The sequence below is a fragment of the Bradyrhizobium sp. HKCCYLRH1034 genome, assembly GCF_051168375.1.
Classification (GTDB): domain Bacteria; phylum Pseudomonadota; class Alphaproteobacteria; order Rhizobiales; family Xanthobacteraceae; genus Bradyrhizobium.
In genome coordinates this window covers 340,634-571,319 of the sequence record NZ_JBNPUW010000001.1, presented here as the reverse complement: position 1 = coordinate 571,319, position 230,686 = coordinate 340,634, and the positions used below count along the sequence as shown (strand labels likewise).

The 230,686-nt window shown below is 65.7% G+C and carries 189 protein-coding genes and 1 pseudogene (2 of these 190 cut by a window edge); 105 read left to right on the top strand and 85 right to left on the bottom strand.

The genetic code is table 11. The features are described 5' to 3' along the window. Window positions 1-79 carry the 3' end of a peroxiredoxin-like family protein gene (locus ACQR0W_RS02540; protein WP_315715712.1) on the top strand. It extends 641 nt beyond the left edge of the window, so 79 of the gene's 720 nt are visible here — the last part of the coding sequence; the start codon falls outside the window, past its left edge; it ends in the stop codon at window positions 77-79. Here the strand turns inward: ACQR0W_RS02540 and ACQR0W_RS02535 are convergent. Continuing rightward, on the bottom strand, window positions 67-963 hold the full coding sequence (locus ACQR0W_RS02535; RefSeq protein WP_315715713.1) for a LysR family transcriptional regulator: 897 nt from the start codon (window positions 961-963) through the stop codon (window positions 67-69). The two genes, ACQR0W_RS02540 and ACQR0W_RS02535, sit on opposite strands and share 13 nt — an antisense overlap. Window positions 964-1,147: 184 nt before the next feature. On the opposite strand from ACQR0W_RS02535, the gene ACQR0W_RS02530 reads away from it, so the two are divergent. The 3 genes from ACQR0W_RS02530 (at window position 1,148) to ACQR0W_RS02520 (ending at window position 5,563) form a co-directional block, all read left to right on the top strand. Then, on the top strand, window positions 1,148-1,969 hold the full coding sequence (locus ACQR0W_RS02530) for a 3-hydroxybutyrate dehydrogenase (RefSeq protein ID WP_316170617.1): 822 nt from the start codon (window positions 1,148-1,150) through the stop codon (window positions 1,967-1,969). 76 nt (window positions 1,970-2,045) lie between these two features. After that, the gene (locus ACQR0W_RS02525) at window positions 2,046-3,200 is read left to right on the top strand and encodes a patatin-like phospholipase family protein (protein WP_315826419.1); all 1,155 of its coding nucleotides are present in this window, start codon (window positions 2,046-2,048) and stop codon (window positions 3,198-3,200) included. Window positions 3,201-3,439: 239 nt separating this feature from the next. Next, a complete protein-coding gene (locus ACQR0W_RS02520) occupies window positions 3,440-5,563 on the top strand; it encodes a methyl-accepting chemotaxis protein (RefSeq protein WP_315754189.1) in 2,124 nt (707 codons plus the stop codon). A gap of 157 nt (window positions 5,564-5,720) precedes the next feature. Here ACQR0W_RS02520 and glgA read toward each other — a convergent pair whose 3' ends face one another. Continuing rightward, window positions 5,721-7,136, bottom strand: coding sequence for a glycogen synthase GlgA (gene glgA, locus ACQR0W_RS02515; RefSeq protein ID WP_316170616.1), 1,416 nt, complete (start codon window positions 7,134-7,136; stop codon window positions 5,721-5,723). Window positions 7,137-7,474: 338 nt separating this feature from the next. On the opposite strand from glgA, the gene ACQR0W_RS02510 reads away from it, so the two are divergent. The 3 genes from ACQR0W_RS02510 to ACQR0W_RS02500 all read left to right on the top strand — a co-directional run bounded on the left by ACQR0W_RS02510 (window position 7,475) and on the right by ACQR0W_RS02500 (window position 11,085). Then, window positions 7,475-8,542: a CaiB/BaiF CoA transferase family protein gene (locus ACQR0W_RS02510; RefSeq protein ID WP_410051214.1), complete on the top strand. Its 1,068-nt coding sequence runs from the start codon at window positions 7,475-7,477 to the stop codon at window positions 8,540-8,542. Between the two features lie 231 nt (window positions 8,543-8,773). Further along, window positions 8,774-9,841, top strand: coding sequence for an alcohol dehydrogenase (locus tag ACQR0W_RS02505; protein WP_315715718.1), 1,068 nt, complete (start codon window positions 8,774-8,776; stop codon window positions 9,839-9,841). A 164-nt stretch (window positions 9,842-10,005) separates the two neighbouring features. Beyond that, complete coding sequence (locus ACQR0W_RS02500) at window positions 10,006-11,085, top strand: isocitrate/isopropylmalate dehydrogenase family protein (protein WP_434840555.1); 1,080 nt, start codon at window positions 10,006-10,008, stop codon at window positions 11,083-11,085. Here ACQR0W_RS02500 and ACQR0W_RS02495 read toward each other — a convergent pair. The 3 genes from ACQR0W_RS02495 to ACQR0W_RS02485 all read right to left on the bottom strand — a co-directional run bounded on the left by ACQR0W_RS02495 (window position 11,082) and on the right by ACQR0W_RS02485 (window position 13,967). Next, the gene (locus tag ACQR0W_RS02495; protein WP_315754187.1) at window positions 11,082-11,903 is read right to left on the bottom strand and encodes an enoyl-CoA hydratase; all 822 of its coding nucleotides are present in this window, start codon (window positions 11,901-11,903) and stop codon (window positions 11,082-11,084) included. The two genes, ACQR0W_RS02500 and ACQR0W_RS02495, sit on opposite strands and share 4 nt — an antisense overlap. A gap of 440 nt (window positions 11,904-12,343) precedes the next feature. Further along, window positions 12,344-12,739 (bottom strand): helix-turn-helix domain-containing protein, encoded by a 396-nt coding sequence (locus ACQR0W_RS02490; RefSeq protein ID WP_015668220.1) that lies wholly within the window; start codon window positions 12,737-12,739, stop codon window positions 12,344-12,346. Between the two features lie 7 nt (window positions 12,740-12,746). After that, window positions 12,747-13,967, bottom strand: a complete 1,221-nt coding sequence (locus tag ACQR0W_RS02485) for a LysR family transcriptional regulator (protein WP_315754185.1) — start codon at window positions 13,965-13,967, stop codon at window positions 12,747-12,749. A 515-nt stretch (window positions 13,968-14,482) separates the two neighbouring features. On the opposite strand from ACQR0W_RS02485, the gene ACQR0W_RS02480 reads away from it, so the two are divergent. Then, entirely contained in the window at window positions 14,483-14,728 is a 246-nt protein-coding gene (locus ACQR0W_RS02480) for a hypothetical protein (protein WP_315737708.1), read from the top strand. Window positions 14,729-15,032: 304 nt separating this feature from the next. Next, on the top strand, window positions 15,033-15,767 hold the full coding sequence (locus tag ACQR0W_RS02475; RefSeq protein WP_316170614.1) for a cytochrome c biogenesis CcdA family protein: 735 nt from the start codon (window positions 15,033-15,035) through the stop codon (window positions 15,765-15,767). 6 nt (window positions 15,768-15,773) lie between these two features. On the opposite strand, the gene ACQR0W_RS02470 is transcribed toward ACQR0W_RS02475, so the two are convergent. Together ACQR0W_RS02470 and ACQR0W_RS02465 are read right to left on the bottom strand one after the other, a co-directional pair. Next, a complete protein-coding gene (locus ACQR0W_RS02470; protein WP_434840556.1) occupies window positions 15,774-17,291 on the bottom strand; it encodes a sensor histidine kinase in 1,518 nt (505 codons plus the stop codon). Between the two features lie 242 nt (window positions 17,292-17,533). Then, window positions 17,534-18,808: a serine hydrolase domain-containing protein gene (locus tag ACQR0W_RS02465; protein ID WP_315826414.1), complete on the bottom strand. Its 1,275-nt coding sequence runs from the start codon at window positions 18,806-18,808 to the stop codon at window positions 17,534-17,536. 149 nt (window positions 18,809-18,957) lie between these two features. Here ACQR0W_RS02465 and ACQR0W_RS02460 point away from each other — a divergent pair, with 149 nt between their 5' ends. Next, complete coding sequence (locus tag ACQR0W_RS02460; RefSeq protein ID WP_315715726.1) at window positions 18,958-19,872, top strand: dioxygenase; 915 nt, start codon at window positions 18,958-18,960, stop codon at window positions 19,870-19,872. A gap of 20 nt (window positions 19,873-19,892) precedes the next feature. Here ACQR0W_RS02460 and ACQR0W_RS02455 read toward each other — a convergent pair whose 3' ends face one another. Next, window positions 19,893-21,623, bottom strand: a complete 1,731-nt coding sequence (locus ACQR0W_RS02455) for a bifunctional protein-serine/threonine kinase/phosphatase (protein ID WP_316170612.1) — start codon at window positions 21,621-21,623, stop codon at window positions 19,893-19,895. Window positions 21,624-21,692: 69 nt separating this feature from the next. After that, window positions 21,693-22,526, bottom strand: coding sequence for a formate/nitrite transporter family protein (locus ACQR0W_RS02450; protein WP_316170611.1), 834 nt, complete (start codon window positions 22,524-22,526; stop codon window positions 21,693-21,695). A gap of 677 nt (window positions 22,527-23,203) precedes the next feature. Here ACQR0W_RS02450 and ACQR0W_RS02445 point away from each other — a divergent pair. The 7 genes from ACQR0W_RS02445 (at window position 23,204) to ACQR0W_RS02415 (ending at window position 31,785) form a co-directional block, all read left to right on the top strand. Then, window positions 23,204-24,520, top strand: coding sequence for a CmpA/NrtA family ABC transporter substrate-binding protein (locus ACQR0W_RS02445; RefSeq protein ID WP_315754174.1), 1,317 nt, complete (start codon window positions 23,204-23,206; stop codon window positions 24,518-24,520). 64 nt (window positions 24,521-24,584) lie between these two features. Beyond that, the gene (gene ntrB / locus ACQR0W_RS02440; protein WP_434840557.1) at window positions 24,585-25,493 is read left to right on the top strand and encodes a nitrate ABC transporter permease; all 909 of its coding nucleotides are present in this window, start codon (window positions 24,585-24,587) and stop codon (window positions 25,491-25,493) included. A 9-nt stretch (window positions 25,494-25,502) separates the two neighbouring features. Further along, a complete protein-coding gene (locus ACQR0W_RS02435; protein ID WP_315715819.1) occupies window positions 25,503-26,297 on the top strand; it encodes an ABC transporter ATP-binding protein in 795 nt (264 codons plus the stop codon). Window positions 26,298-26,379: 82 nt separating this feature from the next. Further along, window positions 26,380-26,805, top strand: a complete 426-nt coding sequence (locus tag ACQR0W_RS02430) for a globin family protein (RefSeq protein ID WP_316191787.1) — start codon at window positions 26,380-26,382, stop codon at window positions 26,803-26,805. 5 nt (window positions 26,806-26,810) lie between these two features. Beyond that, window positions 26,811-28,025 (top strand): NAD(P)/FAD-dependent oxidoreductase, encoded by a 1,215-nt coding sequence (locus ACQR0W_RS02425; RefSeq protein ID WP_434840558.1) that lies wholly within the window; start codon window positions 26,811-26,813, stop codon window positions 28,023-28,025. Between the two features lie 19 nt (window positions 28,026-28,044). Next, a complete protein-coding gene (locus ACQR0W_RS02420; RefSeq protein ID WP_434840559.1) occupies window positions 28,045-30,735 on the top strand; it encodes a nitrate reductase in 2,691 nt (896 codons plus the stop codon). Window positions 30,736-30,945: 210 nt separating this feature from the next. After that, on the top strand, window positions 30,946-31,785 hold the full coding sequence (locus ACQR0W_RS02415) for an aldo/keto reductase (protein WP_316191785.1): 840 nt from the start codon (window positions 30,946-30,948) through the stop codon (window positions 31,783-31,785). A 7-nt stretch (window positions 31,786-31,792) separates the two neighbouring features. On the opposite strand, the gene ACQR0W_RS02410 is transcribed toward ACQR0W_RS02415, so the two are convergent. Then, window positions 31,793-31,981, bottom strand: a complete 189-nt coding sequence (locus ACQR0W_RS02410; RefSeq protein ID WP_316191784.1) for a hypothetical protein — start codon at window positions 31,979-31,981, stop codon at window positions 31,793-31,795. Between ACQR0W_RS02410 and ACQR0W_RS02405 the strand changes: the two genes are divergently transcribed. From ACQR0W_RS02405 to ACQR0W_RS02395, 3 genes are all read left to right on the top strand, one after another. Then, a complete protein-coding gene (locus ACQR0W_RS02405; protein WP_434840560.1) occupies window positions 31,980-32,933 on the top strand; it encodes a DMT family transporter in 954 nt (317 codons plus the stop codon). The genes ACQR0W_RS02410 and ACQR0W_RS02405 overlap by 2 nt on opposite strands. Before the next feature lie 267 nt (window positions 32,934-33,200). Then, window positions 33,201-36,182 carry an autotransporter outer membrane beta-barrel domain-containing protein gene (locus tag ACQR0W_RS02400; RefSeq protein ID WP_434840561.1) on the top strand — a complete coding sequence of 994 codons (2,982 nt, stop codon included), beginning with the start codon at window positions 33,201-33,203 and terminating at the stop codon, window positions 36,180-36,182. An 85-nt stretch (window positions 36,183-36,267) separates the two neighbouring features. Continuing rightward, window positions 36,268-37,440 carry a fumarylacetoacetate hydrolase family protein gene (locus ACQR0W_RS02395; protein ID WP_315715735.1) on the top strand — a complete coding sequence of 391 codons (1,173 nt, stop codon included), beginning with the start codon at window positions 36,268-36,270 and terminating at the stop codon, window positions 37,438-37,440. 203 nt (window positions 37,441-37,643) lie between these two features. Here ACQR0W_RS02395 and ACQR0W_RS02390 read toward each other — a convergent pair whose 3' ends face one another. The 4 genes from ACQR0W_RS02390 to ACQR0W_RS02375 all read right to left on the bottom strand — a co-directional run bounded on the left by ACQR0W_RS02390 (window position 37,644) and on the right by ACQR0W_RS02375 (window position 41,878). After that, entirely contained in the window at window positions 37,644-38,903 is a 1,260-nt protein-coding gene (locus tag ACQR0W_RS02390; RefSeq protein ID WP_315826404.1) for a 2Fe-2S iron-sulfur cluster-binding protein, read from the bottom strand. 55 nt (window positions 38,904-38,958) lie between these two features. After that, complete coding sequence (locus ACQR0W_RS02385) at window positions 38,959-40,062, bottom strand: ferredoxin (protein WP_316186862.1); 1,104 nt, start codon at window positions 40,060-40,062, stop codon at window positions 38,959-38,961. Between the two features lie 453 nt (window positions 40,063-40,515). Continuing rightward, window positions 40,516-40,890, bottom strand: a complete 375-nt coding sequence (locus tag ACQR0W_RS02380; protein WP_316170605.1) for a hypothetical protein — start codon at window positions 40,888-40,890, stop codon at window positions 40,516-40,518. Window positions 40,891-41,416: 526 nt separating this feature from the next. Further along, a complete protein-coding gene (locus ACQR0W_RS02375) occupies window positions 41,417-41,878 on the bottom strand; it encodes an Lrp/AsnC family transcriptional regulator (protein ID WP_006613390.1) in 462 nt (153 codons plus the stop codon). A 141-nt stretch (window positions 41,879-42,019) separates the two neighbouring features. Here ACQR0W_RS02375 and ACQR0W_RS02370 point away from each other — a divergent pair, with 141 nt between their 5' ends. Both ACQR0W_RS02370 and ACQR0W_RS02365 read left to right on the top strand, forming a co-directional pair. Next, window positions 42,020-44,389, top strand: coding sequence for a transketolase (locus ACQR0W_RS02370; protein WP_316170604.1), 2,370 nt, complete (start codon window positions 42,020-42,022; stop codon window positions 44,387-44,389). Between the two features lie 490 nt (window positions 44,390-44,879). After that, complete coding sequence (locus tag ACQR0W_RS02365) at window positions 44,880-46,310, top strand: aldehyde dehydrogenase family protein (protein WP_315754729.1); 1,431 nt, start codon at window positions 44,880-44,882, stop codon at window positions 46,308-46,310. Window positions 46,311-46,405: 95 nt separating this feature from the next. On the opposite strand, the gene ACQR0W_RS02360 is transcribed toward ACQR0W_RS02365, so the two are convergent. After that, entirely contained in the window at window positions 46,406-47,374 is a 969-nt protein-coding gene (locus ACQR0W_RS02360; RefSeq protein WP_316186861.1) for an SMP-30/gluconolactonase/LRE family protein, read from the bottom strand. Between the two features lie 89 nt (window positions 47,375-47,463). On the opposite strand from ACQR0W_RS02360, the gene ACQR0W_RS02355 reads away from it, so the two are divergent. After that, window positions 47,464-48,282, top strand: coding sequence for an NAD-dependent epimerase/dehydratase family protein (locus ACQR0W_RS02355; RefSeq protein WP_315826402.1), 819 nt, complete (start codon window positions 47,464-47,466; stop codon window positions 48,280-48,282). Window positions 48,283-48,420: 138 nt separating this feature from the next. Continuing rightward, entirely contained in the window at window positions 48,421-50,127 is a 1,707-nt protein-coding gene (locus ACQR0W_RS02350; protein WP_315826401.1) for an IlvD/Edd family dehydratase, read from the top strand. 8 nt (window positions 50,128-50,135) lie between these two features. On the opposite strand, the gene ACQR0W_RS02345 is transcribed toward ACQR0W_RS02350, so the two are convergent. Next, window positions 50,136-50,921: an enoyl-CoA hydratase/isomerase family protein gene (locus ACQR0W_RS02345; RefSeq protein WP_434840562.1), complete on the bottom strand. Its 786-nt coding sequence runs from the start codon at window positions 50,919-50,921 to the stop codon at window positions 50,136-50,138. 113 nt (window positions 50,922-51,034) lie between these two features. On the opposite strand from ACQR0W_RS02345, the gene ACQR0W_RS02340 reads away from it, so the two are divergent. Next, window positions 51,035-52,270, top strand: coding sequence for an NAD(P)/FAD-dependent oxidoreductase (locus ACQR0W_RS02340; RefSeq protein WP_316186859.1), 1,236 nt, complete (start codon window positions 51,035-51,037; stop codon window positions 52,268-52,270). Here the strand turns inward: ACQR0W_RS02340 and rbsK are convergent. Further along, window positions 52,267-53,175: a ribokinase gene (rbsK, locus tag ACQR0W_RS02335; RefSeq protein ID WP_316170600.1), complete on the bottom strand. Its 909-nt coding sequence runs from the start codon at window positions 53,173-53,175 to the stop codon at window positions 52,267-52,269. The two genes, ACQR0W_RS02340 and rbsK, sit on opposite strands and share 4 nt — an antisense overlap. 20 nt (window positions 53,176-53,195) lie before the next feature. Beyond that, on the bottom strand, window positions 53,196-54,089 hold the full coding sequence (locus ACQR0W_RS02330; RefSeq protein WP_315715822.1) for a sugar kinase: 894 nt from the start codon (window positions 54,087-54,089) through the stop codon (window positions 53,196-53,198). 205 nt (window positions 54,090-54,294) lie between these two features. Between ACQR0W_RS02330 and ACQR0W_RS02325 the strand changes: the two genes are divergently transcribed. From ACQR0W_RS02325 to ACQR0W_RS02315, 3 genes are all read left to right on the top strand, one after another. Next, window positions 54,295-55,554: a Glu/Leu/Phe/Val family dehydrogenase gene (locus ACQR0W_RS02325; RefSeq protein ID WP_315754716.1), complete on the top strand. Its 1,260-nt coding sequence runs from the start codon at window positions 54,295-54,297 to the stop codon at window positions 55,552-55,554. Then, entirely contained in the window at window positions 55,551-56,399 is an 849-nt protein-coding gene (locus ACQR0W_RS02320; protein ID WP_434840563.1) for a VOC family protein, read from the top strand. Before ACQR0W_RS02325 ends, ACQR0W_RS02320 begins: the two co-directional genes overlap by 4 nt. A gap of 138 nt (window positions 56,400-56,537) precedes the next feature. Then, complete coding sequence (locus ACQR0W_RS02315) at window positions 56,538-57,479, top strand: NAD(P)H-binding protein (protein WP_316170689.1); 942 nt, start codon at window positions 56,538-56,540, stop codon at window positions 57,477-57,479. Window positions 57,480-58,225: 746 nt separating this feature from the next. Here ACQR0W_RS02315 and ACQR0W_RS02310 read toward each other — a convergent pair. Then, entirely contained in the window at window positions 58,226-59,443 is a 1,218-nt protein-coding gene (locus tag ACQR0W_RS02310; protein ID WP_316170597.1) for a cytochrome P450, read from the bottom strand. 280 nt (window positions 59,444-59,723) lie between these two features. On the opposite strand from ACQR0W_RS02310, the gene ACQR0W_RS02305 reads away from it, so the two are divergent. The 3 genes from ACQR0W_RS02305 to ACQR0W_RS02295 all read left to right on the top strand — a co-directional run bounded on the left by ACQR0W_RS02305 (window position 59,724) and on the right by ACQR0W_RS02295 (window position 64,781). Then, entirely contained in the window at window positions 59,724-60,410 is a 687-nt protein-coding gene (locus ACQR0W_RS02305) for a TetR/AcrR family transcriptional regulator (RefSeq protein WP_315715751.1), read from the top strand. Between the two features lies 1 nt (window position 60,411). After that, complete coding sequence (locus ACQR0W_RS02300; protein ID WP_316170596.1) at window positions 60,412-61,602, top strand: efflux RND transporter periplasmic adaptor subunit; 1,191 nt, start codon at window positions 60,412-60,414, stop codon at window positions 61,600-61,602. An 80-nt stretch (window positions 61,603-61,682) separates the two neighbouring features. Continuing rightward, entirely contained in the window at window positions 61,683-64,781 is a 3,099-nt protein-coding gene (locus tag ACQR0W_RS02295) for a MexW/MexI family multidrug efflux RND transporter permease subunit (RefSeq protein ID WP_316186857.1), read from the top strand. A 121-nt stretch (window positions 64,782-64,902) separates the two neighbouring features. On the opposite strand, the gene ACQR0W_RS02290 is transcribed toward ACQR0W_RS02295, so the two are convergent. The 11 genes from ACQR0W_RS02290 to ACQR0W_RS02240 all read right to left on the bottom strand — a co-directional run bounded on the left by ACQR0W_RS02290 (window position 64,903) and on the right by ACQR0W_RS02240 (window position 77,027). Next, window positions 64,903-65,184 carry a hypothetical protein gene (locus tag ACQR0W_RS02290; protein ID WP_315776418.1) on the bottom strand — a complete coding sequence of 94 codons (282 nt, stop codon included), beginning with the start codon at window positions 65,182-65,184 and terminating at the stop codon, window positions 64,903-64,905. Between the two features lie 25 nt (window positions 65,185-65,209). Further along, window positions 65,210-66,040: an ABC transporter permease gene (locus ACQR0W_RS02285; protein ID WP_316186884.1), complete on the bottom strand. Its 831-nt coding sequence runs from the start codon at window positions 66,038-66,040 to the stop codon at window positions 65,210-65,212. A gap of 64 nt (window positions 66,041-66,104) precedes the next feature. Then, window positions 66,105-67,046 carry an ABC transporter permease gene (locus tag ACQR0W_RS02280; RefSeq protein ID WP_315715755.1) on the bottom strand — a complete coding sequence of 314 codons (942 nt, stop codon included), beginning with the start codon at window positions 67,044-67,046 and terminating at the stop codon, window positions 66,105-66,107. 145 nt (window positions 67,047-67,191) lie between these two features. Then, window positions 67,192-68,703, bottom strand: a complete 1,512-nt coding sequence (locus ACQR0W_RS02275) for an ABC transporter substrate-binding protein (RefSeq protein WP_316186856.1) — start codon at window positions 68,701-68,703, stop codon at window positions 67,192-67,194. Window positions 68,704-68,787: 84 nt separating this feature from the next. Next, window positions 68,788-69,498: a DUF1028 domain-containing protein gene (locus tag ACQR0W_RS02270; RefSeq protein WP_316186855.1), complete on the bottom strand. Its 711-nt coding sequence runs from the start codon at window positions 69,496-69,498 to the stop codon at window positions 68,788-68,790. 15 nt (window positions 69,499-69,513) lie between these two features. Continuing rightward, window positions 69,514-71,316 carry a gamma-glutamyltransferase family protein gene (locus ACQR0W_RS02265; protein WP_434840564.1) on the bottom strand — a complete coding sequence of 601 codons (1,803 nt, stop codon included), beginning with the start codon at window positions 71,314-71,316 and terminating at the stop codon, window positions 69,514-69,516. Window positions 71,317-71,364: 48 nt separating this feature from the next. Beyond that, window positions 71,365-72,360 carry an ABC transporter ATP-binding protein gene (locus ACQR0W_RS02260; protein WP_316186853.1) on the bottom strand — a complete coding sequence of 332 codons (996 nt, stop codon included), beginning with the start codon at window positions 72,358-72,360 and terminating at the stop codon, window positions 71,365-71,367. Further along, a complete protein-coding gene (locus ACQR0W_RS02255) occupies window positions 72,357-73,340 on the bottom strand; it encodes an ABC transporter ATP-binding protein (RefSeq protein ID WP_315826390.1) in 984 nt (327 codons plus the stop codon). The genes ACQR0W_RS02260 and ACQR0W_RS02255 overlap by 4 nt, the downstream gene beginning before the upstream one ends. Window positions 73,341-73,374: 34 nt before the next feature. Further along, on the bottom strand, window positions 73,375-74,340 hold the full coding sequence (locus tag ACQR0W_RS02250) for an ABC transporter permease (protein WP_315715760.1): 966 nt from the start codon (window positions 74,338-74,340) through the stop codon (window positions 73,375-73,377). A gap of 2 nt (window positions 74,341-74,342) precedes the next feature. Beyond that, window positions 74,343-75,323, bottom strand: a complete 981-nt coding sequence (locus ACQR0W_RS02245; RefSeq protein ID WP_315715761.1) for an ABC transporter permease — start codon at window positions 75,321-75,323, stop codon at window positions 74,343-74,345. Window positions 75,324-75,431: 108 nt separating this feature from the next. Beyond that, entirely contained in the window at window positions 75,432-77,027 is a 1,596-nt protein-coding gene (locus tag ACQR0W_RS02240; protein WP_316186852.1) for an ABC transporter substrate-binding protein, read from the bottom strand. Between the two features lie 525 nt (window positions 77,028-77,552). Here ACQR0W_RS02240 and ACQR0W_RS02235 point away from each other — a divergent pair. Continuing rightward, a complete protein-coding gene (locus ACQR0W_RS02235) occupies window positions 77,553-77,813 on the top strand; it encodes a DUF6489 family protein (RefSeq protein ID WP_315715763.1) in 261 nt (86 codons plus the stop codon). A gap of 138 nt (window positions 77,814-77,951) precedes the next feature. Next, window positions 77,952-78,956, top strand: a complete 1,005-nt coding sequence (locus ACQR0W_RS02230; protein WP_315715764.1) for an alpha/beta fold hydrolase — start codon at window positions 77,952-77,954, stop codon at window positions 78,954-78,956. A gap of 99 nt (window positions 78,957-79,055) precedes the next feature. Here the strand turns inward: ACQR0W_RS02230 and ACQR0W_RS02225 are convergent, their stop codons facing one another. Continuing rightward, on the bottom strand, window positions 79,056-79,976 hold the full coding sequence (locus ACQR0W_RS02225; protein WP_315826389.1) for an alpha/beta fold hydrolase: 921 nt from the start codon (window positions 79,974-79,976) through the stop codon (window positions 79,056-79,058). A gap of 146 nt (window positions 79,977-80,122) precedes the next feature. Here ACQR0W_RS02225 and ACQR0W_RS02220 point away from each other — a divergent pair, with 146 nt between their 5' ends. From ACQR0W_RS02220 to paaE, 8 genes are all read left to right on the top strand, one after another. Then, window positions 80,123-80,896 (top strand): hypothetical protein, encoded by a 774-nt coding sequence (locus tag ACQR0W_RS02220; RefSeq protein ID WP_315826485.1) that lies wholly within the window; start codon window positions 80,123-80,125, stop codon window positions 80,894-80,896. Window positions 80,897-81,083: 187 nt separating this feature from the next. Then, window positions 81,084-81,560, top strand: a complete 477-nt coding sequence (locus ACQR0W_RS02215; protein ID WP_315715766.1) for a phasin — start codon at window positions 81,084-81,086, stop codon at window positions 81,558-81,560. 90 nt (window positions 81,561-81,650) lie between these two features. Continuing rightward, window positions 81,651-82,532, top strand: coding sequence for a phenylacetic acid degradation operon negative regulatory protein PaaX (gene paaX / locus ACQR0W_RS02210; RefSeq protein WP_315826388.1), 882 nt, complete (start codon window positions 81,651-81,653; stop codon window positions 82,530-82,532). A gap of 78 nt (window positions 82,533-82,610) precedes the next feature. Further along, on the top strand, window positions 82,611-83,600 hold the full coding sequence (gene paaA / locus ACQR0W_RS02205; RefSeq protein ID WP_315715768.1) for a 1,2-phenylacetyl-CoA epoxidase subunit PaaA: 990 nt from the start codon (window positions 82,611-82,613) through the stop codon (window positions 83,598-83,600). 15 nt (window positions 83,601-83,615) lie between these two features. Beyond that, the gene (gene paaB / locus ACQR0W_RS02200; RefSeq protein WP_009025702.1) at window positions 83,616-83,903 is read left to right on the top strand and encodes a 1,2-phenylacetyl-CoA epoxidase subunit PaaB; all 288 of its coding nucleotides are present in this window, start codon (window positions 83,616-83,618) and stop codon (window positions 83,901-83,903) included. A 129-nt stretch (window positions 83,904-84,032) separates the two neighbouring features. Continuing rightward, window positions 84,033-84,809 (top strand): 1,2-phenylacetyl-CoA epoxidase subunit PaaC, encoded by a 777-nt coding sequence (paaC, locus tag ACQR0W_RS02195; protein WP_316170593.1) that lies wholly within the window; start codon window positions 84,033-84,035, stop codon window positions 84,807-84,809. Further along, window positions 84,803-85,306: a 1,2-phenylacetyl-CoA epoxidase subunit PaaD gene (gene paaD, locus ACQR0W_RS02190; RefSeq protein WP_316170592.1), complete on the top strand. Its 504-nt coding sequence runs from the start codon at window positions 84,803-84,805 to the stop codon at window positions 85,304-85,306. The genes paaC and paaD overlap by 7 nt, the downstream gene beginning before the upstream one ends. Window positions 85,307-85,444: 138 nt before the next feature. Next, complete coding sequence (gene paaE / locus ACQR0W_RS02185) at window positions 85,445-86,524, top strand: 1,2-phenylacetyl-CoA epoxidase subunit PaaE (RefSeq protein ID WP_316170591.1); 1,080 nt, start codon at window positions 85,445-85,447, stop codon at window positions 86,522-86,524. A 138-nt stretch (window positions 86,525-86,662) separates the two neighbouring features. Here paaE and paaK read toward each other — a convergent pair whose 3' ends face one another. Both paaK and paaI read right to left on the bottom strand, forming a co-directional pair. Beyond that, entirely contained in the window at window positions 86,663-87,991 is a 1,329-nt protein-coding gene (gene paaK / locus ACQR0W_RS02180) for a phenylacetate--CoA ligase PaaK (protein WP_315757796.1), read from the bottom strand. A gap of 43 nt (window positions 87,992-88,034) precedes the next feature. Further along, window positions 88,035-88,502 carry a hydroxyphenylacetyl-CoA thioesterase PaaI gene (gene paaI, locus ACQR0W_RS02175; RefSeq protein WP_409999232.1) on the bottom strand — a complete coding sequence of 156 codons (468 nt, stop codon included), beginning with the start codon at window positions 88,500-88,502 and terminating at the stop codon, window positions 88,035-88,037. 214 nt (window positions 88,503-88,716) lie between these two features. On the opposite strand from paaI, the gene ACQR0W_RS02170 reads away from it, so the two are divergent. Continuing rightward, window positions 88,717-89,763, top strand: a complete 1,047-nt coding sequence (locus ACQR0W_RS02170) for a YeeE/YedE family protein (protein ID WP_315715828.1) — start codon at window positions 88,717-88,719, stop codon at window positions 89,761-89,763. 191 nt (window positions 89,764-89,954) lie between these two features. Here ACQR0W_RS02170 and ACQR0W_RS02165 read toward each other — a convergent pair whose 3' ends face one another. The 6 genes from ACQR0W_RS02165 to ACQR0W_RS02140 all read right to left on the bottom strand — a co-directional run bounded on the left by ACQR0W_RS02165 (window position 89,955) and on the right by ACQR0W_RS02140 (window position 97,119). Further along, window positions 89,955-91,172, bottom strand: a complete 1,218-nt coding sequence (locus ACQR0W_RS02165) for a bifunctional alpha/beta hydrolase/OsmC family protein (RefSeq protein ID WP_316164352.1) — start codon at window positions 91,170-91,172, stop codon at window positions 89,955-89,957. Between the two features lie 855 nt (window positions 91,173-92,027). After that, on the bottom strand, window positions 92,028-92,393 hold the full coding sequence (locus tag ACQR0W_RS02160; protein ID WP_315754677.1) for a hypothetical protein: 366 nt from the start codon (window positions 92,391-92,393) through the stop codon (window positions 92,028-92,030). 193 nt (window positions 92,394-92,586) lie between these two features. After that, entirely contained in the window at window positions 92,587-93,249 is a 663-nt protein-coding gene (locus ACQR0W_RS02155; RefSeq protein WP_315715778.1) for a sulfite oxidase-like oxidoreductase, read from the bottom strand. A gap of 41 nt (window positions 93,250-93,290) precedes the next feature. Beyond that, window positions 93,291-94,613: an MFS transporter gene (locus ACQR0W_RS02150; protein WP_315826380.1), complete on the bottom strand. Its 1,323-nt coding sequence runs from the start codon at window positions 94,611-94,613 to the stop codon at window positions 93,291-93,293. A 225-nt stretch (window positions 94,614-94,838) separates the two neighbouring features. Continuing rightward, complete coding sequence (locus ACQR0W_RS02145; protein ID WP_434840565.1) at window positions 94,839-96,263, bottom strand: amidase; 1,425 nt, start codon at window positions 96,261-96,263, stop codon at window positions 94,839-94,841. A 79-nt stretch (window positions 96,264-96,342) separates the two neighbouring features. Then, window positions 96,343-97,119 (bottom strand): SDR family oxidoreductase, encoded by a 777-nt coding sequence (locus ACQR0W_RS02140; RefSeq protein ID WP_316164354.1) that lies wholly within the window; start codon window positions 97,117-97,119, stop codon window positions 96,343-96,345. A 158-nt stretch (window positions 97,120-97,277) separates the two neighbouring features. Here ACQR0W_RS02140 and ACQR0W_RS02135 point away from each other — a divergent pair, with 158 nt between their 5' ends. Beyond that, window positions 97,278-98,351, top strand: coding sequence for a tartrate dehydrogenase (locus tag ACQR0W_RS02135; protein ID WP_316164355.1), 1,074 nt, complete (start codon window positions 97,278-97,280; stop codon window positions 98,349-98,351). Window positions 98,352-98,674: 323 nt separating this feature from the next. Here ACQR0W_RS02135 and ACQR0W_RS02130 read toward each other — a convergent pair whose 3' ends face one another. From ACQR0W_RS02130 to ACQR0W_RS02120, 3 genes are all read right to left on the bottom strand, one after another. Further along, window positions 98,675-99,586 (bottom strand): NAD(P)-dependent oxidoreductase, encoded by a 912-nt coding sequence (locus tag ACQR0W_RS02130; protein WP_316186851.1) that lies wholly within the window; start codon window positions 99,584-99,586, stop codon window positions 98,675-98,677. A gap of 218 nt (window positions 99,587-99,804) precedes the next feature. Beyond that, complete coding sequence (locus ACQR0W_RS02125; RefSeq protein WP_316186850.1) at window positions 99,805-101,055, bottom strand: Zn-dependent hydrolase; 1,251 nt, start codon at window positions 101,053-101,055, stop codon at window positions 99,805-99,807. Continuing rightward, on the bottom strand, window positions 101,052-102,014 hold the full coding sequence (locus ACQR0W_RS02120; protein WP_315715785.1) for a LysR family transcriptional regulator: 963 nt from the start codon (window positions 102,012-102,014) through the stop codon (window positions 101,052-101,054). The genes ACQR0W_RS02125 and ACQR0W_RS02120 overlap by 4 nt, the downstream gene beginning before the upstream one ends. 113 nt (window positions 102,015-102,127) lie before the next feature. On the opposite strand from ACQR0W_RS02120, the gene ACQR0W_RS02115 reads away from it, so the two are divergent. The 6 genes from ACQR0W_RS02115 to ACQR0W_RS02090 all read left to right on the top strand — a co-directional run bounded on the left by ACQR0W_RS02115 (window position 102,128) and on the right by ACQR0W_RS02090 (window position 107,718). Continuing rightward, a complete protein-coding gene (locus tag ACQR0W_RS02115) occupies window positions 102,128-102,946 on the top strand; it encodes a putative hydro-lyase (protein ID WP_315826375.1) in 819 nt (272 codons plus the stop codon). A gap of 81 nt (window positions 102,947-103,027) precedes the next feature. Further along, window positions 103,028-104,272, top strand: coding sequence for an ABC transporter substrate-binding protein (locus tag ACQR0W_RS02110; RefSeq protein ID WP_315715787.1), 1,245 nt, complete (start codon window positions 103,028-103,030; stop codon window positions 104,270-104,272). A gap of 147 nt (window positions 104,273-104,419) precedes the next feature. Further along, window positions 104,420-105,298, top strand: a complete 879-nt coding sequence (locus ACQR0W_RS02105; RefSeq protein ID WP_315715789.1) for a branched-chain amino acid ABC transporter permease — start codon at window positions 104,420-104,422, stop codon at window positions 105,296-105,298. Then, window positions 105,298-106,302: a branched-chain amino acid ABC transporter permease gene (locus ACQR0W_RS02100; protein ID WP_315715790.1), complete on the top strand. Its 1,005-nt coding sequence runs from the start codon at window positions 105,298-105,300 to the stop codon at window positions 106,300-106,302. The genes ACQR0W_RS02105 and ACQR0W_RS02100 overlap by 1 nt, the downstream gene beginning before the upstream one ends. Continuing rightward, window positions 106,299-107,030, top strand: coding sequence for an ABC transporter ATP-binding protein (locus ACQR0W_RS02095; protein ID WP_316164358.1), 732 nt, complete (start codon window positions 106,299-106,301; stop codon window positions 107,028-107,030). Before ACQR0W_RS02100 ends, ACQR0W_RS02095 begins: the two co-directional genes overlap by 4 nt. Next, window positions 107,014-107,718: an ABC transporter ATP-binding protein gene (locus ACQR0W_RS02090; protein ID WP_316164359.1), complete on the top strand. Its 705-nt coding sequence runs from the start codon at window positions 107,014-107,016 to the stop codon at window positions 107,716-107,718. Before ACQR0W_RS02095 ends, ACQR0W_RS02090 begins: the two co-directional genes overlap by 17 nt. Window positions 107,719-107,960: 242 nt before the next feature. On the opposite strand, the gene ACQR0W_RS02085 is transcribed toward ACQR0W_RS02090, so the two are convergent. From ACQR0W_RS02085 to otnC, 6 genes are all read right to left on the bottom strand, one after another. After that, window positions 107,961-108,863 (bottom strand): ABC transporter permease, encoded by a 903-nt coding sequence (locus tag ACQR0W_RS02085; RefSeq protein WP_315749155.1) that lies wholly within the window; start codon window positions 108,861-108,863, stop codon window positions 107,961-107,963. 1 nt (window position 108,864) lies between these two features. After that, window positions 108,865-109,800: an ABC transporter permease gene (locus tag ACQR0W_RS02080; RefSeq protein WP_316186849.1), complete on the bottom strand. Its 936-nt coding sequence runs from the start codon at window positions 109,798-109,800 to the stop codon at window positions 108,865-108,867. 95 nt (window positions 109,801-109,895) lie between these two features. Next, a complete protein-coding gene (locus ACQR0W_RS02075) occupies window positions 109,896-111,185 on the bottom strand; it encodes an ABC transporter substrate-binding protein (protein ID WP_315714958.1) in 1,290 nt (429 codons plus the stop codon). A 35-nt stretch (window positions 111,186-111,220) separates the two neighbouring features. Next, a complete protein-coding gene (locus ACQR0W_RS02070; RefSeq protein ID WP_315826484.1) occupies window positions 111,221-112,255 on the bottom strand; it encodes an ABC transporter ATP-binding protein in 1,035 nt (344 codons plus the stop codon). A 508-nt stretch (window positions 112,256-112,763) separates the two neighbouring features. Beyond that, a complete protein-coding gene (locus tag ACQR0W_RS02065) occupies window positions 112,764-112,976 on the bottom strand; it encodes a hypothetical protein (RefSeq protein ID WP_315749157.1) in 213 nt (70 codons plus the stop codon). A 22-nt stretch (window positions 112,977-112,998) separates the two neighbouring features. Continuing rightward, window positions 112,999-113,661 carry a 3-oxo-tetronate 4-phosphate decarboxylase gene (otnC, locus tag ACQR0W_RS02060; protein ID WP_315826373.1) on the bottom strand — a complete coding sequence of 221 codons (663 nt, stop codon included), beginning with the start codon at window positions 113,659-113,661 and terminating at the stop codon, window positions 112,999-113,001. 120 nt (window positions 113,662-113,781) lie between these two features. Between otnC and ltnD the strand changes: the two genes are divergently transcribed. From ltnD to ACQR0W_RS02005, 11 genes are all read left to right on the top strand, one after another. Further along, the gene (gene ltnD / locus ACQR0W_RS02055; protein WP_409998617.1) at window positions 113,782-114,705 is read left to right on the top strand and encodes an L-threonate dehydrogenase; all 924 of its coding nucleotides are present in this window, start codon (window positions 113,782-113,784) and stop codon (window positions 114,703-114,705) included. Window positions 114,706-114,727: 22 nt separating this feature from the next. Continuing rightward, window positions 114,728-115,510 carry a 2-oxo-tetronate isomerase gene (gene otnI / locus ACQR0W_RS02050; RefSeq protein ID WP_315826372.1) on the top strand — a complete coding sequence of 261 codons (783 nt, stop codon included), beginning with the start codon at window positions 114,728-114,730 and terminating at the stop codon, window positions 115,508-115,510. Beyond that, on the top strand, window positions 115,507-116,784 hold the full coding sequence (gene otnK / locus ACQR0W_RS02045; RefSeq protein ID WP_316186848.1) for a 3-oxo-tetronate kinase: 1,278 nt from the start codon (window positions 115,507-115,509) through the stop codon (window positions 116,782-116,784). Before otnI ends, otnK begins: the two co-directional genes overlap by 4 nt. Before the next feature lie 278 nt (window positions 116,785-117,062). Beyond that, window positions 117,063-119,090 carry a methyl-accepting chemotaxis protein gene (locus tag ACQR0W_RS02040; RefSeq protein ID WP_315749165.1) on the top strand — a complete coding sequence of 676 codons (2,028 nt, stop codon included), beginning with the start codon at window positions 117,063-117,065 and terminating at the stop codon, window positions 119,088-119,090. 478 nt (window positions 119,091-119,568) lie between these two features. Then, entirely contained in the window at window positions 119,569-121,272 is a 1,704-nt protein-coding gene (locus tag ACQR0W_RS02035; protein WP_315714951.1) for a methyl-accepting chemotaxis protein, read from the top strand. Window positions 121,273-121,432: 160 nt separating this feature from the next. Continuing rightward, entirely contained in the window at window positions 121,433-122,947 is a 1,515-nt protein-coding gene (locus ACQR0W_RS02030; protein WP_316186883.1) for an ABC transporter substrate-binding protein, read from the top strand. A gap of 225 nt (window positions 122,948-123,172) precedes the next feature. Then, window positions 123,173-123,340: a hypothetical protein gene (locus ACQR0W_RS02025; protein WP_409999222.1), complete on the top strand. Its 168-nt coding sequence runs from the start codon at window positions 123,173-123,175 to the stop codon at window positions 123,338-123,340. A gap of 256 nt (window positions 123,341-123,596) precedes the next feature. After that, window positions 123,597-125,288, top strand: coding sequence for a methyl-accepting chemotaxis protein (locus tag ACQR0W_RS02020; protein WP_316174667.1), 1,692 nt, complete (start codon window positions 123,597-123,599; stop codon window positions 125,286-125,288). A gap of 344 nt (window positions 125,289-125,632) precedes the next feature. Beyond that, entirely contained in the window at window positions 125,633-126,598 is a 966-nt protein-coding gene (locus ACQR0W_RS02015; RefSeq protein ID WP_316170582.1) for an MBL fold metallo-hydrolase, read from the top strand. Window positions 126,599-126,637: 39 nt separating this feature from the next. Then, window positions 126,638-127,744, top strand: coding sequence for a tetratricopeptide repeat protein (locus ACQR0W_RS02010; protein WP_316186846.1), 1,107 nt, complete (start codon window positions 126,638-126,640; stop codon window positions 127,742-127,744). A gap of 112 nt (window positions 127,745-127,856) precedes the next feature. Further along, window positions 127,857-128,195 (top strand): hypothetical protein, encoded by a 339-nt coding sequence (locus ACQR0W_RS02005; RefSeq protein ID WP_316186845.1) that lies wholly within the window; start codon window positions 127,857-127,859, stop codon window positions 128,193-128,195. A 15-nt stretch (window positions 128,196-128,210) separates the two neighbouring features. Here ACQR0W_RS02005 and ACQR0W_RS02000 read toward each other — a convergent pair whose 3' ends face one another. Further along, window positions 128,211-129,722 (bottom strand): acetyl-CoA acetyltransferase, encoded by a 1,512-nt coding sequence (locus tag ACQR0W_RS02000; RefSeq protein WP_316186844.1) that lies wholly within the window; start codon window positions 129,720-129,722, stop codon window positions 128,211-128,213. A gap of 179 nt (window positions 129,723-129,901) precedes the next feature. Here ACQR0W_RS02000 and yghU point away from each other — a divergent pair, with 179 nt between their 5' ends. The 3 genes from yghU (at window position 129,902) to ACQR0W_RS01985 (ending at window position 132,660) form a co-directional block, all read left to right on the top strand. Further along, window positions 129,902-130,777 carry a glutathione-dependent disulfide-bond oxidoreductase gene (yghU, locus tag ACQR0W_RS01995; RefSeq protein WP_316170579.1) on the top strand — a complete coding sequence of 292 codons (876 nt, stop codon included), beginning with the start codon at window positions 129,902-129,904 and terminating at the stop codon, window positions 130,775-130,777. A 347-nt stretch (window positions 130,778-131,124) separates the two neighbouring features. Further along, window positions 131,125-132,324, top strand: coding sequence for a molybdopterin-dependent oxidoreductase (locus tag ACQR0W_RS01990; protein ID WP_316170578.1), 1,200 nt, complete (start codon window positions 131,125-131,127; stop codon window positions 132,322-132,324). Between the two features lie 12 nt (window positions 132,325-132,336). Continuing rightward, complete coding sequence (locus tag ACQR0W_RS01985; protein WP_316170577.1) at window positions 132,337-132,660, top strand: cytochrome c; 324 nt, start codon at window positions 132,337-132,339, stop codon at window positions 132,658-132,660. 25 nt (window positions 132,661-132,685) lie between these two features. Here ACQR0W_RS01985 and ACQR0W_RS01980 read toward each other — a convergent pair whose 3' ends face one another. Next, a complete protein-coding gene (locus ACQR0W_RS01980; protein ID WP_316170576.1) occupies window positions 132,686-133,297 on the bottom strand; it encodes a flavin reductase family protein in 612 nt (203 codons plus the stop codon). Between the two features lie 178 nt (window positions 133,298-133,475). Here ACQR0W_RS01980 and ACQR0W_RS01975 point away from each other — a divergent pair, with 178 nt between their 5' ends. Then, window positions 133,476-133,766, top strand: coding sequence for a hypothetical protein (locus ACQR0W_RS01975; protein WP_316170575.1), 291 nt, complete (start codon window positions 133,476-133,478; stop codon window positions 133,764-133,766). 66 nt (window positions 133,767-133,832) lie between these two features. Here the strand turns inward: ACQR0W_RS01975 and ACQR0W_RS01970 are convergent, their stop codons facing one another. Together ACQR0W_RS01970 and ACQR0W_RS01965 are read right to left on the bottom strand one after the other, a co-directional pair. Next, on the bottom strand, window positions 133,833-134,666 hold the full coding sequence (locus tag ACQR0W_RS01970; protein WP_315714939.1) for an alpha/beta hydrolase: 834 nt from the start codon (window positions 134,664-134,666) through the stop codon (window positions 133,833-133,835). 166 nt (window positions 134,667-134,832) lie between these two features. Next, window positions 134,833-135,612 carry an SDR family NAD(P)-dependent oxidoreductase gene (locus ACQR0W_RS01965; protein WP_315714938.1) on the bottom strand — a complete coding sequence of 260 codons (780 nt, stop codon included), beginning with the start codon at window positions 135,610-135,612 and terminating at the stop codon, window positions 134,833-134,835. Window positions 135,613-135,790: 178 nt separating this feature from the next. Between ACQR0W_RS01965 and ACQR0W_RS01960 the strand changes: the two genes are divergently transcribed. The 3 genes from ACQR0W_RS01960 to ACQR0W_RS01950 are packed head-to-tail and all read left to right on the top strand — an operon-like array spanning window position 135,791 to window position 137,957. After that, complete coding sequence (locus ACQR0W_RS01960; protein ID WP_315749186.1) at window positions 135,791-136,585, top strand: enoyl-CoA hydratase/isomerase; 795 nt, start codon at window positions 135,791-135,793, stop codon at window positions 136,583-136,585. Next, a complete protein-coding gene (locus ACQR0W_RS01955; protein WP_316170574.1) occupies window positions 136,582-137,571 on the top strand; it encodes a phosphotransferase family protein in 990 nt (329 codons plus the stop codon). The genes ACQR0W_RS01960 and ACQR0W_RS01955 overlap by 4 nt, the downstream gene beginning before the upstream one ends. Continuing rightward, window positions 137,571-137,957: a DUF6285 domain-containing protein gene (locus ACQR0W_RS01950; protein WP_316170573.1), complete on the top strand. Its 387-nt coding sequence runs from the start codon at window positions 137,571-137,573 to the stop codon at window positions 137,955-137,957. The genes ACQR0W_RS01955 and ACQR0W_RS01950 overlap by 1 nt, the downstream gene beginning before the upstream one ends. A 238-nt stretch (window positions 137,958-138,195) precedes the next feature. On the opposite strand, the gene ACQR0W_RS01945 is transcribed toward ACQR0W_RS01950, so the two are convergent. Next, window positions 138,196-138,975, bottom strand: a complete 780-nt coding sequence (locus ACQR0W_RS01945) for an enoyl-CoA hydratase-related protein (RefSeq protein WP_316170572.1) — start codon at window positions 138,973-138,975, stop codon at window positions 138,196-138,198. Between the two features lie 166 nt (window positions 138,976-139,141). Between ACQR0W_RS01945 and ACQR0W_RS01940 the strand changes: the two genes are divergently transcribed. Then, window positions 139,142-140,416 (top strand): acyl-CoA dehydrogenase family protein, encoded by a 1,275-nt coding sequence (locus ACQR0W_RS01940; protein ID WP_316170571.1) that lies wholly within the window; start codon window positions 139,142-139,144, stop codon window positions 140,414-140,416. 189 nt (window positions 140,417-140,605) lie between these two features. Here ACQR0W_RS01940 and ACQR0W_RS01935 read toward each other — a convergent pair. Beyond that, window positions 140,606-142,185, bottom strand: a pseudogene (locus ACQR0W_RS01935) (fatty acid--CoA ligase). A 131-nt stretch (window positions 142,186-142,316) separates the two neighbouring features. Then, window positions 142,317-143,192, bottom strand: coding sequence for an SDR family oxidoreductase (locus ACQR0W_RS01930; protein ID WP_315749193.1), 876 nt, complete (start codon window positions 143,190-143,192; stop codon window positions 142,317-142,319). Between the two features lie 102 nt (window positions 143,193-143,294). Here ACQR0W_RS01930 and ACQR0W_RS01925 point away from each other — a divergent pair, with 102 nt between their 5' ends. The 3 genes from ACQR0W_RS01925 to ppc all read left to right on the top strand — a co-directional run bounded on the left by ACQR0W_RS01925 (window position 143,295) and on the right by ppc (window position 148,748). Further along, window positions 143,295-144,104 (top strand): crotonase/enoyl-CoA hydratase family protein, encoded by an 810-nt coding sequence (locus ACQR0W_RS01925; protein WP_315749194.1) that lies wholly within the window; start codon window positions 143,295-143,297, stop codon window positions 144,102-144,104. A gap of 177 nt (window positions 144,105-144,281) precedes the next feature. Further along, window positions 144,282-145,826 carry an acyl-CoA synthetase gene (locus tag ACQR0W_RS01920; RefSeq protein WP_316170569.1) on the top strand — a complete coding sequence of 515 codons (1,545 nt, stop codon included), beginning with the start codon at window positions 144,282-144,284 and terminating at the stop codon, window positions 145,824-145,826. A gap of 138 nt (window positions 145,827-145,964) precedes the next feature. Continuing rightward, window positions 145,965-148,748 carry a phosphoenolpyruvate carboxylase gene (ppc, locus tag ACQR0W_RS01915; protein ID WP_315714928.1) on the top strand — a complete coding sequence of 928 codons (2,784 nt, stop codon included), beginning with the start codon at window positions 145,965-145,967 and terminating at the stop codon, window positions 148,746-148,748. 63 nt (window positions 148,749-148,811) lie between these two features. Here ppc and ACQR0W_RS01910 read toward each other — a convergent pair whose 3' ends face one another. From ACQR0W_RS01910 to ACQR0W_RS01895, 4 genes are all read right to left on the bottom strand, one after another. Beyond that, window positions 148,812-149,690 (bottom strand): SMP-30/gluconolactonase/LRE family protein, encoded by an 879-nt coding sequence (locus ACQR0W_RS01910; RefSeq protein ID WP_315714998.1) that lies wholly within the window; start codon window positions 149,688-149,690, stop codon window positions 148,812-148,814. Between the two features lie 420 nt (window positions 149,691-150,110). Continuing rightward, window positions 150,111-151,025 (bottom strand): SDR family oxidoreductase, encoded by a 915-nt coding sequence (locus tag ACQR0W_RS01905; protein WP_315714927.1) that lies wholly within the window; start codon window positions 151,023-151,025, stop codon window positions 150,111-150,113. Between the two features lie 234 nt (window positions 151,026-151,259). Continuing rightward, on the bottom strand, window positions 151,260-152,399 hold the full coding sequence (locus tag ACQR0W_RS01900) for a thiolase C-terminal domain-containing protein (RefSeq protein WP_315714926.1): 1,140 nt from the start codon (window positions 152,397-152,399) through the stop codon (window positions 151,260-151,262). A gap of 4 nt (window positions 152,400-152,403) precedes the next feature. Next, entirely contained in the window at window positions 152,404-152,817 is a 414-nt protein-coding gene (locus tag ACQR0W_RS01895) for a Zn-ribbon domain-containing OB-fold protein (protein WP_315714925.1), read from the bottom strand. Window positions 152,818-153,008: 191 nt separating this feature from the next. Here ACQR0W_RS01895 and ACQR0W_RS01890 point away from each other — a divergent pair, with 191 nt between their 5' ends. The 5 genes from ACQR0W_RS01890 to ACQR0W_RS01870 all read left to right on the top strand — a co-directional run bounded on the left by ACQR0W_RS01890 (window position 153,009) and on the right by ACQR0W_RS01870 (window position 157,621). Further along, on the top strand, window positions 153,009-153,332 hold the full coding sequence (locus ACQR0W_RS01890) for an AtuA-related protein (protein WP_315714924.1): 324 nt from the start codon (window positions 153,009-153,011) through the stop codon (window positions 153,330-153,332). Window positions 153,333-153,338: 6 nt separating this feature from the next. Further along, a complete protein-coding gene (locus ACQR0W_RS01885) occupies window positions 153,339-154,691 on the top strand; it encodes an amidase (RefSeq protein ID WP_315714923.1) in 1,353 nt (450 codons plus the stop codon). A gap of 234 nt (window positions 154,692-154,925) precedes the next feature. After that, window positions 154,926-155,669, top strand: coding sequence for a 2OG-Fe(II) oxygenase (locus ACQR0W_RS01880; RefSeq protein WP_315714922.1), 744 nt, complete (start codon window positions 154,926-154,928; stop codon window positions 155,667-155,669). Window positions 155,670-155,672: 3 nt separating this feature from the next. Next, window positions 155,673-156,323, top strand: coding sequence for a DNA oxidative demethylase AlkB (gene alkB / locus ACQR0W_RS01875; protein WP_315714921.1), 651 nt, complete (start codon window positions 155,673-155,675; stop codon window positions 156,321-156,323). Window positions 156,324-156,397: 74 nt separating this feature from the next. After that, a complete protein-coding gene (locus ACQR0W_RS01870) occupies window positions 156,398-157,621 on the top strand; it encodes an MFS transporter (protein ID WP_315714920.1) in 1,224 nt (407 codons plus the stop codon). Between the two features lie 6 nt (window positions 157,622-157,627). Here ACQR0W_RS01870 and ACQR0W_RS01865 read toward each other — a convergent pair whose 3' ends face one another. The 5 genes from ACQR0W_RS01865 to hpaH are packed head-to-tail and all read right to left on the bottom strand — an operon-like array spanning window position 157,628 to window position 162,929. Then, window positions 157,628-159,262 (bottom strand): thiamine pyrophosphate-dependent enzyme, encoded by a 1,635-nt coding sequence (locus ACQR0W_RS01865; RefSeq protein ID WP_315749207.1) that lies wholly within the window; start codon window positions 159,260-159,262, stop codon window positions 157,628-157,630. Between the two features lie 21 nt (window positions 159,263-159,283). Beyond that, on the bottom strand, window positions 159,284-160,156 hold the full coding sequence (locus ACQR0W_RS01860; protein ID WP_316170568.1) for a fumarylacetoacetate hydrolase family protein: 873 nt from the start codon (window positions 160,154-160,156) through the stop codon (window positions 159,284-159,286). 12 nt (window positions 160,157-160,168) lie between these two features. After that, the gene (hpaE, locus tag ACQR0W_RS01855) at window positions 160,169-161,707 is read right to left on the bottom strand and encodes a 5-carboxymethyl-2-hydroxymuconate semialdehyde dehydrogenase (RefSeq protein WP_316170567.1); all 1,539 of its coding nucleotides are present in this window, start codon (window positions 161,705-161,707) and stop codon (window positions 160,169-160,171) included. Then, on the bottom strand, window positions 161,700-162,098 hold the full coding sequence (locus ACQR0W_RS01850; RefSeq protein ID WP_315826358.1) for a 5-carboxymethyl-2-hydroxymuconate Delta-isomerase: 399 nt from the start codon (window positions 162,096-162,098) through the stop codon (window positions 161,700-161,702). Before ACQR0W_RS01850 ends, hpaE begins: the two co-directional genes overlap by 8 nt. Window positions 162,099-162,122: 24 nt before the next feature. Continuing rightward, on the bottom strand, window positions 162,123-162,929 hold the full coding sequence (hpaH, locus tag ACQR0W_RS01845; protein ID WP_315826357.1) for a 2-oxo-hept-4-ene-1,7-dioate hydratase: 807 nt from the start codon (window positions 162,927-162,929) through the stop codon (window positions 162,123-162,125). Window positions 162,930-163,115: 186 nt separating this feature from the next. Between hpaH and hpaR the strand changes: the two genes are divergently transcribed. The 4 genes from hpaR (at window position 163,116) to ACQR0W_RS01825 (ending at window position 167,366) form a co-directional block, all read left to right on the top strand. After that, the gene (gene hpaR, locus ACQR0W_RS01840) at window positions 163,116-163,571 is read left to right on the top strand and encodes a homoprotocatechuate degradation operon regulator HpaR (RefSeq protein ID WP_409999230.1); all 456 of its coding nucleotides are present in this window, start codon (window positions 163,116-163,118) and stop codon (window positions 163,569-163,571) included. A 158-nt stretch (window positions 163,572-163,729) separates the two neighbouring features. After that, complete coding sequence (locus ACQR0W_RS01835) at window positions 163,730-164,815, top strand: malate/lactate/ureidoglycolate dehydrogenase (RefSeq protein ID WP_315826355.1); 1,086 nt, start codon at window positions 163,730-163,732, stop codon at window positions 164,813-164,815. Window positions 164,816-164,946: 131 nt separating this feature from the next. Then, window positions 164,947-165,726, top strand: coding sequence for an HpcH/HpaI aldolase family protein (locus ACQR0W_RS01830; RefSeq protein WP_315749218.1), 780 nt, complete (start codon window positions 164,947-164,949; stop codon window positions 165,724-165,726). 116 nt (window positions 165,727-165,842) lie between these two features. Further along, window positions 165,843-167,366, top strand: a complete 1,524-nt coding sequence (locus ACQR0W_RS01825) for a UxaA family hydrolase (protein WP_315826354.1) — start codon at window positions 165,843-165,845, stop codon at window positions 167,364-167,366. A gap of 206 nt (window positions 167,367-167,572) precedes the next feature. On the opposite strand, the gene ACQR0W_RS01820 is transcribed toward ACQR0W_RS01825, so the two are convergent. After that, entirely contained in the window at window positions 167,573-167,770 is a 198-nt protein-coding gene (locus tag ACQR0W_RS01820; protein ID WP_008964013.1) for a hypothetical protein, read from the bottom strand. Window positions 167,771-168,201: 431 nt separating this feature from the next. Between ACQR0W_RS01820 and ACQR0W_RS01815 the strand changes: the two genes are divergently transcribed. The 4 genes from ACQR0W_RS01815 to ACQR0W_RS01800 all read left to right on the top strand — a co-directional run bounded on the left by ACQR0W_RS01815 (window position 168,202) and on the right by ACQR0W_RS01800 (window position 175,433). Then, the gene (locus ACQR0W_RS01815; protein WP_315826353.1) at window positions 168,202-171,516 is read left to right on the top strand and encodes a DUF2126 domain-containing protein; all 3,315 of its coding nucleotides are present in this window, start codon (window positions 168,202-168,204) and stop codon (window positions 171,514-171,516) included. 30 nt (window positions 171,517-171,546) lie between these two features. Continuing rightward, window positions 171,547-174,078, top strand: coding sequence for a circularly permuted type 2 ATP-grasp protein (locus tag ACQR0W_RS01810; RefSeq protein WP_316170566.1), 2,532 nt, complete (start codon window positions 171,547-171,549; stop codon window positions 174,076-174,078). Further along, window positions 174,075-174,953 (top strand): transglutaminase family protein, encoded by an 879-nt coding sequence (locus ACQR0W_RS01805; protein WP_316170565.1) that lies wholly within the window; start codon window positions 174,075-174,077, stop codon window positions 174,951-174,953. Before ACQR0W_RS01810 ends, ACQR0W_RS01805 begins: the two co-directional genes overlap by 4 nt. A 99-nt stretch (window positions 174,954-175,052) precedes the next feature. Then, window positions 175,053-175,433 carry a hypothetical protein gene (locus ACQR0W_RS01800; RefSeq protein ID WP_315714907.1) on the top strand — a complete coding sequence of 127 codons (381 nt, stop codon included), beginning with the start codon at window positions 175,053-175,055 and terminating at the stop codon, window positions 175,431-175,433. Window positions 175,434-176,166: 733 nt separating this feature from the next. On the opposite strand, the gene ACQR0W_RS01795 is transcribed toward ACQR0W_RS01800, so the two are convergent. From ACQR0W_RS01795 to ACQR0W_RS01755, 9 genes are all read right to left on the bottom strand, one after another. After that, entirely contained in the window at window positions 176,167-177,060 is an 894-nt protein-coding gene (locus ACQR0W_RS01795; protein ID WP_316170564.1) for an SMP-30/gluconolactonase/LRE family protein, read from the bottom strand. Window positions 177,061-177,241: 181 nt separating this feature from the next. Continuing rightward, the gene (locus tag ACQR0W_RS01790) at window positions 177,242-179,290 is read right to left on the bottom strand and encodes a PQQ-dependent sugar dehydrogenase (protein WP_316170563.1); all 2,049 of its coding nucleotides are present in this window, start codon (window positions 179,288-179,290) and stop codon (window positions 177,242-177,244) included. 13 nt (window positions 179,291-179,303) lie between these two features. Then, window positions 179,304-180,587 carry a sodium:proton antiporter NhaD gene (nhaD, locus tag ACQR0W_RS01785; protein WP_316170562.1) on the bottom strand — a complete coding sequence of 428 codons (1,284 nt, stop codon included), beginning with the start codon at window positions 180,585-180,587 and terminating at the stop codon, window positions 179,304-179,306. Window positions 180,588-180,700: 113 nt separating this feature from the next. Continuing rightward, window positions 180,701-182,227, bottom strand: coding sequence for a cryptochrome/photolyase family protein (locus ACQR0W_RS01780; RefSeq protein ID WP_316170561.1), 1,527 nt, complete (start codon window positions 182,225-182,227; stop codon window positions 180,701-180,703). A gap of 30 nt (window positions 182,228-182,257) precedes the next feature. Further along, a complete protein-coding gene (locus tag ACQR0W_RS01775; protein ID WP_316170560.1) occupies window positions 182,258-182,854 on the bottom strand; it encodes an RNA polymerase sigma factor in 597 nt (198 codons plus the stop codon). A 162-nt stretch (window positions 182,855-183,016) separates the two neighbouring features. Further along, complete coding sequence (locus tag ACQR0W_RS01770; RefSeq protein WP_315749232.1) at window positions 183,017-183,667, bottom strand: ChrR family anti-sigma-E factor; 651 nt, start codon at window positions 183,665-183,667, stop codon at window positions 183,017-183,019. Next, the gene (locus ACQR0W_RS01765) at window positions 183,664-184,209 is read right to left on the bottom strand and encodes a sigma-70 family RNA polymerase sigma factor (RefSeq protein ID WP_315826481.1); all 546 of its coding nucleotides are present in this window, start codon (window positions 184,207-184,209) and stop codon (window positions 183,664-183,666) included. Before ACQR0W_RS01765 ends, ACQR0W_RS01770 begins: the two co-directional genes overlap by 4 nt. Before the next feature lie 204 nt (window positions 184,210-184,413). Continuing rightward, entirely contained in the window at window positions 184,414-185,034 is a 621-nt protein-coding gene (folE, locus tag ACQR0W_RS01760) for a GTP cyclohydrolase I FolE (RefSeq protein WP_315714899.1), read from the bottom strand. A gap of 90 nt (window positions 185,035-185,124) precedes the next feature. Further along, complete coding sequence (locus tag ACQR0W_RS01755; protein ID WP_315826346.1) at window positions 185,125-186,861, bottom strand: methyl-accepting chemotaxis protein; 1,737 nt, start codon at window positions 186,859-186,861, stop codon at window positions 185,125-185,127. A gap of 582 nt (window positions 186,862-187,443) precedes the next feature. On the opposite strand from ACQR0W_RS01755, the gene ACQR0W_RS01750 reads away from it, so the two are divergent. Both ACQR0W_RS01750 and ACQR0W_RS01745 read left to right on the top strand, forming a co-directional pair. After that, a complete protein-coding gene (locus ACQR0W_RS01750; RefSeq protein ID WP_316235121.1) occupies window positions 187,444-189,030 on the top strand; it encodes a B12-binding domain-containing radical SAM protein in 1,587 nt (528 codons plus the stop codon). Between the two features lie 394 nt (window positions 189,031-189,424). After that, window positions 189,425-191,782, top strand: coding sequence for an efflux RND transporter permease subunit (locus ACQR0W_RS01745; RefSeq protein ID WP_316170559.1), 2,358 nt, complete (start codon window positions 189,425-189,427; stop codon window positions 191,780-191,782). 250 nt (window positions 191,783-192,032) lie between these two features. Here the strand turns inward: ACQR0W_RS01745 and ACQR0W_RS01740 are convergent, their stop codons facing one another. Further along, complete coding sequence (locus ACQR0W_RS01740; protein WP_315714895.1) at window positions 192,033-192,527, bottom strand: hypothetical protein; 495 nt, start codon at window positions 192,525-192,527, stop codon at window positions 192,033-192,035. A gap of 476 nt (window positions 192,528-193,003) precedes the next feature. Between ACQR0W_RS01740 and ACQR0W_RS01735 the strand changes: the two genes are divergently transcribed. From ACQR0W_RS01735 to ACQR0W_RS01715, 5 genes are all read left to right on the top strand, one after another. Then, a complete protein-coding gene (locus ACQR0W_RS01735; RefSeq protein WP_315714894.1) occupies window positions 193,004-193,240 on the top strand; it encodes a hypothetical protein in 237 nt (78 codons plus the stop codon). A gap of 222 nt (window positions 193,241-193,462) precedes the next feature. Further along, entirely contained in the window at window positions 193,463-194,341 is an 879-nt protein-coding gene (gene hpnC, locus ACQR0W_RS01730) for a squalene synthase HpnC (RefSeq protein WP_315826343.1), read from the top strand. Further along, window positions 194,338-195,177: a presqualene diphosphate synthase HpnD gene (hpnD, locus tag ACQR0W_RS01725; protein ID WP_316170558.1), complete on the top strand. Its 840-nt coding sequence runs from the start codon at window positions 194,338-194,340 to the stop codon at window positions 195,175-195,177. The genes hpnC and hpnD overlap by 4 nt, the downstream gene beginning before the upstream one ends. Then, entirely contained in the window at window positions 195,177-196,427 is a 1,251-nt protein-coding gene (hpnE, locus tag ACQR0W_RS01720) for a hydroxysqualene dehydroxylase HpnE (protein WP_316170557.1), read from the top strand. The genes hpnD and hpnE overlap by 1 nt, the downstream gene beginning before the upstream one ends. Before the next feature lie 343 nt (window positions 196,428-196,770). Beyond that, window positions 196,771-197,535 carry a phosphorylase gene (locus ACQR0W_RS01715; RefSeq protein WP_409977888.1) on the top strand — a complete coding sequence of 255 codons (765 nt, stop codon included), beginning with the start codon at window positions 196,771-196,773 and terminating at the stop codon, window positions 197,533-197,535. A gap of 108 nt (window positions 197,536-197,643) precedes the next feature. Here the strand turns inward: ACQR0W_RS01715 and hpnH are convergent, their stop codons facing one another. Both hpnH and ispH read right to left on the bottom strand, forming a co-directional pair. Further along, entirely contained in the window at window positions 197,644-198,792 is a 1,149-nt protein-coding gene (hpnH, locus tag ACQR0W_RS01710) for an adenosyl-hopene transferase HpnH (RefSeq protein ID WP_315714889.1), read from the bottom strand. Window positions 198,793-198,826: 34 nt separating this feature from the next. Then, the gene (gene ispH, locus ACQR0W_RS01705; protein ID WP_315749245.1) at window positions 198,827-199,753 is read right to left on the bottom strand and encodes a 4-hydroxy-3-methylbut-2-enyl diphosphate reductase; all 927 of its coding nucleotides are present in this window, start codon (window positions 199,751-199,753) and stop codon (window positions 198,827-198,829) included. A gap of 486 nt (window positions 199,754-200,239) precedes the next feature. On the opposite strand from ispH, the gene ACQR0W_RS01700 reads away from it, so the two are divergent. Beyond that, window positions 200,240-202,840, top strand: a complete 2,601-nt coding sequence (locus ACQR0W_RS01700) for an MMPL family transporter (protein WP_316170556.1) — start codon at window positions 200,240-200,242, stop codon at window positions 202,838-202,840. 62 nt (window positions 202,841-202,902) lie between these two features. Here ACQR0W_RS01700 and ACQR0W_RS01695 read toward each other — a convergent pair whose 3' ends face one another. Beyond that, window positions 202,903-203,529 (bottom strand): DUF2147 domain-containing protein, encoded by a 627-nt coding sequence (locus ACQR0W_RS01695; RefSeq protein ID WP_409977889.1) that lies wholly within the window; start codon window positions 203,527-203,529, stop codon window positions 202,903-202,905. A 101-nt stretch (window positions 203,530-203,630) separates the two neighbouring features. Between ACQR0W_RS01695 and hpnO the strand changes: the two genes are divergently transcribed. After that, a complete protein-coding gene (hpnO, locus tag ACQR0W_RS01690) occupies window positions 203,631-205,022 on the top strand; it encodes an aminobacteriohopanetriol synthase HpnO (RefSeq protein ID WP_315714885.1) in 1,392 nt (463 codons plus the stop codon). 110 nt (window positions 205,023-205,132) lie between these two features. Here the strand turns inward: hpnO and ACQR0W_RS01685 are convergent, their stop codons facing one another. From ACQR0W_RS01685 to ACQR0W_RS01670, 4 genes are all read right to left on the bottom strand, one after another. Next, window positions 205,133-205,924, bottom strand: a complete 792-nt coding sequence (locus ACQR0W_RS01685; RefSeq protein WP_316170555.1) for an anti-sigma factor family protein — start codon at window positions 205,922-205,924, stop codon at window positions 205,133-205,135. Between the two features lie 3 nt (window positions 205,925-205,927). After that, window positions 205,928-206,476: a sigma-70 family RNA polymerase sigma factor gene (locus ACQR0W_RS01680; protein WP_316170554.1), complete on the bottom strand. Its 549-nt coding sequence runs from the start codon at window positions 206,474-206,476 to the stop codon at window positions 205,928-205,930. A 97-nt stretch (window positions 206,477-206,573) separates the two neighbouring features. Further along, window positions 206,574-206,891 (bottom strand): cupredoxin domain-containing protein, encoded by a 318-nt coding sequence (locus ACQR0W_RS01675; RefSeq protein ID WP_316170553.1) that lies wholly within the window; start codon window positions 206,889-206,891, stop codon window positions 206,574-206,576. A 14-nt stretch (window positions 206,892-206,905) separates the two neighbouring features. Continuing rightward, the gene (locus ACQR0W_RS01670; RefSeq protein WP_316186842.1) at window positions 206,906-207,850 is read right to left on the bottom strand and encodes a metallophosphoesterase family protein; all 945 of its coding nucleotides are present in this window, start codon (window positions 207,848-207,850) and stop codon (window positions 206,906-206,908) included. Between the two features lie 235 nt (window positions 207,851-208,085). On the opposite strand from ACQR0W_RS01670, the gene ACQR0W_RS01665 reads away from it, so the two are divergent. Beyond that, entirely contained in the window at window positions 208,086-209,246 is a 1,161-nt protein-coding gene (locus tag ACQR0W_RS01665; protein WP_316170551.1) for an acyltransferase family protein, read from the top strand. Between the two features lie 156 nt (window positions 209,247-209,402). On the opposite strand, the gene ACQR0W_RS01660 is transcribed toward ACQR0W_RS01665, so the two are convergent. Continuing rightward, window positions 209,403-211,022: a GMC family oxidoreductase gene (locus ACQR0W_RS01660; protein ID WP_316170550.1), complete on the bottom strand. Its 1,620-nt coding sequence runs from the start codon at window positions 211,020-211,022 to the stop codon at window positions 209,403-209,405. A 173-nt stretch (window positions 211,023-211,195) separates the two neighbouring features. Here ACQR0W_RS01660 and ACQR0W_RS01655 point away from each other — a divergent pair, with 173 nt between their 5' ends. From ACQR0W_RS01655 to ACQR0W_RS01625, 7 genes are all read left to right on the top strand, one after another. Then, a complete protein-coding gene (locus ACQR0W_RS01655; RefSeq protein WP_316170549.1) occupies window positions 211,196-212,365 on the top strand; it encodes a M20 aminoacylase family protein in 1,170 nt (389 codons plus the stop codon). A gap of 477 nt (window positions 212,366-212,842) precedes the next feature. Further along, a complete protein-coding gene (locus ACQR0W_RS01650) occupies window positions 212,843-213,190 on the top strand; it encodes a hypothetical protein (protein WP_315714878.1) in 348 nt (115 codons plus the stop codon). A gap of 239 nt (window positions 213,191-213,429) precedes the next feature. After that, complete coding sequence (locus ACQR0W_RS01645; protein ID WP_316170548.1) at window positions 213,430-214,461, top strand: aKG-HExxH-type peptide beta-hydroxylase; 1,032 nt, start codon at window positions 213,430-213,432, stop codon at window positions 214,459-214,461. After that, window positions 214,458-215,663, top strand: a complete 1,206-nt coding sequence (locus ACQR0W_RS01640; RefSeq protein ID WP_316170547.1) for a radical SAM protein — start codon at window positions 214,458-214,460, stop codon at window positions 215,661-215,663. The genes ACQR0W_RS01645 and ACQR0W_RS01640 overlap by 4 nt, the downstream gene beginning before the upstream one ends. Before the next feature lie 93 nt (window positions 215,664-215,756). Continuing rightward, the gene (locus ACQR0W_RS01635; RefSeq protein ID WP_316170546.1) at window positions 215,757-216,872 is read left to right on the top strand and encodes an aKG-HExxH-type peptide beta-hydroxylase; all 1,116 of its coding nucleotides are present in this window, start codon (window positions 215,757-215,759) and stop codon (window positions 216,870-216,872) included. Window positions 216,873-216,911: 39 nt separating this feature from the next. Beyond that, window positions 216,912-218,201: a YcaO-like family protein gene (locus ACQR0W_RS01630; protein ID WP_315714874.1), complete on the top strand. Its 1,290-nt coding sequence runs from the start codon at window positions 216,912-216,914 to the stop codon at window positions 218,199-218,201. Further along, entirely contained in the window at window positions 218,198-219,553 is a 1,356-nt protein-coding gene (locus ACQR0W_RS01625; RefSeq protein ID WP_316170545.1) for a TfuA-like protein, read from the top strand. The genes ACQR0W_RS01630 and ACQR0W_RS01625 overlap by 4 nt, the downstream gene beginning before the upstream one ends. A 48-nt stretch (window positions 219,554-219,601) precedes the next feature. Here ACQR0W_RS01625 and ACQR0W_RS01620 read toward each other — a convergent pair whose 3' ends face one another. Together ACQR0W_RS01620 and ACQR0W_RS01615 are read right to left on the bottom strand one after the other, a co-directional pair. Further along, window positions 219,602-221,083, bottom strand: a complete 1,482-nt coding sequence (locus ACQR0W_RS01620; protein WP_316170544.1) for a UdgX family uracil-DNA binding protein — start codon at window positions 221,081-221,083, stop codon at window positions 219,602-219,604. A 114-nt stretch (window positions 221,084-221,197) separates the two neighbouring features. Beyond that, entirely contained in the window at window positions 221,198-222,436 is a 1,239-nt protein-coding gene (locus ACQR0W_RS01615) for a putative DNA modification/repair radical SAM protein (RefSeq protein ID WP_315714871.1), read from the bottom strand. A gap of 183 nt (window positions 222,437-222,619) precedes the next feature. On the opposite strand from ACQR0W_RS01615, the gene ACQR0W_RS01610 reads away from it, so the two are divergent. From ACQR0W_RS01610 to ACQR0W_RS01595, 4 genes are all read left to right on the top strand, one after another. Continuing rightward, window positions 222,620-223,414 (top strand): ImuA family protein, encoded by a 795-nt coding sequence (locus tag ACQR0W_RS01610; RefSeq protein ID WP_315749266.1) that lies wholly within the window; start codon window positions 222,620-222,622, stop codon window positions 223,412-223,414. Next, a complete protein-coding gene (locus ACQR0W_RS01605) occupies window positions 223,308-224,897 on the top strand; it encodes a Y-family DNA polymerase (protein WP_316170543.1) in 1,590 nt (529 codons plus the stop codon). Before ACQR0W_RS01610 ends, ACQR0W_RS01605 begins: the two co-directional genes overlap by 107 nt. A gap of 328 nt (window positions 224,898-225,225) precedes the next feature. After that, the gene (locus ACQR0W_RS01600; protein WP_316170542.1) at window positions 225,226-228,843 is read left to right on the top strand and encodes an error-prone DNA polymerase; all 3,618 of its coding nucleotides are present in this window, start codon (window positions 225,226-225,228) and stop codon (window positions 228,841-228,843) included. Between the two features lie 1,182 nt (window positions 228,844-230,025). Next, a protein-coding gene (locus ACQR0W_RS01595) for an efflux RND transporter periplasmic adaptor subunit (RefSeq protein WP_409977890.1) crosses the window boundary here: on the top strand, window positions 230,026-230,686 show its 5' portion. 578 nt of this gene lie beyond the right edge of the window; the window shows 661 of its 1,239 coding nt (coding positions 1-661); the start codon lies at window positions 230,026-230,028; its stop codon lies off the right edge, out of view.

Below are 230,686 nucleotides of genomic sequence, written 5' to 3'. Positions count from 1 at the left end.
CGATCCGGATTTCCGCAAGCGGATGGAGATCGACGATCTGGTCGAAGCGCTTCGCCAGGCCGCGGCTCAGGACAGCTGAGCGAGCCATTCCTGCCAGTTCCTGCCGCGCAGCATGCGCATCACGGTCGAGGCAACCGCCGTGCGTTCACGGCCAGCAACACCGTAGAGATGAACGGTGCGCCGCACGTCGAGTCCGTCGACGGTGGCCCGATGCAGGGTCTCCGGCAGCGTGGTCGTTTGCGGCACCACACCGATGCCGACCCCGGCTTCCATCAGCGCGATCAGGTCGCGTTCGGAGTGGACATCATGAGTTCGTCCGAGGTCGACGCCGCGTTCGCGGAGCAGCGTGCGCAACCTGTCCGCATGTTCGCAATAGTTGCGGCACAGCAACGCGTCACCGCCCAGATCATCGATCGCGATCGGATCCTGCCCGGCCAGCCGGTGCCGGCTGCTCACGGCGAGCGCGAAGTCCTCCGTGAAGAGAGGCCAGACATCCAGCCGATCCCAGGTCTCGTCGATCTCCGAGGCGATGCCGAGCTCCGCTTCGCCGCTCTTCAGATGCTCTGCGATCATGCGGCTGCTGCCGCGTAGAAACCTGAGCTCGAGCTGGTTGAACTGGCGCTGCAGCTGATCGAGCAGCGGGATCAGCAGCGCAAGGTCGACCGAGTCGGCGAGCGCGATCCGGAGCGTGCCGAGCTCTCCGCTCTTGAAGGACGAGGCGAGGGTTCGCGCGCCAACGGCAGCCTCGTAGCATTGTTTCAGCAGTGGATGCATGCGCTGGCCGAGCTCGGTGAGTTGCGCGGCCGGCCGCTCACGCCGGAACAAGTCGCCACCGAGCTCGGCTTCGAGCTGCTTGATCGCACGCGTCAGCGACGGCTGCGTCACGTTGCATTCCTCGGCCGCGCGCGTGAAGTGCAGCAGCCGGGCAACGGCAAGAAAATACCGAACCTGATGCATTTCCATCGAGGTGCTCCGTTCGATCGGGCCGACGTCCCCGGGTGCAATATCCTACCAAGCGGGGCTTGGCACCAGCGATTGCGATAGCGAACACCTATCGTGTGGTGAGCCAAACGGCATTTCCATTGGTCATGGCGGCCCGGCAATTTGTGCAGGCACGGGGCTCAACTGCTCGGACGAAGGCGACGCCATGGCTGTAGATTCACTGAAAGCCCGATCTACATTACCTCCGTTGTCCGGCAGGGTGGCGGTGATCACCGGCTCGACCAGCGGCATCGGTCTGGGGATTGCGCAGGCACTTGCCGGTGCCGGGGCGCACGTGATGCTGAACGGCTTCGGAGCTCCCGAGGAGATCGGCCGCATCAGGTCGCAGATCGCTGCGGAGTTCGGTGTTCGCACCGGCTATGCTGCGGCCGACATGACGCAGCCGGAAGCGATCGCGCGCATGATGGCCGGTACCCTGCAGGAATTTGGCCGTATCGACATCCTGGTCAACAACGCCGGCATTCAACACGTCGCGCCGCTCGAGCAGTTTCCCGTCGAAAAGTGGGACGCCATCGTTGCGGTCAATCTCTCGTCGGCGTTCCACACGATGCGGTTGGCACTGCCGTCGATGCGGCGGAATGGCTTCGGTCGCATCATCAACATCGCCTCGGCGCATGGCCTCGTCGCGTCGCCGTTCAAATCGGCCTATGTCGCTGCCAAGCATGGCATCATCGGCTTGACCAAGGTCGCGGCGCTGGAGGCGGCCGAGATCGGCATCACCTGCAATGCGATCTGTCCAGGCTACGTCTACACGCCGCTGGTCGAGGCGCAGATCGACGGACAGGCCAGGGCGCACGGCATCTCCCGCGATCAGGTCATCCGCGATGTCCTGCTGGCGCAACAGCCGAACAAGCGCTTTGCAACGGTGGAGGAGATCGGTGCGCTCGCCGTCTTTCTCGCCAGCGATGCCGCCGCATCGATCACCGGTGTTGCCCTGCCGGTCGATGGTGGTTGGACCGCACATTGACGGTTGGGCGATGTAACAGCGACGGGAAAACTGCGAACAGGACAATGCATCAGGAGGGAGACATGAGGAGGGAGACATGGCCGACGTCGACGACACGATGTGCGCGATGATCGATCGCAGCAGGCTGCCTGGGCAGGTGGTTCTCGTCCTGCAGGGCGGTGGTGCGCTCGGTTCATACCAGGCCGGCGTCTATCAGGCGCTGCACGAGGCTGGTCTGGAGCCGGACTGGGTGATCGGGACATCGATTGGCGCCATCAATGCCGCTCTCATCGCCGGCAGCCCGGTGCAGGAGCGCATGACGCGGCTGCGGGAGTTCTGGAAGCGGATGCACCGGCGGCCAGCCTGGACAGTGCGCACGGCCTTTCCGGATTTCAACGAGCGGCTGTCCTATTGGACGACCGTGACGCATGGGATTCCGGGCTTCTTCCGTCCCAACGCCCTGGCGCATGCCGGGGAGTCCTATCCGCTCGGTGCCGAGCAGGCCGGCTATTACTCGACCGCTCCGCTGCGCGAAACGCTGCAGGAGCTCGTCGACTTCGATCGTCTCAACAATGGCGGTCTACGCCTCACGGTCGGGGCGGCGCATGTCAGGACGAGCCGGATGCGCTATTTCGACAGTCGCGACGAGGTGCTGGATGTCCGCCACATCCTGGCATCGGGCGCGCTGCCTCCCGCGTTTCCGGCAGTTCGCATCGATGGCGAACTGTATTGGGACGGCGGCATCCTGTCGAACACGCCGACCGAGGTCGTGTTCGACGACAATCCGCGAAAGGACTCGCTGATCTTCGCCGTGCATCTGTGGAATCCCGAGGGAGCCGAGCCGACGACCATGGCGGAGGTGTTCAACCGCCACAAGGACGCGCAATATTCGAGCCGGATCTCGAGCCATATCGCGCGCCAGCAGCAGACGCATCGGCTGCGGCATATCATCAATCAGCTTGCGGTTCATTTGCCGGAGTCGGCCCGCAATGATCCGGCGATCCGCGATCTTGTCAGTCACGGTTGCCAGACGCGGATGCATGTCGTCCGGCTGCTGGCCCCGCAACTCGCTCGCGAGAGCCATACCAAGGATATCGATTTCACCGAGCGAGGCATCATCGCGCGCTGGACTGCGGGCTATCAGCACACGCGATCGGTCCTGCAGCGCAGGCCCTGGTCGGGCGAGCACGATCCGCTCTCCGGCGTGGTGTTGCACGATCCCTCGGTTACGCTTGCAGCGGCTGCGGAGTAGAGGGCCCGATGGGCCGAGTCGATCCGATTGGCGCGGTATCGCGGCATTCCGATACCGCTCGGATCAGCTCAGTTTAAGGGATTAGTCGCCATTCGTTCTTAATCATTATGGCGCGGCAGCATCGCCGCGATTCGTGTTTGCCGACCGCGCGGGGACGTCGCCGGAGGCCGCTGCGCCAGCGCGTATCGGCCGACGCGAGCGTGACCGGCCGGGCAGCGATATTTGATTGGGAACGGCCGATGTCCGAGCGCTCGGTGCTGCAGAATGAGACGATCAAGCCGGAGACCGGTGCGGTCAGTCTCAAATGGAAAATTCTTGCCGGCAATCTGCTGACCGGCTTCTTCGCGATGGCCTTCGCCTTTGCGCTCGCATGGAGCGGGTGGGGCGACTTGCGCAAGCGCGAGCGGGCGGAGCAGGTTCTGGACGCCTTCGAGCTGGCACTGAAGGTCAATGCGCAGATCCCGCTCGAGCGCGGCCAGTGGAATCTGCTCGCGGCGGCCGGGTCCGCGTCGGCGGATGATGTCGCCAAGCTCGACAAGGCCATCGCCACGACGGACGAGTCGCTGGCACGGGCCAAGACCGCCGCGCAAGTTGCGGGCCTGCCGACCACCAACATCGATGCCGCAGCGACGACACTGCGTGGCGTCCGTTCGGCGGCGCGCAACGCTGTACCGCTTCCGGCCGCGCAACGTCCGGCGAACATCCAGGCGACGACCACGGATGGCCTCGGTCGGGCGGCCGAGTCCCTGAATGCCGCCATCGACGAGACCGCGATCGAGCTGTCGGGGGCCGGCGGCGAGGTCGAGAACCTGTTGCCTTCGGCCCAGCTTGCGCAGCTGTCGCAATCGATGCGCACGATCAACGGCGCGCGCTCCGCCGTGCTGCGCTTCTTCATCCAGAACGTCAGCTGGACCCCGGCGCGTCTTGCCGAGGTGACCGAGCAGAGCGGACAGGTGACCCTGCTGTGGCAGCAGATCGAGCTCGCGGCGCGCAGCGTTCGCAATACGCCGGAGGTGTCCGCCGCGCTGGAGCACGTGCGCACGACCCTGATGGGTGCTGGCGAACAGCGCTACCGTCAGATCGTCACGGCGGGGCGCGACGGACAGCCGTCGCCGGTCACGGCTGAGGAATGGGGCCGCTGGACCACGCCGATGCTGAACAACGTCATCGTGCTGCGCGATGCGGCGCTGAAGTCCGCGCATCAGGCCATCGATCAGGCGATCGGCGCGGCGCGGCTGCGGCTGTTCATCGCGCTCGGCGTTCTGCTGCTGGTGGCGATCGTGTCGGTCGCCGTGGTCATCGGCGTCGTCCGCGGCGTCATCGGCCCGCTGGTCGGGCTGACCGGCGTGACCCTGCGCCTCGCCAATGGCGAGCTGAGCGCCGACATTCCGAACGAGTCCCGCAAGGACGAGATCGGCGCGATGGCGCGCGCCCTGAAGATCTTCAAGGACGCGCTGATCGCCAAGAAGGCCTCGGACGAGGCCGCGCAGCGCGACGCGCAGGCGCAGATCGATCGGGCCCAGCGGCTGGATGCGCTGACGCGCAACTTCGAGTCGACGATCGCCGACATCGTCAACACCGTGTCGTCGGCGGCCTCGGGCCTCGAGACGTCGGCGGATATGCTGACAAACACCGCTAGCCGCTCGCAGGAGCTCAGCACGGTGGTGGCGGCTGCGTCGGAGGAAGCGTCCGCCAACGTTCAGTCGGTCGCCTCCGCCACCGAGGAGCTCTCCTCGTCGGTGACCGAGATCAGCCGTCAGGTCCAGGCGTCGGCCCGCATGGCCGGCGACGCCGTGCAGCAGGTGCGCCAGACCAATGGGCGCGTCGCCGAGTTGTCGCAGGCCGCAGCCCGCATCGGCGACGTCGTCGAGCTCATCAACAGCATTGCCGGACAGACCAATCTCCTCGCACTCAACGCCACCATCGAGGCGGCGCGCGCCGGCGACGCCGGCCGCGGCTTCGCGGTGGTCGCGACCGAGGTGAAGGCGCTCGCGGAACAGACGGCGAAGGCGACCGAGGAGATCTCACAGCAGATCTCGGGCGTGCAGGCCGCGACGCAGGAATCGGTGAATTCGATCCAGGCGATCAGCTCGACGATCGAGCGGCTTGCCGAGATCGGAGCAGCCATTGCGGCGGCGGTCGAAGAGCAGGGCGCGGCAACGCAGGAAATCTCGCGTAACGTGCAGCAGGCCGCCCACGGCACCCAGCAGGTCTCGTCCAACATCACGGACGTGCAGCGCGGCGCCTCGCAGACCGGCTCGGCCTCCGCCGAGGTGCTGTCGTCGGCCAAGTCGCTGGCTGGAGATTCCAACCGCCTCAAGCGGGAGGTCGGCAGCTTCCTGGAAGCGGTCCGCGCAGCGTAAGAAGCTGGCCTTTCAAGCGCCCAAGAAAAAGCCCGGACGACGTCCGGGCTTTTGTTGTTTGACCGTAGCCCGGATGAGCGAAGCGATATCCGGGGCCTGTTCGACAGGATGAGATAAACCCGGATGTCGCTTCGCTCATCCGGGCTGCGGGAGCGGGCTACGACGCCAGCATCTTCCGGTACAGCGCGTTGTAGCAGGCGGCCGACAGGTTCCAGCTGAATGAGCGTGCCATCGCCGACAGCCGCATCTCGTTCAGCCGTTCGGTGCTGGTGAACGCCGAGAACGCGCGCTTCACCCCGCCGAGGAAGGATTCCGCCGACGGCTTCTCGAACAGGAATCCGGTCTCGCCATCGGTGATGGTTTCGGCGAGGCCGCCGGTCTGGTGGCCGATCGGCAGCGAGCCGAAGCGCTGGGCATACATCTGGCTCAGGCCGCATGGCTCGAAGCGCGACGGCATCAGGGTGAAGTCGCTGCCGGCGAAGATGCGCCGCGCTTGCGCATCGTTGAAGCCGATGGCGACCCCGATCGCGTCCGGCCGACGGCGGTGGGCCTCCATCAGCGCGCGCTCGATGGCGGGCTCGCCGGTGCCGGTGACCACGATCTGGCCGCCGGCGCCGACGATCTCATCGGCGGCTTCCAGCACCAGGTCGATGCCCTTCTGATGGACGAGGCGCGCGACGATGCCGAACATCGGACCGCGCGACACGGCGAGGCCGAACTGCTTGCGGACGTAGTCGGCGTTGGCCTTCTTGCCCTTCCAGTCGCCCGCGGCGAAGGGCTGCGCCAGCTGCTGGCAGTAACGGGGATCCCAGCTCTCGTCGATGCCGTTGAGAATGCCGGTCAGCTCATCGGCATTGGAGCGCTGCCGGAGCAGGCCCTCCAGCCCGCAGCCGAGCTCGGGCGTCGTGATCTCCTGGGCATAGGTCGAGCTGACCGTGGTGAGATGCGACGCATAGACCAGACCGCCCTTGAGAAAGGACAGTTTGTCGTAGAACTCCAGACCGTCGATGTGGAACGAGGATTCGGGGGCGCCGATCCGGCGCAGCGACTCGCGCGGGAACAGGCCCTGATAGGCGAGGTTGTGGATGGTCAGGATCGACGGCACGTCGACCCCGCGCCACGCCAGATAGGCCGGCACCAATGCGGCCTGCCAATCATTGGCGTGGACCAGATCGGCTGCCCAGTTCTTGTCCAGCGTGCCCGCCGCCAGCTCGGCGGCGGCGGCGGCGAGACGGCCGAAGCGGATGTCGTTGTCCGCCCAGTCCTGCCCGTTCTCGTCGCCGTAGGGGTTGCCCGGCCGGTCGTAGAGCTCGTCGCAGAGCAGGACGTAGACCGGCAGGCCGTCGCGGGTCGACGACCGTCCCAGCGCGCAGCCCGGCATCTCTGCCAGGGGCGCGCAGTGACCGACGATCTCGATGTGAGTGAGTTGCTCGATCACGTCCCGGTAGCCGGGCAGCATGATCCTGACGTCGGTGTGTGAGCGCAGCGCCCGGGGAAGTGCCGCCGAAACGGCAGCCAGTCCGCCCACCCGGACGAAATCGTCCATTTCGGTCGTAACGAACAGAACCCGCAAGAGATGTCCTCGATCAAGCCCCATGTTCGTCCTATGCAAGAAAAGGTCCAAATCAGTCATGAAGAAAGGCGCTGCCGCACCGCGGCGGAACGCCAAACGCTTTCGACATCGAATGGTTCGATCTAGAAACGACCTGCACGACGATCGATGGCTTACGCTTCGTGAATCAGCGACGGCAAAGCGGACCTTCGGCCTCGGTGCCGAGCGAGAAGAGTTCAAACCAGGGAGCTGCCAGGGTGAGTCTAGTGGGAAACGATGAGAGCCGTTTGACAGGATGTTTCGAGGGACTGCGCGTCCTCGACTTCTCGACCACCATCGCCGGCCCGCACTGTGCCCGCATGCTTGCCGATATGGGAGCGGAGGTGATCAAGATCGAGTCAGTCGAAGGTGAAACCATGCGCACCCGGCCTCCGATGCGTCATGGCTGCTCTACCGCTTTCGGTCAGCTCAACGTCGGCAAGAAGAGCGTCGTGCTCGACCTCAAGTCGCGCGACGGTGTCGCCGCGGTGCGTCGGCTGGTCGCATCGGCCGATATCCTGGTTGAGAACTTCCGCCCTGGAGTGATGCAGCGGCTCGGGCTCGACTATGCGGCCTTGAGCGCGCTGAATCCGCGGCTGATCTACTGCTCGATCTCGGGCTACGGCCAGACCGGCCCATCGGCGGAACTCCCGGCCTACGCCCCGGTGATCCATGCGGCTTCGGGCTACGACATGGCGCATCTCGCCTACCAGCCGGGGCGCAGCCGACCCGATTATTGCGGCATCTACCATGCCGACGTCGTCACCGGGACCTACGCGTTCGGCGCCATCGCCTCCGCTCTGTATCAGCGCGAACGCAACGGGCGCGGCCAGCACATCGACTGCTCGATGCTGGAATCGATGCTGAGCCTGACGCTGAACGAGATCCAATGGTCGCAATTTCCCGTCACGCAGCCGTCGCGGCCGACCTTCGGCCCGGCGGAGTGTCGCGACGGCTATGTGATGATCGCCATCGCCAGCGAGAAGACGTTCCAGAACCTGATGACCGTGATCGGCCATCCGGACTGGGTCGATGATCCCAGATTCGCAAAATATTCCGACCGGCGGGCAAACTGGGGGGCGCTGATGGATGGCGTGGAAGCCTGGTCGCGCCGGCTCGACGTCGCCCAATGCCTGGAGGCATTGAATGCGGGCGGCGTGCCAAGTTCGGCCTACCGCAGCGTGGCCGATGCGCTGGCTGATCCGCAGATCGCGCATCGCGGCGCGCTGGCCGATGTGGAGGATGCAGCCGGCAGCTTCAAGGTCGTCAACCTGCCGTTTCGGATGTCGGAAGCGAAGGTTGCGGCCGGCCCGCGGGCCGCAAGCCTCGGAGAGCACACCGTGGAAATCCTGCGGGGGGCTGGCGTAGGCGACGCTGCAAAACCTTGAGCTCGCTGAGGCAAAACGCTGCAGGGCTGCCATGACCGCAGGCGCTGCGCGCAGCCTTGCCGCTCCTCGCGTTTCCAGCCAATGTCGCGATATCGCAAGAACAGTCCGGACCAGCCGGACGCGCTCATGCCGGGGAGGAGGTCCAAGGCGACGTTGCCGCGCGCAGCCTCGCCGCTCGTCCCGTCGATGCGCCGTCCGGTCGCGCCCGCACCGGACTACGGGAGTGAAACCATGAAGAGCTTCAAGGTCACCGATTTCAATGCGCCGCTGACCGAGGTCGACGAGCCGACACCGCAACCATTCGGCAAACAGGTGCTGATCAAGGTGAAGGCGGCCGGCGTCTGCCACAGCGATCTGCACATCTGGGAAGGCGGCTATGATCTCGGGCACGGCCGCAAGCCGCTGTCCCTCAAGGATCGGGGCGTGTCGCTGCCGCGGACCATGGGCCATGAGAGCGCCGGCGAGATCGTGGCGTTCGGGCCGGAGGTCACCGAGGCGGAGAAGGGCGGGCTGAAGGTCGGCGACGTCGTGCTGGTCTATCCCTGGATCGGCTGCGGCAAGTGCGCGACCTGTCTCGCCGGCGACGAGAACATGTGCCTGAAGCCGGCCTCGCTCGGCGTCTATTGCGACGGCGGCTATGCCGACCACATGACGGTGCCGCATCCGCGCCACCTGATCGATCTCAAGGGGCTCGATCCGGTGACGACCGCGCCTTACGCCTGCTCCGGTGTCACGACCTACAGCGCGCTCAAGAAGGTCGAGAAGGATTTCGACACGCCGATCGTGATCTTCGGCGCCGGCGGCCTCGGGCTGATGGCGCTGTCGCTGTTGAAGGCAATGGGCGGCAAGGGTGCGATCGTGGTCGATATCGACGCGCGCAAGCGCGAGGCGGCGCTGGCGGCCGGCGCGCTGGCGGCGGTCGACGGCAAGGCGCCGGATGCGCTGGAGCAACTGAACAAGGCCGCAGGCGAGCCGATCCGGGCCGTCATCGACCTGGTCGGCAATGCCGCCACCGCGCAGCTGGGCTTCGACTGCCTCACCAAGGGCGGCAAGCTGGTCATCGTCGGCCTGTTCGGCGGCGGCGCGCCGTGGGCGCTGCCGCTCATTCCGATCAAGGCGGTGACGATCCAGGGCAGCTATGTCGGCAATCTCCGCGAGACAAAGGAGCTGCTCGACCTCGTCCGTGCCAAGCACATCGCGCCGATCCCGGTGACGCCGATGCCGCTCGCCAAGGCCAACGATGCTCTGCGTGAGCTGCAGAAGGGTCAGCTGGTCGGCCGCGCCGTGCTGACGCCGTAGGACACACCCTCTCCATCGTCATTGCGAGGAGCGAAGCGACGAAGCAATCCAGAGTCTCAACCTGGGCCCTGGATTGCTTCCGCCGTCGCCCTTCGGGCTAAGGCGGACAAGTCGCTTCGCTCGCAATGACGGCGCTAAATCCCTCGTGTGACGAAGAAAAAAGCATGCCCTCCACCAACGCACTCCACATCGCAGTCCTCCCCGGCGACGGCATCGGGCCGGAGGTCATGGCGCCGGCACTTGAAGTGCTGCGCAAGGTCGAGGCCAAGGCCGGCCTGTCGTTCCGGTTCACCGAGACCCAGGCCGGTGCGAACAACTATCTCGCGACCGGCGTCTCGATCGCCGACTCCACGATCCGGCTGTGCGAAGAGGCGGACGCGATCCTGCTCGGCGCCTGCGGGCTGCCGTCGGTGCGCTATCCCGACAACACCGAGATCGCGCCGCAGATCGAGCTGCGCTTCCATTTCGACCTCTATGCCGGCGTGCGGCCGGCGCGGCTGATTCCGGGCGTGCCGAGTCCGATCGTCGGCGCCGCCGAGCGCGGCATCGACTTCGTCGTGATCCGCGAGTCCACCGAAGGCCTGTTCGCTTCGATGGGCAAAGGTGTCGTGACACATGAGGAGGCGCGCGAGACCCTCGTCATCACCCGCAAGACATCCGAGCGGCTGTTCAACTTCTCCTTCAAGCTCGCCGCCCGGCGCCGCGCGCGCGGCCGCTCGGGGACTTTAGCCTGCGTCGACAAGGCCAACGTCTTCAAGGCCTTCGCCTACTTCCGTAAGATCTTCGACGAGGTCGCTCAACTTCATCCGGACGTGAAGACGGACCGCCTCTACATCGATGCTTGCGCGCTCATGCTGGTGAAGCGCCCGTGGGATTTCGACGTTCTGGTCACCGAGAACATGTTCGGCGATATCCTGTCCGATCTCGCCGCCGGTCTCGTCGGCGGCATGGGCATGGCGCCGTCGGCCGACATCGGCGATCGCCAAGCCGTGTTCCAGCCCTGCCACGGCACCGCGCCCGACATCATGGGGCAGGGCAAGGCCAACCCGACCGCGATGATCCTGTCGGCCGCGATGATGCTGGACTGGCTGGCGGACACCCATGGCATCGAGGGGGCAGCCGAGGCGGCCCAGCGGATCGAGCAGGCCGTCGACCAGGTCTACGCATCCGGCCTCAAGCCATTCGAGTTCGGTGGCAATGCCGGCACGATCGACGTGACCAGGGCGGTGCTGGAGGCGCTCTAACGTCCCTTGAAGGCTGGCTTGCGCTTCTCCATGAAGGCGCGGCGGCCCTCGCGGAAATCCTCCGAATCCATGCAGATGTCGCCGATCCGCTTGATGGCTTCCATGTCGCGGCGGCTTTCGTCCTTCAGCACTTCGGCGATGGTGATCTTGGCGGCCTTGACCGCCAGCGGCGCATTGACGGCAATGGTGCGGGCGATCTCCAGCGTGGCCGGCAGCAGTTCGTCGTTGCTCATCATCCGGTCGACGAGGCCGATCCGCAGCGCCTCCGCGGCATCGATCCGCAGGCCCGTATAGAGCAGCAGCCGCGCCTGCGACGGGCCGACCAGTGACACCAGGTTGCGCAGGCCGTCATAGCCATAGGCGATGCCGAGCCTGGCGGCGGGGATGCCGAACTGGCTGTCCGCGGCGGCGAAGCGCATGTCGGTCAGCATCGCGATCTGCAGGCCGCCGCCGAGGCAGAAGCCGCTGACGCAGGCGATCGTCGGCTTCGGGTAGCCGGCGAGCAGCGCCCGCTGGGCGGCGCTTCGCTCGGCATAGGCCTCCGAGGCCGCGGCATTGTGGCGGCTCTGCTCGAACTGGCTGATGTCGGCGCCGGACACGAAGGCCTTGCCGCCGGCGCCGGTCAGCACCACGACCCGGATCGCGTCATCGTCGCGCAGCGCGACCAGTGCCTGGCCGAGCCCCTCCCACATCTCCAGCGACATCGCATTGCGCTTGTCCGGGTTGTTGAAGGTAATGATGCCGACGCCATCGTCCGCTCTGGTCATGAGGATCTTGTCCCCGGCGAAGGTGGTGGGGAGCTCGGAGATGGTCGGCATGTGGGTCCGTCCGCAGGAGGGCAGGCGACCGGCATGGTTCACCGCGCCGGTGACGGCGTCAATGCAAGTTCAGGACACGATGGGCAGGCAAAGGGACGTTCGGGCCGAGGCTCTCGACCTGTGCACGGGTGGCCCAGGAGAGGACGCGCAGCGTTCATGATCAGCGTCGGCCGGACAGGACCGAAACGCCGGCATGCCGCCACTTCCTATGACGGCAGAGAGCACGAGATTATAAAAGCGACGAAGCCTCAGACCGCGCAGCGATCGCTGTGCGGACGAGAAGGGCCGGTGTGTCGGCCGCGCCGATCGCTCGGCCTTGAGCCGAGGCAGTGAACTCGCCCGAGCTGGCAGAGCGCCTGGCGCCCCCAAGTTGCGCCCTCGAGCGAAGATGGCCCATATCCATCACGGGCAGACCTGTCTGACGGATCAGACAGCCTTGCCTATTCTTCGTTCGCTGCGATCGATTCCATCAAGGATACCAGCTGACGTTGCACGGTCTGGTCCTTGATCTTGCTGTAGGCGCGCAGCAACCGCAGGCTGAAGGCTGAGTCCAGGAACAGGAGGCTCTCGACCTCGCGCGCCTTGCTGTCGCCGTCGTAGAAGAACGTCACAGGCACGTCGAGCGCGGTGGCGATCTGCTGCAGACGCGCAGCGCCGACCCGGTTGACGCCCTTCTCGTACTTCTGGACCTGCTGGAAGCTCACGCCGAGCTTCTCGCCGAGCTCGGCCTGCGAGATCTTCTGCTCTACACGCCGCAGGCGAATCCGCTTGCCGAGCTCGATGTCGGGCTTGCCCGCACTGCGCTGCTTCATTTTCTTTGCCGCTGATTTGTTCATACTGATTTTACCGTCCTTCCATCGGAAAGCCCCCGAATAGATGGGTCAGGGGTTCACCCATATATACTGTTTTAAGTTGCTGTGGATGAATGAATTCGTCTTTAAACCACGGGTATTTGCCAGGGTTAAAAGCCTCGACCAGCCAGTCGATCATGTGACGCACCCTAGGGATGCGTCCGGTGGTGGCATGGTAAGACAGCCAGATGTCGTAGGACCACTTGAGATCAACCTCAAGTGGTACGATCTTCCCGCCCAGGGCACTCGCATAGGTTGGGAAGACCCCGATGCCGGCGCCGTGCGCCACGGCCCAGTAATTGGCGCTCGAGACATTGGTGGTCATCGCGATCAGGTCCCGCTGCTCGAAACCAGGGAAGATGGTGGCGAAGGCGGCATTGGCGGCGGCTTCGTCCGCCACCTGCAGAACCAAGCGGTGTTTGACGAGATCGTCAATCGTCTTTGGGATGCCAAATATCTCCAAATATTTCTCGCTCGCAAAGCACATCAGGTGCATGCGGCCAAGCCGGACCAGCTTGACGTCGAGCGCCGCCGGCCGGGAGAGGTGGATGGCGACGTCGGCCTCGTGACGCGACACGTCGGCCGAGCGCATCGCGCAATAGAGATCGACCATGACGTTGGGAAAGCTCTGCTGAAATTCGACCAGCCGGGGCGCCAGCCAGAACGTGCCGAGCCCCTCGGTCACCGCGACCCGGACCTCGCCCGACGCAGCGCCGGCGAGACCATCGCCCGCGCGCAGCAACTCGAATGACGCGGCCTCCATGTGCTCGACGGCGGAGACCACCAGCGCGCCTTCGTCGGTCAGCCGAGCGCCGTGGACATCGCGCGTGAACAGCGTCGCGCCGATCTGCCGCTCGAAATCATCGATGCGTCGCCGTACGGCATTGATCGAGAGCGTCAGCCGCTCGGCCGCGGAGCGAAAGCTGCCGGCCCTGACAACCTCGAGGAATATCCGCGCTGCATCCCAGTCGGTGAGGCTTGCCTGCGCCGATTTGCTCACGGTCGACTTGGCCGGGGCGGCCCGGCCCGTCGCAGTTCTTGCCGGCTTGCTCGCCGTTGCGCCCTTGGCGCCGCCACTCTCTCGGCTCAGTTCAATGCTCGATCCTGCCCCAGCAGACGAGCCGCCGTGCTCCCCTGGTGCCAGCGTCGCAGGGGTCTCGGCTAGTTCCCGGCGTTCCTTCTGAGGAACGCCCCGTTCCGCCGCAACGCGCATACAAGCTCTCTCCGCCTGCTAGAGTGATTCCGATAAATTACGGGCAGGGCACGTTCGTGCCATGATTTGGTTGAGCGATCGAGGGCCGATGAGTCTGCCACCTTCAGTTCTCTGCAGCATGGTCTTACCGCCAGCAGATGCGCGGTCTGACACATCATGTAGGACAGGGACACGCTTAACGCGAGTCGAACCTAAGATCGATGGTTTTTGCCTCGACCGCAATGAAATGGTATTCGAAGATGGGCCGTTGTCATGCTATCGTGATGAACGGATCGTGGCGCTAATTCATCGAATGCCGGGGAGCGGTGATGTCTCTTCACCCTGCGTCATGCCAGGACGCCGTCGTGCCGTCCCAGGGGGTAGGTGCATGGCTCGGCTGAGCCGCATCGGCAAAGCGCAGGGGAGCAACGACATGACGTATTTGGAAGCCATCCGCGAGTCGGGAGTTGCTCGGCTCCATCTCGTCGCACGCTACTAGAACGGAAACGACGCCTGTGGCCAATTCAGACGAACAAATGCTTGCAGTGCTTGCGTCCCTCGAGCAGTGCCGCGCCATGCTCGCGGCGACGGGCAATCGCGAATCGGCGCATTTGGTCTCGGTTGCCATCCTCGACCTGCGCATGAAGCTGAACCGTCTGAGCGAGGACGATCTGAAATCGCTCTGCGATGAGATGGTTCAAGCCGACAATCCCGACAAGCTGCGCGATGCGAAGCTGCAGCCGGGTCAGCGCCGGCCACCGTTGCTTCGAGTGGTGAAATAGCACAGTTCGATGTGTGCACAAGGGTGCATTTGGCGCATTTGTGATATGTCGTGATCCCACGGTGAGGCGCGCGCCGGCTCGCAGACGAGCCGGTTAAAGCGAGGCGACACTCCCTATCGGGGCGGGGGACTTCGCCAATGAGGCCCCGATCCGGGGACGTCGGGCTCTATCCTGGCGAAAGCCCGCAGGCCGTGATCATCGTTGACCGCCGTAACTTCGGCACGTCTGTTGCGTATTCCCCGCATCGGCGGCAAGAAGCGTCGTGCCCCGGCTTGCGCCTGGAGGGGCGTATCGCGGGACTCGCATGATCCAGAACGTATCGATTCCGGCCGCGTTCATTGCTGGCTTGGTCAGTTTTCTTTCGCCCTGCGTGCTACCGCTGGTTCCTCCGTATTTGATCTATCTCACCGGCGCCACGATCGAGCACATCGAGAGCGACGAGCCTCCGGCCGCGTCGCGTCGCGCCGTGATGATCTCGGCCGCACTGTTCGTGCTGGGCTTCTCCACCGTGTTCGTGATGCTGGGGGCGAGCGCCTCGCTGATCGGCGGCCTGATCCGGGCCTGGTCGGAGCAGTTGTCCATCCTCGCCGGCGTCGTCATCATCGTGATGGGCCTGCACTTCCTCGGCCTGACGCGGATCTCGTTCCTGATGCGCGAAGGGCGGCTGCCGATCCCCAAGCCGGTCGGCCTGTGGGGCGCCTATGTCATGGGGCTCGCCTTCGCCTTCGGCTGGACGCCGTGCATCGGGCCGATCCTGGCGGCGATCCTCTCGATCGCAGCTGCGGAGACGACGGTCGCCAAGGGGGCCGGGCTTCTTGCCGTCTATTCCGCCGGCCTCGGCATTCCGTTCCTGGTCGCGGCGTTCATGATCGAACAGTTCTCGGCGCTGTTCGTCCGCATGCGTGGCCATCTCGTGAACATCGAGCGCGCGATGGGCGTGCTGATGATCGCCACCGGCATCGGCTTTCTCACTGGCGCGGTCTCGACCTTCAGCATCTGGCTGCTCGAGACGTTCCCGGCGCTGCAGAGGTTCGGCTGACGCGGCTCAATCGTCGAGCTTGCAGGTGATGGTGTAGACCACGCCCGGCGGCAGGAAGTCGACCGTGGCCTCGCCGCCGAGCTGATCGCGCGCGCTGCGCTCGATCAGGCGGGAGCCGAAGCCGCGCTGGATCGGCGCCGAGACCACCGGGCCGCCGGTTTCCTGCCACACCAGCCGCAGCCGTGCCGGCAGCTTCTTCGCCGCGTCGGCCGCGCTCGCCAGCTCCCAGGACAGATCGACCGTGCCGGTGTCGTTGGAGAACGCACCATATTTGGCGGCGTTGGTTGCGATCTCATGCACGATCATCGACAGCACGACGGCGAGCCGCGGCGACAGCGCCACCTTCGGGCCGGAGATCCTGATGCGGTCGGGCGTGTTGAGGCGGTAGGGCTTGAGCACGCGCTCGATCACGTCCTGCAGCTCAGAACCCTGCCATTTCTCCTTGCTGAGCAGATTATGCGCCTCGGCGAGCGCGCCGAGCCGGCCCTCGAACTTCTCACGCTCAAGGCGGCTGGCGCTGCGGAAGGTCTGCACCGCGATCGCCTGCAGGATCGCCAGCGTGTTCTTGACCCGGTGATTGAGCTCCTCGATCAGCAGGTCGTGCAGCATCTCGGCGCGCGCGATCGTCGTCGCCATCCGCACCGCGAAGGCCAGACCGATCGCCAGCATGATGCCGCCGAGCAGGCTGGTGACGGCGAGGTTGCGCCACAACGGCGCAACCAGCGAATCCTCGGCGATGCCGGCGCCGATGGTCCATCCGGTGAGGGTGGAATGGGTGAAGCTCGACAGCAGCGGCACGCCCTCGAGCGATACGCTCGACAGCGTCGCCTCCTGCTCGCTGCGCATGCGATCAAACACCGAGGGCGAGGCCTGCTTGCCTATCGTCTCCGCCGGATTTGGCACGCGTGCGAAGACGGTCGCCTGGCGGTCGAGCAGCGACAAGGTCCAGTCCGGATTCGGCCGCTGCTTTTCCAGGATGGTCTGGAACATCTCGATCGGCGGGCTGAACGAGATGTCATAGACGACCTCGCCGTCGCGAAAGACGGGCACCTCGACGGTGACGATCAGGCTCTTCTTCACGACGCCGTAGAACAGGTCGGAATATTGCGGCTGCCGGGTCTCGAACACGCGGCGGGTGATCTCGCTGTTGTTGCGCGTCGGCAGGTGAGCCGTATCCGTCGTCGCCGACGAGAACAGCTGGCGTCCGTTGCGGTCGGCGACCACGATCGTGCCGTTCTTGCCGTACTGCTCGAGGAAGCCCATCGCGATCGGCCGGAAGCGTTCGAAATCGCCGGTGGTCAGAGCATCGGTCAGCGCCAGGACCTGGACGCCGCCGGTCATGCGCTGCATTTCGGCATCGAGCGTCAGCCGGATGCTGCGCACCGTCTCCAGCACGCGCTGACGGGCGTCGCTGCGATCCTGCATGTAGCTGTGCAAGACGATTCCGCCTGCGAACAGGATGAGCGGCAGTGTGGTCCCTGCGACCAGAAGAGCAAGCCGGATCGGCAGGGAGAGTTTTGGCACGGATGCCCCGTTTGAGCTGGCGCTGCTGATCGCCGTTGGGACTGACGCAGGCGGGAGACGCGTCGGGCGGAGGCGAATTTGTGCGGCGAGCGCATATCAGGCTGGAGCGGCTGCCTCCGCAAGGGCTCGGCGGTTGCAGCCGTTCACATGACTGTCAGCATAGGAGAGCACCGCGTGCACGCCAAGCGCAACGCGCGGGGATCGCCGGTTCCCTGAGCGGCTTTACCGCCACGACGCCGCTCCTAGACGTTGCTTTCGGTGATCGCCGCGTACACCATCGTGCGCAGCTCGCGGCGGATCGGGTAGGCGCTCGACGGCAAGACCTGGGTCATGAAGATCGTGATCAGCTCCTCGGCCGGGTCGATCCAGAACGCCGTGGAGGCCGCACCGCCCCAGGCATATTCGCCGGCGCTGCCGGGAATCAACGTCTTGGCCGGATCCATCGTCACCGAGAAGCCGAGACCGAAGCCGATGCCGTTATAGGCTGCTTCCGCGAACATCGAGCGCGACAGCGCCGGCAGGTCGACGCCGCCCGGCAGATGGTTCGAGGTCATCAGCTTCAGCGTCTTCGGTCCGAGCAGCCTGACGCCGCCGAGCTCGCCGCCATTGAGCAATGCGCGGCAGAACGTCAGATAGTCGGCGGTGGTCGAGCACAGGCCGCCGCCGCCGGAGATGAAGTCGGGCGGGTTCAGGAACGAACTGGTCGCCGGGTCGTCCTGCAAGGTCAGGCCGCCCTTGCGATCGGCGGCGTGGAACGACAAGGCGCCGCCGGCATCGGCCGAGTAGCACGCCGCCAGCCGGTGCGCCTTCGCCGCGGGCACGTGGAAATCGGTGTCGCTCATGCCGAGCGGATCGAAGATGCGCTGCTTCAGGACTTGCTCGAACGGCTGGTCGGCGATCTTGCCGACGAGATAGCCGACCACGTCGGTTGAGACCGAGTAGTTCCAGGCCTCGCCCGGCGAGAATTCGAGCGGAATACGCGAGAGATCATCGATCATCGACTGCAGCGTTCCCGCCTTTTCGACTGCGCCGATCTTGGCGTCGCGATAGGCGGCATCGACGTTCGATCGCTGCTGGAAGCCGTAGGTCAGGCCGGAGGTGTGGCGCAGCAGGTCGACGATCAGCATCGGCCGCGACGGCGGCCGGCTGACAAAGGCCGGCGCGGTGCCGGCGACGAACACGCCGAGATTCTTCCACTCCGGAATGTATTTCGCGACCGGCTCGTCGAGCGCGACCTTGCCTTCCTCGACCAGCATCATGAAGGCGACCGAGGTGATCGGCTTGGTCATCGAATAGATGCGGTAGATCGTGTCGTCCCTGACCGGGACCTTGCGCTCGACGTCGGCATAGCCGAGCGAGCTCGCATGCACGATCTTGCCGCGGCGATAGACCATCAACTGCGTCCCGGGAAAGCGGCCGGCCTCGACATAGCGCTGCCGCAGATGGGCATCGATGCGATCGAGCGCGGCTTTCGACATGCCGACGGTTTCGGGCGAGGCGGGTGTCGGGGCGAGCATCGGGCGTCTCCGCTATAATCGGTTTCTGGCGGCCTGCGCGAGGATCGGCCGCGCATCCCGTTTGTTCCGGGTGATAGCCGAAAATCGCGCCGCGTCCAATGGCAGGCCAGGCATGCGTCGTGTACCCTTTGCGCCGGGAGGAATTGGCAATGACACAATTCAATGAAGGCGAGCTCACGGAGGCCGTCGTCGCGAGCCTCGAACGGACACCCGATCCGCGCGCGAAATTCCTGCTGCAGGAATTGGTGAAGTCGCTGCACGATTATGTGCGCCGGACGGAGCTCACTTTCGACGAATGGGCCGCCGCCATCGACTTTCTCACCCGCACCGGACAGACCTGCACCGCAAGCCGGCAGGAGTTCATCCTGCTGTCCGACGTGCTCGGCGTGTCGATGCTGGTCGACGCCATCAATCATCGCGACCGGGCAGGGGCGACGGAGACGACCGTACTCGGCCCGTTCTACGTCGGCGAGCACAAGGTGACGCCCCACGGCACCGACATCTCGGCGGATCTCAAGGGCGAGAAGATGTTCGTCCAGGGACGGGTGACCGATCTGGCGGGTGCCCCGCTGGCAGGCGCCGCGGTCGATGTCTGGCATGCCGACGACGAGGGCTTCTACGATTCGCAGCGGCCGTCCTATGAAAGCGATGGTCCGTCGTCGCGGGCGCGCTTCATCACCGATGCGGATGGCCGCTTTTTCTTCCGCACCATCCTGCCCTGCAGCTATCCGATCCCGACCGACGGTCCGGTGGGACGGATGATCCTCGAGACCAAGCGTCATCCGATGCGCCCGGCCCATGTGCATTTCCTGGTGGACGCCAAGGGCTACGAGCCGCTCATCACCCATGTCTTCGTCGGCGGCGACGAATATCTCGACAGCGACGTCGTCTTTGGCGTCAAGGACGAGCTCATCGCCCAGGTCGAGCGGCGCAGCGACGCTGTGATGCCGGACGGCAAGCTGGCCATCGGGCCATGGCACTTGATGACCTACGATTTCCGCATGAAGCCGGGAGCGGGCGTGGCGCCGAGGCCGCTTGGCGCGATCGCGCCTGAACCCGCCTGATCCGCAGCCGGCAGGTCCGCCTACCAGCCGCCGTGGCGAGCCGCGAGCAGGATGATCACTGCGATCGCGAGCAGCGCAGTCGTCGCCTTCCAGAACAGCAGCGGATTGCGCTCGATCAGGGGCGTCCGGCCGCCGCCGATATAGGCGGGATTGGGGTGCCGAAGGTCGAAGACGAATTCCGAGAGGCTCTCGTAACGTTTGGCGGCGACGGGATGGACGGCGCGCCGGAGTGCGCCATCGATCCAGAGCGGGACGGTTTGGTCATCGCCGGAGGCCGGGTGATAAAGCACCTTGCGAAACTGCGCCCGGGTTCGTGCACGTGCCATCTGCGCGCCGTAGGGCAGCCGGCCCGTCAGCATCTGGTAGGCGATCACGCCGAGCGAGAACTGGTCTGACCATTCGGAGCCGCCCTCGCCGAGAAAATATTCCGGCGCCGTATACTGCTGGGTGCCGAGGATGCTGTCGTGGTCGGCAGCCGGATCGGCCTCGACCACGCCGCTGACCCGCACCGATCCGAAATCGATGATCTTCACCGTCCCGGTCCGGTCGATCATGATGTTTGCAGGCCGCAGATCCTGGTGCAGCACTTCCTTGCGATGCAGCGCCTGCAGCCCCCTGGCGATCTGCTCGATGATGTCTCTGACGGCATCGAGATCGGCTTTGGGATGGTCGATCATCCATTGCGCCAGGGTCTGGCCTTCGACGAATTCGGTGACGACGTAGAGATGATCGCGGCGACGCGTCGATGGGAAGGCCTTCAGCACGTGCGGGTTGTCGATCCGCCGCGCAATCCAGTCTTCCATCAGGAACCGTTTGAGATAGGCCGGGTCGCCGCGCAGGTCGATCGAAGGCACCTTGAGGGCGACGGCGAGCTCCGTCTCGACGTCGACGGCCAGATAGATGTGGCTGCGGCTGCTGGCGTGGATCTCGCGCACGATCCGGTAGCCCTCGAAGATCATCCGCGCGTCCAGCACCGGCGCCGGCGGCAGCTGCTCGGCCTGGACCGGAATCTCGGCGGCATCGCCGGCACCGAGTTCGTCGATCCGCACGATCTGGATCGTGAGATTGTCCGCGCTGCCCTGCGCCAGCGCCTCAGCGACGATGATACGGGCCGCCTGGTCGAGGTCGTGGGAATTCTCTTTCAACACGTTGGCGACAAAACGCTTGCCCACGTGTTCGTGAACGCCGTCGGTCGCGAGCACGAAGATGTCGCCGCGCTCGATCCGAATGGCCTGATAGTCGATTTCGACCTCGGGATTGACCCCGAGCGCACGCCCCAGATAGCTCTGCTGCGACGAGATGATGACGCGATGATCGTCGGTGAGCTGTTCGAGCGAATGGCCTGCGGGGCGATAGATGCGACAATCGCCGATATGGAAGAGATGCGCCGTGGCCGCCTTGATCACCATCGCGCTGAGCGTGCAGACGTAACCCTTGTCGCGGTCATAGGCGTATTGGCTGGCTCTGGTCTGGGCGTAGAGCCAGGAGTTGGCCGCGGCGATCACGCGTCGCGCCGAGGTCTTCACCGACCAGGCATCCGGCGTGCAGTAGTAGTCGGTCAGGAAGCTCTTGACCGCCGACTCGCTCGCAATGTGGCTGACCTCGCTGCTGCTGATCCCGTCCGCGATGGCGATCGCGATGCCCTTCAGGCTGAGCGCCGGCTCATCGGGAATCAGCGCGCCGTGGAAGTCCTGGTTGCCCGGCTTCTGCCCTTTGTCGGAATGCGCTCCGATGGTGATCCGCAATGGCATTTGGGCTATCGAGCGATTTGAGGAGAGCCCGACCTTAACTGAAGCCGGGCTCTCCAAGGGAGACGGAAATCAGGCCGCGACGCGGGCTGCGATCTTGGCATCACGCTTCGGCTGCGTCCTGACATGGGTGGCGTACAGCGTCAGGCCGGTGAACGAGAGACCGCCGACGAGATTGCCGAGCACGGTCGGGATCTCGTTCCAGACCAGGTAGTCCATGATCGAGAACTTCGCATGGAGCATCAGCCCCGACGGAAACAGGAACATGTTCACCACCGAATGCTCGAACACCATGTAGAAGAACACCAGGATCGGCATCCACATCGCCAGCACCTTGCCCGGGACCGTCGTCGAGATCATCGCGCCGACCACGCCGGTGGAGACCATCCAGTTGCACAGCATGCCGCGGATGAACAGCGTCGCCATGCCGGCCGCGCCATGCGCCGCGTAGCCGAGCGTCCTGCCTTCACCGATATTGCCGATGACAGCGCCGACCTTGTCCGGCTCCTGCGTGAAGCCGAACGTGGTCACGAATGCCATCATGAAGGCAACGGTCAGTGCCCCGGCGAAATTGCCGATGAAGACGAGGCCCCAGTTGCGCAGCACGCCCGCGATGGTCACGCCCGGACGCTTGTCGATCAGCGCCAGCGGCGACAGCACGAACACGCCAGTCAGCAGATCGAAGCCCAGCAAATAGAGCATGCAGAAGCCGACCGGAAACAACAGCGCGCCGATGATCGGCTGGCCTGTGTTCACATTGATGGTGACGGCAAACCAGGCCGCGAGCGCCAGGATCGCGCCAGCCATGTAGGCGCGGATGACGGTGTCCCGGGTCGACATGAAGATCTTGGACTCACCTGCGTCCACCATCTTGGTCACGAATTCTGAAGGCGCGAGGTACGACATTCAAACGTCCTTTGTTGGCTCTCGGGAATAGATTGCGCGCTGCCTTGCGAGAGGTTCTGGCTCTCGCGGGACATCGCCACGGGCAGGCGGATCGGATGTCGAATGCGGGGAAGGGCGTCACGACGACCGCGCCGAGGTGACCCCGGTCGCGAGCGCGCGTCCGTCCCGGAGATCAGGCGCCATCGGCCTCGACAGTCCGGCGAACCGCAGTCATCGTTGACTTGTAGTCGTCGAAGCAATGCCTGTGCCAATTTTGACGCCAATCAAAAGATCATCGATTTCAATCGATTACGTTCGGATGTCGGCGCCGCGGCTGCTTGAAAGGCTGATTTGCTGCCCTGGTGCTCATGGAACAATCGCGCCATGCTCACTTTGTGTGCGGCGCACACAAAGTGAGCGAATCGCAAATTTTGGATGCGGCCTTCTGCCTCTGATGGATTGCTGTGCACGGCTAAGCGATTGAATCAGTTTCTGAATTCAAAATTGATGCGTTGGCACGAAGCTTGAAAGAGCATTTGCGACGCCATCGATGCCGTCCGCGCAATCCTCATCCGAATCGTGACGCTGCCCCTTCCGAGGCCACCTCGGAACACGCGCCTTCGTGCGTGGCGCAGCGACCCGCAACGGACGGCCATTTCACCCATCGAGCGCTCTTCAGACAAAGGACGACAGCACTCATGACGAAGACTGCCAATCCTGCTCGCCGCAACGGCTTCAGCCGTCGTCAGCTTCTCAAGGCCGGCGCCGGCACGGCTGCGCTGCTAGCAGCCGCGAAGCTGAACTTGCCGGGCGGAGCGTTCGCCCAGGGGGCGGGGCCGGAAGTCGCCAGCGCCAAGCTCGGCTTCATCGCGCTCAGCGATGCCGGTCCGCTGTTCGTGGCCAAGGACAAGGGCATCTTCGCCAAATACGGCATGCCCGACGTCGACGTACAGAAGCAGGCCTCGTGGGGCACCACGCGCGACAACCTCGTGCTCGGCTCTGAAGGCAACGGCATCGACGGCGCGCACATCCTGACCCCGATGCCGTACCTGATCTCCTCGGGCAAGGTGACGCAGAACAACCAGCCGACGCCGATGTACATTCTGGCGCGGCTCAATCTCGATGCGCAGTGCATCTCGGTCGGAAAGGAATATGCAGACCTCAAGCTCGGCCTCGATACCGCGCCGTTCAAAGCCGCGCTGGAGAAGAAGAAGGCCTCCGGCAAGTCCGTGAAGGCCGCGATGACCTTCCCGGGCGGCACCCACGATCTCTGGATCCGCTACTGGCTCGCCGCCGGCGGCATCGATCCCGACAAGGACATCGAGACCATCGTGGTGCCGCCGCCGCAGATGGTGGCCAACATGAAGGTCGGCACCATGGACTGCTTCTGCGTCGGCGAGCCGTGGAATGCGCAGCTCGTGAACCAGGGTATCGGCTACACCGCCGTCACGACGGGCGAGATCTGGAACAAGCATCCCGAAAAATCCTTCGCGATGCGCGCCGCCTTTGTCGACAAATATCCGAAGGCCGCGAAGGCGTTGACGATGGCGGTGATGGAAGCGCAGCAGTGGGCCGACAAGATGGAGAACAAGCAGGAGCTTGCGACCATCATGGCCAAGCGGCAGTGGATGAATTGCCCGGTCGAGGACGTCGCCGGACGCACGGCCGGCAAGTTCGACTACGGTACCGGCAAGGTCGTCGAGAACTCGCCGCACATCATGAAGTATTGGCGCGACTTCGCGTCCTATCCATTCCAGAGCCACGATCTCTGGTTCATCACCGAGGACATCCGGTGGGGCAAGTATGAGGCCGGCTTCGACGCCAAGTCGCTGATCGCCAAGGTCAACCGCGAGGACATCTGGCGCGAGGCCGCCAAGGAGATGAACGTCGCCGCCGCCGAGATTCCGACCTCCAAGTCGCGCGGCAAGGAGACCTTCTTCGACGGCAAGGTGTTCGATCCGGAAGATCCCGCCGCCTACCTGAAGTCGCTGTCGATCAAGCGCGTCGACGCCTGATCAGGACCTCCCGCCGCGCGCGCAAGGCGCGCGGCCTCTCTCATTGCACGGAGAAAGATTTCCGATGTCCATGCCAGCGTTGACCAACGATAGCGCTCCCCAGGTCGTGCCGACCGCGGCGGCGTCCACCTCGGCGTCCATCGTGACCATGACGCCCAAGCAGGCGCCGAAAGCCGAACGCTATGGAAAGATCGCCCGCGAGGCCGCGGTGCGCGTGGTGCCGCCGTTGATCGTGCTGGCGCTGTTCCTGCTGATTTGGGAGCTGGTCTGCCGCCGGGCCGGCTCGGCGCTGCCGCCGCCCTCCCGGGTGTTCAGCGATACCCGCGAGCTGATCTTCGATCCGTTCTTCGATCATGGCGGCATCGACAAGGGACTGTTCTGGCATCTCGAGGCCAGCCTGCGCCGCGTCGCCTTCGGCTACGCGATTGCTGCCGTCGTCGGCGTCGGTGTCGGCACGCTGATCGGCCAGTCGGTGTGGGCCATGCGCGGCCTCGATCCGATCTTCCAGGTGCTGCGCACGATCCCGCCGCTCGCCTGGCTGCCGCTGTCGCTGGCGGCGTTCCGCGACGGCCAGCCGTCGGCGATCTTCGTCATCTTCATCACCTCGGTATGGCCGATCATCATCAACACCGCGGTCGGCATCCGCAACATTCCGCAGGACTATCGCAACGTCGCCGCGGTGGTGCAGCTCAATCCGCTGGAGTTCTTCGCCAAGATCATGATTCCGGCGGCCGCGCCCTACATCTTCACCGGCCTGCGCATCGGCATCGGCCTGTCGTGGCTCGCGATCGTCGCGGCCGAGATGCTGATCGGCGGCGTCGGCATCGGTTTCTTCATCTGGGACGCGTGGAATTCCTCGCATATCAGCGAGATCATCCTGGCGCTGTTCTATGTCGGCATCATCGGCTTCGTGCTCGACCGCCTGATTGCGGTCGTCGGCAAGATCGTCACCCGCGGCACCGCGACGAATTGAGAGGTAGAGATCATGGCCTATCTGAAGCTCGACCACGTCGACAAGACCTTCACCCGCGGCACCGCCACCACCGAAGTGCTGAAGGACATCAACCTCTCGATCAACAAGGGCGAATACGTCTCGATCATCGGCCATTCCGGCTGCGGCAAGTCGACAATGCTCAACATCGTGGCGGGGCTCACCACGGCCACGACCGGCGGCGTGCTGCTGGAGGAGCGCGAAGTCAATTCGCCGGGACCCGACCGCGCCGTGGTGTTCCAGAACCACAGCCTGCTGCCCTGGCTGACGGTCTACGAGAACGTGCGGCTCGGCGTCGACAAGGTGTTCGCCAAGACCAAGACCCGCGCCGAGCGCGACGCCTGGACCATGCACAATCTGAACCTGGTGCAGATGGCCCATGCCAAGGACAAGCGGCCCAACGAGGTCTCCGGCGGCATGAAGCAGCGCGTCGGCATTGCCCGCGCGCTCGCCATGGAGCCGAAAGTGCTGCTGCTCGACGAGCCGTTCGGCGCGCTCGACGCGCTGACGCGGGCGCATCTGCAGGACTCGGTGATGGCGCTGCACCAGAAGCTCGGCAATACCATCCTGATGATCACGCACGATGTCGACGAGGCGGTGCTGCTGTCCGACCGCATCGTGATGATGACCAACGGCCCGAGCGCGCATATCGGCGAGGTGCTCGAGGTCGCCCTGCCGCGGCCGCGCAAGCGGCTCGAGCTGGCGACCAACGCCACCTACGTCAAGTGTCGCCAGCGCGTGCTGGAGTTCCTGTATGAGCGGCATCGCTACGTCGAGGCGGCGTGACGATTGGAAAGCGGAGAGCGCATCGAACCGCTCTCCGCGTCGGGCGACTAACGGGTTCTCGTTTCCATCATAAGGATTTCCCATGACGCCGTCTCAGATCGCATTGGTTCAGGATAGCTTTGCCAGGGTCGCGCCGATCTCCGATCAGGCCGCGACCATCTTCTACGATCGGCTGTTCGAGGTCGCGCCGCAGGTGCGCGCGATGTTTCCCGACGATCTCACCGAGCAGCGCAAGAAGCTGATGGCGACCTTGGCGGTCGTCGTGAATGGATTGACGAACCTGCCCGCGATCCTGCCGGCGGCAAGCGCGCTCGCCAAGCGCCACGTCGATTACGGCGCCAAGCCGGAGCACTATCCGGCGGTCGGCGCCGCGCTGCTGTGGACCCTTGAGAAGGGACTTGGCGACGGCTGGACACCCGAGGTCGCCGATGCCTGGACCGCGGCCTACGGCACGCTGTCCGGCTACATGATCGCGGAAGCCCATGGCAAGGCGCAGGCGGCGGAGTAGGCGCTTTGAGTGAACCGCTCGTCATCGTCGGCAACGGCATGGCTGCCGCAAAGCTGGTCGAGGAATTGTCGCAGACTGCGCTCGGCCGCTACGCGATCGCCGTCATCGGCGAGGAGCCGCGGCTCGCCTACAACCGCGTGCTGCTGTCGTCGGTGCTGGCCGGCGAGGCCGCGTCCCACGAGATCGAGCTCAAGCCGGCGGCCTGGTGGCGCGAGCGTGGGGTGACGTTGAAATACGGTGCGCGCGTCACCGCCATCGATGTCGGCCGTCGCGAGCTGCAGATCGAGAACGACGAGAACGTGGCGTTCTCGCGCCTGGTCCTCGCCACCGGCTCGCTGCCGCTGCGGCTGCCGGTGCCGGGCGCCGATCTGCCGGGTGTGCGCACATTCCGCGACAGCCGGGACACGGACGTGCTTCTGGCGCTGGCGGCGAAGAAGGGGCGCGTGGTGGTCGTCGGCGGCGGGCTGCTCGGGCTGGAAGCGGCCTATGGCCTGGCGCGTGCCGGCGCCAGGGTGACGCTGTTGCATCTGATGGACCGGCTGATGGAGCGGCAGCTCGATGCGCCGGCCGCCGCGTTGCTCAAGTCGCTGGTGGCGCGCAAAGGGATCGAGGTTCTGCTCAATGCCAGCACCGCGGCCATCCATGGCGATGGTCGCGTGGAAGGAGTCGAGCTGGCCGATGGGCGGCGCCTCGCCACCGACGCCGTGGTCTTCGCGGCCGGCATCCGGCCGAATGTGACACTGGCGAAGGAGGCGGGGCTCGCGGTCAACCGCGGCATCGTCGTCGACGACGCGATGCAGACCTCGGCGCCCGGCATCTTCGCGCTCGGCGAATGCGCCGAGCACCGCGGCACCTGTTATGGGCTGGTCGAACCTGCTTATGAGCAGGCGCGGGTGCTGGCGCGGCATCTCGCCGGCCGCCAGGCGGCCTATGGCGGCAGTGTCGTCTCGACCAATCTGAAGGTGTCGGGTGTGTCGGTGTTCTCGGCCGGCGACTTCATGGGCGCCGAGGGCAGCGAGGCGATCGTGCTCAACGACGCCAGGCGCGGCATCTACAAGAAGCTCGTCATCGCCGAAGGACGCCTCACCGGCGCCGTGCTGATCGGTGAGACTCAGGACGCGTTGTGGTATCGCGACCTGATCCGGAGCCGCGAACCGGTCGCAGCGATCCGGACAGCGATGATGTTCGGCCGCGCGGGGGCGCGGCCGCAGGCAGCGTGAGAAGGGGCCACGCACGACGATGACGACGCTCGATCCGAAGCTGCAGATGGTGCGCACCGCTTGTCCTTATTGTGGCGTCGGTTGCGGCGTGCTCGCCACGCCCGACGGTCGCGGCGGCGCGGCGATCTCCGGGGATCCTTCGCATCCGGCCAATCTCGGCCGACTCTGCTCCAAGGGCTCGGCGCTCGGCCAGACGCTCGGGCTGGAGAGCCGGCTGCTGTACCCGATGATCCGCTGCAAGGGCGGCATGCAGCGGGTGGCCTGGAGCGATGCGCTCGATCACGTCGCGACCCGCCTCAAGCACATCGTCGCCCGCGACGGCGAAGACGCTGTGGCGTTCTATCTCTCCGGCCAGATGCTGACCGAGGACTACTACGTCGCCAACAAGCTGATGAAGGGCTTTCTCGGCTCGGCCAATGTCGACACCAATTCGCGGCTGTGCATGGCCTCGTCGGTCGCCGGCCACCGCCGTGCCTTCGGCGCCGACACCGTGCCCGGCACCTATGAGGATCTCGATCAGGCCGATCTGCTGGTCTTCGTCGGCAGCAACGCCGCCTGGTGCCACCCGGTGCTGTACCAGCGCATGCTGGCCAACAAGCAGGCGCGCGGCGCCAGGTTCGTCGTCATCGATCCGCGCCGTACCGACACGGCAAGCGAGGCGGACCTGTTCCTCGGTCTGAAACCCGGCGCGGATGCGGCGCTGTTCTCCGGCCTGCTGGTGCATCTGGCCGACACCGGTGCGCTCGATCACGACTACATCAACGCTCACACCAGCGGCTTCGACGAGACCCTGGCCCGCGCCCGGAGCCTCGCCGGCAGCGCCGCGGCGACCGCGCTCGCCACCGGCCTGTCCGAGGTCGACGTCGCCGCCTTCTTCAAGCTGTTCCGCGATACTCCCAAGGTCGTCACCCTCTATTCGCAGGGCGTCAACCAGTCGGCGCAGGGCACCGACAAGGTCAACGCGATCCTCAACTGCCATCTCGCGACCGCGCGCATCGGCAAGCCGGGCATGGGGCCGTTCTCGCTGACCGGCCAACCCAATGCGATGGGCGGCCGCGAGGTCGGCGGCCTCGCCAACCAGCTCGCGGCCCACATGGGCTTCACGCCGCCGGACATCGACCGCGTCCGCCGCTTCTGGAAGGCCAAGGACATCGCCACCCATGAGGGTCTCAAGGCGGTGCAGATGTTCGAGGCGATCGCGCGCGGCGAGATCAAGGCGCTGTGGGTGATCGGCACCAACCCCGCGGTGTCGCTGCCGGACGCCGATCTGGTCCGCGCCGCGCTCAAGAAGCTCGAGCTGCTCGTCGTGTCCGAGAACGTCCGCTCCAACGACACCGTCGATGCTGGCGTCCACGTGCTGCTGCCGGCGCAGGCCTGGGGCGAGAAATCGGGTACGGTCACCAACTCCGAGCGCCGCATCTCGCGCCAGCGCGCCTTCCTTGCGCCGGCCGGCGAGGCCATGCCGGACTGGTGGATCCTGAGCGAGGTCGGCAAACGGCTCGGCCACGCGGGCGCCTTCAATTACAACTCTGCGGCAGACGTGTTCCGCGAGCACGCGGCGTTGTCGGCCTTCGAGAACGACGGCACGCGCGACTTCGACATCGGCGCGCTGGCGACGATCACCGACGACGAATACGACGCGATGGCGCCGGTGCAATGGCCGGCGCGCGCGGGCAAGCCGCCCGAGCCGCGCTTTTTCGCCGACGGCGCCTTCTTCACCAACGATCGCAAAGCGCGCTTCGTCGCGCCGGAGGTGCCGGCGTTGCGCGGCGAGACCACCGCCGCCCGCCCGCTGCGCCTGAACACCGGCCGCATCCGCGACCAGTGGCACACGATGACGCGCACCGGCTTGAGCCCGCGGCTATCAGCGCATCTGCCGGAGCCGTTCGTCGAGGTGCACCCGGATGACGCGCTGCGCTATGGCCTGATGCATGACGGTTTCGCCAAGGTCACGACCGAGCACGGCCAGTGCATCCTCAAGGTCGTCGTCAGCGAGCGCCAGCAGCGCGGCATGCTGTTCGCGCCGATCCATTGGAACGCCACCAACTCATCGCATGGCCGCGTCGGCGCGCTGGTCGCCTCCCACACCGATCCGTTCTCCGGCCAGCCCGAGGCCAAGGCGACGCCGGCCGCGATCAGTCCCTATGAGTATGTATTCCGTGGCTTCATCCTGTCGCGTACCGAGCTCGAGCTGCCGACCAATCTGTGGTGGGCGCGCGCGACGGTCTCGGGCGGCTTCGGCTATCTGTTCGCCGACAACGGCGATCTGTCGCGCTGGCCGGTCTGGTTCAAGGCGCGCGCCACCGACGACGTCACCGATTACATGGATGTCGGCGGCGGCATCTATCGCGCCGCGTCGTTCGCCGACGATCGCATCGAAACCTGTTTGTTCGTCGGCCCCGGCCATGATGCTGGCGACTGGAACGTCGTGAAGACGATGTTCGCCGCCGACCGCCTCGACGACGACCAGCGTCGCACGCTGCTGTCCGGCCGCGCGCCCGACGGCGTCGGCGGCGGCCCGATCGTCTGCGCCTGCTTCGGCGTCGGCCGCGACACCATCTGCGACGCCATCGCCGGCGGCGCGCGCACGCCCGCCGCCATCGGTGCGCAGCTCAAGGCCGGCACCAATTGCGGCTCGTGCGTTCCGGAGATGAAGCGGCTGATCGCGCAGACGGCCACGGACGCCCCGCCGATCGCGGCGGCGAGCTAGCCGAGAACACTGTCGTTCCGGGGCGAGGCCAACGGCCTCGAACCTGGAATCTCGACATGGTGGAAATGAAACAGCAAGACAAGCTCGGGATTCCGGGTTCGACGCTGACGCGTCGCCCCGGAATGACGTGGGTGTGGAAGCGTGTCAGATGCCTTGAGCAGGGAGGGCACCCAATCGACGCCGTGCGCCTCATCCACTATGCTCCCGCGCATGAAGCACAAGACATTCGGAACCGGCGGCGGCGGCGTCTCCGTCATCGGGCAGGGCACTTGGTATCTCGACCACGCCGATCGCAGCCGCGCCATCGCCACGCTGCGGCGCGGCCTGGATCTCGGCATGAGCCACATCGACACCGCCGAGATGTATGGCGATGCCGAGCTCGTCATCGCCGAGGCCATCGCCGGCCGACGCGACGAGGTGTTCCTGGTGTCGAAGGTGCTGCCGAGCAACGCCTCGCGCAAGGGCACTGTCACCGCCTGCGAGCGCTCGCTGCAGCGGCTGAAGACCGACCGGCTCGACTGCTATCTCCTGCACTGGCCGGGCTCCTATCCACTCGCGGAGACGGTGGCGGCGTTCGAGGAGCTCAAGGCCGCCGGCAAGATCGCGTCCTGGGGCGTCAGCAATTTCGACGTCGACGATCTCGACGAACTGCTGGAGGTCGCAGGCGAGGGCAAGATCGCCTGCAACCAGGTGCTCTATCATCTGCAGGAGCGCGCCATCGAGCATGCCGTCATCCCGTGGTGCGGCCAGCATGGTGTTGCCGTGGTCGCCTACTCGCCGTTCGGCCATGACGACTTTCCGGAACGCCGCAGCGCCGGCGGCGAGGTGCTGCAGCGGATCGCGGAGCAGCATGGCGCAACGCCGCGCCAGGTCGCGCTCGCCTTCCTGACGCGGGCGTCGTCGCTGTTCGCGATCCCCAAGGCGTCGCGGCCCGAGCATGCCGAGCAGAATGCGGCGGCCGGCGACATCGAGCTCACCGCGGCCGAGATCGCCGCGATCGATCGCGCCTTTCCGCGCGGGCCGAAGCCGCGTGGGCTGCCCATGCTGTAATGCAGCATCACGGAAAATTACGGATGTTTGCTACCCCGGCGCGTAGCAACGCATAAGTGCTGCCCGCTTCGATGGGTTGTCGCGGCGTCGCGATTGGCGTCTTGTCGCCACTCACCGAATCGTCCTGTTCCAAACTTCCGAGTTCGACCGTGACCCCGCCACCGAGTGCGGCTGCCGCCGCGCGGCTCGACGACATGCCGACCTCCCTCCAGGAGAAGCCGCAGGCCACGGGCAAGCGCGCGCCTGCACGGGCCGACCGGCCGTTTCGCGGCATCGCGCTGATCCTGCTGTCGACCGTGTTCCTCGGCACCTCGGACGTCACCGCGAAATATCTCTCGAAGACGCTGCCCTCGATCGAGATCACCTGGATCCGCTTCGTGGTCTTCTCGCTGATCATGGTGCCGGCGATGATCCCGGGCTCGCCGCTGTTCGCGATGCGCACCGAGCAGCTCAAGTTCCAGCTGCTGCGCGGCGTTGCGCTGCTCGGCTCGTCGCTGATGTTCATCACCGGTTTACGCTATCTGCCGATCGCCGAGGCCTCCGCGACCGGCTTCGTCGCGCCGCTGTTCGTCACCGCGCTGTCGATCATCTTCCTCAGTGAGAAGGTCGGCCTGCGCCGCTGGGTCGCAACCGCGGTCGGGCTGTGCGGCGTGCTGATCATCCTCCGCCCCGGCACCGGCGCGTTCCATCTTGCCGCGCTGTTCCCGATCGTCTCGGCGTTCGCCTGGGCCTGCACGCTGATCATGACGCGGATGATGAGCGGCCGCGAGCACGCCATCACCATCATGACCTATTCCTCGATTGCCGGCGTCTGCGTGCTCACGGCAATCGTGCCGTTCGTGTGGACCACGCCGTCCTGGCAGGACATCGGCTTCGGCGTGCTGGTCGGCGTCGCCTCGACCATGGGGCAGTGGATCGTCGTGCTGGCATTCCGCTATGCCGACGCCTCGGTGCTGGCGCCGTTCTCCTACACCCAGCTCCTGTGGGTCAGCATCCTCGGCTTCCTGGTGTTCGGCGAGGTGCCGGACGTCTGGACCATCGTCGGCGCCGCCTTCATCGTCTCCAGCGGCCTCTATACCGCCCATCGCGAGCGCGTCCGCCGCTCGCAACTGCTCCAGGTCGCCGGCGAGAGCTCGCCGAATCCGTGAGCCATCGGTCGCACGCCCCCGGGCCATTACGGGGGAGCGACTTTTTGGGTGGATGCGTTGCGTGTCCGCTACACCTGCGATCAAACGCGTAACGTGCTGATTTCAAATAAGAAACAGGAACGCCGTCGATCTCGGCGGGCGCTGTGCGCCTGCTAGGTCTTGGATTGCATCACGGGGTGCAGAGCAAGATCGGGGGATTGCGTGCAGAGGCGGGTCGAAACGGCGGTGTGTCGGACGGCGCGGGCCGTGTGGGGCGCGCTGGGACTCATGCTCGGGCTCTGTGGGCTCGGGCTGACGACGTCGGCGCAGGCCCAGACCGACTACACCTGGGGCGGCACCGGCTCGTCCACTGCGACTTCCGACTACAATCTCTCGACCAACTGGGAGAGCCCGCCGGCCGGCGCGCCGCCGGCATCGAGCGGCCAGGAGGCGCTGTTCGGCGCCACCGGCGCATCGACCATCACGGTCACCGCGCCGATCAATCCGGATTCCTGGATCTTCCTCAGCAACGCCCAGTCCTATTCGATTGGCGGCGCCGGCGTGAATTTCGGCGTCGCCGGCTCCGGCTGGGGCTTCATCAACAACGCCAATTCCGGCCAGACGATCACGATCGGCAACAATCTCGGCGAGACCGTTGCCGGCGTGCGCGCCGAGCTGCTCGGCAACAGCACCACGATTCTGCTCGGCACCAACTCCTATTCGGGCGGCACCTTCATCGGCAGCGTCGCGACGCTGCAGCTCGGCGACGCCACCCACACCGCCCGCATCATCGGCGACGTGTCGAATTTCGGCATCTTCAACGTCGTCAGGGCCGACACCTCCGGCATCACCTCGCTCACCAATGACGGCGGCACCACCAACTTCCTCGGCGCGAGCTCCGCCGGCACGATGACGATCGTGAACCAGTCGATCGCCACGACCGCGTTCGGTGTCGCCGGCGGCACGGACACGGCCACGGCGGGGAACGCCGTGATCACCAACCATCAGGGCCGCACGCTGTTCAACGCCAACACCAGCGCCGGCAATGCGACGATCACGAACGATACGTTCAGCCTGCTGGCGTTCGTCAATGCCGCCACGGCCGCCAATGCGGTCATCACCAATGGCGGCAATTCGTACGTGATGTTCGGGATCGGCTTCGGCAGCGACACCCCGTCGGCCGGCAATGCCACCATCATCAACAACATGAACGGCCAGGTCCAGTTCAACGCCCATTCCACCGCGGCGAACGCGACCGTCACCACCAATGACGGCGGATCGACGCTGTTCTTCGATCACGCCAGCGCCGGCTCCGCCACGATCATCACCAATGATGGCGGCCGCACCCGCTTCCTCGACAATACGACCGGCGGCACCGGCCAGTTCGTCACCAATGGCACCGGCGTGGTCGATTTCTCCGGTAGCATGGGTGTCAATGGCGACGGCCGCATCACCGCCGGCTCGCTGGCGGGCTCCGGCAACTACTACATCGGCGCCTTCAACACGCTGGTGGTCGGCGGCAACAATCTCTCCACCGAGGTCTCCGGCGTGATCGGTGACACCGATCCTTGCGGGTGCGGCACCATCGGCCCAGGCTCGCTGACCAAGGTCGGCAGCGGCAAGCTGATATTGTCCGGCATCAACACCTACACCGGCACGACCACGGTCGATGGCGGCATCCTCGCCGTCAACGGCGCCATCGCCGGCAGCAGCGTCGTAGTGAACGCCGGCAGCACGCTCGGCGGCAACGGCATCGTCGGCAGCACGCTGGTCAATGGCGGCGCGCTCGCGCCGGGCAATTCGATCGGGCTGCTCACCGTGCAGGGCAGCCTCACCTTCACGGCGGCCGCGAGCTACATGGTCGAGGTGTCGCCGGCCAATGCCGACCGGGTCAACGTGACGGGCACGGCGACGCTCGGCGGCGCCACCGTGCAGGCGAGTTTCGCGCCCGGCAGCTATGTCAACAAGCAGTACACGATCGTCAACGCCGCCGGCGGCATCAGCGGCACCTTCAACACGCTGATCAACACCAACCTGCCAGCCAACTTCTCTTCGAGCCTGAGCTACGACGCCAACAACGTCTATCTGAACCTGACGCTCGGCACGGCCGGGACCAACACCAACCAGCAGAACGTCACGGATACCACGACCGGCTATTTCAACCGCACCGGCGGCATCCCGCTCGCTTTCGGCGCGCTGACCCCAGCCGGCCTGACGCAGGCGTCCGGCGAGATCGCCACCGCCTCGCAGCAGGCGATGTTCGACTCGATGAAGATCTTCCTTGGCCTGATGACCGATCCCTTTGTTGCCGGGCGCAGCGCGAACGCATCTAGTCCGGCAGCGGCGTTCGCCGACGCAGGGCAGGGCGCTTCGCCTCGCGATGCCTTCGCGCGCATGCCGGTGAAGGCCACACCGGCCCAGCGCTTCGATGAGCGCTGGAGCACCTGGGCGGCGCCGTTTGGTGGCGGTTCGTTCGCCGACGGCAATGCCGCGCTCGGCTCGAACAACGCCACCATCCGCGAGGTCGGCTTCGCCGCGGGCGCCGATTACATCGTGTCGCCGAACTGGCTGGCCGGCTTCGCGCTGTCGGGCGGCGGCACCAGCTTCGGCGTCAATGGCGGCGGCAGCGGCCGCTCCGACCTGTTCCAGGCCGGCGCCTTCGCCCGCTATCGCAGTGGTCCGGACTATCTCTCCGCGGCGCTCGCCTATGGCTGGCACGACGTGACCACCGACCGCACCGTGACCGTCGCCGGCGTCGACCAGCTCCGCGCCCGCTTCGATGCGTCGGCCTATTCGGCCCGCCTCGAGGCCGGCCGCCGCTATGCCACGCCGTGGGGCGGGATCACGCCCTATCTCGGCGGCCAGGCGACGGCTTACGTGCTGCCGTCCTATGCCGAGCAGGTGCTCTCCGGCGCGGGCACCTTCGCGCTGAGCTATGCCGGCAAGACCGTGACGGATGCGCGCACCGAGCTCGGCGCGCGCGTCGACCGGTCGTTTGCGCTCGCCGACGGCGTGCTGTCGCTGCGCGGCCGCGCCGCCTGGGCGCACAATTTCAACCCCGATCGCACCATGACCGCGGGCTTCCAGGCGCTGCCGGGCACGAGCTTCGTCGTCAACGGCGCCGCGCAGTCGCGCGACCTCGCGCTCACCACCGCCTCGGCCGAAGTCGCCTGGCGCAACGGCTGGTCGGCGGCCGCGACCTTCGAAGGCGAGTTCTCGTCCATCAGCCGCTCCTACGCCGGCAAGGGCGTGGTGCGCTACAGTTGGTGATTGCGCGACGTCGTGTGGCTTGGAGCCGGCGTGCACCGATGCTAGGGGTGCGCTGAGCAACAAGAACAACAGGGAGCACGACGCCATGATCAACCTGACGCCCGAGACCGTCCTGCCCGACGACGGCACCAGCGGCACGCTGGTTGGCCGGGTCTGGCGCCCCGACGTGGACGGACCGGCCGTGGTCGCGGTGCGCGATGACGGTGTTTATGACGTCACCTCGGCTTTCCCCACCGTCAGCGCGCTGTGCGAGCAGGATGATCCGGCGACGGCGCTGCGCGGCATGGGCGGGCAGCGCATCGGCGACCTCGCCGCCATCCTCGCCAACACCCCGCCGGATCGCCGCGATCCGGCCAAGCCGTGGCTGCTGGCACCGGTCGACCTGCAGGTCCTGAAGGCGGCCGGCGTCACCTTCGCGATCTCGATGCTGGAGCGCGTCATCGAGGAGCGGGCGCGCGGCAATCCGGCCTCGGCCGAGGCGATCCGGAAAGAGGTGGTGCGTCTGGTCGGCGACGATTTCTCCAAGCTCAAGCCCGGCTCCGACCAGGCGATGCACCTCAAGCAGGTGCTGATCGAGCAGAACGCCTGGAGCCAATATCTCGAGGTCGGCATCGGCCCCGATGCCGAGGTCTTCACCAAGGCGCCGACTTTGTCGTCGGTGGGGACCGGCATGGATGCCGGGCTGCATCCGAAATCGACCTGGAACAATCCGGAGCCGGAGGTCGTGCTGGCGGTGTCGAGCCGCGGCCGGATCGTCGGCGCCATGCTCGGCAATGACGTCAACCTGCGCGACTTCGAGGGCCGCTCGGCGCTGCTGCTGTCGAAAGCCAAGGACAACAACGCCTCCTGCGCCATCGGCCCCTTGCTGCGCCTGTTCGACAAGACCTTCACGCTGGATGACGTCCGCAAGATGGACGTGGCGCTGAACGTGACCGGCAGCGACGGCTTCGTGCTCGATGGCCATTCCTCCATCAGCAAGATCAGCCGCGATCCGACCGACCTCGTCGCCCAGACCATCGGTGCCGTGCATCAATATCCCGACGGCTTCGCGCTGTTCCTCGGCACGATGTTCGCACCCGTCAAGGATCGCGACGCGCCGGGCCAGGGGTTCACCCACAAGCGCGACGACATCGTCACCATCTCGGCGCCCCAACTCGGCCGTCTCGTCAACCGTATGCGCAATAGCGACGAATGCGAGCCGTGGACCTTCGGCGTGGGTGCGCTGATGCGGAGCCTGGCGCGGCGCAAGCTGATCTGAGGCACGCAGCCTCCACACCCACGATGTCATTCCGGGGCGCGCGACAGCGCGAACCCGGTATCCATACGCCGCAGCGCTCGTGAGGCAGACGGCCTGAGTTACGATCGCGCTCCATCACGCAGGCTGGTGGTTATGGACTCCGGGCTCGCTCGCTTCGCGAGCGCCCCGGAGTGACGAAGAGACTGGGGGGCTCCTGCGTCACCTCACACGTGCCCCGATGCCATCTGGCTGGCGGCGCGGCGCGGACGCTCCTGCAGCGATGAGGCGTCGCCCAGCGCGCGCTCGCGCACCAGCGACAGCGCGTGGTCGCGTTCGGCGGCCGTGCTGCGCCGTGGCTCCGACCGGCGCAGGCCCAGATCATCGTCGATCGGATCCTTCGGCACCAGCGACAGCGCCCGCTCGAACGGATCGAGCGACGCGTCACGCCCCCTGCCGCCGTCACGGCCCGGCTCAGGCTCGGGCGGACGTCGCGCCACGAGCGTCTTGATGCGCCCGATCAGGCCAGATGGCGCTTCCGGTGGCGCGGAATCGAACGGGTCGGCATAGAACGTCGCGCCGGCCTTCTCGACCATCCCGGCGAGCGCGGTCACCATGCGCGGCGAGCCGCAGGCATAGACGACGTCGGAGGCCGTCAGCGTCGGCATGTGCGGCTCGATCCGTCCGGTGCGGATCGAGGGATGATTGACCGGACCTTCCTCGACCGTCGGGATGATCGTGACGTTCGGCAGCCGCGCCAATTGCGCCAGGATCGGCGTCATGTAGAGCTGCGGCAGCTTCTTGGCGCCGGCAATGATCACCATCGGCCGGTTGCGGGACTCGCGCAGCGCCATCGCGGCGATCGCCCAGATCGGCGCGAAGCCGGTGCCGCTGCCGGCGAGGACGAGACGGCCGGTGCCGCCAGGGCGCAGGAACGCATGCCCATACGGCCCCTGGATGCGCAGCCGATGGCCGGGACGGATGCCGCTGCCGAGCGCGGTCGTGACGCGGCCGCCACGCACGCGCTTGATGTTGAGATGGATGACGCGGCCGCCGATGCGGCCGTCGAACGACGCCGTCGGGCTGTAGGCGCGTGCCGGATAGCCGTTGAAGGTGAACTTGAAGTACTGCCCGGGCAGATAGCTGATGCTCTTCTCCGGGGCGATCATCAGCTCCATGATGTCGGGCGCGACCTCGCGCAGGCCGACCAGCCGCGCCTTGCTGGTGTCGATTTCCGGCACGTCCTCCAGCTCGACGTCGAGATCGGAGACGACGCGCGCCTGGCAGGCGTAGATCATGCCCTGCGTATGCGTCTCGCCGCACACCGTCTGGCCCTTGGAGACGTGAACCATGCAGGTGCCGCAGGTGCCGGCGCGACAGTCGAACGGAATCTCGACGCCGTTGGCGAGCGCGCCATCGAGCAGCACGTCACCCGCGCGGACGCGGAACTGGCGGCCCTTGACGGTGACGGTCCTGAAGTTCGACATGGTTCACTCCTCGATCGGATACGCTGTGACGATGGTGGGATGAGACCGCGGGGATTCACGCCTTGCCGGGCGACACGCGGATGAGATTCTTGTTGGCGGTGCTCTCGAACCGGCTCGACCAGTAGTTCGACGCCATCACCGGCCGCTTCAGCCAGCTCACCTTCGGCGAACGCAGCACCAGGAACCAGAAGAAGAACGGCGTCGTGATGAGATGCGAGACCAGCGGAAACCAGTCCGGCAGCAAGGATGCCGGGCCGGGCAGGCGATACCAGTAGTAGGTGCTGATCGCGGCCGCCGCGAAGATGCGATGCATCCGGGTGCGGGCGGCGGGCCTGTAGCGCAGGATATGCTCGCCGATCCTGAAGACGACGTAGCTGACGAGCGCGGCGCCCAGCGGCCACACATAGGCGGTGATGATCGCGGCCTGGTCGACCTGCTGCGGCGGATAGTCCGGCACTTGATACCAGCCCCAGACGAAGCCGGGGAAGCTGCCGATGAGGAAGTTGCCGAGGGACTGCTGGACTTTGGTGGGCACGCCCGCCGTCGGCGTCAGTTCGGGCGTGGAGTCGGGACACGGATTGCTGCAGGCCTCGCAGATGTTGCAGCGGGCATTCTTGAAGGTCAGGGCAGGGTTGGTGCCGTAGAGCCGCTCGACGGGGTGGATCGGACACAGCGAGGTGCACCAGCCCGAGCGCATTTCGAACACAGAGCCCATCGCGAACGCCATGACCGCGGCCGACAGCAGCATGACCGCCGTCAGCGGACCGTCGACATTGAGTCCGATTCGTCGCATCGGCACGACGATGAACAGCAAGGTCACGCTGATCACCGCGAGCGTCGCCGCGCCCCATTCCGGCATCCGGATGTTCTGCGAGATGCCCATCTTGTTGGGCAACAGATGGAAGGTCGCCATTGGACAGATGTTGCGCCACAGGCCGGGCGAGATCGTCACCAGCGCGGGCGCGATCGGAATCAGGAGATTCCACATCAGGGCGATGCCGAGGGGAGGGAAGAACAGCAGCAGATTCACCAGCAGCACGCCGACGACCAGCATGACCGTCTGCATCGTCAGCCAGAATCGCCGCTCGGCCCGTCCGGTGCTGCGGCTGCCGGCCTGTGCGGCCGGCTGATATCTGGCGGGGGCCACCTTCACCGCCACGTGCGCGAGCGGCCGGGCATCTCGATGTTGCGAAGCGTAGTCGTGTCGGGGCGAACGTTGAGCGCTGTTGTTCTGCATTGCTTTCCAGGACGCGAGTTGGTCTTCACGATCGCGCCGACGTCACGTTCACAGGCGCGGAGTTGTTAGTCCCGCAATCCCTGTGACTTCGTGTCGCAGCGCATGCTGTGACGCAGAATCTGACGGCGAGATGTGGCGCTTTTTGACGGCCAATATGGACGTCCCTGGGCCATGCTGCGGTCGGCCTGCGGCCGTTTGATCTGGATCAAATCGAGGAACATCAAGGATTTGATCGGGGGCTGGAGCAGTTTTTCCAGATCGTTTGATCTGGATCAATGACGGCCTCGGCTGTGACGTAGTTCGGGCGTGATCAGGGCAGTGCGCAGATGATTTCGACGCTGCCATAACGACCCGACGGGCAAATCAGATCGCGCGCTAAAATCCTGTCCAGCCGTCAGGCAAAAAATAAATCGCTTGCCGATTTCGTATAATCAGCATTACAGTCCAGCCCGTTCCGTTGCGTCGGAGGGGACGTATCGCGGTCGTCATGGACGTCGGCAGCGGAATGCGATGGGCGTGTGTCGTTGCAGCGTGATCATTCGCGCCGACGAACAATGATGCACGCACGGTCAAGTCGCGCGGTCCTGGCACCCCGATGCTGGTGTCGCCGCGGCGGCGCGCGGACAGCGCGTCGTCGCGCACGGTGGCCAAAAGCCGGCGCACCGGGGAGAACGCGAAGCAGCCGTCAAAACCATCGCGCAGGGAAGGCCGGGTGTTTTCGGCCAGACCTGTGGTACCTGCCGCCTGCATTTTTTCCGCAGGCGGGCCACGGGCGCGGCCAGCGCCCGGCCTTCCCTGCGCCCTCTGTTATGAGGGCGATGAGATCAGCATGACCCGGGCGCAACGCGCCGCGGGAGTAAGAACGCATGTGACCATCCCGGTCGGTCCTGGACTCATGATTGTGGCAAACCCGATGACACAACAAGGGTCGTCATTCCGGGACGCGTCGCGCAGCGGCGCGGGCCCGGAATCCATACGCACGATCGTGGTTATGGATTCCGGGCTCGCCCTGCGGGCGCCCCGGAATGACGGCGCAGGGAGAGGGGCTCATGCGAGGTCTCTCATGGCCGAGCGCCAGAGATGGCCGAAAGTCTCGCTTGGCTCTCCGCTGTCGTCCCGGACAAGCGCGCGCAGCACGCGCAGATCCGGGACCCATAACCCCAGGGAGATGTTGTTGCGCACGATGTTGGACCAGTCGTTCTTCGCAACGTCTGCCGCGGAGTATGGGTCCCTGCGTTCGCAGGGACGACAGCTGAGGTCGTGGCGATGGCCTGCCTCACACCGGCAATGCGATCGAGTACTTCACCTGGCTCAGCGCAAAGCTCGACTCGATCGAGGCGATGCCGTCGAGCCTCGTCAGCTTGGTTTTCAGGAACGCTTCATAAGAGGAGAGATCGGCCGCGACCACGCGCAGGAGATAGTCGCGATTGCCCGTCATCAGATAGCACTCCAGCACCTCGGGCCAGGCCGAGATCGCCTTTTCGAACCGCTTCAAATCCTCCTCCTTCTGCCGCGCCAGCTTGATGGAGATGAAGACCGAAACGTGCAGCCCGAGCGCCTTCTGGTCGACGGTCGCGAGATAGCGGGTGATGACGCCGCGCTCCTCCAAGAGCTTGACGCGGCGGTGGCAGGGCGAGACCGACAGCCCGACCTTGTCGGCGAGCTCCTGCATGGTGATGCGGCCATCGGCCTGGAGATGGCCGAGGATCTTGCGGTCGATGGCGTCGAGGTCAGGCATTGGGATAAAATCGCTCAAAGTGGATTCTGAATGGGAAAATATCTCAACAATCGGCAACTGCACGCGAAAAATTGAGAATTATGGCCGGTGCGACAGGATTAAAATCGGCGAATCCAACAAGGCCCCGGGGAGCAGCGCGCCATGGCCACGCCATCCGCATCGTCAGACCGTCTCGACATCCTGAACGCGCTGACCCGCAAGGCGCTGTGGCTGTCGTCCTGGACCATCCACCACGCCAACCACATCCGGCCGAACACCGACGGCCTGAAGGTCGGCGGCCACCAGGCCTCCTCCGCCTCGCTCGCCACCATCATGTCGGCGCTGTACTTCTCGGTGCTGCGTCCGGAGGACCGGGTTGCGGTGAAGCCGCATGCGAGCCCGGTGTTCCACGCCATCCAATATCTGTTCGGCCGGCAGACGCGCGAGAAGCTGGAGAATTTCCGTGGCTTCAAGGGCGCGCAATCCTATCCGTCGCGCACCAAGGATGTCGACGATGTCGACTTCTCGACCGGCTCGGTCGGCCTCGGCGTCGCGCAGACTTTGTTCTCCTCGCTGGTGCAGGACTACGTGCACGCGCATGGCTGGATGAAGGACCGCCGCGAGGGCCGCATGATCGCGCTGGTCGGCGATGCCGAGATGGACGAGGGCAATATCTTCGAGGCGCTGGCCGAAGGCTGGAAGCACGGCCTGCGCAACACCTGGTGGATCGTCGACTACAACCGCCAGAGCCTGGACGCCGTCGTGCGCGAGGGCCTGTGGGAGAAGTTCGAAACCATGTTCCGCAATTTCGGTTGGGACGTGGTGATCGTGAAATACGGCCGGCTGATGCGCGAGGCGTTTGCCGAACCCGGCGGCGAGGCGCTGCGGCGCTGGATCGATAACTGCCCGAACGCGCTCTATGCGGCGCTGTGCTTCCAGGGTGGGGCTGCCTTCCGCAAGCACATCCAGGACGAGATCGGCGATCAGGGCGACGTGACCCGGCTGCTCGACAAGCGCACCGACGACGAGTTGCTGGCGCTGATGAGCAATCTCGGCGGCCACGACATGGCCAGCATGCTTGATGCCTTCGAGTCCATCGACCACGACCGCCCGGTGTGCTTCATCGCCTATACCATCAAGGGCGTCGGCCTGCCGTTCCAGGGCCACAAGGACAATCACGCCGGCCTGATGACCGTCGCCCAGATGGAGAAGTGGCGCGCGCAGCAGAACATTCGCCCGGGCCATGAGTGGGACAAGTTCGAGGGACTGACGCAGGATGCTTCGACGCTGGAGTCGTTCCTCGCGTCGGTGCCGTTCAATCGCGATGGCCGCCGGCTCGATGATGCGGTGTTCGACGTGCCGGAGCGGCTGACCTTCACCGCGGCGGCGCAGATGTCGACGCAGCAGGGCTTTGGCCTGATCCTCAACGATTTCGCCCGCAGCGACACCGCGCTGGCCTCGCGCATCGTGACCTCGTCGCCCGACGTCACCGTCTCGACCAATCTTGGCGCCTGGGTCAACCGCCGTGGCCTGTTCGCCCGCGCGGAGAAGGCGGATTTGTTCCGCAGCGAGAAGATCCCGTCGACCTTCAATTGGGCGGCCTCGCCGAAGGGCCAGCATATCGAGCTGGGGATCGCCGAGATGAACCTGTTCATCATGGCCTCGGCGCTCGGCCTGTCGCACGCCATCAACGGCGCGCGGCTGCTGCCGGTGGTCACGCTCTACGATCCCTTCATCGAGCGCGGCCTCGATGCGCTGAACTACGCCTGCTATCAGGATGCGCGTTTCATGGTGGCGGCCACGCCGTCGGGCGTGACCTTGGCGCCGGAGGGCGGCGCGCATCAGTCGATCGCGACGCCGTTGATCGGCATGGCGCAGGACGGGCTGTCGTCGTTCGAGCCGGCCTTCGTCGACGAGCTCGCCGCGATCATGAAATGGGGCTTTGCCCACATGCAAGCCGAGGCAGGCGAGGGCGGCTCGCTCTATCTGCGGCTGTCGACGCGCACCATCGATCAGCCGCAGCGGATCATGACGCCGGAGCTGGAATCCGACATCGCCGCCGGCGCCTATTGGCTGCGCAAGCCGGGACCGAATGCCGAGGTGATCGTCGCCTATACCGGCGCGGTCGCGCCGGAGGCGATCGAGGCCACCGGCCTGATCGGCGAGTCCCGCCGCGACGTCGGCCTGCTCGCGATCACCTCGGCGGACCGGCTGCATGCCGGATGGACGGCGGCGCGCAGCCTGCGGCGGCATCGGCGCGGTGTGCAACATCTCAGCCACATCGAACAACTGCTGGCGCCGCTGCCGCGCGATTGCGGCATCGTCACCGTGATCGACGGCCATCCGGCGACGCTCGGCTGGCTCGGCTCGGTGCGCGGCCATCGCGTCGAGGCGCTGGGGGTTGAGAAATTCGGCCAGACCGGGACGATCGACGACCTCTATCGCCACAATGGGATGGACGCCAACGCGATCATCGATGCGGCCGAGAGCCTCACTGGCGCGCCGGTCCGGCATCGCAAGATGGCAGTGTGAGGGCGGGCCAAGAACGGGGACGCCGTCTCCCTCACCTGGATGAAGGAGACGGCGTCGCAACTTGGATCAAATGTCTACGTACTGAAAGGCTGCGCAATAAGAACTGGCGAAAATATCGGTTCTGAAATCTTATCCGGCGTCCTTTCGAGATGCCGGGATGTCTATGAAGAGGAGATTAGCCAGAGCGATCGAACGGCGATGTGAAGCAGTTCACATCTTGGAAATGAATCTTCGACGGCGGGAATTCTGCCATCCGGAATGATGGCGATCTGGAGGGGGCGAAGGGGACACGCGGTTGCTGCGATGCAAAATGGAGCGGCGACGAAACGCAGGCCGGTCGGCTTGCGCCGGTCGCGGCCTTGCTCCTATATCCGCGGGACGCAACCCCGGTCCCCGCATGTGGCGGGTTCATCCCGCGGATCGCGCGTGCCAGGATGCCGGCCGCGTGCTGCCGCCCCCTCCAGATGCTTCCACGTGAAGAGGTTTTCCGATGGTCAATCGCCTGCAATTCTACATCGACGGCGCCTGGGTCGATCCGGTCGTCAAGAAGTCCACCCAGGTCATCAATCCGGCGACCGAGGAGGCGATGTACGAGGTTGCGCTGGGCTCCAAGGCCGATGTCGACAAGGCCGTCGCCGCCGCCAAGCGCGCCTTCGAGACCTTCTCACAGACCTCGCGCGAGGAGCGCGTCGCGCTGCTCGAGAAGATCATCACGATCTACAAGGGCCGCATGAAGGAGATCGGCGCCGCCGTCTCCGACGAGATGGGCGCGCCGCTGCCGATGGCGGAGAAGCTGCAGGCCGGCGCCGGCCTCGGCCATCTGATGTCAACGCTCGACGTGCTGAAGAAGTATGAGTTCGAGGAGACGCTGCCTGCGTCCGTGGTGGTGCGCGAGCCGGTCGGCGTGGTCGGCATGATCACGCCCTGGAACTGGCCGCTGAACCAGATCGCCTGCAAGGTCGCGCCGGCGCTGGCCGCGGGCTGCACCATGATCCTGAAGCCGTCGGAATTCACTCCGACCTCGGCGCTGATCTTCGCCGAGATCCTGCATGAAGCCGGCGTGCCGAAGGGCGTGTTCAACCTGATCAACGGCCTCGGGCCGGAGGTCGGCGCTGCGATGAGCGAGCATCCGGACATCGACATGATCTCGTTCACCGGATCGACCCGCGCCGGCATCGACGTCGCCAAGCGCGCGGCGCCGACCGTGAAGCGCGTCAGCCAGGAACTCGGCGGCAAGTCGCCGAACGTGATCCTGGAGGGCTCCGACCTGGTGAAGGCAGTGACCGGCGGCGTCATGCATATGTTCAACAACTCCGGCCAGTCCTGCAACGCGCCGTCGCGCATGATCGTGCCGGCCGCGCGCATGAAGGAAGTCGCTGCCATCGCGAAGGGCGTCGCCGACAAGACCAAGGCGGGTGACCCGCGCGGCGAGGGCACCACGATCGGCCCGGTCGTCAATCGCGGCCAGTGGGACAAGATCCAGGCCCTCATCAATAAGGGTATCGAGGAGGGCGCGACCCTCGTCGCCGGCGGCCCGGGCCTGCCGGAGGGCGTCAACAAGGGCTTCTATGTGCGGCCGACCATCTTCGCCGACGTCAAGCCTGAGATGACGATCTCGCGCGAGGAAATCTTTGGACCAGTGCTCGTGATCATCGGCGCCAAGGACGAGAACGAGGCGGTGCGTATCGCCAACGACACGCCCTATGGTCTTGCCGGCTATGTCACGGCGCCGACGATCGAGAAGGCCCGCGAGGTCGGCCGCAAGATCCGCGCCGGCAACGTCAACCTGCAGGGTGTCCCGAACGACCGCACCGCGCCGTTCGGTGGCTACAAGCAGTCCGGCAACGGCCGCGAATGGGGCCGGTTCGGTCTCGAGGAGTATCTCGAGGTCAAGGCCATCGCGGGCTACAACGCGGCTTGATTGGTCTCCGTCATTGCGAGCGCAGCGAAGCAATCCAGGGGCCGGGAAGGAAGTCTGGATTGCTTCGTCGCTTCGCTCCTCGCAATGACGGCCAATTATCCCCCCAGCGCGCCCTGCGTGTTGACGTAGAGCGCGTAGATCGACTGGCTGGCGGCCATGAACAGGCGGTTGCGCTTGAGGCCGCCAAAGCAGAGGTTGGCGCAGCGCTCGGGCAAGGCGATGCGGCCGATCGGGGCGCCGTCGGGTGCGAACACCATGACGCCATCGAGCTCGGGCGAGCCCATCCCCCAGCCGCACCAGAGATTGCCGTCGACGTCACAGCGCATGCCGTCCGGCGTGCCCGGACCGGCATCGATGTGGACGCGCTTGTCGGCGAGCTTGCTGCCATCGGCGGAGACGTCATAGGCGAGGATCTTGCGGTTCGGCACGCCGCGGGATTCGACGATGTAGAGGATGGATTCATCGGGCGAGAAGCACAGCCCGTTCGGTCCCAGCACGCCCTCGGCGACGATGGTCGCCCGGCCCGTGGCCGCGTCGATCCGGTACACGTTGGCGTCGATCTCGGACTCGGCCTTGTAGCCCTCGTAATTGCCGAGCAGGCCGAAGGTCGGATCTGTGAACCAGATCGAGTCGTCCGATTTGACGACGACGTCGTTTGGCGAGTTCAGCCGCTTGCCGTCGAAGGAGTCGATCAGCACGGTGATGGAGCCGTCATACTCGGTCCGCGTGACGCGGCGGCCACCGTGCTCGCAGGTGACGAGACGGCCCTGGCGATCCCGGGTGTTGCCATTGGCGAAATTGGAGGGCTTGCGAAACACCGAGACCGCGCCGCTTTCCTCCTCCCATTTGAGGATGCGCTGGTTGGGGATATCGCTGCACAACAGATAGCGCCCGTCGCCGAACCACACTGGCCCCTCCGCCCAGCGCAGGCCGGTCGCCAGCCGCTCCACGGCCGAGAGCTTGAGCCAGTATTTCTCGAAGCGCGGATCCAGCGCCTGGATCGCCGGATCGGGATAGAAGGTGGCAGGGCGCCAGCCCTGCGCGTGAGCGTTTCCGTCGGACATTTGGCCGGTCCTGTTATTGCGCGGTTGCGATCTCTGCTATCATTGGCTCGCCACAACCGCAAACCTGCGGACCCAACACGAGGGATGAAATGCCACGTATCTTGATGACCGGTGCGAGCGGTGGAATCGGCACTTCCTTGCGGAAGCTGCTGCCGCCGATCTATCCGGACCTTCTGCTCAGCGACCTGAAACCGCCTGCCGATCTTTCCAGCCAGGAGACCTTCAAGGCGGCCAATCTTGCCGACCTCGCTCAGGTCGAGGCGCTGTGCGAAGGCGTCGACGGCATCATCCATTTCGGCGGCTATTCGGTCGAGGGACCGTGGAACGACATCCTGCAGGCCAACATCATCGGCGGCTACAACCTGTTCGAGGCGGCCCGCCGCAAGGGCGTCAAGCGCGTGGTGTTCGCGTCGTCGAACCATGCGGTCGGCTTCTACCCGCGGCACCGCAAGATCGACAATGAGGTGCAGCCGCGCCCCGACGGCCGCTACGGCGTCAGCAAGGTGTTCGGTGAGGCGGTCGGCTCGCTCTATGCCGACAAGCATGGGCTGAAGGTGACCTGCATCCGCATCGGCAATTTCGGCGACAAGCCGCTCGACAAGCGCCGGCTGTCGATCTGGCTCAAGCCGGAAGATCTGGTGCAACTTTGCCGCATCGGCCTTGAGCATCCCGACATCCATTTTGAAGTGCTCTATGGCGCATCGCTGAACGAGCGCGCCTGGTGGGACAACCAGCGTGCCTATGACCTCGGCTATCGCCCGACCGGCCGCGCGGAGGATTTCCGTGAGCACGCCTTGGCCGAGCAGGCCAAGCTGCCCGCCGATCCGATCGGCGACTATTTCCAGGGCGGCGCGTTCTGCACCACTGAGTTCGACGGCGACACCAGCCGGATCATCGACTGGGGTTGATCCGACCTCGTCATTCCGGGGCGCGTCCGCAGGACGCGAACCCGGAATCTCGATGTGAGAGCGCAAGACAATGTCTGGATTCCGGGTTCGCGCTTCGCGCGCCCCGGAATGACGTTGAGAATGAAAGAAGAGAAGACCATGACCGATGGATTGCGCAAGGGACTGACCGCTTACGGCGATGCCGGCTTCTCGCTGTTCCTGCGCAAGGCCTTCATCAAGGCGGCCGGCTATTCGGACGACGCGCTCGATCGCCCGATCGTCGGCATCACCAACACCTACAGCGACTACAATCCGTGCCACGGCAACGTGCCGCAGATCCTGGAGGCGGTGAAGCGCGGCGTCATGCTGTCGGGCGCGATGCCGTTCGTGTTTCCGACCATCTCGATCGCCGAGAGTTTTGCGCATCCGACCTCGATGTATCTGCGCAATCTGATGGCGATGGAAACCGAGGAGATGATCCGCGCGCAGCCGATGGATGCGGTGGTGGTTATCGGCGGCTGCGACAAGACCCTGCCCGCGCAGATCATGGCTGCGGTGTCGGCCGATCTGCCGACGGTGGTCATTCCGGTCGGGCCGATGGTGGTCGGGCATCACAAGGGCGAGGTGCTCGGCGCCTGCACCGACTGCCGACGTCTCTGGGCGAAGTATCGCGCCGGTGAGATGGACGGCAGCGAGATCGACGCAGTCAACGGCCGGCTCGCTCCTTCGGTCGGCACCTGCATGGTGATGGGCACGGCCTCGACAATGGCCTGCATCACCGAGGCGCTCGGACTGTCCTTGCCGATGAGCGCGACCATCCCGGCGCCGCATGCCGAGCGCTTCCGCTCGGCCGAGGCCAGCGGCCGGGTCGCGGCCGAGATGGCCAAGGTGAAGGGACCGAAGCCGAGCGAACTGCTGACCCCTGCGGCGTTCCGGAATGCGCAGGTGGTGCTGCAGGCGATCGGCGGCTCGACCAACGGGCTCGTGCATCTCACCGCCATCGCCGGCCGGACGCCGCATAAAATCGACCTCGATGCATTCGACAGCATCGGTCGCGAGGTGCCGGTGCTGGTCGATCTCAAGCCGTCCGGCGATCACTACATGGAGCATTTCCATCACGCCGGTGGCGTGCCAAAGCTGATGAAGCAGCTCGGCGATCTCATCGATCTCGATTGCCGCTCGATCACCGGCCAATCGCTGCGCGACATCGTGGCCGCCGCCGAGGACGTGCCGGGGCAGGACGTGATCCGCGCGCGCGACGACGCGATCAAGCCGGAAGGCGGCCTTGCCGTGCTGCGCGGCAATCTGGCGCCGCGCGGCGCGGTCATCAAGCATTCGGCGGCAAGCCCCAAGCTGCTGCAGCACACCGGGCGCGCCGTCGTGTTCGAGTCGATCGAGGACATGACCTTGCGGGTCGATGCTCCCGATCTCGACGTCTCGGCCGACGACGTCCTGGTGCTGCGCAACGCCGGGCCGAAAGGCGCACCCGGCATGCCGGAGGCGGGGTACCTGCCGATCCCGAAGAAGCTCGCGCGCGGCGGCACGAAGGACATGGTGCGCATCTCCGATGCGCGCATGAGCGGCACCGCCTTCGGCACCATCGTGCTGCATATCACCCCGGAGTCCGCGGTTGGAGGCCCGCTGGCGCTGGTGCGGAGCGGCGACATGATCCGGCTCGATGTTCCCAAGCGCAGCATCGACCTGCTGGTCGACGACGCCGAGTTGGACCGGCGTCGCGCTGCGCTGAAGCAAGCCGCAACGCCCGAATGGGCGGAGCGCGGCTATGCGCATCTCTTCCATGAAACGATCCTGCAGGCCGACGACGGCTGCGATTTCGATTTCATGCGCCGGAAAGGGAAGGGGTGAGCGCAGTCCTACTTTCCCTTGCTGGTGAACCGCTTCACGGTGGCGCGGAATTCATCCGTGTGCATGCAGTTGATGATGGCATCGCGCTCGGCGGCGAGCTGGTCTTCGACCGAGCTGGTTGGCGCGCGATGGATCAGCGCCTTGGTCGCCGCGATCCCCGCCGGCACATTCTGCGCCAACCGCTGCGCCAGCGCGTCGGTGGCTGCCGCGAGCTCGGGGGCGGGGACGACTTTCGCGACCAAGCCCCATTCACGGGCCTGCGCGGCCGTGAAGCTGTCCTCCGCCAGGAAGATCTGCAGCGCCCGCCTGATGCCCACAGTGGCGACCACGCCAACTGTACCGCCGCCGTCGGGCGACACGCCGAGCTTGGCATAGGCCGGCGTGAAGCGCGCGTCCTCGGCGGCAATGCAGAGGTCGGCGGCGAAGGCGAGCGACATCCCCGCGCCGGCGGCGGAGCCGTGCACGCTCGCCAGCACGATCTTGGGCATGCGCCGCAGGCTCGCGATGAAGGCATGGTAGTGATGCAGCAGTTCGCTGACGACAGGCGTGATGGCGTCGGCCTCGGCGGCAGCGCCGATCGTCTGCAGGTCGCCGCCGGCGCAGAAGGCGCGGCCTTCGCCTTTCAGGATCAGCACGCGGATGGTCTCGTCGGCCTCTACTTGGGCCGCAAGCAGCTCCAAGCGCTTCGCAATCGCAAGGTTGATGGCGTTGAACGCTGCCGGGCGGTCGAGCGTGATGGTCGCGATCGGACCTTCGATAGTCAGGCGGGCAGGTTCCGCTACGGCGTCCGACATTCATACCTCCCGGGCGTGGTTCTTGTTGCCGCATTTAAACCGTACGGCGGGACCGGTGACAATGCCGGGCAAGTCTGCCAAAACCCGGTTCCGTCGGCATGGACAGTGGCAGAATGGGGCAGGGTGCAGTGACGAAGGGACCGGTGGTGATCGTGGGTGCGGGGCATGCGGGATTCCAGCTCGCGACCTCGCTGCGTCAGGCAGGCTTTGCCGATCCGATTCATCTGATCAACGACGAGTCGCATCTGCCGTATCAGCGCCCGCCGCTGTCGAAGGCGTATCTGAAGGGCACCGGCGGTCCCGAGACCCTGATGTTCCGACCGCAGAAGTTCTACGCGGACCAGACCATCGATCTCGTCTACGATCGTGCCGTCGCTGTTCAGCGCGATCAGCGCCGGGTGCTGCTCGCCTCCGGTAAGACGCTCGACTATGGGCACCTCGTGTTCGCGACCGGTGCGCGCAACCGGCTGCTCGACATTCCCAACGCCAATCTCCCGGCGGTGCGCTATCTGCGCATTCTCGACGACAGCGAAGCGCTGCGAGGCTTGCTCGCCGATGCCAAGCGGGCCGTCGTCATTGGCGCCGGCTTCATCGGTCTTGAATTCGCAGCGACCGCGCGGATCAAGGGCCTCGAGGTCGACGTGCTCGAGCTCGGCGCCCGGGTGATGGCGCGGGCAGTGACCGCCGAGATCTCGGACTACTTCCAGAAGCAGCATGCGGAAGCCGGCGTGCGCATCCATCTCGGCGTGCAGGCCACCAGCATCGAGGCCGACGGCAACAAGGTCACCGGCGTCAGCCTCAGCGATGGTCGGCATATCCCCGCTGACCTCGTCGTGGTCGGCGTCGGCGTGCTGCCGAATGTCGAGCTCGCCGCCGAGGCTGGATTGCAGGTCGCCTCCGGCATCGTCGTCGACGAATATCTGCTCACCGGCGATCCGCACATCTCGGCCATCGGCGACTGCGCCCTGTTCGTCAGCCAGCGCTTCGGCGGGACGCTGCGGCTGGAGTCGGTGCAGAACGCCACCGATCACGCCCGCTGCGTCGCGGCGCGGCTGACGGGCGACGTCAAGCCCTATGACGGACAGCCGTGGTTCTGGAGCGACCAGGGCAATGACAAGCTCCAGATCGCGGGGCTCACCACCGGCTATGACCAGGTCGTTCTGCGCGGTGACCCGGCGCAAAAGGCGTTCTCCGCGTTCTGTTACAAGGAGGGCCGACTGGTCGGCATCGAGTCGGTCAACCGCGCCGGCGACCATATGTTCGGCCGCAAGTTGCTGGCTGCGGGCGGCACCTTGGATGCAGCCAAGGCCGCTGATCCCAGCTTCGACCTGAAGAGCGCTCTGGCCTAGAGCCACGCGCGAACCTCCTCCTCGGTCGGCATCGACGGGCCGGCGCCCATGCGCTGCACCGAGATCGATGCGGCGACGTTGGCATAGCCGATCGCATCCGCGATATCAGCGCCCTGCGACAGCCGTGCGGCGAGCGCACCGACGAAGCAGTCGCCGGCGCCGGTGGTGTCGACAGCCTTCACCGCGCGGCCTTCGACCAGCCTGGCTTCGGTACCAGAAACCGCGACCGCGCCACGCGCGCCGAGCGTGACGCAGACCGTCTGGTCGTCGCGAGGCTTGAGCGCGCGAACCGCCTCATTCACCTGCTGCGGCGTCGGCGCGTCGCCGAGCTCGATGCCGGCCAGGAAACCGAGCTCGGTTTCGTTGAGCACGAGGACATCAACCAGCGCAAACAGCGTGCTGTCGAACGCGCTCGCGGGGGCGGGGTTGAGGATCGTGGTGGCGCCGGCCGCTTTGGCACGCTGGAAGAACGCGGCAATCGTCGCTTGCGGGATCTCGAACTGGCTGACGGCCACGTCTCCCGAGGCGAGAGACACCCGCGCCACATCGTCGGCGCTGACCTCGGCGTTGGCGCCTGATATCACCACGATCGTGTTGTCGGCCTTGGCCAGCGTGATGATCGCGGTGCCGGTCGACGCGCTGGCGCTGTCCTTCACGGCCGTGAGATCGATGCCCTGAGCCGTGAGAAATGCGCGCAACTGCTCCCCGAAGGCGTCGCGGCCGAGCCGGCCGATCAGCGCCGTCGGCACGCCGAGCTTGGCCGCGGCGACGGCCTGGTTCGCGCCCTTGCCGCCCGGAAAGTACATCACCGACCGGCCGGCGACGGTCTCGCCGATGCGCGGATGGCGCTCGGCCGCAGCCACCACATCCATGTTGATGCTGCCGGCGACGACGACCCGCCCCATCCGCCTGCTCCCCACAACCGCTAGACGCGAGCCTCGAATTCCTGCCGAACCAGCTCGATATCGGCGAGCGTCGGCAGGCCGGCCTCGTTGCCGAGCTTCTGGATCTTGAACGTCGAGGCCGCGCGGGCGAACTCGAAATGCTCCTTCCAGCCCTTCGCAGGATTGGCGAGATACGAATACACATAGGCGCCGTGGAAGACGTCGCCGGCGCCGTTGGTGTCGATCACGCGCTCGCGCGGGATCGGATAGGCGGGCAGCGTATGCACGGCGCCGACCTCGTCATACCAGAGCAGGCCCTTTTCGCCCTGGGTGACGCCGCCGATGCGGCAGCCGCGGCTCTTCAGGTAGTCGAGCATCTTCTCCGGCGTGAGGTCCATCTGCTCGCACAGCCGCTCGGCCACGATCGCGACGTCGATATATTCCAGGAGCTCATGGGTGTTGGTGCGCAGGCCGCCGCCGTCCAGCGAGGTCAGGATGCCGGCCTCGCGGCACAGCTTGGCATAATGCAACGCCGCGTCGGGCTGGTGGCCGTCGACATGCAGCGCCTTGCAATTGCCGAGATTGAGCAGCGGGAACGGGTGGATATGCGCATCGTCGCGGCAGCGCACGATGGCGCGCTTGCCGTCCTTCGGCATGATGAAGGACAGCGAGGAGGCATTGACCTTCCGGGGATGGACGGAGATGCCGTATTTCGCGGTCATGTCCTGGAACATCCGCCCGAGCCAGTCATTCGCGACGGTGGCGATCAGGTCGGGCACGATGCCGAGCTTGGCGCAGCAAAATGCCGCAGTCACCGCATTGCCGCCGAACGAGACGGCATAGTCGGATGCCACGTGCTTCTCGTCCCCCGTCGGCATGTGGTCGGTGATGAACGTCACGTCGATGTAGGTCTGTCCGATGAAGAGGGCCTGCATTGCCATTTCTGTCTCACTAAGGGGTGATCGCGGCCCCGGCGCCGCAGATTAGCAAGCGGTCAAAGCGGATCAACGCTGAAATTCTTCGTCAAATCGTCACCTTGGTGGTTGAGATCGGCCGTCTGCTACCGGTGGCCCCCTGCCGCCGGCGCTCGGGTCGCGCTATGGTTGCCGGCCTGCAGAAGCGCAGATTCGGGAGTGGAATATGACTGTCTATGCGGGTCCGGTCTTCGAGATGGCCACCAATCAGTTCAACGTGATCGCCGACCACCTTGGCATCCCAGCCGACGAGCGGGACCGGCTGCTCTTGCCGAAGCGGGCGATCACCGTCTCGTGTCCGATCCACAAGGATGACGGCACGATCGCGGTCTATGAAGGCTACCGGGTCCAGCATCTGCTGACGATGGGGCCGACCAAGGGCGGCACGCGGTTCGCTCCGACGGTCGACATTGGCGAGGTCGCCGCGCTCGCGATCTGGATGAGCTGGAAATGCGCGCTGGTCGGGTTGCCCTATGGCGGCGCCAAGGGCGGCATCAACGTCGATCTCTCCAAACTGTCGAAGCGCGAGCTCGAATCGCTGTCGCGCCGCTATATGCAGGAGATGATCCCGTTCGTCGGCCCGCATACCGACGTGATGGCGCCCGACATGGGCACCAACGAGCAGGTGATGGCGTGGTTCATGGACACGTATTCCATGTACCAGGGGCAGACGGTGATGGAGATCGTGACCGGCAAGCCGGTGTTCTCCGGCGGCACGTTGGGGCGCCGCGAGGCGACCGGCCGCGGCGTCGCCCATGTGTCGAGGCGGGTGATGGATGAGCTGGGCATCGACCCGACCAAGTCCACCGCGGTCGTGCAGGGCTTTGGCAACGTCGGCTCGTATGCCGCGCTCGGCTTCCACCAGATGGGCATGAAGGTGATTGCGGTCAGCGATCACACCGGCGCCCTCCATGATCCGCGCGGCCTCGACATCCCGGCCTTGATGGCGCACGCCGCCAGGCACGGCAGCATTGCCGGCTTCTCCACCGAGCTCGCCTTCGATCCGCGGGAGATCCTGACCCTGGCCTGCGACATCCTCGTGCCGGCCGCGGTCGAGCGGGTGATCGACGCCAAGGTGGCGGCGAACCTGAAATGCCGCGTCATTGCGGAAGCCGCCAACGGCCCGACCACGCCGGATGCCGATCTGGTGCTCGACCAGCGCCGCAACGAGATCTTCCTCATTCCCGACATTCTCTGCAATTCCGGTGGCGTCATCGTCAGCTATTTCGAATGGGTGCAGGACCTGCAGCAGCTGTTCTGGGAGGAAGAGGAGGTGATGCGCAGGGAGTACCAGATCCTTGACCGTGCCTTCGAGCGCATGCTGACGCGCGGCAAGACCGACGGCATCTCCCACCGGACCGCGGCGATGGCGATCGGCGTGGAGAAGGTGCGCGCCGCCAAGAACTCGCGAGGGCTGTTTCCGTGATCACCGGCCTCGACCACGTCGTCGTCCTGCTGCAGGACATCCAGGCCGGCAGCGCCGCGTTCGAGACGCTGCTGGCGCGCAAGCCGTCCTGGCAGAATTCGGGCGAGGGCGCCGATCGCGTCCTGTTCACGCTCGACAATATGAGCCTGGAGCTGATGGCGCCGGCGGGCCAGGGCGTGGCCGCCGACCGCATCCGCAAAGTGATCAAGATCTGGGGCGAGGGGCTCGCCAGTATCTGCTTCGCCACCGGCGATATCGGCAAGATGCATCGGCGGCTCGAGCGGGTCGCGCTGAAGCCGGATCCGATTGCCGAGGTCGACAGCACCGACCGCATCTCGGGCCAGACGCTGCATTGGAAGCGCACCCGCGCCATGACCGATCTCACGCGTGGCGTGCGCATGTTCTTCCTCGAGCTCGCCGAGCCGCGCCCGCCGTCCATCAAGACCGCCGATACGGCCGTGCTCGGCCTCGACCATATCGTGATCTCGACCGAGGATCCCGAACGCGCCGCCGCGCTCTACGGCGCGCGGCTCGGCCTCGACATGGCGCTCGACCGCAGCCATCAGGAATGGGGCCAGTTGATGTTCTTCCGCTGCGGCGACCTGATCGTCGAAGTGGTGAAGCGGCCGGTCGCCGGCAACGACAAGGCCCATGACAAGCTGTGGGGCCTGAGCTGGCGCGTCGCCGACATCGAGGCGACGCGCGCGCGGCTGCTCGCCGCCGGCCTGCAGGTCTCCGAGCCGCGCGCCGGCCGCAAGCCGGGCACACGGGTGATGAGCCTGTACAGCGGCACCTGCGGCATCCATACGCTGATCCTGGAGAAGACGCCGCGCGCGGCGCGGTGAGGTCGAAGCGGAGCCGACGGCGTCATGGGCCAGCCGCCCGTGATATAGGTCGGAACGGCATTCGGAGTCTTTGCCACGCCGATGATCTCTCCTTCCGAACCGGCTCCCGCCACTGTGTCCCGTCCACGCCGCGTCTTCATGCTTGGCGCGACGGGAACGATCGGCCGTGCCACGGTACGCGCGCTCGTCGCGCGCGGGCACGAGGTGGTCTGCTTGGTGCATCCGCGCCATGACGCCGTGAAGATCGCGGGCGCCACCGTCAGGACGGGGGATGTCACCGATCCCGCCTCCCTCGCACGTGACGGCTTTGGCGGTGAGCGGTTCGACGCCGTGGTGTCCTGCATGGCCTCGCGGACCGGCGTGCCCAGGGATGCCCAGGCGATCGACTACCAAGCCCATGTGAACGTGCTGGATGCCGCGCGGAGTGCCGGTGTGAGTCACTTCGTCCTGCTGTCCGCCATCTGCGTGCAGAAGCCGCTGCTGGCGTTTCAGAGGGCCAAGCTGGCGTTCGAAGCGCATCTGATGGAGCAGGGGCTGACCTACTCGATCGTCCGCCCGACCGCGTTCTTCAAGTCGCTGTCGGGACAGGTCGCGCGGGTGAAGCAGGGCCGGCCCTATCTGGTGTTCGGCCACGGCCGGTTGACGGCGTGCAAGCCGATCAGCGACGGGGACCTCGGCGACTATTTGGCCGGATGTCTCGATGACGAGCGCCGCTGGAACCGGGTGCTGCCGATCGGCGGCCCAGGCCCCGCCATCACGCCGATCGAACAGGGCGAGCATCTGTTCGCGCTGCTCGGACACAAGCCGCACTTCCGGCACGTCCCGGTGGCGCTGCTCGATGTCATCATCGGCGGGCTCGATGTCGCCAAGCGGATCGTGCCGTCGCTGGCCGACAAGGCGGAGCTCGCCCGCATCGGCCGCTACTACGCGACCGAATCCATGCTGGTGCTCGATCCCGCCACCGGCCGCTACGACGCCGACGCCACGCCGTCGACGGGATCGGAGACGCTGTTCGACTACTACGCCAGGCTGATCCGCGGCGAGGCGACCGCCGAGCGCGGCGATCACGCTGTGTTTTAACCTCGATCTCTCCGCGTCATTGCGAGGAGCGCAAGCGACGAAGCAATCCAGAGTCGCGGGCGCGGCCCTGGATTGCTTCCGCCGTCGCCCTTCGGGCTTTGGCGGACAGGTCGCTTCGCTCGCAATGACGGAGAGATGAGACATGCGGTCTTCTTCTCGCGGCGCGTTTCGCGTCCGAGCTTTACCGTTCGTCCTGCCCTCTTCGAGAAGAGGGCACGGGGAATGCCGGGCGCTGGCCGCACCCATGGCCCGCCTGCGGAAAAAATGCAGGCGGCAGGAACCACAGGTTCAGCCGAGAACACCCGGCATTCCCCGCGCGATGGTTTGACGGCTGCTTCGCGTTCTCCCCGGTGCTCCGGGCTTTCTGGCCACCGTTGCCCGCGCGGCGCGTGAGCGCCGGCACGGGCGTGACACCAGCGTCGGGGTGTCAGGACCACGCGACTTGACCGTGCGCATCGCTGCCGTTCGTCCGCGCGAGGTTCACTCGCGCGCAGCACCGACACGCCCACCGCATCCCGCACCCGACGTTCGTGACGACCGCGAAGCGCCCCTCGTGTGAGGCGGGACGGGAGAACGTATACACGAATTCTGAAAAAAAGAAAGAAAATTCTTTCGACGGGTGAGTGTCGGCGGAAGCGGGCGGGTATCACCCTCTTTGTGTCGCTGGTCGGACCTTCCGACAGCCGCGCGTAGAGCGGATTGCGGACTGAATTGCTCCGGTCACGCCGCGCAACGTGATCCTCGCCTCAGCCGACCACACACGGCACACTCGCAAACCCGCGAAACCGCACCCGGCCGCCGCGCACTGGCTCGCCCTCGAGCTGATAGTTCGGAAACCGCGCCAAGAACCGCCCAATTGCCACGGCGCCCTCCAGCCTTGCCAGCGCCATCCCTGCGCATTGATGGGCGCCGGTGCCGAAGGCGAGGTGGCGGTTGGCGAGGCGGGTGATGTCGAAGCGTTCGGGATCGTCGAACTGGGCGGGATCGCGGTTGGCAGCGCCGATGCACAGCGTGACCGATGTTCCGGGCGCCAACGCGATGCCGCCAAGCTCGACGGCTTCCGTCGTCATCCGATTGCCGAGCTGGTTGGAGCTCTCGTAGCGCAGGATCTCTTCGACCGCGGTGCGGATCAGGTTGGGGGCCTCGATCAGCCTCCTGCGCTCGGCCGGATGCTGGCCCAGCAGCACGAGGCCGTTGCCGATCAGATTGGTGGTGGTCTCGTGGCCGGCATTGAGGAGGAAGATGCAGTTGTGCAAGAGCTCCGTCTCGCTCAGCCGCTCGCCGTCGGCCTCGCCCTGGATCAGCCGGGTCAGCACGTCGCGTTCGGGATTGCCGGGAGCCGCGCGCCGCCGCGCGACCAGGTCTTTGAGATAGGTCAGCATGTCGCCGACCGCCTGGTTGCCACGGGCGAATTGCTCGGCCGACAGCACCGGCTCGAGCGCGCCGAGGATGGCGAGCGACCAGTCGCGCAAGGGGGCGCGCTCCTCGTGCGGCACGCCGAGCAGGTTGCCGATCACTTCGATCGGAATTGCCGCGGCGAAATCCTCGATCAGCTCGAAGCGGTCCTTGGCGGCGATCCGGTCCAGCAGTCCGTCGACCAGCGCGATCAGCGCCGGCTCCATCTCGGCGATCGCGCGCGGCGACAGCGCGCCCATGATCAGGCGGCGCACCCGGGTGTGCGCCGGAGGATCGTTGAAGACGAGGCTCGTCGTGTGATGCTCGTACAGCAGCGAGTTGCCGTATTTGGGCGCGAACTCGCGCTTCTTGTCCGACGAAAACGTCCTGGTTGCCTTATAGGCGGTGATCAGATCGTCGTAGCGGGTGAGGAAATAGGAGCCGTTGCGCATGCGCTTGACCGGGGCGTGCCGGCGCAGCGCGCGATAGGTCGGGTAGGGATCGGCGTAGAACTCCGGCGTCAGGCTCTCGAGATCGAACTGGCTGGCGAGCGCTGCGTCGTCGGTCATGTCTGGTCCTCCCGGCCGATTCTTGTTTTTGTCCCGGCGACCGTCGCACGGCGAGCGGCGGAAGAAAATGTGCCCGCCGCGGTGGTCTCCGCGCGGCCTTGCGTCCACCGATGGAGCGGTGCCCCAGATCCGCCGCTTTGAGAGGTATAAAATTGCCTTTGGCGCCGGTGAAATCCCGCCTGCAATTTCAGGGACTTGGCCGCCGACCCTGCTGCGCCGCGGCATCTTTCTTGACACAGATCAAGTGAGTATTTACTCACGGCCGATGTCCACTTTGCGCATGACAAGCGATCTCCGCAGGCAGCTGATCCTCGGTGCAGCCAAGCGCTGCTTCGCGCGTCATGGCTATGCCGGCACCACGACCAAGAGCGTGGCCGCCGCGGCGGCGATCTCGGAAGCGCTGCTGTTCAAACATTTCCCCTCCAAGGCGGCGCTCTATGCGGAGATCCTCACCGAGGAGTGTGAGACCGATCCGGATTTCGAGGTGCTGCTCAGCCAGGAACCTTCGACCGCGACGCTGGTCATGCTGATGGCCGGGATGGTCCGGCATTTCCTCGGCATTGCCGACGGCCCCAATGAGGAAGAAGAGCAGCGGCTGCGGCTGATGGCGTCGAGCCATCTCGACGATGGCGAGTTCGCAAGGCTGCTGTATACGAAGATCGATGATCTGATCGGCGCCAAGTTCGTTAACTCTCTGGACAGCGCCGTTGCCTCCGGTGACGCCGTGCGATTGGCGGCCGCGCCGCGCGATCTGTTCTGGTTCGCGCATCACACGGTATTGATGGCGGCATTGACGCGGCTTCCATCCATTCCCTGTGTGCCGTATGGAACTGCGGCGAGCTTGGAGCGCCAGCTCAGCGAATTCATCCTGCGCGGCATCGGACTGACCGACGCCGCCATTGCGTGCTACCTCGATCACGAATTGTCGCAACCTCCGGCCCGGCCGGCGACGGCAGAAAGTGCATGACATGAACATTGCGACGGAACCCAAGCTCTCAGGAAAGCCGGTCGACGGCAAGCCGCGCAAGCGCACCCGCCCGGTGCTGTGGTTCATCGTGGTTGGCGGCCTGCTCGTGGCGCTGGTCGGCGGTCTCGTATGGTTCAACATGTTCCGCGACAAGATGATCGCGCAGTTCTTCGCCAACATGAAGCCGCCGCCGCTCAACGTCAGCGTCGCGACGGCGAGTTCGGAGACGGTGCCGAACCTGTTGACCGCAGTCGGCGATCTCGCCGCCGTGCATCAGGTCAACGTGACCTCGGACGTCAGCGGCCGCATCACCGACATCATGTTCACGCCGGGCTCCACGGTGAAGCAGGGCGCGCCGCTGGTGCAGCTCTATGACGCGCCGGATCAGGGCGATCTCGCCAACTACAAGGCCCAGGTGACTGTGGCGCAATTGTCGCTTGATCGCGCCAAGCAGCTGGCGTCGCGCCAGTTCGGGCCGCAGGCGACCGTCGACCAGGCCCAGGCCGCCTACGACCAGGCCCAGGCCGGCATCGCCAAGACCGAGGCGCTGATCGCGCAGAAGCTGGTGCGCGCGCCGTTCGACGGCGATCTCGGCGTCCGCAAGGTCGAGGTTGGCCAGTATCTCAGCGCCGGCACGCAGATCGTGTCGCTGACCGATCTGTCGGAGCTGTGGGTGAACTTCACCGTGACGGAGAAGGACAGCGGCCAGCTCAAGGTCGGCCAGACCGTCCGCATCGGCGTCGATGCCTATCCGGGCCGGACCTTCGAAGGCAAAATCACCACGATTGAGCCGCAGATCGCGACCGACACGCGCAACATCCGCGTGCAGGCGACGATCGCCAATCCGGAGCGCATCCTGAAGCCGGGCATGTTCGCCACCGCCACCGTGGTGCTGCCGGAGAAGCCGCCGGTGCTGACGGTGCCGGAGACCGCGGTCGACTACACGCTCTATGGCGACTCGGTGTTCGTCATCAACGAGAAGAAGACCGACGACGGCAAGACCGCGCTGACGGCCGACCGCATCTATGTGCAGACCGGCGACCGCATCAACGGCCGCGCGGTGATCCTCAAGGGCCTCAAGGAAGGCGATCGCGTCGTCGCCGTCGGCCAGCTCAAGATCCAGTCCGGCGCCGCGGTCGCGATCTCCACCGATCCGCTGCCGCCGGTCCCGGCGAAGCCGCCGCGCTACTGAGCGACCTCTGATCCAATGCTGGGCCGCCCTGAGGCGGCCCGCCCGGACCTCATCTGACTTCTGCTGACGGGATTGCCGCGATGCGTTTCACCGATATCTTCATCAAGCGCCCGGTGCTGTCGGTCGTGGTCAGCCTGCTCATTCTGCTGCTCGGCCTGCGCGCCGCCTTCGTGCTGCCGATCCGGCAATATCCGAAGCTGTCCAACACCGTCGTCAACGTGACGACCGTCTATCCCGGCGCCTCCGCCGACCTGATGCAGGGCTTCATCACCACGCCCTTGGAGCAGGCGGTCGCATCCGCCGAGGGCGTCGACTACATCACCTCGTCCTCGGTGCAGGGCACCAGCACGATCCAGGTGTTCATCAAGCTCAATTTCGATCCGAACCAGGCGCTCACCGAGGTGCTCGCCAAGGTGAACTCGGTCCGCTACCTCATTCCGAAGGAATCCAACGATCCCATCGTCACCAAGACGACGGGACAGACGACCTCGGTGATGTATCTCGGCTTCTCCAGCGAGGAGCTGTCGGGCTCGGCGATATCAGACTATCTGACGCGCGTGGTGCAGCCGGTGCTGTCGACCGTCGATGGTGTCGCCGCGGCGAACATCCTGGGCGGCCAGACCTTTGCGATGCGGATCTGGCTCAATCCGGAGAAGATGGCCGGCCGCAACGTGTCGCCGACCGATGTGGCGGCGGCCATCGCCGCCAACAACTTCCAGTCCGCGGCCGGCCAGGCCAAGGGCTATTTCATCGTCTCCAACGTCACGACCAACACCGGCCTGACCGACGTCAACCAGTTCAAGCGGATGATCGTCAAGGCCAAGGACGGCGGCTTCGTCCGCATGGAGGACATCGCCACCGTCGAGCTCGCCGCGCAGAGCACCGACGCCAGCGTCGCCTTCAACGGCGAGCGCGCGATCTTCATCGGCGTCGACGCGACGCCCCAGGGCAACCCGCTCAACATCGTCAAGGGCGTGCGCGCGCTGTTCCCGGACCTCGAGCGCAATTTGCCGCCGTCGATGAAGATGAAGGTGGCCTACGATTCCACCAAGTTCATCCAGTCGTCGATCGACGAGGTCGAGCACACGCTCGGCGAGGCCGTGCTGATCGTCATCGTCGTGATCTTCCTGTTCCTGGCGTCGCTGCGTTCGGTCATCATTCCCGTCGTGACGATCCCGCTGTCCTTGATCGGCGTCTGCACGATGATGCTGGCGCTCGGCTTCAGCATCAACCTGCTGACCCTGCTGGCGATGGTGCTGGCGATCGGCCTCGTCGTCGACGACGCCATCGTGGTGGTGGAGAACATCCATCGCCATCTGGAGGAGGGCAAAGCACCCGTGCAGGCCGCATTGCAGGGCGCCCGCGAGATCGTCGGTCCCGTCGTCTCGATGACGATCACGCTGGCTGCGGTGTATGCCCCGATCGGCTTCCTCGGCGGTCTCACCGGCTCGCTGTTCCGCGAATTCGCGTTCACGCTCGCCGGCTCGGTCATCGTCTCCGGCGTCATCGCGCTGACCCTGTCGCCGATGATGTGCTCGGTGCTGCTGCGCAGCGCGGAGGAGGGCCGCTTCACGCGGCTCGTCAACCGGGTGTTCGGCGCGATGACGCGCTGGTACGGCCGCCAGCTCGACCGCTCGCTCGACTACCGGCCGGTGACGGCGCTGTTCGCGCTGACGATCCTCGGCCTCGTCGGCTTCCTCTACATGCACACCTCGAAGGAGCTGGCGCCGGAGGAGGATCAGGGCATCGTGTTCTCGATCACCAAGGCACCGAAATACGCCAACATCGACTACATCAACTTCTACACCGACAAGGTCGACAAGGCGTTCCAGAAGTTCCCCGAGACCGACCTTCGCTTCGTTCTGAACGGCATCCTCGGCCCGCAGGGCGGCTTTGCCGGCATGCTGCTCAAGCCCTGGGACGAGCGCACGCGCTCCTCGATCAAGCTGAAGCCGCTGGTGCAGGCGGAGCTGTCCAAGATCGAGGGCATCAACGCCTTCGCCTTCAACCTGCCGGCGCTGCCGGGCGGCCCCGGCGGCCTGCCGGTGCAGATGGTGATCAGCTCGACCAGCGGCTTCCAGGCGGTCTATGAGCAGATGGCCAAGCTGAAGGACGCCGCCCGCAAGAGCGGCATGTTCATCGTCTCCGACAGCGACCTCGAGTTCAATCAGCCGGTGGTCAAGGTCTGGATCAATCGCAGCAAGGCGAGCGATCTCGGCATCACCATGCAGTCGATCGGCAACACGCTGGCCGTACTGCTCGGCGGCAACTACATCAACCGCTTCAACCTCGAGGGCCGCTCCTATCAGGTGATTCCGCAGGTGCCGCGCGACAAGCGGATCTCGCCGGAATCGCTGTCCGGCTACTATGTCGCGACCTCGGCCGGCCAGCAGGTGCCGCTGTCGACCGTCGTCAACATCGAGACCGCGACCGACCCGAACTCGCTGACGCATTTCAACCAGCTCAACTCGGCGACCTTCTCCGCCGTGCCGATGCCGGGCGTCACCGTCGGGCAGGCGGTCGACTTCCTGGAGAAGCAGGCCAAGAACCTGCCGTCCGGCTTCAGCCACGACTATCTCGCCGACGCCCGTCAATACGTCCAGGAGGGCAATCAGCTCGCCATCACCTTCGGCTTCGCGCTGGTCATCATCTTCCTGGTGCTGGCGGCGCAGTTCGAGAGCCTGCGCGATCCGCTGGTGATCATGATCAGCGTGCCCATGGCGATCGTCGGCGCGCTGATCCCGCTGTTCTTCGGGCTGGCGACCATGAACATCTACACCCAGGTCGGCCTGCTGACGCTGGTCGGCCTGATCACCAAGCACGGCATCCTGATGGTGGAGTTCGCCAACGAGCTGCAGCTCAACGAGGGGATGGACCGCCGCACCGCCATCGAGACGTCCGCGCGCATCCGCCTGCGGCCGATCCTGATGACCACGGCGGCGATGGTCACCGGCCTGATCCCGCTCTTGACCGCGACCGGCGCCGGCGCCGCCAGCCGCTTCTCGATCGGCCTCGTCGTCGTCGCCGGCATGTCGATCGGCACCTTGTTCACACTGTTCGTGCTGCCGGCCGTCTACACCGTCATCGCCACCAACCACCAGGCCGCCGCCAAGTCGCTGCGCGCCCGGCAGATCGCCCAGTTCGACGCCGAGACCGACCACGCGCTGAAGGCGACGTGAGCGGGCAGTTTCTTTGGGGGGCTGAAGATCAACGGCGGCTGCTCCTGGCAGTCGCCGTTTTTGTCGGGCCGTCTCTTTCTCCCCTTACTGTCGTCACGGCCGGCGGCGCCCGCCGCGGCGCTCAGCACAGCGGCCTCTTAAAGAACAGATGGTCGAGCAGGATCAGCAGAGCGGCGATGCCGATGATGATGAAAAACGCGAAGGCGTAGTGCAATGACCGATGGAAGTGCGCGCGATAGGCGCGGGAATATTCGTCGGCAGTCACACGGCGGAGCGTGAACCAGCCGCGCCATTCCGGTGCATGGCTCGCCATCAAGACCCGCTCGCGAAACGCCAGCGCCCAGATCACGACGCCAGCCCCCATGTCGACGATCGTCAACAATCGCAGGAGATCCTCAGCCATTCGAGCTAGCATGGAGAGACCTCGCTCACTCCTCCTGCTGCGGATCGAGCGCGTCGCGCAGGCCGTCGCCGAGGAGGTTGAGCGACAGCACGACGAGGAAGATCGCAAGACCGGGCCAGATCGCCATCCACGGCGCGTTGGTGAGGAAGCGCTGGGCGGCGTTGAGCATGCTGCCCCAGGACGGGGCGGGCGGCTGCTGGCCCAGGCCTAGGAATGACAGCGCGGCCTCGGCGATGATGGCGGCGGCGACCGACAACGTCGCCTGCACCAATAGCGCCGGCATGATGTTCGGCAGGAGGTGCCTGACCGCGATCTGCAGGTCGGTATCGCCGACGCTGCGGGCGGCCTCGACATATTCCTCGACCTTGACGCTCATCACCTCGCCGCGGGTCAGCCGGACGAAGATCGGCGTCGCCGAGATGCCGATCGCGATCATGGCATTGCCGAGGCTCGGCCCCAGGAACGCCGCCAGCGCGATCGCCAGGATCAGGAACGGGCAGGCCAGCATCGCGTCGGTGATGCGGCTGATCAGGGCATCGAGGAAGCCGCCGCGGTAGCCTGCGATCATGCCGATCGGGACGCCGATCGCCAGCGCGATGGCGACCGAGATCGCTCCGGCCAGCAGCGAGGCCCGCGCGCCGTAGATGACGCGGGCCAGCACGTCGCGGCCGAGATCATCGGTGCCGAGCCAATGCGCCGCCGACGGCGCCTTGCGCACCAGCGCCCAGCTCGTCTTGATGGGATCGTAGGGCGCCACCACCGGCGCGAGCACGGCGAGCAGGATGAAGGCCGTGATCAGGCAGAACCCGACCATGGCGCCTTTGCGCCTCACCAGTCGGCGCAAGGTGCGCTGCATCGGCCGTTCGAGCGGGGCGAGGGCGCGTGCCCCGTGCGGAGCTGACAGCGTCGTCTCGGCCATCTCAGCTCCTCAGCCGCGGATTGACGAGGACATAGGCGAGATCGGCGATCAGGTTCAGCATGATGTAGACGGTGGCGGTGACCAGCACGACGCCCTGCACGACGGCGTAGTCGCGATTGAACACGGCATCGACGATCAGCTTGCCGAAGCCGGGGATCGAGAAGATCTGCTCGGTCAGCACGGCGCCGGACAACAGCGTCCCGAGCTCGAGCGCGCCCAGCGTGATCACCGGCGTCAGGGCATTGCGCAGCGCGTGGCGCAGGATGACCTGGCGTTCGGAGATGCCCTTGGCGCGCGCGGTGCGGATGTAGTCGCTGCCCAGCACCTGCAGCATCGCGCTGCGGGTGTGGCGCATCAGGATCGCGGCGATGGCATTGCCGAGCACGAAGGCCGGCATGATGGTGGCGGCGAGGCTGGCCCGCCAGTCCTCTGCGGGCGAGACGTAACCGGAGGCGGGGAGCCAGCCGAGCTGGATCGAGAACAGGAAGATCAGCATGATGCCGAGCCAGAAGTTCGGCGTCGAGATGCCCCACAGCGCAAACAGGTTGGCGGCATAGTCCCAGGCCGTTCCGCGCTTCACGGCGGAAACGATGCCGGCGGGAATGCCGATCAGGAACGCGATCACGATCGCCATCGAGGCGAGCTGCAGGGTCACGGGCAGCTTCTGCAGGATGAGGTCGCGCACCGGCATCTTGATGCGCAGCGACTCGCCGAAATCGCCCGAGAGCACGCCCTTGATCCAGTAGCCGTATTGAACGGGCAGCGGCTGGTCGAGACGATACTGCTTGCGGATCTGCTCGATCACCGCGGGATCGCGCTCCTCGCCGGCCATCACCAGCGCGGGGTCGCCGGGCAGGAGCTGTTGCAGCGAGAAGATGAGGATGGAGACAAAGATCAGCGTCGGGATGATCTGGGCGATGCGGCGGGCGAGGAACGTCAGCATGATCTGCGTCCCTCGCGGCAGTCACCCGGCGCGTCATCGGAAACCGGTCGTGCTCCCAGCGTTCCCTCCCCCACAAGGGGCGAGGGAGCGCAGCGCGCGCGAGGCGTCGCGGTCGCGTCCCAACGAAGGGGGGCCAAGTGACTGCTCACTTCAGCTTCAGGCCGATCACGCGCACCAGGCCGTCCGGCATCTGCTTGTAGCCCTCGAGCTTCTTGGTGTGCGCGATCAGGATGCGTCGGTGGTAGAGGTAGAGAATCGGCTCGTCCTCGATCTCGAGCTTGGTCAGCTTCTCGTAAAGCGCCTTGCGCTGGGCCATGTCGGTCACCAGCCGTGCGTCGCTGAGCGCCTTGTCGGCCTCGGCGTTGGCCCAGACGCTGTAGTTCTGCGGCGCGTTGCTGTGCAGGAACACGTAGCTGTTGCCGTCGGGATCGATCCGGCCGCTCCATGACAACATGAACGCCTGATAGTCGCCGGCCTCGGCCTGCTTCAACGAGGTCGCAAACTCCGTCACTCGGATCTTCATGTCGAAGCCGGCCTCGGCGGCCATCGACTGTACGACCTGGGCGGCCGCCTCGGTCTCGGCGCCCTTCGGTACCATGAAGTCGACCGCGACAGGCGTCGTCACGCCGGCCTCTTTCAGCAGCGCCTTTGCCTTCTCGACATCGCGGGCACGCACCGGGAAGGCCTTCTGATAATAGGGATGCGAGGGATTGCCCCACTGGTTGCCCGGCATGAATTCGCCGTTGAAGACCACCTGGTTGAGCGCCTCGCGGTCGATCGCGAGATCGAGCGCCTGGCGCACCTTCGCGGACTGGCTGAGTGGGCCCTTGGCCTTGTCCTTGCCGATGTTGAGCGTGATGCCCTGATAGCCGAGCTCGATCGCGGTCGACAGCGCAAGCTTGGAATCGGCGCGCACGTCCTTGATGTCGGTGGCGAGCACGCGCTCGATCAGGTCGAGGGCTCCGGACTTCAGGTTCGCCAGCCGCACCGTGGCGTCGACGATCGGCTGGTAGACGATCCTGTCGATGAAGACGTTGTCCTTGTTCCAGTAGTCGGCGAACTTCTCGAACACGATGCGGTCCTGCTGGACGCGCTCGACGAACTTGTAGGGACCGGCGCAGACCGGATGCAGGCCGAACTTGTCGCCGGCCTCCTTGGCCGCCTTCGGCGACACCATCATGCCGGCGCGGTCGGTGAGCTGGGCGATCAGCGGCGAGAACGGCGCTTTCAACACCAGCTTGATCGTCAAGGGATCGACGACGTCGACATGATCGAGCGAGGCCAGCTCCGGCTTGCGGAACGAGCCGGGGAGGGTGAGATGGCGGTCGAGCGAGAACTTGGCGGCCTCAGCGTCGAACGGCTCGCCGTCATGAAACTTGACGCCGGGCCGGAGCTTGATGGTGACCTCCTTGCCGTCGGCCGAGGTCTGCTGCGACAGCGCGAGCTGCGGCACGATGTTGAGCTTGTCGTCGATGTCGAACAGCTTGTCGCAGGTCGCGGCGAAGACGATGCGGCCGACATAGGTGCGGGCCATGGTCGGATCGAGAACGTCGGGGTCCTCGGCAAGGCCGATGCGCAAGGTGGTCTGCGCCTGCGCGACCGGCCCCCAAGAGGCGACGACAACGGCCGCGACCGCGGCCAAGCACCAGTTCCTCATCATCCGATGTCCCTCACGCGAATGCAGCCTGCGTTGTTGCACTATCAATACCAACCCCGATCACGCGCCGTGCTTCCGGCTCGGTCATGTCTGGTTCGCGAGCGCGGCGGCGATGCCGGCATCAATCGTGGCGCGATCCGTGATCCCTGCCGGATTGTCGCGCGTCGGCATGAACTGCCGGAACACGGCCCAATGCTTGCGGCTAACGCCCTCCAGTCGTTCGAGCTCTGCCAGCGGATCGGGGTGATCATCGACACGCAGATCGAGCTCGGACCATTCCTCCTTGCCGTGGACCAGAAGAGCGGCCGACTGTTTGCCGCGCTTGTCACCGCCGGCGGCCTCGCCGGCCTTCATGGCCGCGATCAGGCGCAGGGCGAGGGGCAGGGCGCTGTTGGCGAGAAAGGCGTTCGCGGTTTCGTTCAGCACCTGCGGGCCGGCCAGCATGTTGCCGGCAATCGAAAAGCCACGGCCTTCGAGATGGCCGCACCAGTCGATGCAGTCGCGGCCGGTGTGGGCGGCAATCTGGCCGTTGTGATCGAGGATGTGGAGCTGGCGGCTCTCGCGGCCGGGATCGGCAGATGTCAGCAGTTGCACGATCTCGCGCGGATGCCGGCCGTCGTGCAGCAGCGTGACGCCGTCGATGCCGTAATAGGGATTGACCAGCGCCTGTGTGGCGATGCCGCCGTGGCCGGCGACGATGAAGGGCACGCGCGCGCCGACGGCGAAGAAGCGGGTGGCGACGGCGATGCCGATCCGGCCGGTGAGATCGTCCTTGGCAATGATCGACCAGGTCATCGTCGCGTTGCTCTCTTATCGTCCGGCGGCGTAACCCTGCATGCCCCGTGGATTGGCCGCGGCGCGGCGGCGGCGGCCGACGCGTGAGGCCGCGGTGAGCCGGCCTTCCGACCAGTCCGGCCTGACCTCGACGACATGGCCGCGGCGGCGCAGCTCCTCGACGGTCGCCTTGGGCACGCGGCCCTCGACCACGAGCACGCCGGGGCGCGCGGTGCGCGGCCAGAACGAGATCGGGAAATGCTCGGAGTGCCACGCCGGGGCGTCGATCGACTCTTGCAGGTTCATGCCGGCATGGACGTGGCGCAGGAAGAACTGCGTGTTCCACTGGTCCTGCTGATCGCCCCCCGGCGACCCCCAGGCGACGTAAGGCTCGCCGTCGCGCAGCGCCATGCTCGGGGACAGCGTGGTGCGCGGCCGCTTGCCCGGCACCAGCGCGGCCGGATGATCCTCCTCGAGCCAGAACATCTGCGCGCGCGTGCCGAGGCAGAAGCCGAGCTCGGGGATGACCGGCGATGATTGCAGCCAGCCGCCGGAGGGCGTCGCCGAGATTATGTTGCCTCGGGAATCGATGATGTCGAAATGCACGGTGTCGCCGCGCACCTCGCCGAAGCGGCCGACGGTCGGCTCGCCCGAGCCCATTGCGCCGACGGCCTCGCGGCGGCCTTGGGCCTCGCGCAGCTTCACCTTGGCGCCGTAGCCGTCGAGCGTGCCGGGACGCAGCTCGAGCGAGGCCTTTTCGGTAATCAGCTTGCGGCGCTCGTCGTTGTAGGCATCCGACAGCAGCGTCTCGATCGGGATGTCGGCGAAAGCAGGATCGCCGTAGAAGGCCTCGCGATCGGCGAAGGCGAGCTTCGCGGCTTCGATCTGCCAATGAATGAAATCGGGGCCGGTCGGATCGAGGCCGTCGAGCACAAAGCCCTTGAGCAGCGCGAGTTGCTGCAGCAGCACCGGGCCTTGGCTCCAGACGCCGGCCTTGCACACGGTGTAGCGGCCGTACTGATAGGTCAGCGGTGCCTCGATGGTCGGCTGCCAGCGCGCCATGTCGTCGGCTGTCAGCACGCCCTTGTGGCGCGAACCCGAGACGTCCATCACTTCCTGCGTCCGGCAGAAGCGGTCGATGGCCTCGGCGACGAAGCCCTGCGACCAGGCCTTGCGCGCGCGCTCGATCTGCGCGTCGCGATCAGCACCCGCGCTTTCGCCTTCACTGAGGATGCGTGCGTAGGTTTCCGCGAGCTGTGGATTGGTGAACAGCGTGCCCGGCCTCGGCACCTCGCCATTGGGCAGATAGAGCGCGGCCGAGGTCGGCCAATGCGTCTTGAACAGCTGCTCCACGGTCTGGATCGTCGCCGAGATGCGCTCGACAAGCGGATAGCCGTCGCGCGCGTAGGAAATCGCCGGCTCCAGCACGTCGCGCAGCCGCATCGTGCCGTAGTCGCGCAGCAGCAGCATCCAGGACTCGAACGTGCCGGGCACGCAGGCCGCGAGCAGGCCGGTGCCGGGCACCATGTCGAGGCCTTCGTTCCTGTAGTGCGCGATGGTGGCGCCTGATGGCGCCGGGCCCTGGCCGCAGATCACCTCGGTGCGCCCGCGCCTGACGTCGTGCAGGATGATCGGCACGTCGCCGCCAGGACCGTTCAAATGCGGCTCCACCACCTGCAGGGTGAAGGCCGCCGCGACGCCGGCGTCGAAGGCGTTGCCGCCGCGCTCCAGCATCGCCATGCCCACCGCGGTGGCGAGCCAGTGCGTGGAGGTGACGACGCCGAAGGTGCCGTCGATCTCGGGGCGGGTCGTGAAGGGATCGGGGTTGATGAAGCTCATGTGACTTTCATTCTGATGATCGGTCCGTCCGCACCACGACTCGTTGCCTCATGCAGGAACGGCCGCGCTCGCCGGCTGGTTCACCGCATGGCAGGCCACGCCGCCGATGAGTTCGGGCGACTGCTGCCGACAGAGATCGAATGCAAGGGGACAGCGTGGGTTGAAGGTGCAGCCCGAGGGCGGATTGATCGGGTTCGGGATCTCGCCTTTGACCGGAATGCGCTGGCGGCCGGACATCGACAGGTCCGGCACTGCGCCGAGCAGCATCTTGGTGTAGGGCATGCGCGGGTCGCTGAACAGCGTGCGGCCATCGGCGATCTCGACGATGCGGCCGAGATACATCACGCCGATGCGGCTCGCCATGTGGCGGACGACTGCGAGATTGTGGCTGATGAACAGATAGGTCAGGCCGAACTTGTCCTGCAAATCGCGCATCAGATTGAGGATCTGCGCCTGCACGGAGACGTCGAGCGCCGAGGTCGGCTCGTCGCAGACGATGAACTCGGCCTCGGAGGCGAGCGCGCGCGCGATGGCGATGCGCTGACGCTGCCCGCCAGAGAATTCGTGCGGGAATTTCTGGCCGTCGTCGGGATGCAGGCCGACCAGCGTCAGCAACTCGCCGACGCGGTCCTTGATCTGGCGCTCACCCTCGATGATGTCAAAGGCGCGGAGCGGCTCGGCGATGATGCTATCGACGCGGAAGCGCGGATTAAGGCTCGCGTAAGGATCCTGGAACACCATCTGGATGCGGCGGCGCAGCTTGCGCCGCACCTGGGCCTGGCGCGCTTCGCTCATCGACACGCCGTCGATGATGACCTCGCCCGACGTCGGCGCCAGCAGCCCGACCACCATGCGCGCGACCGTGGTCTTGCCAGAACCGGATTCGCCGACCAGCGCGAAGGTCTCGCCCTTCCTGATGCCGAAGCTGACGCCGTCGACCGCCTTCAGGAACTCCTGCGGCTGACGCTCGATCACGCGGTTGAGCCAGGGTTTCGAGACGTCGAAGACCCGGCGCAGGTTCTTGACCTCGACGAAATCGGTCATGCCGCGGTCTCCGTCGCGCGATCGTACAGATGACAGGCGACGGCCTGCGTGCCCTGGCGCAGCGGCTCCGGCCGGTCGACGCGGCAGCGGTCGAAGGCGAAGCTGCAGCGCGGATTGAACGAGCAGCCGGGCGGGATCGCGGACAGCCGCGGCATCGAGCCTGGGATCTGCACCAGCCGCTTCTCCTCGCCCGCGAGCGTCGGGATCGCGCCCATCAGCCCCTTGGCGTAGGGGTGCAGCGGGTTGTTGATCACCTCCTGCACCGGGCCGATCTCGGCGACGCGGCCGGCATACATCACGGCGACGCGGTCGCAGGTCTCGGCGATCACGCCCATGTCGTGGGTCACCAGCATCACGGCGGTGCCGTGGTCGCGGCCGAGCCGCTTGATCAGCGAGATGATTTGCGCCTGCACGGAGACGTCCAGCGCGGTGGTCGGCTCGTCTGCGATGATCAGCTCCGGCTCGGCGCACAGCGCCAGCGCGATCACGACACGCTGGCGCATGCCGCCGGAGAATTCGTGCGGATAGCCGTCGATGCGCTTCTCGGGCGCCGATATGCCGACCTCGGCGAGCAGGTCGATGGCTCGCTTGCGCGCCTGCTGCTCGGTGAGGTTGGTGTGGGTCCTGATGGTCTCGATGATCTGGTCGCCGACGCGATACAGCGGATTGAGCGAGGTCAGCGGATCCTGGAAGATCATGCCGATGCGCCTGCCGCGCACCTTGCGCATCTCCTCCGGCGGCAGGTTGTCGATCCGCAGGCCGGAGAGCTGGATCTCGCCGCCGGAGATGCGGCCCGGAGGATCGATCAGGCCGATCACGGCGAGGCCGGTGACGGATTTGCCGGCACCGGATTCGCCGACGACGCCGAGCACCTCGCCCTTGGCGATGTCGTAGGAGACGCCGTCGATCGCGCGCAGGGTGCCGCGCCGGGTCGCGAACTCGACCTGCAGGTTGCGCACGGACAGAACGGGGGCGGTCATGAGCTCAAGCCTCGGAAGGACGCATTCACGCGGGTCATCGCAGTTTCGGGTTGAGGGCGTCGCGCAGCCAGTCGCCGAGCAGGTTGATGGCGAGGATCAGTCCGGCCAAAGCGATGCCGGGGAAGGCAACGATCCACCATTCGCCGGCGAACAGATAGTTGTTGCCGATCCGGATCAGGGTCCCGAGCGACGGCATCGTTTCGGGCATGCCGGAGCCGAGGAACGACAAGGTCGCCTCGGTGATGATCGCCAGCGCGAGGTTGATGGTGGCGATCACCAGCACGGGACCGGTGGTGTTGGGCAGCACGTGGCGCAGCATGATGACGGGCGCGGGCAGGCCGATCAGTTGTGCCGCGGCGACGTAGTCCTTGTTCTTCTCGACCAGCACTGAGCTCCGCACCGTGCGCGCATATTGTACCCAGAAGGAGAGGCCGATCGCCAGCACGAGCACGACCAGCATGCTGAGCCAGTCCAGCCGGTTGCCGGACACCGACTTGGCGATGCCGTTGACCAGCAGCGCAATCAGGATCGGCGGAAAGGTGAGCTGGACGTCCGCGATGCGCATGATCACTGTGTCGACCCGGCCGCCGAAATAGCCGGCGATCAGGCCGAGGCCGATGCCGAGCGCGCCGGAAAAGGCGACGCCGAGAATGCCGACCAGGAGTGAGATGCGCAGGCCGTAGAGGATGGCCGAGAGCACGTCGCGGCCCTGCTCGTCGGTGCCGAGCAAGAACGGGCTCTGTCCGTCGGCGGTCCACAGCGGCGAAATCCGCGAGTTCAACAGCTGCAATTGGGCCGGGTCGAACGGGTTCTGCGGCGACAGCAGCGGCGCGAAGATCGCCAGCAGGAAGAACAGCAGCGTGATCACGGCCGCGGCGACCGTCAGCTTGGAGCGGCGGAACGAGTAGAACAGGTCGCTCGCAAGCGCACGCTTCAGCCATCCGTCGGCGGCGCGCGGCGTCTCGACGGGCGTGGGGTGGGGAAGGGCTGCGTCGCTCATGATCAGGCCGGACGGCTGATGGTCGCGCGCAGGCGCGGATCGACCACGGTGTAGAGGATATCAACCACGAGATTGATGGTGACGAAGATCAGCGACACCATCATCAGGTAGGCCGCCATGATCGGGATGTCGACATTCTGCACCGCCTGCACGAACAACAGGCCCATGCCCGGCCATTGGAACACCTGCTCGGTGATGATCGAGAACGCGATCACCGAGCCGAACTGCAGGCCGACCACGGTGATCACCGGCACCAGCGTGTTGCGCAGGGCATGGCCGAAATGAATCGCGCGCGTGGTCAGCCCACGGGCACGAGCGAAGCGGATGTAGTCGGTGCGCAGCACCTCGAGCATCTCGGCGCGAACCAGCCGCATGATCAAGGTCATCTGGAACAGGCCGAGCGTGATGGAGGGCATGATCAGCGCCTTCCAGCCGGAGACGGTGAACAGGCCCGATGTCCACCAGCCGAACCTGACGGTGTCGCCGCGGCCGAACGACGGCAGCCAGCCCAGCGTGACCGAGAACAGGTAGATCAGGAGGATGCCGATCAGGAAGGTCGGCAGGGAGATGCCGATCAGCGACAGCATCTGGAACAGCTTGGCGAGCAGGGAGTCGCGGTGCAGCGCCGAGAACACGCCCATCAGGATACCGCAGAACAGCGCCAGGATCGTCGCGCAGACCGCGAGCTCCAGGGTGGCGGGCATGCGCTCCTTGAGCAGATCGGAGACCGGCTGCCGGAACTGATAGGAGACGCCGAACTTGAACTGCGCCGCGTCGAACAGATAGCGACCGAACTGCACGATGAAGGGATCGTCGAGCCCGAGCGACTGGCGGATGCTGGCCCGTTCCGCGGCCGACGCGTCGATCGGCACGATCTGGCTCACCGGGTCTCCGGCGAAGCGGAACATGGCGAACGCGATGATTCCGACGGCGATCATGACGCCGATGGCCTGAATTGCTCGGCGAAGCGCGAAGGCGAGCATCTGATCCTTTCAGGTCCTTCGAGATGCGGCGGCGCGTAGCATCTGCCGCAGGAAATGAAAAGTCCCGAAAAGCAGTTCTGCTTTCCGGGACTTGTCGTTGCGTCTGGACTACTCGGTCTTGGTGGCGAGGAACAGCAGCACGGCGTTGTCGGCGCGCAGCGGAATCTTCACCTTCTTCGAGACGCCCCAGGCCACCGCCTGCTGATGCAGCGGGATGTAGCCGTAATCGTTGATGCCGATCTCGAAGGCCTGCTTGATCAGTTGATTGCGCTTGGCGGTATCGGTCTCGACCAGGACCTTGTCGGTCAGGGCGTCGAACTCCTTGTTGCAGTAATTGCCGAGATTGGCCTCGCCCCGGGTCGGGTCCTTGGCATCGTCACGGCAGCCCATGATGTCGTGCATCACGTTGTGCGCGTCCATCGAGGAGGGCGTCCAGCCGAGCAGGAAGAACGAGGTGTTGTAGCCGCCGGGCTTCAGCACCTTGGCGAAATACTGCGCCTTGGGCTGGGCGTTCAGGTTCACCTTGACCCCGATGCGGGCGAGCATGCCGACCACGGCCTGGCAGATCGCGGCGTCGTTGACGTAGCGGTCGTTCGGGCAATCCATGCCGACCTCGAAGCCGTCGGGATAGCCGGCCTCGGTCAGCAGCTTCTTGGCGGCGTCCGGATCATATTTCGGCCGGGTGAAGTCCTTCGACAGCGCATAGAGCTGCGGAGCGATCATCAGCGCCGACGGGGTCGACAGGCCGCGCATGACGCGGGTCTTGATCAGCTCGACGTCGATCGCCTTGTAGAAGGCCTCGCGGACGCGGATATCCTTGAACGGGTTCTTGCCCTTGACGTTGGAGTACAAGAGCTCGTCGCGCGTCTCGTCCATGCCAAGGAAGATCGTGCGCAGCTCCGGTCCCTTCAGGACCTGGGCATTCGGGCTGGAATCGACGCGGCCGATATCCTGCACCGGGACCGGCTCGATGACGTCGACCTCGCCGGACAGCAGCGCGGCGACGCGCGTGGCGTCGGAGGCGATGGTGGTGAACACGATCTCCTTGAGATTGTGCTCGGGCTTGCCCCACCAGTTCGGATTGACCTTGAACACGGTCTTCACACCGGGCTGATGGCTCTCGATGATGAAGGGGCCGGTGCCGTTCTCATGCAGCGCGGCGTAGCTCGGCGTGGTTGCCGACACCGGCGTCGGCGCGACCGAGTTGTTGTCCTCGCACCACTTCTTGCTCATGATGTACCACGTATCCCATTGCGAGATCAGGATGGGATTGGGGGCATCGAGCTTCACGTCGACTGTGTAGTCGTCGACCTTGATGAATTTTGCGTCCGGCGGAACGTTGGAGAGGAAGTTGGAACCGGTGGCGCGGACGCGATCGGCGGAGAAGATCACGTCGTCGGCCGTGAAGGGTTCGCCATTGTGGAACTTGACGCCCTTGCGCAGATGGAAGCGCCAGCGGGTCGGCTCGGGCGTTTCCCAGCTCTCGGCCAGCGCGGGGATGATCTTGAGATCCTTGTCGCGCGCGGTCAGTCCCTCATAGACGTGAGCATGGTGCGCAATCGTGGTCGATTCCTTGAAGGTGTAGGGATCGAGCGATTTCAGGGTGCCCTGGTTGGCATAGCGCAGGGTCTGGGCCGAAGCCGGCATGACGGCGAGGCCGAATGCGACCGCTGCCGCGATGAGCAGGGATTTGCGTCCCGACATATGTCCAAATTCTCCGCGTTTGACGCTTGGTTTTTCGGCAGGCGCGATTGTGTCCGGCCTGTTTTGCTTCGAAGTTCGTGTTGTCTGCAGCGCCTCTTGCACGAACTTCAAGAAGCAACAAGACGCCGGGCGATATGCCTGCAAGTCTGATGCCGCGCCGGAATGAACTGATCCCGTTGGCTCTGGCCTGGCGGTGCGTCGTGCGACCCGCGGCAGATCGATCCGAATATGTTGCCAGAGTTCAGCGGCGGCACACAAGTGCAGTTTGTTTAAGCCTAAACGATATGGTTATCCCCCCGCCGCCGCTGTGCGGCGCACGCGAGCGGCGGCTTCCGGGATGGGGCTGAGGGCTCGCCGGATTGACCATGTCCCGGGAATTGCGCACCTGCAGCAACGCGCCGCTTGCTAGAGGGGGGCCGGCGCGGTGATACTGGACCCCCCCTGCCGCGAGTCCGGGATGGTCTTCCTGGTGAAGGGAGCCCGGCCCGGGGCTCGCGTCGGGATGGTTCGAACAGCGGAGCGGACATGAAAGTCAATATCGAGATCGATTGCACACCGCTCGAAGCGCGGCAGTTTTTCGGACTTCCCGATGTCGGTCCGATGCAGGCTGCGGTCATGGACCGGCTGCAGAACCAGATGACGAGCAACATCGACAAGCTCACGCCCGAAGCCATCATGCAGAGCTGGTTCACGTTCGATCCCCGCTTGGCCGAACGGTTTCAGGACCTGATGCTGACCATGACAGGCCTCGGCGGCAGCCGCTCGAACGACAAGAAGTCGGCCTGACGCGGCCGACGGCCGCACGGATTACGCTTGCGCGGAACTCCGAAGGGACGTGGCGTGACGTCACGGCATGGAGCAGGCTCCATGCCGGAGCCGAAGACCGGTCGAAAAAGACCGGCTGAACACTTCAGGGGAGGACGCATGACCGATCCGTCTTGGATGCCGGCGCTGCAGTTCGCGACGACCAACGGCATCCGCATGGGCTATTACGAGGCGGGCCCCGTCAGCGACCGGCCGCCGATGATCCTCTGCCACGGCTGGCCGGAGCTGGCCTTCTCCTGGCGGCATCAGATCAAGGCGCTGGCCGAGGCCGGCATCCGCGTCATCGCACCCGATCAGCGCGGCTATGGCGCGACCGACCGGCCGGAGCCGGTCGAGGCCTATGACCTCGAGCATCTCACCGCCGACCTCGTCGGCCTGCTCGATCATCTGAAGATCGACAAGGCGATCTTCGTCGGTCACGATTGGGGCGGCTTCGTCGTCTGGCAGATGCCGCTGCGATACCCCGACCGAGTCGCGGGCGTGGTCGGCATCAACACGCCGCATCTGCCGCGCGCGCCCGCCGATCCCATCGCCATCATGCGCAAGCGGTTCGGCGACATGATGTACATCGTGCAGTTCCAGGATCCCGCACGCGAGCCGGACCGCATCTTCGGCAGCCGTGTCGGGGAGACCTTCGATGCCTTCATGCGCAAGCCGCTGCCGCGCAGCGATACGCCGCCGACGGAGCCGCCGGACGGCGGGATCGCAGCCTCGCCATCGCTCAACCTGGCGTTCCCGCAGATGATCGCAGCCTATGACGCCGCCAAGGACACGCGGCAGCCGATCCTGTCGGAGGCGGAGAAGCAGGTGTTCGTCGACACCTTCACGCGCACCGGCTTCACCGGCGGCATCAATTGGTATCGCAACATGACGCGCAACTGGCAGCGCGCCGAAGGGCTAGATCAAACGGTGCGCGTGCCGTCGCTGATGATCATGGCGGAGAACGACGCCGTGCTGCCGCCCTCGGCCGCCGACGGCATGGAGAAGCTGGTGCCGGACCTGGAGAAACATCTCGTCCGCGACAGCGGCCATTGGACGCAGCAGGAGCAGCCCGCGGAGGTCAGCGCCAAGCTGATCGAATGGCGGCGGCGACGGTTCGGTTGAAGAACGGCCGAGGCAGATTGCACGTCCGAGTGAGAGGCTGCGGCCGAGCCAAACAACAACAGATGTCGTCAAGCCTGCCGACGCAGCGCGTCGGCTCTCCTAAGCCGCCTGCGGATTCGCGCCGTGCGCGTGCTCGGCGATTGCGTCGATGATCTGCGGCCACATCGGCCGCGGAGTAGCGTGACCCATGCCGTCGATCATCAGGAGCTTGGCATTCGGAATCGACTCCGCCGTGTCCTTGCCGGCGGTGGGATGGACCAGCGGGTCGACCTTGCCGTGGATCACGAGTGTCGGCGCCGTCACCAGATGCAGCCGCGGCTTGCGGCTGCCGGAGGCCAGGATCGCGCGCAACTGACGTCCGACGCCGGCGGGATTGATGCCGCGCGCGAAGCAGCGTTCGGCGAGTGCCACGTCATTTACCTCGTCCTCGGGAAATGAGCCGACGCGCAGCGCCTTCCAGGTCTTCTGGAAGCGCTTGATGTAGTCGTCCTTGGTCTTCGGCGGCGGCGCCATCAGCAGCATCGCGACCTCGCGCGTCGGCGGCGGGATGCGCGGATTGCCGGTCGTCGACATGATCGACGTCAGCGAGCGCACGCGATGCGGAAAGGAGATCGCGATCTCCTGCGCGATCATGCCGCCCATCGACGCGCCGACCAGATGCGCCGACTTGATGTCGAGCGCGTCCATCAGGCCGACCGTGTCCTTGGCCATGTCGAGCAGCTTGTAGGGCGCGGAGACGGGAATGTTGAAGAAGCGCAGCTTGATCAGCTCGAACGGGGTCAGCCGGCGGCCGCCATGCAGCTTGCTCGATTGGCCGATGTCGCGGTTGTCGAAGCGGATCACGCGGAAGCCGCGGCTTGCGAGCTGTTCGCAGAACTCGTCGTACCAGATGATCATCTGGCCGCCGAGGCCCATGATCAGCACGAGGGGAGGGGCCGCCGGGTCGCCGAAGATCTCGTAGCAGATGTCGATACCGTTGGCGCGCACAGTCTGCGGCGGCTGATGAGCAGTTGCAGTCACTTGATCCCTCGTTCAAGGCCTTGGAACCCTCTATGGCATGGTTCTGTTGGTCGAGAGAAGCAAGCTACAAGTTCTCCCGCACCGCAGCGAAGGCGTGCTATGATAAGTTGTGTTTGAGTCTTGTATTGGTCTGAAGGAGCGTGCCGATGGCGAACAAAGCTGGCGACCCGATCGCATTCTGGCAGCAGATGGTCGGAGAGATGCAGAAGAGCTTCAGCGCCTTCACGCGGCTGCGCCCGATGGGTGCGACGCCCCGTCCATCCTCCGATGGTCCCGCAACTGGTTCAGGAAACGGACAGAAGCCCATGGTTGATCTGATGGAAAACTACTTCGCCGGCATGAACGTGCCGAGCCGTGGTCAGCTCACCGCCTTGAATGAGCGGCTCGCCTCCATCGAGGGCGAACTGGCGGAGACACGGGTGTTGTTGAAGGAGCTGCTGGCTTCCGCGCAGGTGCCCGCGACGACGCCCGCCGATCTCGCTCCGCAGTTGAATGAGATCAAGAGCGTGCTGGATTCGCTTCTCTCCGCGTCCAAGGCGCCGGCGCCAGTCGTGGCGCCGCCGCGCGACGTCACGCCGGACTTGAAGGCGATCAAGGACTTGCTCAACGAGCTTCTTGCCGCGACCAAGGCTCCGCAACCGGCGGCAAAACCCGCCGTCGACGTCACGCCCCAGTTGAGCGAGATCAAAGCATTGCTCGACCGGACGCTGAACGCCGCCAAAGCACCCGATCCGTCACCGACAGTCGCGATCGAGGCAGAGCTGCGCGAGATCCGGGCCATGCTCGACACGTTGATGAAGCCGTCTCAGCCCGTCGACGCCGCGCCCAAGGCTGATGAGGCGGCTCCAAAGCCGGCCGAGCCGGCCCGGCCGGGGAAGAACCGCAACAAAAAGCACGGCGGCGCCCCTGCCGAGCACTGAGGCTCACCCGAACGTTCCGACGTGCGGCGGGTCGCTCAGCGGTTGCCAGTCCTTTCCTCCCATCCAGGATGGTGCGTTGCAACATTTATGTTGCGTCGCACCATCCAGAATGATATAGCTGAGTCACTCCGGTTTCATAAGGGACGGAGCGAGCCATAGCTCAGAAGCATTGAGGATGGAGACAGCCATGACCACCGAGACCAATACCGTGTTCGACACCGTCAAGGACGCCTTTGCACCGGTGACCGACGCGTTCAAGAATCTGCAGACGATGGAAGTGCCGGAGTCCGCGCGGGAGTTCGTCAAGAAGACCGCGTCGACCGCCAAGGAGCGCGCTGCGGAGGCCCTCGCTGGCTCCGAGAAGGTGACGTCGGCGATCGAGACCGCCGTGTTCGACGGCGTGACCGAGGCCGGCAAGATCAGCCGGAACATTCAGCAGGCGCTGTATCAGGACACCGAGGCCTTCTTCGACGGCATCGACCGGCTGGCGTCCGCCAAGTCGATCAGCGAAGCCGTTCAGATCCAGGGTGAGCTGGCCCGTGCCCGTGGCGAGGCGCTCGTCGCCCGCGCCAAGTCGACCAGCGAGTATGTCGGCAAGCTCGTCACCGAGGGTGCAAAGCTCGCCCAGGAGAACATGGCCAAGGCCTACAACAAGACCGCCTGATCGCCTCGCGCATCAGCCGATCGACCTGCAAGGCCCGCATCGTGCGGGCCTTTTCTTTTGTGACCAGGCGAAACCGGATAAAGCGGAGACATGGCGCAGCCTCTGTCCCGCATCGTCAATCAACTGAAGAGCGAGCCGTCGCGCACGGGCTCGCTGATCATCACCGTGTTCGGCGACGCCATTGTGCCGCGGGGCGGCAGCGTCTGGCTCGGCAGCTTGCTCGCCTTCTTCGAAGGGCTCGCCATCGACGGCAGCGTGGTGCGCACGGCGATGTCGCGGCTGACGGCGGAAGGCTGGTTCGAGCGCAGCAGAATGGGCCGCAACAGTTTCTATCGCCTGACCCGGCGCGGCGAGCAGACCTTCGCCGGCGCCACCCGCCACATCTACGATTCGCCGCCGGCGGAATGGAACGGCAGCTTCGAACTGCTGCTCATCGGCAGCGCCGAGGATCGCGAGCAGGCGCGGACTGCGCTGCGCGATGCGGGCTTCGGCAGCCCGCTGCCCGGTGTGTTCGTGGCCCCCTCGAGCATCGCCGTCCCTGACGCAGTGGAGGGGGCCATCCGCCTGCAGGCGTCCGCCGGCTCCGACATGGCGCGACGGCTGGTCGCCGAGAGCTGGGCGCTGGAGCGGACGGCGGAGGCGTACCGCAAGTTCAGCGCCTCCTTTGCGCCGCTCAAGGACAGCATCGCGCGCGGCGAGGTGTTGTCCGACGGGCAGGCCTTCACCGCCCGGATCCTGCTGATCCACCACTATCGGCGCATCGTGCTGCGCGATCCGCTGCTGCCGGCCGAGCTGCTGCCGGGGAATTGGCCTGGACGGCAGGCCCGGGCGCTGTGCGGCGAGATTTATCGGTTGCTGCTGCCGGGTTCCGAGCGCTGGCTCGACGCGCATGCGACAAATGAGGAGGGGCCTCTGCCGGCGGCCGGAGCGGCGCTGCTGCGGCGTTTCGCCGTTGAGAATGAGGGCCGTTGATATATTACAGAATTCGATTGCACGGATGAAATCTCGTTATATATTGGCGTCAACCAAGTCCTGGGAGGACGCCGCCGCATGTACACGCAGGCGCTCAATTCGCCCGAGGAGGGCAGCTTCGCCGAGGACGCTGGACGCGCCTCGCGCTTTCAGGCGCGCATCGATGCCGAAGAGCGCATCGAGCCGAACGATTGGATGCCGGCGGCCTATCGCAAGACGCTGGTCCGGCAGATCTCGCAACACGCCCATTCCGAAATCGTCGGCATGCTGCCCGAGGGCAACTGGATCACGCGCGCGCCGAGCCTGCGCCGCAAGGCGGCGTTGCTCGCCAAGGTCCAGGACGAGTGCGGCCACGGGCTGTATCTCTACGCCGCCGCCGAGACGCTCGGCGCCTCGCGCGAGGAACTGGTCGATGCGATGCTCGCCGGCAAGGCCAAGTACTCCTCGATCTTCAACTACCCGACCCTGACCTGGGCAGACATCGGTGTGATCGGCTGGCTGGTCGACGGCGCCGCGATCATGAACCAGATTCCGTTGTGCCGCTGTTCCTATGGTCCCTATGCTCGCGCGATGATCCGCGTCTGCAAGGAGGAATCGTTCCATCAGCGGCAGGGCTACGAGATCATGCTCACGCTCTGCCGCGGCACGCCCGAGCAGAAGGCGATGGCGCAGGACGCGCTGAACCGCTGGTGGTGGCCGGTGCTGATGATGTTCGGCCCGCCCGACCAGGCCAGCCAGCACAGCGACACCTCGACCAAGTGGAAGATCAAGCGCTTCTCGAACGACGAACTGCGCCAGAAGTTCATCGATGCCACCGTGCCGCAGGCGCAGTATCTCGGGCTCACCATTCCCGATCCCGAGATGACGCAGGACGAGCAGGGCCATTGGGTGCACGGCCCGATCGACTGGAACGAGTTCAAGCAGGTGCTGGCCGGCAACGGCCCGTGCAACCGCGATCGCATGGCCGCGCGCCGCAAGGCGCATGCCGAGGGCGCTTGGGTGCGCGAGGCCGCGACCGCCTACGCCGAGAAGCGCGCGCGGCGCCGGATGGCACAGGCTGCCGAATAGGACAGGGAGATCGAAATGGCGACGCCGAACACGCCGTTGTGGGAAGTCTTCATCCGCAGCCGCAACGGGCTTGCGCACAAGCATTGCGGCTCACTGCACGCGCCGGATGCGACCATGGCACTGCAGGCGGCGCGCGATCTCTACACCCGCCGCGGCGAGGGCCTGTCGATCTGGGTGGTGCCGTCGAGCGCGATCACCGCGTCCGATCCTGCCGACAAGGGCATGATGTTCGAGCCGGCGGAGTCGAAGATCTATCGGCATCCGACGTTCTACGAGGTGCCCGAGGAAGTCGGGCATATGTGAGTGCGGACGGCCGTCAGCCGTCGTCATTGCGAGCGCAGCGAAGCAATCCAGACTGCCGGCTCGGATGAATCCCTGGATTGCTGCGCTCGCAATGGCTGAGTTCGTGGCGGGCCTGATCGGATCACAACCATGACCGCTCCCTCGATCACCGTCTGCGAAGCGCCGCTGGTGCTCTACACCTTGCGCCGCGCCGATGATGCGCTGATCCTCGGCCATCGCCTCTCCGAATGGTGCGGCCATGCGCCTGTTCTCGAAGAGGACATGGCGCTGTCCAACATGGCGCTCGACCTGATTGGCCAGGCGCGCGAGCTCTACGGCTACGCCGCCAAGGTCGAGGGTCGCGACAATGACGAGAACAAGCTCGCCTATCTTCGTGATGTCAGGCAGTACCGCAACCTGCTGCTGGTCGAGCGTCCCAATGGCGACTTCGCGCACACGATGGTGCGGCAGCTGTTCTACGCGGCGTTCGCCGATCTGTATTGGCGCGGCATGATGGACTCGACCGATGCGACGCTGGCGGCGATCGCGGCCAAGTCGGAGAAGGAATGCGCCTATCATTTGCGCCACGCCAGCGAATGGGTGATCCGGCTCGGTGACGGCACCGACGAAAGCCACGCCCGCGCGCAAGCCGCGATCGATGACCTCTGGGCCTATACCGGCGAGATGTTCAGCGTCGACGAGAGTGAGCGCGGTCTGATCGACGCGGGTATCGCGATCGATCCGACGATGCTGCTGCCGGAATGGCTGTCGAGCGTGTCGCATGTCGCGCGCGAGGCGACCCTGGTGCTGCAGGAGAACGAGTGGATGCAGCAGGGCGGCCGCGACGGCCGCCACAGCGAGCATCTCGGCCATCTCCTCTGCGAGCTGCAATATATGCAGCGCAGCTTTCCCGGTGCGACATGGTAGTTGCGGATTTCAGCCCGGCCGAGCTGCGCCAGCGCGCCTGGGACGCCGCGGCATCGGTGGCCGATCCGGAAATTCCGGTGCTGACGATCGACGATCTCGGCGTCCTGCGCGAGGTCGAGGTCGTCGGCGACCGCGTCGAGGTCGCGATCACGCCGACCTATTCCGGCTGTCCGGCGATGAACATGATCGCGCTGGAGATCGAGCTGGCGCTGGAGCGCGCCGGCTTCCGTGATGCCCACGTTCGCACGGTGCTGTCGCCGGCCTGGACCACGGACTGGATGAGCGAGCAGGGGCGGCGCAAGCTGCGGGAGTACGGCATCGCGCCGCCGCAGCCGTCGAGCGGGCGCCGCGCGCTGTTTGGCGTGGCCGAGGTCGCGTGTCCGCAATGCGGATCCGTCGACACCGAGCAGCTCGCCGAGTTCGGCTCGACCTCGTGCAAGGCGCTGTGGCGCTGCAGATCGTGCCGCGAGCCGTTCGACTATTTCAAGTGTCACTGATGCAGCAGCCGTCATCGCGAGCGCAGCGACTTGTCCGCCGAAGCCCGAAGGGCTTAGGCGGAAGCGATCCAGAGTCCCGCGCGCGGTCCTGGATTGCTTCGTTGCTTCGCTCCTCGCAATGACGGGAGGATGAACCCGATGTCGACCACGCCACGCTTCCACCGTCTCGCTATCCGTGACCTGCGCCGCGAGGCGCCCGATGCCGTGTCGCTGACCTTTGCGATTCCGAACGAGCTGGCGGCGGACTATCAGTTCGCGCCGGGGCAATATCTCACGTTGAAGACCACGCTCGGCGGCGAGGAGGTGCGGCGCTCCTATTCGATCTGCTCCGGCCCCGATGATGACGAGATCCGCATCGCGGTGAAGCGCGTCGATGGCGGCGCGTTCTCCAGCTTCGTCACTGACGAACTGAAGCGCGGCGACGAGATTGACGTGATGACGCCAACTGGACGTTTTGGCGTGGCATTGCAGCCGGAGGCCGCGCGCACCCACGTCGGCTTCGCGGCGGGCTCCGGAATCACGCCGATCCTCTCGATCGTGAAAGCCGTGCTGGCGCGGGAGCCGCACAGCCGCTTCTTCCTGTTCTACGGCAGCCGCACCACCGCAGGCATGCTGTTCCGCGAACACCTCGAGGAGCTGAAGGATCGCTTCCTCGACCGCTTCTCGCTGTTCCACGTCATCTCCGGCGAGGAGCAGGATCTGCCGATCCTGCACGGCCGGCTCGACGGCGAGAAGGTGCGCGTGCTGCTGCGCTCGCTGGTGCCGGCCGAGAGCGTCGATCACGTCTTCATCTGCGGTCCCACCGGGATGAGCGAGGATATCGAGGCCGCCTGCCGCGCGCTCGGGATCTCCGACGACCGCGTCCATGTCGAGCGCTTCGTCTCCGGCGCCGGCGGCAAGCCGCGGCCCAAGATGGTCGTTCCGGACTCGGCGCCGCCGAAGGCCATCGCCGCCCTGATCATCGACGGCAAGCGCCGCGAGGTTCCGGTCGCCGACGGCGAAGCCATCCTCGACGCCGCGCTGCGCGCCGGCGTCGACCTGCCGTTCGCCTGCAAGGGCGGCATGTGCTCGACCTGCCGCGCCAAGCTGGTGGAGGGGAGAGCGGAGATGGAGCTGAACTACTCGCTGGAGCCATGGGAGCTGCAGGCTGGTTTTGTGCTCACGTGTCAGGCCAGGCCGGTGACGGAGCGGGTGGTGGTGGACTACGATCATGTGTGAGGAACTACGCTCGCCGTCATTGCGAGGAGCGAAGCGACCAAGCAATCCAGAATCTTCGCGCTGCCCTGGATTGCTTCGCTTCGCTCGCAAGGACGAGCCGCGACCATTTGCCGAACCTCACACTCGCGACACCAACAATTACCCCACCGGCCGCTTGTCCTTGATCCGTTTCGCTTTGCCGGCCGAGCGCTCCAGCGTGTCGGGTGGGACGACTTTCACCTTTGCCGTGAGGCCGATGGTGTTCTTGATGTGGATGGAGATGCGCTCGGCGTGCGCGCCGAGGCCGGTCTCGTCCCAATGCTCGGGGCGCGACTCCGCGTAGATGGTCAGCTCGTCCATGCGGCCCTCGCGCGTCAGCTCCAGCATGAAATGGCCGCCGCACCACTCGGTCGACAGCAGGATCTCCTCGATCTGTGACGGGAACAGGTTGACGCCGCGCAGGATGATCATGTCGTCGGAGCGGCCCGTGACCTTCTCCATCCGTCGCATTCCCGGCCGCGCGGTGCCCGGCAGCAGCCGCGTCAGATCGCGGGTGCGATAGCGGATGACGGGAAAGGCCTCCTTGGTCAACGAGGTGAACACCAGTTCGCCCATCTCGCCGTCGGGCAGCACCTTGCCGGTGTCGGGATCGACGATCTCCGGATAGAAATGATCCTCCCAGATGTGCAGCCCGTCCTTGGTCTCCAGGCATTCCTGCGCCACACCAGGGCCGATCACCTCGGACAGGCCGTAGATGTCGGTGGCGTCCATCGCGAACGCATCCTCGATCTCGGCGCGCATCGCATTGGTCCACGGCTCGGCGCCGAAGATGCCGATCCTGAGCGAGCTCTGCCGCGGATCGAGGCCCTGACGCTTGAACTCGTCGAGGATTGCCAGCATGTAGCTTGGCGTCACGGTGATGATGTCAGGGCGGAAATCATTGATCAGCTGCACCTGCCGCTCGGTCATGCCGCCGGAGATGGGCACCACCGTGCAGCCGAGCTGCTCGGCGCCGTAATGGACGCCGAGGCCGCCGGTGAACAGGCCATAGCCGTAGGCGTTGTGGATGATCATGCCGCTCCTGCCGCCGGCGGCGCGGATCGAGCGGGCCATCACGGCCGACCAGGTCGCGATGTCGTTCCTGGTATAGCCGACCACGATCGGCTTGCCGGTCGTGCCCGAGGAGGCGTGTACCCTTACCAGTTGCTCGCGCGGCACGGCGAACATGTTGAACGGGTAATTGTCGCGCAGGTCGGTCTTCACCGTGAACGGAAACTTGGCGAGGTCGGCGAGCTCGCGGAAGTCGGAGGGATGCACCCCCGCCTTGTCGAAGGCGCGGCGGTAATGGGCGACGTTGTCGTAGGCGTGCTTCAGCGACCAGGCGAGCCGGCTCGTCTGCAGCGCCATGATCTCGTCGCGCGAGGCTCGCTCGGCTGCGTCCATCTCGGGAACGTAGCTGCCGGTCGATTGAAGCTTGGTCGATGTCATGGTCAGGTCCTCCGGCAGGGGCGCGGGGCGATAGGGAAGCGGATCAGCTCGCGGCGGCCGGGACCAGCGTGCCGCCGATGCTGCGGGAATGGCCGCGGAATTCGGCGATCACCGTGTCGCCTGCCGTAACGCGGACATCATAGATGCCTGAGCGCCCGCTGCGGGATACCTCGTGCGCGCGAGCAAGCAGAACGTCGCCGAGCTTGCCGGGGCGGATGAAGCTGATGCTGCCCTGCGCCGCCACGGTGCGGTCGTTGTGCGAGTTGCAGGCAAAGGCGAAGGCGGAATCGGCCAGCGTGAAGATGAAGCCGCCATGGGCGATGCCATGGCCGTTGACCATGTGCGGCTGCACCGTCATCTGCAGCGTGGCGCGTCCGGGGCCGATCTCGACGATCTGCATGCCGAGCCCCTGGCTGGCGCGATCATCCTGCCACATCGCGTCGGCGCAGGCGCGGGCGAGAGCGTCGGGGGAAAGTGTCGCCACGCCGCTCACCGTGCGGCCTCCATGCATGCGCAATGCGTCGGCCACCCCTGAGGATGCGCTTCTGAAATCACGGCGTTCTCTCCCGTCGATGCTTGTTGGAACAAGCATTCTCATCTAGTTAGGTGCGACATCGTGGCAAATATTCTGCGCGCGTCAAGCGAAAGCGCTGCCTGCGCAACGCGCGTGTTGTCTGCAACCGGAAGGATTCCCGAACGTGCCCGAAGCCGCCAATCTGGCCATGATGGCCGGTCTCGTGATCGGCCTGGTCTATGGCGTGGTGGGGCTGCTCAGCGGCTTCTGCATGATGAGCAGCCTGCGCGGCTGGTGGGCCGACGGCGACCGCCGGCTGGTGCGAACTTACGCCCTGGCGATGGGCATCGCCATCATCGCCACACAGCTGCTCGCGGCCAACGGCGCCGTCGATCTCGGCAAGTCGATCTATCTGCAGCCGACGTTCTCGGTGCCACTGATGCTCTTGGGCGGTGTTCTGTTCGGCTACGGCATGGTGCTCGCCAACGGTTGCGGTTCGCGCGCGCTGGTGCTGCTCGGCCGCGGCAATCTGCGCTCCTTCGTCGTCGTGACCGTGCTCGCGATCGCGGCGGAGATGACGTTGAAGGGCCTGATCGCGCCGCTGCGCATCGCGCTGATGCAGGGCTCGCAGACCACGGCGACCGCGACGTCGCTGCCGGCTGTGCTGTCGGTCGGTGGCCTGCATGGTGCAGCGGCGCGGCTGCTGCCGGCCCTCGGGCTCGGCGGCGCGCTGATCGTCTTCGCCCTTGCGCATGCGCCATTCCGGCGCGCGCCCGGCCAGATGCTCGCCGGCCTCGTCGTCGGCCTGCTGATCGCGGCCGGCTGGTTCGCGACCGGCACTCTCGGCGCGGACGATTTCAACCCCGTGCCGGTCGCGTCCCTGACCTTCGTCGCGCCGATCGCCGATGCCCTGCAATACATCATGCTGTCGACCGGCTCGACCGCCAATTTCGGCATCGCCACCGTGGCCGGGGTGCTCGCCGGCAGCCTCGTCACCGCGGTGGCGACGCGGCGCTTCAAGCTCGAAGGCTTCCACTCTCCGCATCACATGCTGCGCTCGGTTGGCGGCGCCGCGCTGATGGGCATCGGCGGCGTGATGGCGCTGGGCTGCTCGGTCGGGCAGGGCCTGACAGGGCTGTCGACCCTGGCGCTGCCGTCCTTCGTCGCCGTCGCGGGAATCTTCATCGGCACGGCGGCCGGCCTGCGCGGAGCTTTGCGCGTCAGGCCGCTGAAGAGCGAGCCGCAGGCCGCGCGTTAGTCTCATTGTGTCACGACCACCGTCGTTCCGGGGCAATCGTCGATGCGAAGTCGCGAAGCGGCTGCGCGTCGGCGATTGAACCCGGAATCTCGACATTGCCGGAAATGGACGCAAGACAATCTCGGGATTCCGAGTTCAAGGCCTCACGGCCTTGCCCCGGAATGCGGTGGTTGTGACTCAGTCGAATGAGCTCACTCCGTCGCGCGCGTGACGATACGGATCTCCGACGTCAGCGTCCGGTGCACCGGGCATTTGTCGGCGATCTCCATCAGCTTCCTGCGCTGCTCCTGATCGAGCGCGCCGTCCAGGTGGATCTCGCGGTCGAGCTGATCGATCAGCCCGACCTTGGTCTCGCACTCCGCGCAGTCCTCCGCATGGATCTTGCTGTGGCGCAAGGTGACCGTGATGCGGTCGAGCGGCAGGAATTTGCGGTCGGCATAGAGCCGCATCGTCATCGAGGTGCAGGCGCCGAGCGCCGCGAGCAGGAGGTCGTAGGGGCCCGGGCCGGTGTCCTGGCCGCCGACCGAGAGCGGCTCGTCGGCGGTGAGATGATGCGGGCCGAGCGCGATGGCCTGCTGCAGCTTGCTCGACCGGGTCTCGCGCACGACCACGTCGCGCGGACCATCCTTGGCTGCCGGCTCGGCGGCCGCCGGCGCGACGTAACGGCGGGCCCAGCTCGCGATCACCTCGGCGATGTAGGCTGCGTCCTCCTTCCTGCTGATGAGATGATCAGCGTGATCGAGCGAGATGAAGCTCTTCGGATGCCTAGCGGCGACGAAGATCTTCGTCGCGTTGTCGATGCCGACGGTGTCGTCGACAGGCGAGTGCATCACCAGCAGCGCCTTGTGCAGATGCTTGACCCTGTCGAGCAGGCGCTGCTCGACGACGTCGTCGAGGAACGAGCTGCTGATGCGGAACGGACGGCCCGCGAGCGAGACCTCGGCCGAGCCGTCGCGGCGGATCGCCTCGAGGCTGTCCTTGAATAGCGCGGTGACGTGGCCCGGGTCCGAGGGCGCCGCGATCGTCACCACGGCTTTCGCATCGGGAATGTCGCCGGCGGCGGCCAGCACGGCAGCTCCGCCGAGGCTGTGGCCGATCAGGATCGCCGGCGCCTGTCGGGTCTCGCGCAGATGATTGGCGGCGCGGACGAGGTCGGCGACGTTGGAGGAGAACGTCGTATTGGCGAAGTCGCCTTCGCTGGAGCCCAGGCCGGTGAAGTCGAACCGCAGCACGGCGATGCCATGCGCCGTCAGCGCCATGGCGATGCGCCGCGCCGCATGCGTGTCCTTGCCGCAGGAGAAGCAATGCGCGAACAGCGCATAGGCCCGCGGCGCGCCATCAGGCAGATCGAGCGCCGCGGAGAGCTTGTCGCCGCCTGCGCCTTCAAACTGGAAACGTTCGGTCGGCATGATGTGGTCTCCATCCGTTGCGTCTTAACCGCCGTGCGAGGCGATGACACGGCATCGTTCCCCGTTGTCATACAACAGATCTGGCCATACACGCAGACATGGTGGCGTACCCTCGCGGCCTGCACGGCCCGAGCTCTGCGGATATTCCGCCCTCTTGAAACAAGAGGGCGCAGGGAAGGTCGGGAGCCTGCCGCCCCCATGGCCCGCCTGCGGAAAAAATGCAGGCGGCAGAACCACAGGTACGGCTGAGGACATCCCGGCCTTCCCTGCGCAATGGTTGGAACGGCTTATACGTGCTCTCTCCGGGGAACGGCCTTCTTGCCCCCGTCATCGCGATGCGCGTCATCCGCACCACGACTTGACGCCAGCACCGCGGCGCCGAGACCACACGATTTCACCGTGCGCACCGGATCGTTCGTCCGCACGGAAGACCATGCTGCGACCCGTCGCGCCCACCGCATCCCGCGCTCCACGTCCGTGACGATCGCGATACGCCCCTCTGCAACGAGGCGGGATGGCGAGGAATAAATCACGATTTTCAGAAAAACGCAAGGGGAGATTATTTAGGGGGCGAGGCTGGACGTGGGACCACATGATTGACGCCAACACCTTCCGGTCAGACCGAGGGCTGTCGCATTTGACGAACGGAGTTTTGTGCCGCCTGTCTCCAGGTCGTCATGGCCGGGCTTGTCCCGGCCATCCACGCCGTTCGGCATGCTGGGAACGACGTGGATGCCCGGGACGAGCCCGGGCATGACGGAGTAACTGGTGTGATGGTTCGTTACGACGTAGGTCAATATGCGATTGGACTGCGGTCGGCCCGGACCAGCGATCGATCTCACGACCAGGCGCCGATCAGTCTCGCGGAGGCAGGAGCTCGATCTCCTGTTCGCCATGCCGGATCGCGGTCGGCAGGTCCTGCGAGACGAGATCGGTAATCCATCGGACGAGCGCCGGCAGCGCTTCGTCCTTCGCTTGCCGGCGGAGTGGGGGTAAATCCCGCTCGTGCGCGGTGCCGACCTTGATGTTGAGACGCTCGTAAGGAATGTCGCCGTCCGGCGGCCGATATCGTGCATCGAACAGACGCCTGCCGTGGCTGCGAACGAGGTGGATGCGAATGCCGCCGAGATCTCTTGCGGTCAGTGCGGCGAGGATGACGCTCGGCTTGAGAAGGTACCCATAGCCTTTGGGGATCTTGCCGGTTTCTGAGGTGAACTCCATGCTGCATCTCTGGCACGTTCGGATATCGCGGTGACCGCGCTTCGGGTCGGAAGCGATAGCATGCAGTCCGTAGGGTGGGCAAAGCGAAGCGTGCCCACCAATCTTTTCTCATCGGCGGGGCGATGGTGGGCACGACGCGTTCCGCGTCTTTGCCCGCCCTACGGCTCCGCGGGCGTGTCGATACGCGAGCCCGTCAGTCCGAATAGCGCTGCTCGGCCCATGGATCGCCGCGGTTGTGATAGCCTCGCACCTCCCAATAGCCGGGTCTGTCGGCCTCGAGAAACTCGATCGCCTTCAGCCATTTCGCGCTCTTCCAGAAATACAGATGCGGCACGACGACGCGCACGGGGCCGCCATGCTCTCCAGTCAACGGCGCGCCGGACCAGCTATGCGCGAGCAACGCATCCTCGGTCGCGAAGTCTTCGAGCGTCAGGTTCGTCGTGTAGCCGTCATAGGAATGCAGCACGACGAATTCAGCGCTGTCACGCGGCCGGCAGGCGGCGAGCAGGTCACGTGTGGCGAGCCCTTCCCATTGATTGTCGTAGCGCGACCAGGTCGTGACGCAGTGGATGTCGGAGACGAACTGGCGCTGCTCCTGGGCGAGGAAGGCGCGCATGTCCCAGAACAGCGGGTTCTCGACGGCGCCATAGACATCGAGTCGCCAGCGCTCTGATGTGACCGACGGTGTCAGGCCGAGGTCGAGCACCGGCCAGTCGCGGGTCAGATGCTGCCCCGGCGGCAGGCGCTGGTCCTCCGGCCTGATGATGCGGCCGGTCAGGAATTTGCCCTCGCGCGCCCAGCGTTCCTTGCTGCGGGTCAGCTTGCTCTCGGGCGGCAGGCTGGACTCGTCGGCCATCTCGACACCTCGTCAATTCGTGCGGGCTTTTTCGTGCGGGCTCATTCGTGCCGGTGCATCGCGGACGCATGCTTGGTGTCGCGCATGGTCGCATAGATCAGCAGCGACAGGAAGATCACGCCGGTGAGATAATAATAGAACCACGTCTCGTGCCCTATACTCTTGAAGTAGAGGGCGATCGCCGGCGCGGTGCCGCCGAACAGCGATACGGTGATTGCATAGGGCAGGCCGACACCGAGCGCGCGGACATTGGTCGGAAACAGCTCGGCCTTCACCACCGCATTGATCGAGGTGTAGCCCGCCGTGAAGATCCAGGCGCCGCAGATCAGCAGGAAAGCTGTGAACGGCTCCTTGGTGCCCTTCAGTACCGTCAGGATCGGGATCGTCGACAAGGTGCCGGCGACGCCGAAGAAGATCAGCAGCGGCTTGCGACCGATGCGGTCGGAGATCGCGCCATACAGCGGCTGCAGCACGCAGGCGAACAGCAGCGAGCCGAAGATCACCATCGTGGTCTGGTCCTCGGTGAGGCCGACCGAGAGCTTCACGAAGGTCTGCATGTAGGTGGTGAAGGTGTAGAACGCGGCGGTGCCGCCCGCGGTCAGGCCGACCACCAGCAGCAGCTCCCGCGGATATTTGAACAGGGCGGTGATCGAGCCGGAAGGGCCTACGGTCTTCTTGGCCTCCACGAAGGCTTCGGTCTCGTGCAGGTTCCGCCGCATCACCGCGACGAAGATTGCGAGGCCGGCACCGATCGCGAACGGAATGCGCCAGCCCCAGGCTCTCAATTCTTCCGGGGTCAGGAACACCTTCTGCAACAGCAAAAGCACGATGATCGCGGTGAGCTGCCCGCCGATCAGGGTGACATATTGGAAGCTCGAATAGAAGCCGCGATGCTTGGCGTCGGCGACCTCGGAGAGATAGGTGGCGCTGGCGCCATATTCGCCGCCGAGGCTGAGGCCTTCGATCACGCGGGCGAGCGCCAGGATGATCGGCGCGGCGATGCCGATGGTGGCATAGGTCGGTGTCACCGCGATGATCAGCGAGCCGAAGCACATGCAGAGCACCGAGACGGTCAGCGACAGCCGCCGGCCATGGTGATCGGCGAGATAGCCGAACAGCCAGCCGCCGAGCGGGCGCATCAGGAACGTCGCGGCGAACACGACAGCGGCGTTGAGCTGCTCGACCACCGGGTCCTTCGACGGAAAGAAGGCCGGCGCGAAGTACAGCGCGAACGCCGTATAGGCATAGAAATCGTACCACTCGACCAGGTTGCCGGCCGAGCCGATCAGGATCGCCTTGATGCGCCGCTCGACGTCGGTGAATGTGGTAGTGTCCGCGGCAGGCAGCAGCGCCTCGTCTGTCATATCCGGTCTCCGGCAAGCATGATTTGCGGCCCTTCTACGGCAGCTGCCCGGATTGCCAACAGCCGATAACGGACATGGGTCCCCTGTTCAGAGCATGGAACTCGGCGGATGGCGGCCTTGAAGAAAAGCCCCGTTCGTCGGCCATCGCGCCACGAAAGCAAGTCCCGATCCTCATGGTGAGGCGCGCCGCAAGGCGCCTCTCGAACCATGAGGCCGCCGACCAAACTAGCCCTTCGGCGCGCGCGGATCGATCGGGGTCGAGCTGGCCACGCCAAGAACATCTTCCAGCAACTTGGCGCCAGCGAGCAGCTTGGCGTCGGCGCGCGGCGCCGCGATCATTTGCAGGCCGATCGGCAGGCCCGTTTCCGTGAAGCCGCAGGGCAGCGACAGGGCTGGGCAGCAGGCCAGCGTGATCGCATAGACGATGCCGAGCCATTGCACGTAGTTGTCGAACTTCTGCCCGGCGCATTCGGCGACGTAGCGGTTCTCGACCGGGAAGGGGGGCACGATGGTCGCCGGCGCCAGCAGCAGATCATACGTCTCGAAGAACTTCACCGCGCGCGCGGTGATCGCGACGCGCTGCGCCTCGGCGCGCGCGATCTGCGCGACCGTGAGCTTCAGCCCTTCCTCGATGTTCCAGATCACCTCGGGCTTGAGCAGGTCGCGCTTGGTGCGCAGCAGCTCCGCCTTGCTCATCGCGAAGTCGAGCGCGCGCAGCACGTGGAAGCATTCATGCGCCTCGCTGAAATCGGGATGCGCCTCCTCGACGATCACGCCGAGCTCGGCGAAGCGCTGCGCCGCCTTGCGGGTGACGGCAGCGACTTCGGGATCGACGGGCGTGATGCCGAGATCGGGCGAGTAGGCGACGCGGACCGGCTTCTGGCCGGAGCGCGCGCCGGCCAGGAACGACGTCGCAGGCGAGGGCAGCGAGATCGGATCCGCGACGTGCTCGCCGCTCATCGCGTCCAAGAGCAGCGCGAGGTCCGCGACGTTGCGGGCCATCGGGCCCTGGACGGCGAGATTGCGGTCGATGGTCACCGTCGGCGTATTCGCGACGCGGCCGAAGCTCGGGCGCAGGCCGACGATGCCGCAGAAGCTGGCGGGGTTGCGCAGCGAGCCGCCCATGTCCGAGCCGTGCGCCAACCAGGCCATGCCGGTGGCGAGCGCCACCGCGGCGCCGCCGGAGGAGCCGGCCGCCGAGCGGGACGTGTCCCAGGGATTGCGCGTCGCGCCGAACACCTCGTTGAAGGTGTTGGCGCCGGCGCCGAACTCCGGCGTGTTCGACTTGGCGTAGATCACGCCGCCATTGGCTTCGAGATGCTCGACCATGAGATCGGAGCGTTCCGGAATTCGGTCCTTGAAGATCGGCGAGCCCTGGGTGGTGAGCACGCCGGCGACGTCGGTGAGATCCTTGATCGGCACGGGCAGCCCGGCCAGCACGCCGCGCTCGGCAGCCGGCTTCTGCATCAGCGCCTTGGCGTGATCGCGCGCGCGATCGAAGCACAGCGTCGGCAGCGCATTGATCTTGCCGTCGACGGCTGCGATGCGCGCTTCCAGCGCGTCGAGGCAATCCAGCGGCGTGACCTTGCCGGACTTCAACTTGTCGACGACGGCGCAGGCGCTCTCGCGGATCAATCCCTGGTCGGCCAAAGCTTAGTTCTCCTGATGGCAAGCGTCCCGGCGCTTCGCTGTAGATCACGTTTCGGCTGAGGTGGAAAGGTCGCGGCGATCAACCCCACCCTGCGCTGATGCCGCCATCGACGGTATAGATCACGCCGGAGGTGTAGCCGGCACGGTCCGAGGCCAGGAACGCCATCAGGTCGGCGATCTCGCTGACATGCGCGGGACGGCCGAGCGGCAGGCTTTTCTGGAACTCCGTGTAGCGGCTCTCGTCACCGAACAGATCGCGGGCCCGCGTCTTCAACAGGGTGACGTGACGATCGGTGCCGACCGGCCCGGGATTGATGCCGACGACGCGGATGTTGTCGGCGAGGCTCTTGGAGCCGAGCGCGCGGGTGAAGGCCATCAACGCTGCATTGCCGGCGCTGCCGCAGATGTAGTTGGCGTCGAACTTCTCGCCGGCCGCGCCGATGTCGTTGATGATCACGCCGCCGCCGCGCGCCTTCATCTGGGCATAGACCAGCCGGGTCAGGTTGATGAAGCCGAACACCTTGAGGTCCCAGGCATGCCGCCAGGCCGCCTCGTCGATCTTGTCGATCGCGCCGCCCGGAATATCGCCGGCATTGTTGACGAGAATGTCGATCTCGGACGCCTCCTGCGCCAGCCGCGCGACGTCTTCGGATTTCCGCAGGTCCACCACATGCGCGGCTGCATCGATCTGGTGCTTCGATCGGAGCTGCTCGACCAGGGCGGAAAGGCGGTCGCCGCTGCGCGCAGCGAGCCGGACGTGGCAGCCTTCCTCGGCAAAGGCTTCGGCCGCCCCGGCGCCGATTCCCTTGGACGCGCCGGTGATGAGAACGCGCTTGCCGCGCAGATGAAGGTCCATGGAGGCTCTCGCTGAGGGGAGGGAGACCGGATTGTCGGGGGCGTCAGCCATGCGGTCAATCTTGCACCGCAGCGTTGCGCTGGGCCGTCGTTTGGTCCATTCAGGCGTCGACGATTTCAGCCGGGACAGTCCGGCAGCACCATCTGAGGATCCGCTCGATGAGCAAGAAGCCCTATCGCATCGCAGTCATTCCCGGCGACGGCATCGGCAAGGAGGTCATGCCCGAGGGCATTCGCGTGATCGAGGCCGCCGCCAAGAAGCATGGCGTCGCCGTGCAGTTCGACCATTTCGACTTCTCGAGCTACGACTACTACGAGAAGCACGGCCAGATGATGCCGGACGATTGGAAGGCGCAGATTGGCGGCCATGACGCGATCTATTTCGGCGCCGTCGGCTGGCCGGCCAAGATCGCGGACCACGTCTCGCTGTGGGGCTCGCTGATCAAGTTCCGCCGCGAGTTCGATCAGTACGTGAATCTCAGGCCCGTGCGCCTGATGCCCGGCGTGCCGTCGCCGCTGGCTGGCCGCAAGCCCGGCGATATCGATTTCTGGGTGGTGCGCGAGAACACCGAGGGCGAGTATTCCTCGGTCGGCGGCCGCATGTTTCCGGACACCGACCGCGAGTTCGTGACGCAGCAGACGGTGATGACCCGCACCGGCGTCGACCGCATCCTGAAGTTCGCCTTCGAGCTTGCACAGTCCAGGCCGAAGAAGCATCTGACCTCGGCGACCAAGTCCAACGGCATCTCGATCACGATGCCGTATTGGGACGAGCGCGTCGAGGCGATGGCGAAGAACTATCCGAGCGTGAAGTGGGACAAGTACCACATCGACATCCTCACCGCGAACTTCGTGCTGCACCCGGACTGGTTCGACGTCGTCGTCGGCTCCAACCTGTTCGGCGACATCCTGTCCGATCTCGGCCCGGCCTGCACCGGCACCATCGGCATCGCGCCGTCGGGCAACATCAATCCCGAGCGCCGTTTCCCGTCGGTGTTCGAGCCGGTGCACGGCTCGGCGCCCGATATCGCGGGGCAGGGGATCGCCAATCCGATCGGCATGATCTGGTCGGGCGCGATGATGCTGGAGCATCTCGGCGAGAAGACCGCGGCGCAGTCGATCGTCGGCGCGATCGAGCGTACGCTCGCCGAGCGCACCTTGCGCACGCGCGATCTCGGCGGCAATGCCGACACGGTGGCGTGCGGCAAGGCGGTCGCGGAGATGGTGGACTAGGAACGCTGTTTGTTGTCGCCCCCGGCGAACGCCGGGTTGCATAGCCACGGTTCTTAGGGCGGGTTAGCGGAGCGTAACCCGCCTTACTCATCGTTGCTGGACGACGGCGGATTACGCTGCGCTAATCCGCCCTACGCGATTGCCACCGTCCGCTCTCGATCAATCACGCGGTATGATCCCGGCATTCGCCGGGACGACAGTGGTAGTTTAGGCGACAGCTCGACCAACAACCTCACTGCGAGGAGCGCAGCGACGAAGCAATCAGGGTCGCCGCGGGACTCTGGATTGCTTCGCTGCGCTCGCAATGACGGAGGAGAGAGCGTTTACTCTGCCGCCACCCGCCGGCAGTGCTCCCACGCGGCGTGGATCAGGTTTTCGCTCGCCTCCGGGGTGCGGAAGGCCGAGTGCGCGGACAGCGTCACGTTCGGGATCGTGGTCAGCACGTGACCGGCGGGCAGCGGCTCGGTGTTGAAGACGTCGAGGCCGGCGTGGCGGATGTGGCCGGAACGCAGGGCGTCGATCATCGCGGCCTCGTCGATGATGGCGGCGCGGGCGGTGTTCACGAAGATCACGCCCTTGCGCATCTGCGCGATGCGCTCGCGCGACAGGAAGCCGCGGGTCTCGTCGTTGAGCAGGAGGTGCAGCGAGACGACATGGCTCTGCTGCAGCAGCGTGTCGAGGTTGACGAAGTCGACGCCCGGATGGCTCTTCGGCGAGCGGTTCCAGGCGATCACCTTCATGCCGCTGCCCGACGCGATGCGCGCGACCTCGGCGGCGATGCCGCCGAAGCCGATCAGGCCGAGCGTCTTGCCGGTCAGCTGCATGCCGTCGTCGCGCAGCCAGTTGCCGGCGCGCATCTCGCGGTCCATCTGCGCGATGCCGCGCGCCGAGGCCCACATCAGCGCAATGGCGGCTTCGGCAACCGCCGTGTCGCCATAGCCCTTGATCAAATGCACGGTGATGCCGAGCTGGCTAAGCTCCTCGGGGTTCATATAGCTGCGCGCGCCGGTGCCGAGAAAGACGACGTGCTTGAGGCCCTTGCACTGCTTCGCGACCTCGGTGGGCAGGGCGGTGTGATCGACCACGCCGATCTCGGCGCCGTCGAGGATCGCCGGCCAGTCCTCCGGCTTGATGTCGGGGTTGAGATGCACGCGCATCTCGGGATCGCCCGATTTGCGCTGCCGCTCGAAGATCTCGGCCAGCGAGTCGTTGGCGTCGATGAATACTCCGCGCACGGATACCTCCTAGTTGTCCTGCCTGGCTAGTGCGGCAACAGAGGCGAACTCCCTCCCCCCTTGTGGGGGAGGGTTGGGGAGGGGGTAGCCCCGGGCGACACCGCCGTTGTGGACCCCCACCCCCGACCCCTCCCCGCAAGGGGGAGGGGAGCCCAGCGTGCCCGCGCTATTCAGGCTTGTGATTGATCATTGATATTGGAGTAGATTGAAGCAGTAGATCACGACGCCACGCCCGCCAGCGACAGGACGGTGTGCAGCAGGACATTCGCGCCGGCGGCGCAGTCGGATTGCGTCGCGTCCTCGAGCTCGTTGTGGCTGATGCCGTCCTTGCAGGGCACGAACACCATGGCGGCCGGCATGATCGTGTTCAGATTGCAGGCGTCGTGGCCCGCTCCCGACGTGATGCGCCGGTGCGAATAGCCGAGCGTGCCGGCGGCGCGCTCGACGGCATCGACCAGCTTCGGATCGAAATGCGTCGGCGGCTTGCGCCAGACCTGGTCGATCGCGATCTCGACGCGGCGCTTCTTCGCAATTTCACCCGCGGCCGCGCGCAGGCTGGCATCGAGTGCGTCCAGCGTATCGGCATTGGCGCTGCGGCAATCGATGGTGAAGGCGATCTCGCCGGGAATGACGTTGCGCGAGGGATTGGCGATGACGGCCTCGCCGATGGTCGCGACCGCGTTCGGCCCGAGCTTGAGCGCGATCTGTTCCAGGGTCAGCGCAAACTCCGACAGCGCCAGCAGCGCGTCGCGGCGCAGCGGCATCGGCGTCGAGCCGGCATGGCTCTCGAAGCCCGTGACCTTGCCGTCGTACCAGAACACGCCCTGGCCGTGGTCGACCACGCCGATGGTCTTGTTCTCGGCCTCCAGGATCGGACCCTGCTCGATGTGCAGCTCGACGAACCCGGAGAATTTCTGCGTGCCGACGGCCGTCGCGCCGCGATAGCCGATCTCGTCCAGCGCCGCGCCCACGGTCATGCCTGCGGCATCTGTCCGCGACAAAATGTCCTCGACCGTGAAGTCGCCGACATAGGCGGCCGAGGCCATCATGGCCGGCGCGAAGCGCGAGCCTTCCTCATTGGTCCAGTTGACGATGCACAGCGGCGCGTCGGTCTCGATGCCGGCGTCGTTGAGGGTGCGGATCACCTCCAGCGCGCCGAGCGTGCCCAGAATGCCGTCGAACTTGCCGCCCGTGGGCTGGGTGTCGAGATGCGAGCCGAGCCCGACCGGCGGCTTCGCCATGTCGCGCCCCTTGCGAAGTGCGAACATCGAGCCGAGCGTGTCGACGCGCACTTCGAGCCCGGCATCCTCGCAGGCTTTACGGAACCAGTCGCGGACCTGCTTGTCCTCCTGGCTCAGGGTCAGCCGCCGCACGCCGCCCTTCGGCGTGGCGCCGAACCTGGCGGTCTCGTGGATGCTGTCCCAGAGGCGGGCGGAATCGATCTGCAGATTGGTGACGGCGCGGCTCATGCTTGAATTCCCTGTACTCCGGCATCCTGTCCATCGCGCGCCGCGACGAGCCCGTCAACCGATGCAGAGGGATGGCTGGCCGTCTGCGCCGTCCGGACTGCGAGCTCGGCGACGCGCTCGATCGCGATCATCTCGGGCGACGACAGCCAGCTCGCGGTGAAGGTCAGCGGTGGAATCCTCAGGTCCGTCTTCAACTCCTGCAGGCGGCCGCTCTCGATCTCGTTGGCGACAATCGCGGCCGGAATGACGGCGACGCCGAGCCCCTCGACCGCCATGTGGATCACGGTCGCCAGCGAGGCGCTGGCGTGCAGCCGCATCGGCGGCAGATGCGGGCGGTTGAACAGCGAACGCACATTGTCATAGGGCTGGGTGTTGCGCGGAAAGGTGATGATCGGAAACCGCGCCATCTGCTCGGCGGTGACCACGCCCGTGCCGAAGCCGAGGGCAGGGCTGGCGAGGAAGCTGATCGGATAGTCGCACAGCACGCGGCTGCGGATGCCGGACTCGGAGGGCGCGCCCAGCGCGAAGGCGAGCTCGATCTCCTGCGCCAGCAGCCGCGCGTGCAGATGGGGCGTGACGTCGACCTCGATCTCCAGCGACAGATTCGGATAGCTCTCGTTGACGCTCTTGATCAGCCGCGGCAGCCAGTCGTGCACGATGGTCTCGGCGACGCCGAGCCGGAGCACGCCGCGCATCGCCGAGCGGTCGCCGACCTCGGCCAGCATCTCCGCGCGCAGGCCGATCAGCTTCTCGGCATAGACCAGCATCTGCCGGCCGCTCGCGGTCGGGGACGCCACGCGATGATCGCGGTTGAGTAGCTTGACGCCGAGCTCGCGCTCGAGCTGGGCGATGCGCTGGGAGATGGCGGGCTGGGTCGTATTGAGGCGCTGCGCCGCGCCGCGGAAGCTGCCAAGCTTCACGACCCAGAGGAAGGTCTCGATGGAACGGAAATCCAGCATCGCGCCCCGCTCGGATCAATTTGTCTTATCGATCCTGATTAAAAACGAAGATTAGACTTTATAGCATGGCTGATGTTCAGTGGGTTTGTCGAGATATTAGGCAAGTGGCACAAATGACTGTTTCTGCGGCAGTGCAGCAATCAGCCGGCGAGACGGATCTTCTCCCGAGCCATCGGGCCCGCCTGGATTATCGCGCGGGCAGGGGCTGGAGCACGGCGGGCGTCGCCAACGGCTTCGTCCAGGGCAATCTGGCTGTTATCCCCGAGCAGTACGCCGGCGCCTTCCACCGCTTCTGCCAGCTCAACCCGAAGCCGTGCCCGATCATCGGCATGTCCGATCCGGGCAATCCTTTCATTCCGGCGCTCGGCGCCGATCTCGACATCCGCACCGACGTGCCGCGCTATCGCGTCTGGCGCGATGGCGAGATGGTCGAGGAGCCGACCGATCTCATGGCGCATTGGCGCGACGACCTCGTCGCCTTCGTGCTCGGCTGCTCGTTTTCCTTCGAGGAGGCGCTGATGGCCGACGGCCTGCCGATCCGCCACATCGAGCAGGGCTGCCGCGTGCCGATGTATCGCACCAACATCGCCTGCACGCCGTCGGGGCCGTTCGCGGGGCCGATGGTGGTGTCGATGCGTCCGTTCAAGCCGGCGCAGGCGATCCGCGCGGTGCAGATCACGACGCGCTTTCCCGCCGTGCACGGCGCGCCGGTGCATCTCGGCCATCCCGACCAGATCGGCATCGCCGACATCAGCAAGCCGGACTACGGTGACCCGGTGCCGGTTGGCGCCGACGAAATTCCTGTCTTCTGGGCCTGCGGGGTGACGCCGCAGGCGGTCATCGCTGCGGCCAGGCTGCCCTTCGCCATCACCCACGCACCGGGCCTGATGCTGATCACCGATCTCAAGAACAAGGATCTCGCCGTTCTCTAATCAGGCAGCCATGCTGCTCATTGAGCCTTTACCGTCGACCTCAACCGCTTCATCGATGCGCTTTCATCAGAGGATCTTGCCATGACCATCACGCGCCGAAACGTCCTGCTTGGAGCCACCGCCGCCGCTGCGCTCGGTCCGATCGCCGCCCGCGCCCAGACGTCGGAAGTGAAGATCGGCGTCATCTATCCGTTCTCCGGCGCCAGCGCCCAGATCGGCGTCGACGCGCAGCGGGCGTTCGAGACGGCGGCCGAGATCATCAACGGCAAGTTCGACTACGACCTGCCGCTGGCCCGTACCGAGGGTCTGCCGGGCCTCGGCGGCGCCAAGATCAAGCTGGTGTTTGCCGACCACCAGGCCGACCCGCAGAAGGGCCGCGCGGAGGCCGAGCGCCTGATCACCCAGGAGAAGGTCGCAGCCGTCATCGGCTCCTATCAGAGCGCCGTCGCGGTGACGGCGAGCCAGATCTGCGAGCGTTACCAGATTCCGTATCTGTCGGCCGACAATTCCTCGCCGAGCCTGCATCGCCGCGGCCTGAAGTATTATTTCCGCGCCGCCCCGCATGACGAGATGTTCTCGCAGGCGATGTTCGACTTCTTCGACGCGATGAAGAAGAAGGGCACCAAGATCGACACGCTGGCCCTGTTCCACGAGGACACCATCTTCGGCACCGATTCGAGCAATGCTCAGCTCAAGCTCGCCAACGAGCGCGGCTACAAGATCGTCGCCGACATCAAGTACCGCGCCAACTCGCCGTCGCTGTCGGCCGAGGTGCAGCAGCTCAAGGCCGCCAATGCCGACGTGCTGATGCCGTCGAGCTACACCACGGACGGCATCCTGCTGGTCAAGACCATGGCCGAGCTCGGCTACAAGCCGAATGCGATCGTGGCGCAGGATGCCGGCTTCTCCGAGAAGGCGCTGTATGACGCGGTCGGCGACAAGCTCGAAGGCGTGATCTCGCGCGGCTCGTTCTCGCTCGATCTCGCCGCCAAGCGGCCGATGGTCGGCAAGATCAACGACATGTTCAAGGCCAAGTCGGGCAAGGACTTCAACGACTACTCGTCGCGCCAGTTCATGGGCCTGATCGTGATGGCCGACGCCATCAACCGCGCCAAGTCCACCGACGGCGAGAAGATCCGCGACGCGCTGGCCGCGACCGACATGCCGGGCGAGCAGACCATCATGCCGTGGAAGCGGGTGAAGTTCGACGAGAACGGCCAGAACAACGACGCCGATCCGGTGCTGCTGCAATATGTCGGCGGCAAGTTCGTCACCATCTTCCCGACCCAGGCCGCGGTGGCCCAAGCCACCTGGCCGATGAAGTAAGCGTCTTCGGCCCGAGGGGCGGGGAGACCATGGCGGAGCATCTGTCGTGCTCCGTCATTGCGGGGAGCGCAGCGACGAAGCAATCCAGGGGCCGCAAAGAAGGTCTGGATTGCTTCGCTTCGCTCGCAATGACGGGGAGCAAGTGAAGTGACAGCAGAAACAATCATCCAAAGTCTCGCCAGCGGCCTCTTGATGGGCCTGCTCTACGGGCTGATCGCCGTCGGCCTGGCGCTCATCTTCGGCCTGATGGACGTCGTGAACTTCGCCCACGGCGAGTTCCTGATGATCGCGATGTACGCGACCTTCTTCCTGTTCGCCTATTTCGCGCTCGATCCGCTGCTGTCGGCGCCGATCGTCGCCGCTGCTCTCTTCGTGTTCGGCGCGGTGGTCTATCTTCTGATTGTCAGATTTGCGGTCAGGGCGAAGGCCAATACCGGCATGGTGCAGATCTTCTCCACCTTCGGTCTCGCCGTGCTGATGCGCGGTGTCGCGCAGTACTTCTTCACCCCTGACTATCGCAGCATTCCGCACTCCTGGCTGGGCGGCAAGACGATCTCGATCGCCGGCATCTATCTGCCGCAGCCGCAGCTGGTCGGTGCCCTCATTGCGATCGCCGCCTTCGCCGGCCTGTACTTCTTCATCCACCGCACCGATTTCGGCCGCGCGCTGGAGGCGACGCGTGAGGATGCCGGCGCGGTGGCGCTGGTCGGCATCGACAAGAACAAGGTGTTCGCACTCGGCTGGGGCCTTGGTGCGGCGCTGGTCGGCCTTGCCGGTGCGGTCATGGCGATCTTCTTCTATGTCTTTCCCGACGTCGGCGCGTCGTTCGCGACCATCGCCTATGTGACGGTGGCGCTCGGCGGCTTCGGCAGCGTATTCGGCGCCTTTGCCGGCGGCATCGTGGTGGGCCTCGTCGAGGCCATCACCACGCTGATCCTGCCGCCGTCGCTGAAGACTGTCGGAATCTACGGGGTCTATCTCCTCGTCGTCTTCATCCGCCCGCGCGGCCTGTTCGGATCGATCTGATGGACAAGGCATTCATCCAACGCCGTCGGCGCGACCTCGTCCTCGCCGCCTTCCTTGCGGCCATCGCCGCCGTCGTGCCGTTCTTCGTCAAGGACGTCTACGTCCAGAACATCATGGTGCTCACCCTGATGTACGCGGCGCTGTCGCAGAGCTGGAACATCCTGTCCGGCTATTGCGGCCAGATCTCGCTCGGGCACGCGCTGTATTTCGGGCTCGGGGCCTACACCACCGCAATTCTGTTCACCAAGTTCGGCGTGCTGCCGTGGTTCGGCATGCTCGCCGGCGGTCTGATCTCGGCGCTGATCGCCATGGCGCTCGGCTATCCCTGCTTCCGGCTCGGCGGCCATTACTTCGTCATCGCGACCATCGTCATCGCCGAGATCACGCTGCTCTTGTTCCAGAACTGGGATTGGGCGGGGGCGGCACTCGGCATCGACATTCCGGTGCGGCGTGACTCGTGGCTGACCTTCCAGTTCACCCGCTCCAAGCTGCCGTACTTCTACTTTGCACTCGTGCTCGCCTGCGTCGCCTGGTTCGTGACCTGGTGGCTGGAGGATTCGAAGTGGGGCTATTGGTGGCGCGCGGTGAAGGACAACCCGGTCGCCGCCGAGAGCCTCGGCGTCGACGTGTTCAACTCCAAGATGGGCGCGGCGGCCGTCTCGGCCTTCCTGGTCGCGATCGGCGGCAGCTTCTATGCGCAGTTCGTGTCCTACATCGATCCTGAAAGCGTGATGGGATTCCAGTTCTCGCTCTTGATGGCGCTCCCGGCCGTGCTCGGCGGCATCGGCACGCTGTGGGGACCGATGCTGGGCGCGGTCATCCTGATCCCGCTGACCGAGTTGACCCGCTCCTTCATCGGCGGCTCCGGCCGCGGCGTCGACCTGATCGTGTATGGCGGCCTGATCGTTGCGATCTCGCTGGCGCGGCCGCAAGGTCTGGTCAGCCTGTTCTCCCGCAAGCCGAAGCCGGCCGTTCAGCCCGCGAGAGAGGCGGTGGCGTCATGACCGCGCTGCTGGAAACCCGTAAAATCACCCAGCGCTTCTCGGGCCTGACCGCCAACTCCGACGTCTCCATCAAGGTGGGGCATGGCGAGATCGTTGGCCTGATCGGTCCGAACGGCGCCGGCAAGTCGACCTTGTTCAACCTGATCGCCGGTGCGTTCAAGCCGACCGAAGGCGCCATCATCTTCGACGGCGAGGACGTCACCGCGCTGCCGGCCGCCGAACGCTGCCAGCGCGGCATCGGCCGCACCTTCCAGGTGGTGAAAAGCTTCGAAAGCATGACGGTGATCGAGAACGTCATCGTCGGCGCGCTCGTCCGCACCACCAACATGCGCGAGGCGCGGCGGAAGGCGCATGAGGTCTTGGAGTTCTGTGGCCTCGGCGCCCGCGCCGATGTGCTCGCCAGCGATCTCGTGCCTTCGGAGAAGCGGCGCCTGGAAGTGGCGCGTGCGCTCGCCACTGAGCCGAAGCTGCTGCTGCTCGACGAGGTCCTGACCGGCCTGACGCCGGTCGAGTCACAGAAGGGCGTCGAGCTCGTGCGCCGCGTGCGCGACACCGGCATCACGGTGCTGATGGTCGAGCATGTCATGGAGATCGTGATGCCGCTGGTCGATCGCGCCATCGTGCTCGATCTCGGCAAGGTGCTGATCGAAGGCAAGCCCACGGACGTCGTCCGCGATCCCAAAGTCATTTCCGCCTATCTCGGAGACCGCCATGCTGTCGGTGCGTGACATCACCACCGCCTATCAGGGCCTGGTTGCGATCTCGAATATCTCGATCGATGTCGAGAAGGGCGAGATCGTCTGCGTCGCCGGCGCCAATGGCGCGGGCAAGTCGACCTTGTTGAAGTCGATCGCCGGGGCCGAGCGGCCGCGTGCCGGCAGCATCACCTTCGACGGCAGCCGCATCGACGGCATGGCGCAGCACCTGATCACGGCCAGGGGCATCGCCTATGTGCCGGAGAACCGCCGGCTGTTCCCGCGGCTCTCGGTGCGCGACAATCTGCGGCTCGGCAGCTATCTCTATCGCGGCGAGGCCAACCGCGAGGAGCCGCTCGACTTCGTATTCACACTGTTTCCGCGGCTGTCCGAGCGGCTCGAGCAGCGCGCCGAGACCTTGTCCGGCGGCGAGCAGCAGATGCTGGCGATCGGCCGCGCTCTGATGACCCGGCCGCGGCTTCTGATGCTCGACGAGCCGTCGCAGGGCATCATGCCGAAGCTGGTCGACGAGATCTTCCAGGCCGTCAAGCGCATCCGCGACGCCGGCATGACCGTGCTGATCGTCGAGCAACGCATGGCCGAATGCCTGGAGATCGCCGACCGCGCCTACATCCTCCAGACCGGCCGCGTGCTGATGCAGGGCACGGCAGCGGAGATCAGCGGCAACAAGGATGTGCGGAAGGCGTATTTGGGGCTGTGAGGCGATATGTTCAATTGCCTGCTCTGCGTCGTTGTGTTCGCGGCGCGTAGCGAAGCCATCTAGAGTCCCGTCCGAGGCCCCTGGATCGCGTCGCTGCGCTCGCGATGACAGCGTTCGTGGAAGGCGCGGTGTCCGCCACAACCGTCATTGCGAGCGCAGCGAAGCAATCCAGGGGCCAAGGCAAAGTTCTCTTTGGCTAAGATGTCGAGCAACAGCGGCGACTGTTCGGTCAGCCGCCGCGGCTACACCATCCCCTTGCCGGCGTCGGACCCCTGGCGGCGCTGCCGCGCCTGCAGCATCAGGATCACCGACAGCGCGGCGAAGATCACGACGAAGGACACCGCCGATGTCAGCGTGCCCAGCGCGTAGATGTCGGGCTTGGTGACGGTCGTCGTCAGGCCCTGCAATTCCAGCGGAAGCGTATTCACCGAGCCGATCGCCTGGCTGGAGCGGGCGAGTTCGTCCCAGGACAGGGTGAAGCCGAACAGGCCGATGCCGACCACGGATGGCAGGATGATCGGCAGCACGACGTGGCGGAAGGTCTGCCAGGGCGTGGCGCCGAGGTCGCGTGCGGCTTCCTCCAGCCGGCCGTCGAAGCGGTTGAAGATCGCGAACATGATCAGGAGTCCGAACGGCAAGGTCCAGGTCAGATGCGCGCCGAGGCCCGAGGTGAACAGGCCCATCGCGGTGGTGTAGCCGTCTGCGAGCCAGCCGAGCCCGACATCGGCGCCGTGCTTGTTGATGAAGTCGTCGATCAGCCGGAACTCCAGCGCGATGCCGAGCGAGGTGATGATCGAGGGCATGATCAGGCTGGCGATCGCTGTGTAGAACAGGATCGAGGCGCCACGGAACGGCTTGCGGAACGCCATGCCGGCCGCGACCGACAGCACCACCGTGATTACCATCACCACGAGGCCGAGCGCCAGCGAGCGCTTGAACGCGGCGCCGATGTCGACGATGCCGCCGCCGGAAAACACCTTGCCGAACCAGGTCAGCGACACGCCGTTCATCGGAAACGTCAGGCCGCCATCCGGTCCTTGGAACGACAGGATGTAGATCGCGATCATCGGCCCGTACAGGAACAGCACATAGGCTGCGAAGAAGGCCGCAAGGATGTAGAAGGAGCGGGGGCGCTTGTCTCCCATCTCAGAGCTCCTTGCGCACGTCGACGATCCGCGTCAGCGCGGAGATGATGATGATGGTGATGCCGAGCAGGATCACGGCATTGGCCGCGGCGGCCGGGAATTGCAGTGCCGACAGCCGGGACTCGATGATCTTGCCGGCGGAGGCGATCTGCTGGCCGCCCATCACGCCGACGGTGATGAAGTCGCCCATCACGATGGTGATGACGAAGATCGAGCCGATCACGATGCCGGGCTTCGACAGCGGAATGACGATGTTGACCAGTGTCTGCCAGCCCGATGCGCCGGCATCATAGGCGGCCTCGATCAGGCGCTTGTCGATGCGGATCATCGAATTGAAGATCGGCACCACCATGAAGAACGTGAACAGGTGCACCAGCGCCAGCACCACCGAAAATTCGGAGAACAGCAGCCATTCGATCGGCTTGTTGACGATGCCCACACCTTGCAGGCCCTGATTGACGAGGCCGTTGCGTCCCAGCAGCGGGATCCAGGCGATCATCCGGATCACGTTGGAGGTCCAGAACGGGATCGTGCACAACAGCGACAGCACGATCTGCCAGGTCTTGCTGCGAACGTGGAAGGCGAGGAAATAGGCGACCCAGAAGCCGATCATCAACGTCAGGCCCCAGGTCAGCAGGCACAGCTTCAGCGTCTTCAGATAGGTCTTCAGGATCGTGCACAGTTCGGGCAGGTTGGCGACGCAGCCTTCGAAGGTGTCGGTATAGCCGCGGAAGCTGAACGCCGGGATCATCTCATATTCGTTGTAGTCCCAGGCGCTGACGACGACGACGAGCACCAGCGGCAACAGGAAGAACAGCGCGAATACCAGCATCATCGGGCCGGCCTGCAGCCACGCGATCGAGCGCTGGGTCAGCTTGCGGAAGGTGCTCTCCGCGGGCGCTACGGTGTCGGGCGAATTGTCGATCGTCACGGCCACGTGGGAAACCTGTCGTCCGGTGCGGATGTTTCGAAACGTCTGAGACGAGCTGCCGCGCCCACGACGTCGCGGGCGCGGCAGCAATGGCGGTCACATCAGGCGGCGATGAACTCGTTCCACTTGCGGACCATGTAGTCGTTCTCGTCCATGACGGCGTTCCAGCAGACGACGTTGCCCATGCGGTCCTCGTAGGAGCCGCCGTCGCGCACGGCGCCGGCCTTTTCCATCAGGGTGCCGTCGGGGGCCTTGATGTCGTTCTTCGCCGGCTTGCCTTCCATCCAGTAGCCCCACTCGTCCTCGGTCATGTTGGCCTTGGCGGTGGAGAGCACGGCCGAGTAGTAGCCCTGGCGGTTGAGATAGGCGCCGGCCCAGCCGGACAGGTACCAGTTGACGAACTCATAGGCCCAGTCGAGCTTCGGGCTGCCGCCCACCGCCTTGGAGACGCAGAAGCCCGAGGCCCAGGAGCGATAGCCTTCCTTGAGCGGCTGGAACACGCAGGGGATGCCCATCGAGCGCACCTTGGTGACGGCCGGCGACCACATCGACTGGATCACGGTCTCACCCGAGGCCATCAGGTTGACGGACTCGTTGAAGTCCTTCCAGAACGCGCGGAACTGGCCGGCCTTCTTGGCCTCGGTCAGCACCTTCATCGTCAGGTCGATCTCGGCCTTGGTCATGTTGCCCTTGTCGGCATATTTGTATTGGCCGGTCGCCTCGACGACGAGGGCGGCATCCATGATGCCAATCGAGGGAATGTTGAGGATCGAGGCCTTGCCCTTGAATTCGGGGTTGAGCAGCTCGGCCCAGGAGTTGATCGGGCGCTTGATCAGGTCGGGGCGGATGCCGAGCGTGTCGGCGTTGTAGACGGTCGGGATCAGCGTGACCCATTCGGTCGGGGTTGCCGAGAAGGTCTTGGAGTTTGCGCCGTCGAGATAGAGCACCTTCCAGGGCGCGGTGCCCTGGCCGCCGATCTTCTTGCCGTTCGGCAGCTCGCCCTTGGTGAAGACGGGCGTGATGTTGTCGAATTCCTTGATCTTGCGCGCGTCGAGCGGGAAGATGTTGCCCGACGGCACCAGCTTCTTGAGCGAGAAATATTCGGTGTCGAGCACGTCGAAGGAGTTCGGCTGGGTGATGACGCGCTTGGTGACGTCGTCGGTCGTCGCCGTGATGTATTCGATCTTGATGCCGGTGTCGGCGAGGCACTTCTTGGAGATCTCGTCGCCCTCGTTCACGGCGGTGCCGAGATAGCGCAGCACCTTGGCGTCGGCGGCGTGGACGTAGGGCGCGCTGAGCAGCGTGCCGGAGCCGGCGAGACCGGCAACGCCCGCCGCGCCCTTGAGCAGCGAGCGGCGGCTGATGGATGTCGTCTTCGATCGATCAGTCATGATCATCTCCTTGGGAAAGAACGAGCAAACGAAAATCAGGTGACCAGCTCCGCAGCCGGAGCGGCTGCGGCAGGGCGGGGCGTCAGTGCGTCAGCGAAGGCCATGTTCCAGGTGACGACGACGCGCTCGCCGATGCTGTGGGTCTGTGCATCGAACTGATCGTCGCTGAGCTGCGCCGAGATCTCGGGGCCACCGTCGGTCGCGACCGCGACCAGCACATAGGTGCCCTGATATTCGATCTTGCTGATGGTGCCGGGCACCACCGGGCCGTCGATCGCCGCATTCGGCGCCTTGAGCTGGATGCGGTCGACGCGCACGGCGAAGGTCTCGCCGTTCAGCGGGATCACGTTGTGGCCGCCGATGAAGCGGGCGGCGAATTCGGTGCGCGGATGATTGAAGATGTCGCGCGGGCTGCCCTGCTGCTCGATGCGGCCGCCATTCATCAGCACCACGAGGTCGGACAGCGCCATGGCCTCGTCCTGGCCATGGGTGACGTGAACGAAGGTGAGCCCGAGCTCGCGCTGCAGTCGCTTCAGCTCGGCGCGCATGCGCAGGCGCAGGAACGGGTCGAGCGCCGACAGCGGCTCGTCGAGCAGCAGGATCTGCGGCGAGGTGATCAGCGCACGGGCCAGCGCCACGCGCTGCTGCTGGCCGCCGGAAAGCTGCGCCGGCAGGCGGCCAGCATAGCTCTGCATGTCCACCAGCTCGAGCAGCTCGCGTGCCTTGGCGTGGCGCTCGGGCTTGGACACGCCTTTCATCTTCAATGCAAACGCGACGTTGTCGATCACCGACAGATGCGGAAACAGCGCATAGGACTGGAACATCATCGCGGTGCCGCGTCCTGCGGGCGGCAGCTCGGTGACGTTCCTGGCGCCGACGATGATGTCGCCCGATGTCGCGGATTCGTGGCCGGCGATCATGCGCAGGGTGGAGGTCTTGCCGCAGCCGGACGGGCCGAGCAGACAGCAATAGGAGCCGGCGGGAATCCGCAGGTCGATTGCGTCGACGGCGGTGACGTGACCGTACATCTTCGTCACCTTCACCAGTTCCAAGCTCGCGCCCGCCGCCATCCGCCCTCCGTCGTCCTGTCCCGTGTCGGTCATGATCGCAGCTCGCTCCGTCGGGCGCCCGCGATCCGGCCCGTCTGATGTCTGCAACGGATATGCCAAGGGTCGCCGTGGGCGCGGAGCAGCGCGTGAAGATTGCGCGTTGGATGAGATGCGCATGCAACGCTCGAAAGGGCATTCCCCGGTCCCGGCGTCAGTCCGCTCAGATGGGCCGCCGATCCGGCCAAACAGCCGCGCCCACGCCGATGTGGAGGCATTTTGCCCTGTCCTTTCGTGCTCCGGGCGTGCTCAGCGATAGGCTGCAATCGATGGTGGAAGAGCGGGGCGCATCCTCGCGCCGCGGCAGCGACGAGCTGCCGGTGTTGTCCTTGCTCGACCGATCCGTCCCTGATTGCTGCCGCAGTCGCACTTTGCCTGAATATTAGGCATCGTTGTCCTCCCGAGGCAAGGCAGCTTGATGAGCGACAAGGCGGCGCAGGCTACCTCGCATGCAGGCCAGGCTGGCGGGACGCTAGATCCGCCGCGCCCGCGATCTCGCCTGCGCGGCGGCCACCAGCATGCGCTCGGCAATGCCGCGCAGCTCGCTGACCGCGATCGGATCAGAGGCGGCGAACGCGTCATAGGAGTCGGCTGCGATCGGAAACCAGCGATAGAAGCGGGCCTCCTCGTAGAGCACGCGGACAGCGGCATCGATCTCGGCCGGCGTTGTTGCCAAATATTGCATGCCCATCCATCCGCCGGCGGGATCAGTGATGACCGTTGTGATCGGGCAGGGTGAGGCCGAAGACTTTGACCAGATCGTCGACCTGCTGCGGCGACAGCTGACGCGGGTTGAGCCCGCGCAGCAGCAGATAGAGCTTTGCGGTCTCCTCGAGCTCCTCCATCGCGAACACGGCGGCTTCCAGCGTGTCACCGGACACGACGGGCCCGTGATTTGCGAGCAGGACCGAGGCGTATTTGCCGGCGAGACCCTTGATGGCATCGGCTACCGCGGGATCGCCCGGACGATGATAGGGCACCAGCGCGGTCTGGCCGCAGCGCATCAAGTAATAAGGTGTCAGCGGCGGCAGCGCGGCGCGCGGATCGATCTCCGGCAGCATCGAGATCGCGACCGAATGGGTCGAGTGCAGATGCACGACGGCGCGCGCGACGTCGCGCGTCTGGTACAGCGCCGTGTGCAGCGGCACCTCCTTGGTCGGTGCATCGCCCGAGACCAGTCGCCCTTCGGCGTCGAGCCGCGACAAACGGGCCGGATCGAGGAAGCCGAGCGAGGCATTGGTCGGCGTCACCAGCCAGCCGCCATCATCGAGTCGCACGCTGATGTTGCCGGACGAGCCCGGCGTCAGCCCGCGCTCGAACAGCGAGCGGCCGAACCGGCAGATGGCCTCGCGAATCGCAGTTTCCGCCACGGGTCTTTCCTCGCATGTCGCTGTTTTGCCGCTTTGTCTCACGCTTTGGCAACGCGGCCAAGCCGTGATACCCAGAGTGCAGTCCGGGGCAACCGGACGTCTCCGGGAAACGCTTCAGGGATCTGCCGCATGCCGTCGCCATCGCAATTGAAAGTCGCCGTGATCGGGCTTGGCTCGATGGGATTCGGCATGGCGACCTCGCTGAAGCGCGCAGGCTTCGAGGTGACCGGATGCGACGTCTCGGCGGACGCGGTGGCGCGTTTCGTGGCCGACGGCGGCAAGGGCGCGACGACTCCCGCCGAGGCGGCTGATGGCGCCGATATCGTGGTCAGTGTCGTCGTCAATGCGGCGCAGACGGAAGCCATCCTGTTCGGCCCCGGCGGTGCTGCCGAAACCATGCCGAAGGACGCCGTGTTCGTCTCCTCCGCGACCATGGATCCTGACGTTGCGCGGCGGCTGGCGAAGCAGCTCGAAGCCGCCGGCCGGCACTACCTCGACGCGCCGATCTCCGGCGGCGCGCAGCGCGCCGCGCAAGGCGAGCTGACGATCCTGGCCTCGGGCAGCGCGGCGGCGTTTGCCAAGGCGCGGCCGGCGCTCGATGCGATGGCGGCCAAGCTCTATGAGCTCGGCGATGCCGCCGGGCAGGGCGCTGCGTTCAAGATGATCAACCAGCTTCTCGCCGGCGTGCACATCGCAGCGGCGAGCGAGGCCATCGCCTTCGCCGCCAAGCAGGGCCTCGACATCCGCAAGGTCTATGAGGTCATCACCGCCTCGGCCGGCAATTCCTGGATGTTCGAGAACCGCATGCCGCACGTGCTCGACGGCGACTACACGCCGCGCAGCGCGGTCGAGATCTTCGTCAAGGACCTCGGCATCATCCAGGACATGGCACGCAGCCATCGTTTTCCGGTGCCGGTCTCGGCCGCCGCGCTGCAGATGTTCCTGATGACGTCGGCCGCCGGCATGGGCCGCGACGACGACGCCTCTGTGGCGCGGATGTATGCGCAGGTCACCGGCACGACGCTGCCGGGCCCCTCCAAGTAGCAGCACGACGAGTATTCACGCCATGCCCCGCTTCGCCGCCAATCTCTCGATGATGTTCACCGAGCATCCGTTCCTCGACCGCTTCACGGCCGCCGCCAAGGCCGGCTTCACTGCGGTCGAATTCCTGTTTCCGTATGACCATCCGGCCGAGGAGGTCGGCCAACGGCTGCATGGCAACGGCTTGACCCAGGCGCTGTTCAACCTGCCGCCCGGCAATTGGGATGCCGGCGAGAAGGGCTTTGCGGCGCTGCCGGAGCGCTTCGACGATCTGAAGGCGAGCCTCGAGACCGCGCTGCCCTATGCCATGGCGACCGGCGTGAAGCGGCTGCACATGATGGCGGGGATCGCCGAGCGCAGCGATCCGAGGGCGGTGGAGGCGTACTACAAATCGGTCGCATGGGCGGCCGAGTTCTTCGCGCCCCACGGCCTCGACGTCGTGATCGAGCCGATCAATCCGCGCAACGTGCCCGGCTACTTCCTCAACGATTTCGGCTTCGCCCGCGATCTGATCCGTGAGCTGAAGATTCCGAACCTGAAGCTGCAGTTCGACATCTATCATTGCCAGATCATCCATGGCGACGTCACGATGCGGCTGCGCGAGATGATGGACATCATCGGCCACATCCAGATCGCCAGCGTTCCCTCGCGCAACGAGCCCGACGGCGAGGAGCTCAACTATCCGTTCCTGTTCGGGGAGCTCGACCGGCTCGGCTATGCCGGCTTCGTCGGCTGCGAGTACAATCCGCGCGGCCGCACCGAGGACGGGCTCGGCTGGTTCGCGCCCTACAAGGGAGTGAAGCCGTGAGCCTGAAGCTCGGCTGCATCGCCGATGACTACACCGGCGCCTCCGATCTCGCCAACACCCTGACCCGCGCCGGCCTGCGCACGGTGCAGACCATCGGCGTACCGGCTGATGACCTCACGCTGCCCGAGGTCGATGCCGTCGTGGTGTCGCTGAAGAGCCGCTCGATTGAGGCGTCGCTTGCCGTGGCCCGCTCACGCGAGGCCGACACATGGCTGCGCGCACGAGGCGCCGACCACGTGCTGTTCAAGATCTGCTCGACGTTCGATTCCACCGACGCCGGCAATATCGGTCCTGTCATGGACGCGCTGGCGGGCGATGCCGGTGAAACGATCGTGCTGGTGACGCCGGCGTTCCCGGAAACCAGGCGGACCGTCTATCAGGGCAACCTGTTCGTCGGCGGCGTGCCGCTCAATGAGAGCCCGCTCAAGGATCATCCGCTCAACCCGATGCATGACGCCAATCTGGTGCGCGTGCTCGGCCGGCAAAGCCGACGGAAGATCGGTCTGGTCGATCTCGCCACCGTGGTGCATGGGCCGGAGGCGATCAGCCACCGGCTGCAGGAACTGGCCGGGCAGGGCATGGGTGCCGCGATCGTCGACGCCGTGTTCGATGCGGACCTGACCGCGATCGGTGCGGCCGCCTTGAAGAGCCGGGTCTCCGTCGGCGCGTCCGGCATCGGGCTCGGTCTGGCGCGCGCTTTGGTCGAGGCCGGGCGCGTGCATTCCCACGGCTTGGCGCATCACGCCGATGCCCCCGTCGGCGGCTTGGCCGCCTGCCTCGCCGGCAGCTGCTCGCAGGCGACGTTGCAGCAGATCGCGCAGGCCGAGACCATCATGCCGGTGCTGCATCTCGATGCGGCGGGCCTGGTCGCCGGTCCGGACGAGACGCAGCGCGCGCTCGCCTGGGCGCGTGAGCTCATCGCCAAGGGGCCCGTGCTGATTGCCTCCAGCGCGACGCCGGATCAGGTCAGCGCGCTGCAATCCAGGCACGGCCGCGAGGCGGCGGGGCACGCCATCGAGCAGGCGATGGCCGATCTCGCCGAGGGGCTGATCCAGGCCGGCGTGCGGCGGTTGATCGTCGCCGGCGGCGAGACCTCGGGCGCTGTCGTTGACCGGCTGGGGATTCCCGGCTTCCTCGTCGGTCCGGAGATCGCGGCCGGCGTGCCCGTGCTTCGCACGATCGGCGCCGATGCAGGCGACATGCTGCTGGCGCTGAAGTCCGGCAATTTCGGTGGGCCGCAGTTTTTCGCCGACGCGCTCGGGCTGATGCGCTAACTGCGCGTCAGCCGACTCCCGGCTGCGTCGGCCCGTGCCGGATTTTGGAACGACGTGCTTGGCCTCGGTCCCGATCTCATCATCTGCTTAGTTTGTGAGCCGTCGCTCGGCGCGGCAGCGCCGTCGTGCCGCCATAAGCATCGGGACGCACACTGAAAAAGCAGAAGTTTTTTGCGTGTAATGCCCGATAACTCCCGTAAATTAACGGTCTCTAGGGACCTCACCGCTATACCTCCAGTACGGACCGTCGCGTGACGCGTTCATCTGTGGGTAGGGCAATGAAACTGAATCGGATCGGCTACAAACTCGGGCTCGCTGGCGCCATCGGCGCATCTCTCGCCGTCGGCATGATCGCTAACCAGTTGATGGCGGAAAGAGCGGTCAACCACGCCAATCAGCAGGCCGAGCGCGCGCGGCGCGTCGTCGAGAGCGTGCTGTCGGCCAGCATCAACATGCAGCAGACCCAGCTCGGTGGCCGTTCGGCACGGCTGGCGCGTGCGCCGGCCGAGGCAGAGAAGGCCGCCGCCGACATTCAGCAGTTCTCGACCGGGATGGTGACGGACATCGACGCCGCACTCGCCAACGTGTCGACCGCCGACAATCGCGCCCGGCTGACCCGGATCAAGGAGCTGATGACGAGCTATGCCGCAGGAGCGGTCGATCTCGCCGAGGCGCAGAAGAAGTTGCTGACGCAGATCGAGAAGCGCAGTGCTGTCTCCAACGACTGGAACACCAGCCTGAAGGCGCTGCTCGCCTCGCCGTCGCTGCCGAAGCTCGCCTTCCGCGAGCGGGTCGAGCGCCAGCTTCACGCTGCCGATGCCAAGTTGAACTACATGCGGTCGCAGGCCTGGCGGTTCGGTATGACTGGCGATGCCGCGACGATCCTGACGGTGAAGCAGACGGTGCCGGGGCTGAAGAGCTCGCTGACCGATGCCCGCATGCTGGCCGACGACCGCGAGATCCAGGCCACGATCACCAAGCTCAATGGCCTCGCCTCGGACTTCGTCGCCGCGAACGACGAGGTGGTGAAGACCGAGGGGATCAAGGAGGCCGTGCTGCGCGACCGCACGCTCATCTATCTCGGCGAGGCCGGCGAGCTGATGTCCTCTGCGATCCAGGACGCGCGCGCGCGCAACGCGAGCGCGCGGTTCGAGGCAGACCAGGTCGCCGCGCAGGCGAGCTATATCACGCTGTTTGTCGGATTGGCGGTTCTGTTGTCGGTGATCGGTTCGGTCGTGTTCTCGTTCCTCGGGATCGCGCGGCCGTTGACGCGGCTGAACGCGGCGCTCGGCGAGATGGCGCGCGGCCGGCTCGACATCGCCATTCCCGGCGCATCGCGGGGTGACGAAATCGGCGATCTCGCCAAGACCGTAACGGTGATCCGTGGCAATGCGGAGGAGAAGGCGCGCGCCGAGGCCGAGGAAAAGAGCGCGCAGGACGCGATCACGGCGCGCCAGCGCAAGGCCGACATGCAGCGGCTGGCCGAGCAGTTCGAAGCCGCGGTCGGCGAGATCGTGAACACCGTCTCGTCGGCCTCGAGCCAGCTCGAGCAGTCCGCCACCACGCTGACCCAGGCCGCGACGCGCTCGCAAGGCTTGACGACGGCGGTTGCGTCCGCCTCGGAGGAAGCCACGACCAACGTCCAGTCGGTGGCGTCTGCGACCGAGCAGATGGCCTCGTCGGTCACCGAGATCAGCCGCCAGGTGCAGGAATCGGCGCGCATCGCCAACGACGCCGTCGGCCAGGCCCGCACCACGACCGGGCGCGTCAGCGAGCTGTCCAAGGCTGCCACCCGCATCGGCGACGTCGTCGAACTGATCAACACGATTGCCGGCCAGACCAACCTGCTGGCGCTCAACGCCACCATCGAGGCCGCACGCGCCGGCGACGCCGGCCGCGGCTTCGCGGTCGTCGCCTCGGAGGTCAAGGCGCTGGCGGAGCAGACCGCGAGGGCGACTGGCGAGATCGGCCAGCAGATCTCGAGCATCCAGGTCGCAACGCAGGAGTCGGTCAGCGCGATCAAGGAGATCTCCTCCACGATCGAGAAGCTGTCGGAAATCTCCTCGACCATCGCAGCCGCCGTCGAAGAGCAGGGCGCGGCGACGCAGGAGATCTCGCGCAACGTCCAGCAGGCGGCGCATGGCACGCAGCAGGTCTCGTCCAACATCGCCGACGTCGAGCGCGGTGCGGCCGAGACCGGGTCGGCCTCGGCCCAGGTGCTCTCAGCGGCACAGGCGCTGTCCGGCGACAGCAACCGTCTCAAGCAGGAGGTCGCGAGCTTCCTCGGTTCGGTGCGGGCGGCGTAACGCCGAGACGCGGAAGCGGCCAACTCGGATTGCGCAGGGGATTAAAAGGCCGGAGCATCGAACGCTCCGGCCTTTTGCGTTGTCTCGCGTTGCATCGACGCCGGCAAACTAACCTGCGTAGTCAATCTGCGTTTTTAACTTGTGTTAAGAATCGGCGCGTAGGGTCTGGACGTTCGCGGCCAACGCGCAGTCGAGTCCCACGGGCAGACGGCGCTTCTCTCGTTCGGTCGCACGGCACGAGACGACGCGTCGCACGGCAAGCCGGAGCGCGTTACCGATCTGGACGGGCAACGATCAGTTTTCGATCGTTGCTCCGTATTTGCACGGACATCGTCTTAACCAGACTTAATATTGGGTTCCGTAGCTTCCACGCGTGGGCTGCGGGCCCGTTTGCGTGACGACGAGGGCGAGCCCCCCGACCGTCGACGTGATCTGTCCCCGAGCGCCCCAAGCATGAGTCGCGCCCGTGGAGACTGACATGTCGTTTGCAATGCCTCATCGCCTCAAGCTCACCATCGGGATCAAGATCTACGCCCTGATCGGTCTGAGCTTCCTCGGTCTGATCGGCCTGACTGCCTTCAATTCCCGTGAGCTCGCTGCCGGCCTCAAGCAGCAGAAGCAGCTCGAGCTGCGGCATCTGACCGAGCTCGCGCTCGCCATCTTCGCCGAGGAGCATGCTGCCGCGCAGAAGGGGACGATCTCGGTCGCCGACGCGCAGAAGCGCGCTCTGGAGCGCGCCTCCCAGCTCCGCTATGGCGGCAACGAGTATTTCTTCGTCACGGACATGACCGCGAAGATGCTGATGCATCCGATCTCGACCAAGCTGATCGGGCAGGACGTCGCGGACATGAAGGATCCGAACGGCAAGAAGCTGTTCCAAGAGATGATCGACGTGGTTCGCCAGCATGGCCGCGGCTTCGTCGACTACGATTGGCCGAAGCCCGGCTCCGAGACGCCGCAGCCCAAGCTCACCCATGTCGCAGGCTTCGCACCCTGGAATTGGCTGGTCGGGACCGGCGTCTATATCGATGACCTCTCGGCTCAGGCCTGGGCCTCGACGCGGCAGTCGTTGATGGCGGCCGGGATCGTGCTGCTGATCCTGCTCGTCGTGTCGACGCTCGTCGGGCGCGGCATCACCAGCCCTCTGCATCGCATGACCAGCGCGATGAAGAGCCTCGCCGGCGGCCGTCTCGACGTCGAGGTCCCCGGCGTAGGACGCGGCGACGAGATCGGCGAGATGGCCGGCGCCGTCGAGGTGTTCAAGAGCAATGCGGTCGCACGTCACGCGCTGGAAGCGGAGCAGAAGGAAGCCGAGCAGCGGGCGCTGGCCCGCCGCAAGGCCGACATGCACAAGATGGCCGACGACTTCGAAAGCGCCGTTGGCGAGATCGTCGAGACGGTCTCGTCGGCTTCGTCCAGACTGGAAGTCTCGGCGGATACCTTGAGCAAGACGGCGGTCCGCGCCGGCGAGCTCGCAACCACGGTGGCGGCTGCGTCGGAGGAAGCGTCGACCAACGTGCAATCCGTCGCCTCGGCCACCGAGGAGATGACGTCCTCGGTCACCGAGATCGGCCGCCAGGTGCATGAATCGGCGCGCATGGCCAACGAAGCGGTCGAGCAGGCGAAGAAGACCAACGAGCGGGTGAGCGAGCTGTCGCGCGCGGCGAGCCGCATCGGCGACGTGGTCGAGCTGATCAACAGCATTGCCGGGCAGACCAATCTGCTGGCGCTGAACGCCACGATCGAGGCGGCGCGTGCCGGCGAGGCGGGGCGGGGCTTCGCCGTGGTCGCCGCCGAGGTCAAGGCGCTGGCGGAGCAGACCGCCAAGGCGACCGATGAGATCGGCCAGCAGGTGGCCGGCATCCAGGCGGCGACACAGGAATCGGTTGCGGCGATCAGGCTGATCTCCGGCAGCATCGAGCGGCTGTCGGAGGTTTCCTCGACGATTGCAGCCGCTGTCGAAGAGCAGAACGCCGCGACCAAGGAGATCTCGCGCAACGTGCAGCAGGCGGCGCACGGCACGCAGCAGGTCTCCGTCAACATCACCGACGTGCAGCGCGGCGCCACCGAGACCGGCTCGGCCTCGACCCAGGTGCTGGAGGCGGCCCAGGGGCTGTCGACAGACAGCAACCGCCTCAAGCGCGAGGTCAGCCGCTTCCTGCAGACGGTCCGCGCGGCCTGACAGGCCGCGGCAATCTCACTAGCTCAATCAACGATCCGACCAGCGTGTCTCAACGAGTTCAAATCCCGTCATGATGGCCTTCCTTGACCTCCGGCCCCGCCACGAGGTGGTGAACCGGATCCGACCGCTCGCGACTTCCTCGGTGATCATCATCACCCTCATGCTCACGACCTCGGTCGATGCCGCGCCCGGCGACAACCTCGCCGTCGTGCGCGACCTCGGCGGCAGGATCGGTCCCGCCATCGGGGCGGCCCTTGCCTGCAGCGAGATCCCGCGGCCGCGGATCCAGGCCATCATCGGCAAGTTCCAGGCCGTCATCCGGGAGGCGTCGAGCGACGACGGCGATCGCAACGAGCTGACGCGCGAGTTCGACCGCTCCATCGCCGACGGTCGCGCGGCCGTGGCGAGTGGCCGCCAGGACTGCCGGCGGGCCGAGCTTCAGCTCGCAGACATCGAGCGATCGATCGGCGCGCCCGCAACGGCGGCCGGCGCGCTGCCGGACTCTGCGCCCTCCATCGCTGCAGCTGGTGCGACGAGCGCCGTGCCTGCTCCATCGGCTCGCGGCGTCACGGAGCGCGACATCACGTTCGGCAGCGTCTTGCCACTGTCGGGCGCGAACAAGGAATCGGGCCGGCTGCTCAAGGTCGGCATCGAAGCCGCCTTCAACCGCGCCAACGACGCCGGCGGGGTCAATGGCCGGATGCTCAAGCTCGTCGTCGCCGATGACGGCTATGATCCGAACCGCACGCTCGACGCCATGAAGCAGCTCTACGAAAAGGAGCGCGTGTTCGGCTTCGTCGGCAGTTTCGGGACCGCGACGGCGGCCGTCGCGATCCCATATTCGCTCGAGCGCCGGATGCTGTTCTTCAGCCCCTATACCGGTGCGAACGTCTCGCGCCACGATCCGCCGGACCGCTACGTCTTCAACTATCGTCCGAGCTATTCGGAAGAAGCCGATGCGCTGGTCCGTTACCTGGTGAAGCTGCGCCGCGTGCCGCCACGCCAGATTGCGCTGTTCGCGCAGGACGATTCGTTCGGCGATGCAGGCTTTGCCGGCGTGGCAAAGGCGTTTCGCGTCCTCGGCCTCAGCGACGCCGCGATCCTGCGCGTCAACTACACCCGCAACACCGTCGATGTGGAGCCGGCGATCAACCAGCTCAAGGCCCAGAAGGTGCCCGTCCGCGCGGTCATCATGGTCGCGACCTCGCGCGCGGCGGCGAAGTTCATCGAAAAGGCGCGCGACGCGCTTCCCGGCGTCCTCTTCGTCAATGTGTCGGCGGTCGGCGCATCGGCGCTTGCCAATGAGCTCATGCTGCTCGGTTCGCGCTACGCGGCCGGGGTCGTCGTGACCCAGACCGTTCCCGCCGTCTCCGGCTATTCGAGCGTGGTGCTCGACTACAAGGCCGCGCTGGCTCGACACTTCCCCGGCGAACCGCCGGACTACACCTCGCTCGAGGGCTACATCGAGGCGAGTATCCTGGTTCAGGCCCTGAAGCAGGCCGGTCCGCAGCTCGATACCGAGCGGCTGATCGATACGCTGGAGTCGATGCGCAACATCGATCTCGGTCTTGGCGCCTCGCTCAACTTCGGCCCCGCCGAACATCAGGCCTCGCACAAGATCTGGGGCACGGCGCTCGACGAGACCGGCGCCTATCAGCCGATCGAGCTGGAATGACGCGGCTATCGCCGGGGTGCAGCGCGGCTCCGGCGAGACCGGCTCGGCGTCGTCCCAGGTGCTCTCGGCGGCGCAAATGCTGTCCGGCGACAGCAACCGACTGAAGCTCGAGGTTGGACGTTTCCTGGACACCGTGCGCGCAGCCTGATTCCGGCGCGCAGATCCCGACCAGACCAGGGCGTGGCCGCGAGGCCGCGCCCTTTTTTCGTGGGCCGGTCGGCGCGGATGGCGGGCGAGGCAGCCGGCCAGGCGCGCGGGACCACCGATCGCCTCGGCGGGCTGTCGAAGGCCGCGACCCGCATCGGCAAAATCGTCGAGCCGATCAATATCACCGCCGGCCGAACCAACCTGCTGGCGCTCTTGCGCTTCCTGCAAACGGTTCGCACCGATTGATCCAGTTTCCTGCATCAACGGCGGCAACATGGTTGGGCCGTTCTGTCTGGCTCGTATCGAGGAGACACGCCGGCGACAGGTCTTGTGAGATTGCGGCCGTCCGTGAACGGGGTCCAGCGACCCGTATTTCAACGGTTGCGGCATTTTATCTTAGGTTAATCGGCGACTGCGACAATCGACGCATCGTTTGCAGCAAAATTAGTCATGCCGATGCCGGCATGACTCGCGGCCATCATCGTCGATTGAAAGACTCGCCATGCGTAAGAATTTGCCCGTCACCAACGTCGAGTATCCGATCACGGATGACACGCTGATCGTGTCCAAGACCGACACGAAGGGCAAGTTGACCTTCTTCAACCAGGATTTTGTCGATGCGGCCGGCTTCACCGAAGCCGAGCTGATGGGGCAGCCGCACAACATCGTGCGTCATCCGGACATGCCGCCTGAAGCCTTCGACAATCTCTGGACCACGCTCAAGGCCGGCCGTCCCTGGGTCGGCGCGGTCAAGAACCGCCGCAAGAACGGCGACTATTACTGGGTGCTGGCGACGGCGTCGCCGATCTGCAAAGACGGCCAGGTCGTCGGCTACACCTCGGTGCGCACCAAGCTGCCCGCCGACCAGCGCGCAGAGGCCGAGCAGGTCTATGCGGCGATCCGCGAAAAGCGGCCACATGGTTACAAGATCGACGACGGCATCGTCCGCCGCCGCTCGGTGTTCGACCATCTCTCGATGTTCACCGGCACGATCGCGGCACGGCTGCGAACGCTGGTCGGATTGCAGACGCTGTTCCTGCTCGTGCTTGGTGTCATCTCGTTCGGGGAGGGCGGGCTCGCCGGAATGACCGCCGTGGCGATTGCTGCCACCGGTGTCGTGCTGTGTGGCCTGGTCGGGCTGCGCACAATGAACGTGATCGTGGCGCCGCTCGATCATGTGAACGAGACGATGGAAAGCATCACCCAGGGCAAGCTCGACACCCGCATGCACATCGAGCGCGACGACGAGATCGGCCGCGCCTTGCGTAACCTGCAGACCGTCCAGACGATGGTGCGGTTCAACGCCAGGGAGCTCGGTGAGCAGGAGCGGCGAGCAGCCGCCTCGCGCAAGCGGGAGATGTCGGAGCTCGCCAACAGTTTCGAAGGCGCCATCGGCAACATCGTCAATACGGTGTCCTCGGCCTCCAGCGAGCTCGAGAGCTCGGCCAACTCGCTGTCGAGCACCGCCGTGCGAGGGCAGGAGCTTTCCACCACCGTCGCCGCGGCCTCCGAAGAGGCGTCGGCCAATGTTCAGGCCGTCGCCTCGGCGACCGAGGAACTCACTTCGTCGGTCCGTGAGATCAGCCGCCAGGTGCAGGAGTCCGCGCGCATCGCCTCCGATGCGGTCGAGCAGGCACGCCGCACCAATGATCGTGTCGGCGAGCTGTCGAAGGCGGCGACCCGCATTGGCGACGTCGTCGAACTGATCAACACGATCGCCGGGCAGACCAATCTGCTGGCGCTCAATGCCACGATCGAGGCCGCGCGGGCGGGCGAAGCCGGCCGCGGCTTTGCCGTCGTCGCCTCCGAGGTCAAGGCGCTGGCCGAACAGACCGCCAAGGCGACCGGCGAGATCGGCCAACAGATTTCCGGCATCCAGGGGGCCACGCAGGAGTCGGTCGGCGCCATCAGGGAGATCTCGACGACGATCGAGCGGCTGTCGGAGATCGCCGCGACGGTGGCGGCCGCGGTCGAGGAGCAGGGCGCAGCAACCGCCGAGATCTCGCGCAACATCCAGCACGCCGCCGCGGGTACACAGCAGGTGTCCGCTAACATTTCCAATGTCCAGCGCGGCGCCAGCGAGACCGGCGACACCTCGGGGCAGGTGCTCAGCGCCGCGCGCCAGCTCTCCGGTGATAGCCAGCGTCTCAAGCAGGAAGTCAGCCGCTTCCTGCAATCGGTTCGCGCCGCCTGACCCAAGACATGACGAAGCGGAGGACAGCGGCCGAGATTGGCCGCTGTCGCATCCGATAGTCGAACGACACAGCCCTACCGATAGCCGCGGACAGAGCCGACGACGCCCCCGCGAACCACGTCGACGCTCATGCGTGCGCCATTCGTCAGGCGGCGCCCCGCTCGACCGGATCATCCCCCACCGTTGCAGACTCCCCACACCTAACGCCCCAGCCAGAAAGGCCGTTGTCGCGCCATAATCCCGCTAAGGTGCGGAGATTAACTTGTGTTAGGCATTTATTCAACCGACGGTATATTTGAGTGGCAGGCAATGTGATTGCGGGTGGTTTTTCGCGAAGGACCCTGGTGCTATCGGCCGCGACGGCCGCGGCTGCCTTGGGTCTCGATGCGGGACTAGCCGTCGTTGCCGCCAAGCCGCACCGCCGCACTGAGGATCCCGCACGCGGCTATCGCCGGATCACGATCGGCGAGGCGGAGGTGATCGCCCTCTACGACGGCGTGTGGGAAAAGCCGCACGAGGCCGGCTTCATCAGCAATGCCAGCATCAGCGACGTGAAGGACGCACTGCGCGCCGCTGGTCTGAGCCCGGCCTTCGTCCCGGTCCCGATCTCCACCTTCGTGGTGCGGCTGAAGGGCAAGACCGTGCTCTGCGATGCCGGCGGCGGTGGTCAGGTGCAGGGCTACAATTCCGACTCGATCTTCGTTTCGGGTCGCATGCTGGACAATCTGAAAGCAGCCGGCATTCGCCCGGAGGACATCGACACCATCCTGATCTCGCACTTCCATCCCGATCATATCTTCGGACTGCTCGGCGAGAACACCGACGCGCCGGTGTTTCCCACCGCCGAGATCATCGTGGCTGCGGCCGAGTACAAATTCTGGACCGATGCATCTCTGACCAGCCGGTTGCCGCCGTGGCGGCAGCCGCTGGCGCGCCGCATCCAGAGCGTGATCCCGGGCTGGAAGAACGTGCTGCCGGTCGAGGGCGAGGACGAGGTGGTGCCCGGCATCCGCTTCGTCAGCGTCCCCGGTCATACGCCGGGGCACACCGCGTTTCATCTCGGCTCCGGAGCGGAGCAACTGATGATCTCCGGCGACACCGCCTATGTGCCGGCGTTGTGCCTGCGCCATCCGGAATGGCACGGCGCCTATGACCAGGACGGCGCGGCTGCCGAGGTCAGCCGGCGCAGATTGCTCGATCGTATCGTTGCAGAAAAGATGTTGGTTTGTGGATCTCATTTTCCGTGGGCCGCGTTCGGTCGGCTCACCCGCGATGGCGCCCATTATGCGCTCGACCTGCTCCCCGCGTGATCCCGGACCGGCCTCGGAAGAGAGGCTCGGGATCGCGCCATGACGACGCATTATGAGGTGCTCGGCGTATCGCCGCGGGCCGATCTCGATACGATCAAGCGGGCGTTCCGCCAGGCCGCCAAGGCGCACCATCCCGACCTCCGGGGCAGCGCCGATGCGGCTTCGGAGCATCAGCTCAAGTTGATCATCGTCGCCTACAACGTGCTGCGCGACGCGGGCCTGCGTGCCGAATACGACGCCCATCTCGCCTCCGAGCGCGACCGCGTCCGCCGCGAACGCTGGGACGCCATCCTGCAGTTTACCGCGGCGACCGCCGTGCTCAGCGCGGTCCTGATCGGCCTCGAGATTCTGCTGTTGCCCTCCGCCGGTGACTGGATGAGCAGGCAGGCGACGCGCTCGATCGTGACACCGTCGCCGCAGGCCCGATCGGGGCCGCAGCGCAAGGTCGCAGGTGAGACCGTTCCGGCGCCTGCCGTCCAGGACGCGACCGGAGCCGTGCTCCCGGTGCCGCCTCCGGCGGCGGAGGCCCCCGCGCCGCCTCCGCCGGCAGAGCTGAAAGCGTCAGAGCCGGTCGTCCCGGCTGCGCCGATGACCGCCGCATCCTTGGTGAAGCGCGCGATGGACCGCAGCCGGCAGGGCGATCTCGAGGGCGCCGTCGCCGATTTCGACGAGGCAATCCGGCTCGCGCCCCGCAATGCCGATCTCTATCACTACCGCGCCAGGGATCTGGTCCGCATGGGACGCTTCGACCGGGCGCTTGGCGATTATGAGCGGGCGATCCGGCTCGATCCGCACAACCCGATGCTGTTCCACGATCGTGGACTTGCGTTCCAGCGCAAGGGAGATCTCGACGAAGCCCTTGTCGATCTCGACCACGCCGTGCGCATGGGCTTCAGCGATGCCGCAACCTACAGCGACCGTGGCGCGGTGTGGCTGGCAAAGGGGCGCTACGACCGCGCGCTCGCCGACTTCAACCAGGCGCTCAAGCTGGATCCGGAATTGGCGGTCGCGGCCGCCCGGCGTGACGAGGCGCTCGCGCGCAAGCGCGACCAGCAATTGGCGGGCGACGACAGCGCGCCTCCGGCGGCTGCGGAGACCACGGGCACGGTGCCTGCCAACGTGACGCCCAGGCGGAGTGGGCGCTGAGCGCCGGCCCGTGATCCGCACTCCGACATCCAGGAGGCGGCGGGCAGCGTTGTGCTCACACCTGTCGGCGCGACCGTTCCATCGCGCGGCGGTTGCGATCCAGGAGCGCGCCATGAGCGTCTACGTGTCCGTCACCGGCTTCCGCCCGCATCGCGGCCTCACGCGGCTGGCGCGATTCTGGTGGCACACGCTGCGCGCCGTCCGCCAGGCGCGTGCGGCTCGCGGGAATCTGCGCGTCGAGCTTCGTCCGGTGAATGGCATCTATCACACGCTGACGGTCTGGACCGACGAGGCCAGCATGCGCGCCTATGTCAGAAGCGGCGCGCACCGCCGAGCCATGACCGGCTTCCGCGACCTCGGCGGCGGCAGGACGCTCGGCTTCGCGGCGGAGCGCGATCCCGATTGGGAGACGGCCTATGCGCGCTGGCAGCACGAGGCGCGGGAGGTGTGAGTCGACGGAAGCGAACTAATTCGTCCGCCACTCCGGCACACCATCGGCGGCCATCGTGATCGTGCCGAGCGCGCCGACCGGCGACCTGTCCTGATCCATCAGCCGCGCCAGCGTGGCTGCGTCCTGCGCCGGCACGCGCGCCAGCGTGCGCGTGTCCTGCTCGGTGCGCAGCATCACCACGCCATGCTCGACCTCGCCGTTGCGATCGAACAGCGCGGTGAAGCTCTCGACCCTGCCGCTGCCGCCGGCCTCGCTGACGAACTCCGGCGCGGCGGCGCGATGCCGATCGGCCTCGGCCTGCACGCTCACCTCCTGCGACAGCGATGACGGCGGCTCGCGCGAGATCACCAGCGCATGATGCTTGGTGACGAAGCCGCCCTGGCCGTACAGCAGGCCGCGCCTGGCGCCGCCGCGCAGCCGCCGCACCATCGCGCAGGCGGCATGCGTCATGTAGGTGTTGAGCGGCGCGCCGAAGAAGGTCAGCCCGCCGGTAACGGTCGGCTCCACGTCAGCGCCGAGGCCGAGAATTCGTCGCGCCATCTTCGGCACGCAGGGAAAGCAGCTGTAGAGCTCGATGACGTCGAACGCCGCGCCGTTGCCGCCGACGATGTTCATCGCTGCCCGCAGCACGGCGTTCTGCGGATGACTTTCGGCGAACTGATCGCGCGTGAGGTAGTCGCGCGGATCCTCCGCCGATGCGCCGCCGAGCGGATAGATCATGCGGCTGTCGGCAATGCCTGCCGCACGCGCCTTGGCCAGGCTGGTCAGGATCAGCGCCGCCCCCATGTTGACCATGGGATTGGCGACCATCAGCTTGGTGTAGGGCCAGGCGATCGGGCGGTTGTCGGCTGACGGCGTCGTGATCTCCTCGGGCGCGAAGTGCCGCTTCAGCCAGGCGTTGGGATTGTAGGCGGCAACCGCGGAAAAGCGCGACCACAGCTCGCCGGATTCGGCGAGCGCCTGCCGCGTCGTCTGGCCCCATTTGGCTGCGCTCGCGACTTCGTAGAACGGATAGACCGAGACCGGACGGAACACGCCGAGCTTCACCGCCAGCGGCTTCTGGAATGCAGCGCCGCGCTTCGGCTCCTCGACGTCATGCGCGAACGGCGTCCACGGCAGGGTCACGCCGGCGCGTTCGGCCTTGGTCGCGGTCGATTGCGCCTCGGCGCCGCAGACCACCGCGACCTCGCATTCGCCGCGCGCGATGCGCAAGGCGGCCTCGTGCAGAAAGCGGATCGGGCTCTCGCCGCCGACGGGACCGTAGTGGCAGTGCGCCGGGCTCACGCCGAGCCGCTGCGCGAGAAGCTGCTCGGGATCGCGGTAGCGCCAGCTCAGGAAGTTGACGACGTCGAGCGAGCCGGTGTCCTGGATGAGCTTGGCGCCCGCGTCATTTTCCGCGCGGCGGATCGCCTGTTCGAGCAGCGCCAGCGGCTCGAGACCGTCGCCGATGTTCTTGGGGCGATCGACGATCTCGCCCACGCCGACGATCACGGGAATGCGGTCGGGGGGCAGGGGACTTGCAGTCATCGGCGTTTCCAGGAGCCGGCCCGCGACGGACCGTCATTGTTGTCTTGTCTCCGTTCTGTCATCGCAGGTTCGACCGCGCAATGCAGAAAATGCTGATGGCGCCCGCGCGCAGCGTGGCTTCCGCTCGACGGCATATGCGCCTAAAACGCTCGCTCCTGACGCTCACGCCGGAGTCTGCCGTGTCTGAACAGAACAGCTATGTGCCGCCCAAGGTCTGGACCTGGAACAAGGCCAGCGGCGGCCGCTTCGCCAACATCAACCGGCCGATCGCAGGTCCGACGCACGAGAAGGAATTGCCTGTCGGTCGTCATCCCTTGCAGCTTTATTCTCTGGGAACGCCGAACGGCGTAAAGGTCACAGTGATGCTCGAGGAGCTGCTGGCGCTCGGCCACAGCGGCGCCGAATATGACGCCTGGCTGATCCGGATCGGCGAGGGCGATCAGTTCGGTTCGGGCTTCGTCGCCATCAATCCCAATTCCAAGATCCCGGCGCTGCTGGATCGCAGCGGGCCGGAGCCGATCCGCGTGTTCGAGTCCGGCGCGATCCTGGTTCATCTGGCCGAGAAGTTCGGCGCCTTCCTGCCGACCGAGCCGGCCAAGCGCGCCGAATGCCTGTCCTGGCTGTTCTGGCAGATGGGGGCTGCGCCCTATCTCGGCGGCGGCTTCGGCCATTTCTATGCCTATGCGCCGACCAAGATCGAGTATGCCATCGACCGCTTCGCGATGGAGGTGAAGCGCCAGCTCGACGTGCTCGACCGCCGCCTGGCCGAAAGCGAGTATCTCGCCGGCCCCGACTACACCATCGCCGACATCGCGGTGTGGCCGTGGTACGGCGCGCTCGCCAAGGGCCTGCTCTACGAAGGCGGCGAGTTCCTCTCGGTGCAGGACTACAGGAATGTCCAGCGCTGGACCGACCAGATCGCGCAGCGCACCGCTGTGAAGCGCGGCCGCATGGTCAACCGCGTCTCCGGCGATCCCAAGAGCCAGCTCCACGAGCGCCACGACGCCAGCGATTTCGATACCAAGACGCAGGACAAGATCGGGCAGGGCACGTAGTTGCGCCTGTAGGGTGCACAAAGGAGCGGCGAGCTCATCGCGGCGTGCAACAACCGTGGAGCGCGCCGTGCCCAACGTCGTCCCTCGCCGGCGCCGTCGGTGGGCACGCGCCGCCTGACGGCCCCGATTGCCCGCCCCTGCGGTTCGATGCACGATTGCTCTTGTTGCACGTGCGAAGTCTCGGCCGTTGCCGCGCTGCGATGCTATGATTGCTGACGTTCGCGGCTTTTCTCGCAGTGAGAGAATGTGCAACGATCAATTCGCAGCGGCCGTGCATGCCGCCAGATTTCGATGAGAGCCGGCGGTGATGACCGCGGGTTCAAAACGACCACTCCGGAGGGAGTTGCATGATCGACAGACGTGATCTGCTCAAGGGAGCAGGGCTGGCGGCGCTGCTGGGCGGGTTTGGCGCGACTCGCGCGCTGGCCGAGGACACCGTGACGTTGCCCTTCGCCAACGGCGAGCGCCCGCTGGTGAAGTATCCGCAGAAGCGGCCGATGATCGGCCTGACCAGCCGGCCGCCGCAACTCGAAACGCCATTCGGGGTGTTCAATGACGGCGTGATCACGCCGAACAATGCCTTCTTCGTCCGCTATCATCTGGCGGGCCTGCCTTACGATCTCGATCCGGACAGGTTCACGCTCGCGATCAAGGGGAAGGTCGACAAGCCGCTCAAGCTGTCGCTCAAGGACATCCGGAAGATGAAGGCGACCGAGATCGTCGCCGTCAACCAATGCTCCGGCAACAGCCGCGGCTTCTTCGAGCCGCGCGTCGCAGGTGGCCAGCTTGGCAACGGCGCCATGGGCAATGCGCGCTGGCGGGGCGTGCCGCTCAAGACCGTGCTCGACATGGCGGGCGTCCAGGCCGGCGCCAGACAGGTCACCTTCGGCGGCATGGACGGACCGGTGATCGACAAGACGCCGGACTTCGTCAAGGCGCTCGACCTCGATCACGCCATGAATGGCGAGGTGATGCTGGCCTACGGCATGAACGGCGAGGATCTGCCGTTCCTCAACGGCTTTCCGTTGCGCCTGATCGTGCCCGGCTATTACGGCACCTACTGGGTCAAGCACCTCAACGAGATCACCGTCATCGACAACGTGTTCGACGGCTTCTGGATGAAATCGGCCTATCGAATTCCAGACACGCCGAACAACGCCGTCGAGCCCGGCACCACACCGAGAGCGACGATCCCGATCAACCGCTTCACGGTCCGCTCGTTCATCACCAGCCTGGCCGATGGCGCGAAGCTCAAGGCGGGCAGGGCGGTGCTGCGCGGCATCGCATTCGACGGCGGGGCGGGAATCAAGCAGGTCGCGGTCTCGACCGACGGCGGCAAGACCTGGACCGACGCCAAGCTCGGCAGGGATCTCGGGAAATATTCCTTCCGCGAGTGGAAGCTGGCGGTGAAGCTTGCCGCGGGATCCCACGATCTCAAGGTGCGTGCCACCAGCAATTCCGGCGAGACGCAGCCGGAGACGCCGCGCTGGAATCCGGCCGGCTATCTGCGCAACGTCATCGAAACCGTCCGCGTCACGGCGGCCTGAGGAGCAGCACCCATGCAGCGGACGTTTTTCCTCGTCGCCACGCTAGCCACCGGACTTGGCTGCCTTGCGGGCAGCCCCATCGCCCTGACCGCGGCGCCGGTCAACTACCAGGTTCCGCAGGAGACTGCCGCCTTCAAGCCCGGGCCCGATCTCGCCGTAGTGCAGGGCAACTGCACGGCCTGTCACTCCTCCGACTATATCAAGACGCAACCGCCGATGCAGAACAAGAAGGAGTTCTGGCAGGCCGAAGTCACCAAGATGATCAAGGTTTATGGCGCCCCGATCGACGCGGCCGATGTCGGCAAGATCGTCGACTATCTCGCCGCAACCTACTGACGCCCGGGCCCGGCGGCCAGGGCGTTCAGCCAGCGCCCTTCGCCGGCGGGAAATCCATCCGGTCGTCGGTGCGGCAATAGCAGTCGGCGAACATGCGCCCGACAGGATGGAATAACTCCATCTCGACCCGCATCTTCTCGGTGTCCCACAATTCGTCACGGATGTGGAAGGCGAGGCCTTCGCCGAGCACCAGCACGCGATCGCCATTGACGTCGATGAGCTGCCAGGTCTTGCACTCCATCGCGAACGGTGCCTCCGCCAACCGCGGAACGCCGATCATCCGGGACGGTTTGAGCTTGAGCCCAAGGTGATCCGGCTCGCCGATCTCGGGCGGAAAGTCGCCGCCGGTCTCGTGCATCGCCTGCGCCAGGGGCTCGTCGGTGATGTGGACCACGAACTCGCCTGAGCTGCGGATGTTGACCAGCGTGTCCTTGATCCGGCCGTCCGGCCGCAGGTTGATCGCGAACACGCACAGCGGCGGGTCCTCGCCGAGCACGTTGAAGAAAGAGAACGGTGCGGCGTTGACCACCCCGGTCTCGCCTCTCGTCGTAACCCAGGCGATCGGCCGTGGCAGCACGAAGGAGGTCAGGATCTTGTAGCGCTGGCGCGGGCTGAGATCGGTGGCGAGGTATTCCATGTAGAGGCCTCTGATGCGTCGGTTCCCCGACCGTAGTGGGCCGTGACGCGATCCGGAAGCCAATAAAGCGGGCAGGAGTGCGCCCCTCGGCGTCGTCGCGGGAAATTCCCATGTTTCCGGGAACGGCTCCGCCAGCGCCACGTTCGGACAGCACGGCAACTACAAATGGAGGTCGCCCATGAAACAAATGATCAGTCTGGTTGCTTGCGCATTCGTCGTCTCGGCCACGTCAGCGCTGGCGCAGGGCAGCCCACAGACCACGCCGCCGCCGAGTGCGCAGAATTCCGGAGCAGGCATCCAGGGCGCGCCTGGCAACAAGAACGGACCGGGCACTGAGAGGAAAGGCGGCACCGTCGGCTCGTCCACGATCAACCGCCATAATCCGGACGTCAGCGCTCAGGACCCGTCGAACATCAAGGGCATGCCGGGGAATAAGAACGGCCCACCGGCCAAGAAACCGCAGGACTGACGCGTGCGATGGCAGCTGCGCAATCGCGCAGCTGCCATCGCACGCCAGCGCTGAGGTGTCGTCAGATCAGGGCAGGGCCGCTGCGCCGTTGGTCACGATCAGATTGTCGGTGTCTGCCGGGGCCAGTTCGCTCGTCGCATCGCCGCCGAGATATTTGTCGAGCGTCGCCTGGATCCGTTCCCGCGCCGTGTAGGGGCCGCGGTCGCTCATCCAGGTGTGCTGGAACTCGGTCTTGATGATGTCGATGCCGCTCTTCTTGTCGACATGCGTTGGCAGAACGCCGGGGTCGGTCTTGAACTGCGGATCATCCGAGCGGAACGACAGGATCTTGAGCTTGTCCCTGATAACGAAAGGAACGCGCAGATTGTCGAGCGTCACCACCTGCGAGACGATGTTCGGATGCTCCTTGGCGAAATACATCGCGGTATCGCCGCCATTGGAGTGGCCGACCAGGGTCAGGTGATCGTAGTCGGCATTCGGATGACGCTTCTTCATCTCGTTCAGCACGCAGAGGATGTTGGCCTCGCCTTTCCGGTAGACGTCGAGCCGGCCGACATAAGGCATCCCGACCTTGGTGACGAGCGGCGGATCAGTCGGAAGGTCCTGCTGGACGCTGGCGACAAGGTAGCCGCGCGCGGCGAACACGTTCGCGAGGAAGGAGTACTCGGTGTTCTTCACTGTGTTGCCGTTGCTGATGATGGCGACCGGCAGCCGCCACAGCCCGGCATTGGCCTTCATCTCGTAGTCCTTGCGCACGGCGACATCGACATTGATCGACCGCTGCCGCGCGGCATCGAAGAACTCGCGGCTTTCGTGCTGAATGCCCCATTTGGCCATTGCAAAGTAACCGGCCACAGCCAGGGCAGACACACAGGCCAAAACCGTCACACCGCGCTTCATGGTATCCTTCCTTGGACGTCTCTCCGTTATGTGATGGAAGACAACGCCCGGGTCACGGGGGTGTGGCAGCCAGGGGTGGATTAAATTTCCGAAATCTTGCAGTGCAGCACGGGAACAATCCGCGGTTGGTGAACCGGCGCACCGGCTCACCTCCCACTGCGAGGAGTCAGAATGCGGTATAGCCGCCGTCGATCACGAGGCAGTCTGCGGTGTGATAGGACGACGCCTTGCTCATGAGGTAGACGGCGATGCCGCCGAAATCCGACGGCTCGCCGAAGCGGCGCACCGGGATACGCGGCATGACGTTGGCGACGAACTTCTCGTTTCCCATGATGCCTGCGGTCATGTCGCTCTTGATCCAGCCAGGCAGGATCGCATTCGCGGTGACGCCGTGGCGTGCGAGTTCGACCGCGAGCGCGCGGCACAGCGCATTGATTGCCGCCTTGGTTGCCGCATAGTGCTCGTTCCGCGCGGTGCCGAACAGCGAGGCGAGGCTGGAGGTCGCGACCAGGCGGCCGAACGGATCGCCGGCTTCGGCGCGCGCGGTCATGTGCTTGGCGGCGGCCTGGAAGGCATGGAAGACGCCGTCGAGATTGGTCGCGAACATTGTGCGCCATTCCTCCTCGCTGCGCTCGATGAAGGGCTTGCGGCCGCCGCCGCCGATGCCGGCGTTGGCAAAGCAGCCGTCGACGCGACCGAAGGTGTCCAGTGTCGCCTTCATCGCCGCGTTGACGGAAGCAGGGCTCGTCACGTCGCAGACATGGGTATCGACCCTGCCGGGCCCCGCGGCCATCGACGCCGCAGCCGCCTTGTTCTTCTCGGCGTTGCGGCCCCAGATCGAGACGTTGCAGCCACTGGACGCAAGTGCCTGGGCGATTCCGAGGCCTATGCCTCCATTGCCGCCGGTGACGACGGCCACACGGCCGGTGAGGTCGAACATGCTCATGGGGTTCTCTTGGGCGTTTCCGTGATGATGTGAGCGCGCTGCGCGCCGCTTCGGTTATTGGGATGATCCAACCATGGACAAGCGAAGCGCAAAAATCAAATATGCTGACAGAACCATGCCGCGCTTCAAATTTCCGCGGCGAAGAATGCACTGACCGAAAAGCTCTTGAGAGGAAAACATGCAGTTCAAGCACGTCACGCTCGATTTCGACGGGCCCGTCGCCGTCCTCACGCTCGATCATCAGGAGGTCATGAACGCGGTCTCGATCGACATGCTTGGCGGGCTCGCCGAGGCGCTCGACGAGATCGAGGAGAAGAAGGCCGAGGTGCGCTGCCTGGTCGTAACCGGCGCGGGGCGAGCGTTCTGCACCGGTGCCAATCTGCAGGGCCGCAATGCGCAGGCCAAGCCCGGCCGCAGCAATGCCGGCGCCGCGCTCGAGACCGCCTTTCATCCGTTCCTGCGCCGCTTGCGCAATCTACATTGCCCGATCGTGACGTCGGTCAACGGCCCGGCCGCCGGTGCTGGCATGAGCTTCGCGCTGATGGGCGACATGATCCTGTGCGCGAAGTCCGCGTATTTCCTGCAAGCCTTCCGCCGCATCGGTCTCGTTCCCGACTGCGGCTCGACCTGGCTGTTGCCGCGCCTCGTCGGCAAGGCGCGCGCGATCGAGCTGTCGCTGCTCGGCGAGAAGCTGCCGGCCGAGACGGCGCTGCAATGGGGCCTCGTCAACCGCGTCTATGACGATGCGGCCCTCAAGGAGGAAACGATGAAGCTCGCGCGCGAGCTCGCCAACGGGCCGACGGTGGCGCTGGCGCAGATCCGCAAGCTTTACTGGGACAGCCCGGAGAACTCGTTCGAGGAGCAGCTCAACGCCGAATTCCAGTCGCAGCGCATCGCGGGCGGCACGTCGGATTTCAAGGAGGGCGTCACCGCGTTCCTCGAAAAGCGCCCGGCCAAGTTCAAGGGCCAATGATCGAGGCCGAGCTGTCGCGCTGCGTCGCCTCGTTCATGCCGGGGGCGACCGGCGTGCGCGGCGCCGCGAAACTCTCCGGCGGCGCCAGCCAGGAGACGTGGCGCTTCGACATCGTCCATCCCGGTGGTGATGTCGGCGCCATCCTGCGCCGCTCGCCGAAGGGCTACGGCGCCGCGCCCGGGCGTGCCGCCGGGCTCGACAACGAGGCGGCGCTGATGCGGCTCGCTTGTGCGGCCGGCGTGCCGTCGCCCGAGGTACTGCACGTGCTACGGCCGGAGGACGATCTCGGCGCCGGTTTCATCATGCGCCGCGTCGAGGGCGAGACCATCGCGCGCAAGATCCTGCGCGATGCTGAATTCGCCGAGGCGCGGCCACGCCTCGCGCGCCAGCTCGGCGGCATCGCTGCCGGCATCCACGGGATTCGACGCGAGACGCTGCCCGCGTTGCGCGAGATGAACGCGACCAGGGAGATCGCGGAGCTCGCGCGCGAATATCAAAGCTTCGACTGGCCGCGCCCGGTGTTCGATCTCGCGCTGCGCTGGCTGTCGCACAACGATCCCGGCCCCTCGGCGGAGGTGACGCTGGTGCATGGCGATTTCCGCAACGGCAATCTCATCATCGGCCCCGACGGGGTGCGCGCTGTGCTCGACTGGGAGCTCGCCCATCTCGGCGATCCCATGGAGGATCTCGGCTGGATCTGCGTCAACTCCTGGCGCTTCGGCGAGATCGACAAGCCCGTCGGCGGCTTTGGCTCGCGCGAGGAGCTGTACGCGGGCTACGAGGCCGCTGGCCGCAAGGTCGATGCCGGCAGGGTGAAGTTCTGGGAGGTCATGGGCACGTTGCGCTGGGGCGTGATGTGTTGCGGCATGATGCAGCGGTTTCGCTTGGGTCCCGACCACTCGATGGAGCGCGCCATGATCGGCCGCCGCGCGTCGGAGACAGAGATCGATCTGCTGCGGCTGCTGGCGCCGAGAGGAGAGGGCTGATGCAGGACGAACCGACGCCGACGGAGCTGGTGAAGGCGGTCGCGGATTTCCTGCGCACCGACATCGCGCCGCTGATCTCCGGGCACCCGGCGTTCAAGCTGCGCGTGGGAACCAACGCGCTCGATCTGGTGGTGCGGCAGTTGACGCAGGCTGCTCCGGCGGATGCCGCGGAGCACGCGCGGCTGAAACAGCTATTGAGACGAGACGGTGACTTGCTCGAACTGAATCGTGTGCTTTCCGAGCAGATCGCCAGTGGTGCCGTCGATCTCGGCACGCCGGGCCTGAAGGACCACCTCTGGCAGACCACGCTCGACAAGCTCGCTGTCGATCAGCCCAACTACGCGTCCTACAGGCGCGAGGCGGGGAGGGGCACCAGCGATGCTTAGCTCTCCGCCGTCATTGCGAGGAGCGCCAGCGACGAAGCAATCCAGACTGCTTTGGGACTCTGGATTGCTTCGCTTCGCTCGCAATGACGGCGGCGGGAGCTGGACAGGCGTTGCGATCACCTCGGCCGTCGTGCCGGGGCGCGACGCAGTCGCGAGCCCGGAATCCAGACTCCCGTTCGTGGTCACGGATTCCGGGCGCGCGCTCCGCGTGTCCCGGAATGATCACCTTAGCGATGCGCTACCGCCCCAACCATTTCGGCGGTCGCTTCTCGGAAAATGCCTTCGGCCCCTCAATGTAGTCCTGCGAGTGGATCATCGCCTGCACCGCCGCGTAGTCGCGCTGCTCGGTGATGGCCTGCTCCAGCGACACCGCGAGGCCCTTCTCGATCGCCTGTTTGGAGGCGCGGATCGACATCGGCGAGTTCTTGGCGATGGTCTCGGCCCAACGCTCCGCGGCCGCCAGCGCCTCGCCCTGCGGTACGACCTCGTTGACGAAGCCGAGCTCGTGGCCCTCGCGGGCGCCGACATGGCGGCCGGTCAGGATCATGCCCATCGCGCGCTTCATGCCGATCTGGCGCGGCAGCCGCTGCAGCCCGCCGGCGAGCGCGGCGAGGCCGACGCGCGGCTCGGGCAACGCGAAGGTCGCATTCTCGGAGGCGATGATCAGGTCGCAGGCGAGCGCGATCTCGAAGCCGCCGCCCATCGCAACGCCGTTGACGGCCGCGATCAGCGGCTTGTCGCAATCGAAGCGCGAGGTCAGTCCGCCGAAGCCGCTTTTGCCCCAGCCGCGCGCGCCGCCGGCCGCCTGCCATTTCAGATCGTTGCCGGCGCAGAATGCCTTGTCGCCCTCGCCGGTCACGATCGCCACCCATTGCTCGGGATCGGCGGCGAAGCCGTCGAACACGCGCTCGAGCTCGTAATGCGCCTCGATGTGCAGGGCGTTGTAGACCTCGGGGCGCGCCAGGGTGACGATCGTGATCGGCCCCTTGCGCGTCACTCTCGAAAACTTCAGCTCCATCGGCCGTTCCTCCTGTTTTCTGATTGGCTGTCGCGCATCAGCTTAGCGCCTGCGCAGGTGTCGCAGTCATCCAATTACGCAACGGCGCTGCGCGCCACAAGCGCGCGACGGGAGGTCGCGCCCATCAGGACCAAGAACAACAGCGAAACGCACAGGGAGACATGCCATGGATTTTTCCTTGCCGAAGGAATTGGTCGCCTACCTCGACGAGCTCGATCGCTTCATCGCCGCCGAGATCAAGCCGCTGGAGCTGGCCGACGACAACATCCGCTTCTTCGATCATCGTCGCGAATGGGCGCGCACCGATTTCGAGAATGGCGGCCTGCCGCGGCATGAGTGGGAGCAGCTGCTGCGCAAGGCCAAGGACCGTGCCGACGCGGCCGGCCATCTGCGCTTCGCGATCCCGAAGCGCTACGGCGGCAAGGACGGCTCGAACCTCTGGATGGCGGTGATCCGCGAGCATTTCGCCTCGAAGGGCCTCGGCCTGCACAACGATCTGCAGAACGAGCATTCGATCGTCGGCAATCTGCCGATCGTCACCATGCTCGACCGCTATGGCCGCGACGACCAGAAAGCGATGATCGACGGCTCGATCACCGGCAAGTACCGCATCACGTTCGGTCTCACCGAGCCGCATCACGGCTCGGACGCAACCCACATGGAAACCAAGGCGGAGCCGGCCACTCGCGACAACGTCAAGGGCTGGCTGATCAACGGCGAGAAGATGTGGACGACCGGCATGCACGTCGCCACGCATTGCGCATTGTTTGCGCGCACCTCGGGCAAGGACGGCGATGCCCGCGGCATCACCTGCTTCCTGGTGCCGGCCAAGAGCGAGGGCGTCAAGGTCGAGGAGTATCTCTGGACCTTCAACATGCCGACCGACCATCCGCGGGTCAGCTTCACCGACGTGTTCGTGCCGGAGGACGCGCTGTTCGGAGAGGTCGGGCGCGGCCTGTCGCTGGCGCAGTGCTTCGTGCACGAGAACCGCATCCGGCAGGCGGCGAGCTCGCTCGGTGCGGCCGTATTCTGCATCAATGAGAGCGTGAACTACGCGCGTGAGCGCAAACCGTTCGGGAAGGCGCTGGCCGAGAACCAGGCGATCCAGTGGCCGCTGGTCGAGCTGGCGACGCAGGCCGAGATGCTGCGGCTGCTGATCCGCAAGACCGCCTGGGAGATGGACCAACTCACCCAGGCGCAGGTCGAGCACACACTCTCCGACAAGGTCTCGATGTGCAACTACTGGGCTAACCGTCTGTGCTGCGAGGCGGCCGATCGCGCCATCCAGGTTCATGGCGGCATGGGCTATTCGCGCCACAAGCCGTTCGAGCACATCTACCGCCACCACCGCCGCTACCGCATCACCGAAGGCAGCGAGGAGATCCAGATGCGCAAGGTGGCGGGCTTCCTGTTCGGGTATATGGGGGTGAACAAGAGGTGAGGCGGTTGTAGTTGGAAGGCGGCCATCGTGAGCGTCAGCCAGCAATCCAGACCTTGTTGTTTGGCCCCTGGATTGCTTCGGCGCAAGGGCGCCTCGCAATGACGGCGTGGAAGGAGCGTACCCTCTCTCCACGCCATCGCGAGCGTGGCGAAGCGATCCAGAATGTCTCAGCAAGCACCTCGTTCTTGATCAATTCACCTGCCGATCCTTGCCCGCCCAGTACGGGTCGCGCAGATTCCGCCGCAGGATCTTGCCGGAGGGATTGCGCGGCAGGGCGTCGAGGAAGTCCACGCTCTTCGGCGTCTTGAAGCCGGCGATGCGGGTGCGGGTGAAATTGATGATGTCGGTCTCGGTGGCGCGCTTGCCGGGCTTCATCACGACGATCGCCTTGACGGCCTCGCCCCATTTCTCGTCGGGAATGCCGATCACGGCGGCCTCGGCGACATCGGGGTGGTCGCAGATCGCGCTCTCGACCTCGGCCGGATAGATGTTCTCGCCGCCGGAGATGATCATGTCCTTGATGCGGTCGTGGATGTAGACGTAGCCGTCCTCGTCCATGTAGCCGGCATCACCCGTGCGCAGCCAGCCGTCCTTACCGAGCGTGCGTGCGGTCGCCTCCGGCAGGTTCCAGTAGCCGGTCATGTTGGAGCCGGAGCGGGTGGCGATCTCGCCGACCTGCCGCGGCGGCAGCGGGTTGCCCGAGGGATCGATGATCGCGACTTCGACGCCCGGCAGCGGCTTGCCGGCCGAGCGCATCCGCTCCAGCCCTTCGACGTGATCCTCGGGCGGCAGCGCGATGATGGTGCCCGTGGTCTCGGTCATGCCGTACATCTGCACGAAGCCGCATTTGAACACCTCGATGCATTCCTTCAGCAGCGCCGCCGGGATCGGCGAGGCGCCGTAGAGCATGTATTTGAGCCGCGAGAAGTCGACCTGCCGCGCTCGCGGCTGCCGGACCACGAACTGCACGCGGCGGGCACCATGAACAGCTTGGTGATGCCGGACTGTTCGAAGAAGTCGAGGATCTTCGTGGGATCGAACTCGCGCGCGATCACGCCGCGGGCGCCGTGGTAGAGGCTCATCAGGCCCCAGCCGGAGCCGCCGATGTGGAAGATCGGCATCGCGATCAGCGAGACGTCGTCGGTCGTCCATTTATTCCAGTCCGGCTTCTCCTCGGGATTGCCGGTGTTGACGAGGTTGAGGAAGTTGGCGTGCGACAGCATCGCGCCTTTCGGCTTGCCGGTGGTACCGGAGGTGTAGAGCTGCAGCGCGATGTCCTTCGGCGTGATCGCCTCGCCGGGAGCGTCGGCGCTCTGCGCGTCGCGCCAAGCCGTGTAGTCCTGCCATTCCGGCGCGCCGCCTTCGGTGGTGATGATGTGCCGCACGCTCGGAATCTGGTCGCGGATGTTGCGGATCATCGTGACGAACTCGGGACCGACGAACAGGGCAGGCGCCTTGCAGTCCTCGACGATGAAGGCGACCTCGGGACCGGCGAGGCGCCAGTTTACCGGCGCCATGACGACGTTGGCCTTCATGGCGCCGACCAGCAGCTCGAAATAGATGTCGCTGTTCTTGCCGAAATAGGCGATCCGCTCATGCGGCTTGATGCCGATCGCCTTCAGCGCGTTGGCAACCCGGTTGGTCTTGCGGTCGAATGCGGCGAAGCTGGTGAGGCGGCCTTCGAACTCGTAGGCGGTGGCGGAGCCAAGCGCTTCCGCCTGCCTGCGCACGACGTCGACAAGCGTCGACGCTGCCGTCGTGACGGACATGTTTCCCCTCCGATTGCGTCTTGTTCTTTGTTCGATGTCTTGCTGCGGTCCTCGCCCCGGATTGCGCCGGAGCAAGCACTCTCGATCAGTCTACAGGGAGCAGGTCGCCGATCAACAGGGTGATTGCGCCATCAGCTCGTGCGCGTCGCGCGATCCTTTTCGTTCTGCGCCTTGATCGACTCCTTGGCCTTGGTCCAGTCGTCGTCGCTCCAGTCGCGCAACTGATAGAAATTGCCGCCCATCGCCAGCGCCTGGGCGCCGTCCATCGCGATGGTCTCGCCGTTGATCCAGTTGCAGCCGCCGGAGATCAGGAACACCGCGAGGTTCTGCAGCTCCTCCATGGTGCCGACGCGGCCCATGGGGTTCATCGCCTTGGTCCGCGCGCCGGCCTCGTCACCGGGCTTGATGCGCTTGCTCATGCCTTCGGTCGGGATTTCGCCGGGTGCGATGGTGTTGAGGCGGATGCCGTAGCGGCCCCATTCAGTCGCGAGCGACATCGTCATGGCGTGGATCGCCGACTTGCTCATCGCCGAGGGCACCACGTAAGGCGAGCCGTTGCGCACCCAGGTTACCGTGATCGAGACGACGTTGCCCGGCTGCTTCGCGGCGATCCAGCGCTTGCCGACGGCGTGCGTCACGTAGAACGTGCCGTGCATCACGATGTTGGCGACGGCATCGAAGCCGCGCGGGCTCAATTCCTCGGTGCGGGAAATGAAGTTGCCGGCCGCGTTGTTGATGAGGTCGGTGAGACCGCCTTCCTGGAAGATGGCCTCGATCATGTCCTCCACCGCCATGGCATTGCGGATGTCGACGCCATGGCTGGTCACACGGCCGCCGTAGAGGTCCATCAGTTCGGTCGCGGTCTCGTCGCAGACGATTTTCCGCCGGCCGCAAATATGCACTTCGGCGCCGAGTTGCAGGAAGCGTGCAGCCATCGCTTTGCCAAGGCCCGTGCCGCCGCCGGTCACCAGAATGCGTCGACCTTCGAGGAGATTGTCCTTGAACATGGGAGTTTCCGCCTGACATGTTGTGAGTTAATTGGTCGATTGACTAAATCGCTCCGACAGCCTTCTGTAAAGTCACAAAGACATCCGTAGGGAGACCGCTCGATGGACAACCGCCTCGCGATCGAGATCAAGGACGGCGTCGCCGATGTTCGCCTGGTTCGCGCCGACAAGATGAATGCGTTGGACATGGAGATGTTCGAGGCGCTGGTCGCGGCGACCGACCGTCTGTCGAAGGAGAAGGGCCTGCGGGCGGTGGTGCTGTCCGGCGAGGGCCGCGCCTTCTGCGCTGGCCTCGACATGGGCCGCTTCGCGGCGATGAAGGATTCCGGCGGCAACGGCATACCCGGCGGCGAGAAGCGCGACCTCACCATTCGCACCCACGGCAAGGCCAACTTCGCGCAGCAGGCGGTATGGGGCTGGCGGCAGTTGCCGGTGCCGGTGATTGCTGCAGTGCATGGCGTCGCCTATGGCGGCGGCTTCCAGCTCGCACTCGGCGCCGACATGCGCTACGTCGCGCCGGACACCAAGATGTCGATCATGGAGATCAAGTGGGGTCTGGTGCCCGACATGGCGGGCACGCCGATCCTGGCCACCCTGATGCGCGACGACATCCTGCGCGAGTTGACCTACACGGGCCGGGTGTTCTCGCCGGAGGAAGGCCAGTCCTACGGCCTCGTCACCCGCATCTGCGCCGATCCGCGCGCGGCTGCGCTGGAGACCGCACGTGAGATCGCCGGCAAGAATCCGGATGCGATCCGCGCCGCCAAGCGGATGCTGAACAATCTCTCGGTCGATCCGGGGCCGGCGCTGCTCGCCGAATCGGTCGAGCAGCAGAAGCTGATCGGCAGCCCGAACCAGCTCGAATCGGTGCGCGCCAACATCGAGAAGCGCGCGCCGAAGTTTGCGGACTGAGTCCGTCATTCCGGGATGCTCCGAAGGAGCAGGCCCGGAATCTCGAGATTCTCCGGTGCGCAACTGCGCACCTGAGTTCGATGCTCCGCGCAAAACGGCACCGCCGTTTTGTCGCGGCGCATCGCCCCGGATTGATGGCGGAAACTCAAACCGACGCCAGATCGGATAACAAAGAAAATGGAAACGTCCTCCCTGTTCTGCGGCATCATCTCCGGCGAGCGCCGGCGCAGCCACGCCGAAATCGCCGACCGCGCCGCGCGGATCGCCAGCGGCCTCGCGCAGCTCGACGTACGCCAGGGCGATTGCGTCTGCATGCTGATGCGCAACGACATCGCCTTCATCGAGGCGGCCTATGGCGCGATGCGGCTGGGCGCCTATGGCGTGCCGGTGAACTGGCACTTCAAGCCGGAGGAGATCGACTACATCCTCAAGGACTCCGCGACCAAGGTGCTGATCGGTCACGCCGATCTGCTGCATCAGCTTCGCGGCCTGATTCCACCTGGAGGCACCGTGCTCAGCGTGCCGACGCCGCCGGAGATCCTGTCCAACTACAAGATCGACGCGGATCTGCTCGCAACACCGGAGTTCGCGACCGACCTGGAAAGCTGGCTGACACAGCAGAGCCCTTACGAAGGGCCGCAGGTGCCGCAGCCGCAGAACATGATCTACACCTCCGGCACGACCGGTCATCCCAAGGGCGTTCGCCGCAGTGCGCCGACGGTGGAGCAGGCCGCCTCGGCCGAGCGCATGCGCGCGTTGATCTACGGGCTGAAGCCGAACGCGCGCGCGCTGCTGCCGGGGCCGCTGTATCATTCGGCGCCGAACGCCTTCGGCCTGCGGGCGGGCCGGCTCGGCGGCGCGCTGGTGCTGATGCCGCGCTTCGAGCCGGAGGCGTTTCTCGACGTCATCCAGACAGAGCGGATCGATACCATCTTCATGGTGCCGACCATGTTCATCCGGCTGATGAAGCTGCCGGAGGAGGTTCGCCGCCGCTACGACGTCTCGTCGTTGCGCCATGTCATTCACGCTGCCGCGCCGTGCCCGGCCGACGTCAAGCGCGCGATGATCGACTGGTGGGGGCCGGTCATCTACGAGTTCTACGGCTCGACCGAATCCGGTGCCGTGACCTTCGCGACCTCCGAGGACGCGCTGCGCAAGCCCGGCACCGTCGGCAAGGTCTCGCCGGGCGCGGAGCTGCGCTTTCTCGGCGAGGACGGTCGCATCCTGCCGCAGGGCGAGATCGGCGAGATCTATTCGCGCATCGCGGGCAATCCGGATTTCACCTATCACAACAAGCCGGAGAAGCGTGCCGAGATCGACCGCGACGGCTTCATCACCTCGGGCGATGTCGGCTACATCGATGCCGAGGGCTACGTCTTCCTGTGCGACCGCAAGCGCGACATGGTGATCTCTGGCGGCGTAAACATCTATCCCGCCGAGATCGAAGCCGTGCTGCATGCCGTGCCCGGCGTGCATGATTGCGCCGTGTTCGGCATCCCAGATGCCGAGTTCGGAGAAGCCCTGATGGCCGTGGTCGAGCCGCAGCCGGGCGTGACGCTTGACATTGGGGAGATGAGGGCCCGGCTGAGAGCGTCGCTGGCCGATTACAAGGTGCCCAAGCACATCGAGATCCACGAGAAGCTGCCGCGCGAGGACTCCGGCAAGATCTTCAAGCGGCGGCTGCGCGATCCCCATTGGGAGCAGGCGGGGCGGAAAATATGATGATGGGCCCGCACTTGGCGGCGAAAGGAGGCGAGACCGACATTGAATAGGGCAGGCAACGCCTCTTTCTTGATCTTGCGCTGCGGTATAGATACGGCAGACTGACCCGTAAATGGGCAGCTGCTGGAGAGCGCATCCATGTCGCCGCAAGCCATGACAGAGGAAATCCGTCCCAACCGCGCCGCCGAGGCGCAGGCCATGGAGGAGGACGCGCGGCTCCGGGACGATATCCGGCTGCTCGGCCGCATCCTCGGCGATACCGTCCGCGACCAGGAAGGCGCCGAATTGTTCGACCTCGTCGAGCGCATCCGCCAGACCTCGGTGCGCTTCCACCGCGACGAGGACCGCCAGGCGCGGCGCGAGCTGGAGCAGATCCTCGACGGCATGACGACGGCTGAGACGGTCCGCATCGTCCGCGCCTTCAGCTATTTCTCGCACCTCGCCAACATTGCCGAGGACCAGAACAACATCCGACGCATGCGTGCCAGGAGCGACTCCAATGGCGGGTCCGGCATGCTGGCGGCGACGCTCGCTCACGCCAAATCCGCCGGGTTCGAGGCTTCCGATCTGCGCAAGTTCTTCTCGACGGCGCTGGTCAGTCCGGTCCTGACCGCGCACCCGACCGAGGTGCGGCGCAAGAGCACGATGGATCGCGAGATGGAGATCGCGATGCTGCTCGACCGCCGCGAGCGGATGCAGTTGACGCCGGACGAGCGCGAGGCCAATGACGAGGCGCTGCGCCGCGCCGTGCTGACCTTGTGGCAGACCAACCTGCTGCGCCGGACCAAGCTGACGGTGCTCGACGAGGTCACCAACGGCCTGTCGTTCTACGACTACACGTTTCTGCGTGAGGTGCCGCGTCTGCTGTGCTCGCTCGAGGATCGGCTCAATGACGGAGCGGAGGTGGCAGGCGATCTCGCCTCGTTCCTGCGAATGGGGAGCTGGATCGGCGGCGACCGGGACGGCAATCCGTTCGTCACCGCCGAGGTGATGCGCGGGACGCTCAAGCTGCAATCCAGCCTGGCGCTGCACTACTATCTCGAGGAACTGCATCTGCTCGGCAGCGAGCTGTCCATCGCCGCGCATCTCGCCGATGTCTCCGAGGAGCTGCGTGCGCTGGCCGAGCGCTCGCCGGACACGTCGCCGCATCGTCGCGGCGAGCCATATCGTCTGGCGGTGTCCGGCATCTATGCGCGCTTGGCGGCGACGGCGAAGAAGCTCGGTATCCAGATCAGCCGCCTTCCCGTGGCGGCGGTGGCGCCTTACGACAGCGTCAAGCAGATGCAGGATGATCTCGACGTGCTGCATCACTCGCTGATCGCCAACAATGCCGAGGTGATCGCCCGCGGGCGGCTGCGGCTGCTGCGGCGTGCCGTGGATTGCTTCGGCTTCCATCTGGCCCGGCTCGACATCCGCCAGAATTCGGCGGTGCACGAGCGCACCGTCGCCGAGCTGATCGACACCGCGATGCCCGGCATGTCCTATATGGCGCTGAGCGAGGATGCCAGGGTCGGCCTGCTTGTCAGCGAGCTGCGCAATGCGCGGCCGCTTGTGTCGCAATTCGTCAAGTACAGCGACGAGACCGTCGGCGAACTCGCGCTGTTCCGCGCCGCTGCCGAGGCGCACGCGACCTTCGGCGCCGACGTGATTCCCCAGTGCATCATCTCGATGTGCAAGGGCATGTCGGACATGCTCGAGGTGGCGCTGCTGCTCAAGGAGGTCGGCCTGATCGATCCATCGGGCCGCTGCGCCGTCAACATCGTGCCGCTGTTCGAGACGATCGAGGACCTGCAGGCCTCCAGCGGCATCATGGACCGCATGCTGGCGCTGCACGATTACCGCCGCCTGGTCGACAGCCGCGGCGCCGTGCAGGAGGTCATGCTCGGCTATTCCGACAGCAACAAGGACGGCGGTTTCGTCACCTCGGGCTGGGAGCTCTACAAGGCGGAGATCGGCCTCGTCGACATCTTCGAGCGCCACGGCATCCGGCTCAGGCTGTTCCACGGCCGCGGTGGATCGGTCGGCCGCGGCGGCGGACCGAGCTACGACGCCATCATCGCCCAGCCGGGCGGCGCGGTGAACGGCCAGATCCGCATCACCGAGCAGGGCGAGATCATCTCCAGCAAATATTCCAACGCCGAGGTCGGACGTAACAATCTGGAAATTCTCGCCGCCGCGACGCTCGAGGCCAGCCTGCTGCATCCGCGGCAGCCGGCGCCGAAGCGCGAATATCTCACCGCGATGGACCGGCTCTCGGAGCTCGCGTTCAAGGCCTATCGCGGCCTGGTCTACGAGACCGACGGCTTCGTCGACTATTTCTGGGCCTCGACCGTCATCAACGAGATCGCGACCTTGAACATCGGCAGCCGCCCGGCCTCGCGCAAGAAAACCCGCGCGATCGAGGACCTGCGTGCGATCCCCTGGGTGTTCTCCTGGGCGCAGTGCCGGCTGATGCTGCCGGGCTGGTACGGCTTCGGCAGCGCGGTCGAGACCTGGATCGCGGAAAATCCGGAGCAGGGCATGCCGTTCCTGCGCGAACTTTATCAGGAATGGCCGTTCTTCCGCATGCTGCTGTCGAACATGGACATGGTGCTCGCCAAGAGCTCGATCGCCATAGCCTCGCGCTATGCCGAGCTGGTCCCGGACGAGGCCCTGCGCGAAAAGATCTTCGGCCGCATCCGGCGCGAATGGAATCTGGTGATCGAGACTTTGCTCGACATCACGGGGCAGGAGCGGCTGCTGCAGGGCAACCCGCTGCTGGAGCGCTCGGTGCGCAACCGCTTTCCCTATCTCGATCCGCTCAACCACGTGCAGGTCGAGCTGCTCAAGGAGCATCGCGCGCAGAACCCGGACGAGCAGGTGCTGCGCGGGATTCAACTAACGATCAACGGCATCTCGGCGGGGTTGAGAAATACGGGATGAGGGCGAGTGGCGAGTAGCGAATAGAGGGTCTATTCGCTACTCCCTATTCGCCATTCGCTATCTTCAGGGCTTCAGCGCACCCTGCGCACTCGTATAGACCGCATAGAGCGACGTCGAGCCGCAGATGTAGAGCCGATTACGCTGCTGGCCGCCGAAGCACAGATTGGCGACGGTTTCCGGAATGTGAATCTTGCCCAGCAACGTTCCGTCCGGGGCATAGCAACGTACGCCGTCCTCGTTCGGATCGCCCCAGCCGACCGAGCACCAGACCCGCCCGTCGCGATCACATCGGACGCCGTCGGAGATGCTGGGCTTAGGCATTTCGGCGAAGACCTTGCTGTTCGTCAGCTTGCCGGCGGCGTGATCGACGTCGAACACGCGGATATGCGCGGGATTGTCGGGCCCGTCGGTGAAGCCAGTGTCGATGACGTAAAGCTTCGTTTCGTCGGGTGAGAAGGCGAGCCCATTGGGCTCGACGAAGTCGTCGGCAACGACCTTGACCTCTCCCGATTTCGGATCGACCCGATAGACATTGTGCTTGTCCTGCTCGGGCGCCGCCTTGAGGCCCTCGTAGAAGCCACCGATGCCGTAGACCGGATCGGTGAACCATATTGCGCCGTCGGCCGCGACCACTGCATCGTTCGGCGAATTCAATCGCTTTCCATTATAGCTGTCGGCGATGATCGTGATCGAGCCATCGAGCTCGGTGCGAGTGACCCGCCGACCGCTATGTTCACACGTGATCAGCCGTCCTTCTCGATCGATGGTGTTGCCGTTGGAATTCATCGACGGCTGCCGATAGACGCTGAGGTGACCATCGTCCTCGGAGAACCGCATGATGCGATTGTTCGGGATGTCGCTGAACAGCAGATAGCGACCGGCGGCAAAATAGACCGGGCCTTCGGCCCAGCGCATTCCGGTCGCGACGCGTTCTACGGCCATCGTGCCCGCGAAGGCCGGAAACTCCGCCGGCCCGAATGACAGCTTGGGCTTTTTCGACGACTCCAGGTGAGAGTCCGGATAGCGGCTGCCCGGCAAGGGACCGAGAGGCAGCGGATCTGTCGAGATTGTCGGTGCCCCGGTCTGGCCGAAGGGCGTGACGGTTGCAGCCGATGCTGACGTCACGGTTGCCGCGGCAGCGGCGAATGCCGCGGCTCCTTTCAGCAATCTGCGCCTGTCGAAGCCATCTGCTCCGACCAGCGAGTTCTGCGCGACGTCGTGTCGTGGAGTCGTCATATGTGTCCTCCCATTTTTTTGTTGGGAGGCGACCATACGACAGAATCGTGGCGACGTGCGGGTCGTCTCGATAAAAAACAACTTGAGAGTGTGTGCGCTGCGAATGGACTTTGCGCGCTGCAAATCTCAGATCGGGTCCCAGCCGAACACGTCGGCGGAACGATCGAGCTTGTAGAACGACGGCTTCAGTGCCGGCATGCCATGCTCCGCAATGGTCTGCGGCGTCCAGCCTTCGCCGCGGTGCACCGAGCGCAATGGGCGCGACTGGCTCATCAGGAAGATCTCGTTCATGCGAACGGCGAAGATCTGGCCGGTGACGTCTTTCGAGGCATCGCTGAGCAGATAGGCGACGACGGGCGCGATCTTCTCGGGCCCCATCCGCTTCATGCGTTCGACGCGTTCCTTCTCGGCCTCGGTCTCCGCCGGGATGGTGCCGATCATTCGGCTCCAGGCAAACGGCGAGACGCAATTGGAACGCACGTTGAAGCGGCCCATGTCGAGCGCGATCGACTTCGACAGGCCGACGATGCCGAGCTTCGCCGCGGCGTAATTGGCCTGGCCATAATTGCCGATCAGGCCCGAAGTCGAGGTGAAATGGACGAAGGAGCCGCTCTCCTGCTCGCGGAACAGCCGCGCGGCGGAGTGAGCGACATAGAACGACCCCATCAGGTGGACCTTGATGACGGCTTCGAACGCCTCGATGCTCATCTTGTGGAAGATCATGTCGCGCAGGATGCCGGCATTGTTGACCACGCCGTCGAGCTTGCCGAAGTGGTCGGTCGCGGCCTTCACGATCTTGCTGGCCGGGATCGCTTCGGACACGCTCTCGAAATTCGCCACCGCCGTGCCGCCGCGCTTCTTGATTTCCTCGACCACTTCCTCCGCCGGCGCTGCGCTGGTGCCCGAGCCGTCGGAGGCGACGCCGGGATCGTTGACCACGACCTTGGCGCCTTCGGCGGCGCACAGCAGCGCGATCTCGCGCCCGATGCCGCGGCCGGCGCCGGTGACGATGACGACTTTGTCCTGCAGCGATTTGGTCATGAGAGGTTCTCCTTAGCGTGATGTGCTGTTCATCCTGCCCCGTTTGCGTCAGGGCTATTGCATTTGACGAGACGGCTCAGATCAGCCGGGCTGCCTGCCAATATGTTGCTCCGTCATGCCCGGCTTTGTCCCGGGCATCCACGTCGTTCCGAGGGCACCGGACGACGTGGATGGCCGGGACAAGCCCGGCCATGACGACAAAACGAAAGAGAGCGACCGGAACGGCGAGCGTCGTTACCTCTCGTTGGTGAAGATGATCGTCCCCGATGCGGCGAACATGCCGCCGACGCCGTGGCACACCGAGATCTTGGCTCCTGGTACCTGCGCCGGGGCGATGCCACGCATCTGGCGCACGCTCTCCTGCAACGCATACATGCCGTACATGCCCGAATGCATGTAGGATAGGCCGCCGCCGTTGGTGTTGAGCGGCAGCTTGCCGCCTGGCCGTGTGTGACCGGCTGCGATGAACGGCCCGGTCTCCTCATGCGGCATGAAGCCGAGATCACCGAGACCGAACAGCGGCAGATGCGCGAACGCGTCGTAGATCATGAGATGGTCGACGTCGGCATGGCCGATGCCGGCCTCCTTGAAGGCGAGGGGGCCCGCGACCTTGAAGGCGCGCGATGAATTGAACGTCTCCATCTGGCTGACCATCGGCGTCTCCACGCTTTCGCCGGTGCCGAGAACATAGACTGGCCTCTGCGGAAAATCCTTGGCGCGATCGGCCGAGGTCAGGATCAGCGCGCCGCCGCCATCGGTGACGAGGCAGCATTGCAGCAGCCGGAACGGGTAGGCGATCATGCGCGAGTTCAGCACGTCCTCGACGGTGATCGGGTCCTTCATCATCGCGCGCGGGTTCTTTGCGGCCCATTCGCGCTGTACGACGGCAACCATCGCCAACTGCTCATGGGTGATGCCGTACGTCTTCATGTAGCGCAGCACGGGGATCGGGAACATGCTGGGCGGCCCGTAGACGCCGAACGGCGCCTCGAACTGGCCCTGCAGGCTGTCCGGCGGGATCGAGCGCGGCAGCTTGCCGATCATCGATTTGCCGCTCTCGGCGTGGGTGATCAGCACGGTCTTGCATAGGCCGGCCTCGATCGCAGCCGCGGCGTGGCGGACATGCAGCATGAAGGAGCAGCCGCCGACCGAGGTGCCATCGACCCAGGTCGGCGTGATGCCGAGATAATGACAGATCTGCTGCGGCGTCTCGACCGCGGTGGCGAAGCCGTCGATGTCCGACAGATTGAGCCCGGCATCGGCGATGGCATTCAGCGCTGCGTCCGCATGCAGCTGGATCTGCGACATCGTCGGGATGATTCCGAGCTCGGTGGTCTCGGCCGCGCCGACCACGGCCACCTGGTTTCGACGCATGGCGCTATCCTTTCGCCGGCCGGAACAGGGGCAGGGTGATCTGCTCGTCCATTTTCTCGAATGTGACTTCGAGGGCCATGTCGAGCTCCAACGCCTCCGGTGTCTGCGGGCAGCCCGTGATGTTGCTCATCATGCGCGGGCCCTCTTCGAGCGCCACGACGGCAATGGCGTAGGGCGGCGTGAAGCCGGGCGCAGGGGGACGATGGTTGATGACGTAGCTGTAGAGCGTGCCTTTGCCCGTGGCCTTGAAGATGCTGACCTTGCGGCTGGCGCAGGCCGGACAGAATGGGCGCGGCGGGAAGTAGACGTGGGCACAGGCGTCGCAGCGCTGCAGCCGCAATTCGCCGGCCCGGGTGCCGTCCCAGAAATGCTGCGTCTCGGGTGTCGGTTTGGGGCGTGCACGCATCGGCTCGGCCATCCCGGTTGATCCTCCCTGCGGCGGGCTCCGTCGCCCGCTCCTTTGCATCCGTGATGCGCCATTTGACGCAGACGCGTCAACGGTCCATCACGCCACGCATGCGGCCCTCCGGGAGGCGCAGAGGTGTTTGGACGGCAATTGCCGCCTGATGAAAATTGGTCTTTGATGCTGGGAGTATGATCGGAGCCGAGATGAAGCTGCGTGACATCGCCCATTCCAGAACTGGCGACAAGGGTGACACCTCGAACATCTCGGTCATCGCCTACGACCCCAAGGATTACCCGCTGCTGCTCGCACAAGTCACGGCCGAGCGGGTGAAGGCGCACTTCGCCGGCATTGTCCAGGGCGGGGTGGTCCGCTATGAGCTGCCCAACATTGCGGCGCTGAATTTCGTGATGAGCCGGGCGCTCGGCGGCGGGGTCACCCGGTCGCTCGCGCTGGATGCGCACGGCAAGTCGCTGAGTTCCGCGCTGCTCGATCTGGACATCGCGGCCGATGCCGCAGACACGCGATAGGATGCCATGACCGTTTCGAATCCGACCCTGGCCGCGCTGGCCGACGATCTCGCCGCCGGTCGCACCACGTCCCGCAAGCTGGTGGAGGAGTGTCTCGCCCGGATCGCCGATCCCGCCGGTGAGGGCCAGCGCGCCTTCATCCATGTCGACAAGGAGGCCGCGCTGGCGGCGGCCGACGGCATGGACGCGCTGCGCAAGGCCAATGCGGCGCCGTCGCCCTACGCCGGCATTCCGGTCTCGATCAAGGACCTGTTCGACATCAAGGGCCAGGTCACCCGCGCCGGCTCGCGGGCGCTGGAGGATTCCGCGCCGGCCGAGGCCGATGCGCCGGCGGTGGCGCGGCTGCGCCGGGCCGGCTTCGTCGTGATCGGCCGCACCAACATGACCGAGTTCGCTTATTCCGGCATCGGCATCAACCCGCATTACGGCACGCCGAAGAGCGCCTGGAAGCGCGACGTCGGCCATGTGCCCGGCGGCTCGTCGTCGGGCGCCGCGGTCTCGATCGTCGATCGCATGGCCTATGGCGCGCTCGGCACCGACACCGGCGGCTCCTGCCGCATTCCCGCGGCCTTCAACGGCATCACGGGCTACAAGCCGACGCAGGCCCGCGTGCCGCTCGACGGCGGCGTGCCGCTGTCGACCACGCTCGACAGCTTTGGGCCGCTCGCCAACACGGTCGCCTGCTGTGCCGTCCTCGATTCCGTGCTGGCCGACGAGCCGGTCCGCCCGCTCGCGTCGCGCCCGGTGAAGGGTTTGCGGCTTGCGGTGCCCACCACGGTCGTGCTCGACGAGCTCGATGTCGAGGTCGCCGAGACCTTTGAGCGGGCGCTGCAGACGCTGGCGAAGCAGGGGGCGCTCATCGAGCGTATCGAATTCCCCGAGTTCCTCGACGTCGGCCTGATCGGCATGAAGGGCGGCTTCGCCGCCGCCGAGAGCTACGCCTGGCACCGCTTCCTGCTGACAGCCAAGGGCGACGTCTACGATCCGCGCGTGTCCGTCCGTATCATGCGCGGCGAGGCGATCACCGTGCCGGATTACATCGAGATGCTCAACGCGCGCCGCTCGCTGGTGAAGCGCGCCGCTGCACGCATCGCGCCCTACGATGCGCTGGCGATGCCGACCACGGCCAACGCGCCGCCTGTCATCGCCGATCTCGCCGACGACCAGGCCTTCGCCCGCGAGAACATCCGCGCTTTGCGCAATTGCACCTTCATCAACATGATCGACGGCTGCGCCATCTCGCTGCCGGCGCACCGCCACGGCGAGGTCCCGGTCGGCCTGATGCTGGCGCAGTCCGGCGGCCAGGACCGCAAACTGCTGGAGATCGCGGCTGGGGTCGAGGGCGTGGTGCGGGGCTGAGTAGGGAAAGAGCCCGGCGTTCCGACGCCGGATGGGAACCTGTCGTCGTTACGGTATCATCGACATGGATGCTACCGGAAATCGGGTGGTGCCCCGCTGGCCACTCCGTAACACTGTCGTCATTCCGGGATGCGCGCCCTTGCGCGCAGGCGCGGAATACATGACCACGATCGTACGTATGGATTCCGGGCTCGTCGCTTCGCGCCGCTCCGGAATGACAGCTGGAATGTCCGAATGACCAGGCTCAAACAGGCTGCGCTCGACATCGATACTCCCGCCGCGATCGGGATCGACCAGCTCGATTGGGCGATGGTCGAACGCGATCTCGATTCCAGCGGCTGCGCCGTGTTGACGCAGCTGCTGTCGTCGGAGGATTGCCGCGCCCTGGCGGCGCTCTATCCGGACGACCGGCACTTCCGCAGCCGCGTCGTCATGGCGCGGCATGGTTTCGGCCGCGGCGAGTACAAATATTTCAGTTATCCGCTGCCCGATCCGATCGCGCAGTTGCGGCCGCGGCTCTATTCGCATCTGGTGGCGATCGCCAACCGCTGGAATGCGACGATGGGGATCGACATCCAATTTCCCGCCGAGCACGACGACTTCCTGGCGCGCTGTCATGAGGCCGGCCAGACGCGGCCAACGCCGCTCTTGCTGCAATATGTCGAGGGCGACTACAACTGCCTGCACCAGGATCTCTATGGCGAGCACGTGTTTCCGCTGCAGGTCGCGATCCTGCTGTCGGAGCCGGGGCGCGATTTCGAGGGAGGCGAGTTCGTGCTGACCGAGCAGCGGCCGCGCATGCAGTCGCGCGCCGAGGTGGTGCCGCTCCGGCAGGGCGATGCGGTGGTGTTCGCGGTCCACAATCGCCCGGTCCAGGGCACGCGCGGCAGCTACCGTGTCAACATGCGTCATGGCGTGAGCCGGCTGCGTTCCGGCCGGCGGCATACGCTCGGCGTGATCTTTCACGATGCGAAGTAGCATATGACGGATCTGTTCGATGGATTTGAGATCGCCGGACCGGCGCGCGAGCCGCTCGCGCCCGGCGCGGTGCTGCTGCGTGGTTTTGCGCAGCCACATGCGACGGAGCTTCTGGCCGCGATCGAGGCGATCACCGCGCAGGCGCCGTTCCGCCGGATGATCACGCCCGGCGGGCACCAGATGTCGGTGGCCATGACGAATTGCGGCTCGGTCGGCTGGGTGACGGACCGCAGCGGCTATCGCTACGATCCCGTTGATCCAGACAGCGGACAGAGGTGGCCGGCGATGCCGCCGCTGTTGCGACAGCTCGCCGAGCAGGCGGCGAGCGAGGCAGGCTTTGCCGCCTTCGCGCCCGATGCCTGCCTGATCAATTGCTACGAGCCCGGCGCCAAGATGTCGCTGCATCAGGATCGCGACGAGCGCGACGTCGGCGCGCCGATCGTCTCGGTGTCATTGGGCCTTCCCGCGACGTTCCTGTTCGGCGGCCTCAAGCGCTCCGACAAGACGCAACGCTATCGGCTGGCCCATGGCGACGTCGTCGTCTGGGGCGGCCCGGCGCGGCTCGCCTTTCACGGCGTCGCGCCGCTCGCCGATGGCGAGCATGCTCGGCTCGGCCGCCGGCGCATCAACCTGACGTTCCGCCGCGCCCGATAGTCCTGGCCGCTCTGTGACGTTCCTCATTTTGCAGCGGGCATCCCTGGCTCTATGCTGCGCCCGGGAGAGGGGCCATGAGCACTGTCGAACTTGCGGACGAGCGGGCGCCTGCGGCGGCGCGAATAGGACTTCACCTTGCGCTGCTGCAGCTGGTGTTCACGCTGCTGTGGACGACCTACGTGATCTATCTGCCGAAGCTCGCCGCCCAGGCCGGCATCGCGCCCTCCGCCGTCGTTCTGATCCTGATGCTGGACCAGGCGATCTTCACATTGTCCGATACCGCGATGGGACTTGCGGCCGATCGCATCGGGCGCGCCGCCGCGCGGTTCGGTCTCTTCATCGGCCTGCTGACTGCGGTATCCTGCGCCGCCTTTGTCGCGCTGCCTTTCGTGGCGGCGTCCGCAGGTCCAGCGGTCTTCATCGGACTGATCGCGATCTGGGCGCTGACCTCGTCGGTCTTGCGCGCGCCGCCCTTGACGCTGCTCGGGCGCCATGCGGCCCGGCCGGCCATTCCGTTCCTGGCAGCGCTGGTCATGCTCGGCTATGGCGTGGCCGGCGCCGTGTCGCCCTATCTCGGCGTGATCCTGCGCGACTACGATCCGCGCCTGCCGTTCGTCATCTCATCGGCCGTGCTGCTGCTGACGGCGCTCGGTCTCTCGCGCATTCCGCAGGATAGCGGTCGGGCAGCGCAAGCAGCGGCCAAGCTCGAGCCCAGGCCACTGCGGGGACTGCCCCTGCTGTTCATCGGCGCCATGGTGATCCTCGCGCTCGGCTACCAGCTGCATTTCAGCATCAACAGCTCGGCCTTCTATCTCCGCTTCGCCAGGCCGGAGGACCTTTCCTGGCTGATGCCGGTGTTCTGGATCGGCTTCAACCTCGTGCTGTTCCCGGCCAGCGTGGTCGTCAAGCATCGCGGCGGGCTCATCGTGATGGGATTCGCCGGTCTGCTCGGTGCGCTCGCGATCGTGATCGCCGAGCTCGCGGGCGCATTGACCGTGCTGATCGTGGCGCAGTTCATCGCCGGGGCGGCCTGGGGCTGCATGATGATGAGCGCCATTTCCGCGGCGCTCGCGATCGGGACGAACGGCGCCGAGGGCAAGGTGACCGGGCTCGTGTTCTCGGCGCTGGCGCTGGCAACCTTCGCGCGGATCGCTGCCGTCGCCGGCGGTCTGCAGAAGTTGCCAGACTATGCGCCGCTGGTGCAGTGGGCGCCGGTCGCGTGCTGGCTCGTGGCCGGCGCGGGCCTGCTGGCGATGGCCGCCGCCGGATTGCAGGGACGCCGCGCGTCCCCGCCGTGAGGTCGATCAGATCCCTGGAGGCTTCGACGGATGGATGAAGGCCCAGGGCGAGACCTCGGAGTCGCGCGGCACCTCGATGTCGATCAGATATGGCCCGCCATGCGCCAGCGCCGTCTCGAGCGCGGATTTGAACTGATCGGGTGACGTGACCTTGCTGGCGGCGACGCCGAAGGATTCTGCGAGCGTGACGAAATCCGGATTGACGAGATCGGAGGCGACGACGCGGCCGTCGAAGCGCTCACGCTGGTCGCGCCGGACATTGCCATAGGAATTGTTGTTGAACACCAGGGTGACGACGCCGATGTTGTATTGCACGGCAGTCGCCAGCTCCTGCACGGCGAACATGAAACCGCCATCGCCGGTGATCGCGATCACAGGTCTGTCGGGATGCGCCACCTTGGCACCGAGCGCGGTGGGAAAACCCGCGCCGAGCGTGCCCTGATAGCCCGAGGTGATGAAGGTGCGCGGCTCGTAGACGGGAAAGCCGTACCAGGAGGCGAAGCCGACCTGCGACAGTTCGTCGGTGACGATGGCGTCGCGCGGCAGCACCTCGCGGAGCACGTTCAGATAGGCCATCTGCGGCTGTACCTTCTGGATCTCCTGCAAGGTCGCTGCGGTGACCTCCCGGATCGCGGCGCGGCGTCCCGAGCTCTTGCGGTACCCCGCCTTGCTCACAGCAGCGACGAGCGCGGCCGTGCCCGCCTTGGCATCGGCGACGATGCCGGCGTCGACGATCAGGCGCCGCATCTCCACCGGGTCGATGTCGATGCGGATCGACTTCAATCCATCCGGCTTGAACGGCCAGCGGAACGTGGTCGGCAGCTCCATGCGGGTGCCGATGCCGATCATCAGATCGGTCGCCGGCCAGAGCTTGTAGGCAGCAGCCATCGTCAGTCCGAGCTCGTGTGCATTGGAGACGATGCCGCGCCCGGACCGGAAGGCGACGACCGGCGCGTCGATCATCTCGGCGAGCTCGAGGATGTCCTCGCGCGCCTCGATTGCGCCTGAGCCGACGAAGATCATCGGCGCCTTCGCGGACGTGATCAGCCCGGCCGCCTTGGCGATGCGGTCGGGATCGGGCTGCGGCGGCGCGAACCGTGCCAGCGGCATCGCCGCGGCGGTGGCCGCCTTCTGCGTGAACACGTCCCACGGCATCTCGAGCGCAGCGGGGCCGCGCCGCCCCGACATCATCTCCTGGAACGCGCGCGCGACCTGCGTCGGCGCGCTGTCGGGGTATTCGATGCGCTCGGCCCATTTGACGAAGGTGCGCAGGGTCGCGAGCTGGTCCGGCATCTCGTGCAGATGGCCGCGGCCGCGGCCGAGATAGTCGGTCGGCACCTGGCCCGTGAGACAAAGCACCGGTTCGTTGCAGCCGAAGGCGGTGAGCAGTGCCGCGCCGGCGTTGAGCACGCCGGGACCCGGCACGACGCTGAACACGCCGGGCCTGCCGCTGGCGCGGGCATAGCCGAACGCCATGTAGCCGCAGGCCTGTTCGTGGCGGGCGCCGACGACCTTGAGCTGCGCCTGGTGGAAGGCATCGAACAGGCCATAGACCTGCGCTCCAGGCAGGCCGAACACGGTGTCGACGCCGTGGGCGACGAGCCCGCTGACGATGGCTTCGCCGCCGGTCATGGTGGTCATGCTGACATTCCGTTGCTGACTTTACAGAGCTTCGTCGACGACGCCATTGCGCAAGGTGCCGACGCCCTCGGCTTCGATCTCGATGACGTCGCCGGGCTTCAGATAACGCGGCGGATCGAACCGTGCACCGGCGCCGGTGGGCGTGCCCGTCACGATCACGTCACCGGGGACGAGCGTGGTGAAGGTCGAGATGTAGTTGATGAGGTAGCGGAAGCCGAAGATCAGCCGTGACGTGCGGTCGTCCTGGCGCAACTCGCCATTGACGCGCGTCGTCAGCCGGATATCGGCAATCTGGCTCTCATTCGTGTAGGGCACGATCCAAGGCCCGAGGCTGCCGGTCGAATCGAAGTTCTTGCCTTGTGTGACGTTGAACTTGGCATGCCGCACCCAGTCGCGGATGGTGCCCTCGTTGCAAAGCGTGAGTGCGGCGATGTGATCCAGCGCCTGGGCCTCCGGGATGTGACGGCCGGCCTTGCCGATGATCAGCACGAGCTCGCCTTCATAGTCGAGCTGCGGCGAGGCGCGGGGACGCACCAGGGGCGTTTCATGGCCGACGAAGGAGCGCGGCGTCCGCATGAACATCGACGGATATTTCGGCGCGTCCTGGCCATCCTTGTATTCGGCATTGCGGTCCGGATAGTTGACGCCGATGCAGATGATCTTCTCCGGCGAAGCAATCGGCGGCAGCCAGGTGATGGCATCGAGGCCGTGATCGGGCGACAGCCCGGCTGCGGCATCGATCAACCGGGGCAGGGCGCCCGCGGCGATCACCTCGCGCAAGGTCGGATAATCCCTGGCGAACCGCGCGGAGAGATCGACGAGGCCGGTGTCGGTCACGAGCCCGTAGCGGACCGAACCATCGACGGCATAGGTGGCGAGGCGAGGGGAGGTCATGGGCAGTTCTCCTTAGACGCCGAGCCGCTGGATCTTGTGGGTGCCGCGGGCGAGCGAGACGTGCTTGGTCTCCATGTAGAAGTCGAACGAATAGTCGCCGCCGTCGCGGCCGATGCCCGATGCCTTCATGCCGCCGAACGGGGTTGGCAGGTGGCGGACATTCTCCGAGTTCAGCCAGATCATGCCGGCTTCCAGCGCGTCGGCGACGCGCAGCGCGCGGCCCATGTCGCCGGTCCAGACATAGCCGGTGAGGCCGTATTGCACGTCATTGGCGACCGCGATCGCGTCAGCCTCGTCGCGGAACGGGATCACGGTGAGAAACGGCCCGAACACCTCTTCTTGCGCCACGCGCATGGTCTGGCGCGCGCCGGTCACCAGCGTCGGCTCGACGTAATGCCCGCCGCCCGGGCCGTCGAACCGCTTGCCGCCGACGGCGATGATCGCACCGTCCTCGCGTGCAACGTCGACATAGGAGCAGACCTTGGCGAGATGCCGCTCGTGGATCAGCGGCCCGATCTCGGTGGCGGGATCGAGCGGATGACCCACTTTCAGCGCACGCACGCGCGCCGCAAGCTTGGCCGTGAAGGTCTCGGCGATGCTCTGCTGCACCAGCAGGCGGCTGGATGAGGTGCAGCGCTCACCGTTGAGCGAGTAGATCATGAACACGACGGCGTCGAGCGCGCGGTCGAGATCGGCATCGTCGAACACGATCACCGGGTTCTTGCCGCCGAGCTCGAAATGCACCCGCTTCAGGGTCGGTGCGCCCTGCGCCATGATCGCAGATCCCGTCGAGCTCTCGCCGACGAAGCCGATTGCCTTGATCGCGGGATGCTCGGTCAGCGCCTTGCCGGCCTCCTCCCCGAAGCCATGAACGGTGTTGAGGACGCCGTCGGGAATGCCGGCGTCCTTGGCGAGCTTGGCCAGCCACTGCGCCGTGATCGGCGACCATTCCGCCGGCTTGTGTACGACCGTGCAGCCGGCCGCGAGCGCCGGGGCGATCTTCCAGGTCGACAGCATGAACGGCGTGTTCCATGGCGTGATCACGCCGACCGGGCCGATCGGCACCCGCGTCGAGATGTTCCAATGCTCGTCGCTCGGCGTACTCAGGCCGTCACGCGCCTCGGTGCATTTGTCGGCGAAGAAGCGGAAGTTTTCCGCCGCGCGGACCGCGGCTTTGGCCATGAAGCGATAGGCCTGCCCGGTGTCGATGCATTCGAGCACGGCAATGTCGTCGGCATGATCCTCGATCGCGTCGGCCACGCGATGCAGCAGCTTGCGCCGCATCGCCGGCGCCATGTCGCGCCAGGATCTGAAGGCGAGTGCGGCCGATGTCGCCGCGCGGTCGATGTCCTCGGCATTTCCGCGCGCGATCTTGGCGAGCACGGCACCGTCGATCGGAGACTTCGTCTCGAACGTCGCGCCTGAGATCGCCGGCACGACCTTGCCATCGATGAAGTGACCGATGCCTTCGTCCTTCAGCTTCGCGAGCAGGGGGGCAACGCGGTCGAGATTGGCCTTGTAGATGTCCGTCTTGGGAGTGGCCTTATCCATGGGATGCCTCCGCTTTCAGGGCGTCGTGGATGTTGTTGCGCTTCCAGCTGGTCGCGGCGTCGTTGATCTGCATGTCGAAGGACAATGCGAACTTGGTGCTTGCGAAGACCGGATCGAGATACGCCGAGAGTGCCTTGAAGACGTGCTCGCCGGCCTTCTGCCGTGCCGCGAGATCGCGGCCTTCGCCGAGCCGCAGCAGCATGGCGAGGAAGGCGGAGTCGGGCTTGCCGTCGGCGATCGCGTAGTGCTCGCAGCGGATCGCGCGCACGCGGATGCCGCCGATCGGAAAGATCCCGGTCTCGCTGGCGGCCTTGCGGACCACTTCGCAGACGTTGGCCATCACGACAAAGGCGTCGAGATTGGCGGAGTATTCGATGCTGAAATGCGGCATGATGCGGTCGCTCCGGGGCAGGCTTCAGGCGAAGTAACAGCTCACCGTCCCATACGAGCCGTAGTCGGCCTGGATCGTGTCGCCCTTGCGCGCCTCGATCGGCCGGATGAACGAGCCGGCAAGGACCACCTGTCCCGGCTCCAGCGCGAATCCATTTGCCGCGATCTTGTTGGCGAGCCACGCAACGGCCGTTGCCGGGTTGTTCAGCACGCCGGCGGCCAAGCCGGTCTCTTCCAGTTGACCGTTCTTATAACAGAGTGCGCCGATCCAGCGCAGGTCGGCATCGAGCGGCCGCAGCGGCCGGCCGCCGAGCACGATGCCGGCATTTGCGGCGTTGTCGGCGATCGTATCGAAGATCTTGCGGGTCGCCTTGGTCGCGGGATCCACCCGCTCGATCCGCGTATCCAGGATCTCGAGTGCCGGCACCACGAAATCCGTCGCGTTGAGTACGTCGAACAAGGTGCAGTCCGGTCCAGACAGACGGTGCTTCATGACGAAGGCAAGCTCCGCCTCGATACGCGTCGCGATGAAGCGGTCGGACGGCACCAGCCCGCCATCGGCAAAGAACATGTCGTCGAGCAGCACGCCCGAATCCGGTTCATCGATGTTCAGCGCGCTCTGCATCGCCTTCGATGTCAACCCGATCTTGTGACCCTTGATGACGCGGCCCGCGGCCACCTTGATGCTGATCCAGGCCTCCTGGATCGCATAGGCATCTGCGATGGTGATATCGGGAAACTCCTGCGACAACTGCCTGATCTGGCGGCGGCTCTTTTCGGCCTGATCCAGGCGTAAGGCGCAGCTATGAATCTGGTCGCTCGCAAGAGGCATGGTCTATCGCTCAGAAAAGAGATGGCGACAGATGATTAACATGTTAAGTTTCAGTCGGCAAACCGAAAGGACGTTTGCTGCAGTGCAAATGTTCAGGATGGCCCACGGGAGATTGAGGAGATTGATGTGAGCGAGACCAGGGCCAAGGTCGCCAGGCAGGCTGCGAAGGAAGCGCGCAAGGTGCCGATGCGCGACTTCTCGCAGTCGCTGCCGATGGCCTTGTTGCGGGCGCGTGAGGCCGTGATGCGGCAGTTTCGCCCCAATCTGCGACAGCACGGCCTGACCGAGCAGCAATGGCGTATCTTGCGCGCGCTGGCGGCGGTCGATGTGATCGAGGTGACGGAACTGGCGAGGGTCGCGTTCCTGCTCGGGCCCAGCCTGTCCCGCATCCTGCGCGATCTCGAGGCGCGCGGCCTGATTCAGCGCGAAGTCGATAGCCGCGACATGCGCAGGGGCGTGTTGTCGATCTCGGCCAAGGGCATGAAGCTGATCGCACAGGTCGCGCCGAGCTCAGAGGCGATCTATGCATCGATTGCCAGTCGGTATGGCGCCCGCAAGCTTGCCGCATTGCACAAGATGCTGGGCGAGCTGGAGCAGAGCATCGGCGGCGATCTCGACGCCTCCGAAGACGGCGATGGCTGATCTGCCGCGGACCAAGCGCAATGACGCGGTCTCATGCTTGGCAGGCCGTTCGGCGTTTTGATAAGAAGCGATGCAGTCGAGCGGAGAGGGCGTGCGTCGCAGGCATGGCAAACCATGCTAACTCTGTTTTCGCATGCTGATCGAACCCGCGAGTTGTCATGGTCACTATCAAGGTTGCGCATCTCATCGATTTCGTTGCCGACGTCTTCGAACACGCCAATTCCTCGCCGGAGGAGGCCCGCCGGATCGCGACCTATCTGACGACGGCCAACCTGACAGGGCATGACAGCCACGGTGTGATCCGCGTGCCCGTCTATATCCGTTGGCAGAAGATGGGTTCGATCGTGCCCAACCAGACCGCAGAGGTCGTGGTCGACACCCCGTCGCTGGTGGTCGTCGACGGCAAGTTCGGCTACGGTCAGACCGTGACACCACAGGCCGTGAGGATCGGCATCGAGCGTTGCAAGAAGAGCGGCTTGGCTGCGTTGGCGCTGCGCAATTCCGGCCATCTCGGCCGGGTCGGCGACTGGGCGGAAATGGCCGCCGCCGAGGGGCTCGTCTCCATTCATTTCGTCACGGCCGCAGGTTCACTGCTGGTGGCGCCCTATGGCGGAGTCGAGAAGCGGTTCTCCACCGCGCCATATTGTGTCGGCATTCCGCGCCAGGGGAAGGATCCCATCGTGCTCGATTTCGCGACCTCGATCGTGGCCGAGGGAAAGGTCTTGGTGGCGAGCCGCGGCGGCAAGAAGCTGCCCAAGGGCGCCTTGATCGATGCCGACGGGACGCTCAGCGAGGATCCGGCGGTGCTCTATGGACCCTATGAGGCCGAGGGGACGCGCGACCACACCAAGGGGACGGGAGCGATCCGCGCCTTCGGCGAGCACAAGGGCTCTGGTCTCGCCTTCATCTGCGAGCTGCTCGGCGGCGCCTTGACCGGCACCGGGGCGACGTCGGCAAATCGGCGCTTTGCCAACGGCATGCTCGCGATCTACATCGACCCGAAGGTGGTCGATCCGGCGAGCTTCTTTGATGGTGAGATCAGCCGCTATACGGATTTCATCCGGGCGACCAAGCCGGTCTCCGGCGTTGATCAGGTGCTGGTGCCGGGCGATCCCGAGCGCAAGATGCAGGCCGAGCGTACGGCCAATGGCGTGCCCTTGCCCGATGACACCTGGGCGGCAATAGTGAACACGGCACGCGAAGTGGGTGTCAGCGAAGCGAGCATTCAGCGGGCGACATCGTGAAATCAGTGTGACTGCGGGTGGTGCGAAGCATCCATGCTCAGATTGAGCGGGATTGCATTGCGTTGCGCCATCGGCGAGAACAAATTCTAACGAGACGGATCGGTTGAACAACAAGGGAAGGAAACGCAGTCGTGGCGAACAATAAGGTCAAGCAGCTCTGGGCCGAAGGCAAGACGGTGGTGAATGCCTGGCTCGCGATCCCCTCGGGCTTCTCCGCGGAGGTCGTGGCTCAGTGCGGCTTCGACAGCGTCACCGTGGACATGCAGCACGGGGTGCAGGACTATCTGTCGATGGTGCAATGCTTCCAGGCCATGCATGGCCATCCGGTCACGCCGATGGTGCGCGTGCCGTGGAATGAGCCCGGCATCATCGGCAAGGTGCTCGATGGCGGTGCCTATGGTGTCATCTGCCCGATGGTCAACACAGCGCAGGAAGCGCGCAACCTCGTTTCCTATTCCAAATATCCGCCGAAGGGTGTGCGCTCCAACGGTCCGATCCGCTCGGGCATGTATGGTGGTGCGGGCGAGTATCAGAAGACGGCCAACGACGAGATCGTGCTGCTGCCGATGATGGAGACCAGGACCGCGGTCGAGAACATGGAAGCCATTCTCGATGTCGAAGGCATCGACGGCGTCTATATCGGGCCCTCCGATCTCGGCTTTTCCTATGGCCTGGTGCCGAAGCTCGATCGTGACGAGCCGGAAATCCTCAAGATCTATGAGAAGATCGTGAAGGAGTGTGGCAAGCGTGGGCTCAATCCCGGCATTCACTGCAGCGGCGCCGAGGGTGCGGTCCGCGCCATCAACATGGGCTTCAAGCTCGTGACCTTGTCGAACGAGGTCGGCCTGATGCAGGTCTATGCCCGCCAGCAGGTCGCGCAGACCCGCAAGGAATCCGGCGGCAAAGCGTAACGAGAAAGGCGAATGGCGAGGAGGGCGTAGCGAACGGGGATCCGTCCATTCGCTATGAGCCGCTCGCCATTCGCATATGTGTTCGCGATCGACGTATTGATACGAGAGAGACAGCCATGGCTCCCACCCCCGTCATCCGTCTTCATCCCGAGGACAGCGTCCTGATCGCGCGCGCCAGCCTGCCCCCGGGGCTGTCGATCGCCGATGGGGTCACCACGACCGACCGGATTCCGGCCGGTCACAAGGTCGCGGTGCGTCCGATCGCACAGGGCGAGCCCATCCGCCGCTACGGCCAGATCATCGGCTTCGCGACCGCGCCGATCGCGCCCGGGCAGCACGTTCATACGCAGAACTGCGGCATGGGCGATTTCGCCAAGGACTACGCCTATGGCGTTGACGTGAAGCCGACGCCGAATTTCGATCTTCCGGCGACGTTCGAGGGCATTCGCCGGCCCGATGGCCGGGTCGCGACCCGCAACTACATCGGCATTCTGACCTCGGTGAACTGCAGCGCGCATGTCGCGGGCCTCGTTGCCGACGTGTTCAAGCGCAATCCCTTCACCGGTGACGATCCGCTCGCCGACTTCCCGAACGTCGACGGCGTCGTGGCGCTGACGCACAAGACCGGCTGCGGCATGACGCTCGACGAGCCGTTGAAGCTGCTGCGGCGAACCCTCGGCGGCTACGCGCGGCACGCGAACTTCTCTGCGGTGATCGTGCTCGGCCTTGGTTGCGAGGCCAATCAGATCGGCGGATTGATGGAGGAGCAGAAGCTCGCCGGCCGCCTGCGCGCCATGGACATCCAGGAGGTCGGCGGCACCCGCAAGACCGTCGAGGCCGGCATCGCTTTCGTCAGGGAAGCGCTCGCCGACGCCAACAGGGTCAAGCGCGAGACGGTTCCGGCTAGCGAGCTGACTGTCGCCCTTCAATGTGGTGGGTCCGACGGCTATTCCGGCATCTCGGCCAATCCGGCGCTCGGTGCGGCAAGCGATCTGCTGGTGCGACATGGTGGCACAGTGATCCTGTCGGAGACACCCGAGACCTACGGCGCCGAGCATCTGCTGACGCGCCGCGCAGTCAGCCGCGACGTCGGCGAGAAACTCGTCTCCCTGATGCGCTGGTGGGAAGAGTATACCGCGCGTGAAGGGGCGGAGATGAACGCCAATCCCAGCCCGGGCAACAAGGCCGGCGGCCTGACGACGATTCTCGAGAAGTCGCTCGGCGCGATGGCCAAGGCCGGCAGCACCAATCTGGTCGATGTGCTGCATTATGCGGAAGCCGTCACCAAGAAGGGCTTCGTGTTCATGGACACGCCCGGTTACGACCCGGTTGCGGCGACGGGGCAGGTGGCCGGCGGCGCCAATCTCGTCTGCTTCACCACCGGCCGCGGCAGCGTGTTCGGCTGCAAACCGGCGCCGTCCATCAAGCTCGCGACCAACACGCCGATGTACAAGCGGATGGAAGACGACATGGACGTGAATTGCGGCACGATCCTCGACGGCGAGGAGACGGTGCAGGAATGCGGCCAGCGCATCTTCGAATTGATGTTGAAGACCGCCTCGGGGCAGCCGACCAAGAGCGAGAGCTTCGATTTCGGCGGGGCCGAGTTCGCGCCCTGGGTGCTCGGCGCGACGATGTAGCTGGATCACTCAGCTATTCGGCGGCCCTATCGGGGCTGCGGTTCGGTGTCCCGGCATCTGATCGCAGCTGAGATCGCAAGTTAACTGAGACTGGATCGCAACTGAGATCAGATGACAGGTGAGCGCGCCGCCATGGGCTGGCTGTCGTGGGCAGTCCGTCATGGGCTGGCCCTGCCGACGCTCGCGCGACAGCGGCGCCGAGCAATTTACCGCTGGTGGCCCAGGCCGATGCCGAGCGCCAGAGCCTTCTGACGGAGCGAGCCTTCGGTCCGCTTCATCGCCTTGGCGATCTTGGCAACCGGGGTCTTGGACTTCGAGTGCTGTTTCAGCAGCTTGATGTCGGCGGGCGTGTAGGGTTTCCGCGCCAACTTCTTGGTAGCTGCCTTCTTAGCTGTCTTCGCCACTTGATTCTCCTTTTGGCAATGATGGTCCTAAATAGCATGTGTAGTCGAGCTATCAAGCGATTGCGGCAAATGCAACGCTATTAGTTCTTGTTAGTTCATCATTCGGGGTTAATCCCTGCTTTGAGGGACTGGTCAATCTTCCGTGAGCGCCTGCGCGTCGTCCTGTGGACAACTCTCCGCGTGCGGCCGGATAGGTTGTTTGTTCTTCTCTCGTTCTTCGTGACGGGCCTGATTGAGGCGCGCAGCGGCCGGAAAAGCGACCGGTGCGTGCAGCGAGACACCTGATAGGGCGGCTCAACTGGGCCGGCGCGGTCCAAATGCCGCCTTTCGGGCTTAGGATCGTCCAATAGGCAGCTCTGCCCTTTGTTAGTGCTTGATCCCTAAGCACAGCAATGTTCTGCTTAAAAAAGTTGCTGGAGCGCCGAAGCCTCGTGTCAATCTACGTCGCATTACATCACGTCACCCATTACAAATACGATCGTCCGGTCGAACTGGGCCCGCAGACCATCCGCCTGCGTCCTGCACCACATACCAGGACCCCCGTGCTGAGCTATTCGCTCAAGGTCACGCCGCCCAACCATTTCGTGAACTGGCAGCAGGATCCGCAAGGCAATTGGCTGGCCCGCTACGTTTTCCCCGAGAAGGTGAACGAACTCAAAATCGAGGTCGACTTCACGGCGCAGATGACCGTGATCAATCCGTTCGACTTCTTCGTCGAGCCTTATGCCGACAGTTTTCCCTTCGCCTATCCGGAGGGCCTCAAGGTGGAACTGGCGCCCTATCTCGAGACGATCGAGCCGGGGCCGTTGTTCGCGGAATACTTGAAGTCGATTCCCCGCGATGCGGACAACACGGTCAACTATCTCGTCGAACTCAATGCGCAGTTGCAGAAAAAGATTCGTTATATCATCCGGATGGAGCCTGGCGTTCAAACGCCGGAGGAGACGCTGTCGTCGGCCGCCGGCTCCTGCCGCGACTCGGCGTGGCTGCTGATCCAGACGCTGCGGCATCTCGGGCTCGCCGCCCGGTTCGTCTCCGGCTATTTGATTCAGCTTCGTCCCGACATCGATCCGATCGAGGGGCCGGTCGAGGTCGAGAATGATTTCACCGATCTGCATGCCTGGGCCGAGGTCTATCTGCCCGGCGCTGGATGGATAGGCTTCGACGTCACCTCGGGCATGCTGGCGGGCGAAGGACACATCCCCGTTGCTGCGACTCCCCACTATCACTCGGCCGCGCCGATCAGCGGCAGTGCCGGAGTTGCCGAGGTCAACTTCAACTTCGAGATGAATGTGAGGCGCATCCGCGAAGCGCCGCGGATTACCCGGCCATTTTCGGATGAGGCGTGGGACCGGCTCGACCGCCTCGGCGAAGCCGTCGATGCCGATCTCGCCGAAAACGACGTGCGCCTCACGATGGGCGGCGAGCCGACCTTCGTGTCGATCGACGACATGGAATCGGCGGAGTGGAATACGGCTGCCGTCGGCCCGGCCAAGCGCGGGCTCGCGGACAGCCTGATCCGGCGTCTGCGCGCGCGTTTCGCGCCCGGTGGCCTGCTGCATTACGGACAGGGCAAGTGGTATCCCGGCGAAAGCCTGCCGCGCTGGGCGTTCGGACTGTATTGGCGCAAGGACGGTGAGCCGATCTGGCGCAATCCGGATCTGATCGCCAGCGTCGATGGCCCGCGCAGGGCGACGATCCAGGATGCAGAGCGTTTCCTGGACACGGCGGCCGAGACGCTCGGGCTCGAGCCGGACTACGTGCTGCCCGCGTTCGAGGATCCCGCGCATTGGCTGCAGAAGGAAGCCGCGCTGCCCGAGAACGTCGACGCGCTCGACTCCAAGCTCGCCGATCCCGAAGAGCGCGCGCGCATGGCGCGGGTGTTCGACGAAGGCCTGCACATCCCGCGCGGCTTCGTGCTGCCGATCCAGCGCTGGAATGCGCAGCCCCGGCGCTGGCGCAGCGAGCGCTGGGGCCTGCGGCGCAAGCGCCTGTTCCTGATTCCCGGCGACTCGCCGCTCGGCCTGCGGTTGCCGATCGGCTCGCTGGCCTACATTCCGCCGGAAGATTTCCCGTACATCCACGAGCAGGACCCGATGGAGCAGCGCGGGCCGCTGCCGATGTTCACGCAGGGGCGTCCGGTGATCGTGCCGCAGGTACCGCCGCTGCCGAAGCTCGATCGCGCGCCGAAGCCGCAGCAGGATGTTCAGTATCAGTACTGGGGAGGGCTCGGCGTCCGCACTGCGATGTCGGTCGAGATCCGCGATGGCATTCTGTGCGTGTTCATGCCGCCGGTCGAAACCATCGAGGACTACCTGGAGCTGGTCGCAACGGTCGAAGCGACGGCCGAGTCGATGCAGATCAAGGTTCACGTGGAGGGCTATGCACCGCCGTTCGATCCGCGCATCGAGGTCATCAAGGTGACGCCCGATCCCGGCGTCATCGAGGTCAACATCCAGCCGGCCGCGAGCTGGCGGCAATCGGTCGACATCACTTTCGGGCTGTATGAGGATGCCGCGAAGGTGCGGCTCGGCGCCAATCGCTTCCTGATCGATGGCCGCCACACCGGCACCGGCGGCGGCAATCATGTCGTCGTCGGCGGCAGCTCGCCGCAGGATTCGCCCTTCCTGCGTCGCCCCGATCTGCTGAAGAGTCTCGTCCTGTATTGGCAGCGGCACCCGTCGCTGTCTTATTTGTTCTCCGGCATGTTCATCGGGCCGACCAGCCAGGCTCCGCGCATCGATGAGGCGCGCCACGACAGCCTTTATGAGCTCGAGATCGCGCTCGCCAACGTGCCTCGGATCGGGCAGAGCGTGCCGCTGTGGCTGGTCGACCGGCTGTTCAGGCATCTGCTCGTCGACATCACCGGCAATACCCACCGCTCGGAGATCTGCATCGACAAGCTGTACTCGCCGGAGGGACCGACGGGCCGGCTCGGACTCGTGGAGTTCCGCGCACTGGAAATGCCGCCGGATCCGCGGATGTCGCTGGCGCAGCAGCTTCTCATCCGTGCGCTGATCGCCAAATTGTGGCGCGAGCCGCAGGACGGCCGGTTCGTGCGCTGGGGCACGGCGCTGCACGACCGCTTCATGCTGCCGCACTTCATCTGGGAAGACTTTCTTGATGTCCTGGATGAGCTGCGGTCGTCCGGCTACGACTTCTCGCCGGAATGGTACCAGGCGCAGCTTGAATTTCGCTTTCCGACCTTCGGCCGCGTGCAGCATGGCGGCGTGACCCTGGAGCTGCGGCAGGCGTTGGAGCCCTGGCATGTGCTGGGCGAGGAAGGCGCCGCGGGCGGCACCGTGCGCTATGTCGATTCCTCGGTCGAGCGACTTCAAGTCAAAGCCGAAGGTTTCATCGAAGGCCGCCACCTCATCACCTGCAATGGTAGGAGGATGCCGATGACCTCGACCGGACGGTCGGCGGAAGCGGTGGCGGCGGTTCGTTTCAAGGCATGGCAGCCGGCCTCCGGCCTGCACCCGACGATCCCGGTGCATGCGCCGCTGACCTTCGACCTGATCGACACCTGGAACGGCCGTTCGCTGGGCGGCTGCGTCTATCACGTCGCCCATCCCGGCGGCCGCAACTACGATACCAAGCCGATCAACTCCTACGAGGCGGAGGCACGGCGGCTCGCCCGCTTCCAGGATCACGGCCACACTCCGGGACGAATCGCGCTGCCGCCGGAGGAACGCACAAATGAATTCCCGATGACCCTCGACTTGCGCAGGCCGCTCCTGCATTGATGGCACGGAGTTTGTACGGAGGACCAGGGTATGGACGGCTCGAGCGGCCAGGACCAGGGAGCGAGCGCCGCCGGTCGGCCGGCGGCACGTTCTCCGCTGCGCCGGGCCGAGCATTGGGCCCGCGACTATGCCCGGCTCCCCGGCATCCCCGATGAGTTCATCGGGGCCGACGGCCGTCCGCGACCGGTCTGGACCCGCTTTGCCGAGACCTTCGCCGCACTCGCGCCGAGCGACATCGAGCGCCGCTTCGCCTCCGCCGATCGCCATCTGCGCGAAGCCGGCGTCACCTATCGCTCGCCGGGCGACAACGCCGAGCGATCGTGGCCGCTGAGCCATCTGCCGCTGCTGATCGACGAGTCCGAATGGGCGCAATTGTCCCAGGGCATCGTCCAGCGCGCCGAACTGTTCGAACGGGTGCTGCAGGACATCTATGGCGAGGGACGGCTGGTGGCGAGCGGCGCGCTGCCGGCAGCCGCCGTCGCCGGGTCCAGCGAATATCTGCGCCCGGTCTGCGGCGTCAAACCGCCCGGCGGCCGCTTCCTCAGCATCTACGCCGCCGATATCGGCCGCGGGCCCGACGGCGGCTGGTGGGTGCTCAACGACCGCACCCAGGCGCCGTCCGGCATGGGCTATGCGCTGGAAAATCGGCTCGTGCTGTCGCGCGCCTTCTCCTCGATCTACAAGTCCATGAACGTGGAGCGGCTCGCGCCGTTCTTCGAAGCATTCCGCGATGCTCTGCGCGCCAGCGCCGATCGTGACGAGCCGCGCATCGGCGTGCTCACGCCGGGCATGTTCAGCGAGACCTATTTCGAGCACGCGACGCTGGCGCGCTATCTCGGCTTCCTGCTGGTCGAGGGCGACGATCTCGCCGTCAGCGGCGACCGCGTGCACATCCGCACCGTCGCCGGCCTGAAGCGCGTCGACGTGCTGCTGCGGCGGCTCGATTCCAACTCGCTCGATCCGCTCGAACTCGATGCCGGCTCGCGACTCGGCGTCGCCGGCCTGATGGACGTCGTGCGCAAGGGCGGTGTGGTGATCGCCAACATGCCGGGTTCTGGTGTGCTCGAGGCGCGCGCGCTGCTCGGCTTCCTGCCGAGCCTTGCGCGGCGCGTGCTCGGTGAGGATCTCAAGATCCCGCACATCGCGACCTGGTGGTGCGGCCAGAAGTCCGCACGCGACGAGGTGCTGTCGCGGCTCGAGGAGTTCGCGATCGAAGGCGCCTATGGCCGCGCCGTGCCGGGCTTCGCAAGCAGCGGTCCGGTGCTGGCTAGTGAGCTCTCGGCCGCCGAGCGCGAGCGGCTGCGTGCTGCGATCAGCCAGCGCGGCATCGATTATGTCGGCCAGGAGGTGGTGCGGCTGTCGACCACGCCGGTGTGGGAGGACGGTCGGATCGCGCCGCGGCCGTTCGTGCTGCGGGTGTTCGCGGCCGCCACGCCCGACGGCTGGACCGTCATGCCCGGCGGCTTCTGTCGCATCGCCGACAAGCTCGATGCGCGCGCGGTGTCGATGGGCGACGGCGCGCGCGCCGCCGACGTCTGGGTGGTCGCCGACAAGGCGGTGGCGGCGCGCACCTTGCTGCCGGGCTCCGACAACGTGCGGATACGCCGCATCGCCGGCGTGCTGCCGAGCCGCGCCGCCGACAATCTGTTCTGGCTCGGACGCTATCTGGAGCGCGCCGAGGCCACCGTGCGGCTGATCCGGGCGCTCGCAGCCCAGCATCGTGATCCCGGCAAGGGATCGCCGGCGCAGCTCAACACCTCCGAGCGCATCCAGCGGCTGTTGCTGGCGTGGGGCGCGGTTGAGCAGACCTCGCGCAGCAAGGGATTCCAGGTGGCGGCCGAGGCCCTGCAGGCCGAGGCGCAGTTCGGCTCGGCGCTGTCGCTGCTCAGATCGGCTCAGCGCACCGCGACCTCGCTGCGCGAGCGCCTCTCGCCCGACGCCTGGCAGGTCATCACCGAGATGCCGAATCGCCTGGCGCAGGAGGCCGAGGATGAGGACGCCGTCGTCAGCATCGCCGAGCTCACGCTCGACCGGCTCGCGAGCTTCGCCGGCCTTGCCCAGGAGAACATGAACCGCGCCGCCGGCTGGCGCTTCCTCGACATGGGTCGCCGCGCCGAGCGCGCCATCAACACCGCGCGGTTCGCGCGGCAGTTCGGCTATGACGAGGCGACGCCCGAGGATCTCGACGTCCTGCTCACCCTGGTCGATTGTCAGATCACCTATCGCTCGCGCTATCTGATCGGCCCGGCACTGGCGCCGATCCGCGATCTCGTCGTACTCGACCTCTATAACCCGCGCTCGGTCGCGTTCCAGGTCGAGCTGCTGAACGAGCACATCGCGAGCCTGCCGGTGCTGAAGGAGAACGGGCTGATCGAGCGGCCGCAACGCCTCGCGATCTCGCTGGGCGCGCGGCTGACCGCAGCGGAGGCGGCCCATCTCGACGGCCGCACGCTGTTTGCACTGGAGCAGGACCTGCTCAATCTGGCGGAGGCGATCGGTCAGCACTACTTCCCGCACGGTCCGAATGCGACGCGGCCGGAAAAGCTGACGGGCCTCGCGTGATCTACGACATCCGGCACGTCACGACCTATGAGTATGAGAGCGCCGTCAGCTTTGCCCGCTGCTCGCTGCGGCTGGAGCCGCTCAGCGGTGACGGCCAGGAGCTGATCTCGCATAGCGTCGACATCCGGCCGCGGCCCTCGGAGCGGACCGCGCGGCGCGATTTCTTCGGAACGTTGACCGAGAACGTCGTGATCGACACCCAGCACCGCCACCTGCGCATCGACTCGCGCTCGCGGGTGAAGCTGTCGCGCACGCCGCCGGAGCGCGATGCGCCGAGTGCGGAGTGGGAGCAGGTGCGCGATGCAGCGTTCGAGGCGACGAGCCTCGGCCCGTCGTCGCCGATCGGCTACGTCTTTGCCAGCGCGCTGGTGCCGGTGCTGGAGCCGGTGACGGACTATGCCGCGGCAAGCTTTCGCACCGGCACCGGCATCGTTGCCGGCGCGGCCGACCTCATGCGGCGCATCCGCAAGGAGTTCAGATACGATCCGAAGGCGACCGTGATCTCGACCCCGCTGCGCGAGGTATTCGACAATCGCCACGGCGTCTGCCAGGACTTTGCTCACGTCATGATTGCCGGCCTGCGCGGGCTCGGTCTGCCCGCGGCCTATGTCAGCGGTTATCTGCGCACCATCCCACCGGAGGGACAGCCGCGGCTGCAGGGCGCCGACGCCACCCATGCCTGGGTGTCGCTGTGGTGCGGCGACGACCTCGGCTGGATCGGCTTCGATCCGACCAACGATCTCCTGGTCGGCAATGATCACATCATCCTCGGCATGGGCCGCGACTTCTCCGACGTCTCGCCGGTCGACGGCATCATCGTCGGCTCGCGCAAGCAGAAGCTCGGCGTCGCCGTCGATGTCGTGATGGTCGAGTAGGGTTCCCTGACCGGGAACGGTCGGAACAATTTTCCCGCATCGCACTTGATCCGCCCGAGGGGCCCGAATGGGGGCTGGCTGACCCTTTCGAGCGATGGAGTGATCGACATGAAACGTGTTGCAATCGTCATTGGCCTGGTCGGCGCCTGCGTCGCCGGCAGCGCCTCGGCCCAGCCGAGTGCGAATCTCACCGGCACCTACCGCTGCATCCAGATGTGCCGCGACGGCATGATCGGCGCGCCGGCCTTCGTGACGCAGAACGGCGATGCCGTGAACCTGACCACCGAAACCGGCGAGTCCCTCCAGGCCTGGCCGGACTGGAATGCTCCCAATAGCCGGCTTTGGATCGACGCACGTGACGAAAGCGCAGTGTATTCGCCCGACGGCATGCGCATCCAGTTCGACGACGGCCGTGTCTGGGAGCGCGACCTGCCGCCGCCGCTCATCGTCCGCCGCGCGCCGGTGGTGTACGGGCGATAAGCGATCGCCATTGCTATCGAGGCTCTCGCGCACGCGGGGGCCTTGATTTGCGGGTGAGATGAACGGTGCCGGCCTCACGATCCAGTACTCGCCGGAAGGGGTGATGAATCGAGACGCCGCGGCGTACCGGATGCCCGCCTGCGCGGACATGACACGGGGTACGGGGCGGCGTTCTCGCGACACGATCTGTCCGAGTCATGAAGGATAGCTCGAACCCTCTGAGAACAAGAGGGCGCAGGGAATGCCGGGTGATGGCCTCGCCCATGGCCCGCCTGCGAAAAGAATGCAGGCGGCAGGAACCACAGGTGCAGCCGGATCGACCCGGCATTCCCTGCGCGATGGCTTTACGGCTTATACGTGGTCTCCCTGGTGCGCCGGGCTTTCTGGCCACCATCCCCAGCGCGATCGTATTGCGCCAGGTTGACACCAGCATCGGGGTGTCGGGACATCACGACTTCACCGTGCGCATCATGCCGTTCGTCCGCGCGACTGATCACGCTGCAGCACCACACGCCCACCGCTCCCCAGGCTCCACGTTCGTGACGATCGCGATACGCCCCTCTCACGAGCCCGGGATGGCCGGAAACATCGGTCTGATTTGCCCGACGACACAAGTGGGCAAGCGTGCGACAAACTGGCACGACGGGCAATTCGGGCATGGCGGATATGCGCGATCTATTAGTTGTCGTTCAGACAGCGAGCGCCATGCTGAATCCGGCACCAGCAGAGAAGCTCAGCACTTCCGCATCTGCAAACAATGCTCTCGCCCCTCGACATCAGTCCGAAACGACTCGATGAAGCCGCCCTGGCGCTGGGTCACATACACGGTCTTGCCGTCGCTGCCGCCGAAGGCGAGGTTGGTCGGCTCCTTGGCTTTCAGCGCGATCTCCCGGATCATGCGCCCATCCGGCGCCAGCATGGCGATGCTGCCCTTGAGGATGTGCGCGACCAGCAGCCGGCCGCCGGCGTCGGTGCGCAGTCCGTCGATCGTGTTCGGCTCGAAGGTCTTGATCAGCTTTGGCCGTGTCAGCGCGTCGCCGTCGATCGCATAGGACCAGATCTCGCCGCTGTTGGATTCGCCGACATAGAGCGTGCGGCCGTCTGGGCTGAGATCGATGCCGTTGGCGGTGCCCATGGCACGCGGCGCCGACATGGCTGCGCCTTGCAAGGATCCGTCGGGTCCTTTCGCGATCCGCCAGATGCGGCCGCTGCGCGCCTTCCAGTTTGGATCGCTCGCATAGATCGTGCCGTCGCGCGCCAGCGTGATGTCGTTGGGCTGGTTCATGTCATCGGCATGGAAGACGAGGCGGGGCTCGGTCGTGCCGGGGGCGATGGCGAAGATGTTGTGGCGCTTGTAGTCGGCGACGAACATCGTGCCTGTGGCGTCGATGCGGATGGCGTTGCCAATGCTGTTGTCGGGCAGCTCGGTGAACTTTTCGGAGGCCGTCGCCTCCGGCGCGAGCTTGCCGATCGTGCCGGCCTTGCCGAGATTGACGACGAACAGATTGCCGTCGCGGTCGACGGCGGGCCCCTCGATGCCGAAGGTGTATTCGCCGGATGGAGTGAGCTGGGTGCTCTCGAACAGCTTTGGTGCGGCGAGGGTGGGCGCGCTCGCAAGCAAGAGCATGAGAACAGTCGCCAAACCCGAGATGCGTAGGGTGGACAAAGGCGCAGGGCGACGCCGCTTGCGCCCGAACGCACGCTCGTGCGCGCCGTGCCCACCAGCATCAGCACCGGTGCGCGCGGCCGGTGGGCACGCGCCGCCTGCGGCGGTCGCTTTGCCCGCCCTACGGGCCATTGCAAGCCGGTCAGAGCGGCACCAGAAACTGCTGTTGGATGTAATAGCCATTGTCGTCCGTACAGGTGCCGTTGAGGTAGGTATCGGCGGGCCGGAAGAAACGGCTGAAGCCGGGCTTATTGACGGCAGACCTCTCGGTCATCACGACGACCTTGCCGAACGGGATCTCGCCGCATTCGCGGCCGTCGCCGGCGAAGAACTTGCGATGCGGAGGGCCGCCCGGTTTCACCCGCATCCTGGTTCCTGGAATCATGCGCGCGACCAGATCGTCCGCCACATCAAGCACCCTGGCGTAGCCTGGTTCCGTCTTGATGAGGTTGGCGCCCGGCGGCATCTGCCGCTCGGCACCCAATCCGCGCAATCGTTGACGCAGCCGGCCGGCTTCGGGATCGCCCGGATAGATCCAGCCGTCTTGCGCCAGCATGAAGCGCAGCACGGCGCGGTCCTTGTCGTCATCGGATTGCCCGGCCTTGAGGCCGAAATCCGAATGGCAGCCGCTGCAATGTTTTTCGATCAGGCTCCTGCGCACGGTCGTGAGCCGCGCGCGACTCGCCGCGTCCTGCATCACGAAAGCCGCAAGCCGGTCGATCAGCGCCTCGCTCCTGATGTCGCAGGGCAGGGGTTCGGGGGCAGCCTCGCCAGAGCGGTCGATGCGGATCACGGTCTGGTTCTTGTCCTCGACCAGCCAGATCGCGCCGTCGTCGGCGATGGTCATGCCGACCGGCGCGCCCTGCGGCCGGATGCCGTTGACGCGATGCCACCCCGTGATGATCTCGTCGAACGCCGCGGCCGGCGCGGGACCGGCTGCGGTCTGGAAAGCGCGGGTTGGCTCGGCGGCGCAGCTCACATGGTAGCGCACCGGCGCCGGGCTCAGCTTGGGCAAGCCGTGGTCGTCGACCTCGAAGGCGAGTAGCCGGCTGCCGGTCGGCCGATAGCCATGCAGGCCGACCAGCAGCTTGCCCTTCAGGTCGTCGAAGCGATCGCCGGTGTAGTAGAGCATGCCGAGCGGCGCGCCATGCGGCGGCAGCAGCGACCAGGGCTGCTTGTAGAGCGTGGTGGTGTTGCAGAGGTTCTTGAGCGCGCCGGACTGCAGCACACGCTTGAATTCCGGGCTCGGCGTCGTCAGGTCGTAGCAATAGGGCCAGCCATAGTGGCGGCCTTGCTCGATCGCGTTGATCTCCTCGTTGGGCGCGAAGATGTCCTGCAGGTCGCGCGCGTTCTCGCCCTGCAGGAACGCGGTGCCGGGATCGGGAAAGCGCGGATGCAGCGCCAGCGCCATCGAGTTGCGCAAGCCGCGCGCGAACACCTCATGAGGCGGAGCGGAATCGCCGGGTTTCAGCGCTGGAAAGAGGCCGCCGGCGGGCGGCGTGAACAACCAGATGGAAGCCAGCGGCGAGGTGCCGTCGCCCGCCGCGCAGGGTCGCGTGATCGGCGCCGGCGACAGGCAATTGTCGCTGTGCGAGCCGATGTTGACGAACAGCCGCCCGTTGCGGTCGAAAGCGAAGGCCTTCAGCGGATGCGCACTCTCCGCGATCCGGGTGCCGTCCGGCAAGGTCAGGCGGCGCCCAGGCAGATCGCGGATGATGGTCTCGATGGTCGCTCTCGGGTTCGCGGCGAGCGGATCGAAGCGGAAGATCGCGGTGTCGGTCGAGGCGTAGATCCTGCCGTCGAGGCCCGCGGCGAGGCCGAATGGATAGGACAGTCGCGTGACCGCCTCGCGGATGCGCTGGCCCGCGGGCGCTACGGGATCGAGGATGAGGAGGCGGCCGTCGTCATGGCCCCAGCCGCCCATGTCCGCGACCACGAACAGTTGATGGCCGGGAATCTGCACGATGCTGCGGGGAAATCGCAGGCCGTCGTCGCGACTGGCGACGAGGCCGGCGCAGAAGCCGGGCTTCATGTCGATCTGGAGGCGCGGAAAGGTGAGGGCGCCGTCGCCGCAACTGGCCGGGCCGAGCGCGTAGCCGCTGCGGATCGTCGCGTCGTCGGCGTGGCCAGCTCCGATGCCGATGAGCATGGCGGTCGCGACGGCTGCAAGACTGTGCCACGACCATTCCATGCGTCGGTCCCGCTCAGTGAAGCAGATTGTATTGGATGATGTAGGCGGCGGCGCCGGCAAAATAGCCGAGCAGGGCGATGCCGCTGATGCGGCGCACGTACCAGAAGAAGTGGATGTTCTCGAGCCCCATCGCGGCGACGCCGGCCGCCGAGCCGATGATCAGGATCGAGCCGCCGGTGCCGGCGCAGTAGGCGATGAACTCCCACAGGAAACTGTCCGGCGGAAACTGGCTCAGGCTGTACATGCCCATGGATGCTGCGACCAGCGGCACGTTGTCGATGACCGCGCTGGCGAGGCCAAGCACGATCACGATCAGGTCGAGCCGGCCGACGGTGCGATCGAGCCATTGCGCCAGCGCCTGCAGGATGTGGGTGTGCTCCAGCGCTGCGACGGCCAGCAGGATGCCGATGAAGAACACGATCGAGGGCATGTCGATGCGGGTCAGCGCATGTACGAGCGTCAGGCGCTGCTTCTGCTCCGAGGCCTTCTCGCGATGGATGATCTCGCCGACCATCCAGAGCAGGCCGAGGCCGAACAGGATGCCCATGAACGGCGGCAGGTGCGTCAGCGCCTTGAACACCGGCACGGCGACCAGGATGCCGAGGCCCATGAAGAACATCAGGTTGCGCTCGAACGGCAGGATCGGGCTGATCGAGGCGAGCCCTGCGCTCGCCGGAGGCGCGAGCTGCTTGCCGCGCAGCGTGACGCTGACGACCGCGAGCGGCACCAGCAGGTTCAGGAGCGAGGGGATGAAGACCGACTTCATGATCGCGAGCGGCGTGATCTGGCCGCCGATCCACAGCATGGTGGTGGTGACGTCGCCGATCGCCGACCACGCGCCGCCGGCATTGGCGGCAATCACGATGATGGCGGCGAACACGAGACGATCTTCGTCACGCCCCGACAGCTTCTTCATCAGCGACACCATCACGATCGCGGTGGTGAGGTTGTCGAGCATGGCGCTGAGGAAGAAGGTCACGAAGCCGACCAACCAGACCAGCGTGACCTGATTCCTGGTACTGATCAGCGAGGTCACGACCTCGAAGCCGTTGTGCGCGTCGATGACCTCGACGATGGTCATCGCCCCGATCAGGAAGAAGATGATCTGCGCGGTCGAGGCCACGGACTCGTTGAGTTCAGCCGCAACGGCCGGCGCGGTCCCGCCCATGACGGCGTAGATGGTCCACATCAGGCCGGCACCGACCAGAGCGGTGGCTGCCTTGTTGATCCGGAACGGATGCTCCAGCGCCACCACGGCATAGGCGAGCGTGAAGACGGCGACGATGGCGGCGGTCATGGGCAGGGCATTCCGTGCTGGATCGGCGGGAGACGGATGGAACTGCCCAAGATATGACCGATCGGCGTCCGGCCAGCAAGCCGTGAGCGCTGTTCAGGCTGGACGAACGCCGGTTACACCAGGGCCGACGCGATCGCGTCGGCGTGGCTCCGGATGGCGCGGATCTCCGCCGCGCTGCGGCGCTCGAGATTGACGTACTGGTTGCGCATGCGGCCATTATTGGCGAAGCGCCGGCGGTGCTTGGCAAGGAAGCTCCAATACAGCGTCGTGAGCGGGCAGGCCCTGTCGCCGGTCGCCTGCTTCGGATCGTAGCGGCAGTTGCGGCAATGGTCGCTCATGCGGTCGATGTAGTGGCCCGACGCCGCATAGGGCTTGGTGCCGACCACGCCGCCGTCGCCATGCTGGCTCATGCCGAGCGTGTTGGGCAACGACACCCAGTCGATGGCGTCGTGAAACATCGACATGTGCCAGAGGTGCACATCGTAGGGCCGGACGCCGAGCAGCATCGCGAACAGGCCGAGCACCATCAGCCGCTCGATGTGATGCGCATAGGCGTGATCGATGGTGTGGCCGATCGCCTGCGCCAGGCAGCGCATGTCGGTCTCGCCGGTCCAGTAGAAGCGCGGCATCGGCAGGCCGGCGTCGAGCGCGTTCTCATCGGCGTAGTGAGGCATGCGCTGCCAATAGATGCCGCGCACGAATTCTCGCCAGCCGATGATCTGGCGGACGAAGCCCTCGAGCGCGTTCAGCGGCGCGTTGCGGCTCTGAAGCGCGGCCGCGACCACCTCGCGCGGATTCAGCATGTGCAGGTTCAGCGCGCCCGACAGCCGCGAGTGATACAGGAACGGTTCGTCGCTCAGCATCGCGTCCTGATAGGTGCCGAACAAGGAGAGGCGCCAGGCGACGAAATCGGAAAGCTCGGTCAGCGCGTCGACGCGCGAGACCGGCAGGTCGAAGCGATCGAGCTTGCCGGGACTGTTGGAGAAGCGCGCCGCGACCAGCTTGAGCACGTCGCGCGTGATCGCGTCGGGCGCATAGGATCTGGCGACGGGGATCGGCGGGCGCGACTTGCCGAATCCCTTGCGGTTCTCGGCGTCGAAATTCCAGCTGCCGCCGACCGGGCGGCCGCTCTCGTCGATCAGGATGCCGGTCTTGCGCCGCATCGCGCGGTAGAACGTCTCCATGATCGGGCGCGGATGGCGCCCGGTGAAGGCGTCGAACTCCTCCGCCGTGCACAGGAAGTGGCGGTCGGCGCGGATGTCGGGCCGCTGCGGCAGCTTGCGCAAGCCCTCGCGCACGCGAAAATCGCCGGGCTCCAGCACGATGGTCGCCGCAGGCCGCAGCGCCGCCTGATGCCGCGCGATCTCGCTGTCGAGGGCGCCGGTGTTGGCGGGATCATCGAGCCGGACGTAATGGACGGTGCGGCCGCGGCTCTCGAGATCGGCGCGGAAGTGGCGCATCGCCGCGAAGAAATACGCGATGCGCATCTTGTGCTGCGGAACGTAGCTGGCCTCGTCGCTGACCTCCATCTGCAGCACGGCGTCCTGCTCCGGGTCGAAGCCGTCGAAGGCCGCCGAGTCCGCATCGAGCTGGTCGCCCAGCACGATGACAAGGTGTCTTACGGCACGTGTCCTAGTCATGGGACCTTGGTCATCACGCCATGCAGCCGATCAGGCGGCCGCCGCGGTAACCGCGTGGGCCTGGCCAAGACAGTCCTTGCGCACCGTGAGCAGGCTGCGATGCAGCCAGGTCTTGATGGTGCCGACCGGCACGCCAAACCGTTCCGACAGACGCGTCCGGCTTTCGCCCTCGAGATAGGCGAGCGCCAGCAGCCGTCGGCGCTCCTCCGGCAGCCGCCCAAGCGCCTCGCGGGCGATCGGTTCCGCCAGCGCGTAGTCGAATTCGTCGGCGGCGCTGTCGGCGGGATCGGGGATCGCGAGGGCCTCATCGAGCTCCGAGGTCGGCACGCCGGTGGCGCGCAGCGCGTCGATCGCGGTGTTGCGCATGATGCTGCACATCCAGGTGATGGGCGAGGCGCGCGTCGAGTCGAAGCTCGCGGCATGCCGCCAGATCTTCAGGTAGCCATCCTGCAGGATGTCGTCGAGGTCAGCCGCGGACGGCAGCAAGGCGCGCACGGTCTTCCGCATCTTCAAGATCGTTGCAGCATGGAGCTCGGCAAAGGCTTGCTCATCGTTGCGTCCGGCACGGGCCAGCAGGCTGCCAAGATGCGCGACGCAACCCTTCTGATCCGCGCTTGCTGATCGCATCATTCTCCTCCATGCGCTCTCTCTGAACGGAAACGGGTCAGAGTCAGATGCGGATCACCGCCAGCGTGCTGTCGGTATCGCGCGGAGGGAAGTGGCGAATCGTCCAGCCGATCTAGCTCGTCTTGATTGCTCCGCGGCGGCTCGCCACGATGCGATCAGAGCTCAGAGCCGGACGAAGGGGCTGATGAGGCGGCCGAGCAGGCCGTGCATGCGCAGGTCGCCGGTCATGGCGACGAGGCAGAGGCAGGGGCCCTCGTCACCGACCACCGGACGATGGTCGACCTCGTCGTCGCCATAGTCGAAGTCGCCGGGTCCGTAATAGCCGCCGAGATGGCTGAAGCTGCCCTTCAGCACGCAGGTCAGCTCATTGCCGGAATGCGTATGCTCCAGCATCCGCGCCCCTGGCTCCGAGCGCAGCAGGAAGGCGCGCGATTTGCCGGTGCCAGGCAGCAGGATCGGGCGCATGCTGATGCCGGGCGCCACGCGCCGGCGCTTGCCGATCTTGCAGCGCTTGACCATCTCGGGCAAATCCGCGAGCTCGGGATCGTGCTCGGCGACCTCGCTCACCTGCGGCGCCGCCTGCGGGCGTCGATCGATGCGGGCCATCACGGCATCGAAAGCGTCCGCGCCCGTCGCGATCGGCTCGGCCGCGTCCAGCGAGGCGCCGGCGAGCTGCTCGATGGCGCGGACGAAGCGCTGGCATCGGCCGCAATCGGCGACATGGACACCGACGACCAGCCGCTCGGCCTCGTCGAGCGCACCAGTGGCGAAGTCGGCCAGCAGGTCTTCCGGCGGGTGGTGGCTGATCGTCATGTCGCGTCGTCCAACAGGTCTCTCAGGCGATTCATCGCCAGTCTGATTCGTGACTTTACCGTACCCAGCGGCAGGCCGAGCACCGCCGCGATTTCCGAATGCGGTCGTTCCTCAACGAACGACAGGCGGATCACGGTGGATTGCTCCGCCGATAATCTTTCGATCGCGGCCGCTACCCGTGTGGCATCTTCGACACGCGAGACGATCTGGTCGGCTGCGAGCGTCGGATCGGCTTCCTCGTCGCGCCCCACTTCTCTGCTCAGCCGGCTGTCGCGGGCGGCCTTGCGCACGGCGTCGATCCGCTGGTTGCGCGCGATCGTGAAGATCCAGGCGGCCGCGCCGGCCGTCGACGGATCGAATTGCCCCGCCTTCGTCCACACCGCCACCATGGTGGATTGGGCGATTTCCTCGGCGTCGTCGGCGTTGCAGCCGGTCTTGATGAGGAAACCTTTGATGCGGGGCGCAAAATGCGCGAACAGGGCCTTGAACGCCTCGCGGTCGCCGCGCGCGGCGACGCGTCCGATCAATTCAGCCCAATCCACAGTCGCCTTCGGCCCTCTGCTCACATTCACCTTGGTACGGGCGCCCAAGGCCCGTGCAAATCGATGCCGGGACGATGCCACGTTCCATTGCGCTAATCCAGCCGCTCTCATCGCGTGGTCATGGTCCCCGGCACGCATGCTTGATCCCGGATAACGTGGCTCATGGACGGCTGGATCACAGCGGGCGGACGATTTTCCGTGCCCTCAATCCTTCAGATCGGAATTGACCATCGCCAGGAACTCCTGGCGGCTCATCGGGTCGGTGCGGAAGCAGCCGAGCATGCGGCTGGTGGTGAGATCGACGCCGTGCTTCTTGACGCCGCGCGAGCTGATGCAGTGATGGGCTGCCTTGATCACGACCGCCACGCCCTGCGGCTGCAGCACCTCGTCGATGATGTTGGCGATCTCGGCGGTCATGCGTTCCTGGATCTGCAGCCGGCTGGCATAGGCCTCGACGACCCGGGCGAGCTTGGAAATCCCGACCACGCGGTTGCGCGGCACGTAGCCGACCCAGGCGCGGCCGATGATGGGCGCCATGTGGTGCTCGCAATGGCTCTGGAACGGGATGTTCCGCAACAGCACCATCTCGTCGTAGCCGGCGGTCTCCTCGAACGTCTTGCGCAGATACTCCTCAGGGTTCTGCTCATAGCCGGAAAAATAGCTCTTGTAGGCCCGCGCGACGCGGGCCGGGGTCTCGGAGAGACCCTCGCGTGACGGGTCCTCGCCGATCCAGGTCAGGATGGTGCGGATGGCGTCCTCGACGTCATCCTGGGTGACCGCAACCGGGTCGCAGGCGAACGGAAGTTTCTTGGCTGTCTGGCGCACGATGGCTCTCCAAAAACCAAGAAACGGTTCCGGTGTCGGAACGGATCACGTCTTGTGGGGGCGATTTCCGCAACCGATGGCTCGCCGCCGTCAGCTCGCCTTGCGCAGCCGCATCTCCGCGGACGGACCCGAGCGGAGGTTCTGGAAGAACTTCTCGACCTCGTTGGCGAGCGTCTGCGCGGTCGCGTTGAGGTCGCCGGACGCCGACAGGACGGAGGCGGCGGCTGTCGAGGTCTCGCTGATGGCGTCGCGGAGCGAGTCGATGTTCATGACCAGCGTCTGGTTGCCCTGGGCGGTTGACTGCGCGTTGGTCGAGATCTCCCGCGTCGCCTGGTCCTGTTGCTGGATGGCATTGGAGATGTTCGAGGTGATCTCGTTGATGCCGCGGACCGCCTGGCCAATCTCGCGGACGGCGTCGACCGCGGTCTTGGTCGAGGCCTGGATCAGGCCGACGTTCTGGCTGATCTCCTCGGTCGCCTTGGCCGTCTGCCCGGCCAGCGCCTTGACCTCGTGAGCGACCACGGCAAAGCCACGGCCGGCCTCGCCGGCGCGGGCGGCCTCGATGGTCGCATTCAGAGCGAGGAGATTGGTCTGCTCGGCGATGGTCTGGATCAGGGTCAGCACGCCGTCGATGCGCTGGGTGGCGGCGGCAAGGCCCTCGATCTCCGTGACCGACTTCTCGGTGCGCTGGCCGGTCTGCTCGACGGCGCCGGCCGACTGCCGGATCTGCCGGCCGATCTCCTCGACCGACGTCGACAGCTCCTCGGCGGCGCTGGCGACGGCGGAGACGTTGGTCGAGGCCTGCGACGTGGCGCCGGCCGCGGTGACCGCGCGCTCGTTGGCATCGGCCGTCAGCCGCGTGATCATCTCGGCGGTTTGGCGCATCGCGGCGGCGTTCTCGGTGACGGTCCGCATCACGCTGCCGATCGCGGTGCGGAATTGCTCGACCGCGGTCTCGATGTGGCGGGCCCGGGCTTCGCGGATTTCCGAGTCCTGCGAGACCTGGACATTGAGGTCGCGGTTATGGGCCATCGCCTGCTGGAACACGCCGATGGCGCGGGCGAGCTCGCCGATCTCGTCGGCCCGTCCGGCATGCGGCACCTCGACGTTCTCGGCGCCGGTCGCGACCTGGCGGATCGTATCGGTGATCTGCGACAGCGGCCGAGCGATCGAGCGGGCGATGATCACCACGCCGGCTGCGACCAGAACCAGCATCAGGCCGCCAAGACCGGTCAGCACGAGCGAGAGCTTGTTGTTCAGCGCCGTCTCCTCGGCGATCTTTCCTGCGCGCTCGACATAGACTTTGGACAGCGCCTCGAGATCCGTGTTGAGCGCCTTGCGCACGGAGCGATTGGCATCGTTGTCGCCCCACTCGCGTCCCGCAGCCGGGCTGATTTCATTGGCGCGGCGGACCAGTTCGGCGCGGAATTCGACGAATTGCTCGATCCGCTTCTTGAACGTTGCGAATTGCTGGGCGTCGTCGGCCTGGACGATCGCCTGCCACTTGTCGACGACCTTCAGGATGTCGGCATTGAACTTGAGCAAGCCGTTGCCGTATTGCTTCACGACGGCGGGGTCTGTCGACATATAGACGCCGCGCGACTCCATGACGACGGCATAGACAAGGCCGTTGACCAGCTGAACGTTGTGAGCGGCGAGATTGGCTGTCTCGATGGCTTTGATGAGCTCCGTGGCTCGCCGCGAGTTGTAGTCGGACAGCCAGGTGATTGCGGCGGTCAATAGCGCAAACAACGCAAAGATTGCGTAGAGCTTGACTGCGATGGATTGGCGCGTGGCCGTCTTCGTTGACGTCGGGCTTGAGGTCATGAGGTGAGATACCGCGAGTTTTTGCTACGACGGAGGAGGCGCTTGATCGTTAATAGTTATGCAAAACCTTCATGGAGAAAGCGTTAAGTGGACACCGTCAGTATTATGCAACCACAGCGCACTTTGCTTGGCGTTTCAATCGATTAGTTGGTGCTCCGCAGCAGGGGCGGGCGTCGGGGCATCCGGTCGACTACGGAGGGCATGCGCCATTTCGAGGCCCCTCGTTCCCCTGCAAATGCATTGCAAACCAGTGGCCGCGCGCACGCGCGCTCCGCAATTGGTTCGCCGGTCGGAGACAGGCGGGAGCAGTCGTCGCGCTCGACCGATCAATTATCCATCCGATTGGAACTTTGGATCGCCCTTCGCATTCCGCCATCCGTATTGCGATGCATCGGATCAGGTCGCCTCGTCAGGTCGCGTCTGATCATGCCGGGCAGCGTGAGCATCTGGCACGCGGCGGGACCTCGCGCCTTGCGACAGGAGCGGAAGGCGCGATCGCACTCAACTTTTCCGGAAGGGGTAGCGAAGCCTTATCTTCGGCCGTAAGGTAACCGGTTAGCGGGTTGTCGCGAGGGGCAGTCGATGAGATTCGAGGGCATCGAAACGGTACGTCGCATTCTCTGTGTGTTTCCGCGCTACACCTCGTCGTTCGGAACCTTCGAGCATGCCTATCCGCTCACCGACGGCATCCAGGCCTTCATGCCGCCGCAGGGGCTGCTGCTGATCGCGGCCTATCTTCCAGGTTCCTGGCAGGTGCGCTTCATCGATGAGAACATCCGCCCGGCGCAGGACGAGGATTTCTCATGGGCCGAAGCGGTGTTCGTCAGCGGCATGCACATCCAGCGTCAGCAGATGAACGACATCTGCCAGCGGGCGCACGCGTTCGACCTGCCGGTCGCGCTCGGCGGCCCCTCGGTCAGCGCCTGTCCGGACTACTACCCGAGCTTCGACTATCTGCATGTCGGCGAGCTCGGTGATGCGACCGACGAGCTGATCGCGCGGCTGGCGCGGGATCCGTCACGGCCTGCGCAGCAGGTCGTGCTGCGGACCAACGAGCGGGTGGCGATGACCGATTTCCCGGTGCCGGCCTACGAGCTCGCCGAGGTGAAGAAGTACTTTCTCGGCAGTATCCAGTATTCCAGCGGCTGCCCCTATCAGTGCGAGTTCTGCGACATCCCCGGCCTCTATGGGCGCAACCCGCGCATCAAGTCGCCGCAGCAGATCATCGCCGAGCTCGACAAGCTCAGGGAATGCGGCGTCACCGGCTCGGTCTATTTCGTCGACGACAACTTCATCGGCAACCGCAAAGCCGCGACGGAGCTGCTGCCGCATCTGATCGAATGGCAGAAGCGCACCGGCTATGTGATGCGGCTCGCCTGCGAGGCCACGCTCAACATCGCCAAGCGGCCCGAGATCCTGGAGAAGATGCGTGAGGCCTATTTCATCACCATCTTCTGCGGCATCGAGACGCCCGATCCGGATGCGCTGACGGCGATGCAGAAAGATCACAACATGATGGTGCCGATCCTGGAGGGGATCAGGACCATCAACAGCTACGGCATGGAGGTCGTTTCCGGTATCATCATGGGGCTGGACACCGACACGCCGCAGACCGCGGACGCGCTGCTGCAGTTCGTCGAGGAGAGCCGGATCCCGCTGCTCACGATCAATCTGCTGCAGGCGCTGCCGAAGACGCCCCTGTGGGATCGCCTCGAGCGCGAGGGCAGGCTGGTCCACGATGACGGTCGCGACTCCAACGTGAAATTCCTGATGCCCTATGACGAGGTGGTCACGGCGTGGCGGCGCTGCATGGAGGTTGCCTACGAGCCGGAGCGGCTGTTCGCGCGCTACAAGCACCAATGCGACACCACCTATGCCAACCGTATCGAGGTGCCGGTCAGCGACGAGATGATGAGTTGGCCGAACATCAGGCGCGGCCTGGTCATGATGGGCAAGATCTTCTGGAAGGTGGGCGTGCTCGGCGACTACAAGCGGCCGTTCTGGCGCTTTGCCTGGAGCCAGCTCAAGCGCGGCGAGATCGAGAATTTCATCGCCGTGGCGCTGATCGCGCATCACCTCATCATGTTTGCGCGCGCCGCCTCGCGCGGGCATCAGAACGCGTCGAACTACTCGATCCGGCTGCGCGAGGCCGCCCTTCCCGCAGGGTGATGGTCCTCTGTGGAACTGGGGGCGGCGGGGGGGTGCTCGCCAGCACCGGCTCGCGGCCTGCCCGGAGCAAGGGACGGCTCGGTCAGATACCGGTCCTTGAGTCGTTCAGGTTTCGAGCCCCGCGTCCGCCTGGGCCATCCACGCTCTTTTCAAGCACGGCAGAATCGTGGCGTGATCGGAAGCCGTGGCGGCTCGCCGTATTGTGTGGCCGCGCATGGTTGCCGCCGGGGAGTGAACCCTGCTAGATCGCCTCGACGAATTTTCACGTGTTTTCAAGGATTAGCTTGGGCTGCGGGCCACAATGCGGTCATCTCTGCTTCGCTGAGCGGCCTTATTTCTGCCCTATGCGCTCAGGCCCTCCGAATTGGGCCGCACCCCAACCACTGGACACCGCATGCTGGAAGTCAGGCACGACAACGAAGTCCATGTCGAGAAGGTCGAGCACCGGCCGGCCGACAGCATCGCTTTTGGCATCGAACGACTCGGCCTCCTCGCGGTCAAGGCGCCGATCTTCTCCTGCGTCGTCCTGCTCGTCCTCATCGTGGCGGCGGTGTTCGGCATCAAGCGCATCCAGATCGACGATTCGCTCAGCCAGCTGTTTCGCTCCGACAGCAAGGAATTCCACCAGTACGAGGAGGTGACGAAGAAGTTCCCGGCCGAGGAATTCGACGTCCTCGTCGTGGTCGAGGGCCAGACCTTGCTGGCCCGCCAGAACCTCGAGAAGCTTCGCGACTTCGTGACCGACCTGCAACTGGTCGAGGGTACCCGTGGTCTGGTGTCGCTGTTCTCGGCCCGTCAGGCGCCGGCGCCCGGCAAGCTGCCGGCAGCGCTGTTTCCTTCGGATCTGCCGGAGGGTGAGGCCTACGACAAGTTCATCGAAACGGTGAAGTCGAACGAGATCATCCGCGGCAAGCTGTTGTCGGAGGACGGCACGCTCGCCCTGATCGTGCTGTCGCTCGAGCCCAAGGTGGTCGCCTCGAACGATCTCGGGAAGGTGGTGGGCGACATCCGGAAGCTGATGGCGGAGGACCTCGCCGACACCGGCCTGAATTTCCAGCTTTCCGGCGTGCCGGTCATGCAGCTCGAGATCCGCAACGCGGTGGAACGTGACGGGCTGACCTACAACATTCTCGGCATTCTCGCCGGCTGCATCATCGCCATCATCTTCTTCCGCAAGGTCTCCTTCATGATCGCAGCGGCGTTTCCGCCGCTGATCGCGATCATGCTCGCGCTCGGCGCGCTCGGCTGGGCCAATTTCAATCTCAACATGTTCCTGAACGTGATGACGCCGCTCATCATGGTCATCAGCTTCTCCGATTCGATGCAGCTTACCTTCGCCGCCCGCGACCGCCTGATCGCGGGGCAGGACAAGGTGACGGCGTTCAAGAACGCCGTGCTGGTCGTCGGCCCGGCTTGCGTGCTGACCCACGCCACCGCCGGCATTTCCTTCATCGCTCTGCAGTTTTCCGACAGCGACCTGATCCGCAAGTTCGGTGAGGCGGGGCTCGCAGCCACCATCATCGCGCTGGTCGCGGTGCTGTCGCTGGTGCCGGTGTTCGGCGTGCTGCTGGTGCGCAACGAGAAGACATTCGCGGTCAAATTCCAGGGCGCCGACGCCGGCGTCCAGGCGCTGCGCAATTTCTGCTACTGGATCGCGGTGCGCATGGTCGGCCGTCCCGGCCTGTTCAGCCTGATCGCGGTGCTGTTCGTCGGCTCGCTCGCGGTGGTGTATTCGACCCTGGAGCCGCGCTATCGCCTCGCCGACCAGGTGCCGGACAAGCAGCAGGCGGTTGCAGCAAGCAACCGGCTCGATGCCAAGCTGACCGGCGCCAACCCGGTCAACGTGCTCATCCAGTTTCCGAAGGGCGCCTCGCTCTATGCGCCGGAGACGTTGCAGACGATCGCCGACGTCCATGCCACCGTCGAAAAGACTGCTGGTGTCGGCAACGTCTGGTCGGTCGAGACGCTCCGGCGCTGGCTGGCCGAGAAGGCCGGCTCGTCGGATACGGCGACGTTGCAGGAATACGTCAATCTGATCCCCGAGCACCTCGTGCGCCGCTTCATCGACAAGGAGCAGGATGCCGTCGTGGTCGCCGGCCGCGTGCCGGATGTCGATTCCAGCCAGCTGCTGCCGGTGGTCGACAAGCTCGACCGCGAGCTCGATGCGGTGAGAAAGAAGCATCCCGGCTATGAAATCGCCGTTACCGGTCTCGCCGCCATCGCCGCGCGCAACTCCGCCGGCATGATCGAAAAGCTCAACCATGGGCTGACGATCGAGTTCGCGCTGGTGGCGATGTTCATCGGGCTGGCCTTCCGGTCCTGGGTCGTCATGCTCGCCTGCATCCTGCCCGGCATTTTCCCTGTCGTGATGTCGGGCACCGTGCTGTGGGCAATGGGGGAGGGGCTGCAATTTGCCAGCGTGGTGGCGCTCACGGTCTCCTTCGGCCTTGGCCTGTCGGCGACCATCCACTTCCTGAACCGGCTGCGGATGGAAAGCGCGCCCGGCGTCAGTGCCGCGGTCGCGGTGGAGCGCGCCACCGTGCTGGTCGGACCGGCGCTGATCCTCACCACCGTGGTGCTGGCCTGCGGCCTGGTCGTCACCGTGTTCTCGGATCTGCCGTCGCTGCGGCTGTTCGGTTGGCTCAGCGCGTTCTCGATGGTGGCGGCGCTGTTTGCCGACCTCTTCATCCTCCGCCCGACCGCGATGTTCCTCATCAACCTGTCGCAGAAGCTGAAGCGCAAGCCGCTTTAGCCCAGGCTGTTGCGTCAACCAGGGCCGTCATCACCCGCGAAAGCAGGTGATTCAGTACGCCGCGGCCTATCGGTTCAATCACGACAGCCTCCGGAAGACTGGGTCGCCCTCAAGCCGGGCGACGACAGCGGCGGGTCTCATTCGTATCCGACGGCTGCGGAAGCACCGCAAAACAAAACGGCCCTGACATTGTCAGGGCCGTTTGCGCATTCGACTGCCCGTGAGCGCGCGACACGCTCCGGTCCAAGGATCAGGTCTTCGACATCGTGATGTTGACGCCGCGGATCTCGCCCTTGGAGGAAATCTGCACGACCTGCTTGTTGCCGCTGGTCCTCAGGGTGATGCTGGCGGCGAAGCCGGCGGCCTGCACGAACACGTCGATCTGGCCGTTGCCGGCGGTGCCCTGCAATTCGCCGTTCACGTTGCGGCTGGATTCGCTCCAGTTGCCGGAGATGCGGTCTCCCTGGCTGGTGACGTCACTGGACAGGAGGAACTTGTAGCTGTCGCTGGCGCATTGCAGGCTCTGCTTCAGATTGGCGCCGGCCACCTTGTAGCTGGCCTTGCAGCGGATGCGCTCGGTGGTGCCGTCCGACAGCGCGACCGTGCCGTTGCCCGACCACGAGCCGTCGAAGCCGGCGAACGGGCCCGACTGAGCCTGAACTGCGGTCGCCGCCACGAACAGTGCCGCTCCGAGACCGGCGGCCTTGATGACGTGCCCCGAGAAAGATGAGCCGAACAGTTTCATATCGAGTTTCCCATCCAAAATGACACCGCTGTGTCGGCGTATGCCGCCGCTTCGAACACTTGGTGTTCTCGCCGAAGGTTAGGTTCAAATGACGGCCGGTCGGGCGCTGCGACCGGATGCCATGATGCCCGCCGACGCCGTGCGACCGGTCGGCGCCGAATGGTCGTCCTCGCAAGACGGCTGCACGCAAGCCGCCTCGACGGCGCTGCATCTAACGGTCCGCGCGGCATGCTTGCAACAGCCAAATGCGAAAAACGTGTTCCGAGAATAACGCCCTAGTATCAACGCCTTGTTTGTGCCAAAGCTGTGATCTCCGAGCTTGATCCGCTCGGGATCATAGGGCGCAAATTTGGCCGCATTTGGCAGCGTACCTCCGGCGCTGGGGGGCTTGCGGTCCTTGCCAAACCAAACAGGTGTTTCCCGGGCAGCATCGGCGATCCGGGAGGTCTCCTCTGCTGTCAAAATGAAGGAACACGATGCGTAAGATTTTCCTGGCACTTTCCCTGCTGTCGTCGGTGTCCGTTTCCACCGGTGCGTTCGCGCAAGGCCGCGGCGGCACGCCCGAAGAGCAGGCGGCCTGCACGCGTGACGTTCAGAAGTTCTGCCGTGCCGTCATCGATCAGGGTGACTTCACCATTCTGGCGTGCCTCAAGGAGAACCGGCCCAAGATCAGCCCGGCCTGCGACCAGGTGCTGAAGACCCACAACCAGTAAGCGGTTGCCGTTCGGAACGGTTGTTTCCGAACTCCCTTGGTTAACGACCGCCGGCCCGCCCCTCAGGGGAGGCCGGCGGTTCGGTCCTATGGGCTGCCCGACATCGATTGCATTGGTTTTGGCGGGATCTTCGCCTATATGGGGCGAGCAATCCGTTCGCATGAGCGAAGCGGCGGGCATTGTTTTCGGTAGCGCCCTTTCAACCTGATAGCTGTTTCGTCCATGACCACCGCGAGCGATTTGCGATCCGGCAAGACACACCGGGACGAGAACTTTCCGGTGGCGTCGTGGATCATCCGTCCCGAGCACCGGGGGCTGATCCTCGCCTTCTACAATTTCGTGCGCACCGCCGACGACATCGCCGACCATCCGAGCCTGCCGGGCGACGAGAAGCTGCGGCTGCTCGATCTGCTCGAAGCCGAGCTGACCGGGACTGGCGAAACCCAGGACGTCGCCGTCAGCCTGCGCCGGGCGCTCGCCGAGCGCGGCATGCCGCCTCGGCACGCGCTCGATCTGCTGGTCGCCTTCCGGATGGACGTGACCAAGCTGCGCTACGAGAACTGGGACGAGGTCATCCACTACTGCCGCTACTCGGCGATGCCGGTCGGCCGCTTCATGCTCGACGTGCACGGCGAGTCCACCGCGACCTGGCCGGCCTCGGACGCGATCTGTGCGGGCCTGCAGATCAACAACCATTTGCAGGACTGCGGCAAGGACTACAAGGCGCTCAACCGCGTGTATCTGCCGCGCGATGCGCTGGCGGAAGCCGGCGCGACCGTCGAGATGCTCGGCGAGGCCAAGTCGCCGCCGCCTCTGCTGGCCTGCCTGCAGAAGCTCGCGGTGCGCAACGCGGCGCTGCTCGATGAGGGCAGGGACCTCAACAGCGGCGTCAAGGATTTCCGCTTCGGACTGGAGATCGCAGTGATCCAGGCTTTCGCCGACCGCATCGTGGCGTTGCTGAAGGTGCGCGATCCGCTGAGCGAGCGCGTGCACCTGTCGCCCGTCGGCATGCTCGGCCTCACCTTCACGTCGGTCATGGGCGAGATCGGCCGCCGCGTGGCCGGGCGTCATCCTGTCACCAAATCGGCAGCCGGCGCATGACCCTCGAGGCAACCGCAGACAATATCGATCACGGCACGGCAGCCTCCGGCAGCTCGTTCTATGCCGCCATGCGCATCCTGCCGCGCGCCCAGCGCGATGCGATGTTCCAAGTCTACAGCTTCTGCCGCGAGGTCGACGACATCGCCGATTCCGACGGCCCGCGGCCCGAGCGGCTGGCGGCGCTGCAGAAATGGCGCGACGACATCGACGCGCTGTACCAGGGCAACCCGCCGCCGCGGCTGCGCGACTATGTCAGCTCGGTGAAGACCTTCGGGCTGAAGCGCGAGGACTTCCTCGCCATCATCGACGGCATGGAGATGGACGTGCCGCAGGAGATCCGCGCGCCGGATCTCGCGACGCTCGACCTTTATTGCGACCGCGTGGCGAGCGCGGTCGGCCGCCTCTCGGTGCGCATCTTCGGCATGCCCGAGGAGGACGGCATCCTGCTCGCGCACCATCTCGGCCGCGCGCTGCAGCTCACCAACATCCTGCGCGACATCGACGAGGATGCCGGCATCGGCCGGCTCTATCTGCCGCGCGAGGCGCTGCTGTTCGCCGGCATCACCGGCGACGATCCGGTCAAGGTCACGCAGGAGCGCGCGCTGCCCAAGGTCTGCAACTCGGTTGCGGTCAGGGCCAAGACGCATTTCGAGAAGGCCGACGAGATCATGCGGCGAAATCGCCGGCGCGCCGTGCGGGCGCCGCGGATCATGTCAAAATATTATCGTGCCGTGTTCGACCTCTTGCTCGAACGAGGCTTCGCGCTGCCGCGCGAGCCTGTCCGCGTGAGCAAGCTCACGAAGATCGGCATCATCCTTCGTTACGCAATCATCTGATGCACAAGACAGCTCACATCATCGGCGCCGGCGTGTCCGGCCTTTCCGCCGGCGTGCGGCTCGCCAATGCGGGCTACATCGTCCATGTCCACGAGGCGACGCAGCAGCTCGGCGGCCGCTGCCGGTCCTATTACGACGCCGCGACCGACCTGGTGATCGACAACGGCAACCATCTGCTGCTGTCGGCCAATCATCACGTGTTGGCCTATGCCCGCGCGATCGGCTCGGAGGCGGGGCTCGTGGGGCCGGCGAAGGCAGAGTTCGCCTTCGTCGACATCCGGAGCGGCCAGCGCTGGCTGCTCGATCTCGGCAACGGCCGGCTGCCGCTGTGGGTGTTCGACGAGGGCCGCCGCGTGCCGGATACCAAGCTCGGCGACTATCTCGCGCTGTCGCCGCTGATCTGGGCCGGTACGTCCAGGACGATCGGCAGCACGATCCCCTGCAAGGGTACGCTGTATGATCGTCTGGTGCAGCCGCTGCTGCTTGCGGCGCTCAACTGCGATCCGCCGGAGGGGTCGGCGGGGCTGGCCGGCGCCATCGTCCGCGAGACCTTGCTCGCCGGCGGCCAGGCCTGCCGGCCGTTGATCGCGCGCGACGGCCTGTCGGGCGTGCTGATCGATCCGGCCGTGAAATTTCTGGAAGGCAAGGGCGGCAGCGTGCGGATCGGCCGCGAGCTGCGCGGCCTCGATGATGCGGGTGGTCGCGTCACCGGGCTCAGGTTCGGCGGCGATGAAACCATCGCGCTCGGTCCTTCCGACGTTGTGGTGCTCGCCGTGCCGCCGCGGCCGGCGATGGCCCTGCTGCCGGGGCTCACGGGGCCGACGAAATATCGTGCCATCGTCAATGCCCATTTCCGCATCACGCCGCCGCGCGATGCACCAGCTCTGCTCGGGGTTGTCGGCGGCCTGGTCGAGTGGCTGTTCGCCTTCCCGCAGCGGCTCTCGGTCACCATCAGCAATGGCGATCGCCTCGTCGACATGCCGCGCGAGGAGCTCGCCGCCGCGATCTGGGCCGACGTCTGCAAGGCCGCCGGCATCACGGCCGAGCTGCCGCCGTGGCAGATCGTGCGCGAGCGTCGCGCCACCTTCGAGGCGACGCCCGAGCAGAACGCGCTCCGACCGGGAGCGAAGACGGCGTTCGGCAATCTCGCTCTGGCGGGGGACTGGACCGATACCGGCCTGCCGGCAACCATCGAAGGCTCGGTGCGCTCCGGCGACCGCGCTGCGAATCTCCTGCTCGGGCACGGCTGACCGGCGCAGGGGCGGCCGAATCTGGCCGCGCCGTCATGCCGCTTGCCGTGAGTCTCACATTTTCGTGGCGTAGTTCTTGCTTAAAGTTCCACGCCCGGTGGCACCGGCGCAATCTGTTCCAGGACGGAACAGGGATCGGCGGGGCCAAATGGCAACACCGGGCAAAAAACGCATCAGGTGCGGGTGCAGTGCGGCGCAAACGGGGTTTCCTCGCGGATTTTTTCTGCGTAATCCTCGGTTTGTTAAGGCCTTTCCGCTCTGGCGCCGCCGTGGCTGAGGCTTTGGAACAAGAGACGGAGACGTCGGATCACGCGACGTCCGAGAAGGTGTCAGGGGTCGGATTGTGAAGTTGGGGATGGGGGACGACACGTCCGCGGATCGCCCGATTGATTCGCGGCCGGTCTTGGTCGTGACGGGCTTGGTGCAGGAGGCCCGGATTGCTGCCGGGCCCGGCATGATGGTGATCTGCAGCTCGAGCGACCCCAGGCAGTTGCGCTCGCTGCTCACCGTGTTCGATCCGACCTCGATCCGCGGCGTCGTCAGCTTCGGCGTGGCCGGCGGTCTCGATCCGAGCCTCAAGGCCGGTGACATCGTCGTCGCCACCGAAGTGACCGCCGGCGATGCCCGCTGGCTGTCGGGCCTGTCGCTGCGCGAGGAGCACATCGCCCGCGCCGCCCTGAAGAAGCGCCGCGTTGTGCGCGGCGTGCTCGCCGGGGCCGAAGAGGTGGTGGTGGCCCAGGCCCGCAAGGCGGCGCTGCGCATGAAGACCGGCGCGGCCGCGGTCGACATGGAGAGCCACATCGCCGCTGCCTATGCCGCCGAGTACGGGCTGCCGTTCGCGGCGCTGCGGGTGATCTCCGATCCCGCCCATCGCACCCTCCCGTCGCTTGCCAAGGACGCCATCAAGCCCAACGGCGACATCGACCTGCCGATGATCCTGCGCGGCGTCGCCCGCAATCCGGCCGTGCTGCGCGGCCTGGTGTCGACGGGCATCGAGTTCAATCGCGCCCTGCGCTCGCTGCGCGGCGCCCGCGACCTGCTGCTGAGCGGCATGCTGGCGGCTGAGCATTTCCTCGAGACCGAGACGCTGGCCGCTGCCGAGGCGTGAGCCGTTTGCTCATCGCGGAGCGTAGCGTCCATCCCGATCCACAGATCAGTTCAATGAAAAAGGCCGCCGATCACTCGGCGGCCTTTTGATTGATCAGAGCCGTGAAGATCAGGCGGCCGTCGAGGCCTTCTGCTGCGCCTCGATCGCCTCGTCGTGACGGATCTCGGAGAGGCGCTTCTGCACCTCCGACGAGAACACGTACTGCGCCGGGCGCTGCTTGGAGAGGTCGATCTCCGGCGCCATCGGGCCTTCGGTCTTGATGCCGCGCAGCGACACGAACATCGCCTTGATCGGGTTGGTCAACGCCGCATTGGCGGCGGTCGCCTCGTAGCCGCAATGCGCCATGCAGTCGGCACACTTCTCGTACTTGCCGGTGCCGTAGGAGTCCCAGTCGGTGGTCTCCATCAGCTCCTTGAAGGTCTTGGTGTAGCCTTCGCCGAGCAGATAGCAGGGCTTCTGCCAGCCGAAGATGTTGCGCGCAGGCATGCCCCAGGGGGTGCACTCGAACTCCTGGTTGCCGGCCAGGAAGTCGAGGAACAGACCGGAATGCATGAAATTCCACTTCTTGCCCTTGCCGAGCTTGAAGACGTCGCGGAACAGCTGCTTGGTCTTGGTGCGGTTGAGGAAGTGCTCCTGGTCCGGCGCGCGCTCATAGGCATAGCCGGGCGACATGGTCACGCCGACGCCGAGCTCGGTCGTGAAGTCCAGGAACTTGGCGATCTCCTCGGCGGGATGGCCGTCGAACACCGTGGCGTTGACGTTGACGGTGAAGCCGCGCGCCTTGGCGGCCTTGATCGCGGAGACGGCGCGGTCGAACACGCCCTTCTGCGACACCGCCTTGTCGTGATGCTCGCGCAGGCCGTCGAGGTGCACCGAGAAGAACAAATATGGCGACGGCTCGAACAGGTCGAGCTTCTTCTCCAGCAGCAGCGCGTTGGTGCAGAGCGAGACGAACTTCTTGCGGGCGACCAGGCCGCGCACGATCTCGCCGATCTCCTTGTGGATCAGCGGCTCGCCGCCGGGGATCGCGACCATCGGCGCGCCGCACTCGTCGGCCGCGTCCCAGCACTCCTGCGCGCTCATGCGGCGGTTGAGGATCGCGTCGGGATAGTCGATCTTGCCGCAGCCGGCGCACGCCAGGTTGCAGCGGAACAGCGGCTCCAGCATCAGCACGAGCGGATAGCGTTTCCGGCCGAGAAGCTTCTGCTTCATCAGATAGGCCCCGATACGCAGTTCCTTATGGAAGGGGATTGCCATTACGTCTCTTCTTTCTGGACCAAACGAGGACCGATCAGCCCGCGACCAATTCGGCCGGCAGGCGGAATTCGATGTTTTCTTCCCGCCCCGGGACCACCGCGACCTCGACCGGTCCGATGCGCCGCAGGGCTTCGATGACGTCGTCGACGAGAACTTCGGGAGCCGAGGCGCCGGCGGTGATGCCGACGGCCTTGGCATCCTTCAGCCAAACCGGATCGAGCTCGCTGCCATCAGCGATCAGATAGCTTGCGACCCCGGCCTCGGTGCCGATCTCGCGCAGTCTGTTCGAGTTGGAGCTGTTGGCGGCGCCCACCACCAGGATGACGTCCACCAGCTTGCTTAAGTCCCTTACCGCAGATTGCCGGTTCTGTGTCGCATAGCAGATATCCCGGATATCGGGACCTTGAAGGTCTGTAAAGCGGGCTTGAAGGGCTAAAATGATGTCCTTGGTGTCGTCCACGCTGAGCGTGGTCTGGGTAATATAGGCCAGCGGGGTATCGACCGGCAGGGGCAGGGTGGCCACATCGGCCACGTTCTGCACCAGGTGGACCGGGCCGGGAACCTGGCCCATGGTTCCCTCGACCTCCGGGTGGCCGGCATGGCCGATAAGTACCAGGGTACGGCCTTTGGACATGTAGCGCTTGCCCTGGTTGTGGACCTTCGTCACCAGCGGGCAGGTGGCATTGAGCACCGGCAGCCCGCGGGCGGCCGCTTCCTCTTCCACCGTCCGGGCGACGCCGTGGGCGCTGAACACGGTGACGGCGCGCGGGGGGACCTCGGAGAGGTCCTCGACGAAGATGGCGCCCTTGGCCTTCAGGCTCTCGACCACGTGCTTGTTGTGGACGATCTCATGACGCACATAGACCGGCGGGCCATACTTCTCCAGCGCGCGCTCCACGATCTCGATCGCACGCACGACTCCAGCACAAAAACCGCGCGGCTGCGCGAGATACACCTGCATTGGACGTCCAGCCACGTTGCCTCACTTTCGACCTGGCACCTCCGTGCGTGCGACAGGGTTGCAATAATCGCACCAGCGAATGCCCAATGGCCCGCCACACGGATGGAAACGCAGGGCTTTGTGTCAAAAATCGAGCGAAGAAGAAAGCCGTTCTGCAAGCGGCTCGCATGTGACACGTCGCACACAGCCCGCGATAGGCCACCGGTAATTTGGTAATTATAAATTAGATCAATCAATTGAGTTGGTTATGCTCTCACTCGTTCGTCACTTTACCGCCGAGAACAGCCGCTATATCAGCCGCCCCGACGGTTCCGTGCATCGTTCGACCTGATCCGCCGTCGACGGACCACCCTCGTCTTCAAGGTTGGGCCAGGCCGGGTCGGGGCGCCGCTCAGGATGTGTGCGTCCGGGGCTCGCCCTGATCGGGGAACTCCGCCATGAAGCGGACGTTTCCGCCCAGCTCTCTAAACATTAGAAAGTCACGAAGTGCTGACCACGTTTGTCGTCTCGATCGTCAAGGCCTGCACCCGGTTTGCCTGGCCGACATTGATTGCGGCCCTGCTGCTCTCCGTAGGTGCGGGCTTCTATACGGCGCGTCATTTCTCGATCAATACCGACATCAACAAGCTGATTTCGCCTGATCTCGACTGGCGCAAGCGCGACCAGCAATATGAGCAGGCCTTCGATCGCGATCGGATGATCCTGGCGGTGGTCGAAGCGGCGACGCCCGAGATGACAGGTGTGGCGGCCGATGCGCTCGCCAAGAAGCTCAAGGGCGACACCGCGAACTTCTCATCGGTCGAGTTGCTCGGCGGCGGCGAGTTCTTCGCCAGGAACGGCCTGCTGTTCCTGCCGACCGAGGAGGTCAAGCAGCTCACGGACCAGTTCGCGGCGGCAGCGCCGCTCGTCGAGATCATGGCCGGGGACCCCTCGATCCGCGGCCTGACCGGTGCGCTGGAGACCGGCCTTGCCGGCGTCAAGCGCGGCCAGGTCAAGCTCGACAATGCCGCACGGCCGTTCGACTACATCTCCCAGACGGTGGAGACCGTGCTCGACAAGGGCGATGCGACCTTTTCCTGGCGCCAGCTGATCTCCGACAAGCCGCTCGAAGACAGCGACAAGCGCGCCTTCATCCAGTTCAAGCCGATCCTCGACTACCAGGCCCTGGAGCCCGGCAAGGCCGCCACCGATGCGATCCGGCAGGCCGCGGCCGAGCTCGATTTCCCCAACCGCTTTCACGCGCGCGTGCGGCTGACCGGTCCGGTGCCGATCGCCAACGAGGAATACGCCACCGTGCAGGAGGGCGCCGTCGTCAACGGCATCGGCACCGTGGTCGTCGTGCTGATCATCCTGTGGCTGGCGCTGCATTCGGCCAAGATCATCTCGGCCGTGTTCATCAACCTGTTCATCGGCCTCGCCCTCACCACGGCCGTCGGCCTGATGATGGTCGGCTCGCTCAATCTGCTGTCGGTTGCGTTCGCCGTGCTGTTCATCGGCCTGGGCGTCGATTTCGGCATCCAGTTCAGCGTGCGCTACCGCTCCGAGCGATTCAAGAACGACAATCTGCCGGAGGCGCTGGCGGAAGCCGCGCGCCGCTCCGCGGTGCCGCTGTCGCTCGCGGCGATGGCAACGGCTGCCGGCTTCCTGTGCTTCCTGCCGACCGACTACAAGGGCATCTCCGAGCTCGGCGCCATCGCCGGCGCCGGCATGATCATCGCGTTCCTGTCGTCGATCACGGTGCTGCCGGCGCTGCTGAGGATTCTCAATCCGCCTGGCGAGAAGGAGCCGGTCGGCTATGCCTTCCTGGCGCCGGTCGATCATTTCCTGGAGAAGCACCGCGTGCCGATCATCGTCGGCACGCTCGGTCTGGTCGTCGCCGGCCTGCCGCTGCTCTACTACATGAAGTTCGACTTCAACCCGATGAACCTGCGCAATCCGCGCGCCGAGTCGATCGCGACCTATCTCGACCTGCGAAAGGATCCGAACACGGGCGCCAACGCGATCGACGTGCTGACGCGCTCCGAGACCGAGGCCAAGGCGATCGAGGCCAAGCTCGAGAAGCTCCCCGAAGTGGCGCGCGTGATGTCGCTCGACAGCTTCGTTCCCGAGGACCAGCCGGCCAAGCTGAAGCTGATCGCGCAGGGCGCGAAGGTGCTGGGGCCTGCGCTCAATCCGGATCAGGTCGATGCGGCGCCGAGCGACAAGGAGAATGTCGACGCCCTGAACTCGACCGTCGACAATCTCCGGCGCACCGCGGGCGAGAGCAGTGGGCCGGGCGCGGTCGCGTCGCGGCGGCTCGCAGATGCGCTTGCCAGGCTCGCGGGCGCGAGCGAGGCGGTTCGCAACAAGGCACAGGCGGTGTTCGTCGAGCCGTGGAAGATCACGCTGACGCAGCTCAGCGCCACCCTGCAGGCGCAGCCGGTCAGCCTCGCGAACCTGCCGCCGGAACTGGTGTCGCAGTGGAAGAGCAAGGACGGACTGATTCGGGTCGAGGCCCAGCCCAAGGGCGATCCGAACGACAACGACAATCTCAGGCGATTCGCCAACGCCGTCCTGACGGCCGAGCCCAACGCGATCGGCGGGCCGGTCTCGATCCTGAAGTCCGGTGACACGATCGTGAAGGCATTCATCCACGCCGGCATCTACTCGCTGGTCGTGATCAGCCTGCTGCTGTGGGTGACCTTGAAGCGCTTCACCGACGTGCTGATGACGATCGTGCCGCTGCTGGTCGCAGGCGCCGTGACGTTGGAGATCTGCGTGCTGATCAAGCTGCCGCTGAACTTCGCCAACATCGTCGCCCTGCCGCTCCTGCTTGGCATTGGCGTCGCGTTCAAGATCTACTACGTGGTGGCGTGGCGCGGCGGCCGCACCAATTTGCTCCAGACCAGCCTGACCCGGGCGATCTTCTTCAGCGCACTGACGACGGCGACCGCATTCGGCAGCTTGTGGCTGTCGAGCCATCCCGGCACGTCCAGCATGGGCAAGCTGCTGGCGCTGTCGCTGGTCACCACGCTCGCCGCCGTGCTGCTGTTCCAGCCGGCCCTGATGGGCAAGCCTCGCGAGATCAAGGAGCAAGAGGGCTCTTGATCACCGAATAGAAAAAGCGGCCGATCTCTCGGCCGCTTTTTTGTTCGGGTGACGGACGCCAACTAGCGGGCGCGCGCAATATCGGGCAGCAGGCAGATATCGCCGACCTGGTCCGCGGGCTTGTGTCCCGGCTTGGCCGATGCGGTTGCGCCGCTGCCGACGCCGGTCGTGGTCTTGGCCGCCGGGGCAGGGGCCGGCGCGATTGGTTTCTGTGTACCTTTGGCCATGCTGTTTACGGGGCTCGACGGGATCGGCGGAGCAACCCGCGTCCAGGTCTCGCCGCCGCACAGGAAGCCGAGCACGCAGCCCTTGATCTCCAGGTGATCGGGGTCGACCGGCGTGATGGTGGAGCTGTAGAGCTGCCCATCCTTGGCGTTGTAGACTTGGCCTTCCCACGCGTCTGCGCCGGGCTTCTTCTTCATGTCGATCAGGATCGGCATGCCGAGCGTCGGCCGGCTCTGGCGGGCCGGATCGGGGTTGTTGCTGTCGCGTCCGCCCGGGGTCTTCTCCCAGGCCACGACGCCCCACATGCTGCCATTACATTGTGCGACTCGGATGTTGGCGACGCCGTCGGCGACCCGCCAGTCGCCGGTGGGGTCGGCCGCGAGCGCGGAAGAAATTCCTGCTGCGAACACGACTGCGGAGTATGCTAGTGTCGTCGACATGAGATATCTAAGGCGATGCAACATTGGCAGAAACCCGTGCTTGCTTTGATGGTGCGAATGAGGGCAAAACGCCGCATTGCGCGTTTTCAGTTGACGTCACGTCCATCAACCGAAGTATGTAGCCGATGCTAAAACCCAATCTAGACGTTTCCGAGATGTTTGTGGAGCGCCAAGCGCAGCGCAGCACGATGCACTCTCGGCATCTGAATGAGCAGCTTGTCCGCGTTCTAAAGACGATTGGATATGATGTTGGGTTCCAGAAGGGACAAGGGCAATATCTCTACGATCGTGATGGCGCCCGTTATCTTGACCTGCTCAGCGGTTTTGGCGTCTTTGCAATCGGCCGCAATCATCCGACGCTGCGTGCCGCGCTGAAAAGCGTCCTCGACACCGATCTGCCGAATCTCGTTCAGCTCGACGTCTCGACCTTGGCGGGCGTTCTTGCCGAGCGGCTGCTGGAATATGTCCCGTATCTGGACAAGGTGTTCTTCGCCAATTCCGGCGCCGAGACGGTGGAAGCCGCGATCAAATTCGCGCGTGGCGCGACCGGCCGGCCCGGCATCGTCTATTGCGGGCACTCCTATCACGGTCTCACCTACGGCGCGCTGTCGCTGACCGATGATTCGAACTTCCGCAACGGCTTCGAGCCGCTGCTGCCGGGCTGCACGGCGATCCCCTTCAACGATCTCGCCGCGCTCGAGCAGGCGCTGTCGTCGCGCGAGATCGCAGCGTTCATCGTCGAGCCGATCCAGGGCAAGGGCGTCAACATGCCCTCCGACGAGTTCCTGCCCGGCGCCGCGGCGCTCTGCAAGAAATACGGCACCATCTTCATCGCCGACGAGATCCAGACCGGCATGGGCCGCACCGGGCGGTTCCTTGCGGTGGAACATTGGAACGTCGAACCCGACATGGTGCTGCTGTCGAAGGCGCTGTCCGGGGGCCATGTTCCGGTCGGCGCGCTGCTGACGCGCAAGCAGATCTTCGACAAGATCTTCAACCGCATGGACCGCGCCGTGGTGCACGGCTCGACCTTCGCCAAGAACGACCTCGCGATGGCCGCCGGCATTGCCACGCTCGAGGTGATGAAGGCCGAGAAGCTGGTGGAGGCCGCAGCCAAGCGCGGCGCCGAGCTGCGGCTGGCGCTGACGCGGATGGTGCCGGGCTACGAGCTGCTCAAGGAAGTGCGCGGCAAGGGACTGATGATCGGCGTCGAGTTCGGTCCGCCGAAATCGCTGCGCCTCAAGGCGTCGTGGACCATGCTGGAGAGCGCCAACAAGGGCCTGTTCTGCCAGCTCATCACGGTGCCGCTGTTCAAGGATCACAAGATCCTGACCCAGGTCGCCGGCCACGGCTTGCATACGATCAAGCTGCTGCCGCCGCTGACCATCACCGAAGAGGACTGCGCCTGGATCGAGCGCGCCTTCGACGACGTCATCGCGCAGAGCCACAAGGTCCCCGGCGCGATCTGGTCGCTCGGCAAGACCCTGGTCGACAACGCGATCCGCAAGTCGGCGTGATGTTCGCATCGGGTGGGCAAAGGCGCGTGGCGCCGTGCCCACCGTTTCAGTTCGTCTCCGGACAGACCGTGGGCACGCTTCGCTCGCAATGACTGAAGCGCAAGAGCGCGTCACCCCTCCTTGTTCGCACCCATCGCGCGCTCGAACCGCTCGCCGAACTCGTTGAGTTCGTCGGCGCCGATATCGCTGACCGCCCAATAGCTCAGGCCGCGGTCGCGCCAAGAGCGGATGTTGAAGCCCTGGATCGTGTCCATCCGTGCGGCGCGGCGCTCGGTGGACGAGGTCTGCGCCACGAACAGATTGATCACGTGCTGGCGGCGGCGATAGACCACCGCGCCGATCGCGCGTGCGTCGACGTAATCGAGCCGCCCGCCGATGAGGGTGAAGCCCTGCGCGGTCAGATCGATCACCGGCGGCGCGACGTCGAGCTTGCCGTTGAACCAGGGCTTGACGGTGTGCTGGTCGGTCGAGATGACGTCGGTGAGGTGGCCGGCCTGTAGCGAGCGCAGATGCGCCGAGACGATCTCGGCCTCGATCCGCTGCTGGTCGTCATTGCGCAGCACGATGGCGACGAGGCCGGTGGCGGCCAGCGCCGACACCGCCGAGCCCAGGGCGAAGCCTCGCAGCAGCGTGCGGCGGCTCGGCGGCACGGCAGCGAGCGGGATGATGGAGGCCGCATCGGCCGGCGGCAGGGCGGCTTCGATGCGCTGGCGCAAGGCAGGGGACGCCCTGTAGCCGAGGTCGGTGCCGGCGAGCATCTGCTTCATCTGCCTGACCGCGGCAAGCTCCGCGGCGCAGCGCGGGCAGGTCGCAACATGGGCTTCGACCTCACGAGCGTGGCCGGCATCGAGCTCGCCATCGGCCAGCGCGTGGATCAGGATCTCGGCTTCATCGCAGGTCATGGCTTAAGGCTCCTCCTGCGCGAGCCAGGCGGCGCGCAGCATCGCGCGGGCGCGGGCAAGACGCGACATCACGGTGCCGACCGGCACGCCGGCGGCCTCCGCGATCTCGCGATAGGACAGATTGTTGACCTCGCGCATGACGAACGTCTCGCGAAACGGCTCGGCCAGCGTGTCGATCAGCCGGCGGATCGCCGAGGCATCACGTTCCCGCAACACGGCGCCTTCCGGCGTCTCGGCGCTCTCCTGCCACAGCGGGGGCTGCTCGGCCGCTTCCGGCGCGTCATCGAGCGCCTTGACCGGCGCGCCGGCCCGGCGCGCGAATTCGGCGTGGCAGACGTTGCGCAGGATCGCGAACAGCCATGGCTTCATCGCCGGGCCGCGATAGGTGTCGAAATGCTTCAGCGCGCGCAGGTAGCATTCCTGCACCGCGTCTTCCGCGTCGGCGGCGTTGCGCAGCAGATAGCGCGCCAGCGTGTAGGCATCGTCGAGATGCGGCAGTGCCGCCTCGCGGAAGCGTCGCGCCTTCTCGGGATCGTCACTGGCTGTCGTCACCGGCGAGGTCTCCGGCCCGGTTCGCGGTCGCACGGCGCGGCCGGCGGTACGCCGCCGACCGGCCCATCCGACGATGCTCATGCCCTGGTTCGCGATGCTACTCAACCTTGACCAGCCCCGTCATGTGCGGATGCAGCGAACAGAAATATTTGTAGTCGCCGGCGGCTGCGAACGTGAAGGAGAAGCTGTCGTCGGTGTCGAGCGTTTTCGATCGGTATTTCCCGGCCGACACCACCGTGTGCGGAATGTCGTCGTGGTTGGTCCAGGCGACGGTGTCGCCGACCTTCACCGTCACTTCGGCCGGGGTAAAGGTGAAATTGTCGATCGTGACCTTGATGGTCTCGGCGCGCAGCGGCGCGGCGCAAACAAGCAGTACGGCGGCCAAGCCGGCACCGCGAAGAACAGGCTGGATCATCGCGTTTTCGTCCCTCAGCCCGCAAGCGGCGTGTCGATGATCGCGAGGCGCTCGTCACCGACCTTGAAGTCGATGCTGGCGATGCCGAGCAGGCTGCGCAGCCTGGCGTCCTCGACCTTCATCGGGCCGGGCGAGGGCGCCGTGCCCGGCGCCGGCTGCGGAAAGGCCGTCGAGCGCGCGGTATGGAAGGTGACGTTGCCTTCAACCTTCTGCATCACCTGATGGATATGGCCGTTCAGCACCGTCACCGAGCCGAAGCCCTTCAGGGTATCGAGCGCGCGCCCGCCATCCTCGGTCCCCCAGCCCCATTGCGGATACACCGTCCACAGCGGGATGTGCGCGAACACGACGATCGGCGTCGATTTCGAGCGGCCCTTGAGATCCTGCTCGAGCCAGGCGAGCTGCTCGGCGCCGAGATTGCCGAGCCCGCCGGCCTTGAGATCGACCACGTTGACGAGCCCGACGAAGTGCACGCCGTTGGCATCGAACGAATACCAGCCGGCACCGCGCGTGCCCTTGCCGTAGCGCTCCTTGTAGAGCTTGACGTCCTCGTCGAGGAAGTCGTGCTCGCCCGGCACGTAGTGCACGTCGAGCCTGGACTGCGAGATGATGCGGTCGGCATCGTCGAACTCGGCTGCCTTCGACAGATGCGAGATGTCGCCGGTATGGATCATGAAGGCGGGCTTCACCGGCATCGCCTTGATGCGGTTGACGGCCTCCTCGAGCGTGCCGGTCGCGTTGGGATTGGCCGGCTTGTCGAAGCCGACATGGCTGTCGCTGATCTGCAGGAAGGTCAGGCCGGGCGCGGGCTGCTCGGCCGCCCGCGCCGCGTCGACCAGGCCGAGCGAACGTGGCACGCCGCCCGACAGCGTCCAGAGCACGCCCGTGCCCGCCCATGTCATGCACTCCAGCACCTTGCGGCGGCTGACGCCGTTCTCGTCATGATCACCAAGGCTCATCGTCATCTCCCGTTGCCCGTCATCGGGCTTGCGGGTGAGAAGAGCGGTCGCGGCCCGGTTTTATTCCCGGCTTCTCGCGATCGAAACGCGATGACGTGTTCGTGATCATGGCGGCAATGGCCGACGGCTCACCCGGTCACGCAGGATGTCGGCGCAGGGCCGGGCGAATGATATGAGCGGCGCGCGCCGCCGAGGGGCGGCTGATGGACCGGATGCGACGTCGATGCATGAGCGCGTGACCCCAACCCTGCAACGAACCGAGACGTCGCGCGATCGGATCGTGCCGCTCGACCGCGCCAGGACCTTCATCACGCTCTCGGTCGTGCTCTATCACTCCGCCATCAACTACACCGATTTCGGCCAGGGCGGCGACCGCATGCACTGGCTCGGATTCGATCTCGTCGCGCTGTTCAACGACAGCTACTTCATGTCGTGCATGTTCTTCATCTCCGGCCTGTTCGTGCCGGCAAGCCTGGCGGGCAGGGGCGCGTCGGACTATGTCGGGCGCCGTGCGCTGCGGCTCGGTGTGCCCTATATCATGTCGATCTTCGTGATCATGCCGATCGCCTACTACCGCTACTACGTGGCGAAGGATCAGTTCAGCGCGGTGTGGTGGCGGATGATCAGCGAGGGGCCGTGGCCGTCCGGCTCGGCCTGGTTTCTCGGCGTGCTGCTGGGGTTTGATATGCTGGCTGCGTTCGTCTGGGTCCTGGCACCGCAGGCGATCGGCGCACTCGGGCGCTGGGCCGGGACGTTGCTGCACTATCCGCTCACTGGCTTCCTGATCTTCCTCGTGACCGCCAACCTGGTCTATCTGCCGCCGCATCTCGGCTTCGGTGACGGATTCTGGTTCATGCCCGGACATTTTCCGCTGCCGCTGCAGGCGAGCCGGGTGCTGCTCTATCCGGCCTTCTTCGCCGGCGGCGTCGCGATCGGCGCAGCCGGGCTGCGGACGGGGCCGTTCGCAGCCGACGGCGCGCTGGTGCGGCGCTGGTGGATCTGGTTCGGTCTTTCCTACGGCTGCTATGGCGCGATCCTGTTGCTGGCCTACGCGCATCACAACTGGATCGCCGATTTCGATTCCCCGCCACGGTGGTGGCGCGCGGCCTATGGCGCGGCGGTGGCGAGCTTCTGCGCCGCGATGGCGTTCGGCGTACCGACCTTCTTCCTGCGCTGGGCGAAGGCGCCGCTGGCGCTGATGGATCGCCTGCAGCCGTCGGCCTACGGCATCTACCTGCTGCACTTCCTGCCGCTGCTGTGGCTGCAATATCTGGTCTACGACCCGGCGTGGCCGGCGGGAGTGAAGTTCGCGATCGTGCTGATCGGCACGCTGTCGGTGAGCTGGCTCGCCGCAGCACTGTTGCGCCGGGTTCCGCTGGTGGCGCGGATCATTTGAAGCTGAACCTCTCTGACGTCAAAAGCCACCGTTCATTGATGGTGTCATTGCGAGCGAAGCCGACGAAGCAATCCAGAGTCGGGACGGGGCTCTGGATCGCTTCGCTTCGCCGCTTCGTTCGCAATGACGGCAGCGGTGGTTGTTGGACGTGAGCGCCTAGCGCCCATCCTCCAAGATCATCGACGCCGCCTTCTCTGCGATCATCGCCGTCGGCGTGTTGGTGTTGCCTGACGTGATGGTCGGCATGATCGAGGCATCGGCGACGCGCAGCCGTTCGATGCCGCGAAAGCGCAGCCGCTCGTCGACCACGGCCATCGGATCATCAGCGGAGCCCATCTTCGCCGTGCCGACCGGATGAAAGATCGTCGTGCCGATGTCACCGGCGGCCTTGGCCAGCGCCGCGTCGTCATCGCCGACGGATGGGCCGGGCAGATATTCCTCCGGCCTGTAGGCGGCGAGCGCATTCTGCTTCATCAGCCGGCGGGTGACGCGGATGGCGTCGGCCGCCACCTGGCGGTCGTCCTCGGTTGCCAGGTAGTTCGGCGCGATCGATGGCGCCTCGTCTATCCCCGCCGACCTGATCCGGACCGTGCCGCGCGAGGTCGGACGCAGGTTGCAGGCGCTGACCGTGATCGCGGGAAAGCGATGCAGGGGATCGCCGAACTTGTCGAGCGACAGCGGCTGCACGTGGAACTGGATGTTGGCGCGGTCGCGCGTCGCATCCGAGCGCGTGAAGATGCCGAGCTGCGACGGCGCCATGGTCAGCGGCCCGCGGCGCCGGAACGCGTAGTCGAGCCCCATCAGGCCGCGCCGCGCCAGCGAGTAGTACGTCTCGTTCAGCGTCTTCACGCCCGTGACCTTGTAGATCGCGCGCTGCTGCAGATGGTCCTGCAGGTTGCGTCCCACGCCCGGTCTGTCGAGGACGACATCGATGCCGAGCTCGCCGAGCCAATCCGCAGGGCCGATGCCCGAGCGCTGCAGCACCTGCACCGAGCCGATCGAGCCGGCGCTGAGGATGACCTCGCCCCTGCTGCGCGCCTCGATGGTCTCGCCGTTCTGCCGGTAGCGCACGCCGACGGCGCGGCCGTTCTCGACGATCAGGCGGTCGACGAGGACGTTGGTTTCGAGCCGCAGGTTCGGCCGGTTCAGCGCCGGCTTGAGGAAGCCCCGCGCGGAAGACCAGCGCCGGCCGCGCTTCTGGTTGACGTGGAAATAGCTGATGCCTTCATTGTCGCCGGTATTGAAGTCGGGGATGCGGCGGAGGCCCATCTGCTCGGCGGCGTCGCCGACCGCGTCCAGCACCGCCCAGGACAGCCGGGGCGCCTCGATGCGCCAGCCGCCGCCGGTGCCGTGATGCTCGCTTTCGCCGAGGAAATGATCCTCCAGCCGTTTGAACACCGGCAGCACGTCGGAATAGGACCAGCCGGAGAGGCCGAGCTGGCGCCAATGGTCGTAGTCGGCGGCCTGGCCGCGCATCGAGATCATGGCATTGATCGCCGAGCAGCCGCCGATCACCTTGCCGCGGGGGTAGGCCAGCGAGCGGCCGTTCAGCCCCGGCTCGGCCTCGGTGCGAAACATCCAGTCCGAGCGCGGATTGCCGATCGCGAAGAGGTAGCCGACCGGAATATGGAACCAGATCCAATTGTCATTGCCGCCGGCCTCGAGAATCAGGACGCGGCGCTTCGGATCGGCCGACAGCCGGTTGGCGAGGATGCAGCCGGCGGTGCCGGCGCCCACCACGATATAATCGTAATCCCCCTCGAGCTGTCTCGGCATCGGCATTCCCTTCCCATCGTTGCCAGCTTTTAGTCAGCCCGGACGGGGCCGGACAAGCGCCACGTTCATGGCTGGTTGACCGAGCCATGAGGCGGGCGCAGCCCTTATCTTGGGCGGTGCGGCTTTTGCATGCTAAACAGGCGCAAAGTCCCACCGGAGTTACGAGATTCCCCATGCCCATCGTCAACCGCGTCGCCGATCTGCAGCCCGATATCCAGGCCTGGAGGCGGGATATCCATTCGCATCCGGAGCTGCTCTACGACGTGCACCGGACGGCGGCCTTCGTCACCGAGCGGCTGCGCGAGTTCGGCTGCGATGAGGTCGTGACGGGCCTCGGCAAGACCGGCGTGGTCGGCGTCATCAAGGGCCGCAAGCCCGGCCACGGCGAGGTGAAGGTGCTCGGACTGCGCGCCGACATGGACGCGCTGCCGATCGAGGAGGCGACCGGGCTGCCCTATGCCTCGAAGACCCCGGGCATGATGCATGCCTGCGGCCACGACGGTCACACCGCGATGCTGCTCGGCGCCGCGCGCTATCTCGCCGAGACCCGCAACTTCGCCGGCGAGGTCGCGGTGATCTTCCAGCCCGCCGAGGAGGGCGGTGGCGGTGCGGACGCGATGATCAAGGACGGGCTGATCGACCGTTTCAAGATCGACCAGGTTTACGGAATGCACAACGGGCCCGGCCTGCCGGTCGGCGCGTTTGCCATTCGCCAGGGCCCGCTGATGGCATCGACCGATGCGGTCGACATCGCGATCGAGGGCCATGGCGGTCATGCCGCCAAGCCGCACAATTGCATCGACTCCCTGCTGGTCGGCGCCCAGCTTGTCACCGCGCTGCAGCAGATCGTGTCGCGCAGCGTCGACCCGCTGGAGGCCGCGGTGTTGTCGATCTGCGAGTTCCACGCCGGCAATGCCCGTAATGTGATTCCGCAGAGCGCGGTGCTGCGCGGCACCGTGCGGACGCTGACGCCGAAGGTACGTGAGCTGATGGAGAAGCGCGTGCGCGAGGTCGTGACCGGCGTCGCCCAGATGACCGGCGCCAAGATCGACCTGAACTATGCACGCGGCTATCCTGTCGTCATCAATCACGCCGAGCAGACCGAGATCGCGATCCGCGCCGCCAGGGAGGTCGCGGGCGACGCCAATGTGCACGAGATGCCGCCGATGATGGGCGGCGAGGACTTCGCCTACATGCTCGAGGCGCGCCCCGGCGCCTTCATCTTCGTAGGCAATGGCGACAGCGCCGGCCTGCATCACCCCGCCTACAACTTCAATGACGAGGCGATCGTCTACGGCACCTCGTTCTTCATCAAGGTGGTGGAGAATACGCTGGCGGCGTGAGGCTCGCGGCCGCGTGCAGCGGCACCGCCGCGATCAGGCACGAAAGTGGACTGGCAGGGCCCGTGCGATGAGCGCGGGCCTTTTGCTTTCCATATGCACGTCGAGCTTCATGAGCTACGCGAGAATGTGCGCTGCCGCGGAATGAGGTGCGACAATATGCCTGGCGGGTGACATCCGAGAGCGCAAGACGTCATCACGCGTGGTCACTGCCGGCCTGAGACGACCGCAGTGCGTCGCTCATTCGAGCAATCAACAGGTGTATCTGACAAACTACTCTATTGTTAAAGAACTAGCTTCATGTTAGTTTTTTTCTGGCTTCGACGACTGGCGAATTGGGACAGCCTGAGCGAAGTGCTTAGCACAGCTACATTGCTTCAGGTTCTGTGAGTTCAGGGCGCGAGATCACAGAGCTTGTACCGGGACGTTGCTATTTCCTTTCTGAACGATGGCGGTTCTCAACCGACTGGGAGTATAGGAATGGCTGATCGCGATCCGGCGGAAATGCGCAAGAAGGTCGATCTGGCGCTGAAATCCGTAGTCGACTCAGAGATCGCACGCGCGTCTCTGAAGATCGACATCATGGCAGAAGGCGTTCCATTCTCGCGTGGAGCGATCTTCAGCAAGACCAATCCATTCTCGCGCGGCATCGTCTTCAGCCGCCTTGCGGCGATGGAGCGTCCGGACGAGATGGAACGTGAAATCGCCAACGATCCCGCGGTGTTGGGGGCTCTTGCGGAGCGTCTCACGCAGGTACGGGCGGTGAAGGACCTCAAGGGTCAATTTAGCGTGCCGCAGGCGGGGGGCGCGCCGAAATCGGTCAGGTGAATGGATCGATCGTTCGGCTAAGACGGAGCGAAGCGGGCCTGCGATGTCGGATCTTTCCGACGTGACGTGTCGTGGGCCCGCCCGCGACTCGCTGGTGCGGATGACGGGCAATGGTCGCCGTCATCAGCGTGACCTTTCCTGATAGCTGCTCTTGATTCCGGCATCGGTTGCGGTCCTGTCTGACGGCGGGACAGCTTGCGGCCGGCTTCGTTGGCGTATTTCCGGAGGCATGCTCGATCATGAGTGACGCGTGGACCTGGCGACCGTCGAAATCTGCCTGGCATGAAAAATTCAACGACAGGATCCTGAGATGGCAGCCGGAGGATCGCCTCGGCCTCGACTGCGAGCCGCTCAAGGCGTCGCTCATCGAAGCCAACGCGCGTGAAGCGGACTGGCTTCGTCATCCCTGCATGAACTCCATCACCTATGAGGGGCATGACAAGAGCCCGCAGCGTGATCTGCAGGTGGCGATCTGGACGGCGGCGAATGCGCCGACCCCATCCACGTCGCTGACGACGCCGGAGCCGTTGACCTTGTGGTCGCCGGTCGGAGGCTACCGGATCGAGGCCGGCGCCTATGACCTGAACGAGCTGGTTGGGCTGCTCCCGATGAAGGAATGGCCGTACGACATATCGGTCGACGTGGGGTGCCACTCCCTCGGATTCCCGATTCCCGACACCTGGGCCGAGCACACCGATCTCTCGTTCGACGAGCAGGCCCGGATGACGCGCGAGGTGACGAACGCGCTCGAGATCCTCGTGACCGCCGCGAAGAAGTTTCCTGAGTGCGTGAATTGGGTGTCCGATGTGACGCGGGTCCTGATCCCCCTGCGCAGCAGCGAGCGATCCTATTTCCGCAGCGGGTCGCAAGCCGATGTGCCCGGGATGGTTTACGCCGACCTGTTCGGCGGCCTGATGCAGGTGATGGAGGCCATCGTCCACGAATCCGCGCATCTGCATCTGTTCATGGCGGAGGCGTCGGGACCCCTGGTGGATCCGCAGCACCAGGGGCGCTACGCATCGCCGTTGCGGCCGGAGCCGCGGCCCTTGCGCGGGATCCTGCTGGCCTTTCACGCCATCGCCTACATCTGCGCCTTCTATCGTGAGGCCGAGAAGCAAGGGTTCGGCGGATCAGCCGAGTATCAGGCCGAGCTTGCCAATATGCTGACCAAGCTCAAGGAGGCGCAGGTCGTACTGGACGGTGCCCGGCCGTTCCTGACCGAGGACGGCCGCATCTTCGTCGATCGCACCGCCGAGATTGCGTACCAATGAACGACGGTCCCCATCTTCACTTCGTGTTCAAGGTCGCGTCGCGCTGCAATCTGAACTGCTCCTATTGCTACGTCTACAACAAGGGCGACAGCACGTGGAGAGAGCGGCCCGCGATCATGGATGATGAGGTCGTCGAGATCGCGATCGACCGCATCCGCCGCCATTGCCAGGCAACAGGTCAGAGCTATCTGACGATCACCTTTCATGGCGGCGAGCCGTGCCTGGTCAAGCAGGAGCGGTTCAGCTCATGGTGCCGGAAGATCAAGGAGGGGCTGGCGGGCGTCGCGCGGGTGCAGCTCTGCATGCAGACCAACGGCACGCTGCTCGACGACGGCTGGGCCGAGATCATCAAGAGGTTCGACATCGATCTCGGGATCAGCATCGACGGAACCCCCGAGGTGCATGATGCCCTGCGCGTCGATCATGCCGGGCGTGGCTCCTATCGCGATGTCGAGCAGGGCCTTGCCGTGCTGCGCCGCGCCGGGATTCCGCTGCGCTTCCTGTCGGTGATCCAGCTCGGGGCGAGCGGTGCCGCGGTGCATCGCCATCTGACGAGCCTGGGCCCGGCCTCCATCGACTATCTGCTGCCGGATTTCACCCACGACACCATCGCGGCGGTTCGCGACCGGTATGGACCGACACCCTGTGCCGATTTCCTGATCCCGATCTTCGAGGATTGGTGGCGGGACGGCACGCTGGATCTCCGGATCAAGATCTTCTGGAACATCGCTTGGCTGGTCCAGGGCGGGGAGAGCCGCATCGACATGCTCGGCAACCAGCCGCTGACCTTCCTGTTCGTCAACACCGATGGCGAGATCGAAGGGCTGGATGTGCTGCGGGTCTGCTACGACGGCGCCGCGCGCACCGGCCTGAATGTGCGGACGTCCGACTTCATGGACGTCCGGCACGCCGGCGAATTCCATCGTGCGGCGGTGTTCGAGGGCATGCCGCTGCCCGACGGCTGTCGCGCGTGCCGCGAGCGCGACACGTGTGCCGGCGGCTATCTTCCGCATCGCTATGCATCGCGGACGGGCTTCAACAATCCGACGGTGTGGTGCGCCGATCTCCTGAAACTGTTCGATCACGTCCGCGAGCGGCTGGGAACGTCGGTGGAGGAAACCAAGCTGCGCCGGGCTCATCTCCTCGACACCGCCCTGCGGCGGGCGGTGGGGCTGCAGCAGGAATCTCCGGCCATCGGCTGAGGTCGGACCTCGATCGCCGACTTATGCGCGCTGTCGCGCGGGCCTGCTGCAAGGCGGCGTGGTCGAGAGTGGAACGTGGAAGGAGTGCGCACGATGACGATCACCCTGATGCCTGACGTTCTGCGCTGGAATGACTACGAGGCGGTGTGTGACGGCGTGCTTGCGACCTATGGCGACCGGCTCGCGCAGAAGCTGGGCGAAGCCCTCGGCGAGATCGGCCGCGACGACCCTGCGGGCGGGGACGAACTGCGCAGCCTGATGGATCGCGTGGCGGACGACGGCTTCATGCGGGTTCTCGATGCCCCCGAGACCTCGTTCCGTCTGCTGTCGGCGCCGGGCCGGTACGCCGAGGACAAGGGACGATTTCTGCGCGATTCATTCGTGGCTGAGGCCTTGCGCCAGGGACTCGAGATCACCGCCGATCGGGAGCTGTGGACCGCGCTCGGCGATCGCGGCTATCGGCGTGACGGCGCCTGCATCTGGCCGCAGATCGAGGGCATGCCCGTGACCGATTACGGCAGCCCGCATGCGGTCAAGGTGGATCTGTCCGGCCAGGACCGGCCGGTCCCGCCGCAGCGCCCGCCGTTCTCCGAGGACGAAATCGACCGGCTGCACGATCTGCTGCACCGGTCCCTGGATGCGCTCGAACGGACCGAAGCGGGGCTTCCCCGCTTCGTCGCGCGCTTCAACATCGCGCTCATCCTGCAGAAGGATCCGGAGAGCCCGGGCAGCTTCTCGTCAGGATCGAACGGCTACTACATCGGCCGCACCTTCCTCGCCAACCCGCATCTTCCCGAGATCGACGAATCCCACATCGCCGATGCGCTCGTCCATGAGGGCATCCACGCGCTGCTCTACATGCAGGAGCAGGAACAGCCCTGGTTCCTCGATTCGACGGCGAAGGGCTCGCTGCCGCGCATCACCTCGCCCTGGAGCGGCAGCCGGCTGCCGTTTCCGTCCTTTCTACAGGCCTGTTTCGTCTGGTACGGCCTGCTGCACTTCTGGAGCCTGGCGATGCAGTCCGGCGCGTTCGAGCAGGGCGTCGCGATGAAGCGCATCCAGCTCTGCCTGCGCGGCTTCTGCAGGCAGCCGTTGCTCGACAGCATCGCGGAGTTTTCGTCGGTGGTCGACGCCGACGTGCAGAAGACGATCGAGGAGATGCAGAACGTCGTGGTCGGCGCCTTTGCCGATGTCCGCCGTGCGGGCTGATGCGACGACGTCAGCGGCGGTTGAGTGTGGAGGCTGCGGATGGCGAATGGAACGGCACTGCATCGGGATCGTCTGGCGCGTCCGGTCCCGAAGAGCTTTCGATGGGGAACTCAGCGGTCGGTGCCGCCGTCGCAGACGGTCGAGCGGGTGCGTCCGTTCCTGGGAGAAATGGGAATCACGCGCATTGCTGACGTCACGGGTCTCGACCGCGTCGGCATTCCCGTCACCATGGTCTGCCGGCCGAACTCGCGCTCGGTCTCGGTGTCGCAGGGCAAGGGGCTGACCCTGGATGCTGCGAAGGCGTCGGGCGTGATGGAATCGATCGAGCTGTTTCACGCCGAGACGATCACATTGCCGCTGAAGCTTGCGACCTATGCCGAGCTGATCAGCGACCATGAGGTGGTCGACGTGGCGGACTTGCCGCTGATCGCCGGCGGGCGTTTCCATCCCGATCTGCAGATGCTGTGGATCGAAGGGCGCGATCTCATGGCCGATGCCGACGTCTGGGTGCCGTTCGAGATGGTGAACCTGTCGACCTCGCGGCCGGAGATGCCGGCCGGCAGCTTCATCTCGTCGTCGAACGGGCTGGCGTCCGGCAACCAGCTGATCGAGGCGGTCCTGCACGGCATCTGCGAGGTCGTGGAGCGCGATGCGACCACGCTCTGGCACCTCCGCAGTCCGGACGAGCAGCAGAGCCGGCGCGTCGCGCTCGAGACGGTTCAGGACGAAGGCAACCGGCGGCTCCTGGAGATGTGCGAGCGCGCGGGCCTCGAGGTCGTGGCGTGGGACATCAGCTCCGATGTCGGGCTCGCCGCCTGCCAGTGCCTGATCTTCGATCGTGACGAGGAGCTGGGGCGGGATCTCTACGCGGCGTTGGGCATGGGCGCGCATCTGTCGCCAGAGATCGCCTTCCTGCGGGCGCTGACGGAAGCCGCGCAGAGCCGGCTGACGCTGATCGCGGGCGCGCGCGACGACGTGTTCCGCGAGGAATATGACGAGAAGGCGTTGGCCGCACAGTTTCTCGGCGAGCAGCGGGCGCTGCTGCGGAACAGCCCGCCGACGCGAAGCCTGCGCGAAACTCCGTCGCTGGCAGCGGAGACGTTCAACGATGATCTCGCCGTGGTTCTCGAACGGCTGCAATCCGCCGGTGTCCGGCAGGTGATCGCGGTCGATCTCACCAAGAGCAGGTTCGAGATCCCCGTGGTGAGGATCATCATTCCGGGGCTCGAAACCTTCGACAAGAATCCTGACTACAGCCCGGGGCGCAGAGCGCGGGCCTTCGCCGGCGATCAGATCTCGCGGCATCAGCCATCGGGGCATCCGCTATGACGTGCATCGTATTCACCGGGCCGACGCTGCATCCGCGCGACGCGGCGCTCGAATTGGAGGCCGAGTATCTCCCGCCGGTGCAGCAGGGCGACGTCTATCGTGCTGCGCTGGCGAAGCCTGCGGCGATCGGAATCATCGACGGCTATTTCGAGCAGGTGCCCTCGGTGTGGCACAAGGAGATCCTGTGGGCGATGGCCAACGGCATCCACGTGTTCGGCAGCGCCAGCATGGGCGCGCTGCGCGCGGCCGAGCTGCACGCGTTCGGCATGGAAGGCGTCGGCAAGGTGTTCGCGGCGTATCGCGACGGCGTGTTCGAGGCCGACGACGAGGTCGCCCTGATTCACGGACCGGCTGAGCTCGGCTTTCCCGCGCTGTCCGAGCCGCTGGTCAACATCCGCTTCACCCTGCAGAAGGCGGTCGACCATGGCGTGATCTCGGAGGCGTCCCGCCTGGTCCTGGAGGCGCTCGGCAAGGCAAGCTTCTATCCCGAGCGCAGCTACCCGGCGCTGCTGCAGGGCGCGCGGTCCGACGGCAGCCTAGCCGCGCAGGAGATCGACGCGCTGGAGGCGTGGCTGCCGGATCACCGCGTCGACCAGAAGCGCGAGGATGCGCTGGAGATGCTGCAGACGATGCGGCGCCGGTTTGCCGGAGACACGGTGCCCAAGGCGGTCGATTACGCCTTCGAGCACACCCAGCTATGGGACGGCCTGATGCAGGACGCGCAGCGTTCGGCGGCCGCAGCGCGCGAGACGGTGATGCCGGACGGAACGCCGCACCTGCTGGACGAGCTGCGCCTGCTGGCCGTGCGCGGCAGCGACCTGTCCGACAAGGCGATCGCGCGATTTCTCGCGGCATCGGAGGCGAAGCGCCGCGGCATCAGGGTCGACGCCCAGGCGCTGAGCGCGGAGATCATCCGGTTTCGGCAGAGCAGGGATTTGATGGACCCGGCCGAGCTCGAGGCATGGATCGCGCGCAACGGCCTGACCCGGTCGGAATTTCTGGAGCTGATGCTGGACGAGGCGCGCATCCGATCGTTCAGGAAGGGGCTCAACGGCTCGGCCCTGAATGCGCTGGCCGACTGGGCGCGGATCGACGGCCATTTCGAGGATCTGCTGGCGCGCGCACGCGACAAATGCGAGGTGCTGAAGCAGACGGAGCTCGACGGCCGCGGCAGTCCGGCGGACTATGGCCTCGGCGAGGGCGAGCTGATGGCGAGATACCTGCCCGCGATGCAGGCCGGCGCACCCGACCGGGACGAGACGGACGTGGCGGTGTCGCTCGGCTTTCCCGACCGAGCAGCGCTGATCCAGGCCTTGCTGCGTGAGCACGTCTACACGTCGCGCAAATCCTGAGGCCCCGTTGTCGCGTGGGGGCGGCCCGGTCGAGGCCATGCCGGCCCGTCACGCCGCATGTGCGCGCTTGATCGCGGCCGCGGCAATCTTCAGGTCCTCGACGAAGCGCTCATACTCCCGCGCCTTGGCGTCGGCATCCGGCAGCCGCAGCAGGTAGGACGGGTGCACCGTCACCATCGCCTTGGAGCCGTCGGGCAGGTCGGCGACATGACCGCGGTTCTTGGTGACCTGCGTGATCTTGCCGAACACCGCTTGCGCGGCGGTCGCGCCCATCGCCACCACCAGCGCCGGACGCACGGCGGCGAGCTCGCGCTCGTACCATTGCCGGCAGGCCTTGATCTCCGGCGTGTTCGGCTTCTGGTGCAGCCGGATCTTGCCGCGCGGCACGAACTTGAAGTGCTTCACCGCATTGGTGACGTAGACCTTGGACCGGTCGATGCCGGCCTCTTCAAGCGCGCGGTCGAGCATCTGGCCGGCCGGGCCGACGAACGGATGGCCGGCGAGGTCCTCCTTGTCGCCGGGCTGCTCGCCGACCAGCATCAGCGGCGCATGCGCGGGGCCTTCGCCGAACACGGTTTGCGTGGCGTCCTTCCACAGCGGGCAGGCGCGGCAGGAAGCGGCTTCTTCGCGCAAGGTCTCAAGATCGGCGGCCTCGACATCACGTGAGGTCTCGGCAGCGGGCGCGTGGGCTTTCGGCTTGCGGCTCATCGCGGTCTCCTCGACGCGTTTCTGCGGCTTGTGGGGTTCAGTGCCGGCTTCGGCGATCATCGATGACGTGCGCCGGCTGGCTGCCGCGATCAGCGGCTGGATCAGCTTGGCCTCGGGCAGGTTCTGCCAATATTTCTTCGGCATCTCCTTTTCCATCGCCTTCACTTTCAGCCGTGCCGGATTGAAAATGCTGGCATAGTAACGCAGCCAGACCTCTTCGAGCCGGTCCTCCGACGGCGCTTCAGCCTTGCTCACACCGGGCGTGAAGCTGACGCGGCTGCCGTCCCAATGCGCACAGAGTTCGGGCGTCAGGATCGACCACGGCATGTCGGCGAAGCGGCGGGCGAAAAATGGCGCGGCGCGCTCGACGATGTGGTGCTCGGGCTCGAACCAGGCGACGTAGCGCGCCTCGCGCTCGCGGCCGACCTCGCGGAAGCGGACGAAGGCATGCATCTTGTGGACGTCGCGGCGCACCGCCCGCGCCAGCGCGTTGGCCTGGGCGACATCAGGATCGGTCGCGATCTCCATGAGATCGTGGTTGGTCCGCAGACGCCACAGCAGCCGGTAGAGCAGGGCGAAGCGGTTGGGATCATTGTGCAGAATCGCGCTCTCGGCGAGCTCCATGAAGCTCGCCGGCACTGAGAACGCGCCCTTTGGCACCTCGGGAAGCTGCGTGTCGGCCTGATCGTCGAACAGGTCGGGCGCTGCGCCCTTGACGCGCCAGCTGACGTCGGCCGGCTTGACGTCGTTCATCGCCAGCGCCCGCGCCGCCTGACGCCAGCCGTCGAAATCAGTGTCGCTGTCGAGGGTTACGACGTGCATTTCACCTCTCTCGTCATTGCGAGCGAATCCGCCGCGTCATTCCGGGGTTCGATGCTTCGTATCGCCCCGGAATGACGGCTGTTTCCTGGCTTCGGTCTTCGCCACGACGTTCAATTAGAACCCAAATCCCAGCTGCTGCGGTTTGGGCCGCAGCCGGGCTCTGAGGCTGGCACCGTCGAGCAGGGACGGCTGTGGCCGGTGGTCGGAGAGAACGATGAACGGCAGGACCTTGTTCCGGATCACGTTGAGCCGGGCGAGATCCGCAAAGCGGATCGTGGTGGTGCGGCGGGTGGCGAGGATGCGCTGCACGGTGCGGGTGCCGAAGCCGGGCACGCGCAACAGCTCCTCGCGGCTTGCTTTGTTGATGTCGAGCGGGAAGCGGTCGCGGTGGCGCAAGGCCCAGGCGAGCTTGGGGTCAATGTCGAGCGGCAGCATGCCTTCGTTCTCCTCGACGATCTCGTCGGCATCGAAGCCGTAGAACCGCATCAGCCAGTCGGCCTGGTACAGCCGGTGCTCGCGCACCAAGGGCGGCGCCTGCAGCGGCAGCGCGCGGCTGGCATCGGGGATCGGGCTGAAGGCGGAGTAATAGACGCGCTTGAGCTTGTAGGCGCCGTAGAGATTGGCTGAGGTCGACAGGATGACGCGATCGTTGGCGTCGTCGGCGCCGACGATCATCTGCGTGCTCTGGCCGGCCGGCGCGAAGCGCGGCGGCTTGGCCCGGCGCACCGTCTTCTTCGCCTCCGCCGTCTCGTCGAGCTTGAGCCGGAGACGGCCCATGGTGCGGCGGATGGCGCGCTGGTCCTTTTCCGGCGCGAGCGTCGTCAGGCTCGCCTCCAGCGGCGTCTCGATGTTGATGCTGAGCCGGTCGGCATAGCGGCCGGCCTCGGCGATCAGCGCCTCGTCAGCCTCCGGGATCGTCTTCAGATGGATGTAGCCGCGGAAGCGATGCTCCTCGCGCAATTTGCGCGCGACGCCCACGACCTGCTCCATCGTGTAGTCGGGGCTGCGGATGATGCCCGACGACAGGAACAGTCCTTCGATGTAGTTGCGGCGATAGAAGTCGATGGTCAGCTTCACCACCTCGTCGACCGTGAAGCGCGCGCGGGCCACGTTGGAGGAGGCGCGGTTGACGCAATACAGGCAGTCGAAGTTGCAGGCATTGGTCAGCAGAATCTTGAGCAGCGAGATGCAGCGTCCGTCCGGCGCATAGGAATGGCAGATGCCCATGCCGGGCGAGGTCGAGCCGAGGCCCTTGCCGTCGCGGGAATCCCGCATCTCGGTACCGCTGGAGGCGCAGGACGCGTCGTACTTGGCGGCATCGGCCAGGATCTCCAGTTTGCGCAACAGCTCCATGGCTTTGAATCCCTTTGATTCCATTCGTTGAATCACACCCGGGTCAATCCCGATTGACTCTCTCGAAGGCGTTAGCTTTATATTAGAACGTATCATGAACAAAGAAGGTCGTCGCGGGTTCACTGCCTGATCACTGAAACAACGGCAGCGCCCGCACGATGGATTGAAGAGGAGCGGCGACGGATGACCGGCGCACGCATGGATACGCTCGCGCGTCTGCGCGGCCGCATTGCCCGTCTCGAGGCGGGAGATGGCGCACATGATTTGCGCCGGGTCGCGCTCGGCCATGACGAGGCCGACGCGACCTTGCAGGGCGGGCTCGCGACCGGCGCGCTGCACGAGGTGTTCGCCGAGACCGGCCGCCAGGCGGCAGCCGCGACCGGCTTCCTGTGCGGGCTTGCCGCGCGTGTCGCCGCGCACCGGCCCCTGATCTGGATCCGGCAGGATTTCGCCGAGCGCGAGATGGGCGCGCTGTCGATGAGCGGGCTCGCCGAGCTCGGCCTCGATCCGCGCCGCATCGTCATCGTGTGCGCGCCCGATCTCGACCACGCCTTGCGCACCGCCGCCGACGCGCTCGCCTGCGATGCGCTCGGCAGCGTGATGCTGGAGGTGTGGGGGGAGACGCAAAAGCTCGATCTCGTCGCCAGCCGCAAGCTGACCCTGGCGGCGCAGGAATCCGGCGTCACCGCGCTCATGTTGCGCATTGCGGCTGCGCCCGAGCCATCGACCGCGGAGACGCGCTGGATCGTGCGCACCGCGCCGTCACCGCTCGTTGCCCCGTGGATGGCGTGGGGCGCGCCGCGCCTCGATGTCGAGCTCATTCGCAACCGTCACGGCCAGACCGGACGATGGATCATGGAGTGGACCCCCGATGCATGCCGTTTCAACGAACCGGCGGCGGATCCTCAGCCTGTGGCTGCCGCGCCTGCCCATCGATCGCATCAAAAGACAGCGGGCACTCACAGGCGCTCCGCCTGAGAGCAAGCCGCAGGTCGTCGTCATCAAGGACGCCAATGCGCTCTTGATCCATTCGCTGGACGAAGCGGCGGCGTGCCACGGTGTGTCGCTCGACCAGCCCTTGGCGAATGCCCGCGCGGTCTGTCCCGACCTCGTCGCGCACGAAGCCGATTTGGCGGCTGATGCAAAGATGCTGGAGAGCATCGCCGACTGGTGCGACCGCTTCACGCCGCTGGTGGCGCTCGACCCGCCGCATGGGTTGTCGCTCGACATCATCGGCTGCGTGCATCTGTTCGGCGGCGAAGCCAGGCTGATGCAGTCGGTCTGCGACGCGCTGACCGCGCATGGCCTCATTGTGTCGGCGGCGATCGCCTCCAACGCCGTCTGTGCGCGTACGCTGAACCGCCAGGTGCATGGCCGCATCGTGCCCGACGGCGAGGAGGCGGCCGCGGTGGCGCCGCTGCCGGTGGCCGCCCTCGGCGGCAGCGAGGCCATTACGCTCGGCCTGCGCCGAGCCGGCCTCAAGACCATCGGTGACGTCGCCGCGCGCGGCCGCAACGAGATCACCGCGCGGTTCGGCGCCGCCTTCACCCGCGTGCTGGCGCAGGCGCTGGGCGAGGCCGATGCGCCGATCAGCCCGCGCAAGGTCCCGCCGGACTACATCGTCGACAAGCGTTTTGCCGAGCCGGTCGCGACCGACACGGTGATTGCGGCCAGCCTCTCCCGTCTGGCCGCGATGCTGGTGGCGGCGATGGCGCAGCAGGGCAAGGGCGCGCGGCGGCTGGAGGCCTGCTTCTTCCGCACCGATGGAATGGTGCGCGTGATCACGGTCGACACCGGCCAGCCGGTCACCGAGGCCGCAATCATCGACCGGCTGTTCCGCGAGCGGCTCGAGGCGCTGAACGATCCGCTCGATCCCGGCTTCGGCTTCGACATGATCCGGCTCGCTGCTGGCCGCAGCGAGATCGTGGTGCAGCAGCAGCGCGATCTCGATGCCCATGTCCACGACAATGACGAGCTGTCGGCACTGATCGACCGCATCGCCGCGCGCATCGGCGGCAAGCGCGTGGTCGTGCATCTGCCGGTCGATACCCATGTTCCGGAGCGCGTGGCGCTGCCGCTGCCGGCGCAGCAAAATCTCGCCGCCGCCACTGCTGCCGCCTGGCCGGAGCGCGCCGAGGGCGAGCCGCCGCTGCGACCTCTGCGGCTGTTCGCGCACCCCGAGGCGATCCAGGTCATCGCCGGCGTGCCGGACGGCCCGCCCGCGCGCTTCGTCTGGCGCCGCGCCGCGCATGCCGTGGTCCGCGCCGAGGGCCCGGAGCGCATCGCGATGGAATGGTGGCGGCCGGACGGGCAGGGCCTCACGCGCGACTATTTCCGCGTCGAGGACGAGCACGGCCTGCGCTTCTGGCTCTATCGCGACGGGTTGTATGACCGTGAGTTCGAGCAGCCTGAGGGCCCGCCGGTGCAGCCCGCCTGGTACATGCATGGCCTGTTCGCATGAGGGTCGGGATCGTACATCTCTCGCGGCGATCTCGCTGCTCACCCTCCCCTGGAGGGGGAGGGTCGGCTCGCATGCGCGCATGCGAGCCGGGGTGGGGTGACAGACCATCCGCACCTGCGGTGCTCGTCGAAGCCAACTCACGCACGGCTGAGAAGAGCGGGCCCAATGACGACCGGTTGCTGGGCTCACCCCACCCCGCCGCGCGCTCTGCGCGCGTCGACCCTCCCCCTCCAGGGGAGGGTGGGCACTTGTGCAAGGCGACTTGTTGCTCATCACCTGCAGGGAGCGGGCAACGCGGCATCGTCAACGCAGCCTCCGCGATCGCGCCATGACTCCCATCCCCTATGCCGAGATCGGCGTCACCACCAATTTCTCCTTCCTGCATGGTGGTTCGCATCCGCAGGACTATGTGCACCAGGCCGCCGAATATGGCCTCACCGCCATCGGCATCGCCGACCACAACACGCTGGCCGGCATCGTGCGCGCCTATAGCGAGCTGAATAACGACCGGCTCAGCTACAAGCCGAAGCTGCTCTACGGCGCGCGGCTGGTGTTCACCTGCGGCACGCCGGACATCCTGGTCTATCCGCGCGACCGCGCCGCGTACGGCCGGCTGTGCCAGCTGCTCACCCGCGGCAAGCGCGGCAGTGACGCGGACAAGGTCGCCAAAGGCGATTGCCGCCTGAGCTTCGAGGACCTGTTTGAGTTCATCGAGGGACAGTTGCTGGTGCTGATGCCGCCGCATCGCTTCGACGAAGCCGCGCTCACCACCATTCTCACGCGGCTGAAAGACAGCCCCGCCGAAGGCGTGTGGCTGGCCGGCAGCCTGCTGTATCGCGGCGACGATCGGCGCCGGCTGGCGCGGCTGTCGCGCCTCGCAGCTTCAAGCGAGGTGCCGCTGATCGCCACCAATGACGTGCTCTATCATCATCCTCGACAGCGGATGCTGCAGGATGTGCTGACCTGCATCCGCGAGAAAGCCTCGATCGAGGCCATCGGCCGAAGGCTCCAGGCCAATGCCGAGCGCCATCTCAAGCCGGGACACGAGATGGCGCGGCTGTTCCGTGACCACCCCGACGCTGTGACCGAGACGCTCCGTTTCACCGACCGCATCGTGTTCTCGCTCGACCAGCTCAAATATCAATATCCCGACGAGCCGGTGCCGCCGGGCAAGACCGCGCAGGGGCATCTGCAGGATTTGACCTGGGCCGGCGCCAAGACCTATTTCGGCGACCATCTCGATGACAAACTGCGCGCTGTCCTCGACAAGGAGCTGGCGCTGATCGCCGAGCTCAACTACGCGCATTATTTCCTCACGGTTCACGACATCGTCCACTACGCCCGCAGCCAGGGTATCCTGTGCCAGGGCCGCGGCTCGGCGGCGAACTCGGCCGTGTGCTACGTGCTCGGCATCACCTCGGTCGATCCGACCAAGATCGACCTGCTGTTCGAGCGCTTCATCTCCAAGGAGCGGCTGGAGCCGCCCGATATCGACGTCGATTTCGAGCATTCGCGACGCGAGGAGGTGATGCAATATGTCTATCGCCGCTACGGACGGCACCGCGCGGCGATCATCGCCACTGTCATCCATTATCGTCCGCGCAGCGCCATTCGCGACGTCGGCAAGGCGCTGGGCCTGACCGAGGACGTCACCTCGGTGCTCGCCGACACCGTGTGGGGCAGCTGGGGCGACGGCCTCTCCGACATGCAGGTGCGCCAGGCCGGGCTCGATCCCGCCAATCCGATGATCCGCCGCGCCGTGGAGCTGGCATCGGAGCTGATCACCTTCCCGCGTCATCTGTCGCAGCATGTCGGCGGCTACGTGCTGACGCAGGATAGACTTGATAGTTACGTCCCGATCGGCAATGCCGCGATGGACGACCGCACCTTCATCGAGTGGGACAAGGATGACGTCGATGCGTTGTCGATGATGAAGGTCGACGTGCTCGCGCTGGGCATGCTGACCTGCATCCGCAAATGCTTCGACCTGATCGTCGATCACAAGGGCAAGCGATACGTGCTCTCCGATATCCGCTCGGAGGACGATAACGAAGTCTACCGGATGCTGCAGCGAGGCGAGTCGCTCGGCGTGTTCCAGGTCGAGAGCCGCGCGCAGATGAACATGCTGCCGCGGCTGAAGCCGCGCACCTTCTATGATCTCGTCATCGAGGTCGCGATCGTCCGGCCCGGGCCGATCCAGGGCGACATGGTGCATCCCTATCTGCGCCGCCGCAACAAACTGGAGAAGGTGAGCTATCCGTCGCCGTCGCCGGATCACGGCCCGGCGGACGAGCTCTACAAGGTGCTGCACAAGACGCTCGGCGTGCCCTTGTTCCAGGAGCAGGCGATGCGGATCGCGATCGAAGCCGCCAAATTCTCGCCCGAGGAGGCTAACGGCCTGCGCCGCGCGATGGCGACCTTCCGCAACGTCGGCACCATCGGCTCTTATGAAGAGAAGATGGTCAGCAGCATGATCGCGCGCGGCTACGATCCCGCCTTCGCCAAGAGCTGCTTCGACCAGATCAAGGGCTTTGGTTCCTACGGCTTTCCGGAAAGCCATGCTGCGAGCTTCGCCCAGCTCGTCTATGTCTCGTCCTGGCTGAAATGCTTCCACCCCGACGCGTTCTGCTGCGCGCTCTTGAACTCGCAGCCGATGGGTTTTTACGCGCCGGCCCAGATCGTCGGTGACGCCCGCAAGAACGGCGTCGAGATCCGGAACATCGACGTGTCCTACAGCTTCGCCGACAACACGCTTGAAGATACCGACGACAAATACTGCGCCGTTCGCCTCGGCTTCCGCCAGATCGACGGCTTCCGCTGGATCGACCGCGACGAGGAGCGGATCAAGCGATTGTCGGAGACGGTGCGGAAGGAAGCGCAGGCGGCTTCCACATCGTCTTTGCCCGCTATCTCCGCGCCGTCATTCCGGGGCGCGCGTAGCGCGAGCCCGGAATCCATAACCACGATCGGGAGTATGGATTCCGGGCTCGCGCTACGCGCGCCCCGGAATGACGGCGCGGAGAGAGGTGTTTTTAACTCACAAGCACCCGATGCATTTGGAGAGCACGACGCAAATGCGTTGCCGCGGAATGACAACGAGAAACAAACTCATATGTTGCTGTCGGATGTCGACCGCGAGGACGACTGGGCCGACCGCATCATCCAGGCGCGCGGCCGCGGCCCCTTCACCTCGCTCGAAGACTTCGCCCGCGACACCGCTCTGCCCAAGCGTGCGCTGCTGCTGCTGGCCGATGCGGATGCGTTCCGCTCGCTCGGGCTCGACCGTCGCGCCGCGCTCTGGGCCGTGCGCCGGCTGCCCGACGACGTGCCGCTGCCGCTGTTCGAGGCTGCCATCGCCCGCGAGCAGCCGGACGAGGGCGCCAGGCCGCTGCCCGAGATGCCTCTACCGGAGCACGTCGTCGCGGACTATCAGACCATCCGCCTGTCGTTGAAGGGGCACCCGATGGAGTTCCTGCGCGAGCGTTTCGCTGCCGAAGGCGTGCTGGCCTGCCGCGACGTCAATGATGCCAACGACCGCCGTCGCGTCCGGTGCGCCGGCGTGGTGCTGGTGCGGCAGCGGCCGGGCAGCGCCAAGGGCGTCGTGTTCATGACCCTGGAGGACGAGACCGGCATCGCCAACATCGTGGTGTGGCCGAAGGTGATGGAGACCTTCCGCAAGGAGGTGATGGGCGCGCGCCTGGTGCTGGTCGAAGGCCGCATCCAGAGCAGCCCGGAGAAAGTGGTCCATCTCGTCGCCGAGCGCCTGGTCGACCGCAGCGCCGATCTCGCGCTGCTGTCGGACGATCGTCTCGGTGCCGTGCCGCACGGCCCGATGCCCGTCGAGCCGCTCAACGACGACCGCCGCGATCATCCCGACACTCCCTCCCAGCGCGTCAGCCACCCCCGCAACGTCCGCATCCTGCCGCGCTCGCGGGATTTTCATTGAGGGGACCGCGGACTTGTTGCGACATGGTGGGCACGGCACTTCGTGCGATCCTTCGCATCGACTAAGCGCCTTTGCCTACCCTATGGTTCTTTATGAGTTGAGAGATGGGCGCCACGAATTGTAGGGTGGGCAAAGGCGCGACGCGCATCGCGCGTCGTGACGTGCCCACCGGCCGTCACACGGTACTCACCGTCATATTCATATGGAGTGCAGTGACGCGATTCAGAAATTCAGAATAATCGCGTCTCGCCCCAAAATTCTACTTTCAATTTTTCCGAAATCATGCTCTATTGTCGCCATCCCGCTCCACCGAGAAGGGGCGTAGCGCGCGATCGTCACGACACGCGGGGCGGGGAGCGATGGCTGCGAGATGCCGCAGCGCGGGGCGAGGCCTTGCGCGGACGAACGGCAGCTTGCGGACGCGAAGGCGTGTGGTCCTGGCGCCCCGATGCTGGCGCCAAGTCTGCGGGCGATGATCCCGCCGACGACGGTGGCTAACAAGCCGGACACCGGGGAGAGCGCGCAGTAAGCGTGAAAACCATCGCGCAGGGAAGGCCGGGCGATCTCGGCTGCACCTGTGGTTCCTGCCGCCTGCATTTTTTTTCGCAGGCGGGCCGCAGGCGTCAGCCGACGCCTGGCCTTCCCTGCGCCCTCCTCACGAGAGGGTGAAACGGTCGGCAAGACTCGGACGCATCTGCGCCGCGAGACTACGTATTCATGTGCGCGTCACAGTCACCTGATCGAGGCTGCACTCGATGATCGCACGATGGACCGTCGCCCATCGCAGGGCCATGGAAACCATGACTCGATTTTGGAGGAAAAGCGCGACGTCGCGATCTCGTCCGAGCCGGAACGCAAACCCGGAGCATGGACGTGAGGCCGGAGTAGGTGCGTACCCGCGGAGGTTGGCCTGCAGGCCGGCAACACCGTCACGGCGATCCCCTGCGGCCCGATGCTTTCATGGTGCGTCGCGGTGGAACCGCGATTGCCCAAAACGAGCTGAATGCAAGCTGAACGGCTGTCGTTCAACTTTCAAATTTTTAAAGCAAAACGGAGGCGAGTTGGGCGATTTTTAGGTTGTTTAAAGCTCCAGTTCCGCACTATTAGCGCGACGATGAGACCGCCAGAGCCGGAATCGTCGACCGATCACGCGAGCCGATCTGACCAGCCATGGCGTCTGACATGAACCCATCCCCCCAGATGCTCAGCACCAAGCGGTTGCTGATCGGCCTTGCTGCCCTGGCGATGGCCGGCGCGGGCGGCTATGGCTACATGCAAGTCCGGTCGGAGACGGCTGCGAAAGACAATATCGAGCTCTCCAGCCAGTCCAAACGCAACGGCACCACCTTTACGCCGTCGGCAGCGGAATGGTCGACGCTGACGATCGAGCCGGTGTGTGAGAAGATATTTCGTGCCGAGCATGTTACCGAGGGCAAGGTTGCCGTCGACGAGGATCGCTCGACACCGGTTTTCTCGCCCTATGCCGGCCGCGTCACCAAGCTGCTGGCGCGCCCGGGTGAGACGGTGCGCCAGGGCCAGCCGCTGTTCGTGATCGAGGCCGCCGACACCGTGCAGGCCCAGAACGATTTCATCGCCGCCATCACCGCGATGAACAAGGCGAAGTCCGCGCTCGACCTCGCCGATATCCAGTACAAGCGCGCCAAGGACCTGTTCGAAGGCCGGGCGATCCCGCTGAAGGATTTTCAGCAGGCGGAGGCGACCTCCGTTCAGGCCCAGAACGACATGCGGTCGTCACAAACGGCCCTGGAGGCGGCGCGCAACAAGCTGCGCATCCTCGGCTTCACGGATGCTGCGATCACCGATTTTCAGAGCAAGGGCGTGA

What these genes read in the sequence shown, in the direction of transcription:
- ACQR0W_RS02535 (WP_315715713.1), bottom strand. Translation starts at nt 963, where the DNA reads ATGGAAATGCATCAGGTTCGGTATTTTCTTGCCGTTGCCCGGCTGCTG.
- ACQR0W_RS02530 (WP_316170617.1), top strand. Translation starts at nt 1,148, where the DNA reads ATGGCTGTAGATTCACTGAAAGCCCGATCTACATTACCTCCGTTGTCC.
- ACQR0W_RS02525 (WP_315826419.1), top strand. Translation starts at nt 2,046, where the DNA reads ATGGCCGACGTCGACGACACGATGTGCGCGATGATCGATCGCAGCAGG.
- ACQR0W_RS02520 (WP_315754189.1), top strand. Translation starts at nt 3,440, where the DNA reads ATGTCCGAGCGCTCGGTGCTGCAGAATGAGACGATCAAGCCGGAGACC.
- ACQR0W_RS02510 (WP_410051214.1), top strand. Translation starts at nt 7,475, where the DNA reads ATGCTTGCCGATATGGGAGCGGAGGTGATCAAGATCGAGTCAGTCGAA.
- ACQR0W_RS02505 (WP_315715718.1), top strand. Translation starts at nt 8,774, where the DNA reads ATGAAGAGCTTCAAGGTCACCGATTTCAATGCGCCGCTGACCGAGGTC.
- ACQR0W_RS02500 (WP_434840555.1), top strand. Translation starts at nt 10,006, where the DNA reads ATGCCCTCCACCAACGCACTCCACATCGCAGTCCTCCCCGGCGACGGC.
- ACQR0W_RS02495 (WP_315754187.1), bottom strand. Translation starts at nt 11,903, where the DNA reads ATGCCGACCATCTCCGAGCTCCCCACCACCTTCGCCGGGGACAAGATC.
- ACQR0W_RS02490 (WP_015668220.1), bottom strand. Translation starts at nt 12,739, where the DNA reads ATGAACAAATCAGCGGCAAAGAAAATGAAGCAGCGCAGTGCGGGCAAG.
- ACQR0W_RS02485 (WP_315754185.1), bottom strand. Translation starts at nt 13,967, where the DNA reads ATGCGCGTTGCGGCGGAACGGGGCGTTCCTCAGAAGGAACGCCGGGAA.
- ACQR0W_RS02480 (WP_315737708.1), top strand. Translation starts at nt 14,483, where the DNA reads ATGCTTGCAGTGCTTGCGTCCCTCGAGCAGTGCCGCGCCATGCTCGCG.
- ACQR0W_RS02475 (WP_316170614.1), top strand. Translation starts at nt 15,033, where the DNA reads ATGATCCAGAACGTATCGATTCCGGCCGCGTTCATTGCTGGCTTGGTC.
- ACQR0W_RS02465 (WP_315826414.1), bottom strand. Translation starts at nt 18,808, where the DNA reads ATGCTCGCCCCGACACCCGCCTCGCCCGAAACCGTCGGCATGTCGAAA.
- ACQR0W_RS02460 (WP_315715726.1), top strand. Translation starts at nt 18,958, where the DNA reads ATGACACAATTCAATGAAGGCGAGCTCACGGAGGCCGTCGTCGCGAGC.
- ACQR0W_RS02455 (WP_316170612.1), bottom strand. Translation starts at nt 21,623, where the DNA reads ATGCCATTGCGGATCACCATCGGAGCGCATTCCGACAAAGGGCAGAAG.
- ACQR0W_RS02450 (WP_316170611.1), bottom strand. Translation starts at nt 22,526, where the DNA reads ATGTCGTACCTCGCGCCTTCAGAATTCGTGACCAAGATGGTGGACGCA.
- ACQR0W_RS02445 (WP_315754174.1), top strand. Translation starts at nt 23,204, where the DNA reads ATGACGAAGACTGCCAATCCTGCTCGCCGCAACGGCTTCAGCCGTCGT.
- ntrB (WP_434840557.1), top strand. Translation starts at nt 24,585, where the DNA reads ATGTCCATGCCAGCGTTGACCAACGATAGCGCTCCCCAGGTCGTGCCG.
- ACQR0W_RS02430 (WP_316191787.1), top strand. Translation starts at nt 26,380, where the DNA reads ATGACGCCGTCTCAGATCGCATTGGTTCAGGATAGCTTTGCCAGGGTC.
- ACQR0W_RS02420 (WP_434840559.1), top strand. Translation starts at nt 28,045, where the DNA reads ATGACGACGCTCGATCCGAAGCTGCAGATGGTGCGCACCGCTTGTCCT.
- ACQR0W_RS02415 (WP_316191785.1), top strand. Translation starts at nt 30,946, where the DNA reads ATGAAGCACAAGACATTCGGAACCGGCGGCGGCGGCGTCTCCGTCATC.
- ACQR0W_RS02405 (WP_434840560.1), top strand. Translation starts at nt 31,980, where the DNA reads ATGCCGACCTCCCTCCAGGAGAAGCCGCAGGCCACGGGCAAGCGCGCG.
- ACQR0W_RS02410 (WP_316191784.1), bottom strand. Translation starts at nt 31,981, where the DNA reads ATGTCGTCGAGCCGCGCGGCGGCAGCCGCACTCGGTGGCGGGGTCACG.
- ACQR0W_RS02400 (WP_434840561.1), top strand. Translation starts at nt 33,201, where the DNA reads ATGCTCGGGCTCTGTGGGCTCGGGCTGACGACGTCGGCGCAGGCCCAG.
- ACQR0W_RS02395 (WP_315715735.1), top strand. Translation starts at nt 36,268, where the DNA reads ATGATCAACCTGACGCCCGAGACCGTCCTGCCCGACGACGGCACCAGC.
- ACQR0W_RS02390 (WP_315826404.1), bottom strand. Translation starts at nt 38,903, where the DNA reads ATGTCGAACTTCAGGACCGTCACCGTCAAGGGCCGCCAGTTCCGCGTC.
- ACQR0W_RS02380 (WP_316170605.1), bottom strand. Translation starts at nt 40,890, where the DNA reads ATGCAGGCGGCAGGTACCACAGGTCTGGCCGAAAACACCCGGCCTTCC.
- ACQR0W_RS02375 (WP_006613390.1), bottom strand. Translation starts at nt 41,878, where the DNA reads ATGCCTGACCTCGACGCCATCGACCGCAAGATCCTCGGCCATCTCCAG.
- ACQR0W_RS02370 (WP_316170604.1), top strand. Translation starts at nt 42,020, where the DNA reads ATGGCCACGCCATCCGCATCGTCAGACCGTCTCGACATCCTGAACGCG.
- ACQR0W_RS02365 (WP_315754729.1), top strand. Translation starts at nt 44,880, where the DNA reads ATGGTCAATCGCCTGCAATTCTACATCGACGGCGCCTGGGTCGATCCG.
- ACQR0W_RS02360 (WP_316186861.1), bottom strand. Translation starts at nt 47,374, where the DNA reads ATGTCCGACGGAAACGCTCACGCGCAGGGCTGGCGCCCTGCCACCTTC.
- ACQR0W_RS02355 (WP_315826402.1), top strand. Translation starts at nt 47,464, where the DNA reads ATGCCACGTATCTTGATGACCGGTGCGAGCGGTGGAATCGGCACTTCC.
- ACQR0W_RS02350 (WP_315826401.1), top strand. Translation starts at nt 48,421, where the DNA reads ATGACCGATGGATTGCGCAAGGGACTGACCGCTTACGGCGATGCCGGC.
- ACQR0W_RS02345 (WP_434840562.1), bottom strand. Translation starts at nt 50,921, where the DNA reads ATGTCGGACGCCGTAGCGGAACCTGCCCGCCTGACTATCGAAGGTCCG.
- ACQR0W_RS02340 (WP_316186859.1), top strand. Translation starts at nt 51,035, where the DNA reads ATGGGGCAGGGTGCAGTGACGAAGGGACCGGTGGTGATCGTGGGTGCG.
- rbsK (WP_316170600.1), bottom strand. Translation starts at nt 53,175, where the DNA reads ATGGGGCGGGTCGTCGTCGCCGGCAGCATCAACATGGATGTGGTGGCT.
- ACQR0W_RS02330 (WP_315715822.1), bottom strand. Translation starts at nt 54,089, where the DNA reads ATGCAGGCCCTCTTCATCGGACAGACCTACATCGACGTGACGTTCATC.
- ACQR0W_RS02325 (WP_315754716.1), top strand. Translation starts at nt 54,295, where the DNA reads ATGACTGTCTATGCGGGTCCGGTCTTCGAGATGGCCACCAATCAGTTC.
- ACQR0W_RS02315 (WP_316170689.1), top strand. Translation starts at nt 56,538, where the DNA reads ATGCTTGGCGCGACGGGAACGATCGGCCGTGCCACGGTACGCGCGCTC.
- ACQR0W_RS02310 (WP_316170597.1), bottom strand. Translation starts at nt 59,443, where the DNA reads ATGACCGACGACGCAGCGCTCGCCAGCCAGTTCGATCTCGAGAGCCTG.
- ACQR0W_RS02305 (WP_315715751.1), top strand. Translation starts at nt 59,724, where the DNA reads ATGACAAGCGATCTCCGCAGGCAGCTGATCCTCGGTGCAGCCAAGCGC.
- ACQR0W_RS02300 (WP_316170596.1), top strand. Translation starts at nt 60,412, where the DNA reads ATGAACATTGCGACGGAACCCAAGCTCTCAGGAAAGCCGGTCGACGGC.
- ACQR0W_RS02295 (WP_316186857.1), top strand. Translation starts at nt 61,683, where the DNA reads ATGCGTTTCACCGATATCTTCATCAAGCGCCCGGTGCTGTCGGTCGTG.
- ACQR0W_RS02290 (WP_315776418.1), bottom strand. Translation starts at nt 65,184, where the DNA reads ATGGCTGAGGATCTCCTGCGATTGTTGACGATCGTCGACATGGGGGCT.
- ACQR0W_RS02285 (WP_316186884.1), bottom strand. Translation starts at nt 66,040, where the DNA reads ATGCAGCGCACCTTGCGCCGACTGGTGAGGCGCAAAGGCGCCATGGTC.
- ACQR0W_RS02280 (WP_315715755.1), bottom strand. Translation starts at nt 67,046, where the DNA reads ATGCTGACGTTCCTCGCCCGCCGCATCGCCCAGATCATCCCGACGCTG.
- ACQR0W_RS02275 (WP_316186856.1), bottom strand. Translation starts at nt 68,703, where the DNA reads ATGAGGAACTGGTGCTTGGCCGCGGTCGCGGCCGTTGTCGTCGCCTCT.
- ACQR0W_RS02270 (WP_316186855.1), bottom strand. Translation starts at nt 69,498, where the DNA reads ATGACCTGGTCGATCATTGCCAAGGACGATCTCACCGGCCGGATCGGC.
- ACQR0W_RS02265 (WP_434840564.1), bottom strand. Translation starts at nt 71,316, where the DNA reads ATGAGCTTCATCAACCCCGATCCCTTCACGACCCGCCCCGAGATCGAC.
- ACQR0W_RS02260 (WP_316186853.1), bottom strand. Translation starts at nt 72,360, where the DNA reads ATGACCGATTTCGTCGAGGTCAAGAACCTGCGCCGGGTCTTCGACGTC.
- ACQR0W_RS02255 (WP_315826390.1), bottom strand. Translation starts at nt 73,340, where the DNA reads ATGACCGCCCCCGTTCTGTCCGTGCGCAACCTGCAGGTCGAGTTCGCG.
- ACQR0W_RS02250 (WP_315715760.1), bottom strand. Translation starts at nt 74,340, where the DNA reads ATGAGCGACGCAGCCCTTCCCCACCCCACGCCCGTCGAGACGCCGCGC.
- ACQR0W_RS02245 (WP_315715761.1), bottom strand. Translation starts at nt 75,323, where the DNA reads ATGCTCGCCTTCGCGCTTCGCCGAGCAATTCAGGCCATCGGCGTCATG.
- ACQR0W_RS02240 (WP_316186852.1), bottom strand. Translation starts at nt 77,027, where the DNA reads ATGTCGGGACGCAAATCCCTGCTCATCGCGGCAGCGGTCGCATTCGGC.
- ACQR0W_RS02235 (WP_315715763.1), top strand. Translation starts at nt 77,553, where the DNA reads ATGAAAGTCAATATCGAGATCGATTGCACACCGCTCGAAGCGCGGCAG.
- ACQR0W_RS02230 (WP_315715764.1), top strand. Translation starts at nt 77,952, where the DNA reads ATGACCGATCCGTCTTGGATGCCGGCGCTGCAGTTCGCGACGACCAAC.
- ACQR0W_RS02220 (WP_315826485.1), top strand. Translation starts at nt 80,123, where the DNA reads ATGGCGAACAAAGCTGGCGACCCGATCGCATTCTGGCAGCAGATGGTC.
- ACQR0W_RS02215 (WP_315715766.1), top strand. Translation starts at nt 81,084, where the DNA reads ATGACCACCGAGACCAATACCGTGTTCGACACCGTCAAGGACGCCTTT.
- paaX (WP_315826388.1), top strand. Translation starts at nt 81,651, where the DNA reads ATGGCGCAGCCTCTGTCCCGCATCGTCAATCAACTGAAGAGCGAGCCG.
- paaA (WP_315715768.1), top strand. Translation starts at nt 82,611, where the DNA reads ATGTACACGCAGGCGCTCAATTCGCCCGAGGAGGGCAGCTTCGCCGAG.
- paaB (WP_009025702.1), top strand. Translation starts at nt 83,616, where the DNA reads ATGGCGACGCCGAACACGCCGTTGTGGGAAGTCTTCATCCGCAGCCGC.
- paaC (WP_316170593.1), top strand. Translation starts at nt 84,033, where the DNA reads ATGACCGCTCCCTCGATCACCGTCTGCGAAGCGCCGCTGGTGCTCTAC.
- paaD (WP_316170592.1), top strand. Translation starts at nt 84,803, where the DNA reads ATGGTAGTTGCGGATTTCAGCCCGGCCGAGCTGCGCCAGCGCGCCTGG.
- paaE (WP_316170591.1), top strand. Translation starts at nt 85,445, where the DNA reads ATGTCGACCACGCCACGCTTCCACCGTCTCGCTATCCGTGACCTGCGC.
- paaK (WP_315757796.1), bottom strand. Translation starts at nt 87,991, where the DNA reads ATGACATCGACCAAGCTTCAATCGACCGGCAGCTACGTTCCCGAGATG.
- paaI (WP_409999232.1), bottom strand. Translation starts at nt 88,502, where the DNA reads ATGCATGGAGGCCGCACGGTGAGCGGCGTGGCGACACTTTCCCCCGAC.
- ACQR0W_RS02170 (WP_315715828.1), top strand. Translation starts at nt 88,717, where the DNA reads ATGGCCGGTCTCGTGATCGGCCTGGTCTATGGCGTGGTGGGGCTGCTC.
- ACQR0W_RS02165 (WP_316164352.1), bottom strand. Translation starts at nt 91,172, where the DNA reads ATGCCGACCGAACGTTTCCAGTTTGAAGGCGCAGGCGGCGACAAGCTC.
- ACQR0W_RS02160 (WP_315754677.1), bottom strand. Translation starts at nt 92,393, where the DNA reads ATGGAGTTCACCTCAGAAACCGGCAAGATCCCCAAAGGCTATGGGTAC.
- ACQR0W_RS02155 (WP_315715778.1), bottom strand. Translation starts at nt 93,249, where the DNA reads ATGGCCGACGAGTCCAGCCTGCCGCCCGAGAGCAAGCTGACCCGCAGC.
- ACQR0W_RS02150 (WP_315826380.1), bottom strand. Translation starts at nt 94,613, where the DNA reads ATGACAGACGAGGCGCTGCTGCCTGCCGCGGACACTACCACATTCACC.
- ACQR0W_RS02140 (WP_316164354.1), bottom strand. Translation starts at nt 97,119, where the DNA reads ATGGACCTTCATCTGCGCGGCAAGCGCGTTCTCATCACCGGCGCGTCC.
- ACQR0W_RS02135 (WP_316164355.1), top strand. Translation starts at nt 97,278, where the DNA reads ATGAGCAAGAAGCCCTATCGCATCGCAGTCATTCCCGGCGACGGCATC.
- ACQR0W_RS02125 (WP_316186850.1), bottom strand. Translation starts at nt 101,055, where the DNA reads ATGAGCCGCGCCGTCACCAATCTGCAGATCGATTCCGCCCGCCTCTGG.
- ACQR0W_RS02120 (WP_315715785.1), bottom strand. Translation starts at nt 102,014, where the DNA reads ATGCTGGATTTCCGTTCCATCGAGACCTTCCTCTGGGTCGTGAAGCTT.
- ACQR0W_RS02115 (WP_315826375.1), top strand. Translation starts at nt 102,128, where the DNA reads ATGACTGTTTCTGCGGCAGTGCAGCAATCAGCCGGCGAGACGGATCTT.
- ACQR0W_RS02110 (WP_315715787.1), top strand. Translation starts at nt 103,028, where the DNA reads ATGACCATCACGCGCCGAAACGTCCTGCTTGGAGCCACCGCCGCCGCT.
- ACQR0W_RS02100 (WP_315715790.1), top strand. Translation starts at nt 105,298, where the DNA reads ATGGACAAGGCATTCATCCAACGCCGTCGGCGCGACCTCGTCCTCGCC.
- ACQR0W_RS02095 (WP_316164358.1), top strand. Translation starts at nt 106,299, where the DNA reads ATGACCGCGCTGCTGGAAACCCGTAAAATCACCCAGCGCTTCTCGGGC.
- ACQR0W_RS02090 (WP_316164359.1), top strand. Translation starts at nt 107,014, where the DNA reads ATGCTGTCGGTGCGTGACATCACCACCGCCTATCAGGGCCTGGTTGCG.
- ACQR0W_RS02085 (WP_315749155.1), bottom strand. Translation starts at nt 108,863, where the DNA reads ATGGGAGACAAGCGCCCCCGCTCCTTCTACATCCTTGCGGCCTTCTTC.
- ACQR0W_RS02075 (WP_315714958.1), bottom strand. Translation starts at nt 111,185, where the DNA reads ATGACTGATCGATCGAAGACGACATCCATCAGCCGCCGCTCGCTGCTC.
- ACQR0W_RS02070 (WP_315826484.1), bottom strand. Translation starts at nt 112,255, where the DNA reads ATGGCGGCGGGCGCGAGCTTGGAACTGGTGAAGGTGACGAAGATGTAC.
- ACQR0W_RS02065 (WP_315749157.1), bottom strand. Translation starts at nt 112,976, where the DNA reads ATGCAATATTTGGCAACAACGCCGGCCGAGATCGATGCCGCTGTCCGC.
- otnI (WP_315826372.1), top strand. Translation starts at nt 114,728, where the DNA reads ATGCCCCGCTTCGCCGCCAATCTCTCGATGATGTTCACCGAGCATCCG.
- ACQR0W_RS02040 (WP_315749165.1), top strand. Translation starts at nt 117,063, where the DNA reads ATGAAACTGAATCGGATCGGCTACAAACTCGGGCTCGCTGGCGCCATC.
- ACQR0W_RS02035 (WP_315714951.1), top strand. Translation starts at nt 119,569, where the DNA reads ATGTCGTTTGCAATGCCTCATCGCCTCAAGCTCACCATCGGGATCAAG.
- ACQR0W_RS02030 (WP_316186883.1), top strand. Translation starts at nt 121,433, where the DNA reads ATGCTCACGACCTCGGTCGATGCCGCGCCCGGCGACAACCTCGCCGTC.
- ACQR0W_RS02025 (WP_409999222.1), top strand. Translation starts at nt 123,173, where the DNA reads ATGGCGGGCGAGGCAGCCGGCCAGGCGCGCGGGACCACCGATCGCCTC.
- ACQR0W_RS02020 (WP_316174667.1), top strand. Translation starts at nt 123,597, where the DNA reads ATGCGTAAGAATTTGCCCGTCACCAACGTCGAGTATCCGATCACGGAT.
- ACQR0W_RS02010 (WP_316186846.1), top strand. Translation starts at nt 126,638, where the DNA reads ATGACGACGCATTATGAGGTGCTCGGCGTATCGCCGCGGGCCGATCTC.
- ACQR0W_RS02005 (WP_316186845.1), top strand. Translation starts at nt 127,857, where the DNA reads ATGAGCGTCTACGTGTCCGTCACCGGCTTCCGCCCGCATCGCGGCCTC.
- ACQR0W_RS02000 (WP_316186844.1), bottom strand. Translation starts at nt 129,722, where the DNA reads ATGACTGCAAGTCCCCTGCCCCCCGACCGCATTCCCGTGATCGTCGGC.
- ACQR0W_RS01990 (WP_316170578.1), top strand. Translation starts at nt 131,125, where the DNA reads ATGATCGACAGACGTGATCTGCTCAAGGGAGCAGGGCTGGCGGCGCTG.
- ACQR0W_RS01985 (WP_316170577.1), top strand. Translation starts at nt 132,337, where the DNA reads ATGCAGCGGACGTTTTTCCTCGTCGCCACGCTAGCCACCGGACTTGGC.
- ACQR0W_RS01980 (WP_316170576.1), bottom strand. Translation starts at nt 133,297, where the DNA reads ATGGAATACCTCGCCACCGATCTCAGCCCGCGCCAGCGCTACAAGATC.
- ACQR0W_RS01975 (WP_316170575.1), top strand. Translation starts at nt 133,476, where the DNA reads ATGAAACAAATGATCAGTCTGGTTGCTTGCGCATTCGTCGTCTCGGCC.
- ACQR0W_RS01970 (WP_315714939.1), bottom strand. Translation starts at nt 134,666, where the DNA reads ATGAAGCGCGGTGTGACGGTTTTGGCCTGTGTGTCTGCCCTGGCTGTG.
- ACQR0W_RS01965 (WP_315714938.1), bottom strand. Translation starts at nt 135,612, where the DNA reads ATGAGCATGTTCGACCTCACCGGCCGTGTGGCCGTCGTCACCGGCGGC.
- ACQR0W_RS01960 (WP_315749186.1), top strand. Translation starts at nt 135,791, where the DNA reads ATGCAGTTCAAGCACGTCACGCTCGATTTCGACGGGCCCGTCGCCGTC.
- ACQR0W_RS01955 (WP_316170574.1), top strand. Translation starts at nt 136,582, where the DNA reads ATGATCGAGGCCGAGCTGTCGCGCTGCGTCGCCTCGTTCATGCCGGGG.
- ACQR0W_RS01950 (WP_316170573.1), top strand. Translation starts at nt 137,571, where the DNA reads ATGCAGGACGAACCGACGCCGACGGAGCTGGTGAAGGCGGTCGCGGAT.
- ACQR0W_RS01945 (WP_316170572.1), bottom strand. Translation starts at nt 138,975, where the DNA reads ATGGAGCTGAAGTTTTCGAGAGTGACGCGCAAGGGGCCGATCACGATC.
- ACQR0W_RS01940 (WP_316170571.1), top strand. Translation starts at nt 139,142, where the DNA reads ATGGATTTTTCCTTGCCGAAGGAATTGGTCGCCTACCTCGACGAGCTC.
- ACQR0W_RS01930 (WP_315749193.1), bottom strand. Translation starts at nt 143,192, where the DNA reads ATGTTCAAGGACAATCTCCTCGAAGGTCGACGCATTCTGGTGACCGGC.
- ACQR0W_RS01925 (WP_315749194.1), top strand. Translation starts at nt 143,295, where the DNA reads ATGGACAACCGCCTCGCGATCGAGATCAAGGACGGCGTCGCCGATGTT.
- ACQR0W_RS01920 (WP_316170569.1), top strand. Translation starts at nt 144,282, where the DNA reads ATGGAAACGTCCTCCCTGTTCTGCGGCATCATCTCCGGCGAGCGCCGG.
- ppc (WP_315714928.1), top strand. Translation starts at nt 145,965, where the DNA reads ATGTCGCCGCAAGCCATGACAGAGGAAATCCGTCCCAACCGCGCCGCC.
- ACQR0W_RS01910 (WP_315714998.1), bottom strand. Translation starts at nt 149,690, where the DNA reads ATGGCCGTAGAACGCGTCGCGACCGGAATGCGCTGGGCCGAAGGCCCG.
- ACQR0W_RS01905 (WP_315714927.1), bottom strand. Translation starts at nt 151,025, where the DNA reads ATGACCAAATCGCTGCAGGACAAAGTCGTCATCGTCACCGGCGCCGGC.
- ACQR0W_RS01900 (WP_315714926.1), bottom strand. Translation starts at nt 152,399, where the DNA reads ATGCGTCGAAACCAGGTGGCCGTGGTCGGCGCGGCCGAGACCACCGAG.
- ACQR0W_RS01895 (WP_315714925.1), bottom strand. Translation starts at nt 152,817, where the DNA reads ATGGCCGAGCCGATGCGTGCACGCCCCAAACCGACACCCGAGACGCAG.
- ACQR0W_RS01890 (WP_315714924.1), top strand. Translation starts at nt 153,009, where the DNA reads ATGAAGCTGCGTGACATCGCCCATTCCAGAACTGGCGACAAGGGTGAC.
- ACQR0W_RS01885 (WP_315714923.1), top strand. Translation starts at nt 153,339, where the DNA reads ATGACCGTTTCGAATCCGACCCTGGCCGCGCTGGCCGACGATCTCGCC.
- ACQR0W_RS01880 (WP_315714922.1), top strand. Translation starts at nt 154,926, where the DNA reads ATGACCAGGCTCAAACAGGCTGCGCTCGACATCGATACTCCCGCCGCG.
- alkB (WP_315714921.1), top strand. Translation starts at nt 155,673, where the DNA reads ATGACGGATCTGTTCGATGGATTTGAGATCGCCGGACCGGCGCGCGAG.
- ACQR0W_RS01870 (WP_315714920.1), top strand. Translation starts at nt 156,398, where the DNA reads ATGAGCACTGTCGAACTTGCGGACGAGCGGGCGCCTGCGGCGGCGCGA.
- ACQR0W_RS01865 (WP_315749207.1), bottom strand. Translation starts at nt 159,262, where the DNA reads ATGACCACCATGACCGGCGGCGAAGCCATCGTCAGCGGGCTCGTCGCC.
- ACQR0W_RS01860 (WP_316170568.1), bottom strand. Translation starts at nt 160,156, where the DNA reads ATGACCTCCCCTCGCCTCGCCACCTATGCCGTCGATGGTTCGGTCCGC.
- hpaE (WP_316170567.1), bottom strand. Translation starts at nt 161,707, where the DNA reads ATGGATAAGGCCACTCCCAAGACGGACATCTACAAGGCCAATCTCGAC.
- ACQR0W_RS01850 (WP_315826358.1), bottom strand. Translation starts at nt 162,098, where the DNA reads ATGCCGCATTTCAGCATCGAATACTCCGCCAATCTCGACGCCTTTGTC.
- hpaH (WP_315826357.1), bottom strand. Translation starts at nt 162,929, where the DNA reads ATGCCTCTTGCGAGCGACCAGATTCATAGCTGCGCCTTACGCCTGGAT.
- hpaR (WP_409999230.1), top strand. Translation starts at nt 163,116, where the DNA reads ATGCGCGACTTCTCGCAGTCGCTGCCGATGGCCTTGTTGCGGGCGCGT.
- ACQR0W_RS01835 (WP_315826355.1), top strand. Translation starts at nt 163,730, where the DNA reads ATGGTCACTATCAAGGTTGCGCATCTCATCGATTTCGTTGCCGACGTC.
- ACQR0W_RS01825 (WP_315826354.1), top strand. Translation starts at nt 165,843, where the DNA reads ATGGCTCCCACCCCCGTCATCCGTCTTCATCCCGAGGACAGCGTCCTG.
- ACQR0W_RS01810 (WP_316170566.1), top strand. Translation starts at nt 171,547, where the DNA reads ATGGACGGCTCGAGCGGCCAGGACCAGGGAGCGAGCGCCGCCGGTCGG.
- ACQR0W_RS01795 (WP_316170564.1), bottom strand. Translation starts at nt 177,060, where the DNA reads ATGCTCTTGCTTGCGAGCGCGCCCACCCTCGCCGCACCAAAGCTGTTC.
- ACQR0W_RS01790 (WP_316170563.1), bottom strand. Translation starts at nt 179,290, where the DNA reads ATGGAATGGTCGTGGCACAGTCTTGCAGCCGTCGCGACCGCCATGCTC.
- nhaD (WP_316170562.1), bottom strand. Translation starts at nt 180,587, where the DNA reads ATGACCGCCGCCATCGTCGCCGTCTTCACGCTCGCCTATGCCGTGGTG.
- ACQR0W_RS01780 (WP_316170561.1), bottom strand. Translation starts at nt 182,227, where the DNA reads ATGACTAGGACACGTGCCGTAAGACACCTTGTCATCGTGCTGGGCGAC.
- ACQR0W_RS01775 (WP_316170560.1), bottom strand. Translation starts at nt 182,854, where the DNA reads ATGCGATCAGCAAGCGCGGATCAGAAGGGTTGCGTCGCGCATCTTGGC.
- ACQR0W_RS01770 (WP_315749232.1), bottom strand. Translation starts at nt 183,667, where the DNA reads ATGACGATCAGCCACCACCCGCCGGAAGACCTGCTGGCCGACTTCGCC.
- ACQR0W_RS01755 (WP_315826346.1), bottom strand. Translation starts at nt 186,861, where the DNA reads ATGACCTCAAGCCCGACGTCAACGAAGACGGCCACGCGCCAATCCATC.
- ACQR0W_RS01750 (WP_316235121.1), top strand. Translation starts at nt 187,444, where the DNA reads ATGAGATTCGAGGGCATCGAAACGGTACGTCGCATTCTCTGTGTGTTT.
- ACQR0W_RS01745 (WP_316170559.1), top strand. Translation starts at nt 189,425, where the DNA reads ATGCTGGAAGTCAGGCACGACAACGAAGTCCATGTCGAGAAGGTCGAG.
- ACQR0W_RS01740 (WP_315714895.1), bottom strand. Translation starts at nt 192,527, where the DNA reads ATGAAACTGTTCGGCTCATCTTTCTCGGGGCACGTCATCAAGGCCGCC.
- ACQR0W_RS01735 (WP_315714894.1), top strand. Translation starts at nt 193,004, where the DNA reads ATGCGTAAGATTTTCCTGGCACTTTCCCTGCTGTCGTCGGTGTCCGTT.
- hpnC (WP_315826343.1), top strand. Translation starts at nt 193,463, where the DNA reads ATGACCACCGCGAGCGATTTGCGATCCGGCAAGACACACCGGGACGAG.
- hpnD (WP_316170558.1), top strand. Translation starts at nt 194,338, where the DNA reads ATGACCCTCGAGGCAACCGCAGACAATATCGATCACGGCACGGCAGCC.
- hpnE (WP_316170557.1), top strand. Translation starts at nt 195,177, where the DNA reads ATGCACAAGACAGCTCACATCATCGGCGCCGGCGTGTCCGGCCTTTCC.
- hpnH (WP_315714889.1), bottom strand. Translation starts at nt 198,792, where the DNA reads ATGGCAATCCCCTTCCATAAGGAACTGCGTATCGGGGCCTATCTGATG.
- ispH (WP_315749245.1), bottom strand. Translation starts at nt 199,753, where the DNA reads ATGCAGGTGTATCTCGCGCAGCCGCGCGGTTTTTGTGCTGGAGTCGTG.
- ACQR0W_RS01695 (WP_409977889.1), bottom strand. Translation starts at nt 203,529, where the DNA reads ATGTTGCATCGCCTTAGATATCTCATGTCGACGACACTAGCATACTCC.
- hpnO (WP_315714885.1), top strand. Translation starts at nt 203,631, where the DNA reads ATGCTAAAACCCAATCTAGACGTTTCCGAGATGTTTGTGGAGCGCCAA.
- ACQR0W_RS01685 (WP_316170555.1), bottom strand. Translation starts at nt 205,924, where the DNA reads ATGACCTGCGATGAAGCCGAGATCCTGATCCACGCGCTGGCCGATGGC.
- ACQR0W_RS01675 (WP_316170553.1), bottom strand. Translation starts at nt 206,891, where the DNA reads ATGATCCAGCCTGTTCTTCGCGGTGCCGGCTTGGCCGCCGTACTGCTT.
- ACQR0W_RS01670 (WP_316186842.1), bottom strand. Translation starts at nt 207,850, where the DNA reads ATGAGCCTTGGTGATCATGACGAGAACGGCGTCAGCCGCCGCAAGGTG.
- ACQR0W_RS01660 (WP_316170550.1), bottom strand. Translation starts at nt 211,022, where the DNA reads ATGCCGAGACAGCTCGAGGGGGATTACGATTATATCGTGGTGGGCGCC.
- ACQR0W_RS01655 (WP_316170549.1), top strand. Translation starts at nt 211,196, where the DNA reads ATGCCCATCGTCAACCGCGTCGCCGATCTGCAGCCCGATATCCAGGCC.
- ACQR0W_RS01650 (WP_315714878.1), top strand. Translation starts at nt 212,843, where the DNA reads ATGGCTGATCGCGATCCGGCGGAAATGCGCAAGAAGGTCGATCTGGCG.
- ACQR0W_RS01645 (WP_316170548.1), top strand. Translation starts at nt 213,430, where the DNA reads ATGAGTGACGCGTGGACCTGGCGACCGTCGAAATCTGCCTGGCATGAA.
- ACQR0W_RS01640 (WP_316170547.1), top strand. Translation starts at nt 214,458, where the DNA reads ATGAACGACGGTCCCCATCTTCACTTCGTGTTCAAGGTCGCGTCGCGC.
- ACQR0W_RS01635 (WP_316170546.1), top strand. Translation starts at nt 215,757, where the DNA reads ATGACGATCACCCTGATGCCTGACGTTCTGCGCTGGAATGACTACGAG.
- ACQR0W_RS01630 (WP_315714874.1), top strand. Translation starts at nt 216,912, where the DNA reads ATGGCGAATGGAACGGCACTGCATCGGGATCGTCTGGCGCGTCCGGTC.
- ACQR0W_RS01625 (WP_316170545.1), top strand. Translation starts at nt 218,198, where the DNA reads ATGACGTGCATCGTATTCACCGGGCCGACGCTGCATCCGCGCGACGCG.
- ACQR0W_RS01620 (WP_316170544.1), bottom strand. Translation starts at nt 221,083, where the DNA reads ATGCACGTCGTAACCCTCGACAGCGACACTGATTTCGACGGCTGGCGT.
- ACQR0W_RS01615 (WP_315714871.1), bottom strand. Translation starts at nt 222,436, where the DNA reads ATGGAGCTGTTGCGCAAACTGGAGATCCTGGCCGATGCCGCCAAGTAC.
- ACQR0W_RS01610 (WP_315749266.1), top strand. Translation starts at nt 222,620, where the DNA reads ATGACCGGCGCACGCATGGATACGCTCGCGCGTCTGCGCGGCCGCATT.
- ACQR0W_RS01605 (WP_316170543.1), top strand. Translation starts at nt 223,308, where the DNA reads ATGCATGCCGTTTCAACGAACCGGCGGCGGATCCTCAGCCTGTGGCTG.
- ACQR0W_RS01600 (WP_316170542.1), top strand. Translation starts at nt 225,226, where the DNA reads ATGACTCCCATCCCCTATGCCGAGATCGGCGTCACCACCAATTTCTCC.